Here is a 225,680-nt window from a genome sequence, read left to right on the forward strand (position 1 = left end):
GGCCCGACCCCGGCGGGGAGCCCTTGGGGCACTATGTGCCGCCGGAGCTCCCCGAGGGGGCGACGGACGGGTCCGACGAGGGGTACGGCGCCGGCTACGCGCCGGCCGCGCCGGAGACCTCGGCCAGGTAGGCGTTCGTCTTCTCCGGCTCGTAGAAGAAGTTCTCGAAGTCGGCCGGGTCGTCGAAGCCGTTGGCGAAGCGGTCGGCGACGGGCTGGAGCTGGCCGGCGGCGCCGATCAGGTTGAGGACGTGCTCCGGCGGCGGGGCCAGCATGGCGTTCGTCCACTTGGTGACGTGCTGGGCGGTGTCCCAGTAGCGGTCGAAGGTCTGCCGCATCCAGTCCTCGTCGAACGGCTTGTCGCCGTGCTCGAGGATCGAGGCGAGATAGGCGGCGGCGCACTTGGACGCGGAGTTGGAGCCCTGCCCGGTGATCGGGTCGTTGGCGACGACGACGTCGGCGACGCCCAGCACCAGGCCGCCGGAGGGCAGCCGGCCGATGGGGTTGCGGACGGTCGGGGCGTAGCGGCCGGCCAGGGTGCCGCCGGCGTCGGTCAGTTCGACCTTGGTGGCGCGCGCGTACTCCCAGGGCAGGAACTTCTCCATCAGTTCCAGGGTCAGGGAGAGGTGCTCGGCCGGGTCCTTGACGTCCGCGAACGCGTCGAGCGGGCCGCCGGGGACGCCCTCCCAGAACAGGATGTCGGCGCGGCCCGACGTGGTGTACGTCGGCATGATGAACATCTCGCCGACGCCCGGGACCAGGTTGCAGCGGACCGCCTCGGTGTCCGGGTGCTCCGGGCGCGGGCCGAGACCGTGCACGTAGGCGACGGCGAGGGCGCGCTGCGGGGTGCTGTACGGGGAGCGCTCCGGGTCGCGGGAGAACATCTGCACCAGCTCGCCCTTGCCCGCGGCGATGAGCACCAGGTCGTAGGTGCGGGAGAGGTAGTCGAGGTCGCCGACGGCCGCGCCGTGGATGACGAGCTGTCCGCCGCGCTGCGCGAAGGTCTCCATCCAGCCGGCCATCTTGACCCGCTGGTCCACCGACTGCGCGAACCCGTCGAGGCGGCCCAGCCAGTCGATCGCCCGCTGCGAGGGGCCCGGGTCGAAGGAGCCGGGGGCGGCGACCGAGACGCCGAGGCCCTGGATCTTCGGGGCCTGCGACTCCCAGAAGTTCAGCTGGAGGTCGCGCTCGTGCTGCAGCGCGGTGTGGAACATGCACTGCGTCGACATGACCCGCCCGGTGCGGATCTCGTCCGCGGTCCGGTTGGACATGAGGGTGACCTCGTACCCGTGCGACTGGAGTCCCAGGGCGAGCTGGAGACCGGACTGGCCGGCCCCGACGACGAGTATCTTCCGCATACGGGGGACGCTCCTAAGGGGGCTACTCGGGGGTTTCGTCGAGCGCGTGGCCCACGAGGGACAAGAGGGTCTCGATGACCGAGATCCGGCGGCGCGCATCCATGATCATGACAGGTATGTGCGCGGGGATCGTGAGGGCATCCCGCACGTCGTCCGGTTCGAACCGCTCGGTCCCGTCGAAGTGGTTCACGGCCACGATGTACGGCAGCCCGCAGCTCTCGAAGTAGTCCAGCGCGGGCCAGCAGTCCTTCAGCCTGCGGGTGTCGGCCAGCACCACGGCGCCGATCGCGCCGCGCACCAGGTCGTCCCACATGAACCAGAACCGCTGCTGGCCCGGCGTGCCGAACAGGTACAGCACCAGGTCGTCGTCGAGCGTGAGGCGCCCGAAGTCCATGGCCACGGTGGTGGTCGACTTGCCCGGCGTGGCGGTGAGGTCGTCGGTGCCCTCGCTCGCCTCCGTCATCAGCGCCTCGGTCTGCAGAGGCGTGATCTCGGAGACGGAGCCGACGAGGGTGGTCTTGCCGACGCCGAAGCCGCCGGCCACGACTATCTTCGTGGCGATCGGCGCCCGGGTGGGGTCCGTCTGCCACGGCAGCAGGGGCTCGTCCTCCTCGACGAGCGGGGTGACGCCGGGTGCGGCGTCAGAGACGGCGGAGTCCACTCAGCACCCTTTCCAGCAGCGCGCGGTCCGGGCGGCCCGTGCCGTGGCCGGTGCCCGTCCCGTAGACACGGATCTTTCCCTGGTCCGCGAGGTCGCTCAGCAGGACGCGGACCACGCCGAGCGGCATGTGCAGCAGCGCGGCGATCTCGGCCACCGTCCGCATGCGGCGGCACAGTTCGACGATGGCGCGCACCTCGGGCATGACCCGGGCGAGACCGCCGGAGGTGAGTTCCTTGCGGTCCTCGGCGGCCTCCAGCGCGGCCGTGCCGGCCGTGGCGCCGACGAAAGTCTCGACCAGCAGCACGTGGCCGAAGCGGGTGCGGCCCCCGGTGAGCGAATAGGGGCGCACACGGGCGGGTTTACGGTCCCCGCCGCGGACGGGAAGGTGTTTCTTCGGTGCGCTGGTCATCGAGGGCTCCCGGCGGACTCGTCCTCCGCGCCTTTCACGTCTTCCACGTTCCGGCGGAGCTCGCTGCGGAGTTCGGGGGTCAGGACGTGGCCTGCGCGGCCCACGAACAGGGCCATGTGGTACGCCACGACGCTCATGTCGCAGTCCGCCGAGCCGTGCACGCCGAGCAGCGAGCCGTCGCTGATCGACATCACGAAGAGGCTGCCCTCGTCCATGGCGACCATCGTGTGCTTGACCGGGCCGTAGTCCATCAGTTTCGAGGCGCCGACGGTGAGGCTGCCGATGCCGGACACGACGGTGGCCAGGTCGGCGGAGGAGCCGCGCGGGCCCCGCCCCTGCGAGCCCGGGCCGCTGCGGGCGCGGGCGAGAGCCTCGTCGGAGGAGAGGAGCAGCAGGCCGTCGGAGGAGACCACGGCGACGGACTGGATGCCGGGCACCTCCTCGACGAGGTTCGTCAGCAGCCAGTGCAGGTTGCGGGCCTCACTGCTCAGTCCGAAGGTACTGGGCGCGGTCAACTGCTTGCCTCCTCGACGGTGCCCCCCGTGGCTTCTTCGGTTGTGTCGTCCCCGCGGGTCCGCTCGGCCGCCAGCTCCGCCTCGACGTCCCGCCGCCCGGCGTCCGCGCCCCGGCGGAACCCGCCGAGCCGCCTGCGCAGGGCCTCGGCGTCCACCGAGCCGGACCGCGGCCGCGGGGGAGCCGCCGGCGCGGTGATCTTCGGCGTCCGCTTCGGCAGTCCCTTGGCGGTGACGGGCTCGTCATCGACGGCCCCGTCCCCGGCCCCGTCGGCGACCCGCGCGTGCTCGAACCTGCCGGCGGGGGTGCCGGGGGCGAGCGTGTCGGGGGCGGGGGTTCCGGGTGCCGGTGCGATCGACTCGGGGGCGGAGTCCCCGGGCGCCGGCGCAGCCGACTCTGAGGCCGGTCCCCCAGGCGCCGGTGAAGTCGGCTCGGAGGCTGTGCCCCCGGGCTCCTGTGCGGTTCCGGGCGCGGGTGTGGACGGGGACGCGGGCTCGTGTCCGGTACCCGGGCGTACGCCCTCGTCGGCGGGCGCGGCGGAACCGGCGCCGTACCCTTCGGCGGCCGGGGCGCGGCCATCCGGCTGCGCCGGGATGAACAGCTCCATGGTGGTCTCGGCGGGCCGCTCCACGGGGACATCCGGCTCGCCGGACCGTGCTGGGGGGACGTCGTGCGACCTGGCCTCGTCGACGCCGGCGCCCGCGGGCGCGTCGGCACCGGGCGTCCCGGGAGCAGCGGGGGTGCCCTGATCCGGCCCGGTCCGCGAGGCACCCGCGTCGGGTGTGGCCTCGGTGCCAACGGCCGGGTCGGCTTCGTCCAGGTCGGCCGACGCGTCCGACGGCGCCGGAGCGCCGGCCTGCGGCTGCGACTGCGGCTCCTCCTCAGCGGCAGGGGCGTCCGGCTGGGCGGAGTCCGGAGCTTCCGCGGTGTTCCGCGACTCCGGCGCCGCAGGCGTCTCAGGTGTGGACGCCTCTGCCGCCGCCCGGGCCTCGATGGAACGTTCTGCCAGGTCGACCAGGGGATCGCCCGACGTGCCGCGGCCGCGCAGGACGTTGGAGTTGGCCTCCGCGTCGGCGCCCGGCAGGGACACCGTGTGGGCGGCGCCCGGGACGGACGCGGGGACGGCCGTGGGGGTGGCCGACGTCAGCAGAGGGTCCGGCAGGACGACCACCGCGGCGATCCCGCCCTGCTTCTGCTTGCGCAGCTGCACCCGCACCCCGTGACGGTGGGCGAGCCGGGCGACGACGTACAGGCCGAGGCCGAGACCCTCGTCGGACTCGGCGTCGTAGGCGTCCTCCGGGTCGAACTCGGAGAGCCGCGTGTTGAGCCGCTCCAGCCGGTCCTCGGCCATGCCGATGCCCTCGTCCTGCACGGAGAGCATCACCTCGCCGTTCTCCATCAGCCAGGCGGAGACCTCGACGGGCGTGTCGGGCGGGGAGAACGCGGTGGCGTTCTCCATCAGTTCGGCGAGCAGGTGGGACAGGTCGTCCGCGGCGAACCCGGCGATGTGCGCGTGCGGCGGCAGCGCCGCGATCCGCACCCGCTCGTACCGCTCGATCTCGCTGACCGCGGCCCGGACGACGTCGACCAGCGGGACCGGACCGGCCGTGTGCCGGCCGTGCTCGGTGCCGGCGAGGACCAACAGATTCTCGCTGTGCCGGCGCATGACCGTGGCGAAGTGGTCGAGCTTGAACAGCGTGGCCAGGCGGTCCGGGTCGTCCTCCCGCTCCTCCAGGCCCTCGATGACGCCGAGCTGCCGCTCGACCAGGCCGAGGGTGCGCAGGGCGAGGTTGACGAAGGTGCCGCCGATGCTGTGCCGCATCCGCTCCATGTGGGCGGTGGCCTGGGCGAGTTCCCCGCGCAGCTCCTCGCGGGCGTCGGCCATCTTCTGCCGCTGCCCGACGAGGTGCTTGCGGTCGGCCTCCAGCGTGGCGATCCGCCGGCCGAGCCCGGCGGCGTGCGCGTGCAGGGCGTTGACGGAGCGGACGACCTGCGCGAACTCGTCGTTGCGGCCGGTGAAGGTGATCGGCTCCTCGGCGGCCGGGTCCTCCGCCCCGGCGAGCCGGGCGGAGCCGCGGCGCAGCACCGACAGGGGCCGGGTGAGGGTGCGGGCCATCGCGGTGGCGACGCCGACCGCGAGCAGCAGCAGCGCGCCGAGGACGGCGATACGGATCTCCAGCTCGGTGACGTCCTCGTCGCGGAGCTGGGCGAGATCCTTGGTGCGCTGCTCGAACAGCGAGGCCTCGACACCGCGCATCATGTCGATCCGCGCGGTGAGCGCCGCAGCGAGCTTCTTGGTGCTGGTCTCGATCTCGCCGTCGGAGAGGGTCGGCTTGTCGGTCAGCTTCCCGAGGTACTTGTCGGCGGTGTCGACCTCGGGGCCGGTGACGGTGGAGTCGTAGGAGGCGCGGGCGGCCTTCGGGGCGGCGTCGCGGAAGTCGGCGAGGGCCGCGTCGGAGCGGACGCGGGCCTGGAGCGCGGCGGCGGACAGCGCGTCGCGCCGCTCCTCGTCCGCCTCGGAGGTGCTGGAGGCGGTGACGGGCAGTCCGGTGACCGGGTCGATCACGGTCTCGGTGGAGCTCGGCACGTTCAGCGCGGCGAGCAGCAGTCCGCGGGTGGCGGCGGCCTGCTGGACGGCGGTGTCCAGCTCGGTGAGCGCGTGGGCTCCGGAGCCGGCGCGGGGCGGGGTGGCGTCGGCCAGGCGCGCGGCGAGCCTGTGCAGCTGGGAGATGGCGTCGGAGTACGCCTGGTGGGCCTCCAGCGGGCCGGACTTGCCGGTGAGGGCTGCGCGGCGCACGGCTGCGACGGCGTCGAGCTCGTCGCGCAGGGCCTGCGAGGTGTCCTCGTCGGCGCGGAGTTCCTCGACCTGCCGGTCGACCCGGGCGCTGTGCTCCTCGGAGGGCGCCTTGGACTTGGGGCGCCCCGCCGCGATGTAGGGGACGACCTCGTCACGCTCGTCGGCCAGGGAGTGGGCCAGGGTGAGCGCGTCCTGGGTCCGCTCGGCGAGCGTCACCAGTTCCTGGGAGTCGTGGAGTTGCTGGGACGCCGCGAGCACGGACGGCGCACCGGCCCCGGCGATCGCCGCGGCCACCACGGCGACGGCGACGACGAGACGGTTGCGTACGTGGGTGGGGCGGCCCTTGCCGACGGTGGGCGTCTGCTGCGCGTCCCCCGCCAGGGCCGCCTGCTTGTCCTTGCGACGAGGCCGCGTCTTCTGCACCGGTGCTCGCATTCCTGACTCGTGTACCCGTGGGCCCGGGTGACGCTCCGTCAACGGGCGCGGGCGCTCTTCCCGAGCCGCTGGCCGCGCTCGGACCGTGAGGCGCCCCCAACGCTCCCCGACCCTCCCAGTGCCCGTGGACAGTGGATGCGCATCACCTGACCCGCCACTCGAAGGAGTGAACATCGGAGGCGAGTTGAGGGGCAAGTTCCGTTGCGCCCCGCAGCGGGCGCGCGCGGGACGCCGGTTGGACGTCTGCGGCGGGCGGTGGCAATATTCGCCGCCACGCCTTCCCGGAGCCCTTCATTCCCTCCCAAATCAGGCGCTTGACCTGCGCGCCTGTGGAGAACAGGCGTCAATTGCCCGGCTCCGGCGGTCGTTGTGGGGAGCTCGTGCAGACTGGCCGGATGCGCACGGAGCTTGTTTCGGAACCCGGTGATCCAGGACGTCCCAACGAGGACTTCGCGAGCGTCGCGCTCCCGGCCTCCGGACAGGGTGGGGCGCTCGTGGTTCTGGACGGCGTGACGCCGCCGTCGGACGGGGGCGGGTGTCTGCATTCGGTGCCCTGGTTCACCGCCCGGCTGGGCGGCGCGCTGACCGAACTGACCGTTTCCCTCCCGGATGTGCCGCCGGCCGGGCTGCTGTCCCGGGGGATCGCGCGCACGGCCGAGAGTCATGCTTCGACCTGTGACCTTTCTCACCCCCGGACGCCGCAGGCAACGGTGGTGATGGCGCGCTGGTCACCCGACTCGGTGGACTGTCTGGTGCTGTCGGACTCGGTGCTGCTGGTCGAGTCGCCGGACGGCACGGTCACGGCGGTCCGGGACGACCGGCTGGACCGGTTGCCCCGTTCGGCCCTGTCCAGCCACACGGTCGTGGACACGACGCTGCGGAACAAGGAGGGCGGCTTCTTCACGGCCGCGGCCGATCCGGCGGTGTCGTCACGCGCCGTGACCGTCTCCCTGCCCCGGGACCGGGTGCGTGCCCTGACCGCGCTGACGGACGGTGCGACGCGGTGGGTGGAGCGGTTCGGGGAGGGTGACTGGGCGGACTGCGTCGGCGTGATCCGCGAGGAGGGGGCGCGGGGGCTGGTGCGGAGGGTGCGCGCGCTGGAGCGCGGGCGTCCCCTCGGGGGTAAGACGCATGACGACGCGACGGTCGTCCACGTGGAGCTTCCGGCTGCCTGACGGCGTGGGGGACTTCACCCGCACGGCCGACGGGTGACAGGGGCTCACCTTTGACGCGGTGAGGGCTCGCCACCCGGACGGCGGATCCGTTCCTGGCCGCGGGCCGGTGGTGACTGGCCGCGCAGTTCCCCGCGCCCCTGGGGCCGCTTCCGCCCTGTCACGGGCAGGTCGTGTCGCCGGGAGGTGGCTGCCGCCCTCGCTGCGGGCAGTCGTGCCGCTGGGGCGGCACGGGTGGGCGCAGCGGCACCCCTGCAACGCCGGGCGCGGGACGTCCGTGGCCGAGCACGCACTCCCCCGCGCCCCATAGCGCGCCCGACCAGGGCCCCTACTTCTCCGTCCCCCTGTTCAGCCGACGCAGCAGGCGGGCCAGTTCGTCGACCTCCGCCGGGTTCCAGTCGGCGAGGCGGCCGGCGTAGCGGGCGCGGCGGGCCTCGCGGACGCGGCTGACGCGGTGACGGCCCTCCTCCGTGAGGGTGACGAGCCAGGCGCGCCCGTCGGCGGGGTCGGGCTCGCGGCCGACGAGCCCGAGCTCCTCCAGGGCGCGCAGCTGGCGCGACATGGTCGCCTTGCCCACGCCGATGTAGGAGGCGAGCTCGGTGGCCCGCTGCCGCCCGCCCTCCTCCAGACGGACCAGCAGCCCGTACGCGGAAGGCTCGAGGTCCGGGTGGACCTCGCGCGCCATCTCCCCCTGGCTGGCCCGTGCGCGCCGCAGCAGGACCGTCAACTCGCGTTCCAGCGCCAGGAACGCGGGCTGTTCGACGCCGGACGCGGGTTCCGGCGAGTCGGCGTGCTTCCCGCCGCCGTTTCCGTCTTCGTGCACGTTGGCCCCTGCCTCGGTTTCCCGTTCTGAAAGTTCTGGCCGAGTGGCGGCGTCGCCCCAGCTCCATAAGTATTTCGCAGGCGTAGACCAACGGCAGTGCGCGGCGACCCCGCCCGCCGCCTCGGTCGGCGCCCGCAGTTTCTCTACCAGGCCATTACGTGGCATGCCCACTACATGCGATGTGGGTCACATTCCGGGTTCGCCCCATGACCGTTCGGAGATGCGTCATGCCTGTGCACAGATCCCGACTCGTCCGCATACGCGCGCTCGGCACCGCCGGCGCAGTCCTGCTCGCGCTGCTCGCCCTCCCGCAGACCTCCGCCGTCGCCGACGGCGCCTCCCCCTCCGTCCCGCCGCGCGGCTCCGCCCACATGGGCATGGGCGTCCTCGCCCACGACGGCCAGGCCGGCCTGCCCACCTCCCGCTCCACCCAGACGGAGGGCGTGGACGTCTCCAGCCACCAGGGCAACGTCGCCTGGACCACCCTGTGGAACAGCGGGGTGCGCTGGGCCTACGCCAAGGCGACGGAGGGCACGTACTACACCAACCCGTACCACGCGCAGCAGTACAACGGCTCCTACGACGTCGGCATGGTCCGCGGCGCCTACCACTTCGCCACTCCCGACACCACGAGCGGCGCCGCCCAGGCGGACTACTTCGTGGACCGCGGCGGCGCCTGGTCCGCCGACGGCCGCACGCTGCCGGGCGTCCTGGACATCGAGTGGAACCCGTACGGCGACGACTGCTACGGCAAGTCGGCGAGCTCGATGGTGAGCTGGATCCGCGACTTCCTCGACCGCTACCGCGCCCGCACCGGCCGTGACGCCGTCATCTACACCGCGACCAGCTGGTGGAAGCAGTGCACCGGCAACTACGCCGGATTCGCCTCCACCACCCCGCTGTGGATCGCCAGGTACGCCTCCACCGTCGGCGAACTGCCGGCCGGCTGGGACACGTACACGATGTGGCAGTACACCTCGACGGGTCCGACGGTCGGCGACCACGACCGCTTCAACGGCACCCTCGACGGGGTGCGGATCTTCGCCGCCGGCAGCTGACCCGGGCGGCGGTACGGGAAAGGCCCGGGCCTCCCTCACGGAGCCCGGGCCTCCCCTCATCCGGCGGCCCCCGTCACGCGGCCACCGGAACCTCCGGCGCCGCCCCGTTCGTCGCCGGGGACAGCGCCAGCTCCAGGACCTGGCGGACGTCGGTGACGGCGTGCACGTCGAGCTTCTCCAGCACCTCCGCCGGGACGTCGTCCAGGTCGGGCTCGTTGCGCTTGGGGATGATCACGGTGGTGACGCCAGCCCGGTGCGCGGCGAGCAGCTTCTGCTTCACGCCGCCGATCGGCAGCACCCGTCCGGTCAGCGACACCTCGCCGGTCATCGCCACGTCCGTGCGGACCAGGCGTCCGGAGAGCAGCGAGGCCAGGGCCGTGGTCATCGTGATGCCCGCGCTCGGGCCGTCCTTGGGGACGGCGCCCGCCGGGAAGTGGATGTGCACGCCCCGGTCCTTCAGGTCGCCGACCGGGAGCTCCAGCTCGGCTCCGCGGCTGCGCAGGAAGCTCAGCGCGATCTGCGCCGACTCCTTCATCACGTCGCCCAGCTGCCCGGTCAGGGTCAGCCCCGCCGCGCCCGTCTCCGGGTCGGCCAGGGACGCCTCGACGTAGAGGACGTCACCGCCGGCGCCGGTCACGGCGAGCCCGGTGGCGACGCCGGGCACCGCGGTGCGCCGCTCGGCGGGCTCCTGGGCGGACTCCGGCACGTGGTGCGGCCGCCCGATCAGGCCCCGCAGGTCGTCCGCGGTCACGGTGAACGGCAGCTCCCGCTCCCCCAGTTCGTGCTGGGCCGCGACCTTGCGCAGCAGCCGTGCGACCGACCGTTCCAGGTTGCGCACGCCCGCCTCGCGCGTGTACTCGCCGGCGAGCTTGCGCAGGGCGCCCTCCTCGAGCGTCACCTCGTCCGGCTGGAGCCCGGCCCGCTCCAGCTGGCGCGGGAGCAGGTGGTCGCGGGCGATGACGATCTTCTCGTCCTCGGTGTAGCCGTCGAGGCGGACCAGCTCCATGCGGTCGAGCAGGGCCTCCGGGATGGCCTCCAGGACGTTGGCGGTGGCGAGGAACACCACGTCGGACAGGTCGAGCTCGACCTCCAGGTAGTGGTCCCGGAAGGTGTGGTTCTGCGCCGGGTCGAGGACCTCCAGCAGGGCCGCGGCCGGGTCGCCGCGGAAGTCGGAGCCGACCTTGTCGATCTCGTCGAGCAGGACGACCGGGTTCATCGAACCGGCCTCCTTGATCGCCCGGACGATCCGGCCGGGCAGCGCGCCGACGTAGGTGCGGCGGTGGCCGCGGACCTCCGCCTCGTCGCGGACGCCGCCGAGGGCGACGCGGACGAACTTGCGGCCCATGGCGTGGGCGACGGACTCGCCGAGCGAGGTCTTGCCGACGCCGGGCGGACCCACCAGTGCCAGCACGGCACCGCCGCGCCGGCCGCCGACGACGCCGAGACCCCGGTCGCTCCGGCGCTTCCGCACAGCCAGGTACTCGGTGATGCGCTCCTTCACGTCCTGCAGACCCGCGTGCTCGGCGTCCAGGACGGCCTGGGCGCCCTGGATGTCGTAGGAGTCCTCGGTGCGCTCGTTCCACGGCATCTCCAGGACCGTGTCGAGCCAGGTGCGGATCCAGGAGCCCTCGGGCGACTGGTCGGAGGAGCGCTCCAGCTTGTCGACCTCCTTGAGCGCGGCCTCGCGGACCTTCTCGGGGAGATCGGCGGCCTCGACGCGGGCCCGGTAGTCGTCGGACTCGTCGCCGTCCTGCTCGCCGTTCAGCTCGCGCAGCTCCTTGCGGACAGCCTCCAGCTGGCGGCGGAGCAGGAACTCCCGCTGCTGCTTGTCGACGCCCTCCTGGACGTCCTTGGCGATGGTCTCGGCGACGTCCTGCTCGGCGAGGTGGTCGCGCAGCTGCTGGGTGGCGAGCTTCAGCCGGGCCACCGGGTCGGTGGTCTCCAGCAGGGCGACCTTCTGCTCGGTGGTGAGGAACGGCGAGTAGCCGGAGTTGTCGGCGAGCGCGGAGACGTCGTCGATGGCCTGGACGCGGTCCACGACCTGCCAGGCGCCGCGCTTGCGGAGCCAGGCGGTGGCGAGCGCCTTGTACTCCTTGACCAGTTCGGTCACGTTCCCCGGCAGCGGCTCGGACACGCTCTCGTCGATGCGGGTGCCCTCCACCCACAGCGCCGCGCCCGGCCCGGTGGTGCCGGCGCCGATGCGCACCCGCCCCCGGCCGCGGATCAGGGCGCCGGGGTCGCCGTCGGCCAGCCGGCCGACCTGCTCGACGGTGCCCAGTACGCCGATCCCGGCGTAGGTGCCGTCGACGCGCGGCACGAGCAGCACCTTCGGCTTGCCCGGCTCGTCGCGGGCGGCGGCCTGGGCGGCCTCCACCGCCGCGCGCACCTCGGAATCGCTCAGGTCCAGCGGAACCACCATCCCCGGCAGCACGACCTCGTCGTCGAGCGGCAGCACGGGCAGGGCGAGCGGTGTGGACTCAGCAGCCATGATCTCCCCTTCGGCAGTCAAGTTGAGCTACGTCGACTCAATGCAGGGGAGCGGCCGAATGTTCCCGGGGTGGCGTTCGCTCTGAGCGATCACCGGGCCGGACTCCGAGGGGCCGGGCCCCCGCACCGCGGGGCCTGCCAGGATGAACGCATGTCCACCCCCTACGGCATTCCCGAAGCTCCTGAAGTCCTGGACCGTCGCGAGGGCCCGTACGGCGAGGTCGTGCTGCGCAGACACGGCGGTCTGCTGCAGATCATCGCCAACGGCTGCTTCCTGATGGACACCTCCGACGGGCGTTCCGAGCGGCTGCTCGTGGACGCGGCCCTGGCGGCCCTGGACCCGCGGGCCGAGGACCCCTCGGTGCTGATCGGCGGGCTGGGCGCCGGCTTCTCCCTGACGCACGCGGCCGGCCAGGAGCGCTGGGGCCGGATCGCCGTCGTGGAGCGGGAGCCCGCGATCATCGGGTGGCACCGCTCGGGCCCGCTGGCCGACCTCTCCGGAGCGGCGCTCGCCGATCCGCGGACGGAGATCGTCGAGCAGGACTTGATCGCTTACGTCAATGAGACGTCCGACACGTTCGACGCGCTGTGCCTCGACATCGACAACGGGCCCGACTGGACCGTCGACGAGGGCAACGAGGGCCTTTATTCGCCGGACGGACTCGCGGCATGTGCAAGGGTGTTGAAGCCGCGCGGGGTCCTCGCGGTATGGTCCGCGAAGCCTTCACCGGAATTCGAGGGAACCTTGCGGAATGCCGGATTCCGGCAGGTCCGTACCGAAGAGATCCCCGTTGCCCGGGGCGTTCCGGACGTCGTGCACATCGGCGTCCGCCCTGGATAGCAAACCCGTGGTGAATCCCCGTACGCTGCTGCCCTGACGCGGATCATTCAAGCGTCAATCGCAGTGATGCGCAGACGACGGATCACCCCACGGATTCCGGAAAAAGCACACCTCAGGGGCGGGCGATGGAGCAGACACACACCTCCCACAACGGCACGGCGACGACCACCCCCGGCGCGCAGCGCAGGGTCCTGGTGGTCGAGGACGACGCGACGATCGTGGACGCCATCGCGACCCGCCTGCGTGCCGAGGGATTCCTGGTGCAAACGGCGGGCGACGGCCCGTCCGCGGTGGACACGGCGGAGGCCTGGCAGCCCGACCTGCTGATCCTCGACATCATGCTGCCGGGCTTCGACGGCCTGGAGGTCTGCCGGCGCGTGCAGGCCCAGCGGCCCGTGCCGGTGATGATGCTCACCGCGCGCGACGACGAGACCGACATGCTGGTGGGCCTCGGCGTCGGCGCCGACGACTACATGACCAAGCCGTTCTCCATGCGCGAGCTGGCGGCGCGGGTGCACGTGCTGCTGCGCCGCATGGAGCGCGCGGCCCTCGCGGCCACCACCCCGCGCAGCGGCATCCTGCGCCTGGGCGAGCTGGAGATCGACCACGCGCAGCGCCGGGTGCGCGTGCGCAGCGAGGACGTCCACCTGACGCCCACCGAGTTCGACCTCCTGGTGTGCCTGGCCAACACCCCGCGCGCGGTGCTCTCCCGTGAGCAGCTGCTGGCCGAGGTCTGGGACTGGGCGGACGCCTCCGGCACCCGGACCGTGGACAGCCACATCAAGGCGCTGCGCCGGAAGATCGGCGCGGAGCGCATCCGCACGGTGCACGGCGTGGGCTACGCCCTGGAGACGCCGACGCCATGAGCGGGGGTCCGGCGGGACGCGGACAGCGGAAGAAGCAGCCCTGGGGCAATGTGCGGCCGTTCTCGATCAAGACCAAACTGGGCGCGCTGGTCGTCGTCTCGGTCCTGATCACCACCGGACTCTCGGTGATCGCGGTGCACACCAAGACGGAGCTGCGCTTCATCACGGTCTTCTCGATGATCGCCACGCTGCTGATCACCCAGTTCGTGGCGCACTCCCTCACCGCCCCGCTGGACGACATGAACGCCGTCGCGCGGTCCATCTCGCACGGCGACTACACCCGCCGGGTGCGCGAGAGCCGCCGCGACGAGCTGGGCGACCTGGCCCAGACGATCAACGTCATGGCCGACGAGCTGGAGGAGCAGGACAGCCAGCGCAAGGAACTGGTCGCCAACGTCTCGCACGAGCTGCGCACCCCCATCGCGGGACTGCGCGCGGTGCTGGAGAACATCGTCGACGGGGTCACCCGGGCCGACCCCGAGACGATGCGCACGGCCCTGAAGCAGACCGAGCGGCTCGGCCGGCTGGTGGAGACGCTGCTGGACCTCTCGCGCCTGGACAACGGCGTGGTCCCGCTGCGGAAACGCCGCTTCGAGGTGTGGCCGTACCTGTCGGGCGTGCTGAAGGAGGCCAACATGGTGGCCTCCGCCCGCGCGAGCATGGCCTCCGGCTCCGGCAGCCACACCCGTACGGACGTGCATCTGCACCTGGACGTCTCGCCGCCCGAGCTGGTGGCGCACGCCGACCCCGAGCGGATCCACCAGGTCGTCGCCAACCTGATCGACAACGCGGTCAAGCACAGCCCGCCGCACGGCCGGGTGACCGTGCGGGCCCGGCAGGGTTCCGCGCCGGAGTCGCTCGAGCTGGAGGTGCTGGACGAGGGGCCGGGCATCCCGCGGACGGAGTGGCACCGGGTCTTCGAGCGGTTCAACCGCGGCAGCGTCAACCGGCCGCACGGCCCCGGCAGCGACGGCGGCACCGGCCTCGGCCTCGCGATCGCCCGCTGGGCCGTGGATCTTCACGGCGGCCGGATCGGGGTGGCGGAATCCGAGCGTGGTTGCCGGATTCTGATCACTCTTCCGGGGCCCTCTTCTGTGCCAAGTTGACGTAAAGTTCGAACCGGAGCCTCAAGATCCATCTGCGTTCGCCCTGGCGGACACGTGTGATCAGGCACAGGCCCGCGCGCGGGGCGCGCAGGGCCCTGGTCGAGCGATGCCTGATACCGTCCGAAGAAGCGGAACCTCGCTTGTTTCCCGCCATTTCCAGAGCCGAAACACCCGCTGAGATGTGATGTGCACGACGTTGCACGGGCCCGGCCTGACCTTCTCGCGCGGGGAGGCGTAGCCTTTATTTCCGCTGTCCATCATCTTGCGAAGCGGAAGAGGGCGGTTGACGCCGTGTCGCCACAGTCCCCCAGTAACTCGAGCATCTCGACCGACACCGACCAAGCGGGAAAGAACCCCGCTGCGGCCTTCGGTGCCAACGAATGGCTCGTCGACGAGATCTACCAGCAGTACCTCCAGGACCCGAACTCGGTGGACCGAGCCTGGTGGGACTTCTTCGCCGACTACAAGCCGGGCGCTCCCGCGTCCTCGGCTCCGGCGGGTGACGCGGCCGCGGGGGCCGCGGTGACCCCCACCGCTCCGTCCCAGCCGGCCCCGCCCGCGCCCGCGAAGGCCCAGGCGCCCGCGCAGCCCGCCGCGCCCGCCCCGGCGGCCAAGGCCCCGGCGCAGGCGCAGGCCCCCGCGCAGGCGAAGGCCCCGGCCCAGCCGGCGAAGCAGGCCGCTCCCGCCGCCAAGCCGGCGCCGGCCAGGAAGGCCGAGCCCGCGGGCGAGGCGAAGAGCGGTCCCGAGCAGGTCACCCTGCGCGGCCCGTCCGCCGCGGTGGCCAAGAACATGGACGCCTCGCTGGAGCTGCCCACGGCCACGTCCGTGCGCGCGGTCCCGGTGAAGCTGCTGTTCGACAACCGCATCGTCATCAACAACCACCTGAAGCGCGCGCGGGGCGGGAAGATCTCCTTCACGCACCTCATCGGCTACGCCATGGTCCAGGCCATCAAGGCCATGCCGTCGATGAACCACTCGTACGCCAAGGTGGACGGCAAGCCGACCCTGGTGAAGCCGGAGCACATCAACCTCGGTCTCGCCATCGACCTGGTCAAGCCCAACGGCGACCGCCAGCTCGTCGTCGCGGCGATCAAGAAGGCCGAGACGCTGAACTTCTTCGAGTTCTGGCAGGCCTACGAGGACATCGTCCGTCGCGCCCGCGACAACAAGCTGACGATGGACGACTTCACCGGTGTCACGGTCTCCCTGACCAACCCCGGAGGCCTCGGCACCGTCCACTCCGTGCCGCGCCTGATGCCCGGCCAGTCCGTGATCATGGGCGTCGGCTCCATGGACTACCCGGCGGAGTTCCAGGGCACCTCCCAGGACACCCTGAACAAGCTCGGTATCTCGAAGGTCATGACGCTCACGTCGACCTACGACCACCGGGTGATCCAGGGCGCCGCCTCCGGCGAGTTCCTGCGCCAGGTCGCGAACCTCCTCCTCGGCGAGAACAACTTCTACGACGAGATCTTCGAGGCCCTGCGCATCCCCTACGAGCCGGTCCGCTGGCTCAAGGACATCGACGCCAGCCACGACGACGACGTCACCAAGGCCGCCCGGGTCTTCGACCTGATCCACTCCTACCGGGTCCGCGGCCACGTCATGGCCGACACCGACCCGCTCGAGTACAAGGTCCGCAAGCACCCCGACCTGGACATCGTCGAGCACGGCCTCACCCTGTGGGACCTGGAGCGCGAGTTCGCCGTCGGCGGTTTCGCCGGCAAGTCGATGATGAAGCTGCGCGACATCCTCGGTGTGCTCCGCGACTCGTACTGCCGCACCACCGGCATCGAGTTCATGCACATCCAGGACCCCAAGCAGCGCAAGTGGATCCAGGACCGCGTGGAGCGCGGCCACACCAAGCCGGAGCGCGAGGAGCAGCTGCGCATCCTGCGCCGGCTGAACGCGGCGGAGGCCTTCGAGACCTTCCTGCAGACCAAGTACGTCGGCCAGAAGCGCTTCTCGCTGGAGGGCGGCGAGTCCGTCATCCCGCTGCTCGACGCGGTGCTGGACTCGGCCGCCGAGTCCCGCCTGGACGAGGTCGTCATCGGCATGGCCCACCGCGGCCGCCTGAACGTCCTCGCCAACATCGTCGGCAAGTCGTACGCGCAGATCTTCCGCGAGTTCGAGGGCAACCTCGACCCGAAGTCGATGCACGGCTCCGGCGACGTGAAGTACCACCTGGGCGCCGAGGGCACCTTCACCGGCCTGGACGGCGAGCAGATCAAGGTCTCCCTGGTCGCCAACCCCTCGCACCTGGAGGCGGTCGACCCGGTCCTGGAGGGCGTCTCCCGCGCCAAGCAGGACATCATCAACAAGGGCGGCACGGACTTCACCGTCCTGCCGGTGGCGATCCACGGCGACGCGGCCTTCGCGGGCCAGGGCGTCGTGGCCGAGACCCTGAACATGTCGCAGCTGCGCGGCTACCGCACCGGCGGCACCGTGCACGTCGTCATCAACAACCAGGTCGGCTTCACCGCGGCCCCCGAGTCGTCGCGCTCCTCCATGTACGCGACGGACGTGGCCCGCATGATCGAGGCCCCGATCTTCCACGTGAACGGCGACGACCCGGAGGCGGTCGTGCGCGTCGCGCGCCTGGCCTTCGAGTTCCGCCAGGCGTTCAACAAGGACGTGGTGATCGACCTCCTCTGCTACCGCCGCCGCGGTCACAACGAGTCGGACAACCCGGCCTTCACCCAGCCTCTGATGTACGACCTGATCGACAAGAAGCGCTCGGTGCGCAAGCTCTACACCGAGTCCCTCATCGGTCGCGGCGACATCACTTTGGAAGAGGCCGAGCAGGCGCTGCAGGACTACCAGGGCCAGCTGGAGAAGGTCTTCACCGAGGTCCGCGAGGCCACCTCGCAGCCGGCCACGGCCGCCCCGTCCGACCCGCAGGCCGAGTTCCCGGTCGCCGTGAACACCGCGGTGAGCACGGAGGTCGTGAAGCGGATCGCCGAGTCGCAGGTGAACATCCCCGACCACATCACCGTCCACCCGCGTCTGCTGCCGCAGCTGCAGCGCCGGGCGTCGATGGTCGAGGACGGCACCATCGACTGGGGCATGGGCGAGACCCTCGCCTTCGGCTCGCTGCTCCTCGAGGGCGTCCCGGTCCGGCTCGCCGGCCAGGACTCGCAGCGCGGCACCTTCGGCCAGCGTCACGCGGTCATCATCGACCGCGAGACGGGCGAGGAGTACACGCCGCTGCAGTACCTCTCCGAGGACCAGGCGCGGCTGAACGTCTACAACTCCCTGCTGTCCGAGTACGCGGCCATGGGCTTCGAGTACGGCTACTCGCTGGCCCGCCCGGACGCGCTCGTGCTCTGGGAGGCGCAGTTCGGCGACTTCGTCAACGGCGCGCAGACGGTCGTGGACGAGTTCATCTCGTCGGCCGAGCAGAAGTGGGCCCAGACCTCCGGTGTGGTCCTGCTCCTCCCCCACGGCTACGAGGGCCAGGGCCCGGACCACTCCTCGGCCCGCCCGGAGCGCTTCCTGCAGCTCTGCGCCCAGAACAACATGACGGTCGCCATGCCGACCTCGCCGTCGAACTACTTCCACCTCCTGCGGTGGCAGGTGCACAACCCGCACCACAAGCCGCTGGTCGTCTTCACCCCGAAGTCGATGCTGCGCCTGAAGGCCGCCGCGTCGAAGGCGGAGGAGTTCACCACGGGCCAGTTCCGCCCGGTCATCGGCGACGACACGGTCGACCCGGCCGCCGTGAAGAAGGTCGTCTTCTGCGCCGGCAAGGTCTACTACGACCTGGCCGCCGAGAAGAAGAAGCGCGGCGCGGACGACACGGCGATCATCCGCATCGAGCGCCTGTACCCGCTGCCGGGTGCCGAGCTCCAGGCGGAGATCAAGAAGTACCCGAACGCCGAGAAGTACCTGTGGGCGCAGGAGGAGCCGGCGAACCAGGGTGCCTGGCCGTTCATCGCGCTCAACCTGATCGACCACCTGGACCTGGCGGTCGGCGCCGACCTGCCGCACGACGAGCGTCTGCGCCGCATCTCGCGGCCGCACGGCTCGTCGCCCGCGGTGGGCTCCGCCAAGCGCCACCAGGCCGAGCAGGAGCAGCTGGTGCGCGAGGTCTTCGAGGCCTGACCCGCACCGGTACGCGGTACGTGAGCGGGCCGCACCCCCTCCCCCGGGGGTGCGGCCCGCCCCGTTTCCCGGCACATATCCTTGACCTCATGTACTTCACGGACCGTGGCATCGAGGAACTGGAGAAGCGGCGCGGCGAGGAGGAGGTCACCTTCGAGTGGCTCGCGGAGCAGCTCCGCACCTTCGTCGACCTCAACCCCGACTTCGAGGTCCCGGTGGAACGCCTGGCCACATGGCTGGCCCGCCTGGACGACGAGGACGACGAGTAGTCCCGTCCCGGTCCACGCGGGCAGTCGCACCTCCCCCAGTGCCTCAAGGGCCTGGGAGGTGCCCCCAGGGCGATGGGGGTACCTCCCAGCTAGAGCGAAGCCGAGAGTGGGGGAGGGTGAGCGCGGACGGCAGCACCCCGCGAACGCCGGGCTGCGAGAACACACCCCGCCCGGCCCTCACACACCTCCCCATACAAGAAACCCAAGGCACCGTTCACCCGAACGCGTGCCTTGACTTCTGCCTGCCGCGATATATCGTGAATCGAGTAAGACGCGATATGACGCAACGCCGCCGTGCCCACGCCGGGGCATCCCGCGATCAGGAGGCCGTCCATGCCCGAGTGGTCCGTCCAGGACACAACGAACCTCACCTTCGACGCCCCCCTGAGCCGCCTCAACGTCCGCATCGTCAACGGCACGGTGAACGTGGTGGGCACGGACGACCCGGAGGCCCACCTCCAGGTCTCCGACGTGGACGGCCCGCCCCTCGTCGTGACCCACGAGGACGGCGTCCTGACCGTCGCCTACGACGACCTCCCCTGGAAGGGCTTCCTCAAGTGGCTCGACCGCAAGGGCTGGCGCCGCAGCGCGGTGGTCTCCCTCGCGGTCCCCGCCCAGACCCGCGTGGAGGTCGGGGTCGTCGGCGCCGGCGCCGTCGTCTCCGGCATCCGGGGCCCCGCCGCGGTGAAGGGCGTCGCGGGCGACACCACCCTCGTCGCCTTGTCCGGCCCCGTCCGCGCGGACACCGTGTCCGGCAGCGTGGAGGCCCAGTCGGTGACCGGCGACCTCCACTTCGCCTCGGTCTCCGGCGACCTCACGGTCGTCGAGGGTTCCGGCCCCTCCGTCCGGGCGGACACGGTCAGCGGATCGATGATCGTGGACCTCGACCCCGAGGGCCCCACCGACGTCCGGCTGACCAGCGTCTCGGGCGAGATCGCCGTCCGGCTGCCCGACCCGGCGGACGCCGAGGTGGAGGCCAACACGGCGAGCGGCGCCATCTCCAACGCCTTCGACACCCTGCGGGTGCAGGGGATGTGGGGCGCCCACAAGCTCACCGGCCGCCTCGGCGCGGGCAGCGGCAAACTGCGGGCCACCACCGTCTCCGGCTCCATCGCCCTGCTGCGCCGCCCGCCCCGCGAGGACGAGCCCGACCTGCGGGGCGGCCCGGGAGACAATGCCGGTACGACCGACAAGAAGGTGCTGTGACATGCCCCCCGTCTTCGCCCACGGACGCCTCCGCCTCTACCTGCTGAAGCTGCTCGACGAGGCCCCCCGGCACGGCTACGAGGTGATCCGCCTCCTCGAGGAGCGCTTCCAGGGGCTGTACGCGCCGTCCGCGGGCACGGTCTACCCCCGGCTGGCGAAGCTCGAGGCGGAAGGGCTCGTCACCCACACCACCGAAGGCGGACGCAAGGTCTACTCGATCACCGACGCCGGCCGTGCCGAACTGGCCGACCGCAGCGGCGAGCTGGCCGACCTGGAGCTGGAGATCCGCGAGTCCGTCGCCGAGCTGGCCGCCGAGATCCGGGCCGACGTCAGCGGCGCGGCGGGCGACCTGCGCCGTGAGATGCGCGCCGAGGCCGGGCGGGCCCGCCAGGCGCGCGGCGGCTCCGCACCCGGTGGCAAGGACGCCCCCTTCGGCGACTTCGACCTCGGCGACTTCTCGATGTTCGGCGACAAGGACGCGTGGCGGGCCGCCAAGGAGGAGATGCGCCGCGCCAAACAGGAGTGGAAGGAGCAGGCCCGGCGCGCCAAGGACGAGAGCCGGCGCTCCCGCGAGGAGGCCCAGCGCGCCCGCCGCCAGGCCAAGGAGGCACAGGACCGGGCGCAGGAGCAGGTGCAGCGCATCGCCCGGCAGGTACAGGAGCAGATGCAGGGGCACTTCGCCCGCGGCGACTGGCCGTCCGGGCTGCGCGAGGGCCTGGGTGAACTGGTCAAGGAGATGGGCGAGTTCGGGAAGGACTTCGGCTTCGGCCGTACGGGCGCCGCGGAGGGGCCGGAGTCCCGTCCGTCGTACTCGACGACCCCTCAGGACTTCCCGGCCGACTACGCGCCCTCCTGGGGCCACGCGAGCGCCGCGGAGTCCACGGGCGACCCGGCGCGTGACCTGGAGCGGCTGCTGGACCGCTTCCGGGACGACGTCCGGGACGCCGCGCGGGACCACGGAGTCACCGAGGAGCAGCTGCGCGACGCCCGGCGGCACCTGTCGGAGGCCGCCGCCCGCATAGGGGCGCTGCTGCGGTCGCCGAAGCCCTGACCCGGAGCCCGGACGCCGGAGCCCAGACGCCGGAGCCCGGACGCCGGATCCCTGAGGAGCCGTCAGCCCGCCTTGGTCTCGCCGTCTCCGTAGAGCACGCGGGTGACCGAGGCGTGGGTGACGCCGTGGTCGGCGAGGACCTCGGCGGGCAGGCCGGGGCGGGCGGTGAGGGCGAGCAGCAGATGCTCGTCACCGATGTGGCGGTGGCCGCGGGCGGTGGCGGTGCGCAGGGCGCCGGCCAGGACGTCCTTGGCCTCCCGGTCGAAGGGGCGGTGCCCCCGCCACCGGGTGCGGGCCGGCTCCGCGGAGAGGGCGCCGGGGCCGTGCGTGTCCTCGACCCGGGCGACGATCTCCGGGACGTCGATGCCCAGTCCGGCGAGGGCGTCGGTCTCGGCCTGGGTGAGGCCTCCCCGCCGCCGCGCCCGCTCCAGCGCCTCCCGCACGGGCTCGCGGCGATCGTCGAGCCCCAGGGCGGTCAGGGCGAAGGAGGCGCGGCTGCCCTCCCGGTCGAGCAGGGCGAGCAGCAGGTGCTCCGCGCCGACGCGGGCCGCTCCCGTCCGTTCGGTGTGGGCGACGGCCTCCTTGACCACGTCCCGGGCGTCCTTGGTGAACCGTTCGAACATCAATGCCTCCCATGCTTCTTGTGCACGGCCTGCCTGCTGATTCCGAGTTCGGTGGCGATCTCCTGCCACGACCAGCCGTGATTGCGCGCGTTGCGCACTTGTACGGCCTCCAGCTGTTCGAGCAGCTTGCGCAGCGCGGCGACGGCGCGCAGGCCGACCCGCGGATCGTGGTCGCCCGCCCGTTCGGCGAGATCCGTTGCCTCAGTCATGCTGTCAACTTACGTTGACACGCTCGGGCTGTCAACCGCAGTTGACGTGACTGCGGCCGGCCCGGAACACCGGACCGGCCGCGGAAACGGGGAGACACACGTCAGGGGTTGGTGAGCACGATCTTCCCGAACAGCTCGCCGGACGCCATCCGCTCGAAGCCCTCGCGGGCCCGGTCCAGGGGCAGAACCTCGTCGACGACGGGGCGCACCCCGGTCGCGGCGCAGAAGGACAGCAGGTCCTCCAGCTCGTCCTTGGTACCCATGGTGGAGCCGACGACCTTCAGTTCCAGGAAGAAGATGCGGGTCAGCTCGGCGTGCGACGGCCGGTCGCCGCTGGTGGCACCGGAGATCACCAGCGTGCCGCCGGGGCGCAGCGACTTCACCGAGTGGGACCAGGTGGCCGCGCCCACGGTCTCGATCACCGCGTCGACCCGCTGCGACAGCCGCGCGCCGGGCTCGACGGCCTCCACGGCGCCCAGCTCCAGCGCCCGCTTGCGCTTGGCCTCGTCCCGGCTGGTGGCGAAGACCCGCAGCCCCGCCGCCTTGCCGAGGACGATCGCGGCGGTCGCGACCCCGCCGCCGGCGCCCTGCACCAGCACGGAGTCACCGGGGCGCACGCCCGCGTTGGTGAACAGCATCCGGTACGCGGTCAGCCAGGCCGTGGGCAGACAGGCCGCCTCCTCGAAGGACAGCTCCTTCGGCTTGGGCAGGATGTTCCAGGTGGGCACGGATACCTGCTCGGCGAAGGTGCCCTGGTAGCGCTCGGTCAGGATGGAGCGGGGCTCCCGGGGCCCCACGCCGTGACCGGTCTGGCCGATCACCGAGTGGAGGACGACCTCGTTGCCGTCCTCGTCGATCCCCGCTGCGTCGCAGCCGAGGATCATCGGCAGCTTGTCCTCCGCGAGGCCGACGCCCCGCAGGGACCAGAGGTCGTGGTGGTTGAGGGAGGCGGCCTTGACCGTGACGGTGCTCCAGCCCGGCCGGGACTCGGGAGCGGGTCGCTCTCCCGACTCCAGTCCCGTGAGCGGCTGGTCGCGGTCGATTCGGGCGGCGTAGACAGCGAACATGACCTTGACGATAGGTTCCGCGCCCCGCCGAAGGAACCGTGCCCGCCTGTGACACACGCCCCCTTGCGCCGGACCGGGCCCTCACGGAAGAACCCCGGACGTGCGTGAGCCCCGTCCACGCGGCGCGGACGGGGCCCTCACAGCTGTGCGCTCAGCTCCGGGCGACGCCCTCCGCCCGGGCGGCGGCGGCCACGGCGGCCGTCACCGCGGGGGCGACCCGCTCGTCGAACGGGGACGGGATGACGTAGTCGGCGGCGAGGTCGTCACCGACGACGGAGGCCAGCGCCTCGGCCGCGGCGAGCTTCATGCCCTCGGTGATCCGGGAGGCCCGGACCTGGAGCGCGCCGGCGAAGATGCCGGGGAACGCCAGGACGTTGTTGATCTGGTTGGGGAAGTCCGACCGGCCGGTAGCCACGACGGCCGCGTACTTGTGCGCGACCTCCGGGTGCACCTCCGGGTTCGGGTTGGCCATGGCGAAGACGAACGCGCCCTCCGCCATCGACGCCACCGCGGGCTCGGAGACCGTGCCGCCGGAGACGCCGATGAAGACGTCGGCGCCCGCGAGCGCGGACTCCAGCGTGCCGGAGATCCCGGCCTTGTTGGTGAACGACGCCAGCTCCGCCTTGATCGGAGTGAGGTCCTCGCGGTCCCGCGAGACCACACCCTTGCGGTCGGCCACCGCGACGTCCCCGATACCGGCCTCGACCAGCATCCTGGCGATGGCGACACCCGCCGCGCCCGCACCGGAGATCACCGCCCGCAGCTCGCCGAGCGGACGCCCGCTGAGCCGCGCCGCGTTCCGCAGCGCCGCCAGCGTCACGACGGCCGTGCCGTGCTGGTCGTCGTGGAAGACCGGGATGTCCAGGCGCTCCTGGAGCCGCCGTTCGATCTCGAAGCACCGCGGCGCCGAGATGTCCTCCAGGTTCACCCCGCCGAAGGACGGGGCGAGCCGGACCACGGTCTCGATGATCTCGTCGACGTCGGTGCAGTCCAGCGCGATGGGGACCGCGTCCACGCCGCCGAACTGCTTGAAGAGGATGGCCTTGCCCTCCATCACGGGGAGGGAGGCTTCGGGGCCGATGTCGCCGAGCCCCAGCACGGCCGTGCCGTCGGTCACGACGGCGACGACCGAGGACTTCCACGTGTAGTCGTGGACCAGCTCCGGCTGCTCGGCGATCGCGCTGCACACCTTCGCGACGCCGGGCGTGTACGCCAGGGACAGGTCGTCCTTGTCGCGGACCGGCACGGTGGCCTGCACGGCCATCTTGCCGCCGCGGTGCAGCGCGAACGCCGGGTCGAAGGACTCCAGGGGCTCTGCCCCGCCGTCCCGCTCGGAAGCGTCCCGGTTCTCGCTGTCGCTGCGAGGATTGACAATCTCCGCTGCCACTTGGTTTTACCCCTTAAGTGTTCATTGTTTGAGGGTTGCCACTCCTGGTGAGGGGTGGGCGGGACCGCGCCAGGCCCGGAGGGGTTACTGCGTACGGGCCGAACACGACGGGCGCGCCGCACACGCGCCCTGAGCCCCGGATGAGGGGTGTAAAGAACCTTCTTACCGGACGGACGCGGTCGGCGACGAGTCCATAACGCGAAGGTCACATGCCGACGCCATGAAGCATCGTCCGATATCAGGACAAGACCTGGACGAAGTCCCAGCAAGCCCGCAAGTACCCCTCCGACTCGGCGGGTCGCCCGCGCAACAGGCGTATCGGCGAAGATCTTGCGGCCGGAATGACGGATTCCCGAAGAGTCTGCGGTCGCGTTGTACCCAAGTGGCCGGGTTCGAGGACGCGCCGTTATCCGATTTTGACATCGGAAGCCCCCTGAACGGTCCAATCCGAATGGCAAGATGCGGTAATCACACGAGGTCGCGGCACTCGAAGGTGTGTGCCCCCGTCGACCTTGCGGCGATGCCGACAGGCAGTCGCCGGCCCCATCGGCACTCCACCCATCCGCCGGAGGAACCCACCATGACCGCAAGCACCACCCGTCGTACCACCGCCGCGCGCTCACGGATTGCAGCGGTCGGCGCGATCGCGGTCGCAGGCGCGCTGCTTCTCACCGGCTGCGGTGACCAGACCGAAGGCAGCGGAGGCTCGGACACCAAGGAGTCGGGCAAGACCAACTCCGCCCCGCTGTTCGACAAGCTGCCCAAGGACATCCAGAACGCCGGCGTCCTGAAGGCGGGAACCAACGCCGAGTACGCCCCGATGGAGTTCCAGGAGGGCGGCAAGATCGTCGGCGTCGACCCCGACATCGCCGCCGCGCTGGGCGAGAAGCTGGGTGTCAAGGTCGAGTTCACCTCCGGCAACTTCGACGGTCTGATCACCGCGCTGAACTCGGGCCGCTACGACATCGCGATGTCGTCCATCACGGACAACAAGCAGCGCCAGGAGGGCCTGGACGACAAGGGCAAGAAGCTCGGTCCGGGCGTCGACTTCGTCGACTACTTCGTGGCCGGCACCGCCGTGTACGTCCAGAAGGGCAACCCGAAGGGGATCAACTCCATCGAGGACCTCTGCGGGCAGCCGGCCGCCGTGCAGCGCGGCACCACGTACGAGAAGGCGCTGCAGGACCAGTCCAAGAAGTGCACGGACGCCGGCAAGAAGGCGATCAAGATCCAGTCGTTCGAGAACGACACCGAGGCGCAGACCCGTGTGAAGTCCGGCGGCGCGGTGGCCGGTGTGAACGACTACCCGGTCGCGGTCGACCTGGCCCGCAAGGCCGACAACGGCAACGCCTTCGAGATCGTCGGCGAGCAGGTGGACGCCGGTCCGTTCGGCATCGCGGTCAACAAGGACAACAAGCAGCTCACGGAGGCCCTGGAGGCCGCCGTCAACGCCATCATCGAGGACGGCACGTACAAGAAGATCCTCGCGAAGTGGGGCGCCGAGACCGGCGCCATCGACAAGGCCGTGGTCAACGGCGGCAAGTGACGGTCCCGGGCACGTACTGAAGGGCAGTCACAGTGACCGACAAATTCGACAAGGAGACGGCAGGCGCCCGACCGGCTGCCGCCGTCTCCAAGGAGGACGGGCCCGCCCCCGTCCCGCCCGCGGTGATCAAGGCCATCCCGGTCCGTCACTACGGCCGCTGGGTCAGCGCCGTCGTCGTGCTGGGCCTGGTGGGCCTGCTGATCAACGCCTTCGCCACCGCTGAGAAGATCCAGTGGCAGGCCGTCGGCGACTACGTCTTCGACAGCACCGTGCTGGCCGGCGCCGGCCGCACCCTGCTGATCAGCGTCCTGGCCATGGTCATGGGCGTGGTCCTCGGCGTGATCCTCGCCGTGATGCGGCTGTCGAAGAACCCGGTGACCAGCTGGGTGGCGTGGGTCTACATCTGGTTCTTCCGCGGCACGCCGGTGTACGTGCAGCTCCTGCTGTGGTTCAACCTGGCGCTGATCTTCCCGGTGCTCAACCTCGGCCCGTTCTACAAGGACGAGATGGTCGACGTCATGACGCCGTTCATGGCGGCCCTGCTGGGCCTCGGCCTGAACGAGGCGGCGTACATGGCGGAGATCTGCCGGGCCGGCCTGCAGTCCGTCGACGACGGCCAGACCGAGGCGGCGCACGCGCTCGGCATGAGCCACGGCAAGACGCTGCGGCGCATCGTGATCCCGCAGGCGATGCGGGTGATCGTGCCGCCGACCGGCAACGAGTTCCTCAACATGCTGAAAACCTCGTCACTGGTGTACGCGGTGACGTACAACGAACTGCTGCGCGCCACCTCGACGATCGGCTCCACGTCGTACGCCGTGATGGAGATGCTGTTCGTGGCGTGCATCTGGTACCTGGTCATCACCAGCGTGTTCAGCGTCGGCCAGTACTACCTGGAGCGCCGTTTCGCGCGCGGCTCGTCCCGCAACCTGCCCGCGACTCCGTGGCAGAAGATCAAGGTCAACATGATGGCCTTCAGCCGCGAGAGGAGCAGCACGGTATGACGGCCATGGTGAAGTCCGAGGGCGTCCACAAGTCCTTCGGCGGTGTGCAGGTCCTCAAGGGCATCGACCTGGAGGTCAAGCAGGGCGAGGTGTTCTGCCTCATCGGCCCCTCCGGCTCGGGCAAGTCGACCTTCCTGCGGTGCATCAACCACCTGGAGAAGATCAACGCCGGCCGGCTGTACGTGGACGGCGAGCTGGTGGGTTACCGCCAGAAGGGCGACAAGCTCTACGAGTTGAAGGACAGCGAGGTCGCCCAGCAGCGCCGGGACATCGGCATGGTCTTCCAGCGCTTCAACCTGTTCCCGCACATGACGGCCGTCGAGAACGTCATGGAGGCGCCGGTCCAGGTCAAGGGCCTCAACCGGTCCGCGGCCCGGCTGCGGGCGCTGGAGCTGCTGGACCGGGTGGGTCTGGCCGACAAGGCCGGCAACTACCCCGCCCAGCTCTCCGGCGGCCAGCAGCAGCGGGTGGCGATCGCCCGGGCGCTCGCCATGGACCCGAAGCTGATGCTGTTCGACGAGCCGACCTCGGCGCTCGACCCGGAGCTGGTCGGTGACGTCCTCGACGTCATGCGCGACCTGGCCGAGTCGGGCATGACGATGATCGTCGTCACCCACGAGATGGGCTTCGCCCGCGAGGTGGGCGACAGCCTGGTGTTCATGGACGGCGGTGTGGTGGTCGAGTCCGGCCACCCGCGGGACGTGCTGACCGACCCGCAGCACGAGCGCACCAAGTCGTTCCTGTCCAAGGTCCTCTGACCTCGGCGCCGCACGGCGAAGGGGCGGCACGGAGTTCTCCGTACCGCCCCTTCCGTGTGCTGCGGGCCCGCTACTTCAGCGCCAGCAGCAGGGTGTCCGACGGTGAGCACCACACCGGGCGGGCCTCCGCGAAGCCCGCCTCGCGCAGTACGCGCGCGTGCCACGCGGGGCCCGGCATGTCGCCGTCGGCGTGTTCCCCGTAGATCTCGAAGCGGCGGGCGGTGGGGCCGGCGAGGACCGGGTCCCCGGCGGCGAGCTTCCACCACTCCGACCAGTCGAGGGCGCCCCGCTCCCTCGCCCGGTCCATGCGGGCGTGGCGCTGGGCGCGCTCGGCCGCGTTGATCCGGGGCGTGGTCTCGTCGATCATGTGGTCGGCGTTCATGAAGACGCCGCCGTCGCGGACCAGGCCCGCGAGGTGTCCGTAGAGGTCCGCGAGGGGTTCCCGGTGCAGCCAGTGCAGGGCCGTCGCGGTGAGCACGGCGTCGTAGGAGTCGTGCGGGAGCCGCGTGGCCCAGCCGGGGTCCTTGAGGTCGGCGGTGACGAAGGTGACCCGCTCGTCGCCCTCGAAGGTGCCCTCGGCGATGGCGAGCAGCGCCGGGTCGAGGTCGACGCCGGTGCTGGTGGCGTCGGGGAAGCGGTCGAGCAGCCGGGCGGTGATGCTGCCGGTGCCGCAGGCCAGGTCGAGGACGCGCGGGGCGGTGCCGACGAGGGCTTCCACCATGTCGAGCATGACCCGGAAGCGTTCCTCCCGGTCGGGCATGTACCACTCCTGCTGCCGGTCCCAGCTCTCCTGCCAGGCCTGCCAGTCCGTGCCGGCCGTGGTGGTCTGCGAGTCCGTCATGGCCCCTCCCTCGCGATGCACTCCGTAATACCCTGGACGCACGATCGTCTGTTACCCGACCGCACGCACGACCATAGAGCCCCTGCGTAAGGACTACAAGTGGAACTGGCCTATTACTCGGACTACGCCGTACGTCTCGTGAACACCGAGGAGCCGGTCCGGGGCACGGACGTGCTCACCTCGGTCGAGGCCGTGCGCGACCTGTTCGGCGGCAACCGGTCGGCCGCCCGCCGGGCCACCGAGGCGGACGTGACGCGGTTCCGCTCGGTCCGGGCAAGGCTCCGCTCGGTCTTCGAGGCGGCGAACGACGGCGACGAGACCCTCGCCGTCGACCTGCTGAACTCCCTGCTGCTGGAGTTCCCGGTGAGCCCGCAGATCTCGGGCCACGACTTCCGTGACGACGACGGCCGCCCGCTGTGGCACATGCACCTGGCCGACCACCCGTCCAACGCGACCGCCGGGTACGCCGCGATCGCCGCGATGGGCCTGGCCTTCCACCTCACCGAGTACGGCGTCGACCGCCTCGGCCTGTGCGAGGCGGCGCCCTGCCGCAACGCCTACCTGGACACCTCGACCAACCGCTCCCGGCGTTACTGCTCGGACCGCTGCGCCACCCGTGCGAACGTGGCCGCCTACCGGGCCCGCAAGCGCCTGGAGGCCGAACGGTCGGAGAGCACGGGACGGGCCGAGGTCAGCAGCCAGGCCAGCAGCGCCAGCGGCGACCGCCGGGCCGTGGAGCGCGGCCGGTAGCGGAAGCGGACCCGGCCCAGCACCAGCTCGTCGGGGACGACGCCGTAGTCGGTGCTGTCGCCGCCCGCGTAGGCGTTGTCCCCGAGCACCCACCAGCCGCCGTCGCGCCGCTCGGCCGCCCGCTTGACGACCAGCAGGTCCTGCTGGAACGGATGGCGCAGCACGATCACGTCGCCCCGTTTCACCCGCGCCCCGTAATGGACCAGGAGCCGGTCCCCGTGGCGCAGCGTGGGCACCATCGACGGCCCGGTCACCTCGGCCACCCCGAAGGGCAGGGGCGCCCTCACCCGCTCGGCGTCCTGCGACAGCTCCGGCATCTCCCGGCACCTCCCCGGTTCTTCCTCCACCAGTCTCAGTCTGACCCCGGACTTTTGTCCTAAGCCCACGGGGGCACTCGCGAAAACCCGTCCGTCACGGAGTAATGTCCCCTGTGAGAAGACGATCACGAGGAAGGAAACGCTTCATGCTTTCCCGCCTGTTTGCCCCCACGGTCAAGGTCAGCGCGCACTGCGACCTGCCCTGCGGTGTGTACGACCCGGCCCAGGCCCGCATCGAGGCGGAGTCGGTCAAGGCTGTCCAGGAGAAGATGGCCGGCAACGACGACCCGCACTTCCAGGCCCGCGCCACGGTCATCAAGGAGCAGCGCGCCGAGCTGGCGAAGCACCACGTCTCCGTGCTGTGGAGCGACTACTTCAAGCCGCCGCACTTCGAGAAGTACCCGGAGCTGCACCAGCTGGTCAACGACACCCTGAAGGCCCTCTCGGCCGCCAAGTCGTCGACCGACCCGGCCACCGGCCAGAAGGCGCTGGACTACATCTCCCAGATCGACAAGATCTTCTGGGAGACCAAGAAGGCCTGACCCGGCCTCGCCGCTCCCGGCGGCCGGCGATCGGTGCACCATCGCAGGTCCTGGGGCTTTTTCCGAAGGGGGCCCGTCGCTTCACGCGGCGGGTCCCCTTCGGTGTTTCCCGGCGCCGTCCACGGGGCCCGTGGGATGCTGGGCGCATGGAGCTGGAGGATCTGGTCCGGCTGCGGCGGGCCAGGGACCGGATGGACCGGGAGTACGCCGAGCCGCTCGACGTCGCGGAGCTGGCGCGGACGGCGCTGATGTCGCCGGGCCACTTCCAGCGCAGCTTCCGGGCCGCGTACGGGCAGACGCCGTACGCGTACCTGATGACGCGGCGCATCGAGCGCGCCAAGGCGCTGCTGCGCAAGGGCGACCTCTCGGTGACCGAGGTGTGCCTGGCGGTCGGCTGCACCTCGCTCGGCTCGTTCAGCTCGCGCTTCACCGAGCTGGTCGGGGAGACGCCGAGTGCCTATCGCGCCCGCTCGCACGAGGAGAGCGCGGTCATCCCGCCGTGCGTCGTGCGGACGTACACCCGGCCGGTCCGGGTCCGGCGGCGGGTCGACCCGAGCGGGAACTTCTAGAGGAAACGGGATGCGTATGGACAGGGCGACGGACGTACGGATCGCCCAGTGCTTCGTCGCGGTCGACGACCACGACAAGGCGCTGGCCTTCTACTGCGACGTGCTGGGCTTCGAGGTGCGCAACGACGTGGGGTACGAGGGGATGCGCTGGGTGACCGTCGCCTCCCCCGAGCAGGACGTGGAGATCGTCCTGGAGCCGCCCGCCGCGAGCCCCGACATCTCCCCCGCCGACAAGCAGGCGATGGCCGAGCTGCTCGCCAAGGGCGTACTGCGCGGGGTCAACTTCACCACCACCGACTGCGACGCCCTCTTCGAGCGGGTGCGGGCCGCGGGCGTCGACGTGATCCAGGAACCGGTGGACCAGCCGTACGGGATGCGGGACTGCGCGTTCCGCGACCCGGCGGGGAACATGGTGCGCTTCCTGGAGCGCCCCGCGGACTGAACGTCCTCAACGGGCCGGGGCCACGCTCACGGCCGGGATCAGAAGCGCCGCCGTCACCGCGACCGGGAGGGCGACGGCCACGGCGGCGACCGCGCCGCGCCGACAGGTGCCCGGCGGCCATGAGTCTCTCGTCCCCGCGGTCGGTCCCGGTTCCATGAGCGCCCCGCTCCGCTCGTCCTCCGTCCGGGGCCGGTGAGGCCGGGCGCGCGGGGGCGCGGCGCAGGGCCGGACGTCCCTACGGGGAGGGGTCATCCCGCGGGCCGGGGCGGTGGCAGTGCCCGCGAGCTCCAGCTCCGCCGGACCGGTCACCCCGCGGGACGAGGGGCTGCGGGTCAGCCCTGCGCACCCACCACGCGGGGTTCGCGCCACATCGGGTACATGAGCGGGCCGTCGGGCAGGCGCAGGGGCTCGCCGGTGACCTCGAAGCCGAGGCGGCGGTACAGCCGGACGCTGCGCTCGCTGCTCGCCTCCAGGTACGCGGACCGGCCCTCGCGGTCGCAGCGGTCGAGGACGGAGCCGATCAGCGCGGTGCCGAGCCCTTCACCCTGCCGGCCCGGGGCCACGCCGATCATCCACAGGTACTCGTGGGCGCGGCCCTGGGGGTGGATGCCCGCGGTGAGCCGGCCGATCATCTCCACCCGCTCGTTGTCGGGGTCGACGGCTCGGCGCAGTTCGGCGAACTCGTCCTCGCCCCCGTCCGCCTCGCCGTGCCCGGGGGCCTCCGCCGGGACGGACATCCACAGGGCGCACGCCGAGCCGTCCTCGACGAGGTCGACGCGGCCGTCGGCGAGGGTGGCGTCGGTGAAGGCGGCCATGAGCCGGTGGTGCGTCGCACGCCGGTACTCCGCGCCGGGGAACACCCAGCTGCTGACCGGATCGTCCTGGAACGCCTCGTCCAGCAGCCGGACCACCAGCTCCCGGTCGTCCCCGCCGGCCGTCCGGATCGCCACGCCCATGTGCACCCCTTCGCCTCAACCGTCGTTGTGCGTACGGGGGTTGAGACTAGCCGGACCGGGCGGGGCAGCAGGGGGCGGGCCCCGCACACCGTGGGGAAGTGCGGGACCCGCCGGTCCGGGCCACGGAAGCCGTACGGGTCAGGGTCCGCACGGCGGCACGTGGTCCCGGGGGCCGAGAGGACGGCTCGCGCCGTCCCGTCAGGTGGTGCGCCGGGTGACGAACTCGGCGAGGGCCAGCAGCCCTCCCGCCGCCTCCGGGTCCGGCACCGCGCGGGCCACCTCCTGCATGGCGCGGGCCATCCGGTCCGCCGCCTGGGTCTGCGCCCAGTCACGGCCACCGGCCCGCTCCACGAGCCGGGTGAGCTCCTCGGCCTCCTCCTTCCGGTGCGGGGCGGCGTACGCGGCGGCCAGCTCCGCGGCCTCCGGGGTGCCGGAGGTGAGCGCGGCGACGACCGGCAGCGACTTCTTGCGGGCGGCGAGATCCGCACCGGCCGGCTTGCCGGTACGGCGCGGGTCGCCCCAGGTGCCGATCACGTCGTCGATCAGCTGGAACGCCAGCCCGGCCTCCCGGCCGAAGGCGTCCATCGCCGCCACCTCCGCGTCCCCCGCCCCCGCGTACAGCGCACCGAGGGCGCAGGCACAGCCGAGCAGGGCCCCGGTCTTCGCCTCCGCCATGGCGAGGGTCTCCTCCAGGGTCACCTCGTCGGGTGCGCGGCGCTCCATGGCGGTGTCCGCGTGCTGCCCGGCGCACAGCTCGACCACGCACTGCGTGAGCCGGGCGGCCGCGGCCGGGGCAGCCGGGTGGGGGTCCTCGGCGAGCAGCCGCAGGGCGAGCGCCTGGAGGGCGTCCCCCACGAGGATCGCGTCGGCGTCCCCGAACACCGTCCACACCGTGGGCCGGTGGCGGCGGGTGGTGTCACGGTCCATCACGTCGTCGTGGACGAGCGTGAAGTTGTGGACCAGTTCGACGGCGGCCGCCGCCCGCACAGCTGCCGTGCCCGCGGCGGAACCGCCGAGGGCCGAGGCCGCCGCGAACACCAGGGCCGGCCGGAGCGCCTTCCCCGAGCCTCCGGCGGCCGGGGTGCCGTCCGCGTTCTGCCAGCCGAAGTGGTACAGCGCGAGACGGCGCATCGACGCCGGCAAGGACCCGAGGGCCGTGCGCAGCACCGGGTCGACGGCGGCCCGGGTCCGCTCCAGCAGGGCGGCCGCCTCGTGCCCGTCCCCGGTGTGCGCCTCCGGCCCCGGCCTGCTGTCGGGCGCGGTGAGTGCCGTGCGCTGCTCCGGGCGGCCCGTGGTCGGCCGGGCCATGGACTCCGTCATCGACTTCCCCCTGGGACCGACTCGGTGAGGGCATGGAGGGACGGCGCTACCGCACCCGTCGAGCACGTTCCCCCCAGATGTACCCGCCCTGACGGGCGGGGACACGGCGCGCGCCGCGCAAGCCGGCGGACGGTCACCGCCACCGGCCGATCTCGACGTTCTCCAGGACGCCCAGCGCGTCCGGGACCAGCACCGCCGCCGAGTAGTAGGCCGTGACCAGGTACTTGATGATGGCCTGTTCGTTGATGCCCATGAAGCGCACCGACAGGCTGGGCTCGATCTCGTCGGGGATGCCGGCCGCGCGGAGGCCGATGACGCCCTGGTCCTCCTCGCCGGTGCGGAGCGCGATGATGGAGGTGGTGCGGGCCTCGGTCACCGGGATCTTGTTGCACGGGTAGATGGGCACGCCCCGCCAGGTGGGGATGCGGTTGCCGCCGACGTCGACCGTCTCCGGGACGAGTCCCCGCTTGTTGAGCTCGCGGCCGAACGCGGCGATGGCGCGCGGGTGGGCGAGCAGCAGCCGGGTGCCGCGACGCCTGCTGAGCAGTTCGTCCATGTCGTCGGGACTGGGCACCCCGTCGTGGGGCTGGATCCGCTGGTCGTACTCGCAGTTGTGGAGCAGGCCGAAGTCACGGTTGTTGATCAGCTCGTGCTCCTGGCGCTCCTTCAGCGCCTCGACGGTCAGCCGGATCTGCTGCTCCGTCTGGTTCATCGGCTGGTTGTACAGGTCGGCCACGCGGGTGTGGATGCGCAGCACGGTCTGGGCGACGCTGAGTTCGTACTCGCGGGGCCGGGCCTCGTAGTCGACGAACGTGTGCGGGATGTCCGGCTCGCCGCTGTGGCCGGCCGCGAGGTCGATCTCCTTCTCGCCGTACCTGTTGGTGGGCTGCTGCGGGATGTCGACCCGGCGGCGCAGGTGCTCGCGCAGCGTCTCGGACCGCTCGGCGACCTGGTCGACCGCGTCGCGGGGCAGCACCAGGACCGTGCACGCGGTGAGGGTGCGGGCCGTGTACTCCCAGATGGCGTCGTCGTCCTGGAGGGCCTGCTCGCCGAAATATGCCCCGTCGGCGAGCACACCGAGGGACTCGTCCTCCCCGTAGGGGCCGGTGCCGACGCGCTCCACCCGGCCGTGCGCCAGCAGGTACACCTCGTCGGCGGGGCTGCCGAACGAGGCGATGACCTGGCCCGCCTCGATCTCCCGCTGGCGGCAGCGGGAGGCCAGTTCCGTGAGCACCTCCTCGTCCTCGTAGTCACGCAGCACGGGCAGTTCGCCCAGTTCGGCGGGGATGATCTCCACCCGGTCGCCCGTCTTCACGAAGGTCAGGCGGCCGTCGCCCACGGCGTAGGTCAGCCGCCGGTTGACCCGGTACGTGCCGCCCTGCACGTCGACCCAGGGCAGCATCCGCAGCAGCCAGCGCGAGCTGATCTCCTGCATCTGCGGCACGGACTTGGTCGTGGTGGCCAGGTTCCGCGCCGCCGCCGTACCGAGGCTCTGCTGCTGCCCGGTCTGCTCCGTGCGGACCTCTTCGCCTACCGACATAGAGAAATGCCCTCCCCAATAGATCCACGCCCGGCCGTGCCGGGCGTCGTGGTGCGTGATCAAGCGTTCCTCACGCACCGTGCCCGCGCCATTACCCGATCGAGCGGGGTTGGATCTTCACAGGGCTGGGCAGACTGAGCGGCCTGCCGACGGCGGCAACGACGGCAGGGCGGAAGGAACTTGTCCGGATCGGCTCGCACAGCAGCCGAACGAGTACTTGAAAGGCCGACTTCCGGCTATAGGCCCTGTACCAGACGGCCGCACCCGGCGGCCGTCGATCGGTACGAAGGAGGGCGGCATGGCCCCACCCATGTCCGCGAGCGCGTTCCTGCGCGCGCTCAAGGCGGAGGGTCTCACGGTCGTCGAGGTCGGCGACTGGCGTGACCACAACCGCAACCACAAGGGCCCCTGGGGGCCGGTGCACGGGGTGATGATCCATCACACCGTGACCAAGGGCAGCAAGGCGACCGTCGACATCTGCCGCAAGGGCTACTCGGGGCTGCCGGGGCCGCTCTGCCACGGCGTGATCACCAAGGACGGCCGGGTGCACCTCGTCGGGTACGGCCGGGCCAACCACGCGGGGCTCGGCGACGACGACGTGCTGCGGGCGGTGATCGCCGAGAAGAAGACGTTCCCGACAGACAACGAGGCCAACACCGACGGCAACCGGCACTTCTACGGCTTCGAGTGCGAGAACCTCGGCGACGGGAAGGACCCGTGGCCGGCGGCGCAGCTGGAGGCCATCGAGAAGGCCGCGGCGGCGGTCTGCCGCTACCACGGCTGGAACGAGCAGTCGGTGATCGGCCACCTGGAGTGGCAGCCGGGCAAGGTGGACCCGCGCGGGTTCACCATGGCGTCGATGCGCAAGCGGATCCGTGACCGTCTGAAGTGACCGGACCGTGTCACCGTCCGACGTGACCGGCGCCGCGGCGCTCGTCGCCGGTGTTCCGCCCTCGTGACACCCCCCACGCGGAACACCGGCGCCCGCCTCGGGCGACAATGGCCCGCATGACCAGCTCGGACGCGCTCACCGGCCTGCGCCCGCGGCTTCCCTCGCCGCTGGAGGAGACCGTCGACGCGCGGTTCGAGCGGCACGGGGTGCGGCTGCTGCTGAAGCGGGACGACCTCGTCCACCCGGAGCTGGTGGGCAACAAGTGGCGCAAGCTCGCCCCGAACCTGGCGGCGGCCGGCGGGCGGACGGTGCTCACCTTCGGCGGGGCGTACTCCAACCATCTGCGGGCCACGGCCGCCGCCGGCCGGCTGCTCGGGCTGCGCACGGTGGGCGTGGTGCGCGGCGAGGAGCTGGCGGACCGGCCGCTCAACCCGTCTCTGGCGCGCTGCGCGGCCGACGGCATGCGGCTGCGCTTCGTGGCGCGCTCGGTGTACCGCCGCAAGACCGATCCGGACACGCTCGCGGCCCTGCTGCGCGCGGCGGACGCGGAGGACGCCTACGTCGTGCCCGAGGGCGGCAGCAACGCCGCCGCGGTGCGCGGGTGCGTGAAGCTCGGCCGGGAACTGGCGGGCGCGGCGGACGTGGCCGCGGTGGCGTGCGGCACGGGCGGCACGCTCGCGGGGCTGGCCGCCGGGCTCCCCGGGAGCGCGCGGACGCTCGGCATACCGGTGCTCAAGGGCGGCTTCCTCACCGCGGAGACACGGGCCCTGCAGACGGAGGCCTTCGGCGGGCCGCGCGGGGCGTGGAGCCTGGACGACCGGTTCCACCACGGCGGCTACGCGCGCGTGCCGGCGGACCTGGAGGCGTTCGCCGCGGACTTCGAACAGCGTCACGGCGTCCCCGTGGAACGTATCTATGTCGCCAAGTTGCTTCATGCACTTGTCACCCTGGCCGGGGAGGGCGCCTTTCCGCGCGGGAGCACGGTCGCCGCGGTGATCACCGGGCGGCCGTTCCCCTGAACCGCACGCGCTCCGGGAAGGCCTACTCCGCCTCCCGGTAGGCCGCGGCCTCCTCCAGGTCCAGCCGGCGCAGCAGTGTCCGCAGCATCTCGTCGTCGATGTAGCGCCCGTCGCGCAGCTTCACGAACATCTCGCGCTCGGCGCCGATCATCTCCCGGGACAGCCGCCGGTAGGTGTCGTCCACCGACTCCCCGGTGACCGGGTTGACCTGCCCGAGCCGCTCCCAGACGGCGTTGCGGCGACGCTCCAGGACGCTGCGCAGCCGCTCGGCCAGCGGCGCGGGCAGGGCGTTGCGCTCGTCGGCGAGCAGTTCGTCGAGGCGCTCCTCGGCGACCCGGGACGCCTGCGCCTGCGCGTTGGCCTCGGCCAGGGTCTCGGCCTGCGGGTCGCGCCCGGGCAGCCGCAGCAGCCGGATCAGCGGGGGCAGGGTGAGGCCCTGCACGACGAGGGTGCCGATGACGGTGGTGAAGGTCAGGAAGAGCAGCAGGTACCGGTGCGGGAAGTCGTCGCCCTCCGCGGTGACCGGGATCGAGAAGGCGATGGCGAGCGACACCACCCCGCGCATCCCCGCCCAGGAGATCACGAACGGCCCCTTCCAGCCGGGTCTCCGCTCGCGCCCCCTGATCCGCGCGGAGACGAGCCACGGCAGCCAGATCGCCGGGTAGACCCAGAGGAACCGCACTGCGACGACCACCGCGAAGACGGCCACGGCGTACCAGACGGAGGCGATGCCCTCGTGCTCGCCGAGCCCGCGCATGACGACGGGCAGCTGGAGCCCGATGAGGGCGAACACCGCCGACTCCAGGACGAACGCGACCATGCCCCACACCGCGCTCTCCTGGAGCCGGGTGGCGAAATCGACCTCCCATGCGCGGTGCCCGAGGTACAGCGCGACCACCACGACGGCGATCACCCCGGAGGCGTGCACCTGCTCGGCCACGGCGTACGCGACGAACGGGATGAGCAGCGACAGCGTGTTCTGCAGCAGCGTCTCGCGCAGGTGGGTGCGCAGCCAGTGCATCGGCGCCATCAGCACCAGGCCGACGACCACGCCGCCGACGGCCGCCAGCAGGAACTCCCCCACTCCCCCGGCCCAGCTCACGCCCTCGCCGACGGACGCGGCCACGGCGACCCGGAACGCGGTGATCGCGGTGGCGTCGTTGAACAGCGACTCGCCCTGGAGGATGGTCGTGATCCGCGAGGGCAGGCCGACCCTGCGGGCCACCGCCGTCGCCGCGACGGCGTCCGGGGGCGCCACCACCGCGCCGAACACCAGCGCCGCGGTGAGCGGCAGATTCGGCACCAGCAGGTACAGCACCCAGCCCACGGCGAGCGTCGCGAACAGCACGTACCCGACGGAGAGCAGGGCCACCGGCCGCAGCTGCGCCCGGAGGTCCAGGTAGGAGCTGTCCACGGCCGCGGTGTAGAGGAGGGGCGGGAGGATCAGCGGCAGCACGATGTGCGGGTCGAGCGCGTAGTCGGGCACGCCCGGGACGTAGCTGACCACCAGGCCCACCGCGACCAGCACCAGCGGCGGCGGCACCGGAGTCCGCCGGGCGGCGGCGGCCACCGCGGCGCTGCCCGCGACCAGGATCAGCAGAGGCATCACGTCCATGTCGGGCCCACCCTCGTTTTTCCGCGCGGCCGTCCGCACGACCGTCGTAATCTGGCAATCATGAAACAGTGCACGCACGCCGAGGCGTTGCCGCACCCGGAACCGCCCGCACTCGACGAGACGTGTCCGGAGTGTCTGCGGGAGGGCACGGACCCGGTGCAGCTTCGCCTCTGCCTCACCTGCGGTCACGTCGGCTGCTGCGACTCCTCACCGAACCGGCACGCGACGCGGCACCACAGGGAAACCGGCCATCCCGTGATGCGGACCTTCGAGCCCGGTGAGGACTGGCGCTGGTGCTTCGTCGACCACGTACTGGTGTGACGTGGCGGGACCACGGTGCCGGACGGTTCGGCGGTCCGGCGCCTGGGTACGTCAATGCGGCGCGCGCTCTTCCCATTTGGCCGTCGCAGACCCCTAGCCACGGAGCGTGTTCGCAGTTTTACTATGAGTGACGGCAACGGGTCGGGGTCCCGGCGACAGGACCGCCGGGAGCGCGATAGCGTCACCGCTGAACCACGTAGCGCGTTGCCCGGGGGCGAACACAGGCCCTGAAACGCTTGTACCACCTTGGAGGTGAGGGTGTCCCAGATCGCTGGCGAGCCCGCGACCCAGGACTTCGTGGAAGTCCGGCTGCCGGCCGCGGGGGCCTACCTGTCGGTGCTGCGTACGGCCACGGCCGGCCTCGCGGCCCGTTTGGACTTCACCCTCGACGAGATCGAGGACCTGCGCATCGCGGTCGACGAGGCCTGCGCGATCCTGCTCCAGCAGGCCGTGCCGGGATCGGTGCTCAGTTGCGTCTTCCGGCTCGTCGACGACTCGCTCGAGGTCACCGTCTCGGCGCCCACCACGGACGGCCACGCCCCGTCGCGGGACACCTTCGCCTGGACCGTGCTGTCCGCGCTCGCGGGCAAGGTCTCGTCCGCCGTCGACGAGGACAGAACCGTGTCGATCAGCCTCTACAAACAGCGCGGCGCGGGACCCGGGCCGGCGTGAGGAGCGAGGACGGGCCGGTGCGGGACGAAGAACGCGGCACACGGGAGCTGCCGGCCGAGCGCGTGCCGGACGGTATCGACGGCATCCCCGAGCAGGCCCGGCCGCATCCGGAGGACGACTCCGCGAGGGGCGTCGGACCGGGCGGCGGGCAGGCCGGCGGTGCCGCGCGGGACACGTCCGCGGCCGGGCCGGCCGCTCCCGGCGGGGAGGCACCCGCCCTGGCCGAGCCGGAGGCGGGGGACGAGGCGAGCGCTCGGGGAAGGGCGACGGGCGGGACGATGAGCGAGCACGAGCGAGAGGCCGAGGAGCAGGCGGCGCCTGCCCCCGGCGCACGGAGCACACGGGGTGTGCCGGGCACGCACGCGCACCACGACCCGCAGGACCGCAGCGGGGCGCGCGCCCTCTTCCTCGAACTGCGCACGCTGGAGGACGGCAGCCCCGAGTACGCGGAGCTGCGCAACCGGCTGGTGCGGATGCACCTGCCGCTCGTCGAGCACCTGGCGCGCCGCTTCCGCAACCGCGGCGAGCCGCTGGACGACCTCACGCAGGTCGCCACCATCGGACTGATCAAGTCCGTCGACCGCTTCGACCCGGACCGGGGCGTGGAGTTCTCCACGTACGCCACACCGACGGTCGTCGGCGAGATCAAGCGGCACTTCCGCGACAAGGGCTGGGCCGTGCGGGTGCCGCGGCGGCTCCAGGAGCTGCGGCTGTCGCTCACCACGGCCACGGCGGAGCTGTCCCAGTTGCACGGCCGCTCCCCCACGGTGCACGAGCTCGCCGAGAAGCTGGCGATCTCGGAGGAGGAGGTCCTGGAGGGCCTGGAGTCGGCGAACGCCTACTCCACGCTGTCCCTGGACGTGCCCGACACCGACGACGAGTCCCCGGCGGTCGCCGACACCCTCGGCGCGGAGGACGAGGCGCTGGAGGGCGTGGAGTACCGGGAGTCGCTGAAGCCGCTGCTGGAGGACCTCCCGCCGCGCGAGAAGCGGATCCTGCTGCTGCGCTTCTTCGGCAACATGACCCAGTCGCAGATCGCGCAGGAGGTCGGCATCTCTCAGATGCACGTCTCCCGGCTGCTGGCCCGCACCCTGGCCCAGCTGCGGGAGAAGCTTCTCGTCGAGGAGTAGGCGCCGGCGCGGTGCGTCACTTCGCGGGGTCGCCCGCGTTCCCGGGTCCGCGGATGCCGAGGGCCCGGGTGGTCTCCGCGTTGATCAGCAGCACCAGCGCGGTCACGGCGACGACTGCGAGCCCGATCCCGGCGGGGATGGCCACGCCGTCCGACGTCAGCATGTTGTAGGCCACGGGCAGCGCCATGATCTGCGTGATGACGGCAGGCCCGCGGCTCCAGCTCCGCCGGGCGAACAGGCCGCGCGCGGCCAGCAGCGGCAGCAGCGCCAGCACGATCAGTGTGACCCCGCCGGTGACGGACTGCTGCCGGTCGTCCGGCTCGCCCGCGAGGCCGAGCACCAGCAGCCAGACGCCGCCGACGACCAGCGCGAGCCCCTCCAGCGCGGCGAGAACCGCGGCGTACGTCAGACGGCGCGGACGGACGCCGGTGTCGTCGGGGCCGGTGACGGGGGTCTGCTCGCTGCTCACCCCTGCAGGGTAGCCGCCGAAGGGGAGCCGTCCCGTGGCGAGGTTCACGCCCGGGCCGTCCACAGGGCGGCACCTCGGTCTGGGCCGGGTACCGCTCAGTAGGTACCCTGCACGTCATGCGTGCACTTCTCGTGGTCAACCCGGCGGCAACCACCACCAGTGCGCGCACGCGCGACGTGCTGATCCACGCGCTCGCCAGTGAGATGAAACTCGACGCGGTGACCACGGAGTACCGGGGTCACGCCCGGGACCTGGGCCGGCAGGCGGCGGAGAGCGGCGAGGTCGACCTGGTGGTCGCCCTGGGCGGCGACGGCACGGTGAACGAGGTGGTCAACGGCCTGCTGCACGCGGGACCCGATCCGGAGCACCTGCCCGGTCTCGCCGTGGTTCCCGGCGGCTCCACCAACGTCTTCGCCCGCGCCCTCGGTCTGCCCAACCAGCCCGTGGAGGCGACCGGTGCGCTGCTGGACGCGCTGCGCGAGGGCCGGGAGCGGACGGTGGGCCTGGGGCTGACCTCGGGCACGCCGGGCACCGAGGACGAGGCGGTGCCCGCCCGCTGGTTCACCTTCAACGCGGGGCTGGGCTTCGACGCCGGCGTGGTCGGCCGGGTGGAGCAGCAGCGGGAGCGCGGCCGGCGGTCGACGCACGCGCTGTACATGCGCCAGGTGGTGCGTCAGCTGCTGGGCGACCCGCACCGCCGCAACGGCGTGATCACGCTGGACCTCGAGGGCGAGGAGCCGGTCGAGGACCTGGTGCTGTCCATAGTCTCGAACACTTCGCCGTGGACGTTCCTCGGCAACCGTCCGATCTACGCCTCGCCCCAGGCGTCGTTCGACACCGGACTCGATCTCTTCGGTCTCACCCGGATGTCGACCCCCGCGGTTGCCCGGTATGGCACGCAGTTGCTCACTTCGTCCCCGGAGCGCGGCCCCCACGGCAAGCACGCCGTGACGCGACACGATCTGACACGCTTCACCTTGCATTCGAAGGTGCCGCTGCCCCTTCAGATGGATGGTGACCACCTGGGGCTGCGTACCAGCGTGACGTTCACAGGCGTTCGCCGTGCACTGCGTGTGATTGTGTGAGCAGAAAGGGCCAAAGTCCTTTCAGTCGAACGTTTAGGCCAGGGTCCACCCCATGGAAGTACGGCTGTGACCTAGTCGACACCGAAGAATCAAAAAAAACTTTCCGGAAGGGGTTGTATCCGCCGCCGAGGTTTGCGAGTCTCTTCTTGGCGATCGGGACGGCCCGCAACACCGGCCTCCACAGATCACCGGAACCCCTCTTCAAACCCAAGGACCACGCCAGGCACCCTGGCGGTCGGCCCTTCACTTGTTGGGGGATTCGTGAAAGCGTTCACATTCACAAGCACCTGCAGTAATACCAAGGAGAGGTAGCAGCCATGGACTGGCGTCACAACGCCGTTTGCCGCGAGGAAGACCCCGAGCTCTTCTTCCCCATCGGCAACACCGGTCCCGCGCTGCTGCAGATCGAGGAAGCCAAGGCCGTCTGCCGCCGCTGCCCGGTGATCGAGCAGTGCCTGCAGTGGGCGCTCGAGTCCGGTCAGGACTCCGGCGTCTGGGGTGGTCTCAGCGAGGACGAGCGTCGCGCGATGAAGCGCCGCGCTGCCCGCAACCGGGCGCGTCAGGCCTCCGCCTGACGACCCCGCCCCAGCAAACAGCCTGAGCTTGGCGGCGCGTGTGTGCCCGTCCGGATGACTCCGTGGACGGCGCACACGCATCTCCCGCCCCGAGCCGCAGCGCGAAGTTCCCCCGACGCCCGTCCCGATCGGGCAGGGGAAGCGAGGAACGAGCATCAGCCCCGGACCGTGGTCCGGGGTCTTTTGCTGTTCCGGGGCCCGTCACCGTCCTGAGAGGGCCCGGGCGCGCCGGGCCCCGGCGGTCAGGAGTCCGCCTGCACCGGGATGTCGAGAATCACGCGGGTCCCACGCTCCGGCGCCGGGACCATGTCGAAGGTGCCACCCAACTCCCCCTCCACCAGCGTCCGTACGATCTGCAGGCCCAGGTTGCCCGCGGTGTGCGGGTCGAAGCCCTCGGGCAGGCCCACACCGTCGTCCTGCACGGTGACCAGCAGGCGCGCCTCCCGTGAGGTGCCGCCGCGCACCGCGGACACCTCGACGGTGCCGGTCTCGCCCTCGCGGAAGCCGTGCTCCAGCGCGTTCTGCAGCACTTCGGTCAGCACCATCGACAGGGGCGTGGCCACCTCGGCGTCGAGTATCCCGAAGCGGCCCGAGCGCCGGCCGGTGACCTTGCCCGGGGAGATTTCGGCGACCATGGCGAGCACCCGGTCGGCGATCTCGTCGAACTCCACGCGCTCGTCCAGGTTCTGGGACAGCGTCTCGTGGACGATGGCGATGGAGCCGACCCGCCGCACCGCCTCCTCCAGCGCCGCCCGTCCGCGCTCCGACCCGATCCGGCGGGCCTGCAGTCGCAACAGGGCGGCCACGGTCTGGAGGTTGTTCTTCACCCGGTGGTGGATCTCCCGGATGGTGGCGTCCTTGGTAATCAACTCGCGTTCCCGGCGGCGCAGTTCGGTCACGTCCCGGAGCAGCACCAGGGAGCCGATGCGGGTGCCCTTCGGCTTCAGCGGGATGGCGCGGAACTGGATGACGCCGTCGTCGGACTCGATCTCGAACTCGCGGGGCGCCCAGCCGCTCGCGACCTTCGCCAGCGCCTCGTCCACCGGCCCGCGCGAGGGGGCCAGTTCGGCGGTGGTTTGTCCGAGGTGATGGCCCACCAGGTCCGCGGCCAGGCCGAGGCGGTGGTAGGCGGACAGGGCGTTGGGCGAGGCGTACTGGACGACCCCGTCGGCGTCGACCCGGATCAGACCGTCGCCGACGCGCGGCGAGGCGTCCATCTCCAACTGCTGGTTGGCGAACGGGAAGGCGCCGGCCGCGATCATCTGGGCCAGGTCCGAGGCGCTCTGCAGATACGTGAGCTCCAGCCGGCTCGGGGTGCGCACGGTGAGCAGGTTGGTGTTGCGCGCGATGACGCCGAGGACCCGTCCCTCACGCCGTACGGGAATGGACTCGACGCGGACCGGGACCTCCTCGCGCCACTCCGGGTCGCCCTCGCGCACGATGCGGCCCTCGTCCAGGGCCACGTCCAGCATGGGCCGGCGGCCGCGCGGGACCAGATGGCCGACCATGTCGTCCTGGTAGGAGGTCGGGCCGGTGTTGGGCCGCATCTGCGCGACGGAGACGTAGCGCGTGCCGTCGCGGGTGGGGACCCACAGGACCAGGTCGGCGAAGGAGAGGTCGGAGAGCAGCTGCCACTCCGAGACCAGCAGGTGGAGCCACTCGAGGTCGGTGTCGTCGAGGGCGGTGTGCTGGCGTACGAGTTCGTTCATGGAGGGCACGTCAGCGAGCGTACCTGTGGGTTCGTGACCTCTGGAAACACCCGCGGGCCGCGGCGCCTGGGAGGGACCCTCAACCCTCCCGGCACCGCAGCCCGGAGCAATATCGGCCGGTGGGGTGTGCGGTCCCGGTCGGCCGAAGGATGAGGAGCCGGGGCAGTCAGGGCAGAGAGCCTCGGATCCTCGGTCCGCCTTCCTGTGCGGGGAAGGCAGGTCTGTGTGTCCTGCTACGCATTGTGGACTAGACCACTGCGCCTGTAAATGCGTCGTACGGCGTTCTTCGACGGTCGCCCCGCGCCCTGGCGGACGCAGACGGGTCCACCACGCAGCCTAACCCGACGGGAGTCCGTGCGGGGCCGGTCGGACGCCACGATTTCGGGGCACCCGGGCGCGGGGGGCGGTTCGGGCCCGGGTACCGGTTTCGCCTCGGCGGACGGACGGCCCTCTGCTAGATTGAGATTGGTCTAAACCACATGGCCCCGGCGTCCCGGGGCCCGTCCCAGTCGAGTCCACCGGAAGATCGGCAGGCCCAAGTGGAAGTAGTCATCGTTGCGGACGCCAAGGCGGGTGGCGAGCTCGTCGCCGAGGCCATGGCACAGCTGCTGCGGCGCAAGCCCGACGCCCTCCTCGGCGTGGCGACCGGTTCCACGCCGCTGCCCGTCTACGAGGCGCTGGCCGCGAGGGTCCGCTCCGGTGCCGTGGACACCTCCAGGGCGCGGGTGGCCCAGCTCGACGAGTACGTGGGGCTGCCCGCCGACCACCCGGAGTCCTACCGCTCCGTGGTGAAGCGCGAGGTCCTCGAACAGCTGGGCATTCCCATGGACGCCTTCCTCGGCCCCGACGGCACCGCCGAGGACGTGCAGGCCGCGTGCGAGCGCTACGACCGTGAGCTGGCCGAGGCCGGCGGCGTGGACCTCCAGCTGCTCGGCATCGGCACCGACGGGCACATCGGCTTCAACGAGCCGTGCTCGTCACTCGCCTCGCGCACCCGGATCAAGACGCTGACCGAGCAGACCCGGGTGGACAACGCCCGCTTCTTCGACGGCGACATCGGCCAGGTGCCGCACCACGTCATCACCCAGGGCATCGGCACCATCCTGGAGGCCCGGCACCTGGTGCTGCTGGCCACCGGCGAGGGCAAGGCGGACGCGGTCGCCGCCACCGTCGAGGGTCCGGTCGCCGCGGTGTGCCCGGCGTCCGCGCTCCAGCTGCACCCGCACGCCACCGTGGTGATCGACGAGGCCGCCGCCTCAAAGCTGAAGCTCGCCGACTACTTCCGCCACACCTACGCCAACAAGCCGGACTGGCAGGGCCTCTGACCACTGCCCGTGGTCTGGACCATCACTGGTCACAGGGGTATACAAAAGGGATCACGGAGCGCGCGAGGGGCCCGCCCCCGCCCGGAGCCGTGCCACGATGTCAGCCGCGGCCGACGGTCTGTCGGCCGCTTCGGCAGCCGGAGCCGGGAAGGCAGAGCATGAGCACCGACGTCAGCAGTGCGGAGAACGAGGGTGGGACCGCGGTCCGTACGGCGCGCGTGCCCAAGTACTACCGGCTGAAGAAGCACCTGCTCGACATGACCGAGACCGCGCCCCCCGGCACGCCGGTCCCGCCCGAGCGCACGCTGGCGGCCGAGTTCGACACCTCCCGCACCACCGTGCGCCAGGCCCTCCAGGAACTGGTGGTCGAGGGCCGTCTGGAGCGCATCCAGGGCAAGGGGACCTTCGTCGCCAAGCCCAAGGTGTCCCAGGCGCTCCAGCTCACCTCGTACACCGAGGACATGCGCGCGCAGGGTCTGGAGCCGACCTCGCAGCTCCTCGACCTCGGGTACATCACGGCCGACGACCGGCTGGCCGGCCTGCTCGACATCACCGCCGGCGGCCGCGTGCTGCGCATCGAGCGGCTGCGCATGGCCAACGGGGAGCCCATGGCCATCGAGACCACCCACCTAAGCGCCAAGCGCTTCCCGGCTCTGCGCCGCAGCCTGACCAAGTACACCTCCCTCTACACGGCCCTCGCCGAGGTGTACGACGTCCATCTCGCGGAGGCCGAGGAGACCATCGAGACGTCCCTGGCCACGCCGCGCGAGGCGGGCCTGCTCGGCACCGACGTGGGCCTGCCGATGCTGATGCTGTCCCGGCACTCGCTGGACCGGGACGGGCAGCCCGTGGAGTGGGTGCGGTCGGTGTACCGGGGCGACCGGTACAAGTTCGTCGCGCGCCTCAAGCGCCCCCAGGACTGAGCCCGGCGCGCCCTCAGGACTGAGCCCGGCAGGCCCCGGAACTGAGCCCGGCAGGCCGCAGCACGGCCCGCTGTGCGACCGCATATCCCGACAGACCGGGTGGTTGACAGGATTTTCGTTGCTGTTGCCTTGCGGTTGCGCTGCTGCTGCATACCGCCCCTCTTACGGGGGGTTACGACCGCCCCGCGCCCTCACCTACATTGCCGCGAGCCAACGTCGGCGATCAGTGAGGGGACGGGAGCCGTCTGATGTCGCAAACCCCGCGAACAACACCAGGGCCGGTGGTGACGCCCATGCGCGTCGTCATCGGCGTCTGTCTGCTCGCACCATTCGTCGCCATGCTGTGGGTCGGGTCCTACGCCAAGACCGACCCGGTGTTCATCGGCATCCCGTTCTTCTACTGGTACCAGATGCTGTGGGTGCTGATCTCGACCGCGCTGACGATGATCGCGTACAAGCTCTGGCAGCGTGACCAGCGCGCCCGCTCGGCCGCGAAGGGCGGTGCGGAGCAGTGAACGACGGCGTGAACGGCGTGGCACTCGCCGTCTTCATCTTCTTCTTCGTGCTCGTCACCGTGATGGGCTTCCTGGCCGCGCGCTGGCGCAAGGCGGCGAACGAGCACACCCTCGACGAATGGGGCCTGGGCGGGCGGTCGTTCGGCACCTGGGTCACCTGGTTCCTGCTCGGCGGCGACCTGTACACCGCGTACACCTTCGTGGCCGTCCCGGCGGCGATCTACGCGGCCGGCGCGGCCGGCTTCTTCGCGGTGCCGTACACGATCCTCGTGTACCCGCTGATCTTCACGTTCCTGCCCCGGCTGTGGTCGGTGTCGCACAAGCACGGCTATGTGACGACCTCGGACTTCGTGCGCGGCCGGTTCGGCTCGAAGGGGCTGTCGCTGGCCGTCGCGGTCACCGGCATCCTGGCGACGATGCCGTACATCGCGCTGCAACTGGTGGGCATCCAGGCCGTGCTGGACGTGATGGGCGTCGGCGGCGGAGAGAACACCAACTGGTTCATCAAGGACCTGCCGCTGCTCCTCGCCTTCGGTGTGCTGGCCGCGTACACCTACTCGTCGGGGCTGCGGGCGCCCGCGCTGATCGCGTTCGTCAAGGACACGCTGATCTACATCGTGATCGCGGTGGCGATCATCTACATCCCGATCAAGCTGGGCGGGTTCGACGAGATCTTCGCGTCCGCGCAGGAGGCGTACAGCGAGACCAACCCGGCCACGGGTGCCCCGCGCGGCGCCCTGGTGCCGGGCGAGGCGGGCCAGTGGACGTACGCCACGCTGGCGCTGGGCTCGGCGCTCGCGCTGTTCATGTACCCGCACTCGATCACCGCGACGCTGTCCTCGCGCAGCCGTGAGGTGATCCGCCGCAACACCACGATCCTGCCGCTGTACTCGCTGATGCTGGGCCTGCTGGCGCTGCTCGGATTCATGGCGATCGCGGCCGGGGTGAAGGTGCAGAACGGCCAGCTGGCCATCCCGCAGCTGTTCGAGAACATGTTCCCGGACTGGTTCGCCGGTGTGGCCTTCGCGGCGATCGGCATCGGCGCGCTGGTGCCGGCGGCGATCATGTCGATCGCGGCGGCGAACCTGTTCACCCGCAACATCTACAAGGACTTCATCAAGCCCGACGCGACGCCCAAGCAGGAGACCGCCGTCTCCAAGGCCGTGTCGCTGCTGGTGAAGGTGGGCGCGCTGGCCTTCGTGCTGACCATGGACAAGACGGTCGCCATCAACTTCCAGCTGCTCGGCGGCATCTGGATCCTGCAGACCTTCCCGGCGCTGGTGGGCGGCCTGTTCACCCGCTGGTTCCACCGCTGGGCGCTGATCGGCGGCTGGGCGGTCGGCATGATCTACGGCACGGTAGCCGCGTACGGGGTGGCGTCGCCGACGCAGAAGCACTTCGGCGGCTCCGCCAAGGAGATCCCGGGCATCGGGGAGATCGGCTACATCGGCCTCACCGCCTTCGTGATCAACGTGCTGGTCACGGTCGTCCTGACCTTCGTCATGCGGGCGGTCAAGGCGCCGGAGGGCGTCGACGAGACCGAGCCGCGGGACTACACGGCGGACGCCGGCGACCCGGGCGTGCAGGTGGAGCTTCCGCCGGCCACGGCGGACAGCAAGCACTGACGACGTTCACGCACAGGACAGCGGGCCGCCGGTGGAAAACCGGCGGCCCGCTGTCGTCCCCGTGCGGCAGACTCCCCCGCATGGACATCGTCATCCGGCCGGCGGCGCCCGGCGAGCACGCGGAGCTCGGTGAGATCACCGCGCAGGCCTATCTCGGCGACGGGCTGCTGGACTTCGGGGAGTCCGACGCCTACCTGGGCGAGCTGCGGGACGTGGGCAGACGGGCGGCGGCCGCCGAGGTCCTGGTCGCCGTGGCGGACGGCACGCTGCTGGGCGGGGTGACGTTCGTGCCGGGCCCCGGGCCCATGGCCGACATCGCGGAGCCCGGCGAGGCGGAGATACGGATGCTGGCCGTCTCCCCCGCCCACCGCGGCCGGGGCGCCGGCGAGGCGCTGGTGCGCGCCTGCGCCGACCGGGCGCGGGCGCTCGGCCGCACGCGGATGGTGCTGTCCACGCAGCGCACGATGCACTCCGCGCACCGGGTGTACGAGCGGCTGGGCTTCACGCGAGCCCCCGGGCGGGACTGGAACCCGCTGCCGGAGCTGGACGACATCATGCTGCTCGTCTACGAACTGACGCTCTGACGGCTGGGCACAGCCCTTCCGTCCGGCCCCACCATAACTCCAACGCGACACAACATATGGGTCCGTCGGCGACACCCGGCACAAGATGTATGCTCATGCTCGCTGTCGTCGCAGGGGAATCCGGTGCGAATCCGGAACTGTCCCGCAACGGTGTACCCATGCCTGCCCACGGGCGCGCACGGGAGTCAGTCCGAGGACCTGCCGACAGTGCGCCCGGCCCTTCCGGTCCGGGTGCCCTGACGTCCGGGCCTCGCGGAATGGGCCGGTGGACGCGACGCCGCGTGCGTTCGTGTGCTGCCCCCTGCGCTCCTCGAGGCCCCTGTGCCGAGCGAGGGAGAGCCACACGTGACCATCGCGCCAGCCGATCCGGCTTCAGCGACCCGCGTGACCGAGGAGAGCGACGGCCCCGGGGCCGCGCTGCTGCGGACCCTGACCCAGCTGACCGCCGACCTGCCCGACGCCGACGCCGGCCGGGTTGCCGCCGCCGCGCTGCGCGGCCGGTCAGCCGCCGCCGACGAGGCGGAGCTGCGGGACCTGGCCACCGAGGCGGCGGCCGGACTGATCTCCGAGGACCCCGCGTACTCCCGGCTCGCCGCCCGGCTGCTCACCCTCGGCATCCGCGCCGAGGCCGCCTCGCAGGGTGTCACCTCGTTCACCGGCTCGGTGGCCGCCGGTCACCGGGAAGGCCTGATCGGCGACCGCACGGCCGCGTTCATCCGGCTCCACGCGGCCCGTCTGGACGCGCTGGTCGACACGGACGCCGACGACCGGTTCGGCTACTTCGGCCTGCGCACCCTGCACAGCCGCTACCTGCTGCGCCACCCGGTCACCCGCAAGGTCGTCGAGACGCCCCAGCACTTCCTGCTGCGGGTCGCCTGCGGGCTCGCCGAGGACGAGAGCGGGCGGGCGCTGGAGGACGTCGCCGCACTGTACGGGCTGATGAGCCGGCTGGACTACCTGCCCTCCTCCCCCACGCTGTTCAACTCCGGCACCCGCCACCCGCAGATGTCGTCCTGCTACCTCCTGGACTCCCCCAAGGACGAGCTGGACTCCCTCTACGAGCGCTACCACCAGGTCGCACGCCTGTCGAAGCACGCCGGCGGCATCGGCCTGTCCTTCTCCCGGGTCCGCGCCCGGGGTTCGCTGATCCGCGGCACCAACGGGCACTCCAACGGCATCGTCCCGTTCCTGAAGACGCTGGACGCCTCGGTCGCCGCCGTGAACCAGGGCGGCCGGCGCAAGGGCGCCGCCGCGGTCTACCTGGAGACCTGGCACGCGGACATCGAGGAGTTCCTCGAGCTGCGCGACAACACCGGTGAGGACGCCCGCCGTACGCACAACCTGAACCTGGCGCACTGGGTGCCGGACGAGTTCATGCGCCGGGTCGCCGACGACGCGCAGTGGTCGCTGTTCTCCCCGGTGGACGTGCCCGAGCTGGTCGACCTGTGGGGCGAGGAGTTCGACGCGGCCTACCGGGCCGCCGAGGCGAAGGGCCTGGCCCGCAGGACGCTTCCGGCACGCGAGCTGTACGGCCGGATGATGCGCGCCCTCGCGCAGACCGGCAACGGCTGGATGACGTTCAAGGACACCGCCAACCGCACCGCCAACCAGACCGCCGAGCCGGGCCACGTCGTCCACTCCTCCAACCTGTGCACGGAGATCCTGGAGGTCACCGACGACGGGGAGACGGCGGTCTGCAACCTCGGCTCGGTCAACCTCGCGGCATTCGCAGGCCCGGACGGCATGGACTGGGAGCGCCTGGACGCGGCGGTCCGCACCGCCGTGACGTTCCTGGACCGGGTGGTCGACATCAACTTCTACCCGACCGAGGAGGCATCCCGCTCCAACAGCCCCTGGCGCCCGGTGGGCTTGGGCGTGATGGGGCTGCAGGACGTGTTCTTCCGGCTGCGGATGCCGTTCGACTCCCCCGGGGCGAAGGCGCTCTCCACCCGGATCGCCGAGCGCATCATGCTCGCCGCGTACGAGACGTCCGCCGGTCTGGCCGAGCGGCACGGCCCGCTGCCCGCCTGGGAGAAGACCCGCACCGCGCGGGGCGTGCTGCACCCCGACCACTACGGCGTCGAGCTCGCCTGGCCGGAGCGCTGGGAGGCGCTGCGGACCCGGATCGCCGCGACGGGCCTGCGCAACGCGCTGCTGCTGGCGATCGCGCCCACCGCGACCATCGCGTCGATCGCGGGCGTGTACGAGTGCATCGAGCCGCAGGTGTCCAACCTGTTCAAACGCGAGACGCTGTCCGGGGAGTTCCTCCAGGTCAACTCGTACCTGGTGGAGGACCTCAAGCGGCTCGGCGTGTGGGACGCGCGCACCCGTGAGGCGCTGCGCGAGGCGAACGGCTCGGTGCAGGACTTCGCCTGGATCCCCGAGGACGTACGGCGGCTGTACCGCACGGCGTGGGAGATCCCGCAGCGCGGCCTGATCGACATGGCCGCCGCCCGGACCCCGTTCCTGGACCAGGCGCAGTCGCTCAACCTGTTCCTGGAGACGCCGACCATCGGGAAGCTCTCCTCGATGTACGCCTACGCCTGGAAGCAAGGGCTGAAGACCACCTACTACCTGCGCTCCCGCCCGGCGACCCGGATCGCCCGCGCGGCCCGCGCCGCCGTCCCCGTCCAGCAGCCGGCCGACCCCGAGGCCGTCGCCTGCTCCCTCGAGAACCCCGAATCCTGCGAGGCCTGCCAGTGACCACCAGCACGACCAAGAACCTGCTCGACCCCGGCTTCGAGCTGACCCTGCGCCCCATGCGCTACCCGGACTTCTACGAGCGCTACCGGGACGCGATCAAGAACACGTGGCACGTCGAGGAGGTGGACCTGCACTCGGACGTCGCCGATCTGGCGAGGCTGACGCCCGAGGAGCAGCATCTGATCGGCCGGCTCGTGGCGTTCTTCGCCACCGGCGACTCGATCGTGGCGAACAACCTGGTGCTGACGCTGTACAAGCACATCAACTCGCCGGAGGCGCGGCTGTACCTGTCGCGGCAGCTGTTCGAGGAGGCCGTGCACGTCCAGTTCTACCTGACGCTGCTGGACACCTACCTGCCCGATCCGGACGACCGGGCGGCGGCCTTCGCGGCCGTGGAGAACATCCCGTCCATCCGGGAGAAGGCCGAGTTCTGCTTCCGGTGGATGGACTCGGTGGAGCAGATCGACCGGCTGGAGTCGCGGGCCGACCGGCGCCGCTTCCTGCTGAACCTGATCTGCTTCGCGGCCTGCATCGAAGGGCTGTTCTTCTACGGCGCGTTCGCCTACGTCTACTGGTTCCGCAGCCGGGGTCTGCTGCACGGGCTGGCGACCGGCACCAACTGGGTGTTCCGCGACGAGACGATGCACATGAGCTTCGCCTTCGACGTGGTGGACACCGTGCGCAAGGAGGAGCCGGAGCTGTTCGACGAGGAGCTGGGGCAGCAGGTCACCGACATGCTGCGCGAGGCCGTGGAGGCGGAGCTGCAGTTCGCCCGTGACCTGTGCGGGGAGGGGCTGCCCGGCATGAACACCGCGTCGATGCGGGAGTACCTGGAGTGTGTCGCCGACCAGCGTCTGGTGCGGCTGGGCTTCGCGCCGGTGTACGGCTCGGAGAACCCGTTCTCCTTCATGGAGCTGCAGGGCGTGCAGGAACTGACCAACTTCTTCGAGCGCCGTCCGTCCGCGTACCAGGTCGCCGTGGAGGGCACGGTCGACCTGGACGAGGACTTCTAGGGCCCGGGCCGGGGCCGTCTCACGCCGCCCGTGCGCGGCTGCGTGAGGCGGCCCGGTGCTCCGGGCGGGACGCGACCCGCGTGTCGGGCGGTTCGGTGACGGGCACCGCCTCCGCCCGCCGGATCTGCCGGTCGATGCGGCGGTCGCGCAGGATGCCGATCACGGCGGGCGCGACCATGAGGACGAACAGGCCGAGAACGGCCACCATCGCGATCAGTGCTTCTGTCTGCGTCGTGTTCATGGACACCACTGTGGCGCCGGACACTCCTGACCGGGAGCGGCAGGACTGCCGTACACCCTCGATTTACTGCCAACGACGAGGCACACTGGGTTCATGCTCCGGAATGTGGCGGCCGTCCTGCTCGACGGCGTGAATCCGTTCGAACTCGGCGTGGTCTGCGAGGTCTTCGGCATCGATCGCAGCGACGACGGGCTGCCGGTGTACGACTTCGCCGTCGCCTCGGCGGAGGGGGCCTCGGTCCGCACCAGCACCGGTTTCACGCTCCAGACCGAGCACAGCCCCGAGCGGCTGGAGACGGCCGACCTGATCACCGTGCCCGCCGGCGCCTCCTACGCCTCCCGGGAGTTCCCGCCCGAGATGCTGGACGCGCTGCGCCGGGCGGTGGACCGGGGCGCGCGGGTGCTGAGCGTGTGCTCCGGGGTGTTCGTGCTGGCCGCCGCCGGGCTGCTGGAGGGGCGGCGGGCGGCTGTGCACTGGAAGCACGCGGAGGAGCTGAGCCGCCGCTATCCGCATCTGACGGTCGAGCCCGACGTGCTCTACGTCGACGAGGACCCGGTGATCACCTCCGCGGGCACCGCCGCGGGCATCGACGCCTGTCTGCACCTGGTGCGCAAGGAGCAGGGCCCGGAGGTGGCCAACCGGATCGCCCGCCGGATGGTCGTGCCCCCGCACCGCGACGGCGGGCAGGCCCAGTACATCGAGCGTCCGCTGCCGGAGCCCGGGGGAGACTCGGTCGCCGGGGTGCTGGTTTGGATGGAGCAGCACCTCGACGAGGAGGTCACCGTCGAGCAGCTCGCCGCCCGCGCCCTCATGTCGCCGCGCACCTTCGCCCGCCGCTTCCAGCAGGAGACCGGCACCACTCCCTACCGCTGGCTCCTGCGTCAGCGGGTGCTGCTGGCCCAGCATCTGCTGGAGCGGACGGACGAGACGGTGGACGCGATCGCGGGCCGCACCGGCTTCGGCAACGCGGCCGCGCTGCGCCACCACTTCGTGCGCGCGGTGGGGACCACCCCGCAGTCCTACCGGCGCGCGTTCAGGGGCCCGGAGGCCGCCTGACCGCGCGCCGCACGGCGGGACGTCAGCGGGGCCGCGCCCGCAGCATCAGCCGGCGGGGCCGCAGCGTGATGCCGATGCGGGGCCGGGGGTCGGAGTCCGACGCGTGCTCGAAGCGGTACGCGTGGGCGACCACGGCGGTGATGAGCGTGAGCTCCGCCATGGAGAAGTGGTCGCTGGGGCACTTGCGGTTGCCCACGCTGAACGGGCTCATCGCGTACTTGGGCACGTCCTTGGACCGCTCCGGGAGCCAGCGGTCCGGGTCGAAGTCCTCGTGCCGCTCGTACGACCGCCGGTCGCGCTGGATCGCGAACGGGCTGTAGATGAGGTCCGCGCCCTTCGGAATGCGGTAACCGCCGAGTTCCGTGTCGGCGACCGCGCGGCGGGTCAATATCCATACGGCCGGATACAGCCGCAGGGTCTCCGTGACGACATTCGCGGTGTACGTCAGCTTCCGCACGTCGTCGAATGCGACACGGCGGTCGCCGACCACGGATTCCACCTCGTCGCGGATCTTGTCGCCGAGTTCCGGGTGTTCGGTGAGAACCAGGAGGAGCGACATGACCGTGGATCCGACGGTTTCCGCGCCGGGGGTCAGGATGGCGATGACCTGATCATGGATCTCCTGTTCCCCGATGGGGTCGCCATTGTCGTCCTTCGCCTCCAGCAAAGCCGTCAGCAAATCGTCCGGTTTTTGACCGCTCGCCCGCCGGTCGGCGACGATCTCGTCGACCAGGACATGCAAATCGGCCAGGGCCCGGTTGAATTCCCGATTGGCCGGAAGCGGAACCTTGTAGAGCGGCCCGAGCGGCACCACCATGCGCTGGTACATCCCCGCGAACAGGGTGGTGAGGTCGGCGCATATGCGATCGGCGCGGGCGTCCATGTAGCTGCCGCGCATCAGACAGCGGGCGGCCACCCGCACGGCCACGCGGAACGACTCGTACGTGATGTCCAGCACCCCGTCCGCGTCCCGCCAGCGCTCCACGAGCGCGTAGGACTCCTCCGCCATGATCGGGCCGTAGGCGGGGATCGCGTCGAGGCGGAACGCCGGCTGGATGGTGCGCCGCTGGCGGCGGTGCAGCGTGCCGTTGGCGGTGGCCACGCCCTCCTTGCCGAGCAGGCTCTCCAGCGACTCCCACAGGGGGCCGGCGATGATGTAGTCCGGGCTGAGCGCCACCGCCCCGGTGAGGGCGGGGGTGGTGACGGCGTAGACGGTCTTGGGACCCAGTTTCAGGCGCACCACGTCGCCGTGGTCGCGCAGCTGGGACAGGAAGGCCAGCGGGTCGCGCACCAGGCGCCAGCCGTGGCCGAGGAGCGGGACGGCGCCGCCCGCCACGGGCGGCTCGGCCGTCGCGGTGGCGTCCTCCGGGCGTACGGACTCGACGGTCATTTCTCACCTTCCGCTGCGTTGTCGACGTACGGGGGCGTGGACCGGTCGTCCCAGCTGTCGACCCGGTACCGGCCGGACTCGTGGTGGAACCAGTAGACGGAACTGAACCAGTTCCGCATGTTGCCGACGCAGGCGCGCACGGCGGCGCTCGTCTCCTTTCCTCCCACCGTCCCGTCGTCGAGCCGGTCGGCGAACCGTAATGCCTCCTGTTCCGCGTCCAGGAATTCGCTGATGCATTCCTCGACACGGCGCCGCACGTCGGCGATCGCCTCTTCGAGGGTCATTCCCTCGTGGGTGACGAGACTGATCCCGAGATTGTGCACCTCGTTTCCGGCGATTTCCTTGGGAAGCGAGCAGAGGTCGTTGTACCAGGCGGCGAATTCCTGACTGAGCAGCGCCGGTTTCCGATAGGCCGGGTTCTTCCGCACCGCGTCCGGGAGTTCGCACCCCGCGCTCGGTTCCAGAAGGTCCGTCCAGATCCAGTGCGCGAACGTGAGCCGGCGCAGCTCGAGGTATTCCTCGACGGTCGGGACGATGCCCTCGGTGCGGTTGTGGAACTCCCGGTCGTACGCCTCGATCACGGCGTGGAAGTGGCGGGCGAACCGCGCGTTCCAGGTGTCCGGAAGGAACGCGTGGAGCCGCCGCACGCTGTCGGCGAGGCCCGCGACCACGGGGTCCTGGTGACCCAGGTGGTCACCGGGGCGGTCGAGGGCGTTGTGCAGCAGGTCCTTCAGCCGCCGCCAGGCGTCGGGCCGGCCGTGCACGATGTCGCGATCGTGACGGTCGTCCCAGACGAAGAACCAGGCGCTGTAGTCCGCTATGGCCTGGAGGACCTCGTCGGGCGCGCCGATGTAGTAGCCCGCCATGAGGTCCGTGTAGCACAGGCCGTCGGCATATTCCTCCACCTTGTCCGGCGTCATGAGCCGCTTTTCGAGCAGCCATGCCCGGGTCTCCCTCTGGAGCTTCGGCCAATACGGGTGGAGTTGCCGGGGAAACGCCGCCTCGATCACCGGAAGAGACAGCGCCGGTGGAACTGCGATGGTGGTCGGTGTCGATGTGGAGCCGTGTGACAAAGCATGCACGAACATTCCCCTCTCAGCCGCCAGTTGAGCGCCCGCCCCCCGAGCCGGGCGTACGCCGTGCGTATCCCCGTACCTCCATTCAGCACCACAACTGACCGTTCTGGGAACGGATTTGCTTCTTTCACTACCTTTGGATGCGCACAGACGAACGGCGCCCGTCCGGGATGTGCCGGATCGGGCGCCGTGCGCGTGATGTGAAGGGAACCGTGCAGGCGGTCAGTCGTTGGCGACCACGGGGTAGCGCGGCTCGTTCTCGGCCATCTGCTTCAGCGCGGCCTTGCGCTCGCGCTTCGACAGACGGTCGATGTACAGGTAGCCGTACAGGTGGTCCGTCTCGTGCTGGAGGCAGCGCGCGAAGTACCCCGTGCCGCGTACCCGGACCGGGTTGCCCTTCTCGTCCTGACCGGTCACCTCGGCGTAGTCGGGCCGGGCCAGCGGCGCGTACGCGGTGGGCACCGACAGGCAGCCCTCGCTGCTGTCGTCCAGCCGGCGCCGCTCGGCGGGCAGTTCGACCAGCTTGGGGTTGCAGATGACGCCGACGTGGCGCACGCCCTCGTCGTCGGGGCAGTCGTAGACGAAGACCTTCAGGTCGACACCGATCTGGTTGGCGGCCAGACCCACGCCCTCGGCGGTGCGCTGGCTGGCGAACATGTCGGCGACGAGCTGCTGGAACTCCTCGCCGAAGTCCGTGACGTCCTTGCACTCCTTGTGCAGCACCGGGTTGCCGACCACGGTGATCGGGCGCGAGGTGCCGCGCTCCCGCCACTCCGCCTCGCGCTTCTCGCAGTCCTCCGTGTCGATGACGTAGCCCTCGTCGTCGACGGGGAGCACGCCCGCGTGCTGCTGATCGGTGTCCTGCTGAGCCATGACCGACGTGTGCCTTCCTGAGATGACCGAGAGTGCTGTGACAAGGGTAAGTGCAGCGCCCCCGTCAGGGGCGCGGGACAGTATCGATATGCGGCTCCGCCGCGTGGGCGCGACCAGCCACAGCCGGCCCGCACCCGACGACGGTGGCTAACAGACCTCTTCGAGATCCCGCCAGTCCCGGGAGTCCGGACTGTCGGCAACCCACCCGTCCAGCAGCCCCCGGACCAAAGACGCGGGCGCGGCGATCCCGCACTCCCTCTCCGGCACCCACAGCTGCCCGTCCGTCCGGTGCCCCAGGGGCCCGGGATGCCCCGGCTCGCTGTGATCGTGAGGGTCGAGATGCTCACCGTCACCCTCGTCCGACGGCATCCGCGACTCCGAGCACATCCGGCACAGCAGCCGCACCGACGACGACCAGTCCTCGGCCGCGAACCCGGCGTCGGAGGCGAGCTGTTCCATCGCGTCCCGGTCGGCCTCGGACGCGGCCTCCAGCAGCACCACCCAGGTGGGCACCGGCGAGGGCGCCCACAACTCGATCTCGTCGAACACCGGGTAGGTGTGCCCGGCGGCGGTGCTCCGCTCACCGTGCGGCACCCCGTCGTGCAGGACGACCTCGCCCCAGCGGCGCCCGGAGGACGGCAGGGGGATGGACAGCACCTCGATGCGGGCGGGATCGAGCCGCCGCCCCCAGACCACTTCGGCCTCCCCCTCCGGGGACAGCCGTACGGCCGCGCTGCCCAGGTCCATGCCGAGGGGCTCGCCCGAGTCGGTCGCGGGTCCCGGCACCTTGAGCCCGTACGCCTGCCAGGCGCGGCGGGCCAGCGGCCAGTCCTGGAGGGCGGTGGCGGAGATGCCCACGTTCCACCAGTCCGGCGCCCCGGTGTCGCGGTCGAGCAGGGCGACGGCGCGCAGTCCGGCCGCACGCGCCTGCTCCCAGTCGTGGCGGAACTTGTGCAGCAGCGCGAGGTTGAACCAGGACTCCGACAGCCAGGGCTCCAGATCGGCGGCCCGGGTCAGCAGCGCGCCCGCGTCCTCGTACCGGCCGTCGCCGATGAGCGTGAACGCGCGGTCGGTGGCCTGCCGCCAGGAGGCGGAGGGCCGGTGACGTCCCTTGCCGAAGATCCTCACGATTCCCGCCTGCCAGTTCCGTTCGGTGGGCCGGCCGCAGCGATCGGCACCCCCGGACACCCTCTCCTTCGCATCCAACCACGTACGGCCGCGAGGGCGCTCATTACCCATGGGTTACCCAGCTCGGCCGGGAACCAGACCGCCCTGTCCGCCCTCTCACCACGACCGGTCCACCTGCTCACGCGTCCCCTCCGTGTCCCGGGACAGAACCCTGGCCAGGGCATCGACGACCTCCGGCGCGTACTCCCCGGCGGCCTTGAGCCGCAGTTCCTCCAGCGCGGTCAGCGGCCCTCCGGGCCCTCCTTCCCTGCACTTCTCGTCGTACGCGTTCACCACCCGGACGATACGGGCGGCGAGCGGCTGCTCGGCGTGCGGGTCGGCCTGGCGTTCGACGATCCCGGCGACCCGGGGGTCCACCCCGGTCTGCCGCACCACCGCGCCGCCCAGGAGGGCGATCCGGCGCTGCTCGGCGGGCGGCAGTCCGGCGGTGGCGCCCTCGGGCACCGGGTCGACGAGGCTGAGCTGCCCGATGTCGTGCATCAGCGCCGCGTATTCCAGCACGGTCAGCTCCGGCTCCGTCAGCCCGAGGTCCCGGCCCACCGCCTGGCTGAGCGCGGCGACCCGGCGCGAGTGCCCGTGCGGGGTACAGCCGGCGATCTCGGTGGCGCGCGCCAGGGACGCGATGGTCTGCCGGTAGGTGGCGCGCACCGCCGTGTACCTCCGGTGGGACAGCTGCGCGAGCAGCAGCGGCACGGAGAACACGGGCAGCGCCCACAGCCCCACGACCGCCGCGCCCAGTGCCATCACCGCGCCGGTGGCGACGACGGCGGCGCCGATGCCGGGTACGGCCCGCAGTTCGTCGCGCAGCAGCGGCGGGAAGGGCCAGCCGGTGCGGGAGTGGGCCAGCGCGGCGGCGAGCACCGCGTCGCACAGCGCGGTCAGGGTCAGCAGGACGAGCAGCAGCAGCGCGTGTCCCGGCCCGCTGAAGTCGTCGAACGCGCCCCGGGCGTGCAGCGGGTGGAAGCACACGGCGACGAAGCCGACGGTCAGCACCCTGCGGGTCACCGGGTCCAGGGCGGGCCCGTCACCACGTCCGACGTGCGGGACGCTGCCGAGCAGCGACGCGGCGAGCACCACGGTGACGACCTGGGCGGCGCCGTGCCCGGCGGGCCGCCCCCCGACCTCGCCGAGCAGCGCGTACGCCAGCGCGCCGGCCGCGGCCACCGGCGCGGGCTCGCGGATGCCCCGGCCGCCCCGCCGGGTGAGCTCGCCGACCGCGACGAGCGTGCCGAAGACGAGGGCGGTTGAGCGGTCGTCGACGCCGTGGTACAGCGTCGTGCCCAGCGACCCGACCGCGAGGACGGCGGCGCACAGATGCACGACGGTGTGCAGCGGGACGGTGCGCGAGCGGGGCCTCACCGGCGCGCCCCGGGACGGCCGGTGACGTGTCCGGCAGGACCGGGCACGGCCGTCCGCCGCGGCTCGTCGGCGGTCACCGCGGGGTGCCAGCCGGTGCGGCCGATCGCGGTGACGAGCGCCTTCACCATCCGCGGGTCGAAGTGCGTGCCCGCGCACCGCTCGAGCTCCTCCAGCGCCACGGGCACCGGGCGCGCCCTGCTGTAGCTGCGGGTGGAGGTCATCGCGTCGAAGGCGTCGGCGACCGCGACCACCCGCGCGGACTCCGGGATCTGACCACCCGCCAGCCCGTAGGGGTAGCCGGTGCCGTCGAGGCGCTCGTGGTGGTGCAGCACGGCGGCGCGGGCCTCGCCGAGGAAGGAGATGCCGCGCACCATCTCGTGTCCGTACTCGGGGTGCAGTTCGATGACCCGCCGCTCCTCGGGGGTGAGCGGGCCGTTCTTGGTGAGCAGCCGGGTGGGCACGCCGAGCTTGCCGACGTCGTGCAGGATGCCCGCGAACCGCAGCGTCTCGACCCGCTCGTCGTCCATGCCGAGTTCGCGCGCGATCAGCATGGAGGCTCGGCCGACGCGTTCGCTGTGGCCGCGCGTGTAGCCGTCCTTGATGTCGACGGCCTGCACCAGCGCGCGGATCGTGGCCTGGTGGGCGGCGCGCTCCCGGTGGTACTGGGCGAACGCCCACCACGAGACGCCCATCGGCAGCAGCACCAGCAGCGCCGCGACCGGCCCGTAGGGGCTGCGCCACAGCAGGGCCATCATCAGTCCGGCCAGGCCGTGCACGGTGAGCGGCGCCAGGGAGCCGAGGAACAGCCGCCACCAGGCGGCCACGGGACGGCTGCGCGGAAGACCGCCGGGGGCCGGCACCAGGACGCCGCCGTCCAGCAGGGTGAGGACGAGGCAGAACGCGAGCACCGCGGCGCCCGCCGTGGTGAGGGCGCCCGGCATGTCGCAGTGCGCCACGGCGTCCCGGCCACCGGTCTTGAGGTGGACCAGGCTGGCGGCCCACACGGCGAGGAGGAGCCGGCCCGTGCGCCACAGCCGGCGTGCGAGACGCGGGCCGTGCTCGACGGGGAGAAGCAGCGCCCCGGGCAGCGCGACGAGGGCGGCGGCGGTGGGCGGCAGCAGGAAGGCCCCGGCGAGCAGCACGGGGTGGAAGGTGCCGCCGGGGTGCGGTCCCGCGACGAGGCGCGACCGGGCGAGGCGCTCGCAGCCCGCGTACAGGGCGGCGAGCAGGACGACCGGCATCCAGGGGACGCGCGGGTCGGGCAGGGACGACAGCACCCCCGGCCGGGGAACGCCCGGCAGGGGGAGCAGACAGCACAGTCCCAGCAGGGTGACGCCGACGAGATACACCCGGGCCCGCGCCGGTAACGCCTCCATGAGCCCCTCCCCCGACCGTGCCGCGCGCCTTCCGTCGCCCGTCGGCATCTGGAGCCTAGGGCGGGCGAGGGCGCCACCGCGGGCGGACCGCCCGCGGATTAGCACAATCGGGTGACGCGGCCCCGGGGGTGGGGAGGTGTCAGGACTCCTGCGGAGCGGCCGTGACGTCCCGCTCGGGCACGTCCTGGCCGGAACGGATCAGCTCGATCCGGCCCATGACCTTCGAGCGCAGGTCGCCCGGCACGTCGTCCTGCCCGCAGCACCGCTTCACGAGCTTCTTGACCGCCTGCTCCAGCCCGTACTTCTCCAGGCAGGGCGAGCACTCCTCGAAGTGGTGCTCGAACTTCTGGCAGTCGGCATCCGGCATCTCACGGTCGAGGAACTCGTAGAGATGATCGAGGATTTCGCTGCAATCCGTCTCGTGCGGCTCTCCGCAGCTCATGACCCCGAGCCTTTCGCTTCGTTCGACTCTCCGGCACCGGCCGGGACCAGTCCGCGCTCGCGCGCGTAGTCCTCGAGCATGCCGCGCAGCTGGCGACGTCCCCGGTGAAGGCGGGACATCACCGTTCCGATGGGTGTCCCCATGATGTCGGCGATCTCCTTGTAGGCAAAGCCCTCGACATCGGCGAGATAGACCGCGATGCGGAACTCCTCCGGGATCGCCTGCAGGGCTTCCTTCACGTCCGAGTCCGGCAGGTGGTCCAGCGCCTGCGACTCGGCGGAGCGCAGACCCGTGGACATGTGCGACTCGGCGCGCGCGAGCTGCCAGTCCTCGATCTCCTCGGCCGCGGAGCGCTGGGGTTCGCGCTGCTTCTTGCGGTACGAGTTGATGAAGGTGTTGGTGAGGATCCGGTACAGCCACGCCTTGAGGTTGGTGCCCTCACGGAACTGGTGGAAGGACCCGTACGCCTTGGCGTAGGTCTCCTGCACCAGGTCCTCGGCGTCGGCCGGGTTGCGCGTCATGCGCAGCGCGGCCGAGTACATCTGGTCGAGGAACTCGAGCGCGTCCCGTTCGAAGCGCGCGCTGCGCTGCGCGGTCGACTCCGCGCGCGTGTCGCCCTGGCCCTCGGGCTGCTCCGCCTGGCCGTGTTCGGTCCCTGCGTCGGTACCGGGAACCGGACCCACCTCCTCAAGTGTCGTCGTGAGACCGAGACCGGCCTCACCCGAATCGGAGGATAGACGACGATCCGGTCCGCCCGCCGCCCGAATCGGGGCGGTCTTGGCCGCGTGCAGCACCGTCCAGTCGAGGTCGGCGCGGGCACTGCGGCTCGGGCAGAACGTGGAACCCATGCGGTGGACTTCCTCTCCTACGGCGGCGGTGCCGATACGACCGGCACGTACGCACCCCACAACAGCGGAGACGGTCCACGCATTCCCGGCGCCCGTCAGGCGAGGCCCGCCGTCCACCGCACGACCGCGTCCGTGATCACCCGGAGCGCCTCCTCCTGTGTGAGGTCCGCCCGCCTGGACACGGCGAAGCCGTGGTCGGCCCCCGCCACCTCCACCAGCTCGTGGTCTCCTTCGGGGAGCTCGGCGGGTTTCCCGAAGGGGTCGTTGCCGCCCTGGACGACGAGGGTGGGGACGCCCGCGCCGAGCAACTCCCCGGCGCGCGACTTCTCCGGCTTGCCCGGCGGGTGCAGCGGAAAGCTCAGCGCGAGCACGGCGTGCGCGCCCAGTTCGGCGGCGGTGCGGCAGGCGACGCGGGCGCCGGCGCTGCGCCCGCCGGAGATCACCGGCAGTCCTGGCCTCGTCAGCGCGGGCCAGACGCCGCGCCAGCCGGTGTCCAGGGTCTTCGGCGCCGGGGCGACCTTCTTGCCGGCCACCCGCCACGGCTGCTCGACGAGGGCGACGGTCACGCCGTGCGCAGGGAGGACGGCGGCGAGCGCGGCGAGGTCGCGGGCCTCGATGCCGCCGCCCGCGCCGTGGCTGGCGGCGAGGACGAGGCGCGGCCGCACGGCGTGGTGCCAGGTGATGCGGGCGTCGCCGGCGTCCGTGGTGATCGTTTCGGTGGTCATGTCGGACTCGGGGGTCGCTCCGGACTCGGGGGTCACGTCAGAAGAGTGTGCCCTCTTCCGGGGCGGCCAGCTCTGTCAGCAGCTCCGGACCGTTGTTGCGGACGTTGCTGACGGCGGTGGTGACCGGGTAGGCGCGCATCAGGCCGGGTTCCGGCGGGGCGAGCAGCCCGCGCAGGTCCTCGGGGTCGGTGCGGGAGGGGTCGAGCCAGGCGTCCCAGCGGTCCGGGGTGAGCATCAGCGGCATCCGCGGGTGGATCTCGGCCAGGGTGTGCGGTCCCTCCGCCGGGGCCACGGCCAGCGGGCTCGTCTCCGCCTCGGTGGTGATCACCGAGCAGGTCACCCACCAGGCCCGCGGGTGGTCGTCGGGCAGGGTGCGGTCGCGCCAGAACTCGTACAGCCCGGCCATCGCGAAGACCGAGCCGTCGGCCGGGGTGACGAAGTAGGGCTGCTTGCGGGGCCGCTTCTTCTTGCCCTCGACCTCCAGGTCGCGCTCCTGCTTGCCGGTGACCCACTCGTAGTAGCCGTCGGCGGGGAGGATGCAGCGGCGGGAGGTGAAGGCACGGCGGTACGACGGCTTCTCGTGGACGGTCTCCGCGCGCGCGTTGATCATCCGTGCGCCGCCCTCGGGGGTCTTGGACCAGGAGGGCACCAGTCCCCACTTCAGCGTGCGCAGCTGCCGAACCGGGCGGGGGTCGTCCGCGTCCTTCAGAGCACGGTCGAGGACGGCGTAGACCTCCTTGGTCGGCGCCACGTTGTAGTCGGGCTCCAGGCTCTCCTGCGGCTCCCACTTCTCGATCTCGAAGATCCCGGCGAGGTCCTCGGGCCTGCGACTCGCTGCATACCGTCCGCACATACGTGCAACACTGCCAGACTCCGCACGCGCACAGGGAGCGATCCGAAACACATGACGAGCATGGTCAGCACCGCTTCCGCGTCCCTCGCCTCCCTCTGGGACGAGGTCGCGGGCACCCAGCCCGACCCCGACCTGTGGGTGGTCGTCGCGACCCTGGTGGCGGCCCTCGCCGTGGTGGTGCCGCAGGCGCCCTGGCGGGTCGCGCGAAACGCGATCACCATCGCGCACGAGGGCGGGCACGGCCTGGTGGCGCTGCTCACCGGCCGCACCCTGACGGGTATACGCCTGCACTCCGACACCAGCGGCCTGACCGTCAGCCGCGGGAAGCCGACCGGCATCGGCATGATCCTCACGGCCGCCGCCGGCTACACCGCTCCCCCGCTGCTGGGCCTGGGCGGGGCCGCGCTGCTCGGCGCCGGGCGCATAACCCTGCTGCTGTGGCTGGCCACCGCGCTGCTGCTGGCGGTGCTGGTGATGATCCGCAACGTCTACGGTGCGGTGTCGGTGCTGGTCACGGGGGGCACGTTCGTGCTGGTGTCGTGGCTCGCGGGGCCGCAGGTGCAGGCGGCGTTCGCGTACGCAGTGGTGTGGTTCCTGCTGCTGGGCGGGGTGCGCCCGGCGTTCGAGCTCCAGGCCAAGCGGCGGCACGGGGGCGCCGGGGAATCGGACGCCGACCAGCTGTCCCGGCTGACGCACGTGCCGGCGGGCCTGTGGCTGTTCCTCTTCCACGCCGTGTCGGTGTGCTCGCTGCTGGGCGGAGGGCGCTGGCTGCTGGGTCTGTGACCGGGCCGGCCGGCGGGCGACCGTGCCGTGTTCCGCCGGGCGGGCACGGAACGGCCGGGCTCCTCACCTCCTTATAAAGTGGCCCCATGGCCCCGAATCCCACGCACACCGCCCTCTGGCCCGCCCCGCACGCGAGCGGAGCCGTCGACGCGACGGTCCACGTGCCCGGGTCCAAGTCGGTCACCAACCGCGCTCTCGTCCTCGCCGCCCTCGCCTCCGAGCCGGGCTGGCTGCGCCGCCCCCTGCGCTCGCGCGACACGCTGCTGATGGCGGGCGGGCTGCGCGCGATGGGCGTGGAGATCGAGGAGGGCGTCGGTCCCGACGGTACGGGCGAGGCCTGGCGCGTGGTGCCGGCCGGTCTGCGCGGTCCGGCCGCCGTGGACGTGGGCAACGCCGGCACGGTGATGCGCTTCCTGCCCCCGGTGGCGACCCTGGCGGACGGCCCGGTGCGCTTCGACGGCGACCCGCGGTCCTACGAGCGTCCCCTGAACGGCGTCATCGACGCGCTGCGCCGGCTGGGCGCCCGGATCGACGACGACGAGCGGGGCGCGCTGCCGATGACGGTGCACGGCGGGGGCGCGCTGGACGGCGGCACGGTCGAGGTGGACGCGTCCTCGTCGTCGCAGTTCGTCAGTGCCCTGCTGCTGTCGGCGCCGCGCTTCAACCAGGGTGTGGAGGTGCGGCACACCGGCGCGACGCTGCCGTCGATGCCGCACATCCGGATGACGGTCGACATGCTCCGCGCGGTCGGCGCCCAGGTCGACACCCCCGAGTCGGGCGGCGAGCCGAACGTCTGGCGGGTCACCCCGGGCGCCCTGCTCGGCCGGGACCTGACGATCGAGCCGGACCTGTCCAACGCGCAGCCGTTCCTCGCGGCCGCGCTGATCACCGGCGGCAAGGTGGTGATCCCCGACTGGCCCGCGCGCACCACCCAGCCCGGCGACCGGCTGCGGGAGATCTTCACCGAGATGGGCGGCTCCTGCGAGCTGACCGAGTACGGGCTGGTCCTCACCGGCTCCGGCGCGGTGCACGGCATCGACGTGGACCTCGGCGAGGTGGGCGAGCTGACGCCCGGAATCGCGGCGGTCGCGGCCCTCGCGGACTCCCCGTCCACCCTGCGGGGCGTGGCCCACCTGCGGCTGCACGAGACGGACCGGCTGGCCGCGCTCACCAAGGAGATCAACGAGCTGGGCGGCGACGTCACCGAGACGGCCGACGGCCTGCACATCCGCCCGCGCCGGCTGCACGGCGGGGTCTTCCACACCTACGAGGACCACCGCATGGCCACCGCCGGTGCGATCATCGGCCTGGCGGTCGAGGGTGTGCAGATCGAGAACGTGGCGACCACGGCCAAGACCCTGCCGGACTTCCCCGAGCTGTGGACCGGGATGCTCGGGGCGTAGGGGTTCACGATGCGCCGCTACGGCAAGCACACCGACGAGGACGACATCCGCTCCCGCCCCAACCGCAAGGGCAACCGGCCGCGGACCCACATCAGGCCCAAGCACGAGGACGCCGCCGAGGGCCTGGTGCTCACGGTCGACCGGGGCCGGCTGACCTGCCTCGTCGAGGACCGGGTCATCACCGCGATGAAGGCCCGTGAACTCGGCCGGAAGGCAGCGGTGGTGGGCGACCGGGTCGCCATCGTGGGCGACCTGTCCGGCAAGAAGGACACCCTCGCCAGGATCGTGCGGATCGAGGAGCGCTCGTCGGTGCTGCGCCGTACCGCCGACGACGACGATCCCTACGAGCGGGTGGTCGTCGCCAACGCCGACCAGCTCGCCGTGGTCACCGCCCTCGCCGACCCGGAGCCCCGGCCGCGTCTGATCGACCGCTGTCTGGTCGCCGCCTACGACGGCGGCCTGGAGCCGCTGCTCGTGCTGACCAAGTCCGACCTGGCCCCGCCCGACAAGCTGCTGGAGCTGTACGGCGACCTGGACATCCCGTACGTCGTCACCAGCCGCGCGGAGCTGGGGAGCGGCGAGGCCGTGGAGCGGGTGCGGGAGCAGCTCGACGGCCGGATCACCGCCTTCGTGGGCCACTCCGGCGTCGGCAAGACGACCCTCGTCAACGCGCTGGTGCCGGAGGAGCGGCGGCGCACCACCGGTCACGTCAACGCGGTCACCGGGCGCGGCCGGCACACCACGACGTCCGCGCTGGCACTGCCGCTCGCGGGCGCCGACGGCTGGGTGATCGACACACCGGGCGTGCGGTCGTTCGGGCTGGCGCACGTCGACCCGTCGCGGGTCATCCTCGCCTTCCCCGACCTGGAGCCGGGCACGGAGGGCTGTCCGCGCGCGTGCAGTCACGACGAGCCGGACTGCGCCCTGGACGACTGGGTGGCGGAGGGCCACGCGGACCCGGCGCGGCTGTACTCGCTGCGGCGGCTGCTCGCTGCGCGGGAGCGCACCGACGGAGACTGAGGCGCGTCGTGTTTGCCCCGCGGTGTCGCCGGTAAGTGCATAATCGCACCGAGCCGGACACGAACCAGACGAAGCGGTCACTGTACGCGGGGATAGCGGGAGGACACACATGGCGTGGCTGCTGGTCATCGTCGCCGGGCTGCTCGAGACCGGTTTCGCCGTGTGCCTGAAGCTGTCGCACGGGTTCACCCGGCTGTGGCCGACCGTCGCCTTCTGCGCGTTCGCCCTGGGCAGCTTCGGACTGCTCACCATGGCGCTGAAGAAGCTGGACGTGGGACCGGCGTACGCGGTGTGGACGGGCATCGGGGCGGCGGGTACGGCCATCTACGGGATGGTGTTCCTCGGGGACCTGGTGTCCACCCTGAAGATCATCTCGATCACCTTCGTGATCGTCGGGGTGATCGGGCTCCAGCTCTCGGGCTCGGCGCACTGAGCGGTTCCCCTGTGCAGTGGACCCGATGAACCCGATGAACCCGTCCCTCGCTACGGCACCGGCTGACGGTGCAGCGCGCCCCGGACCAGCTCGGCCACGCCGTCGTCGGACGGGGGTGCGACGACGCAGGACACGGCGAGTCTGATCACCAGCTCGCAGGACCGGGCGAGGTCGGCGGTGTCGACGCGCGCGTGCCCCGGGCCGGCGAGCACGGCGACGGCCCGGTCCCTGACCAGGTGCACGAGGTCGGACGGCGAGGGCAGCGGCCCGTCGGCGCGGCGCTGCGCGGGCACCGGTGATCCGGACGTCACGGCCGTGAGGCCGGGCGCGGGCAGGCGCTCGCTCCAGCAGCCGGTCAGCATGGCCCGTACCAGGGCGTTCTCGCGGGCGCTCAGCGTGGTCCACTCCGCGGTCGCGGTGAGGCGGTCCCGGGGGTCGGCGTGCGCGGTCAGGGCCCGGTCGACGCCGGCCAGGTAGCCGTCGGCCTCCCGGCGGACCAGGGCTCGCGCGAGACCGTCCTTGCTGCCGAACTCGTTGTAGAGGGTCTGGCGGGAGACCCCCGCCGCAGCGGCGACGTCAACCATCCGCACGCCGGACCACGGACTGCGGGCCAGAGCGGTGTACGCGGCGTCCAGGAGTGATTCCCGCGCTGCAGGCATCATCGCCTCCCTCGGGGCGAGCGGCCGAGACCCTGCGGTTCAGATTTGACGGGGTGTCGAGGGCTGTCAAGGGGGCGCGGAACCGGCCCCCGGTGGCCCCGGACCGATCTCGGCCGATACCGTTCGTTGCATGCCCGACTACCTCGACGACCTGCGTCTCGCCCATGTCCTCGCGGACGCCGCCGACGCCGCGACCATGGACCGGTTCAAGGCTCTCGACCTCAAGGTGGAGACCAAACCCGACATGACGCCGGTGAGCGAGGCGGACAAGGGCGCCGAGGAGCTGATCCGCGGTCACCTCCAGCGCGCCCGCCCGCGCGACGCCGTGCTGGGCGAGGAGTACGGCGTGGAGGGCACCGGCCCGCGCCGTTGGGTGATCGACCCGATCGACGGAACCAAGAACTACGTGCGCGGCGTGCCCGTGTGGGCCACGCTGATCGCGCTGATGGAAGCCGGCGAGGGCGGCTTCCAGCCGGTCGTCGGCGTGGTGTCCGCGCCCGCGCTCGGCCGCCGTTGGTGGGCGGCGAAGGGCCACGGCGCCTACGCAGGGCGCAGCCTCTCCTCGGCCACCCGGCTCCAGGTCTCCCGCGTCTCGCGGATCTCCGACGCCTCCTTCGCCTACTCCTCGCTCACCGGCTGGGAGGAGCAGGGGCGGCTGGACGGCTTCCTGGACCTCACCCGCGAGGTGTGGCGCACGCGCGCGTACGGCGACTTCTGGCCGTACATGATGGTCGCCGAGGGCTCGGTGGACATCTGCGCGGAGCCGGAGCTGTCGCTGTGGGACATGGCGGCCACGGCGATCGTGGTGACGGAGGCCGGCGGCACCTTCACCGGCCTCGACGGCCGCCCGGGCCCGCACAGCGGCAACGCCGCCGCGTCGAACGGCCTGCTGCACGACGAGTTGCTGGGGTATCTCAACCAGCGGTACTGAACCGGCCGAGGTCGCGTCGCGCGCCCCCGGGCGGCCGCGTGCGCCCTCTTGTTGACCCCCGCTTTGCCTGCCACTCTGGGAGTCCCCCCACTTGTGAACTTGTGAAAGCGCGAACGAGCGGGCGTCCAAGCCCGTGACCTCGCGTTTTCCGGTAGGAGGTGGCTCCATCCAATGCTCGTCCGTGACGCAATGAGCACCGTGGTCCTCACCATCGGCCCCGCCCACACGCTCCGCCAGGCCGCCGCCCTGATGTCCGCGCGCCGGGTGGGCGCGGCCGTGGTCCTCGACCCCGACGGCACCGGGATCGGCATCCTCACCGAACGGGACGTCCTCAACTCCGTGGGGCTGGGGCAGGATCCGGACGCGGAGCGCGCCCACGCCCACACCACCACCGACGTCGTCTTCGCCACCCCCTCCTGGACCGTCGAGGAGGCGGCGGCCGCCATGGCCCACGGGGGCTTCCGGCATCTGATCGTGCTCGACCGGGACGAGCCCGCGGGCATCGTGTCGGTCCGCGACATCATCCGCCTCTGGGCGCCCTCACGGGTGCCTGCCCCGCAGGTGCCCGCCTGACGGACACGAGGACGGGCCGGACCCCCGTGAGGGGATCCGGCCCGTCGACCGGCAAACGGTCCAGCGCTGGGATCAGCCGCGCAGGGCCTGCACCGCGGCCTCCAGCCGCTTGCCGAAGTCCTCGTCGGCCTGGCGGAAGTTGTTGATCGCGCGCTCGGCGATGTCGTCGCGCGTCACGCCCGAGATGGCGTTCGCCAGGTTCTTCACCAGGCGCTCCTTCTCGTCCTCCGTCATCAGCCGGTAGAGGTTGCCCGCCTGGACGAAGTCGTTGTCCTCGGCGTGGACGGGCGTGACCGACTCGCCGGTGACCCCGGTGACCGGGACGCCCTGCCACAGCGGGCGGTCCGTCTGGAAGGGGCCGCCGAAGCTGTTCGGCTCGTAGTTCTTCGCACCCTTGTGGCGGCCGTCGTACAGGTAGCCGTCACGGGAGTGGGTCCGCGCCTCGGTGGCGTGCGGGCGGTTCACCGGCAGGTGGTCGGCGTTGATGCCGACGCGGTAGCGGTGGGCGTCGCCGTACGCGAAGAGACGGCCCTGGAGCATCTTGTCCGGGGAGGGACCGATGCCCGGCACGAAGTGGGCGGGGCTGAAGATCGACTGCTCGACCTCGGCGAAGATGTTCTCCGGGTTGCGGTTGAGCTCCAGCTTGCCGAACTCGATCAGCGGGTAGTCCGCGTGCGGCCAGACCTTGGTCAGGTCGAACGGGTTGAAGCGGTAGGTGGCCGCCTCGGCCGCCGGCATGACCTGGACGTAGACGGTCCAGGACGGGTACTCACCGCGCTCGATGGCCTCGCGCAGGTCACGCTGGTGCGAGTCGGGGTCCTTGCCCGCGAGGACCTCGGCCTCCTCGGCGGTCAGGTTCTTGATGCCCTGGTCCGTCTTGAAGTGGTACTTGACCCAGAAGACCTCGCCGGCCTCGTTGGTCCACTGGTAGGTGTGGGAGCCGAAGCCGTCCATGTGGCGGTAGGACGCCGGGATGCCGCGGTCGCCGAACAGCCAGGTCACCTGGTGGGTCGACTCGGGCGACAGACCCCAGAAGTCGAAGACGTTGTCCGCCTCCTGCGAGCCCGTGTACGGGTCGCGCTTCTGGGTGTGGATGAAGTCGGGGAACTTGATGGCGTCCCGGATGAAGAACACCGGGGTGTTGTTGCCGACGAGGTCGTAGTTGCCCTCCTCGGTGTAGAACTTCAGCGCGAAACCGCGCGGGTCGCGCACCGCGTCGGCAGCGCCCAGGTTGCCCGCGACGGTGGAGAAGCGCAGGAAGACCTCGGTCTCCTTGCCGATCTCGGACAGGAACTTCGCCCGGGTGTACTTCGTGACGTCGGCGGTCACCTTGAAGGTGCCGTACGCGCCGGCGCCGCGGGCGTGGACCACGCGCTCCGGGATGCGCTCACGGTTGAAGTGCGCCAGCTTCTCGAGCAGGAGCTGGTCCTGGACGAGGACCGGGCCGCCGACGCCCGCGGTCTCGCTGTTCTGGTTGTCGGCGACCGGGGCTCCGGCCTCCGTCGTAAGCGGTCCCTGCGTCACGTGCGCCTCCTGCGTCATCACTGCAACTTGTGCCTTGGCTAAAGCCGAGCTCGATCCTACAATGGACATTGTCTAAGTCAAGTAAAGCTCCAAAGTCACACCCGTTCGGGATCCGACTCCCCCCTGCTGTTAGGCTGGTTCCTATGAGTGACCTTCTGGAACGACTTCGCGGACGCGGCTGGCGGATGACCGCGCAGCGCCGTGTGGTGGCCGAGGTCCTCGACGGCGAACACGTCCACCTGACGGCCGACGAGGTGCACGCCAGAGCTGTCGCCAAGCTGCCCGAGATCTCCCGGGCGACCGTCTACAACACCCTGGGCGAGCTGGTCTCGCTCGGCGAGGTGCTGGAGGTCGCGACGGACAAGCGGGCCAAGCGCTACGACCCGAACGCGCACCGTCCGCACCACCACCTGGTGTGCGCACAGTGCGGGGCGATCCGCGACGTCCACCCGACCGGCAACCCGCTGGCCGACCTGCCCGACACGGAGCGGTTCGGTTTCACGGTGTCCGACGTCGAGGTGACGTACCGCGGCGTGTGCCCCAACTGCGCGTCGGCCTGACCGGCACCCAGGGCTCGTACGAAGCCCCGGCCACTTCCGAGTGTCCGGGGCTCTTCGTCATGCCCGGACGCGGAACGCGCCTTCCACAGCAACGGCCGAGGGCCGGAACCCTTTCGGATTCCGGCCCTCGGCCATCAGTAGCGGGGACAGGATTTGAACCTGCGACCTCTGGGTTATGAGCCCAGCGAGCTACCGAGCTGCTCCACCCCGCGGCGATGTCTTAAAGCTACGTCAAGGTGCCCGACAGAAGCAAATCCATTACCTGGCGGCGGTACCCACATGGCCGCGGGGCCTGGGGCCAAGGGGTCTCGGGAGCCGAGCCCCACAGGGGCGCGGAGAACTGCGCGAAGGGGGCCCGTCGGCGAGGCCCTCGAATGCGCCCACGTCACCCACGTCAGGCGGACAGCTCCTCCCGAAGCGCGTCCCGCAACCGCGCCGCCCTCTCGGTGACCGCCGGAGGCCCCAGCTCGGCCGCCCGGCCCGCCCACCGCTGCCCTTCCGCGAGCTCGCCCCGCCGGGCGTACACCAGAGCCAGTCGCAGCGCCGCACGCCCGTGCCCCGCATCCGCCGCCCGCGTCCACCACACCGCCGCTTCCGGCTCGCTCCCCTCCCGCGCCAGCAGCAGCCCCAGGTTGAACGCCCCGTTGCGCGACCCGGCCTCCGCGGCCTCCCGGTACCACCGGGCCGCCTCGACGACGTCACCGCGGGCCGCGGCCAGCATGCCGACCCGCACCTGGGCCCGCCGGTGTCCCTGGGACGCCGCCCGCTCGTACCACTCCTCGCACTCGCTGCGCCGGTGCACCGGCTCCCCCAGCTCGTGCGCGGGCTCCGGCGGCCGACGGGCGTCCAGCACCGTCGCCAGCCGGTACGCGGCCTCCGCGCTGCCGCCGCCCGCCGCGCACCGCAGGAACCGCTCGGCCTCGCCCTCCTCGCCGTCCCGCAGCCGCGCCATGCCGACCTGGAGCGCCGCCTCGGTGTGCCCGGCGGCCGCGGCCCGCTCGTACCAGCGCAGCGCGGCAAGGTCCTCGCCCCGGCCGGCGTGCAGGATGCCGAGGTTGAACGCGGCGTCGACGCTGCCGGCCTCCGCGGCCTTGGAGAACCACGGCTCCGCGCCGGTCTCGTCGCCCGCCCGCAGCAGCAGGATCGCCAGCGCGTTCGCCGCCTCGCGGTGCCCGGCGTAGGCGGCGCGGCGGTACCACTGCTCGGCCTGGGTGGTGCGCCCCTGGTCGGCGCAGAGCAGACCGAGGTTGTACGCGCCGTTGATGTCGCCGGCGTCCATCGCGGCCCGGTACCACCGCTCGGCGGTCTGCGTCTCGCCCCGCTCGGCGTGCAGGGCGCCCAGCGCGTTGGCGGCGTTGCCGTCGCCGTCCTGGGCGGCGCGCAGCCACCACACGGCGGCGTTCTCGGTGTCCCCGGCGTCGCGCAGCAGGAAGCCCAGCGCGCACGCGGCGCGCGGCTCCCCGTCCTTGGCGGAGGTCAGGTACCAGCGCCCGGCCTCCTTCAGCTCCCCGCGCTTCTCCAGGATCGCGCCGAGGTGCAGGGCGGCCCGGCGGTGTCCGCGCGCGGCGGCCTGCCGGTACCACTGCTCGGCCTCCTCGACCAGCGCGGTGCCGTCGTCGCCGGACGCCGCGGCCTTGCGGTCCAGGGCGCGGGCGAGCCGGTAGGCGCCCTCGCGGTGGCCGCGCTCGGCGGCGGCACGCATCCAGCGCTCGCTGCCCTCCGCGTCCCCCCGGTGCTCCAGGAGGTCGGCGAGGGCGTACGCGCCGAGGGTGTGGCCCTGTTCGGCGGACTGGCGCAGCCAGTACTCGGCGGCGGGTTCGTCGCCGCGCTCGCGGTGGTGCCGGCCGAGCGCGTGGGCCGCGGCCGTGGAACCGGCGACGGCGGCGATCCGCCACCATCCCGCGGCCTCGTCGGGGTAGCCCCGCTGGTGCAGCAGGACGCCCAGGTTGTTGGCGGCGGCGCGGTCGCCCGCGGCGGTGGCGGCACGCAGATGGGGTTCGGCACCGTCGAGGTCACCGCGGCGCAGCAGCATGGCGCCGAGGACGCTCATCGCCTCGACGTCGCCGGACTCGGCGGCGAGCCGCCGACGCAGCTCCTCCGCCGCTTCGTCGGCCGCCTCCCCAGCGTCGTGGGGTTGCTCCTCCCGGCGGGAGGACTGCACAAAACGCCCTGACTCGAACAGAGTTGCCTTGTCCCCCATAACATCCATCGTCGCACCACCTGCAACCTGGGTACACCTGGTATACCGCAGTCAGTGAGGTCACTACAGCGTTTTGTCGACATGCCCACAGAGAGACAAGTCAAACACAGAACGCCCAACTCCCGTCGGCGGCAGGGCCGTCGAGAAGCGGGGCACATGCGTTCGCCCACCACAAAGGCCCGGATTCCCTTGGGAATCCGGGCCTTCGGTGTCGCTGTCGCGACGTCAGTAGCGGGGACAGGATTTGAACCTGCGACCTCTGGGTTATGAGCCCAGCGAGCTACCGAGCTGCTCCACCCCGCGCCGTTGTGTTGCAACCGTAGCACGGCGCGGGGTGGGCCTGTGACCAGGCCTCCTGGTCAGCTGTTCGCCTGTGGACTCGAACTCGGGTCCGCACTCGGGCTGCTCCGGGCGCCGCCGGCTCCGCCGGGCTGCGCCTCCTCGGCCCTGCGCAGTGCGTCCTCGAGGTCCTTCTGCGCCCGGCCGTAGGCTTCCCAGTCGTTGTTCTTCAGGGCTTCCTGGCCGGCCTCGAAGGCCTTCTGCGCGTCGTTCAGGGCCTCCTGGACGGTCGAGGGCTGCTCGGTGCTCGGCGGCGGGGGCGTGGTGCCCTCGTCCGTGCCTTCGTCCTCGCCCTCGTCGGCCGGCGGCTCGACGGGTGTGCCCTCGCCGCCGAAGACCTTGTCGAGCGCCTGCTCCAACGTGTCCTCGAACGCCGTCTGGCCGCCGTAGGTCACCAGCACCTTGCGGAGCAGCGGGTACTTCAGTCCACCACCGCGTACGTAGACCGGCTCCACGTACAGCAGTCCGCCGTCCAGTGGCACGGTCAGCAGGTTGCCGTACTCGACCTCGGAGTCACCGCCTCGCAGCAGCCTGATCGTCTCGGCGATGTCCTGCTGGGAGTTGAACTGGCTCTGCACCTGCTTGGGTCCGGAGACGGTGGTGCTGGTCGGCAGTTTCAGGATTCTGATCTTGCCGTAGTCCTCGGTGCCCGGATCGGCGTTGACCGCCATGAACGCGCTCAGGTTGTCACGGCCGTTCGGCGTGAACGTCGTGGTGAGCGAGAACACCTGCTCGTTCTGGTCCGGCATCTTCATGCTCAGGTAGTACGGCGGAACCGTCTCGCCCGTCTTGTTCGTCGGGTCGTCCGGCACCTGCCAGACCTCGCTGCCGGAGAGGAACGTGTTGGCGTCCTTCACGTGGTAGCGGGTGAGCAGCTCACGCTGGACCTTGAACAGGTCCTGCGGGTACCGCAGGTGGGCCATCAGTTCCTGGGAGATCTCGCCCCGCGGCTCCACGGTGTCCGGGAACGCCTTCATCCACGTCTTCAGGACGGGGTCCTGGGTGTCCCACTGGTAGAGCTTGACCTCGCCGCTGTACGCGTCGACGGTCGCCTTCACCGAGTTGCGGATGTAGTTGACCTGGTTCTGCTGGGCCACCACCGCGCGCTGGTCGTTGGTGGCGGTCAGCGAGTCGGCCGTGGTGTCGCCGAGCGTCGTGCGGGACGCGTACGGGTAGCCGTTGGTGGTCGTGTAGGCGTCGACGATCCACTGGATCCGGCCCTCGACGACCGCCGGGTAGGCGTCGCCGTCGATGGTCAGCCAGGGCGCGATCGCCTCGACGCGCTCCTTGGGCGTGCGGTTGTACAGGACCCGCGAACCCTCGCCGATGGCGCCGGAGTAGAGGATCTGCGGCTCGCCGAACGCGACCGCGTAGGCGGCCCGGTTCACCGGGTTGTCGAGGTTGACGCCGCTGTCGCCCTTGTAGCTGTACGTCTTCTCGCCGCTGTCGTCGGAGTAGTCGATCTCCTTCTGGGGACCGCCGACGATCGAGTAGGTGGTCGTCCGCTCGCCGTAGTAGACGCGCTGCTCGTACGTGCCGAGGTCGCCCTTGGACGGCAGGTCGGACTCGGTGAACGCCGGGCGTCCGCCGGAGTCGGCGCTGGTGCCCTCGGCTGCGACGACGCCGTAGCCGTGGGTGTAGCGGAAGTGGTCGTTGATCCAGTTCCGCTTCGGGATGCCCGCGTAGTTCAGCTCGCGCAGGCCGATGACGGTGTCCTGCTCCTTGCCGTCCTTGGCGTACCGGTCGACGTCCAGGTTGGTCGGGAACGCGTAGTAGTTCCTGATCTGCTGGAGCTGCTGGAACGTCGGCGAGACGATGTTCGGGTCCATGATGCGGATGCTGGCCGCGTTCGCGACGTCGTCCCGCAGCTTGGCCTGGTCCTTGGTCTCGGCGATGCCCGGGTAATCGGTGACCTGGGAGTCGTCGATGCCGTAGGCCTCACGCGTGGCCGCGAGGTTCTTCTCGACGTACGGCGCTTCCTTGGCCTGCTCGTTGGGCTGGACCTGGAACTTCTGCACGATCGCCGGGTACAGGCCGCCGATGAGGATCGCCGACAGCACCATCAGGCCGAAGCCGATGACCGGCAGCTGCCAGGTACGCCGCCACAGGGTGGCGAAGAACAGCAGCGCGCAGATCACGGCGATGCAGAACAGGATGGTCTTCGCGGGCAGGTAGGCGTTCGCGTCGACGTAGCGCAGACCCGTCCAGCTGTCGGTGGCCTTGAAGTCGCTGGACTTCACGGCCAGTCCGTACCGGTCGAGCCAGTAAGCGACCGCCTTCAGCGTCACGAAGATGCCGAGCAGCACCGACAGGTGACCGGTGGCGGCGGCCGTGGCGCGCGCGCCCGGGCTGGTGATGCGCAGTCCGCCGTAGAGGTAGTGCGTGAGCGCGGCGGCGATCAGCCCCAGGATGGCGGCGGCGAAGCCGAAGCCCAGCAGGAACCGGTACCAGGGAAGGTCGAAGGCGTAGAAGGAGACGTCCAGGTTGAACTGCGGGTCCTTCTGCCCGAAGGACACGCCGTTGACCCACATCAGCCACGTGCGCCACTGGCTGGAGGCCGAGGCGCCCGCGATCAGGCCGACCAGCGCGGTGATGCCGAGCAGCAGCCACTTCTTGTAGGGCGCGATCCCCATCCGGTACCGGTCGAGGTTCTGCTGCTCCATCGACATGGCGCTCAGCGGGGGCCGCAGGCGGTGCGCCAGCCAGATGTTGAAGCCGACCGAGACGGCCATGAGCAGACCGAAGACGAAGAACAGCCCGATCTTGGTCGACAGGGTCGTCGTGAAGACCGACGAGTAGTCGACCGATCGGTACCACAGCCAGTCGGTCCAGAACCCCGCGAACATGGTGAACACCATGCCGAGGACGGCAAGGACGCCCAGTGTCATGAGCAGGGTCCGGACCCGTCGGGACGGCCGGCCCACTCTGATCCGTGGCCCCGTCGGGCCTCCGCCGCGGTCCGGCATCTGGAAAGCCAAGGTAGGCACCTCGAAGTTCGCTGTTGATTCGTCGAGCCCGCGTCTTCACGGACCGTCGTGGGCCCCCGTGATCGCGGGCCCACACCCTATGCAACTTACTCACCCTTTACTCGGTTCCCGATTCCGGCCAGGAACGAGAGAGGATTGTGACCATGTCCAACACACCCATGGCCGCGAACCCCCTCACCCGGGCCGTGCTCGAGATCGACGAGTACGTGTCCGGACTGGGCTGGGACCAGCCCGCCCGACTGTTCGCCCTCGTAGACACTGCCCGGCTTCGGGCGGAACAGCCCTCCCTCGCGGACCGCCTCGGCCTCGGCGGCGGGGAGGAGGCCGCCGCCCTCACCCCGATCGAGCAGGAGGAGATTCCCGCCGGCAAACCGCTCGACGAGTTCCTCGGCACCATCGCCTGGCCCGACGCGGTCACCGGCTGCGCGCTCACCGTGGAGCGGCTGATGCTGCCGCCGTCCGCGGAGGCGCAGGTGCCGAAGGACCTCGACGAGGCCGCCCTCACGAAGTGGGTGGCGGAGCACCCGGAGCGTCAGGAGGTCCGGATGACGGTCGCGGTGCTGCGCGACGGCTCCCGTGAGTCGGCGCTCCGGCTTCGGGAGAAGGACTCCCCGACCGAGGTGCTCACAGGCTCGGACCTGGTGCCGGGTCTGGCCCAGGCGCTGACGGCGACCTTCGAGGACTAGTTCTCCGGATCAGGACGCGGTGCACGTCGGCAGGTCGGCGGTGTCGCCCGCGCGGATGTCCTTCATGGCGTCCAGGGCGTCGTCGATCGTGCCGACCTTCACCAGGGTGAGGCCGTCGGGGGTGTCCTTGGCGGCGGCGGCGCAGTTGTCGGCGGGTGTGAGGAAGTACTCGGCGCCCTTGTCACGCGCGCCGACCGTCTTCATCTCGATGCCGCCGATCGGCCCGACCTTGCCCTCGTCGTCGATGGTGCCGGTGCCCGCGACGAACGAGCCGCCGGTGAGGCTGCCCGGGGTGAGCTTGTCGTAGATGCCGAGCGCGAACATCAGTCCGGCGCTCGGGCCGCCGACGTCGGCGAGCTTGATGTCGACGGTGAACGGGAAGGTGTGGTCGGTCCCGGCCGAGATGCCGACGACGGCGCGCTTCTCGCCGGCGTCGTCGGAGGCCCGGGTGGTGATGGTGACCTTCTGCGTCTTCGCCGCCGTCCGCCTCTCCTTCTCGGCGGCGGCCTGCTCCTTGGCGGGCACGATGGTGAAGACGACGTCCTCGCCCGGCCGGTGCTCGGTCACCAGGTCGGCGACGTCGGAAGGTTCCTTGACCGGCTTGCCGTCGACGGCCTTGATCACGTCGCCCGCGTGCAGCTTGCCCTCGGCGGGCGCGTCCTTGACGACCGTGGAGACGATCACCCAGGACTTCACCGGGATGTCCAGCTCCTTCAGGGCCGCCACCTTGGCGCTCTCCTGGGACTGGCTGAACTCCTCGGCGTTCTCCTGGGTCGACTCCTCCTCCGTCTTGCCGTCCGGGTAGAGGGTGTCGTGCGGGACGACCTTGGTGTCGTGCGCGAGCCAGCCGTACACGGCCTCGACCAGGTTCATCCGGTAGTCGGCGCTGGTGACCCGCACGGTGGTCATGTTGAGGTGACCGTCCGTCGGGTAGGTTTTGTGCCCGGCGATCTGGAGCACCGGCTCGCCGTCGTGCTCGCCCAGTGTGTTCACCGTCGGCCCCGGCGACATCTCCGCGTAGGGCACGGGGATGAAGACTCCCGCGCACAGGAGCGCGATCAGCATCAGGGTGGAGGCGAGCATCGTCGCCGTACGGCGTGGCATGCCTCGACAGTACGGGACGGACCTGTCAGCGCACCGTCAGGGCCGCCCGGTCGGGCGGCCCTGCCGGTGCGGCTGTCCGTCCTGGCCCGCGGTGTGCGGGCTCAGCCGCCCGTCCGCTCCCGCTCCATCGCCTCACGGAAACGGGCGTAACCGATGAGTTCGGGACCGTCGCCGCGCACCTTGCGGGTCCGGTTGGCCCAACTGCCCCACAGCCCCGCTCCGATCGCGGCCACCAGCGGAATCAGCAACCAGGCAAGCGCCGCCATGCCGACCTCCCAACCCCATGAGCGTCCGCAACACTGACTGATCAGCAGATTAACCATCCGCAGTGACAACGCTCACCTCAGGGGTGCGGTTACGCAACCGCACGGGAAAGGCGTGCTGCAAGGGCGAGAAGGGCGTGCTAGGCGCCGACCCATTCCTCCGTGCCGTCGGAGAAGCGCTGGTGCTTCCAGATGGGCACCCCGTGCTTGATGTCGTCGACGAGCCGGCGGCAGGCCTCGAACGCCTCGCCCCGGTGCGCGCACGACACGGCGGCGACCACGGCGAGGTCCCCCACCCTCAGGTCGCCCACCCGGTGGGCCGCGGCCAGGGCCCGCACGGGGAAGTCCGCGGCGACCTTCTCCGCGATGCGCCGCATCTCGTCCTCCGCGCTCGGGTGGCAGGAGTAACCCAGCTCGTCCACGTCGGCGCCGCCGTCGTGGTTGCGCACGGTGCCCACGAAGAGCGCCGTGCCGCCGGCCGCGTCGTCGCCGACCGCGCGCAGGATCTCGTCCACCGACAGCGCGGTGTCGCGGATCGCGATCAGCTTGATCGGGTCCTGCGCGGGCTGCTCACCGGGGTGGTCCGTCACGGGTGCCATGCCCCCATCGTGCCCCACCCCGCCGACGGTGCGGAACAGCCGGATCACCCATGACGCGCGCGTGGTGCATCGGAGGGTTCTCCAAGGAGACGCCTCCGCACGGACCGGTCCGGGTCAGATCCGGCGGCGCGCCTTCCGCGCCCGGCGCACCACCGCCGCCGCGCCGAGCAGCGCGACCGTCGCGCCCGCCGCGCCCGCGGCCGTCGCGTCCTTGCGGCCCAGCCGTCGGCCCGCGACCGTGTGCCGTCCGGACACCTCGTCGAGCAGCTGCGCGAGCACCTCCTCGTTGGTGTACGCCGGACGCCACCCGGCGTCGTGCAGCCTGCTGCCGCTGACCACCCAGGGGTACATCGTGTACGCCAGGTCCCCGGCCGGGGAGGGGGTGAGCCCGATGCGGTGCAGCCTGGCCGCCGCGCCGAGCGCCACCGCCGACGGCAGCTCCATCCGCCGGATGCCGCTGAGCTCCTCGACCTCCTCCTGTTCCAGCCAGCCGTCACAGCCCACGGCCAGCTCGCCGTCGACCTTCTCCAGCACGGCGTACTCCAGGGCGCTGCACAGGTCGTCGATGTGGCAGAACTGCCAGGCCGGTCGGGAACCGGCCACCACCAGCAGCCGCGGCGACTCGAAGTACCTGGTCAGCGCGGTGTCGGTGCCGCCGACCAGCACGGCGGGGCGCACCACGGTGACGTTCAGCCCGGGGTGCGCGCGAGGCGCCCGGCGGGCCAGCCGCTCGATCTCCAGGAGGTCGCCGACGCCCGTGGCCTCGGCGGTGGCGCGCAGCTCCGCGTCCTCGGACAGCGGCAGCTCGTTGTCGGGCAGCGCCCCGTAGACCATGGTCGAGGTGCACAGCACGACCCGGTGCACTCCGGCGGCGGCGGCCGCGGTGAGCACGGTCTGCGTGCCGCGCACGTTGTAGGCCGTACGGGCGGCCGCGTCGGTCTCCAGGTCCAGGTCGAGGGCCAGGTGGACGACCACGTCGGCCCCGCGCAGCCGGTCCGCGATCGCGGGGTCGCGGACGTCCAGGATGTGCCACTCGGCCTCGGCGCACTCGCCGCGCCGCTCGTCGATGGCGACGACCTGCTTGACCTCCTCGGACGCGGCGAGCCGCTCGGTGAGCAGTGCCCCGACGCCGGAGGCGGCACCGGTGACCGCCACGACGGGCCCGCGGGGCGGAGGACTGGTTGACTTGTTTCGCGCTGCGCGAACCTGCGGATCTGGGGAACTCACCGGGCGTCTCCAGCGGTTGTCTTCAGTACGAGCGCAAGCGACGCGTACGTACCAGGTGGCATCCATCCTGCCGCAGGCCTCCTGTCGGCGAAGCACCGAGGCCCGAACCGTCTCAGGTGTCTACGCTGGGTGGTGTTGTCGGGCAGCCGTGCCGCCGGAAAGAACCGGTGGCCCTACAAGCCGAGGAAACCCGTGAGTGACACCCCATTCGGATTCGGCCTTCCGCCGGAGGAGCCGGACGACGGCGACGAAGGCAAGAAGAAGGACCCGCAGGGCGGCGGTGGTCAGGGCCCGGCCAACCCGTTCGGCTTCGGCACGCCCGGGGCGGGCGGCTTTGGCGGCCCCGGCGCGGACAATCCGTTCGCCGCGATGTTCGGGTCGATGAACCCGGGCGATCTGGGCGCCGCGTTCCAGCAGCTCGGCCAGATGCTCTCCTACGAGGGCGGGCCGGTGAACTGGGACATGGCCAAGCAGATCGCCCGCCAGACGGTCGCCCAGGGCACCGCGCAGGGCTCCAAGGACGCCAGCGTCGGCCCCGCCGAGCGCAGGGCCGTCGAGGACGCCGTCCGGCTGGCCGACCTGTGGCTGGACGACGCCACCTCCCTGCCGTCCGGTGCGAACTCGGCCCTGGCCTGGAGCCGCGCCGAGTGGGTCGAGGCGACCCTGCCCGCGTGGCGGGAGCTGGTCGACCCGGTCGCCGAGCGCGTCGGGAACGCCATGGGCGACGTCCTGCCGGAGGAGATGCAGGCCATGGCCGGCCCGCTGATCGGCATGATGCGCTCCATGGGCGGCGCCATGTTCGGCACGCAGATCGGCCAGGCCGTCGGTGTGCTCGCCGGTGAGGTCGTCGGCTCGTCCGACATCGGCCTGCCGCTGGGCCCGGCCGGCAAGGCCGCGCTGCTGCCGCTGAACATCGAGACCTTCGGCAAGGACCTGGGCGTCCCGCAGGAGGAGGTGCGGCTGTACCTGGCCCTGCGCGAGGCCGCCCACCAGCGCCTCTTCGCGCACGTCCCGTGGCTGCGGTCGCACCTGTTCGGCGCCGTCGACGGCTACGCCCGCGGCATCAAGGTCGACACCGGCAAGCTCGAGGACGTGGTCGGCCAGTTCGACCCGCAGAACCCGGAGCAGCTGCAGGAGGCGCTCCAGCAGGGCATGTTCCAGCCGGAGGACACGCCCGAGCAGAAGGCCGCCCTGGCCCGTCTGGAGACGGCGCTGGCGCTCGTCGAGGGCTGGGTGGACGCGGTCGTGCACGCTGCGGCCAAGCCGCGGCTGTCGTCGGCGGACGCCCTGCGGGAGACGCTGCGCCGCCGCCGCGCCTCGGGCGGCCCTGCCGAGCAGACGTTCGCCACGCTGATCGGTCTGGAGCTGCGTCCGCGCCGGCTGCGCGACGCCTCGCGCCTGTGGGCCTCGCTCACCGACGCGCGCGGGGTGGACGGCCGGGACGGGCTGTGGGCGCACCCGGACATGCTGCCGACGGCGACCGACCTGGACGACCCGGACGGCTTCGTGCACCGGGAGCAGATCGACTTCTCCGAGCTGGACAAGATGCTCGGCGAGGCCGCCGACAAGCCCGACCTGCGCAAGAAGGACGCCGGGGAGGACAAGGACGCGGACGCCGCGGACGAGGACCGCAAGGGCGACGAGGACAAGGGCGACGGCACCGAGTGAGCCTCCACGACGACGCGGTGCTGGTCCTCAAGGCGTACGAGGACCAGACCGATCTGAGGGACGCGTACCTGGACCATCTGGCCGCGCATCCGGACGGCCTGTGGAAGGCGTGCGGGGCCGGGCATCTCACGGCGAGCGCGCTGGTGGTCGACCCCGAGCGCGGCCGGGTGCTGCTGACCCTGCACCGGAAGCTGCGGATGTGGCTCCAGATGGGCGGCCACTGCGAGCCCGGCGACGCCACCCTCGCGGCGGCGGCCCTCCGGGAGGCGACCGAGGAGTCCGGCGTCACGGGTCTGACGCTGCTCCCGGGCGGCCCTGTGCGGCTGGACCGGCATCCCATCCCGCCGCCCTGCCACTGCCACTTCGACGTGCAGTACGCGGCCCTGGCCACGCCGGACGCCGTGCACGCGGTCAGCGACGAGTCCCTGGACGTCCGCTGGTTCCCGTACGACGAGGTGCCGGAGGTGGCGGACGACTCGGTCGTACGGCTGCTCGACGCCACGCGCGCGAGGCTCGACGCCTGACGCGCGAAGAAGGGCCGCGCCATAGGGAAGGCGCGGCCCCTTTTCGGCTGTCCGGGGCGTCAGCTCCAGACGTTGCCCTGGTTGTGCCCGCGGGCTCCCTGCTGGCCCATGCCGTACTGCGCGGCGAGGCCGCCGCCGATCTGGGCGTTCTGCGGAGGCAGCAGTTCACTCGGCTGGACCAACGCGAACCCGTTGCCCATGAAACTGAGCTCCCAGCCCTCCCCGGTGTTGCCGCGGCGCCGCCACACGCCGGAGGAGTGCGTCTGTGCCTGCATCTGCACCCGCAGTGACGTGGACCAGGCGACGATGGCGTCGGCGTCGCAGTTGACGTACTTGTCCGGCGTCACCTGGAGCAGCAGCGGCATGCCCGAGGTCATCAGCGCGACCTTGCCCCGGCCGGTGATGTTGAGCTGGTACTTCCCCGAGCCGGAGATGCCGTAGAGGCTGTCCACGGCGACGACCTCGTGGTGCAGCGAGGAGTCCATCGCCAGGACGTAGCTGCTGTCGACCGTCAGGCCGTCCTGGTCGACGTCCATGATGTGGATGCGCTGGGCGAGGTTGGCGAGGTAGACGGTGCCCTGCCCGTGGCAGCGCATCAGGTCCAGGCCCTCGCCGGTGTGCGCCCGTGCGCGGGACTGCTGGTTGCTCTGGTACTCGGCGTCGAACTCGACGAGACCCTGGTAGGCGACCATGGCGCCCTTGCGGGCGAGGATGTCGTCGGTCCCCTCGAGGGCGACCCGGAGCATCTGCCCGTTCTGCAGGCTCCAGCGGTCCTGGGTCTGCTGCTCGTTGTGCGCGAAAAGCGGACTCTGCATGGTGTGCTGTTCCCCCTCAGCCCCGGACCCGGAGGCGGTCGGTGCTGTCCTCACTGGGCTGGACGACGACGATGCCCTGACCGGAGAAGGCCATCTGGTAGGCCTCGCCGCTGCCGCGGCCGATCAGCGACTGGGCGCGGAAGCTGCGCTTGCCCTTCACCTTGAGGTTCGGGGACCAGGCGACCAGCGCGTCAGGGTCGACGTACGTCTCCTCCTCGCCGCCTCCGCAGTCGACGACGATGGGCTTGCCGCGCGAGGTCAGCGCGACCCAGCCCTGGCCGGAGATCTTGGTGTTCCACAGGCCCTGTCCGGCGAACTTCGCCAGGCCCTTTACCCGCTCCACGCCCCAGGTGAGGTGCGCGTCGAAGGCGAGCAGGTTGGTGGCGTTGACGGAGATGCCCTCGCCGTTGAGGTTGATCACGACGACGTCGGCGCCGTAGTCGGCCAGGTAGAGCAGGCCGTCGCCGGTGCACTTCATGAGGGGCGCGCCCTCACCCGTGGCCCAGTCCCGGGCGATCTGGCGGACGGCGGACGGGCTGGGCTCGTACTGGATGAACCCCTCGTAGGCGACCATCGAGCCGACGCGCGCGAAGAGGTCCTGCCCAGTCTGCATGGCGACCTTCAGCATGTGGTTGCCGTGGTTCTCCATGCGGGCGGTGACGGGTGCGGGGGCGTAGCCCGCGAGTGGCTGGTTCATGACGGGCTCCCTCAGATCTCGTACGGCTGGACGACGATGAAGTTGCCGGGCGCTCCCCGGAACTGCAGGTTCACGCTCTCGCCCGTGGCGCCCGGGTAGGAGTTGCGGCGCATCCGCACCTGGCTGGAGACGACCACCTGGGCGGCGGCCGACCAGGCCACGACGGCGTTGGCGTCGGCGAACGTGGTGGGCGTGACCGGCAGCACCACGGGGATGCCGTGGGTCTTCACGACGATCGTGCCGGTGCCCTGGAACTGCATCGTGAACAGCGCGCCGCCGGGGATGCCGTGCCCCTCGATGCGGCGGACCTCGTACTGGAGGCCCTCGTCGAAGGCGAGGACGTTCTCCGCGGAGACGCACACGGCGTCGCCCTGGAGCTCGATCGGGTGCAGCATCGTGGAGTTCTCGGCGAAGAACACCTGCCCCTGGCCGGTGCAGCGCATCAGCTGCATCTCCTGGCCGGTGGCGTTGCCTACTATGCGGCCGGTGAAGCCGGCGCCCTTGTAGCTGAAGTCGACCTTGCCCTGGTAGAGCACCATGCTGCCCTGGCGGGCCAGGACGGGCGTGCCGCCGATGCTCAGGTCGGCGCGGACCAGCTTCTTGTTCTGCTGGGTCCAGCGCTGTCCGGTGGGCGTCTCCTTGAACTGCTGGAGCGCGCCGAGGACGCCGGGCGCCTGCGGTGCACCCTGCGGCATGCCCTGGGGTGCACCTTGAGGCATGCTCTGAGGCATCCCCTGGGGTGCACCGTAGGGGGCCTGCTGGTGGGGCATCTGCCCCGGCGGCATCTGTCCGGGCGGGGGCTGCTGTCCGTAGCCGGGCGGCGGGGCGGGCGCCTGCGGGGCGGCGGGCGGCATGCCGTAACCGGGCGGAGGCGCGGGGGCCTGCGGCGCGGCCGGGGGCTGGCCGTAACCCGGCGGCGGGGCGGGGGCCTGCGGCGGGGCCGGCGGCTGTCCGTAGCCCGGGGGCGGCGGGGGAGTCTGGCCGCCGTAGGGGGCGGGCGCAGGGGCCGGGGGCGGCGCCGGCGAGCCGCCGGGCGGCGTCTGCATGGGCGCCACGATGGTCGGCGCGGAGTGCACCGGCGGCGTGGCGGGGGCGGGGGCCGGCGGGGGCGTGAACCCCTGGGCGGGCTGCGGCGCAGGAGCCGGACCGGGCGCGGGGGCGGGGGCGGGGGCCGGGGCCGGCGCGCCGCCTCCGGGGGCGCCGAACGCGGGCGGGGCGAAACCGGGCGCGGCCTGCGGGGCCTGGGGGGCCTGCTGCGGCTCGGGCGCCGCGGGCTCGTCCTCGGCCACCTCGCCGCCGAAGTTCCGCAGCAGCGCGTCGAGGCCGCCGTCGAAGCCCTGCCCGACGGCGGCGAACCGCCACACGTCCTTGAAGTAGAAGTCGCCGAGCATCACGGCCCGCTCGGTGGTGAATTCCGAGCCGTTGAACGGGTACCGCGCCACTTCCTCGCCGCCGGCGACGATACGGATGTACCCGGGACCGACCTGCGACATCTGTCCGGCGCCGTCGATGGTCGCCGTGAAGGAGAGCTTCTTGATCTGCTGCGGGATCCGGTCCAGCGTCACGCGGAAGGATTCCGTGTCGCCCGCCTGGGCGCCCAGCAGCTGGATGGACTCCTCGGGGGACTTCGGCTGGTTGTAGAAGATGAAGTACCGGTCGTCGGAGAGCCGTTCGTCGGCGTCGAGTCCGAAGCAGCTGATGTCGAAGCTGAGCCCCGGGCCGGCGATCTGTACCCCGACGTACAGGTCCGTGCCCGCGGTGAGGTCACTGATCCTGGCCTTGTGGCCGCGTTGGAATTCCCTGGCCATACGTACGACCGTCCCCCATCCCGTATGTGAGTGCGTCGCGCCAGGCTAACGGCAATCCCCGACAGCGGAAGAAGTCGGTACAGACCCGGTACACAACGCGCAGGAGCCCTCGCTGCGCGTCCACAGCGGGAGGCGTACGGGGGCGCCGGGGACGTGCGGTGTCACTCGTCCCGGGCGCCGGGGACGTGCGGGAGGCGCTCGGCCGCGACCACGCCCTCGAGGTAGCCGCGGGCCCGTTCGGTCCGCGGGTACGCCTCGAGGAGCCGCCAGAACCGGGGTCCGTGCCCGGGCACCAGAAGGTGCGCCAGCTCGTGGCAGAGCACGTAGTCGACGACGTACTCCGGCATGCCCTGGAGCCGGTGGGACAGGCGGATGCTCCCGTCGGACGGGGTGCAGGAACCCCAGCGCGTGTTCTGGTTGGTCACCCAGCGCACCGAGCGGGGGCGGGCCCGTCCGTCGAAGTACTGCTCCGACAGGCGCCGCGCGCGCTCGGCCAGCTCGGCGTCCCCGAGAGTCCGTCTGCTCTCCTGGGCGGCGAGCTTGTCGAGCATGACGCGCACCCAGCGCTGCTCCTCCGCCTCGGACATCCGGGCGGGGATGAGCACGACGGTGCGATCGCCCTCGCGGTACGCGGAGACCGTCCGGCGTCGGCGGGCACTCCTGCGGACCTCGATCGCGCTCGCCCGTGAGCCGTCCTTCGGCTGGCTCTTCGCGCTGCGCTGAGACGTTCCGGCGCGGTGCAGTGGATCGGCGGGCACGTCCCGACCGTACCCGCTGGACCGGGGGAAGTCCCGGCTCCGGGACGCTTCTCCGGCGATCCGGCCACCGAGCGCCGGATTTGTACGACGAATTCGGGCACCTGTGGACAACTCTCGGCGGCCCCTCGACGGGTCCGGGCATGCTGGCATCGCAGGCCGGGACCCACGACCGGGCCGGGGCTGCCGGTGAGAGGTGTCACACCTGGTCGCCGATAAACCATGCACGTATCAGGACAGACGGGGGTCAGTCATGCATCCGATGCTCAAGCCCGCCCTCAGGCGCGGCTGGCGCGACCGCAACACCGTGCAGTTCGGGATGACGCCGGCGCAGGCGCTGACCCTGGGCCCGGTGGACACGGCCACGGGCAGCCTGCTGGAACTGCTCGACGGCACGCGAGGACTGGAACTGCTGCGCGAGGAGGCCCGGCGCATGGAGCTGCCCGACGGCCATGTCGACCGGCTGGTGCGGCGGCTGTCACGCGCGGGGCTGCTGGACGACTCCCGGGGCGGCGGACCTGCCGCCGACGCCCTGCGCGGGAGACCCGAGGTGCTGAACCGGCTCCGTCCTGACTGGGCATCGCTCGGCCTGACGACCGCCGGACCGGGCGACCCGCTGTGCGTGCTGGCGGCGCGGCGGAGCATGCGGGTGCAGGTCAGAGGCGTGGGCCGGGTGGGCGCGGCAGTGGCGGCGCTGCTGTCGGGAGCGGGCGTCGGCGAGGTCGAGGTGCGGGACGTCGGCCGGGTGGAGCCGTGGGACGTGGCTCCGGGCGGGCTCCCGGCCGAGGCGGTCGGTGAGCGCAGGGAGGAGTCGGCCCGCCGGCTCGTACGCCGGTGCGCGCCGGACCGTCCTCCGCGCGGGACGGCCCGCTCGCCCCTGGCCGAGGAGGTCACCGGGCACTCCCTGGTGGTGCTCGCCCCGCGGGACGACGTCGCCGTGCACGCGCCGGATCCGGTGTCCGCCGAACCTCTTCTGGCGTCGGGCACTCCGCATCTCCACACCGGGGTGGTGGAGGGCACCGGTGTGGTGGGGCCGCTCGTCCTGCCCGGCGAGACGGCGTGCGCGGGCTGTCTCCAGGAGGACCGGATCGACCGGGACCCGGCGTGGCCGCGGCTGGCGGCCCAGTGGCGCTCGGGCCGGCAGCGCAGGGTGGGCGCCTGTGATCTGGCGCTGGCCGCCACGGTCGCGGGACTGGCCGCCGCGCACGCGCTGGCCTTCCTCGACGGGCGGGTCCCGTCCAGCGCAGGCGCTCGCTGGGAGGTGTCCCTGTCTCAGCTGCACTGGCAGCCCCGGCCGGTCGTGCCGCACCGCCGCTGCCCCTGCGGAGCCGCGGGCGCCGGCCCGGACAGGGGTGACGGCGGCCCGCAGAAAGGTAAGGGAGAACACACCTCCGCCGACGGGGGGTGGCACGAGACAATGGCCGGGCACGGGCCGTCGAAGGAGTCGCGCCGTCAGGCGGACGCGGAGCGGCCGGCAGGGACCTGGAGGGCGCATGTCTGATCTTCCCCGCAAGGCGGTCACCCGCACCGCCAAGCTGGCCGCGCTCCCGCTCGGCTTCGCCGGGCGGGCCACCTGGGGACTCGGCAAGCGGATCGTGGGCGAGTCCGCGGAGCTGGTCGGCCGGGAGCTCCAGCAGCGAACCGCCGATCAGCTGTTCAAGGTGCTGGGCGAGCTCAAGGGCGGCGCCATGAAGTTCGGCCAGGCCCTCTCCGTCTTCGAGTCCGCACTGCCCGAGGAGGTCGCAGGGCCCTACCGCGCCGCGCTGACCAAGCTTCAGGAGGCCGCCCCTCCGATGCCGGCCCGCACGGTCCACGGGGTGCTGGCGGAGCGGCTGGGCGAGGACTGGCAGGAGCTGTTCCGGACGTTCGACGACAAGCCGGCCGCGGCCGCCTCCATCGGCCAGGTGCACCGGGCGGTGTGGCACGACGGCCGTGAGGTCGCGGTCAAGGTGCAGTATCCGGGCGCCGGTGAGGCGCTGCTGTCCGACCTCAACCAGCTGAGCCGCTTCGCACGGCTGCTGGGGCCGCTGGTCCCCGGCATGGACGTCAAGCCGCTCATCACGGAGCTGAAGGACCGCGTCTCCGAAGAACTGGACTACGGCCTGGAGGCGCAGGCGCAGCGGGCGCACGCGGACGAGTTCGCCGGCGACCCAGACGTGGTCGTGCCGGACGTGGTGCACCAGTGCGACCAGGTGCTGGTCACCGAGTGGATCGACGGCACCCCGCTGTCGGAGGTCATCGCCGGCGGCACCGATGAGCAGCGCGACCGTGCCGGACAGCTCCTGGCCCGATTCCTGTTCTCCGGGCCCGCGCGCACGGGCCTGCTGCACGCCGACCCGCACCCGGGCAACTTCCGTCTGCTGCCCGGAGGTCCCGGCGGCGAGGACGACTGGCGTCTGGGCGTCCTGGACTTCGGCACGGTCGACCGGCTGCCGGGCGGGCTGCCCGCCCCCATCGGCGGGGCGCTGCGCATGACGCTGGACGGCGAGGCGGAGGCCGTCTACGAGATGCTCTGCGCGGAGGGCTTCGTCAAGGAGTCCGTCGAACTGGACCCGGACGCGGTCCTCGACTACCTGGAACCGATCATCGAGCCGGCCCGGGCCGAGGCGTTCACCTTCACCCGTGGCTGGATGCGCAGTCAGGCGGCCCGGATAGCGGACGTCCGCTCCCCCGCCCACCAGCTGGCCAAGCAGCTCAACCTGCCGCCGTCCTATCTGCTGATCCACCGGGTCACGCTGAGCACCATCGGTGTGCTGTGCCAGCTCGGGGCGACGGTGCGGCTGCGGGACGAACTGGAGGACTGGCTGCCGGAGTTCGTCCCCGGGGAGCCGGGCGGGGAAGGGGAAGCGGCGCAGGCCTGACCGCACCAGGGCCGGGTGCGCCGGAGTACCCGCGGGGCCGGGGCGTTCACCACCACTGCGAGTCGAGGCGCCCCTCGATCGCACGCAGGTTCTCCCGGGAGCAGCGCTCGCAGTAGTGCAGACGGACGCCGTTCTCCACGGAGAGGGTCCAGGTCGGCGGCGGGCCGTCGGCGCGGACGCCGCAGCGGGCACAGGCAAGCATCCGGGGTTCCGAGGCGGAGCCCTCGTCGTCACCTTCGTGAGGACTGGTCACGCGGCGACGATAACCCCGCGCCGAGCGCCTCGCTCCCTCAACGCACCGCGGGGGCCGGTCCGTTCACACGGACCGGCCCCCGCGGGGAAGATCGGGGCCTCCCTCTGGGGAGGCCGTCGCTCCAGGCGGCATGCCCTACTGCATGCCCTACTGCATGACCGCCATGGCGAGCGCCCGGCGGGCGCGCCTCGAGGCGCGCTCGGCCCGGCGCTGCATCCGGCGCGCGGTCAGCAGGCCGCTGGCCTGCCTCTCCCGCTGCGCCTCCTGCAGCCGGTCGTGCATATGCGCACGAGCCAGGGCTTCTGGGATGAGTTGCATCTCTCGGGTCCTGTTCTGGCGCGAGTCGTTCGCACCGCTGGTGGTGAAGTCTTCGGTCGCGGAGCCTGCGGGCTCGTGGGTGGACGGCGTCATCGGGGCCTGCTTCTGGGGGTCGTGCGTGAGGGGGCGGTCGATCGTTCCGGGGGTGTTCATGCCGAGACCGGGTTCTTGCGCGGGCGGCCACGCGGCCGCTTCCGGGCGACGACGACACCCTGGACGAACAGCTCGCCGCCCCAGACGCCCCAGGGCTCACGCCGCTCCTTGGCGCCGGCGAGGCAGGCCTCGACCAGCGGGCAGGTACGGCAGAGGGACTTGGCGTACTCGACGTCCGCGGGCGACTCGGCGAAGAAGACCTCCGGGTCGTAGGAGCGGCACGGGACGGGTACGCCGAGGTTCTCGATGGCGTCGTCGAGCGCGGTGAGCGCGGTGAGCGCGGTGAGCGGAGTCAAGGTCGGGTCCTCCGTGGAGCCGGGCTTGGGGATCGTGTCGGAAGGCGGTACGGACGGGGCGTGCGCTTCGAGTTGCACGGCTGGTCTTCCTCGTCTGGTCGTTTCCGGCCGGTCGGCCGGATGTGCGGTGGTACCGGGTTCTTTTCTTGTCCCGAGGCGCCTTGTCCTGTCTTCCCGTTCAGGGCAAACAGAAGGGCCGCGGATCCCGGATGGGGTTCCGCGGCCCTGAAGGCGCCGGCCTGATCAATCAGGCTGGATCACTCCAGGGTTCTGGCCCACGGAAGGCCCACATCAGGTGGTGCTGCGTCGTCTGCTTCCGGAATCCGGCACCGGCCGCCGCAAAGGCATAGGCCTGCGCCTGTGCCACTACTGCTGCTTCCAGTGCCTTGGTCGGTCGCTCATCGCGCTCACGGACGACAAGGCCCGCGGGAGCGAGGGAGGACGCCGGACGGACGGCACGAATGCCGGACAGACCGGTGCCCTGGTTCGAGGCGCCGAGGATGCACAGGGAGACGGCCGAGCGATCGGTCAGTTTGACGCTGGTGCTGGTGTTGATGCTGATCACAGGACTCGCCTCCTCTCGGCGTCTCAGGGGACCGGGCGAACCGGTCCGCGGATATGCAAGTACAACACGGAATCACGGCCTCCGAGAAGGCCGCTGTCCCCGTGGCTTAGAACCTATGGGGATTCCCGGGGCATGCGCAAACTATTTTTCCGACGAGTTCGTATCAGTCCTGATCTTGTCCCTCGGCGGGGTCCCGGCCCGCGCAGAGAGCCAGCACGTCGGCGCCGTAACGGCGCAGCTTGCGCATGCCCACCCCGGGAATGCGGGCCAGATCGTGCTCCTCGTCGGGGACAGCCTCGGCGATGGCGATCAGCGTCTTGTCGGTGAAGACGCAGAAGGCCGGCTGGCCGCTGCGCCGCGCCTGCTCGCCGCGCCACTCGCGCAGCCGCTCGTACAGACCCTCGTCCATGTCGGAGGGGCAGTCCTCGCAGCGCATCAGCTTCATCTCGCCGCCGTCGGTCAGCGTGCGGCCGCAGACGCGGCAGCGGGCGGGGGTGCGCTGCCTGCGGCGCGGCGCCTGCTCGGTGACCGCGGTGGCCGGCGCCGTCCAGGAGCCGCGCTCCACTCCGCCGGTTCCTGCCGCGCCCGCGCGGCCGGCGACGGCCTGCGAGCCGGGGCGCAGTCCGGTGAGGAAGCGGCTGGGGCGACGGTTCGCCCGGCCGCCCGGGGAGCGGGCGAGCGCCCAGGAGAGGTTGAGGTGTTCCCGGGCGCGGGTGACGCCGACATAGAGGAGACGGCGCTCCTCCTCGATCTGTTCGTCCGTCTTGGCGTAGGTGATCGGCATCATCCCTTCGGCGACGCCGACCAGGAAGACGACGTCCCACTCCAGGCCCTTGGCCGCGTGCAGCGAGGCGAGTGTGACGCCCTGGACCGTGGGGGCGTGCTGGGCGCCGGCCCGCTCGTCCAGTTCGACGACGAGGTCGGCGAGCGTGGCGTCGGCCTTGGCGGTGGCGAAGTCCTGGGCGAGGTGCACCAGGGCGGCGAGGGACTCCCAGCTCTCCCGCACCGCGCCCGACCCGGCGGGCGGCTGGGGTGTCCAGCCCTTGCCGGAGAGCACTGCCCGCACCTGGGAGGGAAGGTCGGGGGCGTCGTCGAGGAGCGCGTCGTTGCCGCCGAAGCGGGCGGCGGCGCGCAGGGCGGTGATGGCGTTGCGCACCTCGGGACGGTCGAAGAACCGCTCGGCCCCGCGCAGCTGGTAGGGCACGCCGGCGTCGGCGAGGGCCTGCTCGTAGGTCTCGGACTGGGAGTTGGTGCGGAACAGGACGGCGATCTCGCTCGCCGGGACGCCGGAGTCGATCAGCTCGCGGATGCGGCGGGCGGCGCCCTCGGCCTCGGCGGGCTCGTCCGTGTACTCGGTGAAGACCGGCTCGGGTCCCGCGGGGCGCTGGGAGACCAGCTCGAGCCGGTGGTCGGCGGCGCGGCCCTTCGCCTGGGCGAGCAGGCCGTTGGCCAGGCGGACCACCTGAGGGGTCGAACGGTAGTCGCGGACGAGCTTGACGACGGTGGCGCCCGGGTGGCGGACGCGGAAGTCGAGCAGATGGTCCGGGGTCGCGCCGGTGAAGGAGTAGATGGTCTGGCTGGCGTCGCCGACCACGCACAGGTTCTCCCGGTCGCCGAGCCACAGCTCCAGGAGGCGCTGCTGGAGGGGGCTGACGTCCTGGTACTCGTCGACGACGAAGTGCTGGTACTGCGCCCTCACCTGCTCGGCGATGTCGGGCCGGTCCTGGAGGACGGCGACGGTGAGCAGCAGGACGTCCTCGAAGTCGATGACGGAGCGCTCTCGCTTGAGCTCCTCGTAGGCGGCGTAGAGCTGGGCGATCTCAGCGGGGTCTCGGGGCGTCTCCCGGTCGGTCTTGGCGGCCGCCGCCGCGTAGTCGGCGGGAACGGTCTGGGTGACCTTGGACCACTCGATCTCGGCGGTGACATCCCGCAGCTCGCCCCGGTCGAGGCGGATCCGGCAGGCGGCGGCCGCGTCGGCGACCAGCTGGATCTTGCGGTCGACGATCCGGGGCAGGGATCCGCCTACCGCCTTGGGCCAGAAGTACTGGAGCTGGCGCAGGGCCGCGGAGTGGAACGTCCGCGCCTGGACGCCCACGGCCCCGAGCTGGCGCAGCCGGCCGCGCATCTCCCCCGCCGCGCGGTTGGTGAACGTGACGGCGAGGACGCTGGAGGGCTGGAGGATTCCGGCCCGCACCCCGTAGGCGATGCGGTGGGTGATCGCCCTGGTCTTGCCGGTGCCGGCGCCCGCCAGCACGCACACCGGTCCGTGCAGCGCGGTGGCGACGGCGCGCTGCTCGGGGTCGAGACCTTCGAGCACCGCGTCGGCCGAGTCCGGGACCCGCGGGAAGAGGGTGGAGTGCGTTGCTGCTGTCACACCGCCATGCTGCCAGGTCGCCCGGGACAGGTGAGCCGGTTGTCCACAGGGAAGGGCTCGCAGTCGTACCAATGCGACAAGCGTCACGTCACCGGCTTCCGGAGCCGTGTGCCGGTGGGAATGCCTTCGCTTTCAAGTACGTTCCCCCGACAGACCGAGGACTTCCCCGAGCCGCCGAAGGAGCGCGAGAGGCATGCAGGGCACTGTGACGATGTACAGCACCACGTGGTGCGGCTACTGCCGTCGGCTGAAGAGCCAGATGGACCGTGAGGGCATCGCGTACACCGAGATCAACATCGAGCAGGACCCCGAGTCGGCGGCCTTCGTCGAGAAGGCGAACGGCGGCAACCAGACGGTGCCCACCGTGCTGTTCCCCGACGGTTCGACGCTCACCAACCCGTCGCTCGCGCAGGTCAAGCAGAAGATCGGCGTCTGAGCTTCCCCGCGGACGCATCAAGCTGACCGGCGTCTGAGCTTCCCGCACACGACGAAGCGGGCGGCCGTCCCTCACGGGACCGGCCGCCCGCTTCGTCGTGTGCGGGTCGCCGGGCTCAGAAGGTGCTGCGGGTGGGCAGTTCCTCGCCGTACCAGTGCTCGATCAGGCGGGCCGCGATGGAGATGCCGTAGGGCGGGAGCACCTCGCCGGACTCGAAGGCGGCGCGCAGTTCGTCGCGGGAGAACCAGCGGGCCTCGTGGATCTCGTCGCCGTCCACGTTGATCTCGGAGGAGGTGGCGTGGGCGACGAAGCCGAGCATCAGGCTGGAGGGGAACGGCCAGGGCTGGCTGGCGACGTACTCGACCTCGCCGACGGCGATGCCGACCTCCTCGTGCACCTCGCGGCGCACCGACTGCTCGATGGCCTCGCCCGGCTCGACGAACCCGGCGAGCGTGGAGAAACGGCCCTCGGGCCAGTGGACCTGGCGGCCGAGCAGGATGCGGTCCTTGTCGTCGATCACCGACATGATCACTGCGGGGTCGGTGCGCGGGTAGTGCTCGGCGCCGCAGGCGGGGCAGCGGCGGATGTGGCCGGCGGCGGCGATGACGGTGCGCTCGCCGCAGCGCGAGCAGAAGCGGTGCAGCCGCTGCCAGTTCTCCAGCGCCACGGCGTGCACCATCAGGCCCGCCTCGCGCGGGGACAGCAGCAGCCCGGCCTCGCGCAGGCCCGCCGGGCGGGCGGAGTCGTCCATCCGGCCGGGCAGGGAGTCCTTCTGCAGGGCGAAGTAGCTGACGCCGTCCTCGTCGATGCCGAGGAAGTAGCGGTGGGCCTCGGTGAGCGGGGCCTCGAAGGACGGGGTCATGAGGAGTTCGGTGCGCCCGTCCGGAGCCTCGTCGATGAGGACCTGGCCGCCGGAGACCACGAAGCAACGGGTCGAGGGGTGGCTCCACGCCGCCGCGAGCCATGCCTCGTCGAGCCGGTGGTGCGCTGCGCGGTCGATGCCGCTCGGGGCGGTGAGCGAGATGGGTCGGTCGGCGGTGTGGTCGGTCCTGGTGGTCACGGGTGCTTCCAACTCCCCCGGGGAACGGATCGGGTCGCGGGCGGTCTGGCGGACGAGGGCGGGAGGGACCGGGTCCTGCGGGCGGGGCGGTGGCGCGGCTCTTCCAGTGTGCCGCGCGCGGGCGCCCGCTTCGGACGGCGCGTGTGTCAGGGGGCGTGCCGCCAGTGCTCGGCGAGGTCGCCCCAGAGGTGGGCACTGGTCTCGGCGCCCTTGAGCAGCAGGTCCAGCTCGACCTTCTCGTCGGGGGCGTGCCAGCCGTCGGACGGGACGGAGATGCCGAGGAAGAGCACTGGTGCGCCGAGGACGTCCTGGAGGTCGGCGGCCGGTCCGGAACCGCCCTCGCGGGTGAACAGCACGGGTGTGCCGAAGGCGCGGCCCATCGCGCGGACGATCGACTGGAGGGCGGGGTGGTCGAGCGGGGTGAGGCAGGGGCGGGTGGCGGGGCTGAAGCTGATCTCGTGCCGGACGCCTTCGGGCAGCCGGCCGGGCACCCAGGCGGCGACAGCCTCACGGATGTGCGCGGGGTCCTGGCCCGCGACCAGCCGGAAGGACAGCTTCACCATCGCGGAGGACGGGATGATCGTCTTGCTGCCGGGGCCCTGGTAGCCGCCGCCGATGCCGTTGACCTCGGCGGTGGGGCGCGCCCAGATGCGCTCCAGGGTGCTGTAGCCGGCCTCGCCGCCGGTGCCGTGCGACTTGGCGGTGTGCAGCCACCGCTCCTCGTCGAAGGGAAGCCGGGCGAAGAGCTCCCGCTCCTCGTCGGTGAGCTCGACGACGCCGTCGTAGAAGCCGGGGATCGCCACCCGTCCCTGTTCGTCGTGGAAGGCGGCCACCAGCCGGGCGGCCGCGGTGGCCGGGTTGGGGACCGCGCCGCCGAAGGAGCCGGAGTGGATGTCCTGGTCGGGGCCGTACAGACGGATCTCGCACTCGGCGAGGCCGCGCATGCCGGTGCACACGGTCGGGGTGTCCTCGGCCCACATGCCGGTGTCGGAGACGATCACGGCGTCGGCGGCGAGCCGCTCCGCGTACCGCTCGACGAGCTCCCGGAAGTGCGGGGAGCCGGACTCCTCCTCGCCCTCGATCAGCAGCTTGAGGTGGACGGCGGGACTGGTGCGGCCGGTGGCTGCGAGGTGGGCGCGCACGCCCAGGGTGTGGAAGAAGACCTGGCCCTTGTCGTCGGCGGCGCCGCGCGCGTAGAGGCGGTTGCCGCGGACGACGGGCTCGAAGGGGTCACTGCTCCAGCCGTCCTCGCGGGCGGCCGGCTGCACGTCGTGGTGGCCGTACACCAGGACGGTCGGCGCCTCGGGGTCGTCGCTGGGCCACTCGGCGTAGACGGCCGGGGCGCCCGGGGTGTCCCAGACCTCGGCGGCCGGGAATCCGGTGTCCTTCAGGGCGGCGGCCAGCCAGTCGGCGCTGCGGCGCACGTCGGGGGCGTGATCGGGCCGGGCCGAGACGGACGGGATGCGGAGCCACGCGGAGAGGTCGTCGAGGAACGCCGTGCGGTGGTCTGCGATGTACGTACGGACGGCGTCGACGGCATTGTCAACGTGCTGGCTCATGTCTACGAGCCTATCGGCACACAGGGGTGTCCTCGGAGTGCGGAATCTCACCGTGCGACGTGCGGGGTCTCACCGCCCGTGGTCCGGTATCTCACCGCCCGGGGTGCGGTGTCTCACCGCCCGGGGTGCCGTATCTCTTCGCCCGGTTCGTCGAGCAGCAGGCGCCCCAGCTCGGCACGGCCGGGAAGCCGCTCCGGGCGGACCACCTCACCGGTGCGGACGTACAGGAACACGGCGGTGACCGACTCCAGGGGTACGCCCTGCTGCTCGGCCCAGGCGAGCCGGTAGACCGCCAGCTGCAGCGGGTCGGCGGTGCGGACCCGGCCGGTCTTCCAGTCGACGATCTCGTACGTCACCGCGTCGCCGTCCTCGGGATTCTCGTGCCGGTACACGGCGTCGATGCGGCCCCGGACGACCCGCCCGGCGATCGACAGCTGGAACGGCGCCTCCACGCGGTACGGAGTGCGGTGGGCGTACTCGGTGCGCTCGAAGGCCTCCTTGAGCTCCTCCAGGTCGCGCTCGTCGGCGATCTCCGCGTCGGCGCCGGGCAGCTCGTCCGGGTCGAGCATGGGCAGGGTCAGCTCCTCGAAGCGCGCCTCGACCCACGCGTGGAAGCGGGTACCCCGGCGCGCGGCGGGCTGCGGCGGGCGCGGCATGGGGCGGGCCAGCTCCCGGGCGAAGCCGTCGGGGTCGTCGGCGAGCCGCAGCAGCTGGGACGCGGTGAGGGAGGCGGGCAGCCGCACCTCGGTGACGGTGTCGCGGGCGCGCAGCAGCTCCCCGGTGAGGGCGTCCAGGTCACGGTCCCAGGAGGCGACGGCGCGGGCCTCCTCGGGGGTGAGGCGCGCCTCGGCGGGCGCGGGGAGGTCCGGCCGGGACGGTGCGGCGGACTCGTCCGGGGCGGTCGCCTGGTGGGGGACGACGGGGCGCTCGGTGGGCAGGGAGTCCCAGTCGGCGGCGTCCACCGCGCCGGGCTCCTCCGGGTACGGATCGTCGGCGTAGTCCTCCGGGTACGGCTCCTCGTCGTCCGGCGGGGGCGGCCAGTCCGGGTCGTCGTGGCCGCCCGGGTCGTGGACGGCCGGAGCGGCGTCCGGGTCGGCGGCGAGACGGTCGAGGTGGGCGAGGACGGTCTCGGCGGCGGCCCGGCGCCGGGCCAGGGCCGCGTCGTCCAGAGGCAGCGGCCACGCCTGGACGTCGCCGGCCTGCCGCAGCGCCGGGTTCTCCTCGTCCTCCGCGGGTTCCTCCGCCCACTCCTCGATCTCGCCGTACCCGGCGGCGCAGTGGTCGTGGAGGGCGAGCAGGAACTCGGAGGGGCCACGCGGCTTCTTCTGGCTGGGGCCCCACCAGTGGCCGGAGCCGAGCAGCAGGGAACGGGGGCGCGTGAAGGTGACGTAGCCGAGGCGCAGCTCCTCGGTGTGCTGGTGTTCCTTCATCGCCTCGTGGAAGGCCTTCAGGCCCCGCGAGTCCCAGGACGGCACGTCGGGGAGGGTGTCGGCGTCACCGCGCAGCGTGTGCGGCAGCACCTTGCCCTGCGCCGTCCACTTCTCGCGGCCCCGGTCGCTGGGGAAGGCGCCGGTGACCAGGCCCGGGACGGCGACGACGTCCCACTCCAGGCCCTTGGACTTGTGGGCGGTGAGCACCTTGACGGTGTTCTCGCCACCCGGCAGCGCGTTGTCCAGGCCCTTCTCGTACTGGGCGGCGGTGCGCAGGAAGCCGAGGAAGGCGAGCAGGGTGGCCTCGTTGTCGCCGGAGGCGAAGGACGCGGCGACGTCGAGGAAGTTGGACAGCGTCTCCCGGCGGCGGGCGGCCAGCGCGTGCGGGGACGCGGACAGCTCGACCTCGAGTCCGGTGACGGCGAGCACCCGGTGCAGTACGTCCATCAGCGGGTCGGCGAGGGAGCGGCGCAGGTCGCGCAGCTCGGCGGCGAGGCGGGCGAAGCGGACGCGCGCGTCGGGCGAGAAGGGCAGCCCGTCGTCGTCCCCACCGCCCTCCATCGGGGTCTCCAGGAAGGTGTCGAGGGCGTCGGCGAGCGCGATCACCTCGGCGGGGTCGACGCCCTCGACGGCCTCGGCGAGCCGCCGGTCGGGGTCGTCGCCGTCCACGCGCGCGTGGAACACCAGCCGGCGCGCGCGGCGGCCGAGCAGGGCGAGGTCGCGGGGGCCGATCCGCCAGCGCGGTCCGGTCAGCAGCCGGACGAGGGAGGCGTTGGCGCCGGGATCCTGGAGGACCTCGCAGACGGCGACCAGGTCGGCGATCTCCGGCAGGTGCAGCAGCCCGGACAGGCCGACGACCTCGACGGGCACGTCCCTGGCGACCAGCGCGGCCTGGATCTCGCCGAAGTCGGTCGCCGTCCGGCACAGGACGGCGATCTCGCCGGGTGCCTTGCCGGTGTTCACCAGGTGGGCGATCGAGTCGGCGAGCCAGTCGATCTCCTCTGCGTGGGTGCGCAGCAGGGCACAGCGGACGATGCCGTCGCGCTCGGCGCCGGGCGCCGGGCGGAGGGCCTCCACGCCCGCGTGCATGGCGCGCAGCGGCTCGGCGAGGCCGTTGGCGAGGTCGAGCAGACGGCCGCCGCTGCGGCGGTTCTCGCTGAGCGACTGGCGGGTGGCGGGGCGGCCGTCGGCGTGCGGGAAGTGCTCGGGGAAGTCGTCGAGGTTGGCGACGGAGGCGCCCCGCCAGCCGTAGATGGCCTGGCAGGGGTCGCCCACGGCGGTCACCGGGTGGCCGGTGCCGCCGCCGAAGAGGCCCGCGAGGAGGACCCGCTGGGCGACCGACGTGTCCTGGTACTCGTCGAGGAGGACCACCCGGAACTCGTCACGCAGCACGCGGCCCACCTCGGGCAGGCCGGCCAGGCGCGCGGACAGGGCGATCTGGTCGCCGAAGTCGAGCAGATCGCGTTCACGTTTGGCGGTCCGGTAGCGCTGCACCAGCTCGGCGAGTTCACGGCGGGCGGCGGCGGCCTCGGGGACCTTGCGCAGGTCGGCGTTGGTGAGCTTGGCGTTCTCCAGGGCGCGCAGCAGCTCGGCGTCGTGGGCGCGCACGTCCTCCGGGCGCACCAGGTGCTCGGACAGCTCCGAGTCGAGGGTGAGGAGATCGCCCACCAGGTCGGGGAAGGAGCGTGTGAGGGCCGGGTAGAGGCCGGGCGCCTCGCGCAGCACGCGCGCGGCGAGCTGGTAGCGGGTGGCGTCGGCGAGCAGCCGGGACGTCGGTTCGAGGCCGATGCGCAGCCCGTGGTCGGTGAGCAGCCGACCGGCGAAGGCGTGGTACGTGGAGATCACCGGCTCGCCCGGGGGGTTGTCCGGGTCGATGGCGTCGGGGTCGGTGACGCCGGCCTTGACCAGGGCCGCGCGGACGCGTTCGGCGAGTTCACCGGCGGCCTTGTTGGTGAAGGTGAGGCCGAGGACCTGCTCGGGGGCGACCTGGCCGGTGCCGACCAGCCAGACCACGCGGGCCGCCATCACCGTCGTCTTGCCGGAACCCGCTCCGGCCACGATCACCTGCGGGGCGGGCGGCGCGATGATGCAGGCCGTCTGCTCCGGGGTGAACGGGATCCCGAGCAGCTCCTTGAGCTCGTCGGGACGGGTGATACGGGCGGGCACACCGAGAATCTAACGGCGGCCACCGACAGCGCGGGCCCACCGGGCCTGCCGTGATGGAAGAAGCGCAGGTCGGAGAGGGTGGTGCGATACGTCACGCGCGCCTGTGGAGCACTTCCCCCGACGCGTCACTCGACGACGTGGCGGCCCTCGGGGCGGGCGCTGCACGACGCCCGGAACGCGCAGTGCGCGCAGTGCTGGCCCGCGGTCGGGGTGAAGCGTTCGTCCAGGACCTTGCCGGCGGCGGTGGCCAGCAGGTCGCCGACCCACTCCCCCTCCGGCGTCTCCTGCGCCTGCACCTTGGGGAGGGTCTCGCCGCCGTCCCGCTTGGCGGCGCCCTGCCGCAGCTGGACGAGTTCGGCGCCGCCCGGCTCGGGGCGCGTCCCGTCGAAGACGTCGTCGACGGCGCCCTCGCGGACGGCGAGCTGGTAAACGGCGAGCTGGGGGTGGCGCTCCACCTCCTTGGAACTGGGCGCCTGCTTGCCGGTCTTGAAGTCGACGACGTAGGCGCGGCCCTCGCCGTCGGCCTCGACGCGGTCCATCTGGCCCCGGATGCGGACCTGGTAGTCACCGGACTCCAGGGTGACGTCGAAGTCGTGCTCGCTGGCCACCGGGGTGCGGCCGGTGCGGTCCATGACGTGCCACTTCAGGAAGCGTTCGAGCGCCACGCGCGCGTTCTCCTTCTCCTGCGCCGACTTCCAGGGCGCGTCGAAGGCGAGGGCGTTCCACACGGAGTCGAGGCGTTCCATGAGGACGTCGAGATCGGCGGGGGTGTGCCCGGAGGCGACCTCGTCGGCGAGGACGTGGACGACGTTGCCGAAGCCCTGGGCTGCGGTGGCGGGCGCGTCGGCCTTCACCTCGCGGCCCAGGAACCACTGGAGGGCGCAGGTGTTGGCCAGTTGGTCGAGGGCGCTGCCGGAGAGCACCACGGGCTGGTCGCGGTCGCGCAGCGGCACCTTGCTGTGCGTGGGTTCGTACATGCCCCACCAGCGGTAGGGGTGCGCGGACGGCACCAGCGGGCGGCCGTCCTCGTCGGCGAGCGCGGCGAGCCGGGCCAGCCGGCGGGCGGCGGCCTCGCGCAGGGCGTCGGAGACACGGGGGTCGACCGTGGTGGCGCGCAGTTCGGCGACGAGCGCGGCGACGGACAGCGGGCGGCGCGGGCGTCCGGTGACGTCCCGGGGCTCGACGCCGAGCTCGGTGAGGAAGCGGGAGGGCTGGTCGCCGTCGTCGGACGGCGCCTTCACGGCCGTCACCACGAGGCGGTCACGCGCGCGCGTGGCGGCGACGTAGAACAGGCGGCGCTCCTCGGCGAGCAGCGCGCCGGGGGTGAGCGGCTCGGCGAGCCCGTCGCGGCCGATGCGGTCGGCCTCCAGCAGGGAGCCGCGGCGGCGCAGGTCCGGCCACAGGCCCTCCTGGACGCCGGCCACGACGACCAGGCCCCACTCCAGGCCCTTGGAGCGGTGCGCGGTCATCAGGCGTACGGCGTCGGGGCGGACGGCACGGCGGGTGAGGGTGTCGGCGGCGATGTCCTCGGCCTCGATCTCCTCGAGGAAGTTGAGGGCGCCACGCCCGCCCGTGCGCTCCTCCGCGCGCGCGGCGGTGGCGAACAGCGCGCACACGGCGTCGAGATCGCGGTCGGCGTTGCGCCCTGCCGCGCCGCCGCGGCGGGCCGCGCGTTCCAGGCGCTGCGGCCAGGGGGTGCCGTCCCACAGTTCCCAGAGGGCCTCCTCGGCCGTGCCGCCGCCGGCCAGGCACTCGCGGGCCCGGCGCAGCAGGGCGCCGAGCCGTTGCGCCCCGCGCGCGTAGACGGGATCGTGCACGGCGAGCCGCTCCGGCTCGGCCAGCGCGCGGGCGAGCAACTCGTCCGAGGGGGCCGGCAGGGGGTTCCCGGCCGCCCGCTCCTCCTCACGCAGCGCGCGTCCGAGCCGCCGCAGGTCGGCGGCGTCCATGCCGGCGAGGGGAGAGGTGAGGAGGGTGAGAGCGGTCTCGGTGTCGAGCCAGCAGGGTTCGTTTCCGGTGTCCGCCTCCTCGGCGCCGCCATCCGTATCGCCCGACCCCGCGCCCGCCGTGTCCTCCGCGCCCGGCCGTCGTTCCTCCTCCGCCCTCGCCACCGCGCGCAGGGCGGTCAGCAGCGGGGCGACGGCCGGCTCGTGCCGCAGGGGCAGGTCGTCGCCGTCGACGTCGACGGGGACGCCCGCGGACGTGAGGGCGCGGCGGACCACCGGCAGGGTGCGGGCGCCCGCGCGGACCAGGACCGCCATGTCGTTCCAGGGGACACCGTCCTCCAGATGGGCCCGGCGCAGGATGTCGGCGATGTTGTCCAGCTCGGTGCCGGTCGTCGGGTAGGTGAACACCTCGACCCGGCCGCCCTCGCGCACGGGCGCCGGCTCGCGGTGCAGGCGGACCTTCTCGGCGGGCAGCCGGGGCAGCGGCATGCGACGGGTGATCCGCCGGGTGGCTTCGAGGAGCGCGGCGCCGGAGCGCCGGGAGGTGCGCAGCACCTGGACGGGCGCGGGGCGGCCGTCCGCGCGCGGGAAGGCGTGCGGGAACTCCAGGATGCCGCCGACGTCGGCGCCACGGAACGCGTAGATCGACTGGTCGGGGTCGCCGAAGGCGACGAGGGTGCGGCCGCCGGACGCCAGGGCGTGCAGCAGCCGTACCTGGGCGGGGTCGGTGTCCTGGTACTCGTCGACGTAGACGGCGTCGTAGCGGTCGGCGAGCCGCCCGGCGGTCTCGGGCCGCCGGGCGAGGAGCACCGCACGGTGGACGAGCTCGGCGTAGTCGATGACGCCCTGGAGGTCGAGGACGTCGAGGTACTCGGCGAGGAAGGCGGACGCGGCGCGCCAGTCGGGGCGGCCGATGCGGCGGGCGAAGGCGTCCAGGGCGCCGGGGTCGAGCCCGAGCTCGCGGCTGCGGGCGAGCACGGCGCGGACCTCGTCGGCGAAGCCGCGCGTGGTCAGGCAGGCGCGCAGGTCGTCCGGCCAGCGCACGTGGGACAGCCCGAGCCGTTCCAGGTCCACCTGGCCGGCGAGCAGCTCGCGCACGGTGACGTCCTGCTCGGGTCCGGAGAGCAGCCGCAGCGGCTCCACGAACAGGTCGCTGTCCTGGTGGGCGCGGACCAGGGCGTAGCAGAAGCTGTGGAAGGTGGTCGCCTGCGGGGCGCGGGCGGCGCCCATGCGCAGCGCCATACGGTCGCGCAGCTCGACGGCGGCCTTGCGGCTGAAGGTGAGGACCAGGATGCGCTCGGGGTCGCCGCCGCGCGCGACGCGAGCGGCCACGGACTCGACGAGTGTGGTGGTCTTGCCGGTGCCGGGACCGGCGAGGACGAGCAGCGGCCCGGAGCCGTGCTCAACCACGGAACGCTGGGCGGCGTCCAGTGGAGGGGGATCCACACGGGCCGGCGGGGTACGCACCAGTCGATAGGCGCCACGGCTCCCCCGCCGCACCGGGGGGTGCGACAGGCCGCTGGTGGAGGAAGAGGAGCTCACGTGGTTCGCCGGTCCTGGTGGGTGTGCTGTGGGGCGCTGCGCCGCGTGTGCGGGGCGGTGGTCGGGGGGTGAGGGAGCCACGCGCAGCCGACGCTACGCCGGGGAACGGAGCGGAAGCAGCGTTTCCGCTTCTTCCCTCCCGTCACTCCTGGCACCCACGCCCCTCGACCCACGAACGTACGTCATGCCGCGGATGTGCCTCATGTCCCCCTGAAGGATCACACGTCACACGACGACGGCGGGGATGGCGGAACCTGTCAGGTGTGACCCCCGGTGTCCGCGCCGCCGTCCCACCGCGCGCGTCTCATGTCGAGGCGTGGCACATGGCCCTCCGCCGCCCGGCCCGCCTCTCGCAGAGGTGTGCCCTCCGCGCGGTAGTGGCCGAGGGCCCGCAACTCGTGGCCGGGCAGCAGCAGGCCGTCCGCGCGGACCACGCGCCACCAGGGGACGGCGCCGCCGTAGAGCGCCATCACACGCCCCACCTGCCGGGGCCCGCCCTCCCCCAGCCACTCGGCCACGTCCCCGTACGTCATGACGCGGCCCGGCGGGATCAGCTCGGCGACCTCCAGGACCCGCTCGGCGTACGCCGGCAGGGCGTCCGGGTGCTCCGGACCCCCGTCGGACGGAAGACTCTCCTGGCTCATCCGGACCATCCTGCCCCACCCCACCGACAACGCGGCGCGTCCGCGGACACGGGCGGGCGACTCGCCCCGGAGCACCGCTTCGGGCAGACTGTGCCGCCCCGCTTGTGGACCCTGATGCCCCCTTGTGGCGGTACGGCATGCCACCATCGTGCGGGCGGTGACCGGTGATACGAGATCGAGAAGAGACGATGAAGCAGCAGGGTGCGCACCCCGAGGACACGGAGGGCACCCCTGACGCCTCGTCGCGCCCGGACACCACGAAGAAGCCCGGCGGCGCGCACCGGGACGTCGCGCACATCGACGAGGTGGAGGGCGACGAACCGCTGCTCCCCGCGCGCGTGCACCGCCCGTCCGACCTCATGCGGCTGGTGGGCGGCGTACTCGCGGTCGTGGTGCTCCTGGCGATCGCCGCGTTCGCCCACGGGACCACCTCGGGTCTCGAACAGGACATCAACAAGGGCACAGGACAGGCGCCCGACCTGCTCATCAAGATCGCGGGCCTGGCCTCCAGCATCGCGATCCTGCTGGTCCCGGTCGCCTTCGCGATCGAACGTCTGATCAAACGGGACGGGCTGCGGATCGCCGACGGCGTGCTCGCCGCCGTGCTGGCGCACGGGGTGACGCTCGCCACCGACCTGTGGGTCGCGCGGGCCGCCCCCGACTCGATCCAGGACGCGCTCACCCAGCCGTCCCCCGGTGACATCCACGCCCTCACCGACCCGGTTCACGGCTACCTCGCGCCCGTCATCGCGTACATGACCGCAGTCGGCATGTCCCGCAGACCACGGTGGCGCGCGGTCCTGTGGGTGGTGCTGCTGCTCGACGCCTTCTCGATGCTGGTCACCGGGTACACCACGCCGTTCTCGATCATCCTCACGGTGCTGATCGGCTGGACCGTCGCCTACGGCACGCTCTACGCGGTCGGCTCGCCCAACGTCCGGCCCACCGGCCGCACCCTGATGGCGGGGCTCCGCACGGTCGGCTTCCGACCCGTGACCGCGTCCCGCGAGGAGGCGGCCGACGCGGCCGAGGGCGGCGACCGCGGGCGGCGCTACTTCGTCACCCTGGAGGACGGCCCGCCCCTCGACGTCACCGTCGTCGACCGCGAGCAGCAGGCGCAGGGCTTCTTCTACCGCGCGTGGCGCAACCTGGCGCTGCGCGGCTTCGCCACCCGCCGGAGCCTCCAGTCGCTGCGCCAGGCGCTGGAGCAGGAGGCCCTGCTGGCCTACGCGGCCATCGCGGCCGGGGCCAACGCGCCGAAGCTGATCGCCACGTCGGAGCTGGGCCCCGACGCGGTGATGCTGGTCTACGAGCACACCGGCGGACGCACGCTGGACTCGCTGGAGGACGAGGAGATCACCGACGAACTGCTGCGCGACACCTGGCACCAGGTGAAGGCGCTGCAGTCGCGCCGGATCGCGCACCGCAGGCTGGTGGGCGACGCCATCCTGGTGGATCGTTCCGGCACGGTGATCCTCACCGACCTGCGCGGCGGGGAGATCGCGGCCGGCGACCTGCTGCTGCGGATGGACGTCTCGCAGCTGCTGGTGACGCTGGGGCTGCGGGTGGGCGCCGAACGCGCGGTGGCCTCCGCACTGAGCGTCCTCGGCCCCGACGCCGTGGCGGACTGTCTGCCGATGCTCCAGCCGATCGCGCTGAGCCGCTCCACGCGCGCGACGCTGCGCCGGCTCGCCCGGGAGCGCGCGGAGCGGGAACGCGAGGCGGTCCTGGAGGCATCCCGCCACTCCCGCCCGGCCCGCGCGCACGAGGAGGACGACGCCGGCCCCGTCGTGCTCGACAAGGCCGACAAGAAGGCCGTACGCGCGGAGCAGCGGGCCGAGAAGCGGGCCATCGACGAGGCGCGCGAGGAGGATCTGCTCAGCCAGATCCGGCAGGAGGTGCTGCGGATCAGGCCGCAGGCCCCGGTCGAGCCGGCCCGGTTGGAGCGGGTGCGTCCCCGCACACTGATCAGCGTCATCGCGGGCGCGATCGGCGCGTACTTCCTGCTGACGCAGCTCACCCACATCGAGTTCGGCCCGCTGATCTCCAACGCGGAGTGGGGCTGGGTGGCCGCGGCGGTCCTGTTCTCGGCGCTGAGCTACGTGGCGGCCGCGATGGCGCTCCTCGGGTTCGTGCCGGAACGGGTTCCGTTCCCGCGCACCGTGGCGGCGCAGGTCGCCGGCTCCTTCGTGAAGATCGTCGCCCCGGCCGCGGTCGGCGGCGTCGCGCTGAACACCCGCTTCCTCCAGCGGGCGGGGGTGCGTCCGGGGCTCGCGGTGGCGAGCGTCGGCGCGTCGCAGCTGTTCGGGCTCGGCTGTCACATCCTGATGCTGCTGGCGTTCGGCTATCTGACCGGTACCGAGAAGACGCCCTCGCTGTCGCCGTCCCGCACGGTCATCGGCGGTCTGCTGACGGTCGCGGTGCTGGTGCTCGTGGTGACCTCGGTGCCGTTCCTGCGGAAGTTCGTCGTCACGCGCGTGCGGTCGCTGTTCGCGGGCGTCGTGCCGCGCATGCTCGACGTGCTGCAGCGGCCGCAGAAGCTGGTCACCGGCATCGGCGGCATGCTGCTGCTGACCGCCTGCTTCGTGATGTGCCTGGACGCCTCGATCCGGGCGTTCGGCGACGAGTCGACCTCCGTGAGCATCGCCAGCGTCGCCGTCGTCTTCCTCGCGGGCAACGCCCTCGGTTCCGCCGCGCCGACGCCGGGCGGTGTGGGCGCCGTGGAGGCCACCCTCACCGTCGGTCTGATCGCGGTCGGCCTGCCCAAGGAGGTCGCCGCGCCCGCCGTGCTGCTCTTCCGGCTGCTGACCCTGTGGCTGCCCGTGCTGCCGGGCTGGCTCGCCTTCAACCACCTCACGCGCAAAGCGGCCTTGTGACCGGCTGAGACGCCGGCCGGACGCGAGCCTCCCTCGGACGGCCCGTGTCCCGCGCGCCGCGACGCGGGCGACCGCAGGATGGGGACATGTCCCGCCCCTTCCTGCTCCGTGCCGCAGCCCTGTCCGCCTGTGCCCTCCTGCTGCCCGCGCTGCTGGCGGGCTGTGCCGAGGGGGACGGCCCGGCCCAGGACCTGACGCGGCAGAAGCTGGACTGGAAGGCCTGCCCCACCCCCGACGAGGCGCAGGGCGGGGGCGCGTCGCCGTCGCCGCTGCCGGGCGCCCGGGGCCAGTGGGAGTGTGCGACGCTCAAGGCGCCCCTGGACTGGGACGACCCGGACGGCGACACCATCGGCCTGGCGCTCATCCGCGTCCGGTCGAGCGGCCCCGACAGCGAGCGGATCGGCTCGCTGATCTTCAACTTCGGCGGCCCCGGCGGTTCCGGCGTGACCACGCTTCCCGCGTTCGGCAGTGACTACGCCACCCTGCGCACCCAGTACGACCTGGTGAGTTTCGACCCACGCGGGGTGGGCCGCAGCGCGCCCGTCACCTGTGAGGACGACCAGGAGCTCGACGAGCACTTCCAGCAGGACGGCACCCCCGACGACAGCGCCGAGCGCACGGAACTGCTGGACAGCACCAAGGAGTTCAACGCGGCCTGCGAGAACAACTCCGGGCGCGTCCTGCCGCACGTGCGCACCACCGACGCGGCCCGGGACCTCGACCTGATGCGCCAGGTCCTCGGCGACGACAAGCTCTACTATTTCGGCATCTCCTACGGCACCGAACTCGGCGGCGTCTACGCCCACCTCTTCCCCGAGAAGGTGGGCCGCGCGGTGTTCGACGCGGTCGTCGACCCGGCGCTGGACTACGAGCAAGCCTCGCTCGGACAGGCCCGTGGCTTCCAGCGCGCCCTCGACAACTACGCCGAGGACTGCGTCTCCCAGGTCGAGGAGTGCCCCGTCGGCGACAGCGCCGAGGACGTGAAGAACCGCATTGCCAAGCTGCTGCGGGACCTGGACCGCCGGCCCGTCCCCGGGGTCTTCCCGCGCCAGCTCACCGAGACGATGGCGACGAGCGGCATCGCGCAGGCCCTGTACTCGAAGGACTTCTGGCCCTTCCTCACCGACGGTCTGGAGCAGGCGTACGACGGGGACGGCACGATCCTGATGGTGCTGGCCGACTCGATGAACGGACGCAGCGAGAGCGGCGAGTACAGCAACCTGGTGCCTGCCAACGTCGCCATCAACTGCGCCGACGCCAAACCCCGTTACACCCCGGCGGACGTGGAGCGGCTGCTGCCCGAGTTCCGCGAGGCGTCCCCGCTCTTCGGTGACTTCATGGCCTGGGGAATGATCACCTGCACCGACTGGGCCGTGCCGGGCGCAGCCGACCATCCGGACGTCAGCGCTCCGGGCGCGGACCCGATCCTGGTGATCGGCAACACCGGCGACCCGGCCACCCCGTACGAGGGCGCACGCAGCATGGCGAGGGCGCTCGGTGAGGGGGTCGGCGTGGAACTGACGTACAACGGGCAGGGGCACGGCGCCTACAACAGCGAGGACCGCTGCGTGCGGGACGCGGTCCACGGCTATCTGCTCGACGGCAAGGTGCCGGAGGCCGGAGCCGTCTGCCCCTGACCCGCCCGGCCGTGAGACGGCCGGGCGTGAGACGGCCGGGCGTGAGACGGCCGGGCGTGAGACGGCCGGGCGGGTGGGTGGACCGTCAACGAAAGCCCAGCTCAGAGGGTTTTCCACAGGCCTCCCCGGCCGACGCCGGACCTGCCTACGATGTCGGAACAGCCGTTCGCCGCACGACGCGGACGGCCCACGAGGGGGGATGTGCCAGATGACCCGGTTCACACGGTGGGCGGCCCTGACCGCCGCCGCCGCACTGCTGACGGCCGGTTGCAGCGGGGGCGGACCGTCGAAGGACGACTCCGGCAAGGACGACAAGGCGAGCGGCGACAGCGCGCTCGACTGGAAGCGCTGCGAGGCGACGGAGGACGGTCCGGCGCCCGGCGACGAATGGCGGTGCGCCACGCTCGAGGTGCCGCTGGACTGGTCGAAGCCGGACGGCGGGACGATCGACCTCGCCCTCATCCGCGCCGAGGCGACGGGCAACGACCGCATCGGCTCCCTCCTGTTCAACTTCGGCGGACCGGGTGGCTCGGGCGTCTCCACCCTCCCTGCCTACGCCGACATGGCCGCCGACCTGCGCGAGCGCTACGACCTGGTGAGCTGGGACCCGCGCGGGACGGGCGCGAGCAGCGGTGTCCGCTGCCGCGACGACAAGGCCATCGAGGCCGCCGAATCCGCCGTGGACTGGACGCCGGACACCCCGGCGGAGGAGCGCGTCTTCCTCGAGGACGCGGCCGACTTCGGCGAGGGCTGCCAGAAGGCCGCCGGGAAGCTGATGGCACACGTCTCGACCACCGACACCGCCCGTGACATGGACCGCATCCGGCAGGCCCTCGGCGACGACCGGATGCACTACTTCGGCATCTCCTACGGCACCGAGCTCGGCGGGGTCTACGCCCACCTCTTCCCCGACAAGGTCGGCCGGATGACGCTGGACGCGGTGGTCGACCCGACGGCCGACACGATCGGCCACGCCAAGAACCAGACCCGCGGCTTCCAGACCGCCCTCGACAACTACCTGCGGTCCACCGGACGCGACCCGGGGGAAGGCTCGCGGGAGATCGCGGACCTGCTGGACCGGATCGACGCCGAACCGCTGCCGACCTCCTCCTCCGGCCGCGAGCTGACGCAGTCGCTGGCGATCATCGGCATCGTGCTTCCCCTCTACAGCGAGGCCAGCTGGCCGGCGCTGACCAGCGCGCTGGACGCGGCCGAGGACGGGGACGGGACGGAGCTGCTGGCCCTCGCGGACGGGTACAACGAGCGGGACGCCTCCGGCAGCTACGGCACCACGACCCACGCCCAGCGGGTCATATCGTGCCTGGACGACAAGCAGCGGCCGACGGTCGAGGAGACCAGGAAGCTGCTGCCCGAGTTCGAGAAGCTCTCCCCCGTCTTCGGTCCGTTCCTGGGCTGGGACACGGCGGGCTGGTGCCACGACTGGCCGGTGCCGGGCCAGTTCGAGACACCGGAGGTGAGCGCGCCGGGCGCGGAACCGATCCTGGTCGTGGGCAACACGGGCGACCCTGCCACCCCCTACGAGGGCGCGCGGCGGATGGCGGACGAGCTGGGCGAGGGCGTCGGGGTGGTGCTCACCTGGAAGGGCGAGGGCCACGGCGCCTACGGCAGCGGCAGCGACTGCGTCGACTCGACGGTGAACGCCTACCTGCTCGACGGCACGGTGCCGCAGGACGGCAATGTCTGCTCGTAACGGCGCCGCCCGTAACGTCGTCGGGGGCTGCGGGCACACCCCGAGGTGGTGCCCGCAGCCCCCGACGAGGACCCGGTGACGGCCGGCGCGGTCGCGTGGACCTCTCCGGCCGGTACGGCCTAGTAGACCGGCTTCTCCGGCTCGATCTGGTTGACCCAGCCGATGACGCCGCCGCCGACGTGGACGGCGTCGGAGAAGCCCGCGGACTTCAGGACCGCGAGGACTTCCGCACTGCGGACACCCGTCTTGCAGTTCAAGACGATCTTCTTGTCCTGCGGCAGGCTCTCCAGGGCGTTGCCCATGAGGAACTCGTTCTTCGGGATCAGCCGGGCGCCCGGGATGGAGACGATCTCGAACTCGTTCGGCTCGCGGACGTCGATGAGTTCGATGTTCTCGCCGTCGTCGATCCACTCCTTGAGCTGCTTGGGAGTGATCGTGGAGTCGGCGGCCGCCGCCTGGGCCTCCTCGGACACGACGCCGCAGAAGGCCTCGTAGTCGATGAGCTCGGTGACGGTCGGGTTCTCGCCGCAGATCGCGCAGTCGGGGTCCTTGCGGACCTTGACCTGGCGGTACTGCATCTCCAGGGCGTCGTAGATCATGAGGCGGCCGACGAGGGGCTCGCCGATGCCGGCCAGCAGCTTGATGGCCTCGTTGGCCTGGATGGAGCCGATGGACGCGCAGAGCACGCCCAGGACGCCGCCCTCGGCGCAGGAGGGGACCATGCCGGGGGGCGGGGGCTCCGGGTAGAGGCAGCGGTAGCAGGGACCGTGCTCGGACCAGAAGACGGAGGCCTGGCCGTCGAAGCGGTAGATGGAGCCCCAGACGTAGGGCTTGTTCAGCAGGACGCAGGCGTCGTTGACCAGGTAGCGGGTCGCGAAGTTGTCCGTGCCGTCGACGATCAGGTCGTACTGGCTGAACAGGTCCATCACGTTGTCGGCCTCGAGCCGCTCCTCGTGGAGGACCACGTTCACGTAGGGGTTGATGCCCTTGATCGTGTCACGTGCGGACTCCGCCTTGGGGCGGCCGATGTCGGACTGGCTGTGGATGATCTGGCGCTGCAGGTTCGACTCGTCGACCTCGTCGAACTCCACGATGCCGAGCGTGCCCACGCCCGCCGCGGCCATGTACATCAGACCCGGCGAGCCCAGGCCGCCGGCGCCCACAAAGAGCACCTTGGCGTTCTTCAGCCGCTTCTGCCCGTCCATGCCCACGTCGGGGATGATCAGGTGGCGGGAGTACCTGCGGACCTCGTCTACGGTGAGCTCGGGGGCCGGCTCGACCAGGGGTGGCAGCGACACGGGGACTCCGTTGGTCGGTCAATCACTACGGTTGTTCTCCGCCTAACACTGCCATGCCCTTTTTCATTCCGAGACACCCGTTCCGACACGCGAGACGATGTCGTCCCAGTAGCCGGGCAGCGCCCCCCAGGGATCCGTCGGTGCCGCGCGGCCGGAGAGCCGGTCCGAGTGGTCGGTGAAGTAGACGGTGCCGGCGCCCTGCCAGCGGGCGATGCGCAGCGCCTCGTCCAGGTGCGGCCGGGGCACACCGTGCACGAAGTGGCAGAACCGCTCCGGCGGATGGTCGGCGGTCCACTCGGCCACCTGGGACCAGCGGTAGTCGCTCCACGGCCCCGAGAAGGTGACCAGCTGGTCGGCGTGCTCGGCGTAGCCGGGGTGCGGATGGGTGCCGTGCCCGAGGACGACGTGGGCGTCCTCATTAACCACCCGGAGGGTGGTGACGGTGCGCCGCACCTCGGGCAGATCCTCGCGGCCGGCGGGGCAGCGGTCCAGGAGGAAGCCGTCCACCCGGTACCAGTCGTGGAAGCGGTGGGCGTCGGAGATGATCTCGCCGAAGCCGCGCAGCCCGTAGGCGGTGTCGATGTGCCCGAGGACGCGGACGCCCGCGTTGCGCAGCCGGCCCGCCGCCTCCAGGCAGTGCGGGTCGGGCTGGACGCCGGGACCGTCGGCGACGTTGAGCACCACCCAGTGCAGGGGTGTGCCGGGGCGGCCCAGCCGGTTCCACTCGTCGAGGGCGAGCAGCGGATGGGCGACGCCCGGGACGCCGAGACCGGTGCCGAGCCCCGTGGCGGTGGGGCCCTGTCTGGTCCGGGTCAGATACGGCATGCCGCCTCCATCCAGATGTCCGCCAGCGACTCCTCGAGGTTGATGCGGGGACGCCAGCCCAGGCGGTCGCGGGCGGTGCGTACGTCGGCCTGCTGCCAGGCCCCGCACCCGTCGGGGTACGGGAACGCGGCGGGTGAGGCGGCGATGGGGTGGTGGTCCGCCTCGGCGCGCGGGTGTCCGATGGTCGCCCGCAGGTGGGTCGCGTGGGCGGTGTGGGTGGCGTGGACGGGCCCGGGGTGGGGGAGGCCGTCGAGCTCGTTGAGGGCGCCGCCGTAGCCGGCCACCCGGGCGAGGATCCCGGCGGCGTCCCGCAGGCGGACGGCGCGGCCGGAGCCGATGTTGATGACGCCCTGCGCGGCGGAGAGCGAGGCGGCGTGCACGGCGCGGGCCACGTCGCGGACGTCGACGAAGTCGCGCTGGGCGCCGAGGCCGCCGAGCTTCAGTTCGCCGTCGCCGGACTGCATGGCGCGGCGCATCGCCTCGGCCAGCCGGCCGAGCGGGGAGCCGGCCGGGGTGCCGGGGCCGACGGGCGAGAAGACCCGCAGGACCACGGCGTCCAGGCCGGAGCCGAGGACCAGTTCGGTGGCGGCGAGCTTGCTGACGCCGTACGGGCCGCCGGGGCGGGGGACGGCGTCCTCGGCGGTGGAGGAGCCCGGCTGGCTGGGGCCGTATTCCGAGCCGCAGCCGATCTGGACGAGCCGTGCCCCGCAGCCGCTGCGGCGCAGCGCCTCGCAGATGGTGGCGACGGCGACCGTGTTGTGCCGGGTGAGTTCGCGGGCGCCGCCCCGGGTCGCGCCCGCGCAGTTGATGACGACGCCGGGGTGGACGGCGTCGAGGAAGCGGGTGAGGGCGCCCGGGCTGCCGGTGGCGAGGTCGAAGCGGACGTCGGCGTCGTCACCCCGGCCGAGGGCGGTGAGCTGGACGGCGGGGTCGGCGAGCAGGCGGTCGGCGACGAAGCGGCCGAGGTAGCCGTTGGCTCCGATCAGCAGGACCCTCATCGGTCGGCTCCTTCGCGGCGGTCGGTGACGGGACGGCAGGTCATGCGAGGTTCTCCTTCGGGACGGGTCGAGGGCTCCGGAGCCGCGGTCGTCCGGGCCGCGCGGTGGTCGCGGCCGGTCACCGCGCCTGCTCCGGCCGCAGGTGCGCCGAGGCGCGGGCGAGGGTGCGGGAGGCATGCACGAGCAAGGTCAGGGCCCCCGCGCCGCAGGTCAGGACGGGTACTGCGGTGGGGCCCCAGGCGGCGGTGAGGATTTCCACCGGTGCGCCCAGTGCGGCGCAGCCGGGCAGCCGGCCCGCGAAGACGGTGGCGGGCGCGAGCACCTGGGCGAGGGCGGTGAGCATGAGGATCACGCGCGGGGCGTGGGTGAAGCCGTGCACGGTGAGCAGCCGGGCGACGAAGAGGAGGGCGCCCAGGGCGAGGACCGCCGGGGAGACGGGCCCCGCGTCCAGGAGCGGCGCGCACAGGGCGACGAGCGCGGCCAGCGCCCCCAGGAACAGGGCGACGGCGCCGAGCAGCACGGGCCGCACGGAGGCGGCGAAGTCCTCCAGGCCGCGGCTGGCGGCGAGCTTGCGGCGCGCGTGGGTGAGGAAGAGACCGGCAGTCCAGGTCGCGGGCGCGACGGCGAGGGTGAGGGCGAGGAGGGGCGCGGGGGCCAGGGGCCAGTCGCCGCCCGTGGTGCCGTCGGGCAGTCCGTCGGGGCCGCCGGACACGGCGGTGCGCAGCAGACCGTCGCCCAGCACGGCGTAGGCGAGGAGCAGGCAGGTCCAGAAGCCGGTCGCCGACCGGGAGGCGAGGGCGTCGGTGAGGGCCAGCGGTCCGCGGCGCAGCGTGGCGCGCAGGGCGAGGGCGACGGCGACCACGCCGGCGGCGGCCGTGTACAGGCGGGTCTGGCCGTGGGTGCGGGCCAGCGCGATCAGCGCGGCGGCGCACAGCGTGCCGGGCAGCAACGGGAGCAGAAGCACGGCGACGGACCGGCGGCGGTCTCCCCGGCGGGCCTGGGCGTCCGGCACGGCGGGTGCGTCGGCCGCGGTGTCGGCGTCCCGCGGGACGCGTGCGTAGAGCTCCTCCGCGAGGGAGAAGACGTCGCGGTGGCGGAAACGGGCGGCGGTCCGGTCGGTGATGCCGTGGACCTCCAGGCCCGCCGCGATCTCCAACGGGTCCACGGCGCGTTCGCACAGCTCGCGGTGGCGGTGCAGCAGCACCTTCACGGGGTCGGCCGCGCCGGGGGCGGCGCCGCGGTCGAGTTCGCTGAGGTCGGTCATCGGACGGTCTCCGTGACGGGCTCCGGCGTCTCCACGGCCCAGGTGGGGACGGCTCGGGGGGTGGGTTCGGTCCAGTGGCCGGGGACGTGGGCCTCGGCGGGCGCGGCGAAGGGCTGCGGATCTCCCGCGCCGCCGAGGACGGGCCGGCGTGCCGGGGTGCGGGCGACGGTCTCGAGGTAGAGGCCGCGGAACGCCGCGACGTTCTGCTCGATGCTGAACAGCTCCAGCGCCCTGGCGCGCGCGGCCGCTCCGAGGCGCGCACGACGCTCGGGGTCGCGCAGCAGCGAGACGCACGCCTCGGCGAGCGCCCGCGGATTGCGCGGCGGTACGACGAGACCGGTGCCGCCGATCACCTCGACGACGGCGCCGACGTCCGTGGAGACCGTCGCGCGTCCGCAGAACATCGCCTCGATCAGCCCTGCCGGGAACCCCTCGACGACGCTGGACAGCACGGTGACGGTCCCGCCTGCGTGGACGTCGGCGGTGGTCTCGGCGCCGGGGCCACCGGGTTCCTCGAAGGACACCGGGTTGCGCCCGACGGCGTGCGGGCCGTCGGCCTCGTCCGGGAAGAGCTGGGCGGCCAGGGCCCGGCAGTGGCCGAGGTAGGCCTCACCCTCGGGTCCTGAGGGGCGGCCGACGATGCGCAGCCGGGTGCCGGGCTCGGCCGCGCGGACCTCCGCGAAGGCGTGCAGCAGCGAGACGAGATCCTTGGCGGGCTCCACCCGGCCGAGCCAGACGAGGGTGTGCGGCTCGGCGCGCTCCCTCCTCTCCCGCCTCTCCAGGTCCGCCCGCTCCCCCCGCTTCTCGCCCTTCTCCCGCTCCTCCGACCGGCGGTCCTCGCCGACTCGCGCGAAGGGCGTGGCGTCCAGGCCGGGGTGAATGGTGCGCAGCTTGGCCCGGTCGGCGCCGCAGCGCTCCTGCCATCGGCGGGCGTGGGCGTTGCCGGGGACGAGGTAGGAGGCGGCGCGGTAGGTCTCGGCGGTCAGCAGGCCGTGGAAGGCGGCGAGCAGGGACCGCACGGCGGGTGAGGCCGCGGGGCGCGTGAGGTAGTGGGTGCGCAGACGCACGCCGTACTCGGTGACCACGAGCGGGACGCCGAAGAAGTGGCGGGCGAGCAGACCGGGGAGCGCGGCGATGCCGCCGGACGCGGCGTGGCAGAGATCGACGGCACCGAGGCCGTCCTCCTCGTACCAGTCGAGCGAGAGGGGGCGCAGGGCGCGCTCCAGGTGGCCGGCGACGGTCAGCAGATCCGGGACGCGGGCCTCGCGCGCGGCGCGGCGGGCTCCGGGCGCACGACAGGCGCGTTCCAGGGCGCGCACGGCCTGCTCGGAGTGCAGCGCGGCGACCAGTCCGCCCTCGTCGCGGGCGAGCTCGGCGAGCCCGTGGAGAGCATTGGCGAAACGGTCCGCCTCAGCGGTGCCGGGCTTGCCAGCGGCGCCGGGCTTCCCAGCGGTGCCGGGCCTCTCGGCGGTACCTGCTTCCGCGGCGGTGCAGAGGGCGGCGGCCAGTTCGCCGTAGTGCTCGGTGAAGCGTCGGCGGGCGCGGCGGCCGTGGACCACCCCGTCCTCCTCCGCGGCCCACAGCGGCGCCGTGCGCACGCGCCGGACCTGGGGCGGCAGCTCGACCCAGCCCGCGTCCTCCTGGGCCTGGCCGGTGCTGAACGCGTAGACGTCGAACTCGTGTCGGTCGAGCCCGCGCACCAGGCGGTCGCACCACACCCCGCCCTCACCGCCCACATACGGATAGCCACCCTCCGTAAGCAGTCCGATGCGCACGTGTGCACCCCCGTTCTCCCGTAGGGAGCCGCCGTTGGCCCGGCGGCTCGCAGCGGGACGAACGTATGCGGACAGGACGGTGGCGTGATGGACGGTTGTCCATCACGCCACCAGAAGGGGTGAACGGGCGTAACTTTCCCGCGCGGATCGCGTTCGCCGTGCTGGGACCGGCGCACGACGGGCGCGCGCCGGTCCGGGACCCCTACTCGCGCGCGCCCCGCCGTGGAGGGCCGGTCCGGTCTGCCGGGCGGGCTAACCCTTGGGATAGGGCCAGGCGTTGGGCCGGCAGCTGATCCCGTCGTACTCGAGGAACTTGGTCTGCTGCTGCATCACCGGGGCCAGGTCGCCGTCCTTGTCGCAGGTGACGTGGTTGTGGCCGAGGCGGTGGCCGATCTCGTGGTTGATCAGCATCTGGCGGTACGCGAACATCTTGTCGCCGTACGTCTCGGCGCCCTGCGCCCAGCGGTAGGCGTTGATCATCACCCGCTCGGTGGCCGCGGAGTCGCAGGAGACGTTGTCCTCGGTGGTGTCCAGGCCCGACTTGGCGCACCAGTCGGCGGTCGTATCGGGACTGGCCAGGGTGATCACGAACTCGGCGTCGCCGGTCTCGATCCGCTCGAAGGCCAGGTTGTCGTGCGCCCAGCTGCGTCTGTCGTTGAGCGTCCGGTGCACTGCCTCGGCGAACAGCGCGCCGTCCAGGTCGAGCCCTCGCTCCACGTCCACGCGGTAGGTGACCTTCCGTCCCTTGCCGGGTGCCTTGTCGATCCCCTTGACGGCATAGAACTTGCCCGTGCCCTCCCGGGCGGCGGCCAACGGGAACTTGCGGTCCATCTGCTGCTCGTACGTGAGCGGCTCAGCCGTGGGCACGCCGGGCGTCACCCGTTCGTCGCCGCGCGAGGCGGGTTCGCGCGCGTCGCGCGCCTGCTCGCCGGCGGACTGCGACTGGACGCCCGGGCTGTCGTGCTCGTCGGCGACCTGCCCGGCGACGACGACGGCCAGCACGGTGGTGACGGCGGCCGCCGCTATGCCGGTGAACGCGCGTCCCTTGCCACCCCTGGTCTGCGCGGGGGCGCCCGTCGGCGGCTCGTCGTCGCTGCTGTCGGTGCCGGTGTCCGAGGGGACGCCGGTGTCCGGCGCGCCCTCCCGGTCGGTGACGGCGGCGTAGGGGTCCGCGGGGCTGCGGGTCACGGGCTTGCGCGGAGTGAAGAGGTCGCCGCTCCCGTCGAACGCCTCCACGTAGTCGCGGCGCGGTCCCTCCACGGGCGCCTGGCGCTGCCTCGGCAGGGGTACGCCCTGCCCGGCGGCCGGTGAGCCGTACCCGGCGCCGGCGGCGGTGCGCCCGTGCAGGTTCCCCCGGCCGCCCGCGCTCTCCTGCTGCTCGGGGTGCCCGCCGCGGACCCGGGGGGTGCCGTGCGCGGGGGTGCCGTCCGCATGGCGCGGGACACCGTGCGGAGGGGTGCCCTCCCCGTACCTGGGGACACCGTGCGGAGGGGTGCCCTCCCCGTACCTGGGAACACCGTGCGGCGGGGTTCCGTCCGCATGGCGCGGGACACCGTGCGGGGGAGTTCCGTCCCCGTACCTGGGGACACCCCGCGCGGGGGTGCTGTCGTCGCGGCGCGGTCCGCCCTGCGGAGGGGGTCCACTCCCGGGGCGGGGCGGGCCCTGCGCGGCCGCGTTCCCGGGGCGCGGGAAGCCGTGGGCGGGAGTCTCCTCGCCGTACCGCGGAACACCGCGCGGCGGGGTGCCGTCGCCGTATCCAGGCGCACCCTGGGCCTGACCGCCGTACCGGGGCGCGCCCTGCGGCTGACCGTCGTACCGGGGGACGCCGCGCGCGGGAGTGCCGCCCTGCTGCCATCCGTCCGGAACCGGGGGTACGCCCGGGGCGGGCCTGCCACGCCCGGGCGCCCCGTACCCGTGGACCGGGGTGCCGTGCGGTGGCGTGCCGTACGGCGGAGTGCCCTGCGCCTGCTGCCGCGGCAGCGCCGCGCCCTGGCCGGTGTCCCGCCGGTCGTCGTACCGCGCCTCGGACGCGTCACGTACGCGGCGTGCGGCGGCCGCGGTGGCGTCCGCGGTGTCGCCCTTGGGGGCGGGCCCGCGCCGGCTGTGGCGTCCCACTTCGCGCCTCAGCCCCTTGTCGTCTCGGTCGTGGCGGTCGGGCCACCGATGTCGGCGGACGGACCCGGATCGCCCTCTGCGTCCGGCTGCACAGTATCGCCCTCGCCCGCGGGATCGGTCGCGTCCCTCAGGAGTTCACGGAACGCCGACGCCACGGTCTCGGGATACTCCATCATCGCCACGTGTCCCGCGTCCGGGAGTGTCACGAGCCGGGAACCCCGGAAGCGGCGGGCGGCGCGCTGCGCCATGCGGAAGCCGACGAGCTGGTCGCGCCCGCCGTAGACGAGCAGGGTGGGCGCGAGCACCCGCTCGGCCTGACGCCACAGTCCTTGCTGGCCACCGAGCATGTACGAGCTGACGAGGCCCCGTGCGGAGCGTGCCATCGCGTCCCAGAAGTACGGCAGCCGCTGGCGCCGCTCCATCTCCTGCACGGCGTGCCGGACGCCCTCCGGCGTCACTCGTGACGGGTCGCCGTAACAGAGGTTCAGGACGCCCCGGACGCGCTGCTCGGCAGTCCACTCACGGGTGAGCCGGGTGAACAGGGGTGCGACGCCGGGCACGGCCAGCAGTCCCGTGGGGACGGCGGAGCGCTGCACGCGCAGCTCCGGCAGGGCCGGGGAGACGAGCGTGAGGGTGCGGACCAGGTCGGGACGCACGGCGGCGACCCGGGTGGCGACCGCGCCGCCGAGGGAGTTTCCGAAGAGGTGCACCGGTCCGCGGTCGGACGCCTCCAGACAGCGGATCACCGCGCGTGCGTGCGCGGTGATCGAGTAGTCGCCGTCGTCCGGCGGCGGGGAGTCGCCGAACCCGGGGAGGTCCACGGCCTCGCTGTCGACGGCGTCGTCCAGGAGGGCCATCAGGGGCGACCAGTTGAGCGACGAGCCGCCGAGTCCGTGGACGTAGAAGGCGGGCGGGAGTCCTTCGCGGGCCGGCGGCCGGGATCTGACCGTGAGCGTGGCGCCGGGCACCCGCACCGACCTCAGCCGCTCGCCCTCGGCCACCCGGACCGCCGCCGGCTCGGGGAGCACGCTGGTCGGCGGCACGGACGGCAGCTCGGTCGAAGACATGCGGCAATGTTACGAGATGATCACGCCGTGGTTCATGTGTTCGGCGTCACAGGATGGCATGGCGTCCGATTCGGGTGTCTCCTAGGCTCGTACCGAGGGCACCCGTACGTGGCCCCTGTCTGCCTCAGGGGCGTGACCAGGAAGGGAGCCCGGTGATGGCCGTGGATCCGACCGACCCCGAGACGTTCGAGGAGGACGAGGACGTGCAGGAGGGTGTGGAGTACGACGTCGAGGCGCCGGAGGTCGACGCGGCCGAGCAGCAGACGGAGGTACGGCCGGAGGACGACGACCCGCTGGAGGATGTCGACCCCGACCGCGCGAACGAGGCGGATCTGGTGGAACAGGCGCGCGTCGTCCAGCTCGACGAGGACGACTACCGGTGACAGGTGCGCCGGCGGGGGCGACAGCCGTCCGAAATGGGACGCGTTTTGCCCGCTCTGACAGCTTCTGAAACCGTCCGTGCCGCTTCTCCCGCTGTCCGGTCCGTGAAATTCTGCACGTGCACCGCGCACATCAGGATTACCGAAAAGTACGATGGCGACGCGGCTGATCCCGCATGTGGACGACTATGGGAGGCGGCGTGACAGCCATCGAGCAGACGGACGCGGTACGCCCGAGGGGTACACGCCTTCCGCGCCGTGCCCGGCGGAACCAGTTGCTGGGCGCCGCCCAGGAGGTCTTCGTCGCGCAGGGCTACCACGCGGCGGCGATGGACGACATCGCCGAGCGCGCGGGTGTCAGCAAGCCGGTGCTGTACCAGCACTTCCCCGGCAAGCTCGACCTGTACCTGGCGCTGCTGGACCAGCACTGCGAGGCGCTGATCCAGTCGGTGCGGCACGCGCTGGCGTCGACGTCGGACAACAAGCAGCGCGTGCGGGCGACCATGGACGCCTACTTCGCGTACGTCGAGGACGACGGCGGCGCGTTCCGCCTGGTCTTCGAGTCGGACCTGACGAACGAGCCCGCCGTGCGCGAGCGGGTCGACAAGGTCACCAACGACTGCGCGGAGGCCATCTGCGACGTCATCGCCGAGGACACCGGACTCTCGCGGGCGGAATCGATGCTGCTGGCGTCGGGGCTCGGCGGGCTGGCCCAGGTGGTGGCGCGGTCGTGGCTGCACAGCGACCGCAGCGTGCCTCGCGACCAGGCGGTGCAGTTGCTGACCTCGCTGGCCTGGCGGGGCATCGCCGGGTTCCCGCTGCACGGCAGCGACCAGCAGCACTGACCGCGCGGCCGGCGGTCGTTTGTTCCCGTCGGCTGTTCGCTGTTGGCGTTGCCGGGCGAAGCGTGCGGGTACCCTCACCGGGCTAATGTGTGCAGGTACGGCGCGGAAGGTCGCGCACTTCACTGACCGTCGGAGGGACATAGCCGTGGAGGTCAAGATCGGCGTGCAGCACGCGCCCCGCGAGATCGTTCTGGAGAGCGGTCAGAGCGCCGAGGAGGTCGAGCGCGTGGTGGGCGAGGCGCTGGCCGGGAAGTCGCAGCTGCTGAGCCTCGTGGACGAGCACGGCCGCAAGATCCTGGTCCCGGCCGACCGTCTCGCCTACGTCGAGATCGGCGAGCCGGCCCCGCGCAAGGTGGGCTTCGGCGCGCTGTAGGGCTGTATGCGTGGCAGAAGGGCCCGGCGGTTGTCACCGCCGGGCCCTTCTGCGTGCCTTCTGCGCTGCGTGCCTTCTGCGCTGCGTGCCTTCTGCGTTCATGAGGGCGCGTGCCCTTGAAACCCCCGGACGGCCTACAGGCGCGGCCGTGTGGAGAGGATTGGATTCCGCAGGTCAGGGGTAAACCGGGACAGGACCAAGACAGGGACGAGCAGGCCGGCCGTGTGGGAGGGACCCCGACATGCTTCTGGAAGCGCTCAGCTCCGCGATTCTCGGCCTGGCCCTGGCCTGGGGGGCGTACCACCGCCTGTCCCACCGTCTCCCCCGGCGCGCCCTCGTGCTGGCGACCGGTGTGGCCGGGGCGCTGTTCGGCGCCTTCGTCATGAACACCGCGCTGGACGCGGGGAATCTGCTGACGATGCTGGTGGGCGCGACGATCGTCTCGACCGCCTCCCTGTCCCTGCTGCTGCGCCCGGCGGGCAGGCTCCACCACTCGGCCACGGCCTGACCGTCTACGGGCGGCCGCCCACCCTCTGCGGCAGTGCGTGGACTCTCTACGACCGCCTTATCCGCCCCCGTGGGCCACGCAGCCCGGCAGCCCTGGCCGCCGTCGACCGGCCGCCGGCCCGGCAGCCGGTCGTACCGAGCCAGAGCTGACACCCGGCACTGCGACCGGCGACACCACCGCCGTCCGGCCTCCGGGCATCAGCCCTCACAACCGGCCGGCCGACCACCCCGCCGAACCGGCCACCAGGTCGCACAGTCCGCGCCGTCTCAGCGCCGTCGGCCGCCACCGGTCCGGCAAGCGGTCATGCTCCTCCGGCCGGGCGCAACGACCCGTGGCCTTCAGCCCGGCCGTCGTCCGGCACGGTCATGCAGTCGCCGGCCAACGGGCGGTCGCCGGGCGCTTCGCATCGGGCCGGCCGCCCTGCCGAGCAGTCACCGTGATCTTCCGGTCGCCGCGCCCGGGCTCCGTGCGCCCGTCGGGCGAACTATGACGTCGCGGCTGTCACGAGGTCCGCCACCGTCAAGCGCCGGCCACCCCGGCCGCCCCTCCGGCGGGGCCGTACAGCGGGCTGCCGTCAGGCGGCCAGCCCCAGTGCCGCCATCCGCTTCGTGTGCGCCTCCGTGATGCGGGAGAACATGCGGCCCACCTCGGCCAGGTCGAAGCCGTCCGCCACGCCGCCCACGAGCATCGTCGAGAGGGCGTCGCGGTCGGCGACCACGCGCTGGGACTGGGACAGGGCCTCGCCCATCAGGCGGCGCGCCCACAGGGCGAGCCGGCCGCCGACGCGTGGGTCGGCCTCGATGGCCGCGCGCACCTTCTCCACGGCGAAACCGCCGTGCCCCGTGTCGTCCAGGACGGCCAGGACCAGCGCGCGGCTGTCGGAGTCGAGGCGCGCCGCGACCTCACGGTAGAAGTCGCTGGCGATGGAGTCGCCCACGTACGCCTTGACCAGGCCCTCCAGCCAGTCCGACGGCGCCGTCTGCTTGTGGAAGCCGTCGTAGGCGGCCACGAACGGCTCCATGGCCTGCGTCGGCTCCTCGCCGATCTCGGCGAGCCGGTCCCGCAACCGCTCGAAGTGGTGGAACTCGGCCGAGGCCATCTTCGCCAGCTCCGCCTTGTCGCCCATCGTGGGCGCCAGCTTGGCGTCCTCCGCGAGCCGCTCGAACGCCGCCAGCTCCCCGTACGCGAGCGCGCCGAGCAGATCCACGACAGCGGCACGGTACTGGGGGTCGGCGGAGGCGGCCGCCCAGTCCATGGCGGCGACGCCGGTCCGTGCGGCAGGGGTCTCGGGAGTTTCCGCGGCGTTGTCAGGGCTGTCAGAGCTCGTCATGGAGCGCACAATAGCCCGCTCGGCCTGCCCCGGAAGGTCCTGGTCGATCAGTGTGACGACGACTACGTGACCAAATCGGCCATGGCGTGTGCGCGAATCCGGGGTATGGTGGTAATGCGCCTGCTGAACACTCTGACGTTTTCGGATGTGTTCGACGGGCCGCAGCATGTATGAGGATGCCCGGTCGGTGGCCCGATCGGCTCCGACCCGACAGCCCTCTGTTCGTACGGCACATCGCGTACGGGATGCGGAGGGACACCTCAGCGGTACGAGCGCTCGAGCGTCGGCAGTGGTCCCGTGTCCTACGGCCTCGACCGTATGGCAGCCGTCGTCCCCGGCACGGTCCCTACACGACCCCCGCGCTCGCCTCGCACCGCGCACACAGAAGAGGCAGCACCCTGACTACCACGTTCCGAGAGCTCGGGATCCTTCCCGAGACAGCCGAAGCCCTTGAAGCCGTCGGCATCACCACCCCCTTCCCCATCCAGGAGATGACGCTCCCCGTGGCCCTCACGGGCACGGACGTCATCGGCCAGGCCAAGACCGGCACCGGCAAGACACTGGGCTTCGGTCTTCCGCTCCTCGAGCGGGTCACCGTCCCCGCCGACGTGGAGGCGGGCCGCGCGAAGCCCGAGGACCTCACCGACACGCCGCAGGCGCTGGTCGTCGTCCCCACCCGCGAGCTGTGCACGCAGGTCACCAACGACCTGCTGACCGCCGGCAAGGTGCGCAACGTGCGCGTCACCGCGATCTACGGCGGCCGGGCCTACGAGCCCCAGGTCGAGGCGCTGAAGAAGGGCGTCGACGTGATCGTCGGCACCCCGGGCCGCCTGCTCGACCTCGCCGGGCAGAAGAAGCTCAACCTGTCGCACGTCAGGGCGCTCGTCCTGGACGAGGCCGACGAGATGCTCGACCTGGGCTTCCTGCCCGACGTCGAGAAGATCATCAACCTGCTTCCGGTGAAGCGGCAGACCATGCTGTTCTCGGCCACCATGCCGGGCGCGGTCATCGGTCTGGCCCGCCGCTACATGTCGCAGCCCACGCACATCCGCGCCACCGCGCCGGACGACGAGGGCGCCACGGTCGCGAACACCAAGCAGTTCGTCTACCGCGCGCACAACATGGACAAGCCCGAGATGGTCTCGCGGATACTGCAGGCCGACGGCCGTGGCCTGGTCATGATCTTCTGCCGCACCAAGCGCACCGCCGCCGACCTGGCCGACCAGCTCAAGCAGCGTGGCTTCGCCTCCGGCGCGGTCCACGGCGACCTCGGCCAGGGCGCCCGCGAGCAGGCGCTGCGCGCCTTCCGCAACGGCAAGGTGGACGTGCTCGTCTGCACCGACGTCGCCGCGCGCGGCATCGACGTCGAGGGCGTCACGCACGTCGTCAACTACCAGACGCCCGAGGACGAGAAGACGTACCTGCACCGCATCGGCCGCACCGGCCGCGCGGGTGCGAAGGGTACGGCGATCACTCTGGTCGACTGGGACGACATCCCGCGCTGGCAGCTGATCAACAAGGCGCTGGACCTGGGTCTGGGCGACCCGGCCGAGACGTACTCCACCTCCCCGCACCTGTACACGGACCTGGGCATTCCCGAGGGCACCAAGGGCACCCTGCCCCGCTCCGAGCGCACCCGGGCGGGTCTGGACGCGGAGGAGATCGAGGACCTGGGCGAGGTCGGCGGACGCGGGCCGCGCGGACGCGGCGGCCGGGACGGCCGTGACGGACGCCGCGGTGGCCGTCCCGACCGGTCCGAGCGTTCCGAGGAGCGCGAGGAGTCGACGCGCACGCCGCGCCGCCGTCGCCGTACCCGCGGCGGTACGCCGCTCGACGCGGCCGAACAGCAGCCCGCCGCGCCGACCGCCACGCCGGTCGCCGGGGAGGCCGCCGGGGAGGCCGAAGCCGGCGAGGCCACGCGCACCCCGCGCCGTCGACGCCGCACCCGTGGCGGGGTCACCGCCGCCGTGGGCACGGTGGAGCAGGGGGCCGCGGAGGCCGCCGTCGACACGGCCGAGGGCCCGTCGGTGGAGACCGCCGAGGCCGCCGAGACGGTCGAGAAGCCGCGCCGTCGCCGCACGCGCCGGTCGGCCGAGCAGGTTCCGGCCGTGACGGAGCAGCCGTCGGTTCCGGCGCCCGCCGCCGAGCCCGTCGTGACGGAGTCCGCCCCCGTGGAGGAGGCCGCGCCGCGCCGTCGCCGTACCCGCAAGGCGGCCGAGGCCGCCGACACGGCGATCGAGACCGCCGAGGGCACGACGGAGACGGCCGAGGCCGCCCCGAAGCGCACGCGGAAGACCGCCGCCAAGAAGGCGGAGGCCGCCGTCGACACCGCCGAAGGCACCGTCGAGGCGCCCGCCGAGGCCAAGCCGCGCCGCACCCGCAAGAAGGCGGTGGCGGCCGAGGCCGACGTCGCGACCGAGGCCCCTGTGGCCGAGGAGAAGCCGAAGCGCACGCGGAAGACCGCCGCCGCCAAGAAGGCGGAGGCCGCCGTCGACACGGCCGAAGGCGCCGAGGCCACGCCGCGCCGCCGGACCCGCAAGGCCGCCGAGGCGGAGGCCGTGGAGATCCCGGCGCAGGCCGCGTCGGAGGCCGAGGAGAAGCCGAAGCGCACGCGGAAGACCGCCGCCGCCAAGAAGGCGGACGCCGCCGTCGAAACCGACGAAAGCACCGTCGAGGCCAAACCGCGTCGCACCCGCAAGACGGTGCCCGCGCAGACCGCTCCGGAAGGGGAGGTCGCCGAGGCCGCCGCGCCGCGCCGCCGGACCCGCAAGGCCGCCGCGTCCGCGCCGGAGGCCACGGAGGCGGCGGAGCCCAAGGCGCGCCGCACCCGTAAGGCCGCGGCGCCCGCGGACTCCGCGGAGAGCTGACACGCCACCGACGGCCCGGTCCCCGCTCGTGGGGGGCCGGGCCGTCGGCGTGTGCGCACCCGCTACCCTCACCCGGGTGATCACCGCCCTCTCCCCCGCTCACCTCTCCGAGCTCAGCCCTCGCCGGCTCCTCACCGAGCGGGGCGAGTTCGCCGTCCTGGACGTGCCGCCGCCAGCCGGGGCCAGGGTGCGGGGAACGGTGCTGCTGCTGCCCGGCTACACCGGCAGCAAGGAGGACTTCACCCTGGTCCTCGAACCGCTCGCCGCGCGCGGCTACCGTGCCGTCGCCGTGGACGGACGCGGCCAGCACGGCTCGGACGGCCCCGCCGACGACGAATCCGCCTACGCGCAGGACGAGTTGGCGAAGGACGTGCTGGCACAGGCGCGTGCCGTCGACGCCCCCGTGCATCTCGTGGGTCACTCGATGGGCGGTCAGATCGCCCGCGCGGCCGTGCTTCTGGACCACACGCCGTTCCGTTCACTGACGCTCGTCTCCTCGGGCGCCGCGCGCATCTCCGCCTCGCAGGAGCAGCGGGTGACGCTGCTGCGGGACGCCCTCGCGGTGATGTCGATGGAGGAGTGCTGGGAGGCGATCCTGGCGATGGGCTCGCCGGAGGAAGTGGGCGGACCCGCACGGGGCATCGGCGGCCCGGAGCAGCTCCGGAAGCGCTGGCTGTCCACCAAACCCGCCCAACTGCTGGCCGTCGGACGTCAGTTGTGCACGGAGCCGGACCGGGTCGCGGAACTGGGCGCCGTCCCGCTGCCGTTCCACGTGGTCTCCGGCTCGCACGACGACACCTGGCCGGTCCCCGGCCTGGACGCCATGGCCCGCCGCCTGGAGGCCCGTCGCACAGTGGTCGACGGCGCGGGCCACACCCCCATGGTCGACCGACCCACCCCGACGGCGCAGTCCCTCGCCGACTTCTTCGACACCTTGGCGACCCGATGAACCACGCCCGCAGTGCGGCCGTACTTCTTCTGCTCACGGCGGTCGTCGGCTGCACGCCGGAGGCGGCAACCCCCGAGCCTCCGGCCACCTCGCCTCCGGCCACCTCGCCTCCGGCCTCCTCGCCCGCAGCCACCACCGGCATCAGCCCTGACCCACTGCCGAGCGACACCGTGGCGCCTCCGCAGGTCGACAGCCGGGCCGGCACGTACGGTCCGGCCCACGGCAGCGCGGTCTTCAGCTACGACGCGGCCGGCGCCCGGGAGGTCTCCCTGCGCTTTTCCTTCCAGTGCCAGGGCACCGGGACCCTCAAAGTGCGGGTTCCCGTGCTCCACGCGAACTTCCCGATCCAGTGCGACAGAGGACAGCTCCCCGAGAGAGGCGTCGACTTCGTCGTCCCGGCCGCCCGTCTGGCCGGAACCGTGCACGTGACCGCGCCGCCCGGCGTGACCTGGGCGGGCTCCGTCGGCCGGGGAGAAGCCGAGGAGGAGGACCCCTCCATCTGGCAGCGGGGGCCCGGCGAGGGTCCTAGTACTGCGCCTGCAGGTGGTCCCAGAAGCCGTCGCGGAGGGCGCGGCGCAGGTCGGCCTGGCCGCGCAGGGAGTACTGGAGAAGTCCCTCGGCCTCGACCAGCAGGTCCTGGTCGACGGAGCCGGGCAGGTAGGGGTGGCCGGGGAGCAGCTCCATCATGGTTTCGCGTCCGCGCGAGACCAGCCACTTCGCGGCGATCTGCGCGCCGACGAAACGCACGTCCTCGCGGGTGGGCCGGCCACCCGCCGGTTCGTACGCGGACGCCGTGCGGCGGGAGACGTACGGCTTGAAGAAGTCGAGGTCGAGGGTGCGCTGGCTGTCGACCTCCCAGAGCAGCGGCTCGGCCTGGTTGCGGCCCTCCGGGGCCTCGATGCCCCACAGGTGGACGCGGGCGCCGTAGCCCTGGGCGGCCTCGACGGCGGAGACCAGGTCCTCGTCGCCGCCGAGCAGGGCCGCGTCGCTGATGGCGCGGTGCCGGGCCAGTGACTCCAGGTCGGAGCGGATCAGGGAGTCGACGCCCTTCTGCTGGTTGTTGGCGTTGAGGTTGCCGAGGCGGACCTTGACGTCGGGCAGCTCGGCGATGGACTGCTGCTCGGCGGTGTGGATGCGGCGCCGGGCGCCGTCGTACCAGTAGACGCGCAGCAGCCTGCTGTCGGCGAAGACGGTGCGGGCGCGGTCGATGAGCGCGTCGATGAGTCCCTCGGCGTCCAGGTCGAACGCGCGGCGGTCCTCCGTCCCCGCGACGAGCCGCCCCGCGGCCGCGTAGAGGTAGCCGGCGTCCACGAAGATCGCGTGCGTCGAGGGCGTCTTGGCCACCTCGGCGAGCATGCGCTGGAGCAGCTCGTTCGTGCGGTCGATACGGGCGTGCAGGGTCACGAGGTCATCGTTCATCGCCTCTCATTGTTCCGCCGGTCACTCTGCGAACACAACCGGTCCCGGTCGGTCCCGTTGGAAAACCTTACTCGTCAGTATTTAGCTGCTCGAAAGTTTTCCTTAGCGTAGGGAATGTTTGCACCACGCAGCCCGTTGGACCAGGTGCGGCACACGGGCCCGTCCGGTCCGTGGGCCTTCACCCAGTAGTTCTCCTTCAGGAGGATGACCAGACGAAGGGAGAAGCCCTTGCGCTTCGAAATCATGCGACTCGACGACGTCGACGGCACGACCGTGGACTCGACCGTTGTGGACGCCGCCTCCGTCAACCGCATCGTTCAGCAGGCTGCCGCCATCGGGCAGCGCCTGTGGATCCGCCCGGCCGACACACCGGCCTCGTAATCTGTGCGCTTGCTCGAGGAGCCCCCGTACCACTCGGGTACGGGGGCTCCGCCGTGCGCGCGGCCGGACGTCACGCGCCCTGGATCACCTGCGTGACGCCGTTGATGATCTGCTGCACGGCGATCGCGGACAGCATCATGCCCGCGAGCCGCGTCACCAGGACCACGCCGCCGTCCTTGATGACCCGGATGATCAGCAGCGAGTAGCGCATCACCAGCCACAGGACGACGTGGATGGCGAGGATCGCCGACCACACGGAGACCTGCCCCGCCACGTCGTCGGCCTTCTCCACGGCGAGGATGACCGACACGATCGCGCCGGGACCGGCCAGCAGCGGCATGCCCAGCGGGACCAGCGCGACGTTGACGTCCTTGGTCTGCTGGGGCTCGTCGGTCTTGCCGGTGAGCAGGTCCAGCGCGATCAGCAGGAGCAGCAGTCCGCCGGCGATCATCAGCGCCGGAATGGAGACGTGCAGGTAGTCCAGGATCTGGTGGCCGAGCAGACCGAAGACGACGATCACGCCGCCCGCCACGCACACCGCCTGGAAGGCCATGTGCCGCTGCACCCTGGCCGGACGGCCCGCGGTCAGCGCGAGGAAGATCGGAGTGATCCCAGGGGGGTCCATGATGACGAAGAGGGTCAGGAAGAGAGAGCCGAAGACGGCGACGTCGAACATGACTGCCTAGCGCGAGAACGAAAGTGAGAGAGGAAAAGGGCGTGGGAGCGGGACGCCTCACCCGGCGGTCACCGCAGGTGTCAGACCGCTCCGCCGGTCCCCGGCACCGGGAACGCCCCGGTCGCGCGCCGCGTGATCTCGCCGTAGACCTCGGGGTCGGTGGAGAACTCACCGAGGACGCAGGTCTTCCGGCTGCCGTGGTAGTCGCTCGACCCGGTGACCAGCAGCCCCAGCTCGCCCGCCAGGCCGCGCAGCCGCGTCCGGGTGCCGGGGTCGTGGTCCATGTGGTCGACCTCGATGCCGTCGAGACCGGCCCGGGCCAGCTCCGCGATCGCGGAGTCCGGCACGGTCCTGCCCCGCTTCACCGCGGCGGGGTGCGCGAAGACGGCGACGCCGCCCGCGTTCTTCACCAGCCGGACCGCCTCGAAGGGGTCGGTCTCGTGCTTGGGCACGTACGCCCGGCCGCCGTCGGCGAGCCACTCGGGCGTGAAGGCGTCGCTCACGCTGTCCACCACGCCGAGCTCGACCAGCGCGCTGGCCACGTGCGGGCGGCCCACCGAGCCGTTCCCGGCGATCCGGGCGACCCGTTCCCAGGTGACGGGCACGCCCAGCTCGTTCAGCTTGGCGATCATGCCCTTGGCGCGCGGCACCCGGTCGTCCCTGACCAGCTCGCGCTCGGCGAGCAGGGCGGGCTCCTCGGGGTCGAAGAGGTAGGCCAGCAGATGCATGCTGACGCCGTCGAGACGGCAGGAGAGCTCGGCGCCGGTGACCAGGGTGAGGCCCCGGGGCAGCGCCGCGAGCGCCTCGGCGTGGCCGCGTGTGGTGTCGTGGTCGGTGAGGGCCACGACGTCGAGTCCGGCCGCGGCGGCCTTGCGGACCAGCTCGGCCGGGGTGTCCGTACCGTCGGACGCGGTGGAGTGGGTGTGCAGGTCGATGCGCACGACGCGGTACTCCAAGCGGGTCGGACGGACGGGGACGCTCCAGGATAACCGGATTTTCGGCCACCTCTGTCACACCCGAAACCGGCGGGCGCCCCCTACATTACCGACGGAGCCCCACTACTTCTCCAGCAGACGCGGGGACAGCGCCCCACAGGGCACCAGCTCGACCTCGGCTCCGGCGTCCCGCAGGTCGGCGAGCACCAGCTCGTCGTACATCAGCAGGCCCGACTGCTCGGGCCACACCACCGCCCACAGCCACAGGCCGAGGGCCTCACCGGCGAACACGGCACGGTCGTCGGGCGTGCGGGCGACGTGCCAGAGCGGGGTGGGGCGGCCGGCGGCCAGCACCTTGGCCTGGGGCGGCTTCTCGACGTCCATGTAGGGCCCGGGGTCCGGACCGTCGATGCCCGCGTACCGCGCGCCGAGTCCTACGCCGAGCTCCTCGGCGACCAGGATGAGCTCGCCCATCCCGCCGAGCGGCCCGGGCCCGGTGCACGCCACGGCCGTCGCCCGGCCTCCGCCGCGGTCGTCCCCCGCGGACGCGACACCGGTGAAGAGCCAGCCCACCGGCAGCGGCCACGGCATCCACACCGGCACCTTGGTGCGGTGCACGACGACTTCGAGGGCCTCGACGCTCGGCGGTATCACGGGCTGCAGCGGGTGCACGGTGCCGTGCACGTCGCACCGCCAGGCATCCGAGAAGAGGCCGGGAGCCCTGACCCGGCCACCGCACTTCGGGCAACTGGGTTCGCCCCTCATAGAGCCCCACGGTCCTAGCTCTGCAGCGCCACGTCAAGGACGATCACCCGACCGGGCGGAACGGCCACCCTCGACCGAGATAGATGTAGATTGCATTAATTAGGTTGGCTAACCTACTGTGTGCATATCCCAGTCATTCCGCGCGGCCGTCCGGCGCCTTCCTTCCGGCGGCCGTTTCCCCCCACGTCCCGGGATTGGAGCACCCATGGACCCCATCGACACGGGATCGGGCAGCATCCTCAGGCAGCCGAAAGCCGTGTGGGCGACCGCCGGAGCCTCCGTCGTCGCCTTCATGGGCATCGGCCTCGTCGACCCGATCCTGCCGTCCATCGCCGAGGGCCTCGACGCGACAGCGGGACAGGTCTCACTGCTCTTCACCTCGTACTTCCTGATCACCGCGCTGGCGATGCTGGTGACCGGCTTCGTCTCCAGCCGCATCGGCGGGCGCAGGACGCTGCTGCTGGGCCTGGCGCTGGTCGTGGTGTTCGCGGGGCTCTCCGGCACCTCGGGGTCGGTCGGCGAACTGGTCGGCTTCCGGGCCGGCTGGGGACTGGGCAACGCCCTGTTCGTCTCCACCGCCCTCGCCGTCATCGTCGGAGCCGCGGCCGGCGGCAGCGCGGCCGCCATCCTGCTGTACGAGTCCGCCCTGGGCCTGGGCATGGCCTGCGGCCCGCTGGTGGGCGCGCTGCTCGGCGACGCGAGCTGGCGCTACCCCTTCTTCGGCACGGCCGCCCTGATGGCCGTCGGCTTCGTGTGCATCACCGCGTTCCTGACGGAGCAGCCCCGGCCGGCCCGCAAGACCTCCCTGCTGGACCCGGTGAAGGCGCTCGGGCACGGCGGACTGGCCTCCACGGCCGTCTCGGCGTTCTTCTACAACTACACGTTCTTCACCGTGCTGGCCTTCACGCCGTTCGTGCTGAACATGTCGCCCTACCGGTCCGGCGCGGTGTTCTTCGCCTGGGGCGTGCTGCTCGCCGTGTTCTCGGTGATCGTGGCCCCCCGGCTGCAGAAGCGGTTCGGCTCGCTGAAGGTGCTGGGCGGCTCGCTGGTGCTGCTCGCGGTGGACGTGCTGGTGCTCGGCTACGGCGGCCACACCGCGGCCGTCGTGTGCACCGTGCTGTCCGGCGCGCTGATCGGCGTGAACAACACGGTGTACACGGAGCTGGCGCTCGGGGTGTCCGACGCGCCGCGTCCGGTGGCGAGTGCCGGGTACAACTTCGTGCGCTGGTTCGCGGCCGCCGCGGCGCCGTTCTTCGCGCCGAAGATCGAGGAGTGGAGCGACGTCCACATGCCGTTCACGGTCGCCGCGGTGACGGCGGTGCTGGGCGCGCTGGTGGTGCTGGTGCGGCGCCGGGCGCTCACCGCCGGGGCCGAGGAGCTCCAGCCTGTGCACGCCGCCGAGGACGGCGTGGGCGCCTTCGCCAACTGACCGGTCAGGGAATGGCGTTGGTGAGCTTCCTCACTCCGGCCGCCTAGTCCAGCGGCACGGACCTACGGGACGGGTCCCTGAGGTCCGTACCGTGGTTCAGCCACCGCTCCTGGAGCGCCTGGGCGCCGTGCACACGCTTCCAGGCGGCCTCGTTCGGCGTCATCGGCAGCAGCGGCAGGAAGCGGACGGGCTCCAGGGGCGCGTCGAGTTCCAGGTCCTCCACCAGGCCGCCCGGCTCGGCGACCAGCACCGAGGTGAACGGGGCGCCCGGCCACAGCGGCTCTCCCACGTCCAACGAGGCGCCGGGCGCCACGACGAGCCCCTCGACCTGCGGGGACGCGGCGAGCACGGCGAGCGGGCGGAGCACCTTGTCGGTGTCGGCGACACCGCCGCGTACGGACAGCACCAGCTCGGCGCGGGGCCCGGAGACCGGGTCCGCGATCACGGACGTGGGGTCCGTCATGGGTTGCGCGGACATGCCGAGCGACGCGTAGCGCACGATGTCCCCCTCGTGGAAGCGCAGCACTTCGATGCGGTCCGTGCCCAGAAAGGTGACCGCGGCGCGCGCGTCCGGTTCGCCCAGCGCGCTGCGCAGCCGGGCCTCGACCAGGGGAAGAACATCAGCCATGCGGCGAGCATAGAACTCGTCGGTACCGGGCAAAGCAGAGCCTTGACACAGCAGTCGGCTGATACGCTTGGCCGGTGGTTCGGGCAGCACGCGTCAAGCGTTCCGACACTGCCTGAACGCCTGTGTGACACTCCCCGCTCATAGGGGGAATCCCCCAGGGGATCGTGATCGTCCCTCACGAGGGACCGGCCGGAGGAGGTGGGGCTGGCATGGACCGAAGTCGACCGTGCAGTATCACCCGCTCTTCCGCCCGCTGAGGTAGCTGTTCTCCTTTCGGCTCCCGCCTTTCGCTTCGCGCGTCTTCATCGGAAGAGCACTCGTTTCGTTCTGACTGATCTGCCCCAGTAGCTGTATCAGCGACGAAGCTCGCCACCGCGACGGTGCGGTGCTCCCCGCTTTGTGGACGTGCCAAACATGCGCAGTCCAGGACGTCCTCATTCCGGGTTGTTCCACCCGTCGCCCCGGCGCCTTTCGTTGCCCGTTCGCGAAGGAGCCCGCCATGTCGATGATCCGCGACCTGCGCGCCGTGGTCCGTCCCGCCTCCCGCATCTCGCTCCGCAAGGAGAGCGGCCCGTACGAGACCTCGCGGGAGCGCGCGGCGGCCACCGCCGTCGTCGACTGCGCCGTCTACCGGGACGGCCGTCGTCTGGAGAGCGAGGGCGGACCGCTCGGCCCTCAGGAGGCGATGCGCCGGGTGCGCCGTGACGGGGGCTTCGTCTGGATCGGCCTGCACGAGCCCACGGAGGACGAATTTGCGGGAATCGCCGCCGAGTTCGGGCTGCACCCGCTGGCCGTGGAGGACGCCGTCCAGGCCCACCAGCGGCCCAAGCTGGAGCGCTACGACGATTCCCTGTTCACGGTCTTCAAGACCGTCCACTACCTCGACCACGACCGTGTCTCCTCCGGCAGCGAGATCGTGGAGACCGGCGAGGTCATGTGCTTCACCGGACGGGACTTCCTCATCACCGTCCGGCACGGCGGCCAGGGCTCCCTGCGCGCCCTGCGCCACCGCCTCCAGGACGACCCCGAGCTGCTGGCCAAGGGCCCCTCGGCGGTGCTGCACGCCATCGCCGACCACGTGGTGGACGGCTACATCGCGGTCGCCGACTCCCTGCAGGACGACATCGACGAGGTCGAGACCAAGGTCTTCTCCCCCGGCCGCAAGGGCACCCCGCGCGGTACCGACGCCGGTGAGATCTACCAGCTCAAGCGCGAGGTGCTGGAGTTCAAGCGGGCCGTGGCGCCGCTGCTGCGGCCGATGCAGCTGCTCAGCGAGCGGCCGATGCGGCTGATCGACCCGGAGATCCAGAAGTACTTCCGGGACGTCGCCGACCACGTGGCCCGGGTGCAGGAGCAGGTCGTCGGATTCGACGAGCTGCTGAACTCCATCCTCCAGGCCAACCTCGCGCAGGCGTCCGTCGCGCAGAACGAGGACATGCGCAAGATCACCTCGTGGGCCGCGATCATCGCCGTCCCGACGATGGTCTGCGGGGTGTACGGCATGAACTTCGACTACATGCCGGAGACCCACTGGAAGTACGGCTACCCGGTGGTCCTCGGCGTCACGGTCGCCATCTGCCTCGGCATCCACCGCACACTGAAGCGCAACGGCTGGCTCTGAGACAGCCGGCCCCGCCTGGATAGGCTGGGCGCATGACTGGCGAGCTGCTCGACCGGGCCCTCATCGAGGAGGCCTCGAAGAAGTCCGGCCTGATCTGGGTCGAAGGTCCCGGCGGCCCGGCCCGGCCGCTGTGGCACGTGTGGCACGAGGGCGCCGTCTGCGTGGTCGGCGACGGCCCCGGCGAACAGCCCCTGACAGGACTCACCGACGGCGCGCGGGCCGAGGTGACGGTGCGCAGCAAGGACAAGGGCGGCCGGCTGGTCACGTGGACCGCGACGGTCCGCGAGCCGGCCTCCGGCTCCGAGGAGTGGAAGGCGGCCGTCGACGCCCTCAAGGGCAAGCGGCTCAACGCCCCCGACGGCGAGGCCATGCCGGAACGCTGGGCCCGCGAGTGCCGGGTCCTGCGTCTGGAGCCGACCGGCGCCACGGGCGCGCTGCCCGACGGGGACCTCTCCGCGGCCCCGCCGCCCACCCCGGCGACGACCCGGACGCCGATGCCGGCCGGGCTGCCGCGCCTGCTGACGAAGCGCAGGCGGCGCGGCTGACGCACCTTCACACAGCTAGGACGTGGGGAGCTGCTTGCCGTAGTCGAGGGTGTCGCCCTTGGCGGGCTTCTCCAGCGCGAAGTCGGCGCCCCACGAGGAGAAGGTGAGCGTGCCCGCCTCCCCGGCGCGCACCAGCCGCAGCGGGTACGGCTTGCCCTCGAGGGAGACGTCCAGGGTGCCGCCGGCGCCGTCGTCGCCGGCGACCCGGACCGTGCGGATCCCGTCCTGCTCGTGATGACCGTCCGTGCTGAGCGTCCCGTGCAGCGTCAGCAACCCGCTGAGCAGCACGTTCTTGTCGGTGAAGCCGATGAACTTGGTGTACGAGGGGTCGCCCTTGGGCACCTTGACGTACTTCGAGGCGAGCTTGTCCGCCGCCTTGGAGTCGCCGTCCCCGTCGCCGCCCTTGCCCCAGAAGGCGGCGTCGGCCTTCAGATAGAGCTCCTGGCCGACCCGCAGCAGCCGGAAGGTCTCCCCCTCGGTGCTGACCGAGCCGATGCCGCCCTGCGGCTTCAGCCGCATGTCGAGGGTGTAGGTGCGGCCACTCGTCTGCACCGAGCCGTGCAGCCGCACGGTGCCCACGGAGGCGGCGGCCTTCTGCGCCTTGGTCTGGATCTGGTCGGCGGGGAGCCTGCCGACGCCGTTCGTTCCCTCGTTCGGATCCTCGGAGCATCCCGTGAGCGCCGTCCCCGCCACGAGCAGCGCGCACACGGCGCCGGCCAGCGTGGCCCTGCGGGAACGGCCCGGGGAGATCGGAATCACAGGTGGGCTGCCTCTCTGACGGGGGACCTGAACGGCGTACCGCAGAGTACCGGGGCCGGTGGGGCCGGACGGAGTCAGTCCGTCCGGACCGGCCACCAGCGCGGCACCGATCGGGACGGGCTAGCCTGAAGCCCGTCCGAGCGGGCAATCCGGAAAACAGACGCACCAGGCAGTACACGGCAAGAAAGACCTCCGCACGCACGCAAAGGAGCCGCCGGAATGGCATCGGGCGCACCCCGGTTCTTCGTCTCCCACATCTCCGGCGTCGCCGTCTTCGACCCGGCGGGCGACCAGGTGGGGCGTGTGCGCGATCTCGTCGTCATCCTGCGTCCCGGCCGCCGTCCGCCCCGGCTGCTCGGCCTGGTGGTCGAACTCTCCACCCGGCGCCGCATCTTCCTTCCGATGACCCGCGTGACCTCCGTGCAGGCCGGTCAGGTCATCACCACCGGGGTGCTCAACGTCCGCCGCTTCGAGCAGCGGCCCACCGAGCGGCTGGTGTTCGGCGAGCTGCTCGACCGGCGCGTCACCCTCGTGGAGACCCGCGAGGAGGTGACCGTCCTGGACCTGTCGGTGCATCAACTGCAGGCGCGGCGCGAGTGGGAGATCGACCGGGTCTTCGTGCGCAAGGGGAAGAAGGGCGGCGCGTTCCGGCGTGGCAAGGGCGAGACGCTGACCGTGGAGTGGTCCGCGGTCACGGGCTTCTCACTGGAGGAGGACGGGCAGGGTGCGGAGAACCTGCTCGCCACCTTCGAGCAGCTGCGCCCCGCCGACCTAGCCAACGTGCTGCACCACCTCTCCCCCAAGCGGCGCGCGGAGGTGGCCGCGGCCCTGGACGACGAACGGCTCGCGGACGTCCTGGAGGAGCTGCCCGAGGACGACCAGATCGAGGTCCTGGGCGTGCTGGCGGAGGAGCGGGCCGCGGACGTCCTGGAGGCGATGGACCCCGACGACGCGGCCGACCTGCTGGGCGAGCTGCCGGAGGCGGACAAGGAGCGGCTGCTGAGCCTGATGCGGCCCTCGGACGCGGCCGACATGCGGCGCCTGATGTCGTACGAGGAGCACACGGCGGGCGGGCTGATGACCACCGAGCCGATCATCCTGCGGCCGGACGCGACCGTCGCGGACGCCCTCGCCCGGATCCGCGAGCCCGACCTGTCGCCCGCGCACGCGGCCCAGGTGTACGTGTGCCGGCCGCCGGAGGAGACCCCGACCGGCAAGTACCTGGGCACCGTGCACTTCCAGCGGCTGCTGCGCGATCCCCCCTACACACTGGTCGGCTCGATGCTGGACGACGACCTGCGGCCGCTGGACCCGGAGGCGACGCTGCCCGTGGTCGCCGGGTTCTTCGCCACGTACGACATGGTGGCGGCGCCGGTCGTCGACGAGGCCGGGTCGCTGCTGGGCGCGGTGACCGTGGACGACGTGCTGGACCACATGCTGCCGGGCGACTGGCGGGAGACCGAGTTCCACCTGGAGGAGGGGGAGGTGCCCGATGGCGGGTGAACGCGACGCCGTGCGGGAGCGGACCCTGGCCGGGGCCACGGCGGCGGGACGGCCGCGCGCGCCGCGGCTGGACCAGCCGCGTCCTCCCCGGCGGCGGATCCTGCCCGAGTGGGACCCGGACGCCTTCGGCCGGCTCTCGGAGCGCATCGCGCGTTTCCTGGGCACGGGACGGTTCATCGTCTGGATGACGGTCGTCATCATCCTGTGGGTGCTGTGGAACGTGTCCGCGCCGAAGGAGCTGCGGTTCGACGAGTACCCGTTCATCTTCCTGACGCTGGCGCTGTCCCTCCAGGCCTCCTACGCGGCCCCGCTGATCCTGCTCGCGCAGAACCGGCAGGACGACCGCGACCGGGTCAACCTGGAGCAGGACCGCAAGCAGAACGAGCGGTCGATCGCCGACACCGAGTATCTGACCCGTGAGGTCGCCGCGCTGCGGATCGGGCTCGGCGAGGTGGCCACCCGGGACTGGATCCGCTCGGAGCTGGAGGACCTGGTCAAGGAGCTGGAGATCCGGCAGAACGGCCACAAGGAACACCACGGTACGCATCCGGCGATGCGGGCGGAACACCCGCCGGGACGTGACGCAGACGACCGCTGACGTCCTTACCGGCCGGTGTACCCGGAGCCGTACCATCGTCCTTATGGCTACGGAAGACGCGGTGCGCGAAGCACTGGCGACGGTGAACGACCCCGAGATCAACCGGCCCATCACCGAGCTCGGGATGGTCAAATCGGTGGAGATCGGTGCGGACGGTGCGGTCGCGGTCACCGTGTACCTGACGGTTTCCGGCTGCCCCATGCGGGACACCATCACGCAGCGCGTGACGGACGCGGTCTCCCGCGTCGAGGGCGTGACCAGGGTCGACGTGACGCTGGACGTGATGAGCGACGAGCAGCGCAAGGAGCTGGCGACCGCCCTGCGCGGCGGCCAGACCGAGCGCGAGGTGCCCTTCGCCAAGCCGGGCAGCCTCACCCGGGTGTACGCGGTGGCGTCCGGCAAGGGCGGCGTCGGCAAGTCCTCGGTGACGGTGAACCTGGCGGCGGCGATGGCGGCCGACGGACTGAAGGTCGGTGTCGTGGACGCCGACATCTACGGCCACTCGGTGCCGCGCATGCTGGGCGCCGACGGGCGTCCCACCCAGGTCGAGAACATGATCATGCCGCCGTCGGCGCACGGCGTGAAGGTGATCTCCATCGGCATGTTCACCCCGGGCAACGCGCCCGTGGTGTGGCGCGGCCCGATGCTGCACCGCGCGCTGCAGCAGTTCCTGGCGGACGTGTACTGGGGCGACCTGGACGTGCTGCTGCTCGACCTGCCGCCCGGCACCGGCGACATCGCGATCTCGGTCGCGCAGCTCGTGCCGAACGCGGAGATCCTGGTCGTCACGACCCCGCAGCAGGCCGCGGCCGAGGTGGCCGAGCGCGCCGGCTCCATCGCCGTGCAGACGCACCAGAAGATCGTCGGCGTGGTCGAGAACATGTCGGGGCTGCCCTGCCCGCACTGCGGCGAGATGGTCGACGTGTTCGGCACCGGCGGCGGCCAGACCGTCGCCGAGGGCCTGACCCGCACCACCGGCGCCAACGTGCCGGTGCTGGGCGCCATCCCGATCGACGTGCGGCTGCGCGAGGGCGGCGACGAGGGCAAGCCCGTGGTGCTGTCCGACCCGGACTCCCCCGCGGGTTCGGCGCTGCGCTCCATCGCGGGCAAGCTGGGCGGCCGTCAGCGCGGTCTGTCGGGCATGTCACTGGGGATCACCCCGCGCAACAAGTTCTGACACCCGTGCACACGCCGGAGGGCGCCGTCCGCTGCGGACGGCGCCCTCCGGCGTGTGCAGACGGTGCGCTCAGCCCTGGTAGGCGGTGATGTCCTTCACCACGGCGAAGCCCAGCCCGTACGCGCTCATCCCCCGGCCGTACGCGCCGACGTGGACGCCGGCCTGGGTGGAACCGGCGAGCACCCAGCCGTACTCGGACTCCCGGTAGTGGAACGGCGTGGGCACGCCGTCCACGGGGAGGGAGAGCGTCGACCAGTCCTCGCCCTCCAGGTCGTCCGCCAGCACCCAGGCGGTCTCCGTCTGCTGCTCCAGCCAGTCGTCGCGCAGGGAGTGGTCCATCTGTCCCGGCCAGGTGAAGGACAGCAGCCCCACCCCGGCGAGCCAGGCGGCGGAGGACACCGAGGTGGCCTCCAGCAGCCCCGTGCCGTCGGCGCTGCGGCGGACCGGGTTGGCCGCGACGGTCACCACGACCGCGAACTTCTCCTTGGCGTCCTGGTCGCCCCCGGCCGCGAACTCGCTGCGGACCGTCGGCTCGTCGCCGTGTCCGAGCGATCCGTGCTCCACGACCCCGTCGGCCGAGAGGCCGACCTTCATCAGCCAGCGCGGCCCCGTGAAGGCCTCGTCGAGGCCGTACCAGGGGAAGGGCGCACGCAGGTAGCCGTCGACCGTACGCCGGGCGGAGGGGACTGGTTGTCCGTCCTCCGCAGCCGGCGCCTGCGCGACTGCCGAACTCGTCGTCTCCATGTGCCCGGACGCCTCCTCGCTCTCGTCGGACCGGGCGGCCCGCCCCCCTTTCGGGCGTACTCGTCCGTTCCGCACAACAACTCGGCAGCATAACCACCCTGCCGCCGCAGGCAGGGAAACCGCCCGGCGCGTAGGGCGTTCGGACGCCCGGATCAGGCCGTCCGCAGCTCGGGTGGAGTATGAAACGCGTCACGTACGCGCCGGCGCACGCCCCGGGGACCGGTCAGGTGGCGTCCATGTCGAAGGGCGGACGGTCGTCGACGGCCGGCGTCTCGGGCTTCTTCGTCATGTCCACCCGGCCGCCGGGGGCGGCGGGCGAGGGCGACGGATCGGTGTCGCGCCCGTGGACGGCGTCCGTGACCTCGGCCATCTCCTTCTTCAGGTCGAAGCCGTTGCGGATCTCCTTCAGCCCCAGGTCGTCGTTGTCCATCTGCTTGCGGATGAACGTCTTGGGGTTGAGGTCCTCGAACTCGAAGTCCTTGAACTCCGGGCCCAGTTCCTGCCGGATGTCCTGCTTGGCGCTCTCCGAGAAGTCCCTGATCTTCCGGATCGTGCGGGTCACGTCCTGGATGACCTTGGGGAGCTTCTCCGGACCGAAGATGAGCACGGCGAGGACGATGAGCGTCACCAGCTCGAGCGGTCCTATGTCATTGAACACCTGAAGCTCCTCGCGATGCCTTCGGTCCTCGGCCCTCGGTGCCGGTCGTTCGCCCTCCGCGGTCCGGGCCGGGTCCACGGTACCCGGACCTCCCGCACCACCGGTACCGTCCCGGCGTCCCGGCGGCGTCGGACGGGCGGTGCGTCAGTCGCCGTCGGAGGATCCGAGCACCAGCGACACCGTGCGTTCCTCGCCGTTCCGCTTCAGGGTCAGCTCCAGCCGGTCCCCGGGGCGGTGGGCGCGGGTCTTCACGATCAGTTCCTCGCCGGAGTGGACGGGGCGGCCGTCGACCTTGGTGATGACGTCGCCGGGGCGGATGCCGGCCTTGGCTCCGGGGCCGCCGGTGCTGACCGGTGGCCCGCCGTCGCCGCCCTCGGCCGCCACGCGGGCGCCGTCGCCGCTGTACGCCATGTCGAGGGTGATGCCGATCACCGGGTGCGAGGCCTTGCCGTGCTCGATCAGCTCCTCGGCGACCCGCTTGCCCTGGTTGATCGGGATGGCGAAGCCGAGCCCTATGGAGCCGGACTGGCCGCCCTCGGGGTCCAGGCCGCCGTCGGCCGAGCGGATGGCCGAGTTGATGCCGACCACCCGGCCCTTGCCGTCGAGCAGCGGCCCGCCGGAGTTGCCGGGGTTGATGGGCGCGTCGGTCTGCAGGGCGTCGACGTACGAGACGTCGCTGCCGTCGCCGTTCTCGCCGCCGGCGGTGATGGGCCGCTCGCGGGCGCTGATGATGCCGGAGGTGACGGTGCCGGCCAGGTCGAAGGGGGCGCCGATGGCGACGACGGGGTCGCCGACCTGCACGTTGTCCGAGTTGCCGAGTGGCAGGGGGGTGAGCCCTCGGACGCCCTTGACCCGTACGACGGCGAGGTCGTAGCCGCTGTCCCGGCCGACGACGGTCGCCTCGGCGGTGTCGCCGCTGTGGAAGGTGACGGTGATGTCGCCGTTCTTCCCGGCGGGCTGGATGACGTGGTCGTTGGTGAGGATGTGGCCCCGGTCGTCCAGCACGAAGCCGGTGCCCGTGCCGGCCTTGCCTCCGCCGCTGACGTGCAGGGTGACGACGCTGGGCAGCGCCTGCGCGGCGATCCCGGCGACACTGTCGGGGTCCCTGTCGGGCGCCTCCACACCGGCCTGCGGCAGCTCCACGGCGCCGACGCCGCCGTTCCGTTCAAGCTGCACGCCGACGACACCGCCGACGACGCCGGACACAAGGGCGATCACCAGGGCGCCGCCGACCAGCGCGCGCCTGCGGCGACCGCGCCGCCGCCTCACGTCCTCCTCGACGGGGTCCGCCTGCTGCAACGGGGCGACGGCCGCAGGAGCGGCCCAGGGGTCGTAGCGCGCCCAGGGACCGGCCGCGGGGGCGTCCTGAGCCGCGGGGGCGGGCTCCGGCGCCGCAGCGGGAGCGCCCGGCCCGGCAGGGGCCTGCGGGGCTGGATGAGGCGCGCCCGGCCCGGGAGCGGCCTGCGGGGCCGCGGGAGGCGTGCCCATGGGCACGCCGTGCGCGGGGGTGGCCACCGGATGCTGCACAGGCGGCGCGGGCGCCCAGGGCCCGGGCTCCCCGTAGGGCGGGGTGCTGTAGGGGTCGGGGTCGTGCAGGGGCTTGGGCTGCTCGACAGCGGGCGGCGTGGTGCCGTGGCCGGCGCCGACGGGGGCATCCGCACCCGGCGCAGACACGGGGGCGGCAGGAGCGGCGCCGGTCACGCCGGAAGCGGGAGCGTCAGCGGCCGGAGCGGGCACGGTTCCGGACGCGCCGGGCGCGGGGGCCTCAGCGGCCGGAGCGGGCAGGGTGGGGGCCGCACTCGGAGTGGACACGGTGCCGGCGGGGACAGCACCGGGCGCACCGGGCGCGGGGGCCTCAGCGGCCGGGGCGGGCACGGTGCCGTCGGGGGCGGTGCGCTGCCCGGGGGCTGTGGCGTCCCCGACGGAAGCCGGCGCCTCGGGCGGGCCCGTACGAGGAACGGGCTCCGGGTCCGAGGTCGGGTCCCAGGCGGGGGAGTCGGTGGTCGCGCCGCCGTCAGGGGTCCCGTCCGTCCGGACGGGGACCCCGCTCAGGGGACGGCTCAGTTCGTAGTCGTCGTCAGGCCCCGTGCGGGGGGACCGCATGCCGTTCGGGCGGGCGAGTTCGAAGTCGCCGTCGGGTCCTTCGGACGCCCCAGGCGTGCCCGGCTTCCCCTCGTTCATGCTCTCCCCACGGCTGGACCGGCACGGATCGTCGGCACCGTGCTCCGGTCCGCCCGTGCGGAGGAGCTCGGCTCGGCGCCCGGCCGTAGTGGGCCCGGGCGCGCCACCCGGAATCTAATCAGGTTCGCGCGCCCCCGCGCAGGGGCCCGGTCAGCGGGCGGTCCGCGCGCTGTGCGTGGGCGCGGGCGCCGGTGACGGCGCGGCCGTGGCCAGGCCGGGGCTCTTCAGCCCGGCCGCCGACGCCCATGCGCCCAGTCCGAGCGGCGGGGCCGAGTTCAGCGGGCGTATGTGCGGGGACACCGCCGGGGCGCCGCCCTGCAAAGGCGACGGGATGCCGGGCAGCAGCGGGGCCGCGACGCCGGTGGGGACGACGGGACCCGAGCCGAGCGCGCTCTGACCGCCGGCGACGTGTCCGAGGAGCGGACCGACGCCCCGGCGCCGGGAGTCCGGCGTGGTGGCCGCGCCCGCGCCCTGCGTGCGTGCCGGGGTCACGTTGCTCCCCTTGCCCTGGCCGCGCGTCTCCGCGTCGACCGGGGTGATCGTGGCGACGCCGCCGAGGGCGATCGCGGCCAGCGACACCGCGCCCGCGGCGACGAACGCGAGCCGCAGCCCGCGCGAGGACGGCCGGGCGGCGGCGAGGCCTGCGGCGGCGGCCGCGGGCTGGTGGCGCCGCACGGGCGCGTAGGCGAACTCGAAGCGCTCGCCGCGCCGCGCCCCGAAGACTCCCGGGGTGGCGCCGCCCGGCAGCGCGGAGCCGCCCAGCGGTGAGCCGCCGTCGCCGAATCCGCCTCCGGCGGGCAGCCCTTGCAGGCGCGCCAGGAAACTCTCGGAGGGCGGCGGCGGTGCGGCGGCCGCGAACACGTTCTTCAGGCGGCGCTGCTCGTCCACCTCCGCCTTGCACTTGGCGCAGGTGGCGACATGCGCCAGCACGCGCTCACGCGCGTCATGACCCAGCTCCCCGTCCACGAGGGCGGCGAGCCGGTCTCCCAGGTGATGCTCCGCGAGGTGCCCCTCGGGGGACTTCGGCAGTGAACTGCTCACGCGCTCGCGCCCCCTCCTCCCAGTGCGGGGACACGCGGCACGAAGGAGGGGCGGTCCGCGCGCGCCTTGGGCGAACGGTGCGCGAGGGCCTTGCGCAGCTGGGAACGGCCGCGGTGGATACGGGACCGGACGGTGCCGAGCTTCACGCCCAGGGTGGCCGCGATCTCCTCGTAGGAGAGTCCTTCGATGTCGCACAGGACGACGGCGGCCCGGAACTCCGGGGCGAGCGTGTCGAGGGCCTGCTGGACGTCGGCGTCGAAGTGCGCGTCGTTGAAGACCTGCTGCGGCGAGGGCTCCTTGCTGGCGAGCCGCTCGGCCGCGTCCTCGCCGAGCGCGTCGAAGCGGATGCGCTGCTTGCGGCGGACCATGTCCAGGAAGAGATTGGTGGTGATGCGGTGCAGCCAGCCCTCGAAGGTGCCCGGCGTGTACGTCGACAGGGAGCGGAAGACACGGACGAAGACCTCCTGCGTGAGGTCCTCGGCGTCGTGCTGGTTGCCCGTGAGGCGGTAGGCGAGCCGGTAGACCCGGCCGCTGTGCATGCTGACGATCTCCTCCCACGTGGGCGGAGTCCACGCCTGCCCGTCCGCGTCGCTGGAGAAGGTCGCGGTCTGGGCCGGGTCGCCGGCGCGGTCATGGTCAGCAGCGGTGTTGTTCACGGATTTCGGCCTGCCCGCCGATCCGAGGAAGCGCCGCAGCACTCCTGCACGATCCACGGGCGCAGCCGCACCTCCCCTGTCGGCTCTGGTGGTGTCCAGTGGAGCCCCTACCATAGCCACCTCGCCCGTTAGCTCCGGATAAGCGGTTTTACGAGAATTTGATTCGGGCTGCCACGGCTCGTACGACTGCGCCCGCACTTGCTCGGCGTCCGCGTCCACTCCCCGCCCCCCTTCCGGGCACACGCCTTTCTCTTGTCCCTTTGAACGACTGGTCCCATCTGCGGGTTCCCGACGCCAACGGATACAGTCACGCCCAGGCAACCACGGGGACAGGAGAGGGTCATTACCGCCAACCGGCAGACGAGCTGGGCGTTCGCCGACGCCTATGTCGCCGAGGACGAGGCGCTGCACTGGGCCCGCGACCGGGCCCGTGAGGCCGGCCTGCGCTCGGTGTCGCCCGGCACGGGCGCGGCCCTGCGGTTGCTCGCGGCCAGCGTGGACGCCAAGGCGGTCGCGGAGATCGGCACGGGCTGCGGCGTGTCGGGGATCCATCTGCTGCACGGCATGCGCCCGGACGGGGTACTGACGACGGTCGACCAGGAGCCGGAGCACCAGCAGTCGGCCCGGCAGGCCTTCCGTGAGGCCGGTTTCGCCGGCAACCGGGCCCGCTTCATCCCCGGCCCCGCGCTGGACGTGCTGCCGCGTCTCGCGGACTCGGGTTACGACCTGGTGTTCTGCGACGGCGACCGGCAGGAGTACCAGGACTATCTCGGCGAATCGTTGCGTCTTCTGCGCCCTGGAGGCCTGGTCGCCTTCGAAGGCGTCTTCGCGAACGGGCGCACCATGGACTCGGGCCCCCAGCCGACGGAGGTGCTGCGGCTGCGGGAGCTGGTGCGGACCGTTCGCGAGAGCCAGGAGCTGGTGTCGTCGCTCCTGCCCGTGGGGGACGGGCTGCTGTGCGCCGTGAAGCGGTGACCTGGCGTGTCACGGCATTCCTCTGCCTCGATTCCCCCGGACGTGTGCGCAAACAGCAGCCCCGGCACCGCGTGCGGCACCGGGGCGACTGAAAGGGTATGGTCGCTTGCGCGTCAGCCGACGACCTTCTTGAGGGCGTCGCCGAGCGCGTCGGCCTCGTCCGGGGTCAGCTCGACGACGAGCCGACCGCCGCCTTCGAGCGGAACGCGCATGACGATGCCCCGCCCCTCCTTGGTCACCTCGAGCGGGCCATCACCCGTCCGCGGCTTCATGGCCGCCATGCTCGTTCCCCTTCCTGAAACCCAGCTAAACCGTCTGAGCCGACGGCCCACTGAAGGGCACCTGCGGTCCCTGAAGCAGGACACACGCCACCGGCATCGAACACATTGCTTCCAGGCCATTATCCCGCATGGCGGGACCCGATGACCAACATCAGTTGGCATCGCTTGGGCAACGCACGCGAGCAAAACCACTCAATTCGGCGATGTGGCTGCCATACTGCGCCCTCGCATGGACATTCGGGCGCCGGAATCCCGACACGAATGTTTGACGCAGGTCACACCCGGGCCGTCCGCCGGGACCCCTGAACTGGGTCATGCTGTCCTCCGGAAGAGGACGTACTCAGCAGTACGTCCCGAGCCGCACACGGAGGGATACGACCATGGCCGACACCGTGCTCTACGAGGTGAGCGACGGACTCGCGACGATCACGCTGAACCGCCCCGAGGCGATGAACGCGCTGAACGTCGCGGCGAAGGTCGCCCTCCGGGACGCGGTCAAGGGCGCCGCGGACGACGACGCCGTACGGGCCGTGCTGCTGACCGCGGCCGGGGAGCGGGCGTTCTGCGTCGGGCAGGACCTCAAGGAGCACATCGGGCTGCTGGCCGCCGACCGGGAGAACGGGTCGGGGCAGACCATGTCCACGGTGCGCGAGCACTACAACCCGATCGTGCGGGCGATCGCGGGTGCCCCGAAGCCGGTGGTGGCCGCCGTGAACGGCGTGGCGGCGGGGGCCGGGTTCGGGTTCGCGCTGGCCGCGGACTACCGGATCGTCGCGGAGACGGCGAAGTTCAACACGTCGTTCGCGGGGGTCGCGCTGACCGCGGACTCGGGTATCTCCTGGACGCTGCCGCGGGTGATCGGGCCCAGCCGGGCGACGGATCTGCTGCTGTTCCCGCGGAACATCTCCGCGCAGGAGGCGTACGAGCTGGGGATCGCGAACCGGGTGGTGCCGGCGGACGAGCTGCGGGCGGAGGCGGAGAAGGTGGCGCGAGGGCTGGCCCAGGGGCCGACGGTCGCCTATGCGGCGCTGAAGGAGTCCGTGGCTTACGGGATGAGCCACTCTCTGGAGGAGACGCTGGAGAAGGAGGACGAGCTGCAGAGTCGGGCCGGGTCGTCCGAGGATCACGGGATCGCGGTTCGGGCGTTCGTGAACAAGGAGAAGCCGCAGTATTCGGGGCGGTGAGGGGTCGCTGCGGCGGGGGCGCGGAGGTGCGGCTCCGTCGTGGCCGGTCGCGCAGTTCCCCGCGCCCCAGGGGCGAGGGGGCTGCCCGCAGGTCCGCGTGACGGTTCGTCGTGGCTCGGCGCGCAGTTCCCCGAGCCCTTCAGGGCATTTTTCTTGCCGCGCAGGTCCTCAGGTGGTCGTTGACCAGGCCGCAGGCCTGCATCAGGGCGTAGGCCGTCGTGGGGCCGACGAAGCGGAGGCCCTGCTTCTTGAGGGTCTTGGCCAGGGCCGTGGACTCCTGCGTGACCGCGGGGACGTCCGCGAGGGTGCGGGGGGCCGGGCCCGGCTTCTCGGGGGCGTGGGACCAGATCAGGGTGTCCAGCTCGCCGGGCCTCCACTCGGCCAGCACGCGGGCGTTGGCCAGCGTGGCGTCGATCTTCGCGCGGTTGCGGATGATGCCCGTGTCGGCCAGCAGGCGTTCGCGGTCGGCGTCGGTGAATGCGGCGACGTCGGCGATGCGGAAGCCGGAGAAGGCGGCGCGGAAGCCGGGGCGGCGGCGCAGGATCGTGATCCACGACAGCCCGGACTGGAACGCCTCCAGGCTGAGGCGCTCGAAGAGGGCGTCGTCGCCGTGCACCGGGCGGCCCCACTCCTCGTCGTGGTAGGCGAGGTAGTCCGGGGCGGACAGCGCCCAGGGGCAGCGCGGCAGGCCGTCCGGGCCGAGGAGCTTCTCGCCGGCGGGGTCGCTCACCGCTGATCGTCCTCCGGGTGCGCGGCGGGCTTGTCCATGGACAAGTGCGCCGCGGCGGCGCGGGCGCCGGCCAGCGCGGACTCCAGGTCGGCGATCCGGGCGTCCCGCTCGGCGAGTTCGGCGGCGAGGCGGCCGAGGGCGTCGTCCACGTCCGTCATGCGGTAGCCGCGGGCGGCGAGCGGGAAGCGCAGTCGGTCGACGTCCGCGCGGCCGACCGGGCGGTCGGGAGGCAGGGAGTCCTGGAGTCGCTCCGGCGCCGCCTCGGGCAGCGGGGCGTTGTCGCCGCCGCCCACCACGGCGAGGGTCACCGCGCCCACCACGACGGCCAGCGCGACGACCAGGAACAGGAACATAACCATCGCCGGGGCCCCCACGGTCGGATGAGTCGGAGTCGGATGTGTGGCTCCGATCGTGCCATGCGAGTCTGACAGTCGGGACCGCCGGGCGGACGGAGGCGGCCCGGACGGCCGGACGAGGAGAGGTTCCAGGGGATGCTCAGGCTGGGCAGGCGGGAATTCGCACCGCACGAGCGGGTGATCATGGCGATCGTGAACCGGACCCCGGACTCCTTCTACGACCAGGGCGCCACCTTCCGCGACGAGCCGGCGCTCGCGCGCGTGGAGCAGGCGGTGGCCGAGGGCGCCGCGATCATCGACATCGGCGGGGTGAAGGCGGGGCCCGGCGAGGAGGTGTCGGCCGAGGAGGAGGTGCGGCGGACGGTCGGTTTCGTCGCCGAGGTGCGCCGTCGCTTCCCGGACGTGGTGATCAGCGTGGACACCTGGCGGCACGAGGTCGGCGAGGCTGTGTGCGAGGCGGGCGCGGACGTGCTGAACGACGCGTGGGGCGGGGTGGACCCGCGTCTGGCGGAGGTGGCCGCGCGGTACGGCGCGGGGCTGGTGTGCACGCACGCGGGCGGGGCCGAGCCGCGGACCCGGCCGCACCGGGCGACGTACGACGACGTCATGGCGGACATCCTCGCCGTGACCCTGGGGCTGGCCGAGCGGGCGGTGGAGCTGGGGGTGCCGCGGGAGTCGGTGATGATCGACCCGGGGCACGACTTCGGGAAGAACACCCGGCACAGCCTGGAGGCGACCCGGCGGCTCGGCGAGATGGTGGCCACCGGCTGGCCCGTGCTGGTGTCGCTGTCCAACAAGGACTTCGTCGGCGAGACGCTGGACCGCCCGGTGAAGGAGCGGGTGGTGGGGACGCTCGCGACGACGGCGGTGTCGGCGTGGCTGGGCGCCCGGGTGTACCGGGTGCACGAGGTCGCCGAGACGCGTCAGGTGCTGGACATGGTGTCGTCGATCGCCGGGGACCGGGAGCCGGCGGTGGCGCGGCGCGGGCTTGCGTGACGGAAGCCGGGGCGGCGGGGTCGTCGACCCGGCCGCCCCCGCGGGCGTCTAGCGGCCCGCTTCCTTGGAGACCAGGGCCACGGCCTCGTCCACGTCGTCCGTGACGTGGAACAGCAGCAGGTCCTTCTCGGCCGCCTTGCCCTGGCCGATCACCGTGGAGCGCAGCCATTCGACGAGGCCGCCCCAGTACTCGGTGCCGAACAGCACGATGGGGAACTGGGTGACCTTCTGGGTCTGGACCAGGGTGAGGGCCTCGAAGAGCTCGTCGAGCGTGCCGAGGCCGCCGGGCAGGACGACGAAGCCCTGCGCGTACTTGACGAACATCATCTTCCGGACGAAGAAGTACCGGAAGTTCAGCCCGATGTCGACGTACCGGTTCAGGCCCTGCTCGAAGGGCAGCTCGATGCCGAGGCCGACCGACACGCCGTCGGCCTCCAGGGCGCCCTTGTTGGCCGCCTCCATGGCGCCCGGGCCGCCGCCGGTGATGACGGCGAAGCCCGCCTCGACCAGACCGCGGCCGAGCCTCACCCCGGCGTCGTACTCGGGCGAGTCCGCGGGGGTGCGGGCGGAGCCGAAGACGCTGATCGCGGGCGGAAGTTCCGCCAGGGTGCCGAAGCCCTCGATGAACTCCGACTGGATGCGCAGCACCCGCCAGGGGTCGGTGTGCACCCAGTCGCTCGGCGCGCGCTCGTCCAGCAGTCGCTGGTCGGTGGTGCTGGAGTCCACCTGACCGCGCCGGCGGAGGACCGGCCCCAGGCGCTTCTCCTCCGGCGGCTGCCGCTTCCCCTCAGGGTTGCCCGTAGCCATGTGCGCTCCCTCCGTTTGCCAGGTCGTACCGCCTCAGCGTAGATCTACGCGGGTTACGTGCGGGGGACGTCAGCATGTCCACGGGAGAGCGTTCCAAACGCTCACCCGTCCGTCCGGGTGTCAGGCGGTCAGCCAGGACCGCAGCCGTTCCTCCCCCGCGAGGATCTTGGCGGTGTCGACGCGCTCGTCCCGCCTGTGGGCCAGGTGGGGGTTGCCGGGGCCGTAGTTCACGGCGGGGACGCCCAGCGCGGAGAAGCGGGAGACGTCGGTCCAGCCGTACTTGGGCTGCGGGGTGCCGCCGACCGCCTCGATGAAGGCGGCCGCGGCCGGGTGGGACAGGCCGGGCAGGGCCGCGCCGCTGTGGTCGTCCACCACGAACTCGGTCACGCCGCAGTCCGCGAAGACCTCCCTGACGTGTGCCAGGGCCTCCTCCTCGGTGCGGTCGGGGGCGTAGCGGAAGTTCACCGTGACGATGCACTCGTCGGGGATGACGTTGCCGGCGACGCCTCCGGAGATGCCGACCGCGTTGAGGCCCTCGCGGTACTCCAGGCCGTCGATGACCGGCCACCGGGGCTCGTAGGAGGCGAGGCGCTGCAGGATCGGGGCGGCGGCGTGGACGGCGTTGGAGCCCATCCAGCCGCGCGCGGAGTGGGCGCGCTCGCCGGAGGTCTTCAGCAGCACGCGCAGGGTGCCCTGGCAGCCGCCCTCGACCTGCCCGTCGGAGGGCTCCAGGAGGACCGCGAAGTCGCCTTCCAGCCACTCGGGGTGCGCCTCGGCGACGTGCCCCAGGCCGTTGAGGTCGGCGGCGACCTCCTCGTTGTCGTAGAACACGAAGGTCAGGTCGCGGTTGGGCTCGGGGACGGTCGCCGCGATGCGCAGCTGGACGGCGACGCCCGCCTTCATGTCGCAGGTGCCGCAACCCCACAGGACGCCGTCCTCGTCGAGGCGCGAGGGCACGTTGCCGGCGATCGGCACCGTGTCGATGTGGCCGGCGAGGATCACCCGCTCCGGGCGGCCGAGGCCGGTGCGGGCCACGACGTTGTTGCCGTGCCGGTCGACCGTCAGGTGCGGCAGCGCGCGCAGCGCCGTCTCGATCGCGTCCGCCAGCGGCTTCTCGGTGCCGCTCTCGGAGGGGAAGTCGACGAGCTGCGCGGTGAGGCGCGCGGCGTCCAGCGTGAGGTCAAGCGGGGTGTCGGCCATGCCGTCGACCCTAGCGCGGGCGGCTCACGGGCCACTGTCCACACCCGGCTCACACAAGAACGTACTCTCCAGTACCTTGTACGCGTGCCAGAGCCGTCCCCCACTCCCCAGCGCAAGCGCCGTGGCCGTCTGCTCCGCTGCGGCGCGGCCTTCGCGGTGCTGTCAGCGGTCGCCGGTTACCTCGTGGTGCAGTACGTCACCGGAGGGACGGGCGGCCCCGGCTGCAAGGTCGTGTCCGGCAAGGGCGACGGGGCGACCTACGAGTTCACCCCCGAGCAGGCGGTGAACGCGGCGACGATCACCGCCGTGGGCACCGCGCGCGACCTGCCCGAGCGGGCCGTGACGATCGCGCTGGCGACGGCTCTCCAGGAGTCGGCGCTGCGCAACATCGACTACGGCGACCGTGACTCGGTCGGCCTGTTCCAGCAGCGCCCCTCGCAGGGCTGGGGCACGCCGCAGCAGATCATGGACCCCACGTACGCGTCGGAGAAGTTCTACGAGCACCTGGAGAAGGTGCCGGGCTACACGCGGCTGCCGCTCACCGTCGCCGCGCAGAAGGTGCAGCGCAGCGGTTTCCCGCAGGCGTACGCCAAGCACGAGCCGGACGCCACGCTGCTCGCCGCCGCCCTCACCGGGCGCTCGGGCGCGACGCTGACGTGCGACGGCCGTCCGGCGGCGACCCGGGCGAAGGGCGCGGACGCGGTACGGGCCGCGCTGGCCCGGGATTTCGGGCGGGACGTGCTGGAGCCGGCGGGCGCCGAGGTGGACGACGGCAAGGGGCGGGCCTCCTCCCCGGAGCCGTCCGACACGGAAGCGGAATCCGGCGACGGCATCGTGACACTGCCGGTCACCACCGTGGCCGGTGACCGGCGGGACGCCGGGGCGCGCGGCTGGCAGCTGGCCCACTGGGCCGTGGCCAACGCCTCCCAGCTGCACATACGGAGTGTTTCCTACGCCGGCCGCGAGTGGCTTGCCGGGCACACCGACAGTCGGTGGCGGCCGCTGGACGGCAAGGGGTCGGCGGGCTCGGACGGGGAAGCGGACGCGGTCCGGATCACCACCGGGCAGTAGCGAGCAGCGTTGCCGAGCAGGCGTGCGGGTGATCACCCGGAGGCGTTGCGCGGGTCCGACATTGCGCCGCATTGCCGACTCTTTGCCGGACACGCGCGCAACCTTCTTGGCGGTCGGGCGGTAATCAGTGCGTCCGGCCGGCCGGTCCTGACCGTCCGACCGGGCACCACCGTTGTCTGCCGTCGAAGGAGCACCATGTCCCTCCCCCTGACCCGTCGGATCGCCCGTGCCGCGCTGCTCGTCGCTGCGGGAGCGGCCGCCGGGGTCGGTGCGGCCGGTTCCGCGAGCGCGGCGCCGGCGCTGCCGTCCGCCCCGAACCTCGGGCTGAGCGCCCTGGACGGTGCTCCCGGCAAGACCGTGGACAACGTGACGCGGGGCGTCGGCAAGACCACCCCGGACGCGACCGAGGTGGCCCCGGCCGCGGGCAAGACCGTGAAGAAGGCCGTGCCGGTGGTGAAGGAGCTGCCGACCGACTCCCTCGGCAAGGGCGGCCCGACGAAGAACCTGCCGGTCAAGGGCCTGCCCCTCGGCTGACCCCTCCGCCGAAGGCGACCCCCGGCGAAGCCGAAGGGGCCCGGGATCTCTCCCCCCGGGCCCCTTCGGTGTGCCTGGAGCGGTTTCGGGTGCGGTCAGGCGGTGAGGCGTGCGACCGCCGCCCGGACCCGTTCGTCCGTCGCGGTCAGTGCCACGCGGACGAAGCGGTCGCCGGCGGGACCGTAGAAGTCGCCGGGGGCGACCAGGATGCCGCGGTCGGCGAGGTGGGCGACGGTGTCCCAGCAGGACTCGTCACGCGTGGCCCACAGGTAGAGGCTGGCCTCGCTGTGCTCGATGCGGAAGCCGTGGGCGAGCAGCGCGTCGCGCAGGGCGGTGCGGCGGGCCGCGTACCGCTCGCGCTGGACGCGGACGTGCTCGTCGTCGCCGAGGGCCGCCACCACGGCCGCCTGGGTGGGCGCCGGGGTCATCATGCCGCCGTGCTTGCGGATCTCGAGCAGCGGTCCGAGCACGGCCGGGTCGCCGGCCAGGAACGCGGCGCGGTAGCCGGCCAGGTTGGACCGCTTGGACAGGGAGTGGACGGCGACGATGCCGTCGTAGGAGCCGCCGTTGACGTCCGGGTGGAGCACCGAGACGGGGTCGGCCTCCCAGCCGAGTTCGATGTAGCACTCGTCGGAGAGGACGAGGACGCCGTGCTCGCGGGCCCAGGCGACGATCCGGGTCAGCTCCTCCTTGGACAGCACCCGGCCCGTCGGGTTGGACGGCGAGTTCAGCCACAGCAGCTTCAGCCGCGCGGGGTCCAGCTCGGTGGGGTCGTCGTACGCCACGTGCTCGGCGCGCGCCAGGCGGGCGCCGACCTCGTACGTCGGGTAGGCCAGGCGCGGGAAGGCGACCTGGTCGCCGGGGCCGAGGCCGAGCTGGGTGGGGAGCCAGGCGACGAGTTCCTTGGAGCCGACGACCGGCAGGACGTGCCGGTGGGTCACCTCGCGGGCGCCGAGCCGGTGTTCCGCCCAGCGGGTGAGCGCGTCCCGCAGTTCCGGGGTGCCCCACACCGTGGGGTAGCCCGGCGAGTCCGCCGCCGCGATCAGCGCCTTCTGGATGTGCTCGGGCACCGGGTCGACGGGGGTGCCCACCGAGAGGTCGACGATGCCGTCGGGGTGCGCGGCGGCCGTCTTCTTGTACGGCTCCAGCTTGTCCCAGGGGAAGGCGGGCAGCCGGTCGGAGACTGCGGACACGGGCGGGGGCTCACTTTCTGGTTCGGCGAACGCCTCGGTCCCGTACGGCGGGCGGGCCGTACGGGACCGAGGGCGGCGCGTCGGTGCGGGACCGCTGCGGGACGATCAGGCCTGCGGCGGCAGCGCGGCGATGAACGGGTGGTCCCGCTCGATCAGACCGAGCTTGCTGGCGCCGCCCGGGGAGCCGAGCTCGTCGAAGAACTCGACGTTCGCCTTGTAGTAGTCCTTCCACTCCTCCGGGGTGTCGTCCTCGTAGAAGATGGCCTCGACCGGGCAGACCGGTTCACAGGCGCCGCAGTCGACGCATTCGTCCGGGTGGATGTACAAGGACCGCTGGCCCTCGTAGATGCAGTCGACCGGGCACTCCTCGATGCACGCCTTGTCCTTGACGTCGACACAAGGCTGCGCGATGACGTAGGTCACGCTGTCGTTCCTCCTCGATAGGGCGCTGGCGGGCCTCCTCAGGCTCCGCCGCCTGGCGCGCGGGAGCGCGGCGTCGTCGATGCCCGCCCCTAGTATCTCCGTTCCGGAGCATGATCCGAACAGGAGGGGTGAACTGACCTGTGGAAATCTCAGCCGCCGGGCGCCTCGAGGTCCGCATCACCGCTGCTGACGTGGGAAAACGGGTCTCCGTTAGGAGCTTGATCGAACATGGTCCCTCGGGTGAGAAGTTCAGCGACACGGTCGGGGTTCTCACATCATGGGACAACGGTGTGTTGCGGATCACAAGGAAGGGCGGTGAAAGTGTCCGCGTCGCCGAGTCGGCGCTGGTCGCGGGCAAGGTCGTGCCGGCCGCCCCGGCGCGTCGGCGGGGCCCCGCCGCGTCCTACGGAGAACTGGCGCGGGTGGCCGCGCGCGGCTGGAGGCCGGTGGAGAGCGAGCTGCTCGGCGAGTGGGAGCTGAGGGCGGCCGCGGGTTTCACGCGGCGGGCCAACTCGGTGCTGCCGCTGGGCGACCCGGGCCTGCCGCTCGACGACGCGCTGACGGCCGTACGCCGCTGGTACGCGGCCCGGGGGCTGCCGGCGTACGTGCAGACCGCGACCGGCGCGGAGGGCACGCAGGAGCTGCTGTGCGCGGAGCTGGAGCGGCGCGGATGGGTCCGCGAGGTGACCGCCGAGCTGTGGACGGGCGGGCTCGCCCCGGTCGCCGACCTGGGTGACGACACGTCCGAGGTGCTGCTGTCCCGGGACGCGGACGAGGCGTGGCTGACGCGGTACCAGCGCAAGGGGGTGAGCGAGGTGGCCCTGCGGGTGCTGGGCGGAGGCCCTTCGGGCGGCCTGGGCCCGGGTGAGCCGTCGGTGTGGTTCGCGACCGTGCCGGGAGAGCCGGGCGCCGAGGCGCCGGCCGCGATCGGGCGGTGTGTCGTGGACGGCCGGTGGGCGGGGTTCGCGGCGGTCGAGGTGGATCCGGCGCGGCGGCGTGAGGGTCTGGCCACGGCCGTGATGGCGGCGCTGGCCGTGCGTGCGCTGGAGGAGGGCGCCTCGGCGGCCTGGCTGCAGGTCGAGACGGACAACGAGGGCGGGCGTGCGCTGTACGACCGTCTGGGCTTCGCCCCGCACCACGCGTACCACCACTACCGCGCACCGGGGGAACCCGCATCGGAAGGATCTGCTCCGGATTCGTCGGCCCCGGTGGGTGACGGGGCGTCGTGAGCGGGCACGAACCGGGTATGCCTTCCCCCTGTCCCCCGCCGCCGGAGCGCTCCGCCGAACTGCGCGAGCGCTTCGCCGAGGAGGCCCGCTGCGAGCGTCCGGGCCTGTCCGCGCTGTGCCTGCTGGTGGCCGCGGAGGGCGACGGCACGCTGGACGAGGACGGCATGGACGCGGTGGAGATCGAGCTGGACCGGCTGGCGGGCGAGCTGCCGCACCGGCCGGGCTCGCCGCACGCGTGGGCGGTGGCGCTGCGGGACCTGCTGGGCGAGCGGTACGGCTTCCACGGTCTGCCGGACGACTACCGGCGGCTGGAGTCCTCGCTGCTGCACGAGGTGCTGCGGCGCCGGCGCGGGCTGCCGATCCTGCTGTCGGTGGTGTGGATCGAGGTGGCCCGGCGCGCGGGCGCGCCGGTGTACGGCGTCGCGCTGCCCGGGCACTTCGTCGTGGGCTTCGGCGCCTCGGAGGGGCCGGGCGCCGGGCAGGTGCTGGCCGACCCGTTCGACGGCGGGCGGGTGCTGACGGGACCGGACGCGGAGCTGCTGGTAGCCGGGGCCACCGGAGGCCCGCTGGAGCCGTCCATGCTGGCCCCGGCGGGGACGCTGGAGGTGGTCGCGCGCATCCTGAACAACGTCCGGGCCTGGGCGGCGACCCGCCCCGAGCGCACCGACGTCGGCCTCTGGGCCCTGGACCTCGCCCTGCTTCTCCCCTCCCGCCCGGCCCGCCTGCGCTACGAACGCGCCCAGCTCCTCGTCCAGCGCGGCGAGTTCACGACGGGCGCGGCAGAACTGGAGACGTACGCGGAGGTCGTCGCGGCGGTGGACCCGGCGGCCGCGGACCGCATCCGGGGGGAGGCCCTGGCCGCGCGGGCCCTGCTCAACTGAACCCGTGACCGCCGCCGGCCGATCGGTCCGTCCGCAGCCGGCCCTCGTCCCGGGCGATGCGCACCGCCTCTGCCCCGTTGCGGGCAGCATCGTCCACGGCCGCCCGCACCTCGCCGTCTTCGCCGGTCACCGGGTCCAACGCGACCGTGCGCGTCGCCGTGATGCGCCCGCCGTGGCGTCCCGGGCCGGGCGTCCGGCAGTGTCGGTGGTCGTGAGCCCGGGATGACGGATGTCGTGTCCGGCAGTCGCCGCGCACCGTGTCGCGCGAACGGAAAAGCGGCGCCGCACTGTCCCGTGCGGCGCCGCTTCCGTCGTACGTCAGCTCGCGTTCGTCTCGATGACGGCCGTACGGTCACCCTTGCTGACCAGCGCCTGACGCAGGGCGCCGTAGACGTCCTGCGGGGTGACGGCGGTCTTCTCGCCGTTGCCGCGGGTGATGAGCACGCCGTCGAAGGCCTGGCCGTACAGGTTCTCCAGGGCCTTCAGGTCGGGCTTCTCGACGAGCTTGCCGTTGACCGCCTCGACGCGCAGGAACTTCCACAGCGACTTCTCGGGGCTCATCGGCACCGAGTGCGCCGGGTCGGTCTGCACGGTGACCCGGTCGGACATCGCGGGCTCGGCGAACTCCTTCATCATCCGGTCGACCTCGGCCTTGGTGACCTTCGGCTGCTGGGTCGTCGTCGGCACGTTCACCGCGGCGGCGGTGCCGGTCTCCACCTGCGTGCGGTACGCGGCGGCGACCACGTCGGCCGCCTTGGCGACGTCGACGCCCTTGCCCGCCTGCGGGTAGACCGGGACGGCCTTGCCGGACTCGAACTTGATCGAGCCCTCCTTGACCGTGCCGGCGCCTCCCGCGGCGCTCTCCAGGGCTGCCTGGAGCTTCTCGTGGTCGACCGGGATCTCCGGCTCGACGACGCGCGACTGGCCGAACAGCGAGCCGATCACGTTGACCGGGTTGTAGTCGCTGGTGGCGGCCTTGCCGACGGTGGCGTCGACGTCGACCTGGAGACCCGCGTTGTCCGGCTGGAGTTCGAAGGTCTTGCCGTCGACGGACAGCTTGAGCGGCTTGTTCAGCCGCCCGTCGAGCGCGCCGTCGAGCTTCTTCACGGCTTCGTCGCGGGTGCCGCCGCCGATCTCGATGCCGAGCACCGTGGTGCCCTTGGGCACGTCGGAACGGTTCATCAGCAGGCCCGCGCCGTAGGCGACGCCGGCGACGAGGACGACGCCGGTGGCGAGGAGCACCAGCTTGTTGCGGCCCTTCTTCTTCGGCGCCTTGGCGGAGCCCGAAGGGGGCGGGCTGACCGGCTCGGGCAGCTTGGGCGGGGTGTGCGGTCCCGGGGCGTTGGGGCCCGTGCCGGGGGCGTCGAAGGAGGCGCTCGGCGGGATCACCGGGATGCCGCTGGTCACGGTCTGCCCGGAGACGTTGTCGTGGCGCGGGTAGCCGCGGTCGCCGGAGCCGGCGGGCTTCTGCGGGGTGAGGATGGCGGTGTCGTCGCTCAGGCCGCCGCCGGGCATCGCGTGCGAGCCGGTGCGCTCCTCGGTGAAGGGCGCGCCACCGCCAGGCGGGGTCATCGGGCCGTCCCCGGTGACCGGGCCGCCGGTGGGCCCGGCGGGGGCCTGCGGGCCGCCGGGACGCCCGGGTCCGGGCGCGCCGGCGCCCGGGCGTGCGCCGGGGCCGCGCTGGGGGCCGCCCTTGGCGTCGTCGGCGAAGTACGGCAGGTCGTCGCGGCGGGATTCGCCGGCGCGGTTGCCGCCGGGAGCGCCGGCGAGCGCCTCGGTCACGTCGAAGGAGCCGGTGCCGCCGCCGTGCCCGGGAGCCACGGGTCCGCCGGTCGCACCGGCCGCGCCGGTGGGTCCGGGCGCCTTCGGGCCGCCGGGGCGGGGTCCGCCGGGCGCGCCCATGGAGCCGACCACGCCGCCGGGGCGTCCGGCGCCGGAACCGTTCTGGGCGGAAGGGCCGCCCGGGGCCTTGGGAGCGGTGCCAGGGGCCTTGGGACCGGCGCCCGACGGCGCGCCGGAGGGCGCCCCGGGAGCGGTGCCGGAGGGCGCGCCGGAAGTGCCGGGCGCGGACGCCGCGTTGGCCGCGCCGCCGGCCTGACCGGGCTTGCCGGCCGGGGACTTGCGTGGCGCGAACCAGTCGCTCGCGGGCTTCTGGTCGGCTGCGGGCCTGTCGGCCGTCTCGGGCCGCGCGGGCGGCTCGACGGGGTCGGCGGCGGGTGCGGCGGGAGGGGGCCCGGCGGCTGCCTCGGTGTCGGCGTCCGCCTTCTTGCCGTCCGCGTCCGTGACGGGCTTGCGCACGACGACCGGCGGAATCGGGCGCGACCCGGGGATGTTGATCCGGATTCGGGTCGTCAGCGTGGTCTCGGTCTTGCGTTCCTCCGGCCGCGCGGCCGGACGGCCCGCGTCCGTGCCCTCGTCCGGAATCGCCGGGATCCCGTAGGGCGGGGTGCCCGACGGGTAGGCGGCTCCGCCGCGCCCGTTGGGCCCGGAGGACGGAGTGTCAGTTTCACGACTCAAGGCAGGTTCTCCCGGTTGGCTCCGCCGCCCGTCACGACCTCACGGTGGGGGTCCTCCCAGCTCGGGCGAGGCCGAGGGGTCGAGGGAGGCTCGGCGGCGCGCACCACCTTACTGGCCATATCCGGCCCGTATCCCAGTACCGCCGGGGAAACCCACACCGGACCATCACGCCCCTGGCAAGGCGAAGTGGTACGTCACTTGCGAAGTCGGGCGGAGTCCCCGTCCGGTTGCCTCCCGGGCCCGAAGGTGGCACAGATCACAGCCACGGCGATGCCGCCGAGGAGGAAGAGGTAGGAGCCGCTGCCCGCGGCGAACAGGAAGTCGCCTTCCGGACGGCTGACCGTGAGCAGGACGACGGTGATCATCCAGCCGGCGGCGACGGCGATCCCGCCGGACCGGCTCCGCATCAGCCGCGCCGCCCCGAGCACCGCCCCCGCCTCGCCGGCCAGGGCGAGCAGCAGCCCGCCGGGGAACCACGCGGGCTGGACGAGCGCCCCGGCGACGCCGACCAGGGCGCCGAGCACCAGCAGTCCGAGCAGGGCGGCGGCGCGCCCCGCGGACGGGGGGCGCAGGGGCTGCGCCATCAGGGGCGCGCGGTCGCCGCTCACGACGTCTCTCCGGTGGCGACGCCGGCGAAGAGGTCGTCCTCACGGCCCGCCGGGCGCTCGCCGCGCACCAGCTCGTAGTACTCGGTGGTGAACAGCGGCTGCGCAAGCTCGTTCGACAGCACGAAGTACGGCTGGTCGGCGACGGTGATCTGGGTGGCGTGGGCGCGCATGGCGGCGGCTTTCGCCCCGGCGTACGCGGTGCCGTCGACGGCGGTGGTGATCCGCTCGTCGTCGACCACGCCGGGGACGTCCCCGACCGAGGCCGACTTGTCGAAGGGGAGGCCGGGCAGGTCGCGCTCCAGCCGGGCGAAGGCCTCGTCGGCCACGGAGCGCGGCACGCGGTTCCAGTAGACCTTGGGCACGTCCCAGCCGCGGGCGGCGGCCAGTTCGACGGCGCGCATGGCTACGCGGTGGGCCTGGATGTGGTCGGGGTGGCCGTAGCCGCCGTTGTCGTCGTAGGTGACCAGGACCTGCGGGCGCACCTCGAGGATCACCTCGGCGAGCAGCCCGGCGGCCTGGTCGACGTCGGCCTGCCAGAAGCAGCCGGGGTCGTCGTTGTCGGGCAGCCCCATCATCCCGGAGTCGCTGTACCGCCCGGCCCCGCCGAGCAGCCGGAAGTCCGTGACGCCGAGCGCGGCCATGGCCTCGCGCAGTTCGCCCAGCCGGTGTCCGCCGAGGGCGGCGCCGCTCAGGTGCCGCAGCTCGGGCGGGATGACCTCGCCGCGCTCACCGAGGGTGCAGGTGACCAGCGTCACATGGTCGCCCTCGGCCGCGTGACGCGCCATGGTCGCACCGTTGTTGATCGACTCGTCGTCCGGGTGCGCGTGCACCAGCATCAGACGCCGCTCGGGCAGTTCCGTCATGGGCTCCAGCCTATGTGGCGCGGAGCGCTTCCCGCGGACCCGTCCGGCCGCGCGGGGTGCGGGCCCCGGGGGTGTCGACGCCGGCGGGTCAACCGCGCGTCGCCGAGGTGTGGCCGCTCCCATCGTCGGGGTAGCGCGGCAGGCCGTCCGTGGGGATGGTCCATTCGCCGATGGTGACGTCCTCGCCGTAGAGGAAGTCCTTGCGGGTGGCGTAGCGGGGACCGTCCGGGGTCGGGTGGATGTCCGTGAAGACTGCGCCGGTGCCGGTGCGGGGGTCGAAGACCGCGTAGACGGGGACGCCGAGCAGGGGATAGTCACGCGTCTTGCCGACCCAGTCGTTGTCGGGGTTGGACCGGGAGACGATCTCAACCGCGGCCACCAGGGTGCGGGGATCGAAGGTGCCGTCCCCTTCCATGTCCTCCTCGGCGATCACCATGACGTCGGGGCGGCGCATGATCCCCTCGGGCTCGCCCTCCACATCGGGTTCGCCCGTGTGCGCGACGATCTCCTCCGGCATGACCTTCTCCAGCCGCTTCCGGAGACGCAGCACGGTCAACTCGTGCTGCTTCACGGGCGCCAACATGTCGTGGACGATCCCTTCCTTGGTGACCTCGAACTTCCCGGGCAGCGTGTCGTCCATCGACTGCACGAAGTCGCGCATGGCCCGGTACAGGTGGGAGGCGTTCTGCCGAGCGTCGTCGGGTGCGACGGTCATGGCGCTCGCTCCTCGTGGTCTGTGCCCAGGGGCAAGGATCGTCACGTTCATGCTAGGCGGCCTCCTGGAGGTCGGTTCGGCAGTCACGGCAGTGGGTGGTGGGGGCGGGGGCGCGGAAGGCGCGGTCGCAGCCGTCGCAGGTGCGGAGCGGGTGGCGGACCGACGGTGGGGCGGCTTGCGTCCGGAACGGGGCGGGCGGCGGGAGCTGGGAGGCGAGGCGGTGGGCCAGCAGGGCCGCCGGACGTCGTAGGCCCTCGGGCGGGAGGTCGGCCGTCAGGGCACGGCGGACGGCCGCGGGGGTCACCTCGCGTTCGAGCCACGCCGCGACGCCGGGAGCCAGGTGGGCGGTGTCGTCGGCCGAGAGGAGCAGGCGGGAGTCGTGGCGGCGCAGGTCGGCCAGGAGGTCGGTGGCGGCCTGGAGGAGCCCGGGTCCGGAGTACGCGGGACGCGGCACGGCGGGGAGCGCCTTGCGTACGCGCTTCTCTCGCGGTGCGGGTGGCGCCGGCGGCGTGCTCTCCCGGCACGGCTGCTCCGCCCGCTGCCGGACGGCGGCCGGCTGGTTGCGGGAGATCGTGCGGGTGACGATGCGGCCGGAGGGCGTGCGGACGCGTTCCCGCCGCAGATAGCCGTGGGACTCCAGCTCCCGCAGGGCGGCGGCGATACGGGTGGCCCCCTCGGGAAAGCGGGCCGCGAGGGTCTTGATGTCGGCCGGGGCGCCCTTCGGCAAGGACTGGAGGTGCGTACCGAGGCCGATCGCGAGGAGCGAGAGCTCCGGGTGCTGGGCCAGGTGGTTGCCGATCACCACGAAGCGGGTGGTGTGCCGGGCGTTGTCGTGCTCGAGCCCGCCGGTGCGGGGGGCCCGGTTCGGGTGCTTGTTGCCCGTAACGCGGGCGTGGGCGCGCGGGGGCGCGCTAGGGTTTTGTGTATCCATCAGGAAGGTCCAGCTTCCTCGGTGGTCAGGCCCTCGCACTGGGATTGCAGTCCCGGCGGGGGCCGCCTCATGTCTACGGTTGTGGTGGGGCGTTGTGCGTTGCCCTGCGCTGAGCGTGGGGCCTGGACGGCGAGGAAATCCAGCCGGTTCGACACGGTTCACCCGCCCGAGTGAGCAGGATCGCGGGCGGGAGGGGTGGGGCTTGGCGGGGTGCTTTCTCCCCGAGTTCTTGCTGGTCTTCAGTCGCCGACGTCACCGAAGCGCGAGGTTCCGCGTTCCGGTGCCGGTGCGAGGCTGATCTCCGCCCAGACCGTCTTGCGGGGGTGGCGCCCCTCGGCGACTCCCCAACGGTCGGCGAGCGCGTCCACCAGGAACAGCCCGCGGCCCGACTCCTCGACACCGTCCGGCTCGCGCAGCACCGGCCGGCGGTCACCACGCGTGTCCGTGACCTCGATACGGAGCGTGGCGCCGACCACGTAGACCGTCAGGCGGAAGCTGCGGCCGGGCACGCGGCCGTGGGTGGCGGCGTTGGCGGCCAGTTCGGCGACGACCTGGCCGGCCGTCTCGTACGGGACCTCCCAGCTCCGCAGCGCGTCCACGGCGAGCAGCCGCGCGAGACGTGCACCCCGAGCGGTCGACGACAACAGCAGGCTGATGTGCCGCACTTGGCCATCGGGACGCATGGTCCCCGTGAGGGCGATTTTCTGGTTCACGTGACTCAGCGTGGCCGAACGGCCGTACCGTGATGAGTGATCGAAGCGCTGCGTAGAGTGACCGTCCACTGCTTGTCCGGGGGTGTCCGGGCTGTCGGCCGGACCCGGCACGCGTGGCCCGCGGTCACGGAACGGCACCACGGAGGGGCACGCACATGTCGGTGAACGGTGAGGCGGTACGGGTCGGACCCGGTACGGGCCGGGCGGACGAGCCGGGCTGGGAGGTCGACCCGGACGACGACTGGGCGCTGGCCGTGGTGGCCACCGTGGGGCGTCAGCTGAAGCTCCGGCGGGAGTCCGTGGGCATGCGCGTGCCCGAGTTCGCGGTGGCGGTCGGGTACGGCGAGGACCTCGTCTACAAGATCGAGAGCGGCAGGCGGATCCCCCGCCCCGAGTATCTGGACACGGCGGACGAGATCCTGAGGGCGGGCGGCCTCGTCGCGGCGATGAAGGAGGACGTGAGGAAGGTCCGGTACCCGAAGAAGGTGCGGGATCTCGCGCAGATGGAAGCGCGGGCGGTGGAGGTCCAGCTCTACGACCCACTCCACATCCACGGCCTGTTGCAGACGCCTGAGTACGCACGCGCCCTGCTGTCGATGCGCCGTCCGGCCTACTCGGCCGAGGAGGTGGAGCGGTTCGCCTCGGCGCGCGTGGCCCGCCGTGCGATCTTCGACCGCGATCCCGCGCCGGAACTCGGCTTCATCCTGGAGGAGTGGACGCTCCGCCGCCCCCTGGGCGGCCGGGAGGTGCTGCGCACGCAGCTGGAACACCTGCTGACCGTCGCGGCTTTGCCCACCGTCGAGCTTCAGGTGATGCCGACGGATCGGCAGGAGCACGCCGGAGTGGACGGCGGCATCGAGTTACTGAAGTTCACGGACGGTACGGCGGTCGGACGCTCACCGGCCGTTGCCGGCGGCCGACCGGTGTCGGACCTACGCCAACTCCGTATTCTGGAGCTGCGTTACGGCATCATCCGCGCTCAGGCACTGACACCGCGCGAGTCCATCGCCTTCGTCGAAGATCTGCTGGGGGAGACATGATCCGAAGCACTGACTCGGACCTCGTGTGGTTCAAGAGCAGCTACAGCAGCGGCAGCGAGGGCGACTCCTGCGTCGAGATCGCGACGGACCCCACCACCGTCCACATCCGCGACTCCAAGAACACCGACGGCCCCCGCCTCACCTTCGCCACGGCCGCCTGGGCCGGCTTTCTCACTTCCGTGGGCCACGACGGTCCGGCGTGAAGTCGCTGCGGCGCTTGAGCGGGGACGCGGCCGGGCTTCTGTTCGTGTTCGGGTTCGCGGTCCTGCGGCCCTCCCGTCTCTGGCCGCCGAAGTGGATGCTGAGGTGGATCGCCGCCTCCGCAGAGGTGCGGGCCGAGCGGAAGGCCGCCGAGGAGAAACTGCTCACCCGCGTGCGGGAGATCGAAGCGGGTGTGCCGTGGCTGCGGGCGCTCGACGTCGTCATCCGTGACGAGTGTGTCGACGTCCGCGGACATCACATCAGGCTCTTCGAAGCGAACCCTTCGACGCGAGAGTCGATGAGATGCCGGATGTCCGCGTTCATCGTCTTCTCCCCGGACCGGGATCCCGAGGACGCCGTGGCGGAGATCCGCCGCTCGTTCCCGCCTCCCGACGGACTCTCCGCCGACGGGATCAGCGAGTCGCTGCACTGGGACACGGACGAGCGGAAGGTCGCTCCCAACGCCTCTTCCAAGGCCGTTCGGACTCGCGTCACCCGGCGACACGGCGAGAAGTCCCTCGGACAACTCCGCGGGGAGCACGGCGTCCTCTGCATGTGGGCCCTGTACGGGCAGACCTACTTCACTGTCGTCTGAGGCGAACACGGACAGACCCCCAGGTCCGGCCATAATGCGCGGGTGTCCAGACAACCTGTGCCGTTGCCGGCCGAGCACATACCGCCCGGGACGCCCGCGTGGCGGACCGCCGACGTCCTCCGCTGGCTCGACGCCGTACCCGCGCGTTGGGCGCATCCGCTGTTCGCCTTCCTCGCGTTGGCCGTCTCCGTCGCGTGGGAGGTGACGGCCGCTCCCGTGCCCGCCTGTACGTCGGCCGAGCCGTGCGGGAGCGACTGGGCGGGGCTCGCAGTGGCCGTCGTTCTCGTACTGTCCCTGTACTGGGTGTGGCGGCAGCCGCGGCTCGCCATCGGCGGGCTGGCGGTCACCGTGGTGGCGCTCGCCGTCGAGGAGGGCGTCACCGTGTTCGCCCGGCCGTCCGCGCTGGCGTATCTGACCGCGGCCGGGTTCGCCGTGGCCGGGCTCGTGCACCGACTGGCCGCCGCCGGGCGGCAGCGGGTGCTGGCGTTGGAGGCGGCCGGGGCCGCTGCGCAGCCGTTGCCCCATGCCGCGCGGACGTTCCGCCGGGGCCGGATGTCCTTCGTGATGGCCGCCGTCTTCCTGGTCGTCGCCGGGTTCGGTGTCCACCAGGCACTCGGGGTTGCCGACGGGTACGAGAGGCGTGCCGCCTCCGCCTCCCACCTCGCCGGTGAGGTCACCGCCGTTGACGAGGACGACGGCATCCTCACCGTCACGGCCGAGGGGCGTACCTACCGCATCGAGACGGCCTTCCCCGAGGACTTCCCCGTCGACACCCGCGTCGATCTCGTCGTGGACGGCGACCAGGCCGTGCTGGTCGCCGAGCCGTACGACGCCTTCGGGTGGGAAATCCTGGTGCTGGCCGGCTCCGTGACCGGGCTGGCGTTCCTCGTGAACGGCGTCGCCGGGCGGCTCGGCGCGCGGCGGCTGCGGCGCGGGCCCCTGCCGGTGCTGCACGTGCTGGTGCGCGAGGGCGAGGAGGACGGCCGTACCTGGGTGTTCGCGGCCGACGACACCCAGGGCCGCCGGCCCGTGCTGTGGTTCCACTCGCTGTACGCGGACGACGAGGGCTGCGAGGAGGACGAGGACGACCTCGAAACGGCGGACGACGACGTCGACTTCGGCCTGGACAAGATCGCTCAGGTGCTGCGCGCCGACGCGCCCGCCCCGACACTGCGGGAGGCCGTCCTGTACGGCGCCCCCTACACCGGCGCGGAGGTCGCCTTCGTGGCGCGGGACGACGAGGACGACCCGGAGGTCGCGGTCGAGTGCAGCGTCACCTCGGTGAGGCCGGCCGTCCCCCTGTGGAACACGGGCGGTCGGCCGGGGCGCGTGCGGAAGCACCCCCGACGGCCGCTCGAGGAGGTCGCCGCCGGTCTGGCGCCCTCGGCGGAACCGCGGGTGTGGCGGGCGCACGGCTTCTCGCGGGCGGTCGGCCTGGGGCTGCTGGTGGTGCAGGGCGGGGGTGTGTGGGCCGCGCTGGAGGACGGGCCGTCGTGGCACTGGCTGCTGCTCGCCGTGGCGCTGCCGTGGCTGGTGACGTCCGTGGCGACGGCGACCACCTGGCGGATCACCGCCGACCGGGACGGGCTGTGGGTGATGACGGCCTGGCGGGTGCGGCGGGTTCCGTGGGACGTGATGCTGTCCGTGACGCACCGGGACGACGGCATCGCCATCGGCCGCGCCGAGGACGACGCCGTACGCGTGTCCCCCACCGGCTGGGCGTGGCTGGAGCGCCGCCTGGGCCGCGAGCCGGGCGCGGCACGCGTCGCCGACGAGCTCCGCGCCCTCCTCCTGCGCCCGGACCTCCGCCCGGCGGGTGAGGCCGCGTCCGACCGCCAGGGCATGCCCGTGGGGCCGCCGCTGGTCGCCCTGACGGTGCTCTGGGGCGCGGCGGTCCTGCTCCTGCTGTGACCAAGAGGTCAGGCGTCCTTGATGCTCGGGAACGCCCGGTCCGCCTCCAGCTCGAACGCAAGCTCCAGCAGCGTGCGTTCGGCGCCGGGGCGGCCGGAGAACATCACGCCGACCGGCAGGCCGTCCGGCGTGGTGGAGGCGGCCGGGAGGGAGATCGACGGGGTGCCGACGACGTTGTTGACCGGGGTGAACGCCACGTACGCCAGGATGCGTTCGATCAGCGTGGCGTACGGGACGGACGGGCTGAGGTGGCCCAGCGGCGGGGTGGTGTGGGCCAGCACCGGGGACAGGATGACGTCCTGGCCCCGGAACGCCGCCGCGTACGCCTCCCGGGTCCGCCTCAGCCGCCGCACCACCCCGGGCGTACGCCGCCAGTTGGCGACGTAGGTGGCGCGCAGGCCGCGGCTCAGACCGTCCATACGGTGGCGGTCGAACTCCGAGCCCATGGTGCGTCCCGTGGCGCCGATGAGGAACGACAGCATGCCCCAGTAGGTGAGGAAGTCCTCGGTGAAGCGCGGGTCGACGGCCAGCTCGACCGGGGTCACCGTGTGGCCCAGCGCTTCGAGCCGCCGGGCGGTGTCGGTGACGGCCGCGCGGGTGGCGTCGTCGGTACGGGCTCCGTTCGGGGAGTCGACGAGGAGCCCGATCCGCAGCCGGCGGTCCGCGGGGCCCTCGACCAGCCCGAGGGAGGGCAGCTTCGGGTTGCGGTGGTGCAGCTCCGCCGCCGCGAGGAACGCCGCGCTGTCGCGCACCGTGCGGCTCACGACGCCGTCGACCACGATGTCGATGGGCAGTTGGCGGCCCTGCGCGTTCGGCACGGTCCGGCCGCGGGTCGGCTTGAGGCCGACGAGACCGCAGGCGGCGGCCGGGATGCGGATGGAGCCGCCGCCGTCGTTGGCGTGCGCGACCGGCACGGCGCCCGCGGCGACCAGGGCCGCGCTGCCGCCGGACGAACCGCCCGCCGAATGGGCGGTGTTCCACGGGTTGCGGACCGGCGGGCCCTCCTCGAACTCCGTGGAGGGGCTGAAGCCGAACTCGGGCAGCCGCGTCTTGCCGAGCACCGTGACGCCCGTGCTCAGCAGCTGGCGGGTGAACGCGGCGTGCCGCCGGGCCGGGCGCGGCACGAACGCGGCGCTTCCGTGGCCCGTGGGCAGCCCCGCGAAGTCGGTGTTGTCCTTCACGAAGGTCGGCACCCCGGCGAACGCGCCGCCGTCCGAGGTACGACGGGCCGGGACGTCGAGGTGCACCTGCACGGCGTCCAGCCGGGCGTCGGCGTCCCGGACCCGGGCCGCCGCGTCCCGTGCGACCTCGGCGGCGCTCACCTCGCCCCGGCGGATCGCCGCGGCGAGGCCCACCGCGTCCAGGTCGCCCAGGGCGTCGTCACGGAAGACGTGGACCGTGGCCCGCGCCTGCTCGCGTCCCTGGCTCTGTTCCTCGGATGTCGTCACCGTCGGCTCCGCCCTGCGCGCGTGGATGCTGGTCCGCCCATCATTGCTTACCGACGGGTAACACGCGAGAGGCCGGCGACGGCCGCGCTCAGAAGTTGAGGCTGCCGATCATCCCCGCGATGTTGGAGGTGACTTCGTTGATCGTGGGCGCGATCGTCGACGAGGCCAGGTAGAAGCCGAGCAGCATGCACACGATCGCGTGCCCTGCCTTCAGTCCCGACTTCTTGATCAGCAGGAAGACGATGATCGCCAGCAGCACCACCGCCGAAATCGAGAGTGCCACGGCGGCTCACCTCCAAGGATCCCAGGGCGCGGGGGGTCAGGAATATGGGGGCAGTACGTCCACACAGCAGGCAGCAGGTTCATACCCACTATGCGCTAACGATCATAACTATCCGTACGTGCGCATCGATCGGCGCACGGCCGCACAAGGGGGCGCATGGCCAATATGGTCAGGGCATGACGACCGAGACGGACTCCTTCCCCCGGCGGCACGCCCGCACCCTCCGCTTCACACTCGGCGCGCCGCGTTCCTTCAGCGTGGCGCCCGACGGCTCACGTGTCGTGTTCCTCCGCTCAGGTTCCGGCACGGACCGGGCCAACGCCCTCTGGGTGCTCGACACGGACGAGGGCGGGGAGCGCGTGGCCGCCGACCCGCGCGCCCTCCTGGGCGGCGCCTCCGAGCAGTTGTCCGCCGAGGAGCGCGCGCGGCGCGAACGCAGCCGTGAGGGAGGCGCCGGCATCGTCGGCTACGCCACCGACGCGGCGGTGGAGTTGGCGGCTTTCGCCTTGTCAGGGCGGCTTTACACGGCCGAACTGCGGGCCGGAACGGCACGTGAACTGCCCACGCCGGGACCGGTGATCGACCCCCGCCCGTCGCCCGACGGACGCCATGTCGCGTACGTCGCGCGGGGCGCCCTGCGGGTCGTCTCGGCGGAGGGGGCGGACGACCGCGCGCTCACCACCCCCGAGGCGGAGGACGTGACCTACGGTCTGGCCGAGTTCGTCGCGGCCGAGGAGATGAGCCGTTCGCGGGGCTTCTGGTGGTCCCCGGAGTCGGACCGGCTGCTGGTGGCACGGGTGGACGACACGCCCGTGCGGCAGTGGTGGATCTCCGACCCGGCCCACCCGGACCGCGAACCGCACCGCGTCCGCTACCCGGCGGCCGGCACCCCGAACGCGGACGTACGGCTGTTCGTTGTGGACCTGGAGGGGACGCGCACGGAGGTGTCCTGGGACCGGGCACGCTACCCGTATCTGGCGCGAGTGCACTGGTCAGGGGCGGGTGCACCGCTGCTGCTCGTACAGGCGCGCGATCAGCGGGCGCAGCTGATCCTGGCCGTCGACCCGGACACCGGGGCGACCCGGATGGTGCACGCCGACGAAGATCCGGAATGGCTGGAACTTTTCCCCGGTGTGCCCTGCTGGAGCCCCTCGGGACAGCTGGTCCGGATCGCCGACGAGGGGGGCGCCCGGCGCCTCGCCGTGGGTGAACGACCGCTCACCGGACCGCAGTTGCACATCCGTGCGGTGCTCGACGTCTCGGACGACGACGTGCTGGTCTCGGCGTCGGCGGGCGCGGAGGCGGCCACTCCGGAAATTGGCGAGGTCCATGTCTACCGGGTGAACGAACTGGGCGTGGAGCGGGTCTCGGAGGAGCCCGGCGTGCACACCGCGGTGCGCTCGGGCGGGGTCACGGTGCTCGTCTCGGCGACCCTGGATCGGCCAGGTTCCCGGGTGCGAGTGCTCCGTGACGGGAAACAGACGGCGACTGTCCCCAATTACGCCGAAGACCCCGGCTTGTCCCCTCGCGTCACCCTGACGCAGGGGGGCGCACGCCGCATCCCGTGCGCCGTGCTTATGCCTCGGGACTACGCCGGTGACACCCTTCTCCCGGTGCTCATGGACCCCTACGGCGGTCCGCACGGCCAGCGGGTCGCGGCCGCCCACAACCCGCTCCTGACCTCCCAGTGGTTCGCCGACCAGGGGTTCGCGGTGGTCGTCGCCGACGGGCGCGGCACCCCTGGACACTCCCCCGCCTGGGAGAAGTCCGTCAAGGACGACATCGCGGCCGTCGCCCTCCAGGACCAGGTCGACGCGCTCCGGGCGCTCGCCGGGGATTTCCCCCTGGACCTGGACCGGGTCGCGATCCGCGGCTGGTCCTTCGGCGGCTACCTGGCCGCCCTCGCCGTCCTGCGCCGCCCCGACGTGTTCCACGCGGCCGTGGTCGGTGCCCCGGTCACCGACCTGCGCCTGTACGACACGCACTACCAGGAGCGCTACCTCGGGCACCCGGACGAGCAGCCGGAGGTCTACCGCCGCAACTCGCTGATCGACGACGCCGGTCTGGTGGACGCGGCCGACCAGCACCGGCCGATGATGATCATCCACGGCCTCGCGGACGACAACGTGGTGGTCGCCCACTCGCTGCGGCTGTCCTCCGCCCTGCTCGCGGCCGGCCGCCCGCACGAGGTGCTGCCGCTGTCCGGCGTCACGCACATGACCCCGCAGGAAGAGGTCGCGGAGAACCTGCTCCGCCTCCAGCTCGGCTTCCTCGGCCGGGCCCTGTCCCTCCCGGACACGTCCGCCACGCGTTAACACCGGGGCAACTCGACGGAAGCGGTACCGATATACGGACAGGGAAGGCTGGTCAACGTACGGCCGTGCGGGTGCCGTGAGCGGGCCGGGGTGCGCCATGTCACCCCGGCCCGTTACCCGTTCCGAGGCCGAGGCGCCCTCACTCCGGCCCCTCCTCCGCCGGCACCACGTGCTTCTCCTCCGCGAAGTGGCACGCCGAGTCGTGCGCCGCGGGTCCCCCCTCCAGCCACTCCGGCACCGCGAGCAGCGGCACCTCCTGGGCGCACCGCTCCCGCGCCTTCCAGCAGCGGGTGCGGAAGCGGCAGCCGGAGGGGATGTTCGTCGGCGAGGGCACGTCGCCGGTCAGCACGATCCGCTCCCGGTGCTCCCGGGCCCGCGGGTCGGGGACCGGCACCGCGGAGAGCAGCGCCTGCGTGTAGGGGTGCGTGGGGTGGTCGTAGATCTCGGTGTCCGTGCCGGTCTCCACGATCCGGCCGAGGTACATCACCCCGACCCGGTCGGAGATGTGCCGGACGATCGACAGGTCGTGCGCGATGAAGACGTAGGAGAGGTCGAACTCGTTCTGCAGCCGGTCCATCAGGTTGATGACCTGCGCCTGCACCGACACGTCCAGGGCGGATACCGGCTCGTCGGCGACGATCACCTCGGGGCGCAGCGCGAGGCCCCGCGCGATGCCGATGCGCTGCCGCTGGCCGCCGGAGAACTGGTGCGGATAGCGGTTGATGTACTCCGGGTTCAGGCCCACCACGTCCAGCAGCTCCTGCACCCGGCGCCGCCGGTCCCCCTTCGGCGCCACCTCGGGGTGGATGTCGTACGGTTCCCCGATGATGTCGCCGACCGTCATCCGCGGGTTGAGCGAGGTGTACGGGTCCTGGAACACCATCTGGATGTTGCGGCGCACCGCCTTGAGCGCCTTGCCCGACAGCCGGGTGATGTCCTCGCCCTTGTAGCGGATCGAACCGGCCGTCGGCCGCTCCAGGTTGACCAGCATCTTCGCGACCGTGGACTTGCCGCAGCCGGACTCCCCCACGATGCCGAGCGTCTCGCCCGCGTCCAGGCGGAAGTCCACGCCGTCGACCGCCTTCACGGCCCCGACGTGCTTGCGGAAGACGATGCCCCGGGTCAGCGGGTAGTGCTTGACCAGGCCGCTGACCTCCAGGATCGGCTCAGCCATCCAGGCACTCCCTCCAGAAGTGGCAGGCGCTCCCGCGCGTGCCGGAGACCTCGTACAGCGGCGGGTCGTCGGTCGTGCACACGTCCCGGGCCAGCGGGCAGCGCGGGTGGAACGGGCAGCCCGGCGGGATGCGGGTGAGATTGGGCGGCAGGCCCTTGATGGCGTAGAGCTCCCGGCCCTTGTGGTCCAGGCGCGGGATGGAGTCCAGCAGGCCCCGGGTGTACGGGTGCGCGGGGGCCTTGTAGATGTCGTGCACCGGCGCCGACTCCACGATCCGGCCCGCGTACATCACCGCGATGCGGTCGGCGACGTCGGCGACCACACCCAGGTCGTGGGTGATGAGGATGAGCCCCATCCGGTACTCCCGCTGGAGCTCCGCGAGCAGCTCCATGACCTGTGCCTGGACGGTGACGTCGAGGGCGGTGGTCGGCTCGTCGGCGATGATCAGGGCAGGCTCCAGGGCGATCGCCATCGCGATCATGATGCGCTGGCGCATGCCGCCGGAGAACTGGTGCGGGTACTGCCGGACCCGCTCCCGGGCTCCGGGGATGCGCACCCGGTCCATCAGCTCGATCGCCTTCGCCCGCGCGTCCTTGCGGGACATGCCCCGGTGCACGGTGAACATCTCGCCCAGCTGGTCGCCGACGGTGAGCACGGGGTTCAGGGAGGACAGCGCGTCCTGGAAGATCATCGCCATCTCGGCGCCCCGGATCCGCCGGCGCTCCTCCTCCTTGAGCCTCAGCAGGTCCCGGCCCTGGAAGACGACCTCGCCGCCGGTGATCCGGCCGGGCGGGGTGTCGAGGATGCCCATGATCGCCTGTGCGGTCACCGACTTGCCGGAGCCGGACTCGCCCAGCACGGCCAGGGTCTCCCCCTCGTCCACGCCGTAACTGACCCCGTTGACGGCCTTCGCCACACCGTCCCGGGTGCGGAACTCCACGTGCAGGTCGCGCACTTCGAGCAGCACCGCGGCTCACCTCAGCTTCGGGTCGAGGGCGTCGCGCACCGCGTCGCCGAGCATGATGAACGCCAGGACCGTGATCGCCAGCGCTCCGGAGGGCCACAGCAGCGCGTGCGGGGCGTTGCGGATGTAGGGCGAGGCGGAGGAGATGTCGATGCCCCAGGAGACGCTGGGCGGCTTCAGCCCGACCCCGAGGTACGACAGGGTCGCCTCCAGGGCGATGTACGTGCCCAGCGCGATGGTCGCGACGACGATGACCGGGGCGACCGCGTTGGGCGCGATGTGCCGCAGCAGCAGCCGGGAGTTGGAGGCGCCGAGCGCCCGCGCGGCCTGCACGTAGTCGTTCTGTTTGGCGGTGATCACGGCGCCGCGGGCGATGCGGGAGATCTGCGGCCAGCCGAGCAGCACGATGAATCCGATGACGGGCCAGACGGTGTTGCTGGTGATGACGGAGAGCAGCACCAGACCGCCGAGGACGACCGGGATGGCGAAGAAGACGTCGGTGATCCGGGACAGGACCGAGTCGGAGAGCCCGCCGAAGAACCCGGCGAGCGCACCCAGCACGCTGCCGAGGACGGCGACCCCGAGGGTGGCGAGCACGCCGACCGCGACGGAGGTGCGGGCCCCGTACACGGTGCGGGTGTAGACGTCGCAGCCCTGCCCGTCGAAGCCGAAGGGGTGGCCGGGCTGGGAGCCCTCCTGCGCCTTGGACAGGTCGCACTTGAGGGGGCTTCCGGAGGTGATGGCCGACGGCCACAGGGAGATGAAGACCAGGAAGAGGATGACCAGCGCGGAGACGATGAAGACCGGATTGCGGCGCAGGTCGCGCCAGGCGTCGGACCACAGGGAGCGGGGGCGGTCCTCCGGTCCGGCGCCGTCCGGACCGGGCCGGTTCTCCAGGGTCTCGGCCTCGTCGACGCCCAGGTCCATGGCGCCGCCCATGCCGGTGCCCGCGATGGCCGGGTCGCGTTCGTCGTGACGGTCAGACATAACGGATCCTCGGGTCGAGTACGGCGTACAGGAGGTCGACGACGAGGTTGGCGACGAGGAAGACCAGCACCAGCACGGTGACGAAGCCGACCACCGTCTGCGTGTTCTGCCGCAGGATGCCCTGGTAGAGCTGGTAGCCGACGCCGTGGATGTTGAAGATCCGCTCGGTGACGATCGCGCCGCCCATCAGGAAGCCGATGTCGGCCCCGATGAAGGTGACCACGGGGATCAGGGAGTTGCGCAGCAGGTGCCGGACGACCACCCGTCGGCGGGGCAGACCCTTGGCGATCGCGGTGCGGACGTAGTCGGAGCGGCGGTTCTCCGCGATGGAGGTGCGGGTCAGCCGGGTGACGTAGGCGAGGGACACCGACGCCAGCACCAGGCCGGGCAGGATCAGCTCGTCGAAGGGCGCCTCGGAGGAAACCGAGGGCCGGATCCAGCCCCACTTCACCCCGAGCAGCAGCTGGAGCAGCAGACCGGTGACGAAGGTGGGCACGGAGATCACCACGAGGGTCAGCAGCAGCACCCCGGTGTCGACCGGCCGGCCCCGGCGCAGCCCGGTGACCACGCCGAGGGTGACGCCGATGACGATCTCGAAGAGGATCGCGATCAGGGTGAGCCGGATGGTGACGGGGAACGCCGTCGCCATCAGCTCGGTGACCTTCTGGCCGTTGAAGGCCGTGCCGAAGTCACCGGTGAAGACGTTCCCCATGTACGTCAGGTATTGCTGCCAGACCGGCTTGTCGAGGCCGAACTCCTGCTCCAGACGGGCGGCCGTCGCCGGGTCGCACTGCCGCTCCCCGCACAGCCCCGCGATGGGGTCGCCCATCACATTGACCATGAGGAAGATCAGCAGCGTGGCCCCGATGAAGACCGGGATCATCTGGAGCAGCCGCCGGACGACGTAGCGCCCCATGGCGGATCAGCTGACCTTGATCTCGTTGTAGACGGGGACGCTGAACGGATTGAGCTTGACGTTGGACAGCCGGTCCGACCAGCCGGCGCTGCCGTTCTGGTACCAGAGCGGGATCGCGGCCATGTTGTCGCGGACCACTTCCTCCGCCTGCTGGAACAGGCCGACGGCCTTGGCGGTGTCGGTCTCCTGGTTGGCCTGGTTCACCAGGTCGTCGAACTCCTTGTTCGACCACTTGCCGTCGTTGGAGGAGGCGTTGGTGTAGTACAGCGGCTGGAGGAAGTTCTGGATGAGCGGGTAGTCCATCTGCCAGCCGGCGCGGAACGGTCCCGTCATCTTGCGGTCGGTGATCTCGTTGCGGAAGTCCGCGAAGGTGCCGACCGGGTTGGCGGTGCAGGCGCGCTCGTTGTCGAGGGCGTTGTTGATGGAGTTGCAGACGGCGTTGACCCATTCCCGGTGGGAGCCGGTGTCGGCGTTGAAGGTGATGGTCACCCTGCCGCCGGGCAGTCCGCCGGCCTCGTCGATCAGCTTCTTCGCCTCGTCCGGCTTGAACTCGCAGAACTCGCCGCACAGTCCGTCCTGGAATCCGCCGTCCTCGCCGAGCACCGGGGAGGTCCAGTCGGTGGCGGGGGTGCGGGTCTTCTGGAAGATCGTGTCGGTGATCTGCTTGCGGTCGATGGCCATGGACAGGCCCTGCCGGACCTTCTTGGCGTCCTCGGTGTTCCACGCCGGGTCGTAGAAGGGGAAGGCGAGGGTCTGGATGATGCCGGCGGGGGTGTTGAGGTAGCGGTCGCCCAGGTCGTTCTTCACGTTCTTCAGCTGTGCGGCGGGCACGTCGTCGACGAGGTCGAGGTTGCCGGCCAGCAGGTCGGTGTAGGCGGTGTTGTTGTCGGTGTAGACCTTCAGGTCCACGCCGCCGTTCTCCGCCTTGTCGTCGCCGGGGTAGTCGTCCCACTTGCGCAGGGACATCTGCGAGCCGCGGTTGTACGACTCCACCATGTAGGGGCCGTTGCCGACGGGCTTCTTCACCCAGGCGTCGTGGTCGTCGAAGAACGCCCGGGGCAGCGGGGCGAAGGCGTTGTAACCGAGGGTGTCGGGGAACGTCGAGAACTTCTGGGTGAGCTTGACGGTGAAGGTCCGGTCGCCGGTGACCTTCAGGCCGGACATGGTGTCCGCGGTCTGCTCACCCTCCTCCGGGTGCACCTGGTCGTAGCCCTCGATGTAGCCGAAGAAGTACGAGTTGCGCTGGTTGTTGCGCAGGCTCGCGCCGTAGTTCCAGGCGTCCACGAAGGACTGGGCGGTGACCTTCTCGCCGTTGCTGAACGTCCAGCCGTCCTTGACGGTGATGGTGAAGTTCTGCGAGTCCTCGGTCTCGATGCTCTCGGCGAGCATGTCCTGCGCCTCGCCGGTCTCCGGGTCGTACCGCTTCAGCCCCCGGAAGATCATGTCGAGGACCTTGCCGCCCTGCACCTCGTTGGTGTTCGACGGCTCCAGCGGGTTCTGCGGGTCGCCCCAGGAGGCGCTCAGCACGGCCCCGGAGTCGCCGCTGCCGCCCCCGCCGCCGCACCCCGCCGTGGCGAGGGCGAGCGCCATGGCGCAGACGGCCCATCTGGCGTGCGTGGTGGTGCGCATGGGGTGCCTCCTCGTACCCGGGTCCCTTACCGGGTCAGCCTGGAAGCGGGGTCCGGGGCCCGCACGTCCGCCGGGGCCGTACGGGTCGCAGGATCCACCGGACGGGCGCACGGCGGCGGCACACGGGTGCAGGCCGCGGGCGGGCACGGACAAGGGCCGGGGGCGGGAGGTGTCCTCCCGCCCCCGGCCCTCGGGGTCGCGCGTTCTCCGGGGAAGGGGTTCAGCTCTTGGAGACGTCCCCGTCGTTCTCCAGCGCCTTCAGGGCCGGGTCCATCACGACGTCCTCGGAGCGCGCCTCGGTGGTGGGGTCCTCCGGGAAGTGGCACGCCGTCAGGTGGCCCGCGGTGTTGCCCCCGATCTGCACCAGCGGCGGCTCCTCCGTGGCGCACTTGTCCTGCGCCTTCCAGCACCGGGTGCGGAACCGGCAGCCGGACGGCGGCGAGATCGGCGAGGGGACGTCACCGGCGAGGCGGATGCGCTCGCGGCTCTCCTCCTCGTCGTTCATCGCCACCTCGGGCACGGCCGAGAGCAGGGCGTGGGTGTAGGGGTGCCGCGGGCGGTTGTAGATGGAGTCGCGGTCGCCGACCTCGACCACCTTGCCCAGGTACATGACGGCCACACGCTGCGAGAAGTGCCGCACGACGGCGAGGTCGTGGGCGATGAAGAGGAAGGCGATGCCCATCTCTTCCTGGACCTTCTGCAGCAGGTTGACGACCTGCGCCTGGATCGACACGTCGAGCGCGGAGACCGGCTCGTCCGCCACGATCAGCTTCGGGTTGAGCGCGAGCGCACGGGCGACGCCGATGCGCTGGCGCTGACCGCCGGAGAACTCGTGCGGGAAGCGGTTGTAGTGCTCCGGGTTCAGGCCGACGAGCTCCAGCAGCTCGCGGACCCGCTTCTCCCGGCCGCCCGCGGGGTCGATCCCGTTGACCTCCATCGGCGACTTGATGATCGTGCCGACGGTCTGGCGCGGGTTCAGCGAGGAGTACGGGTCCTGGAAGATCATCTGGATCTCGGACCGGACCGGCGCCAGCTGCTTGCGCTTGGCGTGCGTGATGTCCTGGCCCGCGTACTCGATCTTCCCGCCGGTGGGCTCCAGGAGCCGGGTGATGAGCCGGCCCGTGGTGGACTTGCCGCAGCCCGACTCACCCACCAGGCCGACGCTCTCGCCGACGCCGACGGTCAGGTCGACGTTGTCGACGGCCTGCACGGCACCGACCTTCCGCTTGATCGGGAAGCCGCCGTAGATCGGGAAGTGCTTGGTCAGGCCCTCGACCTTCAGCAGCGCCTCGGTCGACGCGCCGGTGGAGCCCTGCTGTGCGGGGAGGGTGAGGTTGTCGCTCATGTCTCGGATCTCCCTAGCGCAGCCGGGGCTGGATCTTGTCGATGAAGATGGTCTGCTTCTGCTCTGCCGTCAGGTGGCAGGCAGCGGCGCGTCCCTCGCCCAGAGGGGGCCGCTCGGTGCTGCAGCGGTCGCCCTGCACCTGGTCCTTGAACGTGCAGCGCGGGTGGAACGGACAGCCGGACGGCGGGTTGAGCAGGCTGGGCGGCGAGCCGGGGATCGGCATCAAGGGCTGCGAGGTGGCCCCGCCGAGGCGCGGCATCGAGCTGAGCAGGCCCCAGGTGTAGGGGTGGCGCGGCTCGCGCAGCACCTCGCGGACTGCGCCGCGCTCCACGGCCCGGCCGGAGTACATCACCAGCAGGTCGTCGGCCATGTCGGATATGACGCCGAGGTCGTGGGTGATGAAGATGATCGCCGACCCGAACTCCTGCTGGAGGTCCTTGAGCAGGTCGAGGATCTGGGCCTGGACGGTCACGTCGAGGGCGGTGGTCGGCTCGTCCGCGATCAGCAGGTCCGGGTCGCAGACCAGGGCCATGGCGATCATGGCGCGCTGGCGCATACCGCCGGAGAACTGGTGCGGGTAGTCGTCCACGCGGGTCTTGGGCTGCGGGATGCCGACCTTGGTGAGCATCTCGATGGCCCGCTCCCGGGCCTCCTTCTTGGAGGCGCCGGTGTGCTTCATGTACGGCTCGGCGATCTGGCGGCCCACCGTGTAGTACGGCGAGAGCGCCGTCAGCGGGTCCTGGAAGATCATCGCGACCTTGTTGCCGCGGAGCTTCTCCATCTCCTTCTCAGGAGTGGTCACCAGATCCCGGCCCTCGAGCAGGATCTCGCCCTCGACCGTGGTGGTCTTGGGGTTGTGCAGTCCGAGGACGGTCAGGTTGGTCACCGACTTGCCGGAACCCGACTCGCCCACGATGCCCAGAGTCTTGCCGCGTTCGACGTCGAAGGACAGCCCGTCGACCGCCTTGACGATGCCGTCCTCGGTGGAGAACCGCACCCGCAGGTCGCGGACCGAGAGGAAGGAGTCGGGCCCGGTCGGGGCCTTCTCGCCTTCGGTCTTGGTCAGTGTGGTCACGGTGTTTCTCCTAGCTGAGCCGTACGCGCGGGTCGATGTACGCGTAGGCGAGGTCGACGAGGATGTTCAGGAGCAGGATGAAGAAGGCTCCGAACAGCATGACACCCATGGTCACCGGCAGGTCCTTCGTCAGCGACGAGTCCACCGCGAGACGGCCGATGCCGGCCAGGTCGAAGGTGAACTCGGTGACCACCGCGCCGGACAGCAGGGCGCTGAGGTCCATGCCGAGGATGGTGACGATGGGGATCAGTGAGCCGCGCCAGGCGTAGCGGAAGAACACGTAGCTCTGGCGCATGCCCTTGGCACGCGCGGTGCGGACGTGCTCCTCCTGGAGCTGCTCGATCATCGTCGAGCGCGACATACGGGTGTACTGCGCGGTGAAGATGGTGGCCATGACCACCCAGGGGATGAGCAGCCCCAGGAACCAGGCCCCGGGCTCCTCGGTGAAGCTGTGTTCCTTCGGGAACTCCATGATGCCCGTGCTGTAGACCAGCAGGCCGAGGACGATCGGGCCGAGCAGGTAGATCTGGAAGGAGCTGAGCACGATCGAGGTGCCGCTGACGATCTTGTCGACGACGGTGCCGCGCTTCCAGGCGGCCAGCAGACCCGAGCCGAGGCCCAGGATCAGGAAGATCACGAGTCCGCCGAGGGTCAGCGACAGCGTCAGCGGGAAGCGGTCGATGATGGAGTCCCAGACGAACTGGCCGCTTTCGAAGGAGACACCCAGGCACGGCGCGGAGCAGTGCCCCTGCGGGAAGTCGCGGCCGGCCACGATGCCCGACATGAACTCCCAGAACTGGGTGGGGAGCGGCTTGTCCAGGCCCAGGTTCTCGCGGATCACCGCGAGGTTCTCGGGCGAGCAGTTCTTGCCGCAGGACAGCGCAGCGAAGTCCTGAGGAACTGTGTAGAACAGGAAGAACGTGAAGGCGCCGATCAAAAACATGATGACGACGGCGCCGGTCAGCCTGCGGATGAGGAACTGAAGCATGGCGGGTGGATGCTCTCTTCGAAACGCGGCGGCAGGTGAGGGGTACCGTCCGCGGGGGTGTGCTCCGCCTGGCGCACACCCCCGCGGTCAGCCGAACTGAGGGCTTACGGCTGCTTCAGGTACAGGTCGGTGATGTTGATGTAGCTCGACTCGGTGCTGTACCTGGCGCCACCGATGTTCGATCCGTAGAGCTGGATCTGCTTCGAGTAGTAGACCGGGGCGGCCGGGTTGATCTCCTCGACGATGCGGTGGTGCGCCTGCTCCCAGGTCTTGGCCGCCTCCTCGGGCTCCTGCTTCAGGGCCTTCTGGATGAGCTCGTTGACCTGCTTGTCGTTGATGTGCGAGTAGTTCGACGCACCGTCGGCGACCAGCTCACCGTCGTAGACCGGGGTGATGACCGTGGACGGGGACGGCCAGTCCTGGCCCCAGCCGGTCATGTAGATGTCGTACGGGTTGTTGAGCTTGCCGACCTGCTCGTAGAAGCTGGCGCGGTCGATCTCCTTCGACTGGACGTCGAAGCCGAGCTTCTCCAGGGCGTCCTTCAGGATGACCTGCTGGGCCTGGCCGCGCGGCGTGTTGGAGTAGGCGTAGGTGAGCTTCGTGCCCTCCTTGACACCCGCCTCCTTCAGCAGCTCCTTGGCCTTCTCGAGGTCGCCGTTGGGCTTCTTGAGCTTGCCGAACGGGTCGTACGAGGCGTCGAAGCCCGGCAGGGTCGGGGCGAGCAGACCGCCGGCGACCTCGCCGCCGTAGCGGCCGCCGTCCGCCTGGACCATGGACTGGTTCGGGATCGCGTAGGTGATCGCGTCGCGGACCTTCTTGTCCTTGATGCGGTCCAGGTTGAAGGTGAGCTGCCACACGTAGGGCTGGTAGCCCTGGATGGTGCGCTTCTTGGTCTCCGGGTTGGTGACCACGTCGGCCATCTGCGCCGGGTCCACCGAGTCGGTGAACTGGATGGCGTTCTTGGCCTCGCCCTGGTCCGAGATCAGACGCTTGGTCTGGCTGGGCTGGGAGACCGTGCTGCTGAAGTTCCAGCCGTCCACGTACTGGTGGCGCACGGCGTCGGTCTTCGGGTCCCACTGGTCGTTCTTGACCAGCTTCATGGACTTGCCCGGCTTGTACTCGGCGATCTTGTACGGGCCGAGGGCCGCGGGGGCCTTGTCGTACTTCGCCTTCGTGTCCGCCTTGGCGGGCACGATGGAGTAGCCGGCCATGGCCAGGGCCTGCGGCAGGTCCGGACGCGGCTGGCTGAACTTGAAGACGACGGTCTTGTCGTCCGGCGTCTCGAGGACGGTGTCCGGCAGGTGCTTGCCCTTGTACGGGCCGTCGGGCAGCGCCTTGCGGTAGTCGTTGCCGGAGAGCCAGGACTGGACGAACGTCGGGCCGTCGAAGATGACCTTCGAGTACAGGCGCTCGATGGTGTGGCGGACGTCGGCCGAGGTGATCGGGTTCCCGTTCTCGTCCTTGATGCCGTCCTTGAGCTTGTACGTCCAGACCTTGCCGCCCTCGGAGGACTGGCCGGCGTCGGTGGCGACGTCACCGACGACGGTGAGGTTGCCGTCCGCGTCCTCCTGGTAGTTCGTCAGGCCTCGGTGGATGAGGTTCGAGAACTGGCCGGCGTCGCTGACGTAGATCTGACCCGGGTCCATGTGGGTCAGGTCCGACTGCATGTAGACGTTGATGAAGCCGCCGGGCTTGGCGCCCGCAACGTCCTTCGCCGGGCCGGTCGACGCGGCCGCGTCACCGTAGACGACAGGGTCCTGCTGCTCGGCGGCGTCCTTCTGGGACTTCGCGTCGCTCTTGCTGTCCTTGCCGCCGCCGTCGTTGCCGGAGCAAGCGGTCAGGGTCAGGGACCCCGCCACGATGGCCACGGCGATGGCGCGCGCGGTACGCGTTCTGATGGGCTTCATGATGCCGATGCACCTACCTGTCGAGATAGTTGTCCACGAGTTGCTGCCTGACAGTCCGGTAGCCCGGCCGGGGGCGGCAGCTCCCCCACCCACCAATGGACGTTCAGCGTCCGGTCTTGGGGTCGAATGCGTCCCGGACGGAGTCTCCGAGAAGGTTGAAGGCGAGAACGAAGATCACCAGTGCCGCTCCGGGGAAGAGCAGGAACATCGGGTCCTGCTCGTACACCTCGGTGCCGACCTTGAACATGCGGCCCCAGTCGGGGGTCGGCTCGACGAAGCCCACACCGATGAAGGAGAGGAAGGCGATGGTGAGGATCGTGCTCGGCAGGATGTACGTCGCCTGCACCAGGATCGGGGTGACGATGTTCGGCAGGATCTCCTTGCGCACGATGCGACCGGGAGGGGCGCCGGACACCTTGGCAGCCTCGACGAACTCGCGGTCCCTCAGCGACAGCACGGAGCTGCGCACCAGACGGGACAGGCCCATCCAGCCGAGGAACCACATCACCATGATGATCGCCACGGCCCGCAGGTAGGTGGGGGTCTCGTCCTGCGGGTCGACGAACATCGCGGTGACGACGGGCATGAAGGCGATGAAGAACAGCTGCTGGGGGAAGCCCAGGAAGAAGTCCGTCACCCGGCCGAGCCAGTAGTCGACGCGACCGCCGAAGTAGCCGCCGATCAGGCCGATGATCACGCCCGTGATCACGCTGAGCAGCGTGACGAGCACGGCCATGTACAGCGACGTCCGCATGCCGTACAGCAGCATGGTGAACACGTCGCGGCCCAGCTTGGGCTCCACGCCGAACCAGAAGTCGCCGGACATGCCGCCGAAGTCACCGCTCGGCATGGCGAAGTCGTCGAGCAGGAACGGGTATTCGGGCTCCTGGGCGTACAGCGTGTAGGGGTCCTTCCCGTACAGCTTCGCGATGAGCGGGGCGCACGCGGAGACGACGAAGAAGAAAATGACCACACACGCGGAGACGACTCCGGTACGGTCGCGCTTGAAGCGCTGCCACATCAACTGGCCGGGGGAACGGCCCTCGGGCTGCTTCTCGCCCTTGGCAACATCGGTGGTCGCCGTGAGCTCAGGGTCCAAGACAGCCGCGGACCCGGAGTCCTCAGCCTTAGTTGGACTGGTCATCGTGTTCGTCCCCCGGGGGGTTGGAGAGTTGAGCGCAGCGCAGATACCGGCAGGTTCTGCGGTTTGGGGGAACTTTCGCCAAGAGACTCAACGCGCGTCAAGGGCGTACGACATAGGGATCTCCCTACCGTCGTTTTTTTGAGGAAATATTGCAGAGATCGACACCTGCGCGCGCTTGACACCTCTGAACCGAATTCGACAATCCGGACATTAGGTGCGCATTTTCGGTTTACATGTCCGAAACCCGCACGCGGGATCACCGATATGCGAACGAGATGTTGCGTTTGCCGGAAGCACGTGCGACCGCCCGGAGACGTCCCCGTCCGCGGGACGCCGGCCGCCCGGACCCCGGCCCCCCGGCACGCGCGGGCACACGTGGTGGCGGCCCCGTACCATGGAGGCAGGCCGAGGCGTGTCCAGCCCGGCAGGGCCCTCGCACCACAGACGTCTGCGGCGGGCAACCTTCACCACCTCCGGGAGTACGCCTTTCATGGCACCGTCTGTAACGCGTCACGACATCCGCAACGTCGCCATCGTCGCCCACGTCGACCACGGCAAGACCACCATCGTCGACGGCATGCTCAAGCAGGCCGGCGCCTTCGCCGCCCACCAGCTCGACCAGGTCGACGACCGCATGATGGATTCGAACGACCTGGAGCGTGAGAAGGGCATCACGATCCTCGCCAAGAACACGGCGGTGAAGTACCACCCCAAGGACGGCGGGGAGCCCATCACGATCAACATCATCGACACCCCCGGCCACGCCGACTTCGGCGGTGAGGTCGAGCGCGGTCTGTCGATGGTCGACGGCGTCGTGCTGCTGGTGGACGCCTCCGAGGGCCCGCTGCCGCAGACCCGCTTCGTGCTGCGCAAGGCCCTGCAGCAGCGGCTGCCGATCATCCTGTGCATCAACAAGACGGACCGTCCCGACGCCCGGATCGACGAGGTCGTCAACGAGACCTACGACCTCTTCCTCGACCTGGACGCGGACGAGGAGCAGATCGAGTTCCCGATCGTCTACGCCTGCGGCCGTGACGGCATCGCCTCGCTGACCAAGCCCGACGACGGCACGGTCCCCGGCGACTCCGACTCCCTCGAGCCGTTCTTCTCGACGATCCTCGAGCACATCCCCGCCCCCACCTACGAGGAGGGCGCCCCGCTCCAGGCCCACGTCACCAACCTGGACGCCGACAACTTCCTCGGCCGCATCGCGCTGCTGCGCGTGCACCAGGGCGAGCTGAAAAAGGGGCAGACCGTCGCCTGGATGAAGCGCGACGGCTCCGTCGCCAACGTCCGCATCTCCGAGCTGATGATGACCGAGGCGCTCACCCGCAAGCCCGCCGAGAAGGCCGGCCCGGGTGACATCTGCGCGGTCGCGGGCATCCCGGACATCATGATCGGCGAGACCCTCGCCGACCAGGAGAACCCGGTAGCGCTGCCGCTGATCACGGTGGACGAGCCGGCGATCTCCATGACCATCGGCACCAACACCTCCCCGCTGGTCGGCCGCGGCGGCAGCGGCAAGGGCGCCGACAACAAGGCGGCCGTCAAGGACCGCAAGGTCACCGCCCGCCAGGTCAAGGACCGCCTGGACCGTGAGCTGATCGGCAACGTCTCGCTCCGCGTCCTGGAGACCGAGCGCCCCGACGCCTGGGAGGTGCAGGGCCGCGGCGAGCTGGCGCTGGCCATCCTGGTCGAGCAGATGCGCCGCGAGGGCTACGAGCTCACCGTGGGCAAGCCCCAGGTGGTCACCAAGGAGGTCGACGGCAAGGTCTACGAGCCCGTCGAGCGCATGACCATCGACGTGCCCGAGGAGCACATGGGCGCGGTCACGCAGCTCATGGGCGTCCGCAAGGGCCGGATGGACAACATGTCGAACCACGGCTCCGGCTGGGTGCGCATGGAGTTCGTGGTGCCCTCCCGCGGTCTGATCGGATTCCGGACGGAGTTCCTCACCCAGACCCGCGGCACCGGCATCGCCCACTCCATCCACGAGGGCCACGAGCCCTGGTTCGGCACGCTGACCACCCGCAACAACGGCTCGCTGGTCGCCGACCGCGCCGGTGCGGTCACCGCCTTCGCGATGACCAACCTCCAGGAGCGCGGCGTGCTCTTCACGGAGCCCGGCACCGAGGTGTACGAGGGCATGATCGTCGGTGAGAACTCCCGCTCCGACGACATGGACGTCAACATCACCAAGGAGAAGAAGCTCACCAACATGCGGTCGTCCACGGCCGACGTGACCGAGTCGATCGTCCCGCCGCGCAAGCTGTCGCTGGAGCAGTCCCTGGAGTTCTGCCGCGACGACGAGTGCGTCGAGGTCACCCCGGAGGCCGTCCGCATCCGCAAGGTGAACCTGGACGCCCGCGAGCGCGCCCGCGCCGCGAGCCGCGCCAAGCACGGCTGATCACCGCACCACGCACGCGACGTGGCCCGGCGCCCCCACCAGGGGCGCCGGGCCACGTCGCGTTTCCGGCGGGTCCGGTCAGCTCCCGGACCCGCTGTTCCTCGGCCCCGGCGAGCCCTCCGGCCCCTGCGCCGACTTCTTCAGGAAGCCCATGTCCTCGTAGACCGGAGTGGCGAAGCCGAAGGCGCCGGCGTTGGCGAGGTTCTTGCGGGCCGCGACCAGCTGCGGGCGCTGGTAGAGGGGGATGGAGCCGGCCGCCGCCCAGATCCGGGAGTCGGCCTTGCGGATCAGGTCGCGGCGCTCGGAGTCGTCGAGGGTGGCGATGGCCTGGTCGAAGAGCTGGTCGACCTGGTCGGTGCCGACCCGCGTCCAGTTCTGCTCCACGTTCAGCGAGCCGTCGGCGGCCGGGACCGGCTTGGAGTAGACCGGGCGGGCGTCGGTGGCGGGGAAGGCCGTCGCGGGCCAGGAGTAGAGGGCCAGGTCGAAGTCGCCGGACGCGATGTGGTCCTTGAAATAGCTGTCGTTGTCGACCTTGGAGATGTCGGTGCGGATGCCGATCTTCTCCAGCATCGTCGCGATCCGGCCGGCCACCGTCTCCAGCGTCTTCGAGCCCGGCCCCGACGGCAGCACGAACCGCAGCACCAGCGCCTTGCCGTCCTTGGCGACCGGGGCGGTGTCGGCGCGGGCCGGGACCGCGGTGCCCTTGGGGGCGTAGGCGCCGGCGGGGGCGCCGCCCTGCTTGAGCTGACCGGTGCCGGTGCCGGAGTCGTGCGGGGCCTTGCCGTCGCCCGTCCCGTGGTTCTCGCCGTCGTCCTCGCCGACGATGTACGTGCCGTCGTCGCCGTCGCCGGAGTCCTCCGAGCCGCCCGCGCCCTTCGTGTCTCCCTCGTCCGCCTCGGAGCCGGCCGCCTCCTCGCCCTCGTCCTTCTTGGTGTCCTTCTTCTTCTCCTCCTTCACCGGGCCGCCCGGCACCCACCCGGCGTCCGAGAGGAGCGCCCGGGCCTCCTTGGCGTCCGGCTTGCCGAGGGCGCCGCTGCTGTCGGCGTAGGCGGCCTGGCCGGACAGCGCGAGGTGGCTGCCGACGGGCTCGGCGGGCAGGCCGAGCGGCTTGAGCACGGCCCCGGCGATGTCCTTGCGGTCCAGGGCGCGGGCCACGGCGCGGCGGACCCGCTCGTCGGACAGGGGACCCTCGGCGCCGTTCAGGGCGAGCTGGGTGTAGGCGGGCTCCAGGGACCTGCGCACCTCGAAGCCGCCGAGCGCCTTCTGCTGCCGTGCGTACTTCTCCGCCTTCTTGCGCAGCTTCTTGCGGGCCGACAGCTCCTCGTCGGCGGCGTCCTCGTCGGAGCCGTTGGCGACCGCCCAGGAGCGCAGCGCGTCCGCGGCGGAGCGGTCGGCCTCGGGGCCCATCAGGGGCGTGTTCGCCTCCTGCGGGAGGGCGGCGACCGTGATGCGCCGGGCGGCCTCGGGGTCGATCTCGGCCAGGTCGAGGGTGCCGTCGCTGAGGGCGGAGACGCGCTTGTCGTGCGGCACGGCGCGCAGCACGATCTTCTGCAGCTTGGCGGTCCTGCCCCACCAGCGCGGATTGCGGGCGAGGACGACCTCGTCCTCCTTGGTGTCCACCTTGTCCACCGTGAACGGCCCGGCGGTGACCTTCAGCTTCTTGCGCGCCCCGTCGTTGAAGGAGTCCGGGGTGCCCATGACCTCCTTGGGGTAGAGCGGGCTGAACAGCGACTTCCAGTCGGCGTAGGGGCGGCTGAAGGTGACCTTGACCTCGAGGTCGTTCTTGCCCCGCTCGACCTTCTCGATGCGGTCGTAGCCGGCGTTGCGGGCGGTCCAGTAGGCGGTGTCCTTGCCCGACAGGGCGCGCCACTGGGCGGCGAAGTCGGCGGCGCCGATCTCCCGGCCGTCGCTCCAGACGGCCTGCTGGGCCAGCCGGTAGACGACGACCTGCTTGGGCTCGGTGCCGACGACCTCGGCGGAGGCCAGGTAGTCGGCGTTGCGCACGGCCCGGCCCTTGCCGTCGGAGCGGTACATCGACGGCAGGACGGCCTCGGCGATGCGGGCGGTGGTGGTGTCGGCGTCCGCCTGGAAAGTGTTCAGGCTGTCCGGGACGGTGTCCACGGCCCAGCGCAGGGTCCCGCCGTCGGCGATGTCGGACCGGTCCGCGCCCCCGACGTCCGCGCCCGCGAGGGGCTCGCCCGCGGGGTCCTCGGAGCCGCATCCGGCCAGGGCGGGCACCGTGAGCATGCCGGCGGTGAGGAAGGCGACCGAGCGCAGCACAGCGCGCGGGCCGATGCCGTCGTGGGACATCTCTGGATACCTCCGGAAAGCCGCGGGCATGGTGATCACACTTGGTATTGGGCGTTCATCCGATGTATGCGGCCCACTGAAGAGGAAAGGGTTCTGCATTACCGGGCGACACGGCGGCCACGGACGCCAAGCCCACCCGTGCGGCGCAACGCACCCGGCGCCACGCGGCTTCGCACCGGACGATGCACCCATGCGCCTCGGCCAATCGATGCACATCCCTTCACAGCGCAAGGTGTGACGCGCAACACTCGCAGGCGCATGACCGTTGCACCGCCTTGGGCCTGAAAGACCCGTGGAAGTGAGGTCACGTCATGTCCGTGCACGATGAACTGGCGACCGTCCAGCGCTGTCTCGACGACCTGATGAGGTCGGTGGGGCGCCTGGAGAAACAGCTGGGCAGCGGCAGTCTGGAACTGCGCCGCGTCCGCTCCGACACCAACCACCTGCGCGAGAGCCTCGCGCTGCTCCGGGAGACAGCCGTCACCTCGGCGGGCCCGGCCAAGCGGCCCGATCTCGTGACGATCTCCGACACCCCCTACGACGTGTCGCTGTGGGTGGACACCGACGACGAGGGCCTCGGCGCCCGCGACCGCCGCGCCCCCTGACCCCCGCCCGACCGCCGCCCCGCCGACCTGGCGCCCCCGACCCCTACCGGAGTGGACGACGTGGCCACTGGTACGGAACCCCCTGCGACCGAACCCGAGCACCGCGGCGGCGTGAGATCCGGCACGCGCGCCGCGATCTCCGCCCCGCACCTGCGGACCGACCGCTGGTGGCTGGCCCCGGCCGCCACCGCGGCCGGGCTGCTCGCCTTCGTCGTCTACTCGACCTGGCGGGCGCTCGCCAACGCCGACTACTACGCGGCGCCGTACGTGTCGCCGTTCTACTCGCCGTGCCTGGCGGAGAACTGCGAGCCGATGCGCGGCGGCCCGAACTGGGAGCTGTTCGGCGGCTGGTGGGGCATCTCGCCGGCGGTCATCATCCTGATCTTCCCGCTCGGCTTCCGGCTGACCTGCTACTACTACCGCAAGGCCTACTACCGCAGCTTCTGGGCGTCGCCGCCGGCCTGCGCGGTCGCCGAGCCGCACAGGAAGTACAGCGGCGAGACCCGCTTCCCGCTGATCCTGCAGAACATCCACCGGTACTTCTTCTACGCGGCGCTGCTCGTCGCCTGCGTGCTGAGCTGGGACACCGTGCTCGCCTTCCGCGACGAGGACTACGCGTGGGGACACATGGGGCTCGGCACCCTGGTGTTCCTGGTGAACATCGTCCTGATCTGGGCGTACACCCTGTCCTGCCACTCCTGCCGGCACATCGTCGGCGGGAAGCTCAAGCACTTCTCGAAGCATCCGGTGCGCTACCGGATGTGGCAGTGGGTGGGCCGGCTGAACGCACGGCACATGCAGCTCGCCTGGGCGTCGCTGGTCAGCGTGGCGGTCGCCGACCTCTACGTCTATCTCGTCGCGTCCGGGGTCTTCGACGACCCGCGCTTCTTCTAGCTGGGGGCCTTCATCCATGTCCGTGGTCGACCGACAGGAGTGGGACGTCGTCGTGGTCGGGGCCGGCGGCGCCGGCCTGCGCGCCGCGATCGAGGCGCGCGAACGGGGCGCCCGCACGGCCGTGATCTGCAAGTCGCTGTTCGGCAAGGCGCACACCGTGATGGCGGAAGGCGGCATCGCGGCGGCGATGGGCAACGTCAACTCCGGCGACGACTGGCAGGTGCACTTCCGCGACACCATGCGCGGCGGGAAGTTCCTCAACCAGTGGCGGATGGCCGAGCTGCACGCCCAGGAGGCGCCCGCCCGGGTGTGGGAGCTGGAGACCTGGGGCGCGCTCTTCGACCGGACCGAGGACGGCCGGATCTCCCAGCGCAACTTCGGCGGCCACGAGTACCCGCGGCTGGCGCACGTCGGCGACCGCACCGGCCTGGAGCTGATCCGCACCCTGCAGCAGAAGATCGTCGCGCTGCAACAGGACGACTTCGCGGAGACCGGTGACTACGAGTCCCGGCTGAAGGTCTTCCAGGAGTGCACGGTCACCCGGGTGCTGAAGGACGGCGACCGGGTCGGCGGCGTCTTCGGTTACGAGCGGGAGTCCGGCCGCTTCTTCGTCCTGGAGGCCCCGGCCGTGGTGATCGCCACCGGCGGCATCGGGAAGTCCTTCAAGGTCACGTCGAACTCGTGGGAGTACACGGGCGACGGGCACGCGCTGGCGCTGCTCGCGGGGGCGCCGCTGCTGAACATGGAGTTCGTGCAGTTCCACCCCACCGGGATGGTCTGGCCGCCGTCGGTGAAGGGCATCCTCGTCACCGAGTCGGTGCGCGGCGACGGCGGGGTGCTGCGCAACTCCGAGGGCAAGCGGTTCATGTTCGACTACGTCCCGGACGTCTTCAAGGAGAAGTACGCGCAGTCCGAGGAGGAGGCGGACCGCTGGTACGACGACCCCGACCACAACCGCCGCCCGCCCGAGCTGCTCCCCCGCGACGAGGTCGCCCGCGCCATCAACGCCGAGGTCAAGGCGGGCCGCGGCTCCCCGCACGGCGGGGTGTTCCTGGACGTGTCCACGCGGATGCCGGCGGAGGTGATCAAGCGCCGGCTGCCGTCGATGTACCACCAGTTCAAGGAGCTGGCGGACGTCGACATCACGGCCGAGCCGATGGAGGTCGGCCCGACCTGCCACTACGTGATGGGCGGCATCGCCGTCGACTCCGACTCGGCGGCGGCGCGCGGGGTGCCGGGGCTGTTCGCGGCCGGTGAGGTCGCGGGCGGCATGCACGGCTCCAACCGGCTGGGCGGCAACTCGCTGTCCGACCTGCTGGTGTTCGGGCGCCGGGCGGGCCTGCACGCGGCGGACCACGCGCGCGCCCAGGCCGGGACGCGGCCCCGCGCGGACGAGGCCCAGGTGGACGCGGCGGCGGCGGAGGCGCTGCGCCCGTTCTCCGCCGAGGGCGACGAGCCCGCCGACGGCCCGCCGGAGAACCCGTACACGCTGCACCAGGAGCTCCAGCAGACGATGAACGACCTGGTCGGCATCATCCGCCGGGAGCACGAGATGCGGCAGGCCCTGGAGAAGCTCGCCGAGCTGCGGGGGCGGGCCCGGCGTGCGGGCGTCGAGGGCCACCGGCAGTTCAACCCGGGCTGGCACCTCGCGCTCGACCTGCGGAACATGCTGCTGGTCAGCGAGTGCGTGGCCCGGGCGGCGCTGGAGCGCACCGAGTCGCGCGGCGGCCACACCCGCGAGGACCACGCCGTAATGGACCGCGCCTGGCGCAACGTCAACCTGCTGTGCACGCTGACCGACCCCACGGGCGGTCTCGCCGCCACCGACGCGGTGCGCGGCCAGATCACCCTGACCCGCGAGACCACCGAACCAGTCCGCCCCGACCTGCTCGCCCTCTTCGAGAAGGACGAGCTGGTCAAGTACCTGGCCGAAGAGGAGCTCTACGAGTGAGCAGCTACGAGGCCCGCTTCGAGGTGTGGCGGGGGGACGTCGACGGAGGCGGCCTGGAGGACTTCCGCGTCGAGGTGAACGACGGCGAGGTGGTCCTCGACATCATCCACCGGCTCCAGGCCACCCAGGCTCCCGACCTGGCCGTGCGCTGGAACTGCAAGGCCGGCAAGTGCGGTTCCTGCTCGGCGGAGATCAACGGCCGCCCGCGGCTGCTGTGCATGACCCGCATGTCGGTGTTCGACCGCGAGGAGACGATCACCGTGACGCCGCTGCGGGCGTTCCCGGTGATCCGGGACCTGGTGACGGACGTCGGCTTCAACTACAGCAAGGCGCGGCAGGTCCCGGCGTTCGTGCCGCCGGCCGGGGTGGGTCCGGGCGAGTACCGGATGATGCAGGAGGACGTGGACCGCTCGCAGGAGTTCCGCAAGTGCATCGAGTGCTTCCTGTGCCAGGACACCTGCCACGTCGTCCGTGACCACGAGGAGAACAAGCCGGCGTTCGCCGGACCACGGTTCCTGATGCGGGTCGCCGAGCTGGACATGCATCCGCTGGACGCGGCCGAGGAGTCCGGCCTGGACCGCAAGCGCACGGCCCAGGACGAACACGGCCTCGGCTACTGCAACATCACCAAGTGCTGCACGGAGGTCTGCCCCGAGGGCATCAAGATCACGGACAACGCGCTGATCCCGCTGAAGGAGCGTGCGGTGGACCGCAAGTACGACCCGCTGGTCTGGCTGGGGAACAAGATCCGCCGCCGCTCGTGACCGGTCAGCGGACCCAGCCCTCCTCGAACTCCCTCCAGTTGGTCTCCGACGCCGCGAAGTCGATGTAGGGCGCCAGGCCGAAGAGCTCCCGGTCGGGGTCGGTGCGGGACAGACCGAGGCGGGCGCCCCGGACGGCGGCGGCGACGGTCTCGGCGTGACCCCAGTGGCTGGGGTTGCTCTCGTAGTAGAAGGGCAGCCCCATCAGCAGGTGCGTGGTGGGCGGGGTGACCTCCAGGGCGAGCGAGGTCTGCTGGGCCACGTATCCGCCGTAGGTGCTCTCGAAGAGGCGCGCGGTGTCGTACGACATCACGGCGATCTGGTCGACGCGCCGCGCCACCTGGCCGAAGAATTCCTGCGACCACCACTTGGGGTGGTCGGCGACGAGTCCCGCGACCGAGTGGAGGTGCGGCAGCGGGTCGATCTGGTGGGCGGCCACGGACAGCTGCGCGGCCCGGCCCTTGGTGAGTGTCCGCAGGTCGTCGAGCAGGTCGAGGTAGTGCTCGTCGCCGGAGTGCAGCGGCTCCAGGTCCATGTGGACGCCCTCGTAACCGGTGTCGAGGACCTGGCCGGCGCTGCGCACGACCTCGTCGCGGGTGGCGGCGTCGGCCAGCTCCAGCCCTTCGGGGCCGCCGTTGGCGAGGACGTCCCCGAGGAACGCCTGGACCCGGACGCCGGGCAGCTCACGGTGCACCGCGTCGATGAACCAGCGGGCGCGCGGATACACCGACCTGGGCAGGGTGCCGTCGTGCTCCAGCGGGCCGGTGTGGACGTACAGGTCCCGGACGCCGGTGTCCTCGAGACGGCCGGCGAGGGCGGTGACGTCGGCGTCCTTCTTGCGCCCGTCGACCCAGGCGTGGCCGAGCCACATGGCGTCCCGGTTGCGGGTGTAGGTGCCGTCGGCCGGGTCGCCCGTGTAGTTGACCCGCAGCGCCGTCTCGACGGCGACGAGCGGCACGATCAGCACCAGCGCGAGCACGAGGGCGGTGCGTCTGAGGCGGCGCACCCAGGGTCTGCGGCGCTTCCTGCCCGACTCGGGCTCGGAGTTGGGCTCGGGGTTGGGCGCGGGCTCGGGCTCGGGGTCAGGCGGGGACGCGGGCTCAGGCTCGGGCCGGGACGCGGGCTCGGGCGGGGACGCCGGGTCGGGCGTCGCCCGCGTGTCGTCCGTCGGCTCGTCCGTACCGTCCGTGCCGTCCCGCGTCTCCGTGTGGTCCATGCCGCCGTTCCCCTCGTCGTCGGATGTTGGGGGTGAGGACGAGGGGAAGGGGTGGTGCGGTTGCGTCCACGGCTTCATGATCACGAAGGGTCACGGCCGGGTCGACGGGGCGTCAGAACAGGCTGAGCAGCGCCTCCGCCGGGTCGGTGAGGCCGGTGTCGGCGCCCGGCAGCGGCAGTTCGAACCACACCGTCTTGCCCCGGGGCGTACGGCGTGAGCCCCAGGCGGCGCTCAGCAACCCGACGAGCTGGAGGCCGCGGCCGCCCTCGTCGGTGTCGCGGGCGCGCCGCCGGCGGGGCTGGACCAGCCCCGAGTCCCAGACCTCGCAGACCAGGGTGCGGTCCAGCAGCAGCCGGAGTCTGATCTCCCCCTCGCCGTACCGCAGGGCGTTGGTGACGAGCTCGCTGACCAGCAGCTCGGTCGTGTCGACCAGCGGCTCCATGTCCCAGGCGAGGAGCTGGGCGCGGGCGTACTCGCGGGCCCGGCCCACGCTGCGCGGCTCGCGCGGCAGGGTCCAGTCGCCCACGGAGTCCGCGGGCAGGCCCTGTACACGTGCCATCAGCAGCGCGATGTCGTCCTCGCCGTGATGGGTGTCGAGCGTGTTGAGGACGTGGTCGCAGACGTCCTCCAGCGGCGCGGAAGGGTCGGTGAGCGCGCCCACGAACGCCTGGAGGCCCTCGTCGAGGGGGTGGTCGCGGCTCTCGACCAGGCCGTCCGTGTAGAGCGCCAGCAGGGCGCCCTCGGGCAGTTCGACCTCCACCTCCTCGAAGGGCTCCCCGCCGACGCCGAGCGGCATGCCGGGCGGCACGTCGAGCATCAGCGCGTTCTCCCCCGGCTCGACCAGGACGGGCGGCAGGTGGCCCGCGTTGGCGAACGTGCAGCGGCGGGTGACGGAGTCGTAGACGGCGTAGACGCAGGTGGCCAGGTACACCTCGGAGAGGTCCGCCTCGCGGGGGCGGCGGGCGGCGCGGGTGGCCTGCTGAACGCCTCCGGTGAACGCCTGGGAGGGCCCGCCGGGAGCGCCCAGACCGCGGGCGATCTCGTCCAGCTGGCTGAGCACCTCCGCCGGTTCGAGGTCGAGCTGCGCCAGGGTCCGTACGGCGGTGCGCAGTTCGCCCATGGCGACGGCGGCGCGCAGACCGCGGCCCATGACGTCGCCGACGACAAGCGCCGTGCGATGGCCGGGCAGTTCGATGACGTCGAACCAGTCGCCGCCGACCTCGCCGGTACGGCCGCTCGCCGCGTTGCCGGGCAGGTAGCGACAGGCGATGTCGAGACCGGACGCCTCGGGGTCGCCGGGCGGGAGCAGGGAGCGTTGCAGTATCAGCGCGCGTTCGTGCTCGCGGCGGTAGAGGCGGGCGTTGTCGATGCAGACGGCGGCCCGGGCGGCCAGTTCCACGGCGAGGTCGCGGTCGCGGTCGCCGAACGGCTCGCTGCCCTTGGTGCGGGCGAACTGGGCAAGGCCCACCACGGTGTCGTGGGCGACCATCGGCACGGCGAGCGTGGACTGCACCAGGCCGCCGTCCTCGCCGGGCACGGACTGCGGGCGGGCGGTGCGCAGGGCGTCCGCGCAGGCCGAGTTGAACGGGTAGTGGTGGACGGCGCCCAGCTTCACCGCTTCTCCGGTGCCGCCGATGGGCCCGTCGGACACGGCGCTGGCGAAGGCGACGCGACGCACCTCGGCGCTGCCGTCGGCGAGGCCGGGCGGGGTCTCGTCGCCGGCCAGCAGCCCCTGGTAGAGGTCGACGGTGGCCAGGTCGCAGAAGCCGGGCACGACCACGTCGAGCAGTTCGCGCGCGGTGGTCTCCAGGTCGAGGGAGTTGCCGATGCGCGCACCGGCCTCGTTCAGCAGGGCGAGATTGCGCCGTGCGGCGGCGGCTTCACGGGCGGCGGCGCGGCGGGCGGTGATGTCGATGCCGAGCCAGGCGATGCCGATGGGGCGGCCGCTGCCGCTGTGCACGCGGTAGAGGTTGACGGACCAGTGGCGGCGCTCGTCGGAGCCGGGGACGAACCCGGTGACGTGCATGTCCGTGATGGAGTCGCCGGTCTCCAGCACCCTGCGCAGGGTCGCCGCGACCCGCTCGGCCTCACCGCGGGGCAGGTAGTCGTGGACGCCCTTGCCGCGGTGGTCGTCGGGCGTGCCGCCGAAGAGGGACGCGAACCGCTCGTTGGCGCGGCGGACCCGCAGGTCACGGTCGATCAGCACGAAGCCGAAGGGAGATTGGCCGAATATGGCCTGCGAGGCGGCCAGATCCGTCTCGATGCGGCGCAGGGTGCGGACGTCGACGACGATGCAGACGGCGGCCTTCTCGCCCGCCTCGGTCCGCGTCGGCATGACGTATACCTCGGCGATGCCCTCCCGGTCGCGGTCGTCGTCCGCCATGTGGGCGGGCAGCCGGAACGGCACCACGCCGGTCCACTCGCGGCCGTCGAGGATCTCGGCCATCTTGCGCTGGCCGCGCTCCCTGCGGACGGGTTCGAGGAACGCCTCGATGGGGTCGGCGCCGACGGCGTGCTCCGCGGGGATGCCGAAGATCTGCTCGGCGCGCAGACTCCACTGGTCGACCAGCCCGTCGGGGCCGATCGAGAAGGACGCGACCTTGATGTAGTCGTACATGGAGCCGGGCGGGGCGGTCTGCCACATGGCGTCACCGGACGGAGCATCGCCGGATAGGAGGCCGTCGGCGGCCTCGTCCCTCGGGCCGCCCGACGAGTCCTCGGACTCCGTGGCCTTCGCTGGTATCTCGCTCACGCGAACCGTCCCCTCCAGCTCACCGCGTCCGGCACCGGTCACCGGGGGCGGCTGCCCGCAGTATCCAGCACTACGGCGCCGCACAACACGGTGTTCACGATCACAGCACGGTCCCGATGCTTTTCGGTCCACGCCGTGAGAACACTTCCAGTCTTCTAACCAGCGGACACGCCGTCGAACCCCCCGGTTCGACAACCGTCATGGACGGTTACCGGTCACAGGGCGCGGCACGAGCCCGCGCACACCTGCGAACGGCCGTGCGGGACCTCACCGGGGGACCATGAGTTCACACCACACCGTCTTCCCGTGCGGCCCGGTCCTGTGCCCCCAGCGGCGGGAGGAGAAGGCCAGGAGCTGGAGTCCGCGCCCGCCCTCGTCGTCGGGCCGGGCGACGCGTTCGTGGGGCGGTTCGGGGACGGGGTCGGACACCTCGACGAGCAGCACCCCGGGCCGTCCGGCGGGCCGGGCCAGGCACACGCCGACCGGTCCGGTGGCGTGCCGCAGGGCGTTGGTGACGAGTTCACTGACCAGCAGTTCCGCGAGATCGGCGACGCCGTCCAGCTCCCACCGGCGGAGCTGTTCGCGCACGGCCCAGCGGGCTGCCCGCACCGCGTTCGGGTCCGCGGCGAAGGTCCACGTGGCCCGGTCGCCGTCGGTGTCGGTCACGCGGATCACCTCCCCCGCCAAGCGAGTCAGGCAGTCCGACCGTGTCCGGTTTCATGTGGTCAATAGCCACATACCCGATATCCCGGACGGAGTACCGCGCACAACGGCGCGAGGCGCGCACCGTGCGCGCGGGCGCCTGCCGACAGCGCGCTCACGGGTCGTCATCTCACGGCGGTGCGCCGTGAACGCGTCACACGCCGTCGTGTGCTGCGAGGTGGGTGAGGGTGTCCCGCACAGCGGGCACGTCGTGCTCGATCCAGTCGACGTCCCAGACACGGTCGGGCGTGAGCCATCGCAGCTCGTCGTGGTCCTGAAGGGGGCGCGGGGCGGGGGATCCCGCTCGCAGGCGGGCGGTCCACACCTGCATGACGTACGGCGTCCGCAGGGGCCACTGGCCCGGGACGCGCTCACCGGCGTCGGCGTCGACGCCGAGTTCCTCGCGCAGCTCGCGCACGACAGCGGCGTCCGGGGCCTCGCCCGGTTCGACCTTGCCGCCGGGGAGCTCCCAGAGCCCGGCCAGCTCGGCGGGCGCGCTCCTGCGGGCGGCGAGCAGCCGCCCCTCGTGCCACAGGGCGGCACCGACCACCACGATCCGCTCGCTCATACGGCGGAGCCTACGGGAGGCGGGCCGGCGCTCCGGGGCGGTTCAGGTGGTGGGCCGGCCGACGGTGGAGCCGTTCTGGCCGATGCGTTCGACCCAGTAGAGCTGCTTGTGGCCTCGGCCGTCGAGGCTGTCCGCGATCTTCTCCGCCTCGGCGCGTGTCGCGTAACGGCCCACCCGGTAGCGGTTGCCGTTGTCGTCCTGACGCACGACGAGCCAGGGAAGAGTCACCGTGCCGTCGCTCATCGCTCCCCTCCACTTGCCTTCCGCGGCCTGTGCCGCGCCCCGCCCGGTAAGGAAACCGCAGTCCGCATATGCCCGAGCCTACGCCTTACCTTCACTGAGCGAATACGCCTTTTCACAAACAGGCACGCAACCGGCCAGCACGGAGGGGGCGCACGGTGGCGGATGCGCCGCGCACCGGAGGCGACATGTCCGGTCAGCGCCGTATGACCCGCCTCGCCCGGCCCCTGGGCCGACCTGCCAGAACGGCCAAATCCCTTCGCCCGCCGCCCCGGCGCGGGCCGAGCCCACGCCGGGGCGCAGTCAGGACGCGGGGCGCGAAGGGGAGCGCGAGGGGGTCATGGGGCGGTTGAGGAAGTGCGGCGCCCACGGCGGGCGGCGCGCGGGCAGGCGAGGACACGGGCGGACGAGCAGCAAGGCAGGGAGTGAGGACGTGAGGGAGTACGTCCGGGAGGCTTCCTACTTCACCGGCAGGTGATACGCCGCCCGGTAGCGGTCCGCCGGGATCACCACGTCCGCCGTCTCGACCGGGCGGCCGGACGCGAAGTACGTGCGCTGGATGACCAGGACGACGTGGCCCGGGACGCCGCCCAGCAGCACCAGCTCCTCCGCGAGGCCGGGGCGGGCCCCGACCTCCTCCGTCACGTTGTCCACGACGACGTCGATCGCGCGCATGCGCTCGACCACGCCCATGCCGCCCAGCGGGCCCTCCTCGGGCAGCATCACCGGCGTGCGCCCCGTGAGGGAGAGGGGCTCCCACGACGTGGAGAGCATCATCGGCTCGCCGGCCTCCCGGAACAGGTACTTCGTGCGCATCACGCGGTCCCCCGTGTCGACGCCCAGCCGCTGGGCGATCGACGCGCTCGCGTCCGTCTGCTCGCTGCTGGACTCCCAGGTGCCGCGCACGCCGATGTCGGCCTGTTCCTGCCGGAACGGCGTCGCCCCCCGCTCCGGGCGGAACCCGGACCGGGCGACCCGCCGCGGCACGGGCCGCTCCCGCACGTACGTCCCCGACCCCGAGCGGCCCTCGACCAGCCCTTCGGCCATCAGCACCTTGCGCGCTTCGAGCGCGACCGTGTCCGAGACGCCGTACTCCTCGCGGATGCGGGCCTGCGAGGGGAGCCGGGTGTGGGGCGGCAGCTGACCGTCGACGATCTTCTTGCGGAGATCACCCGCGACGCGCAGGTACGCCGGCTGCTCACCGAATGTCACTGGCCGCTCCCATCAGGTTGTACAGACAGCAACAGAGTGGCAACCCTGGGTTGTCCGAAGCAAGCAAAGGCCAGAGAATCACTCGATGTGATGACCTTTGCCGCGGGAGGGCTTTACGCAGGCACTTTCTCCCCACTATGGAGGCGCTCACACCTCCATCTCACCGGCTTCCGGCTCCCGCTCCGCCTCCTCGTCGTAAGCGGGCGGTGAAGTAGCCAACCCCAGAACTTGGCGCACGGTGATCGACAGGGAGGGGTCGGTGGCCTCCCAGGCCTCCTCCTCACGGATCCAGTACGCGTCCGGGTCGGCCGTGCCCGCCGCGCGTCCCCAGGCGACCCGCGCCTCGACCAGGTCGGCGACCAGCTCGTCCACCGGCTTCCGCGCCTGCGCCGGCCATGTGTGCGCGCGCAGCAGCCGCACCTGCTCGGTGACCGCCTCCTCGACCTGTCCGGCCCACTCCCGGTCGTCGCTGACGTCGTCGTCGAAGTAGCCGGACGCGGGCACCTCGTCCAGCGCGACGTTGAGCACCTCGGCCGCCTCCAGGTAGGCCAGCTGATGGGCGTCGAGGGTGCTCGCGTCGCTGCGCAGCGACCCGCTGAAGCGGGTGCCGTCCTCGCGGCCGAGCACGCAGGCGACGGAGCGGTCGCCGAAACGCCAGCTCTGCTCGGACGGGGCGAAGTAGTACACGCCGATCTCCTCCGGCAGTGACCAGCCGTCCATGACGTAGGCGCTTCGCCGCTCGTAGCAGCGGTCCTCGCTCAGCTCGACGAGGCTGTCGTCGCCGGGGAAGTCGGTCCCGGGGACGGCGACGAGGGCGAAGACCTCGCCGTCGTGCTCGTCGGCGCAGGGCACCTTGAGGGCCTTGACGGTCCAGCCCTCCAGTCCGCCGGGCGAGGTGAAGCAGTCACCCTTGCGCAGGGACAGGACGCTGTCCGAGCGCGCGCCCTCCCGGAAGCCTTCCCAGAACGCCGCCGCGCCGCCGGTGACGAGCGCAGCCGTCCACAGCGCCAGCCCGAGCGAGGACAGCGTGACGCCGGCGACCGCCATGCCCTTCCCGCGCTCGCCCCGCCGTTTGATCTGGAGCAGCGCGATCACCCCGAGCACCAGCCCGACGCCGGGCAGGAAGCACAGCACTCCGAAGACCAGGGCGGCGATGGCGACACCGTTGACGGCGGCGGGCGGCCGGGGCCCGTACGGGTCGTGGGGGAAGTACGGCCCGGGACCGGGCGGGCCCTGGTGGGGGAAGTACGGCGGCTGGGCGCCGCCTTCGAACTGCGGCCCGGCGGGCGGAGGTATCGACACGACGCGCATCGTAAGCGGACGGTGACGGGCCCCGCCCCCGGGGATGCCTCCCGGGGGCGGGGCGCCGGTCCGCCGGACCGGCCGGAGCCGGCACCGCGGCGGACGTGCTCAGCCCACGTACAGCAGGCGGTTCGGCGAACCGCTGCCCGGGCTGGTGACCACGCCGGTGGTGGCGGACGAGGTCAGCGCGGACGAGACCTGCGCCGGGGAGGCCGACGGGTTGCCGGCCAGGTACAGCGCGGCGGCGCCTGCCACGTGCGGGCTGGCCATCGAGGTGCCGGAGATGGTGTTGGTGGCCGAGTCGCTCGTGCGCCAGGTGGAGGTGATGGAGGAACCGGGCGCGAACAGGTCCACCACCGAGCCGTAGTTGGAGTAGCTGGCACGGGCGTCCGAGGACGTGGTCGCGCCGACCGTGATCGCCTCGCTCACCCGGGCCGGGGACTTGGTCGAGGCGTTGGTCGACTCGTTGCCCGCCGCGACGACGAAGGTGACGCCGGCGGCGATGGCGTTGCGGACGGCTGCGTCGAGCGTGCTGTCCGCACCGCCGCCGAGCGACATGTTGGCGACGGCCGGCTTGACCGCGTTGCGCGCCACCCAGTCGATGCCGGCGACGACCTGCGCGGTGGTGCCGGAGCCGGAGTTGTTCAGGACGCGGACGCCGACGATCCTCGCCTTCTTGGCGACGCCGTACGCGCTGCCCGCGACGGTGCCGGCGACGTGGGTGCCGTGGCCGTTGCCGTCCTGGGCGACGTTGTCGCGGTCGACGGCGTCGTAGCCGTTGGAGGCCCGGCCGCCGAAGTCGTTGTGGCTGATACGGACGCCCGTGTCGATGATGTACGCCGTCACGCCCTGCCCGGCCGAGTCCGGGTAGGTGTAGGCGCGGTTGACGGGGCGGTTGCGCTGGTCGATGCGGTCCAGGCCCCAGGAGGGCGGGTTGGACTGGGTCGCGGAGATGGTGAAGGTGCGGTTCTGCACCACCGAGGCGACGGCCGGGTCGGCGGCGAGGCGCTTGGCCTCGGCCTCGGAGGCCTCGATCTCGTAGCCGTTGAGCGCCTTGGAGTAGGTGCGCTCGACGGCGGCGCCGTACTTCTCGGCCAGGGCACGGCCCTTGGCGGTGGTCGAGCGGGCGGCGTCGGCCTTCAGGGTGACGATGTAGCTGTCGGCGACGGCGTTCGCGGCGCCCGCGTACTGGATGCGGCCTTCGGGTGCGGCCGGGGCGGCCCCCGCGGGGAGTGCGGAGACCAGGCCCGCGACGAGCGCCGCGGAGGCCGCGGCGCCGAGGACGGCCAGTCTTCGCCGGGGGTGACGCATCACTGCCATGGAGGGTTCCTCCTCAATCGGTGGTGCGCGTTCGTGTGGGGGGTGGTGCGGTGACGCACGGACGCACGGCCTCCAATGTCGGGAGCATGACAAGGGCGGCCGCCACGTCCGGGTGCGTCAGCCGAAAGGTTGAGGGTTCCACAGGAATTCCACAAGAGTGCCTCGGCGGCCTACGGACCTCGCCGTTCCGATTCGGACACCGGCGCCGCGCCCCCACCGCGCACCGACGTCCGGCACGGAGACGGCACGGCCGGCCCATGGACTCCCCCTCCACCCCCGTTAACATGTTCGAACTCACGACGGATGTCCTCATTCACCGGCTGTCCACCGGAAGACCCTGCCCTCCCGCGCGATGCGCCACTTGCCCGCAAAGCCACCTGCCCGCAACCGAATCACCAGGCGAACCAGTTGATAACCGAACCCACTCGAATACCGCCGCGGGACGACCGCGGGACACAGCCCGCCCCGTGGCGCCGGCCACGCGTGGTCCTGTGGACCGCGGCGGGCGTGGTGACCCTGGGCTTCCTCGTCGCGCTGGAGATCGTCGCGCGCGGCTACGGCTTCTCAGGGCCGATCACCGAGCAGTCACGGGAAGTGATCTTCGCGCCCGAGTCGGGCCCGCTGCTCTACGGCGGCCTCGCACTGACGATGGTGGTCCTCACCTGGCGGCAGCGGCTGATCGCACTGGGGATCGCGGCGGGCGTGGACGTCGTGTTCTTCCTGGTGCGGTGGGCGCTCGGCGCCGACATGAACTTCGGCAACGGCGCGCTGTGGGTGGTGCTGGGCGTCGCGGTCCTCGGCGTCACGCGCCGTACCGGGCAGGAGCGGCTGCTGCTGCTCAAGGGCACCGGTCTCGGCCTGCTGCTGGTGGCCGGCCACAAGACCGGCGACACCTGGCTGCTCATCACCTCGAAGACCCGCGCGACCGTCCTCGACGCGTACGTGGCCGCCGCCGACCACGCACTCGCCGACCCGTCGTGGCTCGTGGGCCGCTTCCTGAACGCGACCGCGCCGGTCAGCACGGGCATCCTGCACGTGGTCTACGGCCAGCTCCCGCTCGCCGCCGCCCTCGTCGGCCTCTACCAGCTGCGCCGGGTGGCGGTGGAGCGCCGCTTCCCGGCCCATCACCTGGTGCGCACCTTCCTGGTGATCGGCCTGTTCGGCCCCGCGATCTACATGATCTTCCCGGTCGTCGGCCCGATCTTCGCGTACGGCGCGGACGGCGGCGCCTGGGCGACGGCGAACATCTGGCCGGACATCCTGCCGCCGGTCACCGACCCGCAGCCGATCCCGTTCGACGGCATCACCCCGCGCAACTGCATGCCCAGCCTGCACACCGCGTGGGCGGTCACCCTCTTCATCCACTCCCGCGACGGCTCCCGGGCGATGCGCTGGGCGGGCACCTTCTGGCTGGTCGGCACCCTCACGGCGACCCTGGGCTTCGGCTACCACTACGGCGCCGACCTGCTCGCCGGCGTGGTCTTCGCCCTGACCATCGAGACGGCGATGCGCTGCTCCGCCCACGGCTGGGACCGCGCGGGCGTCCGCCTGGTCGCCCTCGGCACGGCGGTCTTCGCCGCCCAGCTGGCCTCGTACCGCTGGCTCCCCACGGAGATGGCCGCCCGTCCCTGGCTCTACGGCCCGCTCCTGCTGCTGGTGACGGGCGCGGTGATCTACGCGTACGTGCGGACGGCGCGGGCGGCACGGACGGCGCGCGACCGCGACCGCGAGCCGAAGGCGGACGTGCCGGGGCAGCGGCCGGCGATGGAGGAGCCGGCGGAAGCGGCGGAAGCGGCGGAAGCGATCAGGGTCACTGGAGCCGCGCCCACCGGGACCGACGACTCCCAGGACCCCGGCGCGACGGACGCCAAGCCCGAGCTGGTCTGAGCGGGTGGGAGCCGGTCCGGGCCGGCCGGAGCCGGCCGGAGCCGGCCGGAGCCGGTCGGAGCCGGGCCGAGCCGGGCCGGTCGGAGCCGGTGAGCCGGGCCGGTCGGAGCCGGTGAGCCGGGCCGGTCCGAGCCGGGCTGGGCCGGTCGGGCGACGGCGTGTCAGGTCCGGGGGCGCGCCAGCGCCTTCGCGCGCCGGCGTGAGCGGTGGTCGCGCCACTTGGTGACCAGCCAGAGGACGTTGACCCCGCCCAGGGTGACCAGCACGGCCGCCGAGTCCGCGTACCCCGTGGGCGTGTTGCCGGGCGCCAGCCCTCGTACGGCGCGTGTCAGCAGGGCGATGTCGAGGGGCAGGGTCACGGCGGCCATGAACGCGAGGCACACGGCCGTGCCCACGACGAGGACGACGCTGTACACGCGGACCGCCCGGCGCTCGTGCCGGGGCAGCCGGGCGCTCGGGTCGTCCTCCCCCGCCGCCGCGCGGGCGCCGGGACGGAGCGCCCGCAGCAGCCGCCGGTACCGGTACCGGGCGTAGGCGAGCCCGTCGCCGTACAGGTCCCGGCAGCCGGTGAGGTCCTGCAGCACGAAGTACACGTCCGTCCGCGTGAACACCATCAGCTGGAACGGCAGCGGCATCAGCGCGAGCAGCAGGGCGGCCGCCGACAGCCGGTGGGCGGCCGACGCGGGGTCGGTCACCGCGAGGACCGGGACGAGCGCGGAGGCGACGGACAGATTGAGCGCGATGCCGGACAGGTAGGCCGTCAGGCGGTGGCGGCGGGGCGCGAGTTCGATGCCGCTGATGTCGGTCTGCATGACGAGGAACTGCAGCCGTGTGCCGAGCCTCATCCGGCCCGGCACCCCGGCGGCGCGGGCGGTGACCAGATGGGCCAGCTCGTGGGCGAGCAGCAGCGTCCATCCCGCCGTCGCCCCGCTCAGCAGCACCACACTGCCGTGCGGGCTCCAGAGAAGGTCGCGGTATCCCGGCAGCAGGCCGGGGCGGAGCAGCAGGGTGACGAGGGCGACCGCCATCAGGACGGCGACGGCGACGGGGAACACCGGGTGCAGGGCGAACCGCACGTGCTGAGGTCGCAGCCACGGCAGGGAGGCGCGCGGCGGCTCCGGGTCGGGCAGGGGGCGGCCGTCGATCCGCGCGACGAACCCGAGTGCGGTCAGGTCCGCGACGAAGTCCGCGATGTCGAACTCCTCGCCCGTGTCCGCGCGCAGCCGCTCCCGCGTGCGCGCCACACTCAGTCCTTCGTCCAGCAGGCGCACGGCCAGCGCCCCGGCGGGCGGCAGGGCGACGAAGGTGCGCGTCGCCATGCGTCCGACGATCCACTCGTCGCGGTCGCGCCGCATCGACAGCTCGTGCAGGGCGACGCGGGAAGCCGGCCCGACGCGGGGCGCCGCCTCGGCGGCGGTGTCCGTCACCGGGCCTCCCCGTCCGGCGCGGTCACCACCGGCCGCGTGCCGCAGGCGGGGCAGTCGTCGCGCCGTTCGGAGCGTTGCAGGACCGGGTCGCCCGGCACCATGAGGTTGAGGCCGAAACGGCAGCCTGGTTCCACGGGCGGTATGCCGCACAGCAGGATGAGGGCGGCGTGCGCGAGCAGGCTGCCGGACAGGCCCGCGGTCACGGCGTTGACCGGGTTCCACGGCATGCGCGGCGACGCCACGTCCTCGTCCTGGCCGGGCGCGAGGCGCAGGTCGCGTCGTTCCACCTCGGTGTCGCGCAGGCACTGCCAGCAGGGGCCGCGGCCGGGGGCGAACAGGCCCACGCTGACCAGCGGCCCGCGGTACCCGGCCTCCGCCCACGGGGTGCCGGTGGCGAGGCAGGCCCGGTTCGCCCACCGGCGGATCTCCGGGGGCCGGTCGGCGGCGAGGAGGACCAGGTCGTACGGGCGGTGAGGGTCTCCCGCGGTGTCGGGCGCCCGCGTGAGCAGGTCCTCCAGGTCGTCCGGGCCCCGCACCTCGCGGCGCTCACCGGTGAGCGTGGTGTCCGCGTTCAGGGCGCGCAGCGCGGCCAGTGCCGCGTCGAGCTTGGGCCGGCCCAGGTCGGCCTCGCCGAAGAGGGTCTGCCGGTTGAGGTTGGACAGTTCGACGACGTCGGGTTCGACGCAGTGCAGGTGGCCCACGCCGGACGCGACGAGGTCGAGGGCGGCCGCCCCGCCGGTGCCGCCGACGCCGACGAGCAGCACGCGGGCGCGGCGCAGCAGCATCTGCGGCTCCCAGGATCCGGTGCGGGGCCGCAGGTCCATCCAGCGCATCAGGGTCATCCCCCGCCCGTACCGCTCGCGTTCACGCGCGGTCAGTCCGTCGGGAGGCGGGCCGCCGGCGTCCTCCACGTACCCGGCCTGAACCAGGTCGTCCATCGCGCCGGTGACGTCCTCGGCGGCCAGGCCGATCCGGGGGTGGCGCCGGGTGACCTCGGCGACGACGTCGTCGGGGCCGCGGGTGCCGTCCATGGCCCCGACCAGGGTCCACACCCAGCCGTCGGGGTCGAGGACCCCGGCGCCGATGCCGTGGACGACGCTGCCGATCCGCACGTTGCCGTCGACCGTCCGGTAGGCCCGGTGCTCGGGCTTGATCCGGGGCCGCCGCATCGTCCGGGCCGTGACCGCCCTGTCCTCGGCAGCCCGGCCCGTGGTCCGCACCGTCATCTTCGCGCCAATCTCGTCGGTCCCAACTACCGCTCCTTCAACGCACATTGACAACGATTGCCCGGTCGGCGAACGCTGGCAAGCGCACATCTGGCCCTTCGTACTCGACGACAACGGGAGGAACGGCATGGCGAACAAGATCGAGATCCGTCCGCTGGACAAGAAGGAGACCACCGGCGACAGCGGTGGCAACGGCGGCAGCTGACGGACCGACAGGATGGACCGCTACCTCACGGTCGCTGAGGTCTCGGCAGCGGCGCGGCGGCTGGTCACCCGGTACCCGGGGGCCGGCTGTCTGCGCCGTGTCGGCACGTCCCGCGCGGGGCGTCCGCTGGAGATGCTGTCCGTCGGGCACGGCCCCGCGCACGTCCTGGTGGTCGCCCGTCCGCATCCCGACGAACCGGTCGGCGCCGTCACCGCGCTCGCCCTGGCCGAACGGGTGGCACGCGGCGACGGGCGCACCCCGGCGACCGATCCGGCGCGCGTCACCTGGGACGTCGTACTGTGCCTCGACCCGGACGGGGCGGCGCTGAGCGACGGCATCGAGAAGGCCACGGCCGGTCCCGCGCCCGCCCCGGAGCGCTACTTCCGCACCGCGTTCCGCCCGGTCGCGGCGGAGCAGCCCGAGTGGGCGCCGATCGAGTCGGCCCGGCTCCCGGAGAGCCGGGCGCTGTTCGACCTGATCGACGAGCGGCGGCCGGTCCTCCAGTGCTCCCTGCACGGCATCGAGGCGGGCGGCGCCTTCGTCCAGCTGACGGACGGCCTGCCAGGGTTCGCCGAGGGCTTCCACACGGCGGCCGCCGGGCTCTCCGTCCCGGTGCAGCACGGCACCTTCGACGCCCTGTACTGGGAGAACCCCGCCCCCGGCGTCCACGTCCTGCCCCCGCCGGAGAGCACGGGGCGGCTCGCGGCCGGTTCCGAGAACATCGGCCGGTCCACATGGTGCGCGCCCGGGCGGTACGGCGGTGTCACCGCGATCGTCGAAGTGCCGATGTGGGCGAGCGCCCTGGCCGACGATCCCTCCCCGTACCCCGACGCCGCAGGCGCCCTGCGCGGGCTGTCCCGGCTGGTGCGGGACGGGGGCGAGCAGGTGACGGCGCTCCTGGACAAGGCGCGCGGACTCCTGCCGCCGCCCGAGGAGAGCGCGCCCCGGCGCGTGCTGGAGTGGATGGCGGACGGTCTGTACGACCTGGTGGCCGACTCCTGGCAGCCGCTGGCCCGGCAGGCGGCCGAGGACGGGAAGCACCTCACCACGGCGCAGGTCTGCGCCCTGGACGTGGTGGCCCGCCGCCAGCCGCTCCGCGCGGCCGGCCTGCTCCTACGCCTGCTGTCGGCCTCGGACGACTCCGCGGCGCCCGCGCTCCACGACGAACTGCACGCCCTGTTCACGGCCTGGTCCGAGGACTTCACCCGCGCCCTGGGCCTGCGCTGGGTCCCGGTGCCCGACCAGACGGACCTCCAGGCGCGCACGGTCCTGGCGGCGGCGGAGTGCGCGGTGCGCGCGGCGCTTCGCTGACCTCTCACGGGTGGAGGTTGGTCGCTGAGTGGGCCACTGCTCACGGGGTGGCCCACCGGTGGCACCCCACGACAGACCCGTCGGTCCCCCTCACATCACCGGACGGTTGGCGGACGTGTACTCCTCGGCGATGTCGAAGACGCTGGCGCGGCGGGGGCATTCTGCGTGCCCGAAGAGGTGGGCGATGCCGTCGGCGAGGGGGCCCTGGCCGTCGCGGACGGCCAGCGTGCATCCGCCGCCCGACGCTGGAGAGGGCCGCAGGGTCCGCGGGCCTCAGGTCGCGCCGGTCCACGTCCCCGAGGTTCCAGTCCCGGATCGCTGAGTAGCGCCCGTATGCGCCGATGGCGATCGTCACGTCGACGACGCAGTGCGGGCAGGCGACCTCGTAGAAGTCGTCCGAGAAGTTTCCGAGGACGGCGCTCCAGTGGTACTGCTCCTCGGTCGCCAGCAGAAAGCGGAAGCTCGCCAGGTAGTCGTCCGGTCGCGACCGCAGGTGCCGGTCGAGGATCGCGCGGAACGTCCTGATCGCGTCGCCGCAGCCCGGCAGCAGGTCGTCACGGCCATGATTGGACGGGACACACATCACGATCAGCCCGGAGAGCTCGCGCGCCCGCCCACTGTGCGACGAGAGAGGCAGCAGGCGGGGCAGTGCGGCGAAGCCCGCGGGGAAGACCGTCGTGCATTCGAGCCGCAGCCGGAGCCGCAGCCGGTGCCCCCCAGCTCGTTCCACGCCTCGCCGTCATCCCCCCGCTCGACCCGCCCCAGCAACTCGCGAACGCGATCGACATCCCCGGAACAGTCGTACGTAACCGCCCGATTCACGGACCGAGTGTGAGCTGGGGCAACCGGCCACATCTCCGCACCGCAAGACGATGTCTGCATTGCACTGGTCGGCATGTCCCACCCGGCGCCGGTCCCTGCGGAAGGCCCTGTCCGACCCGTGTCCGTGTCACTGCACGAGGGCGCCATCGCCGCCCTGAACCAGCGCACCAGGCGGCGTGGGATGCGAACATGGTCCGGTCGATCAACAGGCGATCGACACCAAGCGGACGGTATAGCGCGGTACGCGACGAGCGCTACGGACGCCGCGTGAGCGGCACCCTCGTCCTGGGGTGCAAGAGCCTGTCCAAGCTCGCACGGTGAGACCCGGAACTGACCGAATGGCCGGCACAGTACGACAGCCGTATCCCGCGTCAACGTCGTCCCGCCCGACGAGGCGGCCTCCCGGCAGGCGAGTAAGCGGCTCGCCATCGCCGGCCTGCACGGTCACAAGCACGCCCTGGACGCGATTGTCGCAGCAACGGGCCAGCAGACTTCGGTGGTGCGGCCGAAGTCGTCACTACTCGTCGAGTGGTGGAGGCGAGAGGAGAATGGCCGACTTCGGCCGTTCGTCGAATGTCCTGAGTGACAGGCCTCAAGGAGGCCCCTACAGTTACCCCTTCAATCTTGTCACGCCATTTCGTAGCGTTCCGATGCTCGTTAAGCATGGGTGCAGCAGAAGGTGATCAGCAGCCTGGGGGAGCGATGATCATCACAGAACAGTCGCGCATCGCGTCGGTGGATGCCGCGCAGGGCGATCCCGCTTTCCTCACTCAGGAGGACAACAGGTCGCGTTCCGACAGTGATCCTCACACCGAGCGCCACACGACGGTTCTGTCGGCCGAAGCCAAGGAAGCGGCCGCCCGGTTATCGCCTCGCCCTGGCCTGGACAACCTCCCCGCCCTCTCCCAGACGCCTTTCGTCGGCCGCGCCGAAGACCTTGCCAGACTGGCAGCCTCGTTGACGGAGGGCGGCGGGGTGATCACCCAGCCGGCCGCCACGACAGTGAGCGGACTTGGGGGTATCGGGAAAACGACTCTGGCCCTGCATTACGCACATCACCACCGGGAGCAATACACCCTCGTCTGGTGGATCACCGCCGAGAGCGAGGAACAGATCTCTTCGGGCCTGGCTGAACTGACACTTACCCTGTTCCCCGACTGGGCCACCCGCTCAACCCCCAAGGAGCGCACCGAGTGGGCCCTTACCTGGCTGGAGGCTCACCCGGGATGGCTCCTCGTGTACGACAATGTCGAACGACCCGAGCATCTCACTCCTTTCCTCGGCCGCCTACTGGCGCGCGGCCATCAGGTGGTGACGAGCAGATGCCGTACCGGATGGCCCGAAGACACAAAGCTGATCAGTCTCGACCTGCTCAACCATGAGGCCGCGGTGGACCTGCTCTGTGCCCCCGGCACGGAGCGAGACGGTAGGGCCCCCGAAGAAGACGCACCGGGTGACCGCTCACAAGCCGAGTTGCTTGCTGAGGAACTCGGACATCTTCCACTGGCGTTGGCGCAGGCCCGCGCCTACTTACGCCAGACGCAAACGGGATTCGCGGCGTATCGGGCGCAATTGGTGAACGCGGCAGCAGAGGCCGCCGGTGCGGGAGACAGTGCGGCCTCTCGGGCGATCGCCCGGATCTGCCGCACCAGCCTGCAGGCCATCCGCGCCCGGCATCCACTGGCTGTATCGATGTTGCACACGCTTGCCTGGTACGCCCCCGAAGCCCTGCCTTCCGTGGTCCTGAAGCACTTAGGCAGCTCCGCCGAAGAGATCGAGTCAGCATTACAGGCGCTGGTCAGCTATCACCTGGTGTCCCTCGGACCGGATGGGATCGCTCTGCATCGGCTCCTGCAGCGAACCTTGCGTGAGCAGGCACCGGAGCACGCCCCGGACGCGCGTGGCCAAGCCGAGCGGGCGCTTGCCGCAACGGTCGCCGCAGCGCCTGACAGCGTGGCACCGTTCCTGATCCACATTCAGGCCCTGGCGGCGACCGGATCGGCGCAGGACGCCGATGCGGACTCGAACCTGGCCGCCATGTACCGGCGCGGTGCGAACGAACTCGTCGCTCGCGAGCAGCATGTCTTGGCCATACCTCTGATGCAGCGGGTCGTGGACTGCGCCACCCGACTGTGGGGAATCGACCACGGAACGACTCTCAGTGACAGGGATCGCCTGGCGGAACTGCATGCAAAGGCCGGCGACCCCATGAGAGCCGTGGCCCTCTGCAAGGATCTCTTTCTCGACCGCGCCGCTGTGTCCGGCGCCGATGCACTGGAGACACTCTCCAGCCGGGAACGATTGGCCTACGCCTACCGCAAGGCCGGCGAAGTGGTACGAGCTGTCGAAGAGTTACAGGCGGTCGTCGGCATCCGCCGACGTATTCAGACGTTCGACCACGAGGACACCCTGCGAAGCCGGAACGACCTTGCTTATGCGCTGCAGACGGCCGGGCGTCACGTGGAGGCCATCCAGGAGTTCGAGACGGTCGTGGCCGACCGCGAACGTACCCTCACGGCCCGGCACAAGGACACCCTCAACAGCCGGACCAATCTGGCCTACGCCTACCTCTCGGCCGGTGACCACGACACCGCTCTGGAACTGTACGCACAGGCGATCCGAGATCGGACCTCCGTACACGGTCCGGATCACCCCGAAACGCTCACCAGTCAGGGCTGGCTCGCATCGGCGTACATGACTGCGGGGCACCCGAAGACCGCAGTCGAGATCTACACACGGGTGGTGAGCGATCGGATCCGCGTCCAAGGGACAGATCACCCGGACACGCTGCGCAGCAGGCAAGCTCTCGCATATGCCGTCATCGACGCGGACGGTCCGGAAGCCGCCCTACCCCTCTTCGAGTCCCTGGCCAAGGACAGCGCGCGTGTGCAGGGGCCGGACCATCCGGCAACGCTCAACTACCGCGACGACATTGCCGAGGTCCACGGAATCCGGGGGGATCACGCCCAGTCGGCCACATGCCACGAACAAGTGATCGCGGACTATGAGCGAGTCCGCGGCGCGTCGCATCCGGACACCTTGCGCGCCCGTGGGGCACTTGCCGGGGCCCTGCAGATGGCCGGTGATCTCCGGCGCGCTCTCAACGAGCGAAAGCGCCTGGTGGCCGATTGGAAGAGAGCACAGGGCGAAGAGCACCCAGCGACGCTCACCGCCCGTGCGGGCCTGGGTCACACCCTACGCGCGGCGTCCGACTTCAAGGAGGCCATCGAGGTCTACTCGGCAGTTCGGGACGACCGGATCAAGTTGCTGGGCCCGGAGCACCCGCACGTCCTGGACATCCGGGAACGGCTCGCGTTCGCTTACCAGGACGACGGTCGGCATGAGGTGGCGGTCGAGGAGCTGCGCACGCTTCTCGCCGATCTCGTGGACGTCCTCGGCGCCCAGCACCCGCGGACCCTGTCCGTTCGCCACTCCATGGCGATGCTGTTCGTTGCGAACAACCGCCACGCGGACGCCATCAGCGCCTACGAGAGTCTGGTCGAGGACTACAGACAGGTACACGGCTCGGACCACCCCCGTACTCTGCGCATCCAGGAGAAACTCGGCCTGGCGCACAGGACGGCCTCCGCGTTCGGCCAGTCGCTTGCCGTCATGAAGCAAGTCATCGCCGACAGGACGCGCGTGATGGGCGCGGAGCACCCGGACACGCTCAGGTGCCGAGCGATTCGCGCCCGTGTGCTGAGATCAGCAGGCCACTACGACCAGGCGATCTCGGAGTATCAGCGGCTGATCGCCGACCGGACGCGCCTGCTCGGCCCGGAGGCGCCCGGAACACTGGACGCCCGTAACGGCCTCGCACTGACCTATCTCCAAGCCGACGACCACCAGAGAGCCGTCGCCGAATTATCGCAACTCCTCGAAACGCGTCGCCGGCTGCTGGGAGACGATTCCCCGGCCGCGATACTGGCGACCGAATACCTGGCCGATGCCTATTCCGCCGCCCAGAATCATCAATGGGCCATCGCCCTCTACCAGGAGGCGGTCACGGCCTGGGAGGGGCTCTGGGGCCCTCTACACCGGCGTTGTCTGCTTGCTCGACGCGACCTGGCCCTTGTTCAACGTGCCGCCGGCCAGCACGAGGCATCGCTGAAAACGTTGATGGACGTGCTGGAGAAGCGAGCGGAGCGCGACGGGGACGACCATCCCGGCGTACTCAGTGTCCGGCTCGACGTCGTCGCAGGGCACATCGCCGCAGGGAATCACTTCCTTGCCGAGGAGCTTGCCGGGCCACTGGTCAACGACTACGCACGGGTGTTGGGCCAGGATCATTCGGACACCTTGAACTCACGCTCGTGGCTGCTGTTCGCTTGGATGCGTTCCGGCCGGCTCCGACGCGCCATCGAAGGCCAGCAGTCCTTGCTGGCCGACCGGTTGAGGCTGCAGGGAGACACACACGTCGCGGTGCTGGACGCCCGGTCCATGCTCACCTATGCGTTCGAGGACGCGGACGACTACCGGCAGGCCATAGCGTCGGCCGAGAGCCTGGTGACGGATCGCACCGCCGTACAGGGCGCCTCCCACAGCAGCACTCTGTCGGCCCGTGCCGTTCTGGCTAGGCTGCGCGAACTGGCCGACGACCGGGCCGGCGCGCTGCGCGACCTGAACCGGCTCCTCAGGGATGTGGAAGAGCTTCTCGGAGCCGATCACAGCGACACTCTGGAGGTACGTGACGACATCGTCTGGGTCCTCCTGGGCGGGTCGACGGCCCGCACGGCCCTCAGTGCCGCCGAAGAACTGGTAACCGACTGCACCCGGGTCCTTGGGGCGGATCACCCCCGCACGTTGAGGGCCCGCGGCAGGCTCGCCGCGGCCTGCACGAGCGCCGGTGACATCGAGCGCGGGCTGCGGCTCCACGATGAACTCGTCAGTGACCACTGCAGAGTGCTGGGAGCCGAGCACAGTTCGGCACTGGACGCACGGAGGGCGTGGTGCCGCTCCCTGCGCCTGGCCGGCGAGTTGCAGTCGGCCGTGAAGCACCTCACGGAACTGGTGCTGGACAGCGACCGGACCCGGGGCGCCGACCACATTGCCACAATAGCCTGCAGAGTCGGCCTGGCCTTCGCCGCTTGGGAGGCGGGGGATCTGCCCTGGGCCACGTCCCTTTTCGAGGGATTGCTCAAGCAGTGCGAAGAACTGCTGCCCGAGGAACACTGGTGGACTTCGGCCATACGTGGCGACCTCGCATGGCTCCTTGCCGATTCCGGCCTCACTGAACGCGCTGTCGATCTGGCGCAGCTGACCGTGAACGAAGCCGTTCGCCTGTTCGGGGAAGGGCATCGACGCGTCTGGCAACCATCAGCGGTTCTCGGCCACGCCTTGCTGCAGGCGGGCGAACCGGATCGGGCCAGGCGGGTCCTGGAGGAGCTGATCCGCTCTGTCGGTCGGCTACAGGATGACCCGCTTTGGCCAACCGACGTCGACCATCTGATCCGCGTCCACAGACAGGCAGCGAACAGTGCGGAGACCGTGGGGACGGACGGTGGTACCGGAACGTCGACCGGGCCAGAGGACGGCATCCGACTGGGTCTGGTGGTGGAGTTCTTCGCGGACCGTTTGGGCACCCAGTTGCCGAGCCTGCCCATCGAGCTTGCCCGGGCACTGTGTGACGCCGACCGGAGCGACGAGGCAGTGACCTTGCTCCAGGCAGTGCACACCGGCCGGGCGTGCGTGCTCGGCCCTGATCACCCCGACACCCTGGAGAGCCACGCGGAGCTGGTTCTGGTTCGCCTGGAGACCGACGGGCCAGCAACGCCTGGCTGGCAGAGCGACCTGATGCGTCGCTGGGAAAGCGTCTTCGGAGCGGATCATCCCCGGACAGAGGAGCTGCGTTGGCGCCTCCGCACAACGAGACCCGCCTGGAAGCCACGGGTGACTCTCGTCAACGAGCCGCGCATGGGGACGGGGTCTTCCGTCGAGGTGTCCTTGGAACGCGAGGAAGGCGTGCCTGCCCCCGATCTCGCCCCGGTGGAGGTTGTGGCGGACTGCCGCACCGACGCGGTCGTCCTTCCGGCGGTCACCGGCTACGTCCCGGGAGGCAGCCCGGCTGTCTTTTCCTTCACGCCCAGGGCACCCGGACAGCACAAGCTCCGTTTCACCTTGTACGACCACGCCTCCGGAGTAGCGCTCCAAGACCTGGAAACCGTGGTGCATGTACCCGGGATCGGTGACTTCGACGAAGCGCGGGAGCAGGGGAGTGACCGACCCGTATGACCCAGGAACTCACCGTCGAGATCGTCCGTAACCCGTCATCGGGGTACACGCTTCCTCCACCGAGAACCGAGCGGACGCCGGGCAGCGACATGGAGCGCGATGTCCGGATCATCCTGCGCCATTCGGACCGCGACACCTTGACCTTGACCGTCTATGTCTCCTGGCTGCCGTCGCCCGAGCAATGGCTCAATGCCCGCTTGGACACGACGCCACAAACACTTCTCGAGAAGGCCGGCACACTACGTGCTGAATGGAAGCGTCTGATCGTCGATCACACCGCTGACAACCCGGCTCCTGGCACAAAGGTGGGAGGGCGGCCACTGTCGGAACAGGTGGATCTGACTCCGCACTCGGCCGTCGTCAAGGGCCTCGTAAGGAGCCTGGCCGAGGACGGTTACGACGTCCTGGACGTCATGCTCGACGGAGAAGGTTCCAGCCTCCTGCGGCTGCGCCAGTTCCTCCTGGAAACACTGGCGGAGAAGTCCGACCTGCGGGTCAGCTTTGATTCCGACCTGCCTTTGCCGTGGCCCATGCTCGCCGTCGACCCGTCTTCACACGAGGACCCATGGGACGCTTTCCTCGGCCACCGGCATCAGGTCGAGCATACGAGCCCTGGCTACGAGTACGTGCAGCAGATGCAGCTGGAGCCTCGCCTGAAAGCGATCACCAGCCTGAACACGGACACCACTCTCGGGAGAGTTGGCCGGGCAGAGGACGTGCACGGTCTTCTAGCGAGCCGTTCCCGTCTCACCGTGCGTACCCAGGGCAAGGATCTCCTGACAGCCCTCGGCACGGCGGTGCTGCCCGAGGACCTGATGTACTTCTGGTGTCACGGGCATCTGATGGACGAGGGAACCGCCAACCGCCGTCTGGTCATCAAGCTGTCTGACGCCGACTTGATCGACGGTGCCAAATTCATGCGGAGGCGCCGCCCGCTGCGCCGACTGCCTCAGCGCTTCAAGCCGTTCGTGCTGCTCAACGCCTGTCACACAGGCCAGGCGGCTGCCGAACCTCACGTCGGTCATCTCGGCACTGCTTTGATCAACCTGGGCGCCCACGGCGTCCTTGGCCCTCAGATCGAGATACCTCAGGTCTTCGCGTCGGAGTACGCCTACTCCTTCCTCGACATGTATCTGGAAGGACGCCGCACGGCCGGGGAGATAAGCCGTGAGCTGGTGAGGACTTTTGCCGAGAAGTACCACAATCCGCTGGCGCTCACATACTCGCTGCACTGCGGACTTCACAGCCGTTTGGATCTGGCCTCATGAGGCCTAGGTCAGTACAGAGCACACTCCCGGACCCCGAAGTGGTCGACCTGAACGAAAGGGGGCAACTGCTGACCCCCGAGGGCGTACTGGTTCCGGTCAACGGCGTCGCGGAGCATCTCGCGCGGCGGCTTCGCATCCCCGAGTGGGCGACCGACATCCACGTCTATGTGCACGGTTGGCGGACGCCTCGTTCAGCCGCCGTGCGCAGTGCCAGCCGCCTTCTCGGCAAGGCCGTCGAACTGCGGACCGAGCGTCCCGACGAGTATCCTGCGCTGGCTGACGGGTACCGGCCGTGGAGCGTGATAGTACGCTGGCCCTCCTCCAGTCGTCCCACTCTCGGGGGTTACCGACTGATCCGGGACAGGGCGCACGCGATGAGTGCGGACGGAGCGGGCCACGCACCGTATGTCATCGGGCACCTGCTCGGCTACTTGGACACCGGACGCACTGATCCGCACGCACCGAAAGTATTGGCCAACAACAACGGACAATACTTGCATCTCATCGGGCACTCGTTCGGCGGCCGCTTTCTGTGCGAGGCGATGCAACGTGCTGCCGAACCCCCGCCCGTACTCTCTTGGAGTACTCCTTACGACTCCCGACGGCCTTTCACCATCGACAGCACTCTCATCTTCCAAATGGCCGCGCCACGTGACGTGTTCCTGCGGCACTTCAAGACATTGTTCCCCTCCGACGGGAATCTTGGGGCGCCATTGCGGGGCCCCCTCGTCCTGACCCACTCCCGCTGGGACAGAGCAACCGGTTTCTGGCATTTGAGGGCCGAGGGAGCACCCGGCATCGGGCATTCGGGGACCGGACCTGCGCCCGTTCCTCAGTTCTCCACACGACTGCTCCCCATCGGCACACCGTACCCGCAGCAGGTCCTGGATCACCGTGTGGTCAATGTCAACGCGGACTGGTTGTACCGGGGTGGTCGTCGTACTCGGCTCTCACCTTCCGGTGCTCATTCGGATTTCATCAAGGCCGAATCCGCGCATCTCATCCTCACACTCGCCGAGCGCTCCCGATGAATCCAGTTCTGCCTTGCCCTGATCCGGTGGCGGATCTGGACGGGGCAGGACGCCGACGGGGCCGGCCCTAGACCGGACCGACCCCGCTATCACGCACGTTTGCCTGCTCGACCGAGGCCGAGCTACGGCGACCGCTAAACGTTGAACCTGAACTCCACCACGTCCCCGTCCTGCATGACGTAGTCCTTGCCCTCCATGCGGGCCTTGCCCTTCGCGCGGGCCTCGGCGACCGAGCCGGACTCGACCAGGTCCTCGAAGGAGATGACCTCCGCCTTGATGAAGCCCTTCTGGAAGTCGGTGTGGATGACACCGGCGGCCTCGGGGGCGGTGGCGCCCTTCTTGATGGTCCAGGCGCGGGACTCCTTGGGGCCGGCCGTCAGGTAGGTCTGGAGGCCGAGCGTGCGGAAGCCGACGTGCGCGAGGGTGGCGAGGCCGGGCTCCTCCTGGCCGACGGACTGGAGCAGCTCCAGCGCCTCGTCCTCGTCCAGCTCGGCGAGGTCCGCCTCGAGCTTGGCGTTGAGGAAGATCGCCTCGGCGGGGGCGACCAGCTCGCGCTGCTCGTTCTTGAAGTCCTCGTCGGTCAGCTCGTCCTCGTCGACGTTGAAGACGTAGAGGAAGGGCTTGGTGGTGAGCAGGTGCAGGTCGTGGAGGAGCTCCGCCCGCTCCGTGCCCTGGACGATGCCCTGCGAGAACAGCGTGTCGCCCTTCTCCAGGATCTCCTTGGCCTCCTCGACCGCCTTCACCTTGGGCGCGACGTCCTTCTTGATCCGCGACTCCTTCTGGAGGCGGGGCAGGACCTTCTCGATGGTCTGGAGGTCGGCGAGGATCAGCTCGGTGTTGATCGTCTCGATGTCGTCCTTCGGCGAGACCTTGCCGTCGACGTGTACGACGTTCTCGTCCTTGAAGGCGCGGATGACCTGGCAGATCGCGTCGGACTCGCGGATGTTGGCGAGGAACTTGTTGCCCAGGCCCTCGCCCTCGGACGCGCCGCGCACGATGCCGGCGATGTCGACGAAGTCGACCGTGGCCGGGAGGACCCGCTGCGAGCCGAAGATCTCCGCCAGCTTGGTCAGCCGGGGGTCGGGGACGCCGACGACGCCCACGTTCGGCTCGATCGTGGCGAACGGGTAGTTGGCCGCCAGCACGTCGTTCTTGGTCAGGGCGTTGAACAGGGTCGACTTGCCGACATTCGGCAGACCGACGATTCCGATCGTGAGCGACACGTTGCGACTTCCCGTACGTGAGGAGGGGGGCGAGGGCCGGCCGAGGCGCCGGCGTGGACCGATCCACCAGTCTACGGCGTGCCCGCGGGCGGCCGGGCGCTGTGTCGAACGCCCGGTCGACGACCGGATTCCGGCGTGTCTGACCAGCCACCGGACACATAAAACGACCTAAGTTGGTCCAGTGGAGCAACACAGGACGCGACCCGCCCAGCACGGACCGCGACGCGAGCCGGCGCCGGCCCCGTCGGCGAGCCCTCGGACGTCACGGCCGCCCGGGCCGCCGCTGCCCCCGCAGGCGGGACGGGCGGCGGGCGGCGGGGTCGCCCGGTCCCCGCGCGCCCCGCGGCCCCAGCGGTCCCCGCGGCCGGCCGGACGCCGGCCCGCTCCCCCGCCGCCCGCGCGGCGCGTGCCCGGGCCCCGGCTCACCGGGCTGGGCGGCGGACTGTTCTGCGGAGCGGTGATGCTGGCGCTCGGGCTGCTCACCGAGGTGTTGTTCGGCGCCTCCCTGACCGTCTACGGGGTGCTGTTCCTGCCGGTGTGCGTGCTGACCGCGCTCTGGGTGCGCGAGGGGGACCTGCTCATCGCGCCCGTCGTGGTGCCGATCGCCTTCGCGGTGGGTCTGGTGCCGGTCGCCGACGAGGGCGGCGGGAGCGTGCCGGACCGGCTGATGGGCATGGTGACCGGCCTCGCCACCCAAGCGGGCTGGCTCTACGGCGGGACGCTGCTGGCGGGCGCGCTGGTGCTCGTCCGCCGCGTGCGGCGGGTACGGCGGGCCAGGACCGCCAACCGCCGCCCCGCCCCGAACCGGACCGGCAAGGCGCCGGCCCGAGGGGCGGGCAAGGCACCCGCCTGAGCTTCCCTACACCCCCGTGGCGGCCCGCATCGCCGCGCCCACGATGCCCGCGTTGTTCTGCAGGTGGGCCGGCACGATCTCCGCCTTGATGCCCTCGAGCTTCGGCAGGAACTTGTGCGCCTTGCGGCTGACGCCGCCGCCGATCACGAACAGCTCGGGCGAGAACAGCATCTCGACATGGGCGAGGTACTTCCGCACCCGGCGCGCCCACTCGTCCCACGACAGGTCGTGGTCCTCCTTGGCCTTGGTGGCGGCCCGCTTCTCCGCGTCGTGGCCCTTCAGCTCCAGGTGGCCCAGCTCGGTGTTGGGGACGAGGACGCCGTCCACGAAAAGGGCGCTGCCGATGCCGGTGCCGAAGGTCAGCACGATCACCGTGCCCTTGCGGTGGCGTCCGGCGCCGAAGTGCATCTCGGCGACGCCGGCCGCGTCCGCGTCGTTGACGACCGTCACGGGCAGACCGCCCAGGCGGTCGCCGAGCAGGACGCGCGCGTCGGTGTCGATCCAGCTCTTGTCGACGTTGGCCGCGCTGCGGATCGTGGCGCCGTCGGTGACGACTCCGGGGAAGGTGACGCCGACCGGGCCGGTCCAGCCGAAGTGGTCGACGACCTGCTTCACCCCGTCGGCCACCGCGTCCGGCGTGGCCGGGTGCGGGGTGAGGACCTTGCAGCGCTCCTGCGCCAGGTCCCCCTTGTCGAGGTCGACCGGGGCGCCCTTGATCCCGGATCCGCCGATGTCCACGCCGAAGATCTCCATGGCACCACGTTACGACGACCGGGGGAAGCCCACCGGTCGTCGTGGAAGCGGCTGCCGTGAGGGCACTTCGAGTGGCTAGGACCCGCTGCCCGCGCCGCCCCGCTCGGCCGTCAGCGCGGCGGCCTCCTCGCGCAGGTCGCGGCGGAGCTCCTTCGGCAGGGAGAAGGTGATGGACTCCTCGGCCGCCTTGACGATCTCCACGTCCTCGAAGCCGCGCTGCGACAGCCACTCCAGGACCTGCTCGACCAGCACCTCCGGCACCGAGGCGCCCGAGGTCACGCCGACCGTGGTGACGCCTTCCAGCCAGGACTCGTCGATCTCGTCGGCGAAGTCCACCAGGTACGCCTCACGGGCGCCGGCCAGCTTGGCGACCTCGACGAGCCGCTTGGAGTTGGAGGAGTTGCGGGAGCCGACGACGATCACCAGGTCGGCCTCGGCGCCCATCTGCTTGACCGCGAGCTGGCGGTTCTGCGTGGCGTAGCAGATGTCGTCGCTGGGCGGCGAGATCAGCTGGGGGAACTTCTCCTTGAGGGCGTCGACCGTCTCCATGGTCTCGTCGACGCTGAGGGTGGTCTGGGAGAGCCAGACGACCTTGGACGGGTCGCGGACCTCGACCTTCTCCACGTCGCCGGGGCCGTCGACCAGCTGGATGTGGTCGGGGGCCTCGCCGGAGGTGCCGATGACCTCCTCGTGACCCTCGTGCCCGATCAGGAGGATGTCGTAGTCCTCGTTGGCGAACCGGACCGCCTCCTTGTGGACCTTGGTGACGAGCGGGCAGGTGGCGTCGATGGTGGCGAGGCGGCCGCGCTCGGCCTCCTCGTGGACGACGGGGGCCACGCCGTGCGCGGAGAACATCACGATGTTGCCCGGGGGCACCTCCTCCGTCCGCTCGACGAAGATCGCGCCCTTCTTCTCCAGGGTCTGCACGACGTACTTGTTGTGCACGATCTCGTGCCGCACGTAGACGGGAGCCCCGTACTGCTCGAGGGCCTTCTCGACGGCGATCACGGCGCGGTCCACCCCCGCGCAGTAGCCCCGGGGGGCGGCGAGCAGGACACGGCGGCCAGTCGAAGCGGTCATGCGTCCCATCGTACGGGCCGTGTCCGCGGGGTCCGGGCACGGTGCCGCCGTCGGTGGCGGCGCACCGGTGTCGGCGGGGCGCACTACGCTCGCGGACATGGCTGTGAACACGTCCGCGGAAGCCCCCCTGCCGGTGGGAGAGGTGTCGCGGCTCATCGGCGGGTGGATCGACCGGCTCGGCGCGGTGTGGGTGGAGGGGCAGATCACCCAGCTGTCGCGGCGTCCCGGCGCGGGCGTGGTGTTCCTGACGCTGCGCGACCCGTCGCACGACATCTCGGTGGGGGTGACCTGCTACCGGCAGGTGTTCGACGCCGTCGCGGACGTCGTGAGCGAGGGGGCGCGGGTGGTCGTGCACTGCAAGCCGGAGTGGTACGCGCCCCGGGGCCAGCTGTCGCTGCGGGCCGCGGAGATCCGTCCGGTGGGGGTCGGGGAGCTGCTGGCGCGGCTGGAGCAGCTGAAGAGGTCGCTGACGCGGGAGGGGCTGTTCGCGCCGGAGCGGAAGAAGCCGCTGCCGTTCCTGCCGCAGTTGATCGGGCTGGTGTGCGGGCGCGCGTCGGCGGCCGAGCGGGACGTGCTGGAGAACGCGCGGCACCGTTGGCCGGCGGTCCGTTTCGAGGTGCGGAACGTGGCGGTGCAGGGGGTGCACGCGGTGCCGCAGGTGGTCCAGGCCGTGAAGGAGCTGGACGCGCTCGAGGACGTGGACGTGATCGTCGTCGCGCGGGGCGGGGGCAGCGTGGAGGACCTGCTGCCGTTCTCCGACGAGCAGCTGGTGCGGGCGGTGGCGGCCTGCCGCACACCGGTCGTGTCGGCGATCGGGCACGAGCCGGACAGCCCGCTGCTGGACCTGGTCGCGGATCTGCGCGCCTCCACTCCGACCGACGCCGCCAAGAAGGTGGTGCCGGACGTGGGCGAGGAGTACGAGCGGGTGCGGATGCTGCGGGACCGCGCGCGCCGCTGTGTGGGCGCCCTGCTGGAGCGGGAGGAGCGGGGGCTGGCGCACGCGCTGGCCCGGCCGTCGGTACAGGACCCGCACCGGATGATCGACGCGCGCGGTGAGGAGGTGTCGATGCTGCTGGACCGGGGGCGGCGGGCGCTGCGCCATCAGCTGGACCGGGCGGACTCCGAGCTGACGCACACGCACGCGCGCGTGGTGGCCCTCTCCCCCGCCGCCACGCTGAAGCGGGGGTACGCCGTGCTGCAGCGGGAGGACGGGCACGCGGTGCGCGCTCCCGGTGAGGTGGAGGCGGGCGAGGCGCTCCGGGCGCGGGTGTCCGCGGGCGAGTTCACGGTACGAGTCGATGCATAGGGTGGACGGAATGACCGGAATGACCGGAAAGATGGAGCAGACGGCGGTGGCCGAGGCGCTCGGCTACGAGCAGGCGCGGGACGAGCTGATCGAGGTCGTGCGCCGCCTGGAGGCGGGCGGTACGTCGCTGGAGGAGTCGCTCGCGCTGTGGGAGCGGGGCGAGGAGCTGGCGAAGGTGTGCCGGCGCTGGCTCGACGGGGCCCGTGCCCGGCTGGACGCGGCGCTCGCGGAGGAGGAAGAGGCCGAGGCCGCCGAGGAGAACCGACCTTCGGTTGAGCGTTAAACCTCTTCGGTTGAACATTGAACTTCACAGGGGTACTCTCGTCGCGTAAACCGGACCGCGGTCCGCTAATCCCGCTCGGGCCGCCGCACCCCCAAGAGGTTCCCCATGTCTCTCGTTCTCGACTCCGCCGCTCAGGACCTGCTGTTCCGCGAGGCTCGCACCGCCAACACGTTCACCGACGAGCCGGTCACCGACGAGCAGATGCAGGCGGTCTACGACCTGATCAAGTACGGCCCCACGTCCATGAACCAGTCGCCGCTGCGCATCACGCTGGTCCGCTCCCCCGAGGCGCGCGAGCGCCTGGTGCGGCACATGGCCGAGGGCAACCGGACCAAGACGGCCGCCGCCCCGCTGGTCGCGATCCTTTCCGCGGACAACGAGTTCCACGAGGAGCTGCCGCACCTCTTCCCGCACTTCCCCCAGGCCAGGGACGCCGTCTTCGGCGAGCGCCCGGTCCGTGAGAGCTCCGCCGCGCTGAACGCCGCCCTCCAGGCCGCGTACTTCATCATCGGCGTCCGCGCCGCCGGTCTGGCCGCCGGCCCGATGACCGGCTGCGACATGGAGGGGCTCCGCAAGGAGTTCCTGGACGACGACCACACCCCGCTGATGGTCGTGAACATCGGCCGCCCCGGCCCCGACGCCTGGTTCCCTCGCAGCCCGCGCCTGGAGTACGAGCAGGTCGTCACCACCGTCTGAGCCGCGCCCGGCGGCGGACAGGGGCGGGGCCCCGGATCGGTGATCCGGGGCCCCGCCCCTGCTGTGCGTGTGCGACGGTCACTCCGTGCGCAGCGCCTCCGCCAGCTTCGCCATCTCCCCGAAGGACGCCGTGCCGGTCACCACGGTCGTCGAGCCCGACGTGTCCTCCAGGACCAGGGCGTCGTAGTGCTCGCCCTCGTAGCGCGTCCAGGTCTTTCCGTCGATCCGCTCGGCGTCCCCGGTCGTCTCCGCGCGCTGCGTCTTCTTCTCGATGAACGCCTTGCGCTTGCCGGAGGACTGCTCGACCGCCGCGTACTCGCCGTCGGGGGTGCGGAAGCCCAGGTGCCAGGATTCGTCCTCGGCGGCGCGGTAGCGCACGGAGGTGGGCTTCCACTCCTCGGGCAGCCCTTCGGGGGCGGCCACCGGGTAGGAGGCGGCCCGGCGGGCGGTCAGCAGGTCGACGCGGTAGTCGACGCGCTTGACTTCGGGCTCACCGTCCGTGTGCGGGAGGAACAGCCACACCACTCCCGCCGCGAGCACGATGAGCGCCAGGGACAGAACCATGTCCCTGGCCGACTTCTGCATGCTGTTCGTTCCTGCCACGCCCCCTATCGTCGCAGGTGCCCGGAGCGCTCATCCGTGGGGTCCCCTGCTCATTTTGTCTGCCTGGCGATAGAGTCATGGCCATACCCTCATCCGGCCGTCGTCGTACAGAAAGGTGCGCTCCGATGACCGAACACCACCACCTGCCGTCCGAGCTCGATGTCCCCTCCGAGGCCCCCGACCGCAACCTCGCCCTGGAGCTCGTACGGGTCACCGAGGCGGCCGCGATGGCAGCGGGCCGCTGGGTAGGGCGCGGCGACAAGAACGGCGCAGACGGTGCCGCGGTGCGCGCCATGCGCACCCTGGTCTCCACCGTCTCGATGAACGGCGTCGTCGTCATCGGCGAGGGCGAGAAGGACGAGGCCCCGATGCTCTTCAACGGGGAGCGCGTCGGCGACGGCACGGGCCCCGAGTGCGACATCGCGGTCGACCCGATCGACGGCACCACGCTCACCGCCAAGGGCATGACCAACGCCATCGCGGTGCTGGCGGCGGCCGAGCGCGGCTCGATGTTCGACCCGTCGGCCGTGTTCTACATGGACAAGCTGGTCACGGGTCCGGAGGCGGCGGACTTCGTCGACATCAACGCCCCGGTGAGCGTCAACATCCGCCGGGTCGCGAAGGCGAAGCGGGTCACCCCCGAGGACGTCACCGTGGTGATCCTGGACCGGCCGCGGCACGAGGGCATCATCAAGGAGATCCGGGAGACCGGGGCGCGCATCAAGCTGATCTCCGACGGCGACGTGGCCGGCTCGATCCTGGCACTGCGCGAGGGCACCGGCATCG

At 71.8% G+C, this 225,680-nt stretch carries 199 protein-coding genes, 2 tRNA genes, 2 pseudogenes and 1 riboswitch (2 of these 204 only partly in view); of the genes and pseudogenes, 90 read left to right on the forward strand and 113 right to left on the reverse strand.

Features of this window, described 5'->3' with window-relative positions; translation table 11 throughout:
• Positions 1-131 carry the end of an NlpC/P60 family protein gene (locus ACF1AG_RS09270; RefSeq protein ID WP_391809564.1) on the forward strand. Its footprint begins 1,039 nt before the window's first position, so the window shows 131 of its 1,170 coding nt (coding positions 1,040-1,170); the start codon falls outside the window, past its left edge; its stop codon occupies positions 129-131.
• On the opposite strand, the gene ACF1AG_RS09275 is transcribed toward ACF1AG_RS09270, so the two are convergent.
• From ACF1AG_RS09275 to ACF1AG_RS09295, 5 genes are read right to left on the reverse strand one after another with little or no spacing between them, the layout of a single operon-like run.
• Entirely contained in the window at positions 95-1,357 is a 1,263-nt protein-coding gene (locus tag ACF1AG_RS09275; protein ID WP_359599047.1) for a styrene monooxygenase/indole monooxygenase family protein, read from the reverse strand. The two genes, ACF1AG_RS09270 and ACF1AG_RS09275, sit on opposite strands and share 37 nt — an antisense overlap.
• 22 nt (positions 1,358-1,379) lie before the next feature.
• Complete coding sequence (locus tag ACF1AG_RS09280) at positions 1,380-2,018, reverse strand: ATP/GTP-binding protein (RefSeq protein ID WP_359599045.1); 639 nt, start codon at positions 2,016-2,018, stop codon at positions 1,380-1,382.
• On the reverse strand, positions 1,999-2,427 hold the full coding sequence (locus ACF1AG_RS09285; protein WP_359599044.1) for a DUF742 domain-containing protein: 429 nt from the start codon (positions 2,425-2,427) through the stop codon (positions 1,999-2,001). The genes ACF1AG_RS09280 and ACF1AG_RS09285 overlap by 20 nt, the downstream gene beginning before the upstream one ends.
• The gene (locus ACF1AG_RS09290; RefSeq protein WP_359599043.1) at positions 2,424-2,942 is read right to left on the reverse strand and encodes a roadblock/LC7 domain-containing protein; all 519 of its coding nucleotides are present in this window, start codon (positions 2,940-2,942) and stop codon (positions 2,424-2,426) included. Before ACF1AG_RS09290 ends, ACF1AG_RS09285 begins: the two co-directional genes overlap by 4 nt.
• Positions 2,939-6,172: a nitrate- and nitrite sensing domain-containing protein gene (locus ACF1AG_RS09295; RefSeq protein WP_391809565.1), complete on the reverse strand. Its 3,234-nt coding sequence runs from the start codon at positions 6,170-6,172 to the stop codon at positions 2,939-2,941. Before ACF1AG_RS09295 ends, ACF1AG_RS09290 begins: the two co-directional genes overlap by 4 nt.
• A 395-nt stretch (positions 6,173-6,567) precedes the next feature.
• Here ACF1AG_RS09295 and ACF1AG_RS09300 point away from each other — a divergent pair, with 395 nt between their 5' ends.
• Positions 6,568-7,347 (forward strand): hypothetical protein, encoded by a 780-nt coding sequence (locus ACF1AG_RS09300; RefSeq protein ID WP_359599039.1) that lies wholly within the window; start codon positions 6,568-6,570, stop codon positions 7,345-7,347.
• Positions 7,348-7,672: 325 nt separating this feature from the next.
• Here the strand turns inward: ACF1AG_RS09300 and ACF1AG_RS09305 are convergent, their stop codons facing one another.
• Positions 7,673-8,167, reverse strand: a complete 495-nt coding sequence (locus ACF1AG_RS09305; RefSeq protein ID WP_359600069.1) for a MarR family transcriptional regulator — start codon at positions 8,165-8,167, stop codon at positions 7,673-7,675.
• A gap of 227 nt (positions 8,168-8,394) precedes the next feature.
• On the opposite strand from ACF1AG_RS09305, the gene ACF1AG_RS09310 reads away from it, so the two are divergent.
• Positions 8,395-9,225: a lysozyme gene (locus tag ACF1AG_RS09310; RefSeq protein ID WP_359600068.1), complete on the forward strand. Its 831-nt coding sequence runs from the start codon at positions 8,395-8,397 to the stop codon at positions 9,223-9,225.
• 73 nt (positions 9,226-9,298) lie between these two features.
• On the opposite strand, the gene lon is transcribed toward ACF1AG_RS09310, so the two are convergent.
• Positions 9,299-11,713, reverse strand: coding sequence for an endopeptidase La (gene lon, locus ACF1AG_RS09315; RefSeq protein ID WP_391809566.1), 2,415 nt, complete (start codon positions 11,711-11,713; stop codon positions 9,299-9,301).
• A 150-nt stretch (positions 11,714-11,863) separates the two neighbouring features.
• Here lon and ACF1AG_RS09320 point away from each other — a divergent pair, with 150 nt between their 5' ends.
• The 7 genes from ACF1AG_RS09320 (at position 11,864) to ACF1AG_RS09350 (ending at position 21,155) form a co-directional block, all read left to right on the forward strand.
• Positions 11,864-12,553: a spermidine synthase gene (locus ACF1AG_RS09320; RefSeq protein ID WP_391809567.1), complete on the forward strand. Its 690-nt coding sequence runs from the start codon at positions 11,864-11,866 to the stop codon at positions 12,551-12,553.
• 125 nt (positions 12,554-12,678) lie between these two features.
• Entirely contained in the window at positions 12,679-13,419 is a 741-nt protein-coding gene (locus ACF1AG_RS09325) for a response regulator transcription factor (RefSeq protein WP_030223674.1), read from the forward strand.
• On the forward strand, positions 13,416-14,525 hold the full coding sequence (locus ACF1AG_RS09330; protein WP_359600064.1) for a HAMP domain-containing sensor histidine kinase: 1,110 nt from the start codon (positions 13,416-13,418) through the stop codon (positions 14,523-14,525). The genes ACF1AG_RS09325 and ACF1AG_RS09330 overlap by 4 nt, the downstream gene beginning before the upstream one ends.
• 291 nt (positions 14,526-14,816) lie before the next feature.
• Positions 14,817-18,629, forward strand: coding sequence for a multifunctional oxoglutarate decarboxylase/oxoglutarate dehydrogenase thiamine pyrophosphate-binding subunit/dihydrolipoyllysine-residue succinyltransferase subunit (locus ACF1AG_RS09335; protein WP_391809568.1), 3,813 nt, complete (start codon positions 14,817-14,819; stop codon positions 18,627-18,629).
• A gap of 89 nt (positions 18,630-18,718) precedes the next feature.
• On the forward strand, positions 18,719-18,898 hold the full coding sequence (locus tag ACF1AG_RS09340; RefSeq protein WP_003992906.1) for a DUF6104 family protein: 180 nt from the start codon (positions 18,719-18,721) through the stop codon (positions 18,896-18,898).
• 333 nt (positions 18,899-19,231) lie between these two features.
• Positions 19,232-20,104 carry a DUF4097 family beta strand repeat-containing protein gene (locus tag ACF1AG_RS09345; RefSeq protein ID WP_359600061.1) on the forward strand — a complete coding sequence of 291 codons (873 nt, stop codon included), beginning with the start codon at positions 19,232-19,234 and terminating at the stop codon, positions 20,102-20,104.
• 1 nt (position 20,105) lies between these two features.
• Entirely contained in the window at positions 20,106-21,155 is a 1,050-nt protein-coding gene (locus tag ACF1AG_RS09350) for a helix-turn-helix transcriptional regulator (protein WP_359600060.1), read from the forward strand.
• A 62-nt stretch (positions 21,156-21,217) separates the two neighbouring features.
• Here ACF1AG_RS09350 and ACF1AG_RS09355 read toward each other — a convergent pair whose 3' ends face one another.
• From ACF1AG_RS09355 to ACF1AG_RS09370, 4 genes are all read right to left on the reverse strand, one after another.
• On the reverse strand, positions 21,218-21,778 hold the full coding sequence (locus ACF1AG_RS09355) for a Clp protease N-terminal domain-containing protein (protein ID WP_359600058.1): 561 nt from the start codon (positions 21,776-21,778) through the stop codon (positions 21,218-21,220).
• Positions 21,778-21,987, reverse strand: coding sequence for a helix-turn-helix domain-containing protein (locus tag ACF1AG_RS09360; protein WP_359600056.1), 210 nt, complete (start codon positions 21,985-21,987; stop codon positions 21,778-21,780). The genes ACF1AG_RS09355 and ACF1AG_RS09360 overlap by 1 nt, the downstream gene beginning before the upstream one ends.
• Before the next feature lie 101 nt (positions 21,988-22,088).
• On the reverse strand, positions 22,089-23,054 hold the full coding sequence (locus tag ACF1AG_RS09365; RefSeq protein ID WP_359600054.1) for a zinc-binding dehydrogenase: 966 nt from the start codon (positions 23,052-23,054) through the stop codon (positions 22,089-22,091).
• 151 nt (positions 23,055-23,205) lie between these two features.
• The gene (locus ACF1AG_RS09370) at positions 23,206-24,441 is read right to left on the reverse strand and encodes an NADP-dependent malic enzyme (protein ID WP_391809569.1); all 1,236 of its coding nucleotides are present in this window, start codon (positions 24,439-24,441) and stop codon (positions 23,206-23,208) included.
• Between the two features lie 580 nt (positions 24,442-25,021).
• On the opposite strand from ACF1AG_RS09370, the gene ACF1AG_RS09375 reads away from it, so the two are divergent.
• From ACF1AG_RS09375 to ACF1AG_RS09385, 3 genes are read left to right on the forward strand one after another with little or no spacing between them, the layout of a single operon-like run.
• A complete protein-coding gene (locus ACF1AG_RS09375) occupies positions 25,022-25,987 on the forward strand; it encodes an ABC transporter substrate-binding protein (RefSeq protein WP_359600051.1) in 966 nt (321 codons plus the stop codon).
• A gap of 32 nt (positions 25,988-26,019) precedes the next feature.
• Positions 26,020-26,991, forward strand: a complete 972-nt coding sequence (locus ACF1AG_RS09380) for an amino acid ABC transporter permease (protein ID WP_359749284.1) — start codon at positions 26,020-26,022, stop codon at positions 26,989-26,991.
• Positions 26,988-27,749: an amino acid ABC transporter ATP-binding protein gene (locus tag ACF1AG_RS09385; protein ID WP_359600048.1), complete on the forward strand. Its 762-nt coding sequence runs from the start codon at positions 26,988-26,990 to the stop codon at positions 27,747-27,749. The genes ACF1AG_RS09380 and ACF1AG_RS09385 overlap by 4 nt, the downstream gene beginning before the upstream one ends.
• A gap of 70 nt (positions 27,750-27,819) precedes the next feature.
• Here ACF1AG_RS09385 and ACF1AG_RS09390 read toward each other — a convergent pair whose 3' ends face one another.
• Positions 27,820-28,590 (reverse strand): class I SAM-dependent methyltransferase, encoded by a 771-nt coding sequence (locus ACF1AG_RS09390; RefSeq protein WP_359600047.1) that lies wholly within the window; start codon positions 28,588-28,590, stop codon positions 27,820-27,822.
• A gap of 99 nt (positions 28,591-28,689) precedes the next feature.
• On the opposite strand from ACF1AG_RS09390, the gene ACF1AG_RS09395 reads away from it, so the two are divergent.
• Positions 28,690-29,340 (forward strand): CGNR zinc finger domain-containing protein, encoded by a 651-nt coding sequence (locus tag ACF1AG_RS09395; protein WP_359749288.1) that lies wholly within the window; start codon positions 28,690-28,692, stop codon positions 29,338-29,340.
• On the opposite strand, the gene sodX is transcribed toward ACF1AG_RS09395, so the two are convergent.
• Entirely contained in the window at positions 29,223-29,657 is a 435-nt protein-coding gene (sodX, locus tag ACF1AG_RS09400; protein ID WP_359600044.1) for a nickel-type superoxide dismutase maturation protease, read from the reverse strand. The two genes, ACF1AG_RS09395 and sodX, sit on opposite strands and share 118 nt — an antisense overlap.
• 146 nt (positions 29,658-29,803) lie before the next feature.
• On the opposite strand from sodX, the gene sodN reads away from it, so the two are divergent.
• The 3 genes from sodN (at position 29,804) to ACF1AG_RS09415 (ending at position 31,210) form a co-directional block, all read left to right on the forward strand.
• Positions 29,804-30,199, forward strand: coding sequence for a superoxide dismutase, Ni (gene sodN / locus ACF1AG_RS09405; RefSeq protein WP_391809570.1), 396 nt, complete (start codon positions 29,804-29,806; stop codon positions 30,197-30,199).
• 146 nt (positions 30,200-30,345) lie between these two features.
• On the forward strand, positions 30,346-30,768 hold the full coding sequence (locus ACF1AG_RS09410; RefSeq protein ID WP_033272030.1) for a helix-turn-helix domain-containing protein: 423 nt from the start codon (positions 30,346-30,348) through the stop codon (positions 30,766-30,768).
• 16 nt (positions 30,769-30,784) lie between these two features.
• Positions 30,785-31,210 (forward strand): VOC family protein, encoded by a 426-nt coding sequence (locus tag ACF1AG_RS09415; RefSeq protein ID WP_359600042.1) that lies wholly within the window; start codon positions 30,785-30,787, stop codon positions 31,208-31,210.
• A 332-nt stretch (positions 31,211-31,542) separates the two neighbouring features.
• Here the strand turns inward: ACF1AG_RS09415 and ACF1AG_RS09420 are convergent, their stop codons facing one another.
• From ACF1AG_RS09420 to ACF1AG_RS09430, 3 genes are all read right to left on the reverse strand, one after another.
• Positions 31,543-32,166, reverse strand: coding sequence for a GNAT family N-acetyltransferase (locus ACF1AG_RS09420; protein ID WP_359600040.1), 624 nt, complete (start codon positions 32,164-32,166; stop codon positions 31,543-31,545).
• A gap of 198 nt (positions 32,167-32,364) precedes the next feature.
• Positions 32,365-33,486, reverse strand: coding sequence for a family 2 encapsulin nanocompartment cargo protein polyprenyl transferase (locus tag ACF1AG_RS09425; protein ID WP_359600038.1), 1,122 nt, complete (start codon positions 33,484-33,486; stop codon positions 32,365-32,367).
• 133 nt (positions 33,487-33,619) lie between these two features.
• Positions 33,620-35,026, reverse strand: a complete 1,407-nt coding sequence (locus tag ACF1AG_RS09430) for a family 2B encapsulin nanocompartment shell protein (RefSeq protein ID WP_387794882.1) — start codon at positions 35,024-35,026, stop codon at positions 33,620-33,622.
• Between the two features lie 310 nt (positions 35,027-35,336).
• On the opposite strand from ACF1AG_RS09430, the gene ACF1AG_RS09435 reads away from it, so the two are divergent.
• On the forward strand, positions 35,337-35,918 hold the full coding sequence (locus tag ACF1AG_RS09435; protein WP_359600081.1) for an N-acetylmuramoyl-L-alanine amidase: 582 nt from the start codon (positions 35,337-35,339) through the stop codon (positions 35,916-35,918).
• A 116-nt stretch (positions 35,919-36,034) separates the two neighbouring features.
• A complete protein-coding gene (locus tag ACF1AG_RS09440; RefSeq protein WP_359600034.1) occupies positions 36,035-36,937 on the forward strand; it encodes a pyridoxal-phosphate dependent enzyme in 903 nt (300 codons plus the stop codon).
• Between the two features lie 22 nt (positions 36,938-36,959).
• Here the strand turns inward: ACF1AG_RS09440 and ACF1AG_RS09445 are convergent, their stop codons facing one another.
• Positions 36,960-38,552, reverse strand: coding sequence for a Na+/H+ antiporter (locus ACF1AG_RS09445; protein ID WP_359600032.1), 1,593 nt, complete (start codon positions 38,550-38,552; stop codon positions 36,960-36,962).
• Between the two features lie 60 nt (positions 38,553-38,612).
• Between ACF1AG_RS09445 and ACF1AG_RS09450 the strand changes: the two genes are divergently transcribed.
• From ACF1AG_RS09450 to ACF1AG_RS09460, 3 genes are all read left to right on the forward strand, one after another.
• Positions 38,613-38,873 carry a UBP-type zinc finger domain-containing protein gene (locus ACF1AG_RS09450; RefSeq protein ID WP_359600030.1) on the forward strand — a complete coding sequence of 87 codons (261 nt, stop codon included), beginning with the start codon at positions 38,613-38,615 and terminating at the stop codon, positions 38,871-38,873.
• A gap of 258 nt (positions 38,874-39,131) precedes the next feature.
• Positions 39,132-39,545: an anti-sigma factor gene (locus tag ACF1AG_RS09455; RefSeq protein ID WP_006136266.1), complete on the forward strand. Its 414-nt coding sequence runs from the start codon at positions 39,132-39,134 to the stop codon at positions 39,543-39,545.
• Positions 39,546-39,562: 17 nt separating this feature from the next.
• Positions 39,563-40,675, forward strand: coding sequence for an RNA polymerase sigma factor SigF (locus ACF1AG_RS09460; RefSeq protein ID WP_359600028.1), 1,113 nt, complete (start codon positions 39,563-39,565; stop codon positions 40,673-40,675).
• A gap of 16 nt (positions 40,676-40,691) precedes the next feature.
• Here ACF1AG_RS09460 and ACF1AG_RS09465 read toward each other — a convergent pair whose 3' ends face one another.
• Positions 40,692-41,144, reverse strand: coding sequence for a hypothetical protein (locus ACF1AG_RS09465; RefSeq protein WP_359600026.1), 453 nt, complete (start codon positions 41,142-41,144; stop codon positions 40,692-40,694).
• A gap of 116 nt (positions 41,145-41,260) precedes the next feature.
• On the opposite strand from ACF1AG_RS09465, the gene ACF1AG_RS09470 reads away from it, so the two are divergent.
• Positions 41,261-42,229: a diacylglycerol kinase family protein gene (locus ACF1AG_RS09470; RefSeq protein ID WP_359600025.1), complete on the forward strand. Its 969-nt coding sequence runs from the start codon at positions 41,261-41,263 to the stop codon at positions 42,227-42,229.
• Positions 42,230-42,546: 317 nt separating this feature from the next.
• Positions 42,547-42,804: a WhiB family transcriptional regulator gene (locus ACF1AG_RS09475; RefSeq protein WP_003992873.1), complete on the forward strand. Its 258-nt coding sequence runs from the start codon at positions 42,547-42,549 to the stop codon at positions 42,802-42,804.
• A gap of 242 nt (positions 42,805-43,046) precedes the next feature.
• Here ACF1AG_RS09475 and ACF1AG_RS09480 read toward each other — a convergent pair whose 3' ends face one another.
• A complete protein-coding gene (locus ACF1AG_RS09480; RefSeq protein ID WP_391809679.1) occupies positions 43,047-44,513 on the reverse strand; it encodes a sensor histidine kinase in 1,467 nt (488 codons plus the stop codon).
• A 539-nt stretch (positions 44,514-45,052) separates the two neighbouring features.
• On the opposite strand from ACF1AG_RS09480, the gene nagB reads away from it, so the two are divergent.
• The 7 genes from nagB to ACF1AG_RS09515 all read left to right on the forward strand — a co-directional run bounded on the left by nagB (position 45,053) and on the right by ACF1AG_RS09515 (position 53,201).
• Positions 45,053-45,838: a glucosamine-6-phosphate deaminase gene (gene nagB, locus ACF1AG_RS09485; protein WP_387794883.1), complete on the forward strand. Its 786-nt coding sequence runs from the start codon at positions 45,053-45,055 to the stop codon at positions 45,836-45,838.
• 158 nt (positions 45,839-45,996) lie between these two features.
• Positions 45,997-46,761, forward strand: coding sequence for a GntR family transcriptional regulator (locus ACF1AG_RS09490; RefSeq protein WP_086701685.1), 765 nt, complete (start codon positions 45,997-45,999; stop codon positions 46,759-46,761).
• 293 nt (positions 46,762-47,054) lie between these two features.
• Positions 47,055-47,276 carry a DUF3311 domain-containing protein gene (locus tag ACF1AG_RS09495; RefSeq protein WP_359600021.1) on the forward strand — a complete coding sequence of 74 codons (222 nt, stop codon included), beginning with the start codon at positions 47,055-47,057 and terminating at the stop codon, positions 47,274-47,276.
• The gene (gene mctP / locus ACF1AG_RS09500; protein WP_359600019.1) at positions 47,273-48,901 is read left to right on the forward strand and encodes a monocarboxylate uptake permease MctP; all 1,629 of its coding nucleotides are present in this window, start codon (positions 47,273-47,275) and stop codon (positions 48,899-48,901) included. The genes ACF1AG_RS09495 and mctP overlap by 4 nt, the downstream gene beginning before the upstream one ends.
• A gap of 80 nt (positions 48,902-48,981) precedes the next feature.
• A complete protein-coding gene (locus ACF1AG_RS09505; RefSeq protein ID WP_359600017.1) occupies positions 48,982-49,485 on the forward strand; it encodes a GNAT family N-acetyltransferase in 504 nt (167 codons plus the stop codon).
• A gap of 49 nt (positions 49,486-49,534) precedes the next feature.
• Positions 49,535-49,706, forward strand: a riboswitch (cobalamin riboswitch).
• A 124-nt stretch (positions 49,707-49,830) separates the two neighbouring features.
• Positions 49,831-52,188, forward strand: a complete 2,358-nt coding sequence (locus tag ACF1AG_RS09510; RefSeq protein ID WP_391809571.1) for a ribonucleoside-diphosphate reductase subunit alpha — start codon at positions 49,831-49,833, stop codon at positions 52,186-52,188.
• 56 nt (positions 52,189-52,244) lie between these two features.
• A complete protein-coding gene (locus tag ACF1AG_RS09515) occupies positions 52,245-53,201 on the forward strand; it encodes a ribonucleotide-diphosphate reductase subunit beta (RefSeq protein ID WP_387795065.1) in 957 nt (318 codons plus the stop codon).
• 19 nt (positions 53,202-53,220) lie between these two features.
• Here the strand turns inward: ACF1AG_RS09515 and ACF1AG_RS09520 are convergent, their stop codons facing one another.
• On the reverse strand, positions 53,221-53,442 hold the full coding sequence (locus ACF1AG_RS09520; RefSeq protein WP_359600014.1) for a hypothetical protein: 222 nt from the start codon (positions 53,440-53,442) through the stop codon (positions 53,221-53,223).
• Between the two features lie 93 nt (positions 53,443-53,535).
• Between ACF1AG_RS09520 and ACF1AG_RS09525 the strand changes: the two genes are divergently transcribed.
• Entirely contained in the window at positions 53,536-54,498 is a 963-nt protein-coding gene (locus ACF1AG_RS09525) for a helix-turn-helix domain-containing protein (RefSeq protein ID WP_359600012.1), read from the forward strand.
• Positions 54,499-54,520: 22 nt separating this feature from the next.
• Here ACF1AG_RS09525 and ACF1AG_RS09530 read toward each other — a convergent pair whose 3' ends face one another.
• From ACF1AG_RS09530 to ACF1AG_RS09575, 10 genes are all read right to left on the reverse strand, one after another.
• Positions 54,521-55,888 carry a cytochrome P450 gene (locus tag ACF1AG_RS09530; protein ID WP_359600010.1) on the reverse strand — a complete coding sequence of 456 codons (1,368 nt, stop codon included), beginning with the start codon at positions 55,886-55,888 and terminating at the stop codon, positions 54,521-54,523.
• Entirely contained in the window at positions 55,885-56,970 is a 1,086-nt protein-coding gene (gene cyc1 / locus ACF1AG_RS09535) for an epi-isozizaene synthase (protein WP_387794885.1), read from the reverse strand. Before cyc1 ends, ACF1AG_RS09530 begins: the two co-directional genes overlap by 4 nt.
• Positions 56,971-57,186: 216 nt before the next feature.
• On the reverse strand, positions 57,187-57,837 hold the full coding sequence (gene def, locus ACF1AG_RS09540; protein WP_359600008.1) for a peptide deformylase: 651 nt from the start codon (positions 57,835-57,837) through the stop codon (positions 57,187-57,189).
• Between the two features lie 147 nt (positions 57,838-57,984).
• Positions 57,985-58,965 (reverse strand): hypothetical protein, encoded by a 981-nt coding sequence (locus tag ACF1AG_RS09545; protein WP_359600006.1) that lies wholly within the window; start codon positions 58,963-58,965, stop codon positions 57,985-57,987.
• A 156-nt stretch (positions 58,966-59,121) separates the two neighbouring features.
• Positions 59,122-60,384: an HD domain-containing protein gene (locus tag ACF1AG_RS09550; RefSeq protein WP_359600005.1), complete on the reverse strand. Its 1,263-nt coding sequence runs from the start codon at positions 60,382-60,384 to the stop codon at positions 59,122-59,124.
• Entirely contained in the window at positions 60,381-61,760 is a 1,380-nt protein-coding gene (locus ACF1AG_RS09555) for an HD domain-containing phosphohydrolase (RefSeq protein WP_359600003.1), read from the reverse strand. Before ACF1AG_RS09555 ends, ACF1AG_RS09550 begins: the two co-directional genes overlap by 4 nt.
• Positions 61,761-61,899: 139 nt before the next feature.
• On the reverse strand, positions 61,900-62,202 hold the full coding sequence (gene rsrA / locus ACF1AG_RS09560) for a mycothiol system anti-sigma-R factor (protein WP_359600001.1): 303 nt from the start codon (positions 62,200-62,202) through the stop codon (positions 61,900-61,902).
• Positions 62,199-62,885: an RNA polymerase sigma factor SigR gene (gene sigR, locus ACF1AG_RS09565; protein WP_359600075.1), complete on the reverse strand. Its 687-nt coding sequence runs from the start codon at positions 62,883-62,885 to the stop codon at positions 62,199-62,201. The genes rsrA and sigR overlap by 4 nt, the downstream gene beginning before the upstream one ends.
• Positions 62,886-63,145: 260 nt before the next feature.
• A complete protein-coding gene (locus tag ACF1AG_RS09570) occupies positions 63,146-63,775 on the reverse strand; it encodes an alpha/beta family hydrolase (RefSeq protein ID WP_359600073.1) in 630 nt (209 codons plus the stop codon).
• Between the two features lie 37 nt (positions 63,776-63,812).
• Entirely contained in the window at positions 63,813-64,628 is an 816-nt protein-coding gene (locus ACF1AG_RS09575; protein WP_359599999.1) for an SOS response-associated peptidase, read from the reverse strand.
• 60 nt (positions 64,629-64,688) lie between these two features.
• Between ACF1AG_RS09575 and ACF1AG_RS09580 the strand changes: the two genes are divergently transcribed.
• The 4 genes from ACF1AG_RS09580 to ACF1AG_RS09595 all read left to right on the forward strand — a co-directional run bounded on the left by ACF1AG_RS09580 (position 64,689) and on the right by ACF1AG_RS09595 (position 68,267).
• Positions 64,689-65,411 (forward strand): M50 family metallopeptidase, encoded by a 723-nt coding sequence (locus ACF1AG_RS09580; RefSeq protein WP_391809680.1) that lies wholly within the window; start codon positions 64,689-64,691, stop codon positions 65,409-65,411.
• An 86-nt stretch (positions 65,412-65,497) separates the two neighbouring features.
• Positions 65,498-66,814 (forward strand): 3-phosphoshikimate 1-carboxyvinyltransferase, encoded by a 1,317-nt coding sequence (gene aroA, locus ACF1AG_RS09585; protein ID WP_359749318.1) that lies wholly within the window; start codon positions 65,498-65,500, stop codon positions 66,812-66,814.
• A gap of 9 nt (positions 66,815-66,823) precedes the next feature.
• Positions 66,824-67,834 (forward strand): ribosome small subunit-dependent GTPase A, encoded by a 1,011-nt coding sequence (rsgA, locus tag ACF1AG_RS09590; RefSeq protein WP_359599996.1) that lies wholly within the window; start codon positions 66,824-66,826, stop codon positions 67,832-67,834.
• A 109-nt stretch (positions 67,835-67,943) separates the two neighbouring features.
• Positions 67,944-68,267: a multidrug efflux SMR transporter gene (locus ACF1AG_RS09595; RefSeq protein ID WP_359599995.1), complete on the forward strand. Its 324-nt coding sequence runs from the start codon at positions 67,944-67,946 to the stop codon at positions 68,265-68,267.
• Between the two features lie 50 nt (positions 68,268-68,317).
• On the opposite strand, the gene ACF1AG_RS09600 is transcribed toward ACF1AG_RS09595, so the two are convergent.
• Positions 68,318-68,929: a TetR/AcrR family transcriptional regulator gene (locus tag ACF1AG_RS09600; protein WP_359599994.1), complete on the reverse strand. Its 612-nt coding sequence runs from the start codon at positions 68,927-68,929 to the stop codon at positions 68,318-68,320.
• Between the two features lie 127 nt (positions 68,930-69,056).
• Between ACF1AG_RS09600 and hisN the strand changes: the two genes are divergently transcribed.
• Together hisN and ACF1AG_RS09610 are read left to right on the forward strand one after the other, a co-directional pair.
• A complete protein-coding gene (hisN, locus tag ACF1AG_RS09605) occupies positions 69,057-69,857 on the forward strand; it encodes a histidinol-phosphatase (RefSeq protein ID WP_102637337.1) in 801 nt (266 codons plus the stop codon).
• Between the two features lie 171 nt (positions 69,858-70,028).
• Positions 70,029-70,430, forward strand: coding sequence for a CBS domain-containing protein (locus tag ACF1AG_RS09610; RefSeq protein ID WP_359599992.1), 402 nt, complete (start codon positions 70,029-70,031; stop codon positions 70,428-70,430).
• A gap of 72 nt (positions 70,431-70,502) precedes the next feature.
• Here ACF1AG_RS09610 and ACF1AG_RS09615 read toward each other — a convergent pair whose 3' ends face one another.
• Positions 70,503-71,954: a catalase gene (locus ACF1AG_RS09615; protein ID WP_359599990.1), complete on the reverse strand. Its 1,452-nt coding sequence runs from the start codon at positions 71,952-71,954 to the stop codon at positions 70,503-70,505.
• Positions 71,955-72,097: 143 nt separating this feature from the next.
• On the opposite strand from ACF1AG_RS09615, the gene ACF1AG_RS09620 reads away from it, so the two are divergent.
• The gene (locus tag ACF1AG_RS09620) at positions 72,098-72,514 is read left to right on the forward strand and encodes a Fur family transcriptional regulator (RefSeq protein WP_359599988.1); all 417 of its coding nucleotides are present in this window, start codon (positions 72,098-72,100) and stop codon (positions 72,512-72,514) included.
• Between the two features lie 138 nt (positions 72,515-72,652).
• Here ACF1AG_RS09620 and ACF1AG_RS09625 read toward each other — a convergent pair.
• The 4 genes from ACF1AG_RS09625 to ACF1AG_RS09640 all read right to left on the reverse strand — a co-directional run bounded on the left by ACF1AG_RS09625 (position 72,653) and on the right by ACF1AG_RS09640 (position 78,019).
• Positions 72,653-72,726: transfer RNA gene (locus ACF1AG_RS09625), tRNA-Met, on the reverse strand.
• A gap of 182 nt (positions 72,727-72,908) precedes the next feature.
• Positions 72,909-74,723, reverse strand: a complete 1,815-nt coding sequence (locus ACF1AG_RS09630) for a tetratricopeptide repeat protein (RefSeq protein WP_359608135.1) — start codon at positions 74,721-74,723, stop codon at positions 72,909-72,911.
• 220 nt (positions 74,724-74,943) lie between these two features.
• Positions 74,944-75,017 (reverse strand) — tRNA-Met (locus tag ACF1AG_RS09635).
• A 56-nt stretch (positions 75,018-75,073) separates the two neighbouring features.
• Positions 75,074-78,019 (reverse strand): UPF0182 family protein, encoded by a 2,946-nt coding sequence (locus tag ACF1AG_RS09640; RefSeq protein WP_391809681.1) that lies wholly within the window; start codon positions 78,017-78,019, stop codon positions 75,074-75,076.
• A gap of 164 nt (positions 78,020-78,183) precedes the next feature.
• On the opposite strand from ACF1AG_RS09640, the gene ACF1AG_RS09645 reads away from it, so the two are divergent.
• Complete coding sequence (locus ACF1AG_RS09645; RefSeq protein WP_359607861.1) at positions 78,184-78,726, forward strand: PPA1309 family protein; 543 nt, start codon at positions 78,184-78,186, stop codon at positions 78,724-78,726.
• A 9-nt stretch (positions 78,727-78,735) separates the two neighbouring features.
• Here the strand turns inward: ACF1AG_RS09645 and ACF1AG_RS09650 are convergent, their stop codons facing one another.
• The 4 genes from ACF1AG_RS09650 to ACF1AG_RS09665 all read right to left on the reverse strand — a co-directional run bounded on the left by ACF1AG_RS09650 (position 78,736) and on the right by ACF1AG_RS09665 (position 81,919).
• Positions 78,736-79,830, reverse strand: a complete 1,095-nt coding sequence (locus ACF1AG_RS09650) for a PDZ domain-containing protein (protein WP_391809572.1) — start codon at positions 79,828-79,830, stop codon at positions 78,736-78,738.
• A 101-nt stretch (positions 79,831-79,931) separates the two neighbouring features.
• On the reverse strand, positions 79,932-80,096 hold the full coding sequence (locus ACF1AG_RS09655) for a hypothetical protein (protein WP_359606938.1): 165 nt from the start codon (positions 80,094-80,096) through the stop codon (positions 79,932-79,934).
• A gap of 137 nt (positions 80,097-80,233) precedes the next feature.
• Positions 80,234-80,692, reverse strand: coding sequence for a molybdenum cofactor biosynthesis protein MoaE (locus ACF1AG_RS09660; protein WP_359606936.1), 459 nt, complete (start codon positions 80,690-80,692; stop codon positions 80,234-80,236).
• A 114-nt stretch (positions 80,693-80,806) separates the two neighbouring features.
• Positions 80,807-81,919, reverse strand: coding sequence for an SDR family oxidoreductase (locus ACF1AG_RS09665; protein ID WP_359606934.1), 1,113 nt, complete (start codon positions 81,917-81,919; stop codon positions 80,807-80,809).
• A gap of 192 nt (positions 81,920-82,111) precedes the next feature.
• Between ACF1AG_RS09665 and ACF1AG_RS09670 the strand changes: the two genes are divergently transcribed.
• Together ACF1AG_RS09670 and ACF1AG_RS09675 are read left to right on the forward strand one after the other, a co-directional pair.
• The gene (locus ACF1AG_RS09670; RefSeq protein ID WP_359606932.1) at positions 82,112-83,587 is read left to right on the forward strand and encodes a zinc-dependent metalloprotease; all 1,476 of its coding nucleotides are present in this window, start codon (positions 82,112-82,114) and stop codon (positions 83,585-83,587) included.
• Complete coding sequence (locus ACF1AG_RS09675; RefSeq protein ID WP_359606930.1) at positions 83,584-84,111, forward strand: NUDIX hydrolase; 528 nt, start codon at positions 83,584-83,586, stop codon at positions 84,109-84,111. Before ACF1AG_RS09670 ends, ACF1AG_RS09675 begins: the two co-directional genes overlap by 4 nt.
• A 59-nt stretch (positions 84,112-84,170) precedes the next feature.
• Here the strand turns inward: ACF1AG_RS09675 and ACF1AG_RS09680 are convergent, their stop codons facing one another.
• The 4 genes from ACF1AG_RS09680 to ACF1AG_RS09695 form a co-directional block, all read right to left on the reverse strand.
• Positions 84,171-84,926 (reverse strand): AIM24 family protein, encoded by a 756-nt coding sequence (locus ACF1AG_RS09680; RefSeq protein WP_391809573.1) that lies wholly within the window; start codon positions 84,924-84,926, stop codon positions 84,171-84,173.
• A gap of 16 nt (positions 84,927-84,942) precedes the next feature.
• Entirely contained in the window at positions 84,943-85,623 is a 681-nt protein-coding gene (locus tag ACF1AG_RS09685) for an AIM24 family protein (protein WP_391809574.1), read from the reverse strand.
• Between the two features lie 11 nt (positions 85,624-85,634).
• A complete protein-coding gene (locus tag ACF1AG_RS09690; protein WP_391809575.1) occupies positions 85,635-87,431 on the reverse strand; it encodes a TerD family protein in 1,797 nt (598 codons plus the stop codon).
• Positions 87,432-87,592: 161 nt separating this feature from the next.
• Entirely contained in the window at positions 87,593-88,189 is a 597-nt protein-coding gene (locus ACF1AG_RS09695; protein WP_359606923.1) for a M48 family metallopeptidase, read from the reverse strand.
• A gap of 250 nt (positions 88,190-88,439) precedes the next feature.
• Here ACF1AG_RS09695 and ACF1AG_RS09700 point away from each other — a divergent pair, with 250 nt between their 5' ends.
• Positions 88,440-89,687, forward strand: a complete 1,248-nt coding sequence (locus tag ACF1AG_RS09700; protein WP_391809576.1) for a TOMM precursor leader peptide-binding protein — start codon at positions 88,440-88,442, stop codon at positions 89,685-89,687.
• The gene (locus tag ACF1AG_RS09705) at positions 89,680-91,047 is read left to right on the forward strand and encodes an AarF/ABC1/UbiB kinase family protein (RefSeq protein WP_359606919.1); all 1,368 of its coding nucleotides are present in this window, start codon (positions 89,680-89,682) and stop codon (positions 91,045-91,047) included. The genes ACF1AG_RS09700 and ACF1AG_RS09705 overlap by 8 nt, the downstream gene beginning before the upstream one ends.
• 46 nt (positions 91,048-91,093) lie before the next feature.
• Here the strand turns inward: ACF1AG_RS09705 and ACF1AG_RS09710 are convergent, their stop codons facing one another.
• The 5 genes from ACF1AG_RS09710 to ACF1AG_RS09730 form a co-directional block, all read right to left on the reverse strand.
• A complete protein-coding gene (locus ACF1AG_RS09710) occupies positions 91,094-91,300 on the reverse strand; it encodes a hypothetical protein (RefSeq protein WP_359606917.1) in 207 nt (68 codons plus the stop codon).
• A gap of 147 nt (positions 91,301-91,447) precedes the next feature.
• Entirely contained in the window at positions 91,448-91,771 is a 324-nt protein-coding gene (locus ACF1AG_RS09715) for a hypothetical protein (RefSeq protein WP_019522857.1), read from the reverse strand.
• Positions 91,768-92,145 (reverse strand): WhiB family transcriptional regulator, encoded by a 378-nt coding sequence (locus tag ACF1AG_RS09720; RefSeq protein WP_086699453.1) that lies wholly within the window; start codon positions 92,143-92,145, stop codon positions 91,768-91,770. The genes ACF1AG_RS09715 and ACF1AG_RS09720 overlap by 4 nt, the downstream gene beginning before the upstream one ends.
• A 169-nt stretch (positions 92,146-92,314) precedes the next feature.
• A complete protein-coding gene (locus tag ACF1AG_RS09725) occupies positions 92,315-92,632 on the reverse strand; it encodes a hypothetical protein (RefSeq protein ID WP_078493004.1) in 318 nt (105 codons plus the stop codon).
• 163 nt (positions 92,633-92,795) lie between these two features.
• Entirely contained in the window at positions 92,796-95,093 is a 2,298-nt protein-coding gene (locus tag ACF1AG_RS09730) for an ATP-dependent DNA helicase UvrD2 (RefSeq protein WP_387794890.1), read from the reverse strand.
• Between the two features lie 106 nt (positions 95,094-95,199).
• Between ACF1AG_RS09730 and ACF1AG_RS09735 the strand changes: the two genes are divergently transcribed.
• The gene (locus ACF1AG_RS09735; RefSeq protein ID WP_033272097.1) at positions 95,200-95,442 is read left to right on the forward strand and encodes a mycoredoxin; all 243 of its coding nucleotides are present in this window, start codon (positions 95,200-95,202) and stop codon (positions 95,440-95,442) included.
• A gap of 115 nt (positions 95,443-95,557) precedes the next feature.
• On the opposite strand, the gene nudC is transcribed toward ACF1AG_RS09735, so the two are convergent.
• The 5 genes from nudC to ACF1AG_RS09760 all read right to left on the reverse strand — a co-directional run bounded on the left by nudC (position 95,558) and on the right by ACF1AG_RS09760 (position 105,786).
• Positions 95,558-96,502 (reverse strand): NAD(+) diphosphatase, encoded by a 945-nt coding sequence (gene nudC, locus ACF1AG_RS09740; RefSeq protein WP_359604718.1) that lies wholly within the window; start codon positions 96,500-96,502, stop codon positions 95,558-95,560.
• 146 nt (positions 96,503-96,648) lie between these two features.
• Positions 96,649-98,061 (reverse strand): dipeptidase, encoded by a 1,413-nt coding sequence (locus ACF1AG_RS09745; protein WP_359604716.1) that lies wholly within the window; start codon positions 98,059-98,061, stop codon positions 96,649-96,651.
• 113 nt (positions 98,062-98,174) lie between these two features.
• Complete coding sequence (locus ACF1AG_RS09750) at positions 98,175-101,657, reverse strand: ATP-dependent DNA helicase (RefSeq protein WP_359604714.1); 3,483 nt, start codon at positions 101,655-101,657, stop codon at positions 98,175-98,177.
• Positions 101,658-101,782: 125 nt separating this feature from the next.
• Positions 101,783-105,142 (reverse strand): ATP-dependent DNA helicase, encoded by a 3,360-nt coding sequence (locus tag ACF1AG_RS09755; protein WP_359604712.1) that lies wholly within the window; start codon positions 105,140-105,142, stop codon positions 101,783-101,785.
• Positions 105,143-105,399: 257 nt separating this feature from the next.
• Positions 105,400-105,786: an MGMT family protein gene (locus tag ACF1AG_RS09760; protein WP_359604710.1), complete on the reverse strand. Its 387-nt coding sequence runs from the start codon at positions 105,784-105,786 to the stop codon at positions 105,400-105,402.
• Positions 105,787-105,974: 188 nt separating this feature from the next.
• On the opposite strand from ACF1AG_RS09760, the gene ACF1AG_RS09765 reads away from it, so the two are divergent.
• From ACF1AG_RS09765 to ACF1AG_RS09775, 3 genes are all read left to right on the forward strand, one after another.
• Positions 105,975-108,662 (forward strand): lysylphosphatidylglycerol synthase transmembrane domain-containing protein, encoded by a 2,688-nt coding sequence (locus ACF1AG_RS09765; RefSeq protein WP_359604708.1) that lies wholly within the window; start codon positions 105,975-105,977, stop codon positions 108,660-108,662.
• Positions 108,663-108,748: 86 nt separating this feature from the next.
• The gene (locus tag ACF1AG_RS09770; RefSeq protein WP_359604707.1) at positions 108,749-110,299 is read left to right on the forward strand and encodes an alpha/beta hydrolase; all 1,551 of its coding nucleotides are present in this window, start codon (positions 108,749-108,751) and stop codon (positions 110,297-110,299) included.
• Positions 110,300-110,507: 208 nt separating this feature from the next.
• Positions 110,508-112,010: an alpha/beta hydrolase gene (locus tag ACF1AG_RS09775; protein WP_391809577.1), complete on the forward strand. Its 1,503-nt coding sequence runs from the start codon at positions 110,508-110,510 to the stop codon at positions 112,008-112,010.
• Positions 112,011-112,129: 119 nt separating this feature from the next.
• On the opposite strand, the gene moeZ is transcribed toward ACF1AG_RS09775, so the two are convergent.
• The 7 genes from moeZ to ACF1AG_RS09810 all read right to left on the reverse strand — a co-directional run bounded on the left by moeZ (position 112,130) and on the right by ACF1AG_RS09810 (position 121,352).
• Entirely contained in the window at positions 112,130-113,308 is a 1,179-nt protein-coding gene (gene moeZ / locus ACF1AG_RS09780) for an adenylyltransferase/sulfurtransferase MoeZ (RefSeq protein ID WP_093766931.1), read from the reverse strand.
• Positions 113,309-113,371: 63 nt separating this feature from the next.
• Positions 113,372-114,133, reverse strand: a complete 762-nt coding sequence (locus ACF1AG_RS09785; RefSeq protein ID WP_359604705.1) for a spherulation-specific family 4 protein — start codon at positions 114,131-114,133, stop codon at positions 113,372-113,374.
• Entirely contained in the window at positions 114,121-115,131 is a 1,011-nt protein-coding gene (locus tag ACF1AG_RS09790) for an NAD-dependent epimerase/dehydratase (protein ID WP_359604704.1), read from the reverse strand. The genes ACF1AG_RS09785 and ACF1AG_RS09790 overlap by 13 nt, the downstream gene beginning before the upstream one ends.
• 118 nt (positions 115,132-115,249) lie before the next feature.
• A complete protein-coding gene (locus ACF1AG_RS09795) occupies positions 115,250-116,395 on the reverse strand; it encodes a hypothetical protein (RefSeq protein WP_359604703.1) in 1,146 nt (381 codons plus the stop codon).
• A complete protein-coding gene (locus tag ACF1AG_RS09800) occupies positions 116,392-118,170 on the reverse strand; it encodes a DUF3492 domain-containing protein (protein ID WP_387794897.1) in 1,779 nt (592 codons plus the stop codon). The genes ACF1AG_RS09795 and ACF1AG_RS09800 overlap by 4 nt, the downstream gene beginning before the upstream one ends.
• Positions 118,171-118,422: 252 nt before the next feature.
• Positions 118,423-120,285: a DUF3152 domain-containing protein gene (locus ACF1AG_RS09805; RefSeq protein WP_391809578.1), complete on the reverse strand. Its 1,863-nt coding sequence runs from the start codon at positions 120,283-120,285 to the stop codon at positions 118,423-118,425.
• An 8-nt stretch (positions 120,286-120,293) separates the two neighbouring features.
• The gene (locus ACF1AG_RS09810; protein ID WP_391809579.1) at positions 120,294-121,352 is read right to left on the reverse strand and encodes an alpha/beta fold hydrolase; all 1,059 of its coding nucleotides are present in this window, start codon (positions 121,350-121,352) and stop codon (positions 120,294-120,296) included.
• 155 nt (positions 121,353-121,507) lie between these two features.
• Here ACF1AG_RS09810 and ACF1AG_RS09815 point away from each other — a divergent pair, with 155 nt between their 5' ends.
• From ACF1AG_RS09815 to ACF1AG_RS09830, 4 genes are all read left to right on the forward strand, one after another.
• Complete coding sequence (locus ACF1AG_RS09815; RefSeq protein WP_359604724.1) at positions 121,508-121,735, forward strand: hypothetical protein; 228 nt, start codon at positions 121,508-121,510, stop codon at positions 121,733-121,735.
• A gap of 197 nt (positions 121,736-121,932) precedes the next feature.
• Positions 121,933-122,577, forward strand: coding sequence for a TetR/AcrR family transcriptional regulator (locus tag ACF1AG_RS09820; protein WP_102640503.1), 645 nt, complete (start codon positions 121,933-121,935; stop codon positions 122,575-122,577).
• 145 nt (positions 122,578-122,722) lie between these two features.
• Positions 122,723-122,950 carry a DUF3107 domain-containing protein gene (locus ACF1AG_RS09825; protein WP_048455740.1) on the forward strand — a complete coding sequence of 76 codons (228 nt, stop codon included), beginning with the start codon at positions 122,723-122,725 and terminating at the stop codon, positions 122,948-122,950.
• A 241-nt stretch (positions 122,951-123,191) separates the two neighbouring features.
• The gene (locus tag ACF1AG_RS09830) at positions 123,192-123,458 is read left to right on the forward strand and encodes a hypothetical protein (RefSeq protein ID WP_387794899.1); all 267 of its coding nucleotides are present in this window, start codon (positions 123,192-123,194) and stop codon (positions 123,456-123,458) included.
• Between the two features lie 574 nt (positions 123,459-124,032).
• Here the strand turns inward: ACF1AG_RS09830 and ACF1AG_RS09835 are convergent.
• The gene (locus tag ACF1AG_RS09835; RefSeq protein ID WP_359604728.1) at positions 124,033-124,788 is read right to left on the reverse strand and encodes a ferritin-like fold-containing protein; all 756 of its coding nucleotides are present in this window, start codon (positions 124,786-124,788) and stop codon (positions 124,033-124,035) included.
• A gap of 491 nt (positions 124,789-125,279) precedes the next feature.
• Between ACF1AG_RS09835 and ACF1AG_RS09840 the strand changes: the two genes are divergently transcribed.
• Positions 125,280-127,655, forward strand: a complete 2,376-nt coding sequence (locus tag ACF1AG_RS09840; protein WP_387794900.1) for a DEAD/DEAH box helicase — start codon at positions 125,280-125,282, stop codon at positions 127,653-127,655.
• Positions 127,656-127,731: 76 nt separating this feature from the next.
• Entirely contained in the window at positions 127,732-128,604 is an 873-nt protein-coding gene (locus ACF1AG_RS09845) for an alpha/beta hydrolase (RefSeq protein WP_359604732.1), read from the forward strand.
• A gap of 525 nt (positions 128,605-129,129) precedes the next feature.
• Here ACF1AG_RS09845 and ACF1AG_RS09850 read toward each other — a convergent pair.
• A complete protein-coding gene (locus ACF1AG_RS09850) occupies positions 129,130-130,023 on the reverse strand; it encodes an NYN domain-containing protein (protein ID WP_359604734.1) in 894 nt (297 codons plus the stop codon).
• Between the two features lie 228 nt (positions 130,024-130,251).
• Between ACF1AG_RS09850 and ACF1AG_RS09855 the strand changes: the two genes are divergently transcribed.
• A complete protein-coding gene (locus ACF1AG_RS09855) occupies positions 130,252-130,404 on the forward strand; it encodes a hypothetical protein (protein WP_019522250.1) in 153 nt (50 codons plus the stop codon).
• Between the two features lie 70 nt (positions 130,405-130,474).
• Here ACF1AG_RS09855 and ACF1AG_RS09860 read toward each other — a convergent pair whose 3' ends face one another.
• The 3 genes from ACF1AG_RS09860 to ACF1AG_RS09870 all read right to left on the reverse strand — a co-directional run bounded on the left by ACF1AG_RS09860 (position 130,475) and on the right by ACF1AG_RS09870 (position 132,780).
• The gene (locus tag ACF1AG_RS09860) at positions 130,475-131,080 is read right to left on the reverse strand and encodes a MarC family protein (protein ID WP_359604735.1); all 606 of its coding nucleotides are present in this window, start codon (positions 131,078-131,080) and stop codon (positions 130,475-130,477) included.
• 80 nt (positions 131,081-131,160) lie between these two features.
• A complete protein-coding gene (locus tag ACF1AG_RS09865; RefSeq protein WP_359604737.1) occupies positions 131,161-132,021 on the reverse strand; it encodes a PHP domain-containing protein in 861 nt (286 codons plus the stop codon).
• 117 nt (positions 132,022-132,138) lie between these two features.
• The gene (locus ACF1AG_RS09870; protein ID WP_359604739.1) at positions 132,139-132,780 is read right to left on the reverse strand and encodes a DUF6758 family protein; all 642 of its coding nucleotides are present in this window, start codon (positions 132,778-132,780) and stop codon (positions 132,139-132,141) included.
• 205 nt (positions 132,781-132,985) lie between these two features.
• Between ACF1AG_RS09870 and ACF1AG_RS09875 the strand changes: the two genes are divergently transcribed.
• On the forward strand, positions 132,986-134,209 hold the full coding sequence (locus tag ACF1AG_RS09875; RefSeq protein ID WP_359604741.1) for an MFS transporter: 1,224 nt from the start codon (positions 132,986-132,988) through the stop codon (positions 134,207-134,209).
• A gap of 43 nt (positions 134,210-134,252) precedes the next feature.
• Here ACF1AG_RS09875 and ACF1AG_RS09880 read toward each other — a convergent pair whose 3' ends face one another.
• Complete coding sequence (locus ACF1AG_RS09880; RefSeq protein ID WP_359604742.1) at positions 134,253-134,837, reverse strand: suppressor of fused domain protein; 585 nt, start codon at positions 134,835-134,837, stop codon at positions 134,253-134,255.
• A gap of 499 nt (positions 134,838-135,336) precedes the next feature.
• Here ACF1AG_RS09880 and ACF1AG_RS09885 point away from each other — a divergent pair, with 499 nt between their 5' ends.
• Positions 135,337-136,458, forward strand: coding sequence for a magnesium and cobalt transport protein CorA (locus ACF1AG_RS09885; protein WP_359604744.1), 1,122 nt, complete (start codon positions 135,337-135,339; stop codon positions 136,456-136,458).
• A gap of 32 nt (positions 136,459-136,490) precedes the next feature.
• The gene (locus ACF1AG_RS09890) at positions 136,491-137,003 is read left to right on the forward strand and encodes a hypothetical protein (RefSeq protein ID WP_359604746.1); all 513 of its coding nucleotides are present in this window, start codon (positions 136,491-136,493) and stop codon (positions 137,001-137,003) included.
• Positions 137,004-137,018: 15 nt separating this feature from the next.
• Here ACF1AG_RS09890 and ACF1AG_RS09895 read toward each other — a convergent pair whose 3' ends face one another.
• Positions 137,019-137,762 (reverse strand): hypothetical protein, encoded by a 744-nt coding sequence (locus ACF1AG_RS09895; RefSeq protein ID WP_359604748.1) that lies wholly within the window; start codon positions 137,760-137,762, stop codon positions 137,019-137,021.
• Between the two features lie 219 nt (positions 137,763-137,981).
• On the opposite strand from ACF1AG_RS09895, the gene ACF1AG_RS09900 reads away from it, so the two are divergent.
• From ACF1AG_RS09900 to ACF1AG_RS09910, 3 genes are read left to right on the forward strand one after another with little or no spacing between them, the layout of a single operon-like run.
• Positions 137,982-139,265, forward strand: a complete 1,284-nt coding sequence (locus tag ACF1AG_RS09900; RefSeq protein ID WP_191880573.1) for a magnesium transporter MgtE N-terminal domain-containing protein — start codon at positions 137,982-137,984, stop codon at positions 139,263-139,265.
• Positions 139,255-139,863 carry a DUF1003 domain-containing protein gene (locus ACF1AG_RS09905; protein ID WP_033272126.1) on the forward strand — a complete coding sequence of 203 codons (609 nt, stop codon included), beginning with the start codon at positions 139,255-139,257 and terminating at the stop codon, positions 139,861-139,863. The genes ACF1AG_RS09900 and ACF1AG_RS09905 overlap by 11 nt, the downstream gene beginning before the upstream one ends.
• Before the next feature lie 43 nt (positions 139,864-139,906).
• Positions 139,907-141,040, forward strand: a complete 1,134-nt coding sequence (locus ACF1AG_RS09910; protein WP_359604750.1) for an Mrp/NBP35 family ATP-binding protein — start codon at positions 139,907-139,909, stop codon at positions 141,038-141,040.
• Between the two features lie 69 nt (positions 141,041-141,109).
• Here the strand turns inward: ACF1AG_RS09910 and ACF1AG_RS09915 are convergent, their stop codons facing one another.
• From ACF1AG_RS09915 to sigE, 5 genes are all read right to left on the reverse strand, one after another.
• Positions 141,110-141,784 carry a hypothetical protein gene (locus tag ACF1AG_RS09915; RefSeq protein ID WP_387794904.1) on the reverse strand — a complete coding sequence of 225 codons (675 nt, stop codon included), beginning with the start codon at positions 141,782-141,784 and terminating at the stop codon, positions 141,110-141,112.
• Between the two features lie 223 nt (positions 141,785-142,007).
• Entirely contained in the window at positions 142,008-142,442 is a 435-nt protein-coding gene (locus ACF1AG_RS09920) for a sec-independent translocase (protein WP_387794905.1), read from the reverse strand.
• A 144-nt stretch (positions 142,443-142,586) separates the two neighbouring features.
• Complete coding sequence (locus ACF1AG_RS09925; protein WP_391809580.1) at positions 142,587-144,623, reverse strand: S1C family serine protease; 2,037 nt, start codon at positions 144,621-144,623, stop codon at positions 142,587-142,589.
• A 150-nt stretch (positions 144,624-144,773) separates the two neighbouring features.
• Positions 144,774-145,664, reverse strand: a complete 891-nt coding sequence (locus ACF1AG_RS09930; RefSeq protein WP_387794907.1) for an anti-sigma factor family protein — start codon at positions 145,662-145,664, stop codon at positions 144,774-144,776.
• Positions 145,661-146,320 (reverse strand): RNA polymerase sigma factor SigE, encoded by a 660-nt coding sequence (gene sigE / locus ACF1AG_RS09935; protein ID WP_033272132.1) that lies wholly within the window; start codon positions 146,318-146,320, stop codon positions 145,661-145,663. The genes ACF1AG_RS09930 and sigE overlap by 4 nt, the downstream gene beginning before the upstream one ends.
• 276 nt (positions 146,321-146,596) lie before the next feature.
• On the opposite strand from sigE, the gene ACF1AG_RS09940 reads away from it, so the two are divergent.
• Positions 146,597-147,295, forward strand: coding sequence for an O-methyltransferase (locus ACF1AG_RS09940; RefSeq protein ID WP_359606226.1), 699 nt, complete (start codon positions 146,597-146,599; stop codon positions 147,293-147,295).
• Between the two features lie 113 nt (positions 147,296-147,408).
• Here ACF1AG_RS09940 and ACF1AG_RS09945 read toward each other — a convergent pair whose 3' ends face one another.
• Positions 147,409-147,576, reverse strand: a complete 168-nt coding sequence (locus ACF1AG_RS09945) for a DUF3117 domain-containing protein (protein WP_003966491.1) — start codon at positions 147,574-147,576, stop codon at positions 147,409-147,411.
• A 380-nt stretch (positions 147,577-147,956) separates the two neighbouring features.
• Between ACF1AG_RS09945 and ACF1AG_RS09950 the strand changes: the two genes are divergently transcribed.
• Positions 147,957-148,760: an enoyl-CoA hydratase/isomerase family protein gene (locus ACF1AG_RS09950; RefSeq protein ID WP_387794908.1), complete on the forward strand. Its 804-nt coding sequence runs from the start codon at positions 147,957-147,959 to the stop codon at positions 148,758-148,760.
• Between the two features lie 139 nt (positions 148,761-148,899).
• On the opposite strand, the gene ACF1AG_RS09955 is transcribed toward ACF1AG_RS09950, so the two are convergent.
• A complete protein-coding gene (locus ACF1AG_RS09955) occupies positions 148,900-149,490 on the reverse strand; it encodes a DNA-3-methyladenine glycosylase I (RefSeq protein ID WP_391809581.1) in 591 nt (196 codons plus the stop codon).
• Positions 149,487-149,849: a DivIVA domain-containing protein gene (locus tag ACF1AG_RS09960; RefSeq protein ID WP_359606218.1), complete on the reverse strand. Its 363-nt coding sequence runs from the start codon at positions 149,847-149,849 to the stop codon at positions 149,487-149,489. Before ACF1AG_RS09960 ends, ACF1AG_RS09955 begins: the two co-directional genes overlap by 4 nt.
• Positions 149,850-149,981: 132 nt before the next feature.
• On the opposite strand from ACF1AG_RS09960, the gene folP reads away from it, so the two are divergent.
• Complete coding sequence (gene folP / locus ACF1AG_RS09965; RefSeq protein ID WP_359606216.1) at positions 149,982-150,842, forward strand: dihydropteroate synthase; 861 nt, start codon at positions 149,982-149,984, stop codon at positions 150,840-150,842.
• A gap of 48 nt (positions 150,843-150,890) precedes the next feature.
• Here the strand turns inward: folP and ACF1AG_RS09970 are convergent, their stop codons facing one another.
• Together ACF1AG_RS09970 and dapE are read right to left on the reverse strand one after the other, a co-directional pair.
• Positions 150,891-151,649 carry a TIGR00730 family Rossman fold protein gene (locus ACF1AG_RS09970; RefSeq protein ID WP_359606215.1) on the reverse strand — a complete coding sequence of 253 codons (759 nt, stop codon included), beginning with the start codon at positions 151,647-151,649 and terminating at the stop codon, positions 150,891-150,893.
• Between the two features lie 120 nt (positions 151,650-151,769).
• Positions 151,770-152,849: a succinyl-diaminopimelate desuccinylase gene (gene dapE / locus ACF1AG_RS09975; RefSeq protein WP_359606213.1), complete on the reverse strand. Its 1,080-nt coding sequence runs from the start codon at positions 152,847-152,849 to the stop codon at positions 151,770-151,772.
• 84 nt (positions 152,850-152,933) lie between these two features.
• On the opposite strand from dapE, the gene ACF1AG_RS09980 reads away from it, so the two are divergent.
• Complete coding sequence (locus ACF1AG_RS09980; protein WP_387794910.1) at positions 152,934-153,920, forward strand: heavy metal transporter; 987 nt, start codon at positions 152,934-152,936, stop codon at positions 153,918-153,920.
• 195 nt (positions 153,921-154,115) lie between these two features.
• Positions 154,116-154,454: a hypothetical protein gene (locus ACF1AG_RS09985; RefSeq protein WP_033272139.1), complete on the forward strand. Its 339-nt coding sequence runs from the start codon at positions 154,116-154,118 to the stop codon at positions 154,452-154,454.
• Positions 154,455-154,549: 95 nt separating this feature from the next.
• On the opposite strand, the gene ACF1AG_RS09990 is transcribed toward ACF1AG_RS09985, so the two are convergent.
• Together ACF1AG_RS09990 and fdxA are read right to left on the reverse strand one after the other, a co-directional pair.
• Entirely contained in the window at positions 154,550-155,647 is a 1,098-nt protein-coding gene (locus tag ACF1AG_RS09990) for a bifunctional succinyldiaminopimelate transaminase/glutamate-prephenate aminotransferase (RefSeq protein WP_359606209.1), read from the reverse strand.
• A gap of 105 nt (positions 155,648-155,752) precedes the next feature.
• Positions 155,753-156,070, reverse strand: coding sequence for a ferredoxin (fdxA, locus tag ACF1AG_RS09995; protein WP_004926152.1), 318 nt, complete (start codon positions 156,068-156,070; stop codon positions 155,753-155,755).
• A 140-nt stretch (positions 156,071-156,210) separates the two neighbouring features.
• Between fdxA and ACF1AG_RS10000 the strand changes: the two genes are divergently transcribed.
• Both ACF1AG_RS10000 and ACF1AG_RS10005 read left to right on the forward strand, forming a co-directional pair.
• Positions 156,211-157,299 carry a GNAT family N-acetyltransferase gene (locus ACF1AG_RS10000; RefSeq protein ID WP_359606207.1) on the forward strand — a complete coding sequence of 363 codons (1,089 nt, stop codon included), beginning with the start codon at positions 156,211-156,213 and terminating at the stop codon, positions 157,297-157,299.
• 17 nt (positions 157,300-157,316) lie between these two features.
• Entirely contained in the window at positions 157,317-158,180 is an 864-nt protein-coding gene (locus tag ACF1AG_RS10005) for a transglutaminase-like domain-containing protein (protein WP_359748319.1), read from the forward strand.
• Between the two features lie 318 nt (positions 158,181-158,498).
• On the opposite strand, the gene ACF1AG_RS10010 is transcribed toward ACF1AG_RS10005, so the two are convergent.
• From ACF1AG_RS10010 to ACF1AG_RS10035, 6 genes are all read right to left on the reverse strand, one after another.
• The gene (locus tag ACF1AG_RS10010) at positions 158,499-160,697 is read right to left on the reverse strand and encodes a hypothetical protein (protein ID WP_387794911.1); all 2,199 of its coding nucleotides are present in this window, start codon (positions 160,695-160,697) and stop codon (positions 158,499-158,501) included.
• A gap of 194 nt (positions 160,698-160,891) precedes the next feature.
• Entirely contained in the window at positions 160,892-161,281 is a 390-nt protein-coding gene (locus tag ACF1AG_RS10015; RefSeq protein ID WP_359605499.1) for a DUF6113 family protein, read from the reverse strand.
• A gap of 20 nt (positions 161,282-161,301) precedes the next feature.
• Complete coding sequence (gene mshB, locus ACF1AG_RS10020; protein WP_359605495.1) at positions 161,302-162,168, reverse strand: N-acetyl-1-D-myo-inositol-2-amino-2-deoxy-alpha-D-glucopyranoside deacetylase; 867 nt, start codon at positions 162,166-162,168, stop codon at positions 161,302-161,304.
• An 88-nt stretch (positions 162,169-162,256) separates the two neighbouring features.
• Positions 162,257-162,883, reverse strand: a complete 627-nt coding sequence (locus ACF1AG_RS10025) for a Uma2 family endonuclease (RefSeq protein ID WP_391809582.1) — start codon at positions 162,881-162,883, stop codon at positions 162,257-162,259.
• 52 nt (positions 162,884-162,935) lie between these two features.
• The gene (locus ACF1AG_RS10030; RefSeq protein WP_391809583.1) at positions 162,936-163,814 is read right to left on the reverse strand and encodes a helix-turn-helix domain-containing protein; all 879 of its coding nucleotides are present in this window, start codon (positions 163,812-163,814) and stop codon (positions 162,936-162,938) included.
• 239 nt (positions 163,815-164,053) lie between these two features.
• Positions 164,054-164,497 carry an ATP-binding protein gene (locus ACF1AG_RS10035; protein WP_359605497.1) on the reverse strand — a complete coding sequence of 148 codons (444 nt, stop codon included), beginning with the start codon at positions 164,495-164,497 and terminating at the stop codon, positions 164,054-164,056.
• Between the two features lie 185 nt (positions 164,498-164,682).
• Here ACF1AG_RS10035 and ACF1AG_RS10040 point away from each other — a divergent pair, with 185 nt between their 5' ends.
• Genes ACF1AG_RS10040 through ACF1AG_RS10055 form a run of 4 tightly spaced genes read left to right on the forward strand, consistent with a single transcriptional unit; the run spans position 164,683 to position 168,274 of the window.
• A complete protein-coding gene (locus ACF1AG_RS10040; RefSeq protein WP_359605489.1) occupies positions 164,683-165,567 on the forward strand; it encodes a helix-turn-helix transcriptional regulator in 885 nt (294 codons plus the stop codon).
• Positions 165,564-165,770, forward strand: coding sequence for a DUF397 domain-containing protein (locus tag ACF1AG_RS10045; protein ID WP_359605487.1), 207 nt, complete (start codon positions 165,564-165,566; stop codon positions 165,768-165,770). Before ACF1AG_RS10040 ends, ACF1AG_RS10045 begins: the two co-directional genes overlap by 4 nt.
• Before the next feature lie 14 nt (positions 165,771-165,784).
• On the forward strand, positions 165,785-166,363 hold the full coding sequence (locus ACF1AG_RS10050; protein ID WP_391809584.1) for a hypothetical protein: 579 nt from the start codon (positions 165,785-165,787) through the stop codon (positions 166,361-166,363).
• Positions 166,364-166,405: 42 nt separating this feature from the next.
• On the forward strand, positions 166,406-168,274 hold the full coding sequence (locus ACF1AG_RS10055; protein ID WP_391809585.1) for a hypothetical protein: 1,869 nt from the start codon (positions 166,406-166,408) through the stop codon (positions 168,272-168,274).
• An 8-nt stretch (positions 168,275-168,282) separates the two neighbouring features.
• Here ACF1AG_RS10055 and ACF1AG_RS10060 read toward each other — a convergent pair whose 3' ends face one another.
• Entirely contained in the window at positions 168,283-169,722 is a 1,440-nt protein-coding gene (locus tag ACF1AG_RS10060) for an amidase (RefSeq protein WP_359605481.1), read from the reverse strand.
• A gap of 88 nt (positions 169,723-169,810) precedes the next feature.
• Positions 169,811-170,005: a hypothetical protein gene (locus ACF1AG_RS10065; protein ID WP_006132006.1), complete on the reverse strand. Its 195-nt coding sequence runs from the start codon at positions 170,003-170,005 to the stop codon at positions 169,811-169,813.
• A gap of 176 nt (positions 170,006-170,181) precedes the next feature.
• Between ACF1AG_RS10065 and ACF1AG_RS10070 the strand changes: the two genes are divergently transcribed.
• Positions 170,182-172,320 (forward strand): prolyl oligopeptidase family serine peptidase, encoded by a 2,139-nt coding sequence (locus tag ACF1AG_RS10070; RefSeq protein WP_391809586.1) that lies wholly within the window; start codon positions 170,182-170,184, stop codon positions 172,318-172,320.
• Positions 172,321-172,459: 139 nt separating this feature from the next.
• On the opposite strand, the gene ACF1AG_RS10075 is transcribed toward ACF1AG_RS10070, so the two are convergent.
• From ACF1AG_RS10075 to ACF1AG_RS10120, 10 genes are all read right to left on the reverse strand, one after another.
• Positions 172,460-173,494: a dipeptide ABC transporter ATP-binding protein gene (locus tag ACF1AG_RS10075; protein ID WP_359605477.1), complete on the reverse strand. Its 1,035-nt coding sequence runs from the start codon at positions 173,492-173,494 to the stop codon at positions 172,460-172,462.
• Complete coding sequence (locus ACF1AG_RS10080) at positions 173,487-174,461, reverse strand: ABC transporter ATP-binding protein (protein WP_359605475.1); 975 nt, start codon at positions 174,459-174,461, stop codon at positions 173,487-173,489. The genes ACF1AG_RS10075 and ACF1AG_RS10080 overlap by 8 nt, the downstream gene beginning before the upstream one ends.
• A gap of 6 nt (positions 174,462-174,467) precedes the next feature.
• Complete coding sequence (locus tag ACF1AG_RS10085; RefSeq protein WP_359605473.1) at positions 174,468-175,445, reverse strand: ABC transporter permease; 978 nt, start codon at positions 175,443-175,445, stop codon at positions 174,468-174,470.
• Positions 175,438-176,361 carry an ABC transporter permease gene (locus ACF1AG_RS10090; protein WP_359605471.1) on the reverse strand — a complete coding sequence of 308 codons (924 nt, stop codon included), beginning with the start codon at positions 176,359-176,361 and terminating at the stop codon, positions 175,438-175,440. The genes ACF1AG_RS10085 and ACF1AG_RS10090 overlap by 8 nt, the downstream gene beginning before the upstream one ends.
• Before the next feature lie 6 nt (positions 176,362-176,367).
• Entirely contained in the window at positions 176,368-177,990 is a 1,623-nt protein-coding gene (locus ACF1AG_RS10095) for an ABC transporter substrate-binding protein (protein ID WP_387794918.1), read from the reverse strand.
• Positions 177,991-178,210: 220 nt separating this feature from the next.
• Positions 178,211-179,335, reverse strand: a complete 1,125-nt coding sequence (locus ACF1AG_RS10100; protein WP_359604568.1) for a dipeptide ABC transporter ATP-binding protein — start codon at positions 179,333-179,335, stop codon at positions 178,211-178,213.
• Positions 179,336-179,348: 13 nt separating this feature from the next.
• On the reverse strand, positions 179,349-180,410 hold the full coding sequence (locus tag ACF1AG_RS10105; protein WP_359604570.1) for an ABC transporter ATP-binding protein: 1,062 nt from the start codon (positions 180,408-180,410) through the stop codon (positions 179,349-179,351).
• Between the two features lie 10 nt (positions 180,411-180,420).
• Entirely contained in the window at positions 180,421-181,398 is a 978-nt protein-coding gene (locus ACF1AG_RS10110) for an ABC transporter permease (protein WP_359604572.1), read from the reverse strand.
• A gap of 104 nt (positions 181,399-181,502) precedes the next feature.
• A complete protein-coding gene (locus ACF1AG_RS10115; RefSeq protein ID WP_359604574.1) occupies positions 181,503-183,305 on the reverse strand; it encodes an ABC transporter substrate-binding protein in 1,803 nt (600 codons plus the stop codon).
• Positions 183,306-183,408: 103 nt separating this feature from the next.
• On the reverse strand, positions 183,409-184,449 hold the full coding sequence (locus ACF1AG_RS10120; protein ID WP_359604576.1) for an ABC transporter permease: 1,041 nt from the start codon (positions 184,447-184,449) through the stop codon (positions 183,409-183,411).
• A gap of 490 nt (positions 184,450-184,939) precedes the next feature.
• Between ACF1AG_RS10120 and typA the strand changes: the two genes are divergently transcribed.
• Complete coding sequence (typA, locus tag ACF1AG_RS10125; RefSeq protein ID WP_359604578.1) at positions 184,940-186,856, forward strand: translational GTPase TypA; 1,917 nt, start codon at positions 184,940-184,942, stop codon at positions 186,854-186,856.
• Between the two features lie 78 nt (positions 186,857-186,934).
• On the opposite strand, the gene ACF1AG_RS10130 is transcribed toward typA, so the two are convergent.
• The gene (locus tag ACF1AG_RS10130; protein ID WP_391809587.1) at positions 186,935-189,166 is read right to left on the reverse strand and encodes an ABC transporter family substrate-binding protein; all 2,232 of its coding nucleotides are present in this window, start codon (positions 189,164-189,166) and stop codon (positions 186,935-186,937) included.
• Between the two features lie 311 nt (positions 189,167-189,477).
• Between ACF1AG_RS10130 and ACF1AG_RS10135 the strand changes: the two genes are divergently transcribed.
• Genes ACF1AG_RS10135 through ACF1AG_RS10150 form a run of 4 tightly spaced genes read left to right on the forward strand, consistent with a single transcriptional unit; the run spans position 189,478 to position 193,380 of the window.
• Positions 189,478-189,771 carry a hypothetical protein gene (locus ACF1AG_RS10135; protein WP_048455819.1) on the forward strand — a complete coding sequence of 98 codons (294 nt, stop codon included), beginning with the start codon at positions 189,478-189,480 and terminating at the stop codon, positions 189,769-189,771.
• 60 nt (positions 189,772-189,831) lie between these two features.
• Positions 189,832-190,665 (forward strand): hypothetical protein, encoded by an 834-nt coding sequence (locus ACF1AG_RS10140; RefSeq protein ID WP_391809588.1) that lies wholly within the window; start codon positions 189,832-189,834, stop codon positions 190,663-190,665.
• 16 nt (positions 190,666-190,681) lie between these two features.
• Complete coding sequence (locus ACF1AG_RS10145; protein ID WP_387794919.1) at positions 190,682-192,616, forward strand: fumarate reductase/succinate dehydrogenase flavoprotein subunit; 1,935 nt, start codon at positions 190,682-190,684, stop codon at positions 192,614-192,616.
• The gene (locus tag ACF1AG_RS10150; protein ID WP_359604585.1) at positions 192,613-193,380 is read left to right on the forward strand and encodes a succinate dehydrogenase/fumarate reductase iron-sulfur subunit; all 768 of its coding nucleotides are present in this window, start codon (positions 192,613-192,615) and stop codon (positions 193,378-193,380) included. Before ACF1AG_RS10145 ends, ACF1AG_RS10150 begins: the two co-directional genes overlap by 4 nt.
• Positions 193,381-193,384: 4 nt before the next feature.
• On the opposite strand, the gene ACF1AG_RS10155 is transcribed toward ACF1AG_RS10150, so the two are convergent.
• From ACF1AG_RS10155 to ACF1AG_RS10190, 8 genes and pseudogenes are all read right to left on the reverse strand, one after another.
• The gene (locus ACF1AG_RS10155; protein ID WP_391809589.1) at positions 193,385-194,593 is read right to left on the reverse strand and encodes a hypothetical protein; all 1,209 of its coding nucleotides are present in this window, start codon (positions 194,591-194,593) and stop codon (positions 193,385-193,387) included.
• A 112-nt stretch (positions 194,594-194,705) separates the two neighbouring features.
• Positions 194,706-197,345 (reverse strand): SpoIIE family protein phosphatase, encoded by a 2,640-nt coding sequence (locus tag ACF1AG_RS10160; RefSeq protein ID WP_359604589.1) that lies wholly within the window; start codon positions 197,343-197,345, stop codon positions 194,706-194,708.
• Positions 197,346-197,612: 267 nt separating this feature from the next.
• Positions 197,613-198,041, reverse strand: a complete 429-nt coding sequence (locus ACF1AG_RS10165) for an ATP-binding protein (protein WP_391809682.1) — start codon at positions 198,039-198,041, stop codon at positions 197,613-197,615.
• Between the two features lie 160 nt (positions 198,042-198,201).
• Positions 198,202-198,615, reverse strand: a complete 414-nt coding sequence (locus ACF1AG_RS10170) for a (deoxy)nucleoside triphosphate pyrophosphohydrolase (protein WP_391809590.1) — start codon at positions 198,613-198,615, stop codon at positions 198,202-198,204.
• A gap of 42 nt (positions 198,616-198,657) precedes the next feature.
• Entirely contained in the window at positions 198,658-198,858 is a 201-nt protein-coding gene (locus tag ACF1AG_RS10175; protein ID WP_359604593.1) for an SPOR domain-containing protein, read from the reverse strand.
• Positions 198,859-199,314: 456 nt separating this feature from the next.
• On the reverse strand, positions 199,315-200,067 hold the full coding sequence (locus tag ACF1AG_RS10180) for a GntR family transcriptional regulator (RefSeq protein ID WP_359604595.1): 753 nt from the start codon (positions 200,065-200,067) through the stop codon (positions 199,315-199,317).
• Between the two features lie 147 nt (positions 200,068-200,214).
• Complete coding sequence (locus ACF1AG_RS10185; RefSeq protein WP_359604597.1) at positions 200,215-201,378, reverse strand: DUF4190 domain-containing protein; 1,164 nt, start codon at positions 201,376-201,378, stop codon at positions 200,215-200,217.
• Between the two features lie 102 nt (positions 201,379-201,480).
• Positions 201,481-202,689 (reverse strand): annotated as a pseudogene (locus tag ACF1AG_RS10190) (S8 family peptidase); the annotation flags it as partial.
• A 483-nt stretch (positions 202,690-203,172) separates the two neighbouring features.
• On the opposite strand from ACF1AG_RS10190, the gene ACF1AG_RS10195 reads away from it, so the two are divergent.
• Entirely contained in the window at positions 203,173-204,576 is a 1,404-nt protein-coding gene (locus ACF1AG_RS10195; protein WP_359604677.1) for a phosphatase PAP2 family protein, read from the forward strand.
• Between the two features lie 161 nt (positions 204,577-204,737).
• On the opposite strand, the gene ACF1AG_RS10200 is transcribed toward ACF1AG_RS10195, so the two are convergent.
• Complete coding sequence (locus ACF1AG_RS10200) at positions 204,738-206,003, reverse strand: hypothetical protein (protein WP_359604679.1); 1,266 nt, start codon at positions 206,001-206,003, stop codon at positions 204,738-204,740.
• A complete protein-coding gene (locus tag ACF1AG_RS10205; RefSeq protein ID WP_391809591.1) occupies positions 206,000-207,172 on the reverse strand; it encodes a ThiF family adenylyltransferase in 1,173 nt (390 codons plus the stop codon). The genes ACF1AG_RS10200 and ACF1AG_RS10205 overlap by 4 nt, the downstream gene beginning before the upstream one ends.
• A 10-nt stretch (positions 207,173-207,182) precedes the next feature.
• Here ACF1AG_RS10205 and ACF1AG_RS10210 point away from each other — a divergent pair, with 10 nt between their 5' ends.
• The 6 genes and pseudogenes from ACF1AG_RS10210 to ACF1AG_RS10235 all read left to right on the forward strand — a co-directional run bounded on the left by ACF1AG_RS10210 (position 207,183) and on the right by ACF1AG_RS10235 (position 218,097).
• Positions 207,183-207,434 (forward strand): hypothetical protein, encoded by a 252-nt coding sequence (locus tag ACF1AG_RS10210; protein ID WP_359604683.1) that lies wholly within the window; start codon positions 207,183-207,185, stop codon positions 207,432-207,434.
• A gap of 12 nt (positions 207,435-207,446) precedes the next feature.
• A complete protein-coding gene (locus tag ACF1AG_RS10215) occupies positions 207,447-208,745 on the forward strand; it encodes a M14 family zinc carboxypeptidase (protein WP_359604685.1) in 1,299 nt (432 codons plus the stop codon).
• 1,089 nt (positions 208,746-209,834) lie between these two features.
• Positions 209,835-210,048, forward strand: a pseudogene (locus tag ACF1AG_RS10220) (DNA-binding protein); the annotation flags it as partial.
• Positions 210,049-210,269: 221 nt separating this feature from the next.
• Positions 210,270-215,798, forward strand: a complete 5,529-nt coding sequence (fxsT, locus tag ACF1AG_RS10225) for an FxSxx-COOH system tetratricopeptide repeat protein (RefSeq protein WP_391809592.1) — start codon at positions 210,270-210,272, stop codon at positions 215,796-215,798.
• On the forward strand, positions 215,795-217,066 hold the full coding sequence (locus tag ACF1AG_RS10230) for a hypothetical protein (protein ID WP_359604689.1): 1,272 nt from the start codon (positions 215,795-215,797) through the stop codon (positions 217,064-217,066). Before fxsT ends, ACF1AG_RS10230 begins: the two co-directional genes overlap by 4 nt.
• A gap of 38 nt (positions 217,067-217,104) precedes the next feature.
• Entirely contained in the window at positions 217,105-218,097 is a 993-nt protein-coding gene (locus tag ACF1AG_RS10235; protein WP_359604691.1) for a hypothetical protein, read from the forward strand.
• A gap of 134 nt (positions 218,098-218,231) precedes the next feature.
• Here ACF1AG_RS10235 and ychF read toward each other — a convergent pair whose 3' ends face one another.
• Positions 218,232-219,320, reverse strand: coding sequence for a redox-regulated ATPase YchF (gene ychF / locus ACF1AG_RS10240; RefSeq protein ID WP_163087423.1), 1,089 nt, complete (start codon positions 219,318-219,320; stop codon positions 218,232-218,234).
• A 181-nt stretch (positions 219,321-219,501) separates the two neighbouring features.
• Between ychF and ACF1AG_RS10245 the strand changes: the two genes are divergently transcribed.
• Entirely contained in the window at positions 219,502-220,173 is a 672-nt protein-coding gene (locus tag ACF1AG_RS10245) for a DUF6542 domain-containing protein (protein ID WP_391809593.1), read from the forward strand.
• Positions 220,174-220,179: 6 nt separating this feature from the next.
• On the opposite strand, the gene ppgK is transcribed toward ACF1AG_RS10245, so the two are convergent.
• Together ppgK and ACF1AG_RS10255 are read right to left on the reverse strand one after the other, a co-directional pair.
• Positions 220,180-220,926, reverse strand: coding sequence for a polyphosphate--glucose phosphotransferase (ppgK, locus tag ACF1AG_RS10250; RefSeq protein WP_359604695.1), 747 nt, complete (start codon positions 220,924-220,926; stop codon positions 220,180-220,182).
• Between the two features lie 75 nt (positions 220,927-221,001).
• Positions 221,002-222,015, reverse strand: coding sequence for a 4-hydroxy-3-methylbut-2-enyl diphosphate reductase (locus ACF1AG_RS10255; RefSeq protein WP_359604697.1), 1,014 nt, complete (start codon positions 222,013-222,015; stop codon positions 221,002-221,004).
• 88 nt (positions 222,016-222,103) lie between these two features.
• Between ACF1AG_RS10255 and xseA the strand changes: the two genes are divergently transcribed.
• From xseA to ACF1AG_RS10270, 3 genes are all read left to right on the forward strand, one after another.
• Complete coding sequence (gene xseA, locus ACF1AG_RS10260; RefSeq protein ID WP_359604699.1) at positions 222,104-223,312, forward strand: exodeoxyribonuclease VII large subunit; 1,209 nt, start codon at positions 222,104-222,106, stop codon at positions 223,310-223,312.
• A gap of 19 nt (positions 223,313-223,331) precedes the next feature.
• Positions 223,332-223,595, forward strand: a complete 264-nt coding sequence (locus ACF1AG_RS10265; protein WP_359604701.1) for an exodeoxyribonuclease VII small subunit — start codon at positions 223,332-223,334, stop codon at positions 223,593-223,595.
• A gap of 105 nt (positions 223,596-223,700) precedes the next feature.
• Positions 223,701-224,291: a malonic semialdehyde reductase gene (locus tag ACF1AG_RS10270; RefSeq protein ID WP_359604700.1), complete on the forward strand. Its 591-nt coding sequence runs from the start codon at positions 223,701-223,703 to the stop codon at positions 224,289-224,291.
• 78 nt (positions 224,292-224,369) lie between these two features.
• Here ACF1AG_RS10270 and ACF1AG_RS10275 read toward each other — a convergent pair whose 3' ends face one another.
• Positions 224,370-224,876, reverse strand: a complete 507-nt coding sequence (locus ACF1AG_RS10275) for a DUF4245 domain-containing protein (protein WP_359606877.1) — start codon at positions 224,874-224,876, stop codon at positions 224,370-224,372.
• A gap of 143 nt (positions 224,877-225,019) precedes the next feature.
• On the opposite strand from ACF1AG_RS10275, the gene glpX reads away from it, so the two are divergent.
• On the forward strand, positions 225,020-225,680 hold the 5' portion of the coding sequence (gene glpX, locus ACF1AG_RS10280; protein WP_191881033.1) for a class II fructose-bisphosphatase. Its footprint extends 374 nt past the window's final position; 661 of the gene's 1,035 nt are visible here — the first part of the coding sequence; the start codon lies at positions 225,020-225,022; its stop codon lies off the right edge, out of view.

The organism is Streptomyces sp. NPDC014764 (assembly GCF_043082785.1).
GTDB classification, from domain to species: Bacteria; Actinomycetota; Actinomycetes; order Streptomycetales; family Streptomycetaceae; genus Streptomyces; species Streptomyces althioticus.

Excerpts from the sequence above, each read along its gene's own strand:
- ACF1AG_RS09275 (WP_359599047.1), bottom strand. The coding sequence starts at position 1,357 with ATGCGGAAGATACTCGTCGTCGGGGCCGGCCAGTCCGGTCTCCAGCTC.
- ACF1AG_RS09285 (WP_359599044.1), bottom strand. The coding sequence starts at position 2,427 with ATGACCAGCGCACCGAAGAAACACCTTCCCGTCCGCGGCGGGGACCGT.
- ACF1AG_RS09295 (WP_391809565.1), bottom strand. The coding sequence starts at position 6,172 with ATGCGAGCACCGGTGCAGAAGACGCGGCCTCGTCGCAAGGACAAGCAG.
- ACF1AG_RS09300 (WP_359599039.1), top strand. The coding sequence starts at position 6,568 with ATGCGCACGGAGCTTGTTTCGGAACCCGGTGATCCAGGACGTCCCAAC.
- ACF1AG_RS09310 (WP_359600068.1), top strand. The coding sequence starts at position 8,395 with ATGCCTGTGCACAGATCCCGACTCGTCCGCATACGCGCGCTCGGCACC.
- lon (WP_391809566.1), bottom strand. The coding sequence starts at position 11,713 with ATGGCTGCTGAGTCCACACCGCTCGCCCTGCCCGTGCTGCCGCTCGAC.
- ACF1AG_RS09320 (WP_391809567.1), top strand. The coding sequence starts at position 11,864 with ATGTCCACCCCCTACGGCATTCCCGAAGCTCCTGAAGTCCTGGACCGT.
- ACF1AG_RS09325 (WP_030223674.1), top strand. The coding sequence starts at position 12,679 with ATGGAGCAGACACACACCTCCCACAACGGCACGGCGACGACCACCCCC.
- ACF1AG_RS09330 (WP_359600064.1), top strand. The coding sequence starts at position 13,416 with ATGAGCGGGGGTCCGGCGGGACGCGGACAGCGGAAGAAGCAGCCCTGG.
- ACF1AG_RS09340 (WP_003992906.1), top strand. The coding sequence starts at position 18,719 with ATGTACTTCACGGACCGTGGCATCGAGGAACTGGAGAAGCGGCGCGGC.
- ACF1AG_RS09345 (WP_359600061.1), top strand. The coding sequence starts at position 19,232 with ATGCCCGAGTGGTCCGTCCAGGACACAACGAACCTCACCTTCGACGCC.
- ACF1AG_RS09350 (WP_359600060.1), top strand. The coding sequence starts at position 20,106 with ATGCCCCCCGTCTTCGCCCACGGACGCCTCCGCCTCTACCTGCTGAAG.
- ACF1AG_RS09355 (WP_359600058.1), bottom strand. The coding sequence starts at position 21,778 with ATGTTCGAACGGTTCACCAAGGACGCCCGGGACGTGGTCAAGGAGGCC.
- ACF1AG_RS09360 (WP_359600056.1), bottom strand. The coding sequence starts at position 21,987 with ATGACTGAGGCAACGGATCTCGCCGAACGGGCGGGCGACCACGATCCG.
- ACF1AG_RS09365 (WP_359600054.1), bottom strand. The coding sequence starts at position 23,054 with ATGTTCGCTGTCTACGCCGCCCGAATCGACCGCGACCAGCCGCTCACG.
- ACF1AG_RS09375 (WP_359600051.1), top strand. The coding sequence starts at position 25,022 with ATGACCGCAAGCACCACCCGTCGTACCACCGCCGCGCGCTCACGGATT.
- ACF1AG_RS09385 (WP_359600048.1), top strand. The coding sequence starts at position 26,988 with ATGACGGCCATGGTGAAGTCCGAGGGCGTCCACAAGTCCTTCGGCGGT.
- ACF1AG_RS09390 (WP_359600047.1), bottom strand. The coding sequence starts at position 28,590 with ATGACGGACTCGCAGACCACCACGGCCGGCACGGACTGGCAGGCCTGG.
- sodX (WP_359600044.1), bottom strand. The coding sequence starts at position 29,657 with ATGCCGGAGCTGTCGCAGGACGCCGAGCGGGTGAGGGCGCCCCTGCCC.
- sodN (WP_391809570.1), top strand. The coding sequence starts at position 29,804 with ATGCTTTCCCGCCTGTTTGCCCCCACGGTCAAGGTCAGCGCGCACTGC.
- ACF1AG_RS09410 (WP_033272030.1), top strand. The coding sequence starts at position 30,346 with ATGGAGCTGGAGGATCTGGTCCGGCTGCGGCGGGCCAGGGACCGGATG.
- ACF1AG_RS09415 (WP_359600042.1), top strand. The coding sequence starts at position 30,785 with ATGGACAGGGCGACGGACGTACGGATCGCCCAGTGCTTCGTCGCGGTC.
- ACF1AG_RS09420 (WP_359600040.1), bottom strand. The coding sequence starts at position 32,166 with ATGGGCGTGGCGATCCGGACGGCCGGCGGGGACGACCGGGAGCTGGTG.
- ACF1AG_RS09425 (WP_359600038.1), bottom strand. The coding sequence starts at position 33,486 with ATGACGGAGTCCATGGCCCGGCCGACCACGGGCCGCCCGGAGCAGCGC.
- ACF1AG_RS09430 (WP_387794882.1), bottom strand. The coding sequence starts at position 35,026 with ATGTCGGTAGGCGAAGAGGTCCGCACGGAGCAGACCGGGCAGCAGCAG.
- ACF1AG_RS09435 (WP_359600081.1), top strand. The coding sequence starts at position 35,337 with ATGTCCGCGAGCGCGTTCCTGCGCGCGCTCAAGGCGGAGGGTCTCACG.
- ACF1AG_RS09440 (WP_359600034.1), top strand. The coding sequence starts at position 36,035 with ATGACCAGCTCGGACGCGCTCACCGGCCTGCGCCCGCGGCTTCCCTCG.
- ACF1AG_RS09445 (WP_359600032.1), bottom strand. The coding sequence starts at position 38,552 with ATGGACGTGATGCCTCTGCTGATCCTGGTCGCGGGCAGCGCCGCGGTG.
- ACF1AG_RS09450 (WP_359600030.1), top strand. The coding sequence starts at position 38,613 with ATGAAACAGTGCACGCACGCCGAGGCGTTGCCGCACCCGGAACCGCCC.
- ACF1AG_RS09470 (WP_359600025.1), top strand. The coding sequence starts at position 41,261 with ATGCGTGCACTTCTCGTGGTCAACCCGGCGGCAACCACCACCAGTGCG.
- ACF1AG_RS09475 (WP_003992873.1), top strand. The coding sequence starts at position 42,547 with ATGGACTGGCGTCACAACGCCGTTTGCCGCGAGGAAGACCCCGAGCTC.
- ACF1AG_RS09480 (WP_391809679.1), bottom strand. The coding sequence starts at position 44,513 with ATGAACGAACTCGTACGCCAGCACACCGCCCTCGACGACACCGACCTC.
- ACF1AG_RS09490 (WP_086701685.1), top strand. The coding sequence starts at position 45,997 with ATGAGCACCGACGTCAGCAGTGCGGAGAACGAGGGTGGGACCGCGGTC.
- ACF1AG_RS09495 (WP_359600021.1), top strand. The coding sequence starts at position 47,055 with ATGCGCGTCGTCATCGGCGTCTGTCTGCTCGCACCATTCGTCGCCATG.
- ACF1AG_RS09505 (WP_359600017.1), top strand. The coding sequence starts at position 48,982 with ATGGACATCGTCATCCGGCCGGCGGCGCCCGGCGAGCACGCGGAGCTC.
- ACF1AG_RS09515 (WP_387795065.1), top strand. The coding sequence starts at position 52,245 with ATGCGCTACCCGGACTTCTACGAGCGCTACCGGGACGCGATCAAGAAC.
- ACF1AG_RS09520 (WP_359600014.1), bottom strand. The coding sequence starts at position 53,442 with ATGAACACGACGCAGACAGAAGCACTGATCGCGATGGTGGCCGTTCTC.
- ACF1AG_RS09525 (WP_359600012.1), top strand. The coding sequence starts at position 53,536 with ATGCTCCGGAATGTGGCGGCCGTCCTGCTCGACGGCGTGAATCCGTTC.
- ACF1AG_RS09530 (WP_359600010.1), bottom strand. The coding sequence starts at position 55,888 with ATGACCGTCGAGTCCGTACGCCCGGAGGACGCCACCGCGACGGCCGAG.
- def (WP_359600008.1), bottom strand. The coding sequence starts at position 57,837 with ATGGCTCAGCAGGACACCGATCAGCAGCACGCGGGCGTGCTCCCCGTC.
- ACF1AG_RS09555 (WP_359600003.1), bottom strand. The coding sequence starts at position 61,760 with ATGGAGGCGTTACCGGCGCGGGCCCGGGTGTATCTCGTCGGCGTCACC.
- rsrA (WP_359600001.1), bottom strand. The coding sequence starts at position 62,202 with ATGAGCTGCGGAGAGCCGCACGAGACGGATTGCAGCGAAATCCTCGAT.
- ACF1AG_RS09570 (WP_359600073.1), bottom strand. The coding sequence starts at position 63,775 with ATGACCACCGAAACGATCACCACGGACGCCGGCGACGCCCGCATCACC.
- ACF1AG_RS09575 (WP_359599999.1), bottom strand. The coding sequence starts at position 64,628 with ATGTGCGGACGGTATGCAGCGAGTCGCAGGCCCGAGGACCTCGCCGGG.
- ACF1AG_RS09580 (WP_391809680.1), top strand. The coding sequence starts at position 64,689 with ATGGTCAGCACCGCTTCCGCGTCCCTCGCCTCCCTCTGGGACGAGGTC.
- aroA (WP_359749318.1), top strand. The coding sequence starts at position 65,498 with ATGGCCCCGAATCCCACGCACACCGCCCTCTGGCCCGCCCCGCACGCG.
- rsgA (WP_359599996.1), top strand. The coding sequence starts at position 66,824 with ATGCGCCGCTACGGCAAGCACACCGACGAGGACGACATCCGCTCCCGC.
- ACF1AG_RS09595 (WP_359599995.1), top strand. The coding sequence starts at position 67,944 with ATGGCGTGGCTGCTGGTCATCGTCGCCGGGCTGCTCGAGACCGGTTTC.
- ACF1AG_RS09600 (WP_359599994.1), bottom strand. The coding sequence starts at position 68,929 with ATGATGCCTGCAGCGCGGGAATCACTCCTGGACGCCGCGTACACCGCT.
- hisN (WP_102637337.1), top strand. The coding sequence starts at position 69,057 with ATGCCCGACTACCTCGACGACCTGCGTCTCGCCCATGTCCTCGCGGAC.
- ACF1AG_RS09610 (WP_359599992.1), top strand. The coding sequence starts at position 70,029 with ATGCTCGTCCGTGACGCAATGAGCACCGTGGTCCTCACCATCGGCCCC.
- ACF1AG_RS09620 (WP_359599988.1), top strand. The coding sequence starts at position 72,098 with ATGAGTGACCTTCTGGAACGACTTCGCGGACGCGGCTGGCGGATGACC.
- ACF1AG_RS09630 (WP_359608135.1), bottom strand. The coding sequence starts at position 74,723 with ATGGATGTTATGGGGGACAAGGCAACTCTGTTCGAGTCAGGGCGTTTT.
- ACF1AG_RS09640 (WP_391809681.1), bottom strand. The coding sequence starts at position 78,019 with ATGCCGGACCGCGGCGGAGGCCCGACGGGGCCACGGATCAGAGTGGGC.
- ACF1AG_RS09645 (WP_359607861.1), top strand. The coding sequence starts at position 78,184 with ATGTCCAACACACCCATGGCCGCGAACCCCCTCACCCGGGCCGTGCTC.
- ACF1AG_RS09650 (WP_391809572.1), bottom strand. The coding sequence starts at position 79,830 with ATGCCACGCCGTACGGCGACGATGCTCGCCTCCACCCTGATGCTGATC.
- ACF1AG_RS09655 (WP_359606938.1), bottom strand. The coding sequence starts at position 80,096 with ATGGCGGCGCTTGCCTGGTTGCTGATTCCGCTGGTGGCCGCGATCGGA.
- ACF1AG_RS09660 (WP_359606936.1), bottom strand. The coding sequence starts at position 80,692 with ATGGCACCCGTGACGGACCACCCCGGTGAGCAGCCCGCGCAGGACCCG.
- ACF1AG_RS09680 (WP_391809573.1), bottom strand. The coding sequence starts at position 84,926 with ATGCAGAGTCCGCTTTTCGCGCACAACGAGCAGCAGACCCAGGACCGC.
- ACF1AG_RS09685 (WP_391809574.1), bottom strand. The coding sequence starts at position 85,623 with ATGAACCAGCCACTCGCGGGCTACGCCCCCGCACCCGTCACCGCCCGC.
- ACF1AG_RS09690 (WP_391809575.1), bottom strand. The coding sequence starts at position 87,431 with ATGGCCAGGGAATTCCAACGCGGCCACAAGGCCAGGATCAGTGACCTC.
- ACF1AG_RS09700 (WP_391809576.1), top strand. The coding sequence starts at position 88,440 with ATGCATCCGATGCTCAAGCCCGCCCTCAGGCGCGGCTGGCGCGACCGC.
- ACF1AG_RS09705 (WP_359606919.1), top strand. The coding sequence starts at position 89,680 with ATGTCTGATCTTCCCCGCAAGGCGGTCACCCGCACCGCCAAGCTGGCC.
- ACF1AG_RS09715 (WP_019522857.1), bottom strand. The coding sequence starts at position 91,771 with ATGAACACCCCCGGAACGATCGACCGCCCCCTCACGCACGACCCCCAG.
- ACF1AG_RS09735 (WP_033272097.1), top strand. The coding sequence starts at position 95,200 with ATGCAGGGCACTGTGACGATGTACAGCACCACGTGGTGCGGCTACTGC.
- ACF1AG_RS09745 (WP_359604716.1), bottom strand. The coding sequence starts at position 98,061 with ATGAGCCAGCACGTTGACAATGCCGTCGACGCCGTCCGTACGTACATC.
- ACF1AG_RS09760 (WP_359604710.1), bottom strand. The coding sequence starts at position 105,786 with ATGAGCCAGGAGAGTCTTCCGTCCGACGGGGGTCCGGAGCACCCGGAC.
- ACF1AG_RS09765 (WP_359604708.1), top strand. The coding sequence starts at position 105,975 with ATGAAGCAGCAGGGTGCGCACCCCGAGGACACGGAGGGCACCCCTGAC.
- ACF1AG_RS09770 (WP_359604707.1), top strand. The coding sequence starts at position 108,749 with ATGTCCCGCCCCTTCCTGCTCCGTGCCGCAGCCCTGTCCGCCTGTGCC.
- ACF1AG_RS09775 (WP_391809577.1), top strand. The coding sequence starts at position 110,508 with ATGACCCGGTTCACACGGTGGGCGGCCCTGACCGCCGCCGCCGCACTG.
- ACF1AG_RS09785 (WP_359604705.1), bottom strand. The coding sequence starts at position 114,133 with ATGCCGTATCTGACCCGGACCAGACAGGGCCCCACCGCCACGGGGCTC.
- ACF1AG_RS09790 (WP_359604704.1), bottom strand. The coding sequence starts at position 115,131 with ATGAGGGTCCTGCTGATCGGAGCCAACGGCTACCTCGGCCGCTTCGTC.
- ACF1AG_RS09795 (WP_359604703.1), bottom strand. The coding sequence starts at position 116,395 with ATGACCGACCTCAGCGAACTCGACCGCGGCGCCGCCCCCGGCGCGGCC.
- ACF1AG_RS09810 (WP_391809579.1), bottom strand. The coding sequence starts at position 121,352 with ATGTCTTCGACCGAGCTGCCGTCCGTGCCGCCGACCAGCGTGCTCCCC.
- ACF1AG_RS09815 (WP_359604724.1), top strand. The coding sequence starts at position 121,508 with ATGGCCGTGGATCCGACCGACCCCGAGACGTTCGAGGAGGACGAGGAC.
- ACF1AG_RS09830 (WP_387794899.1), top strand. The coding sequence starts at position 123,192 with ATGCTTCTGGAAGCGCTCAGCTCCGCGATTCTCGGCCTGGCCCTGGCC.
- ACF1AG_RS09835 (WP_359604728.1), bottom strand. The coding sequence starts at position 124,788 with ATGACGAGCTCTGACAGCCCTGACAACGCCGCGGAAACTCCCGAGACC.
- ACF1AG_RS09840 (WP_387794900.1), top strand. The coding sequence starts at position 125,280 with ATGACGCTCCCCGTGGCCCTCACGGGCACGGACGTCATCGGCCAGGCC.
- ACF1AG_RS09850 (WP_359604734.1), bottom strand. The coding sequence starts at position 130,023 with ATGAACGATGACCTCGTGACCCTGCACGCCCGTATCGACCGCACGAAC.
- ACF1AG_RS09860 (WP_359604735.1), bottom strand. The coding sequence starts at position 131,080 with ATGTTCGACGTCGCCGTCTTCGGCTCTCTCTTCCTGACCCTCTTCGTC.
- ACF1AG_RS09870 (WP_359604739.1), bottom strand. The coding sequence starts at position 132,780 with ATGAGGGGCGAACCCAGTTGCCCGAAGTGCGGTGGCCGGGTCAGGGCT.
- ACF1AG_RS09875 (WP_359604741.1), top strand. The coding sequence starts at position 132,986 with ATGGACCCCATCGACACGGGATCGGGCAGCATCCTCAGGCAGCCGAAA.
- ACF1AG_RS09880 (WP_359604742.1), bottom strand. The coding sequence starts at position 134,837 with ATGGCTGATGTTCTTCCCCTGGTCGAGGCCCGGCTGCGCAGCGCGCTG.
- ACF1AG_RS09885 (WP_359604744.1), top strand. The coding sequence starts at position 135,337 with ATGTCGATGATCCGCGACCTGCGCGCCGTGGTCCGTCCCGCCTCCCGC.
- ACF1AG_RS09890 (WP_359604746.1), top strand. The coding sequence starts at position 136,491 with ATGACTGGCGAGCTGCTCGACCGGGCCCTCATCGAGGAGGCCTCGAAG.
- ACF1AG_RS09900 (WP_191880573.1), top strand. The coding sequence starts at position 137,982 with ATGGCATCGGGCGCACCCCGGTTCTTCGTCTCCCACATCTCCGGCGTC.
- ACF1AG_RS09905 (WP_033272126.1), top strand. The coding sequence starts at position 139,255 with ATGGCGGGTGAACGCGACGCCGTGCGGGAGCGGACCCTGGCCGGGGCC.
- ACF1AG_RS09910 (WP_359604750.1), top strand. The coding sequence starts at position 139,907 with ATGGCTACGGAAGACGCGGTGCGCGAAGCACTGGCGACGGTGAACGAC.
- ACF1AG_RS09915 (WP_387794904.1), bottom strand. The coding sequence starts at position 141,784 with ATGGAGACGACGAGTTCGGCAGTCGCGCAGGCGCCGGCTGCGGAGGAC.
- ACF1AG_RS09925 (WP_391809580.1), bottom strand. The coding sequence starts at position 144,623 with ATGAACGAGGGGAAGCCGGGCACGCCTGGGGCGTCCGAAGGACCCGAC.
- ACF1AG_RS09945 (WP_003966491.1), bottom strand. The coding sequence starts at position 147,576 with ATGGCGGCCATGAAGCCGCGGACGGGTGATGGCCCGCTCGAGGTGACC.
- ACF1AG_RS09950 (WP_387794908.1), top strand. The coding sequence starts at position 147,957 with ATGGCCGACACCGTGCTCTACGAGGTGAGCGACGGACTCGCGACGATC.
- ACF1AG_RS09960 (WP_359606218.1), bottom strand. The coding sequence starts at position 149,849 with ATGGTTATGTTCCTGTTCCTGGTCGTCGCGCTGGCCGTCGTGGTGGGC.
- folP (WP_359606216.1), top strand. The coding sequence starts at position 149,982 with ATGCTCAGGCTGGGCAGGCGGGAATTCGCACCGCACGAGCGGGTGATC.
- ACF1AG_RS09970 (WP_359606215.1), bottom strand. The coding sequence starts at position 151,649 with ATGGCTACGGGCAACCCTGAGGGGAAGCGGCAGCCGCCGGAGGAGAAG.
- dapE (WP_359606213.1), bottom strand. The coding sequence starts at position 152,849 with ATGGCCGACACCCCGCTTGACCTCACGCTGGACGCCGCGCGCCTCACC.
- ACF1AG_RS09985 (WP_033272139.1), top strand. The coding sequence starts at position 154,116 with ATGTCCCTCCCCCTGACCCGTCGGATCGCCCGTGCCGCGCTGCTCGTC.
- ACF1AG_RS10005 (WP_359748319.1), top strand. The coding sequence starts at position 157,317 with ATGCCTTCCCCCTGTCCCCCGCCGCCGGAGCGCTCCGCCGAACTGCGC.
- ACF1AG_RS10015 (WP_359605499.1), bottom strand. The coding sequence starts at position 161,281 with ATGGCGCAGCCCCTGCGCCCCCCGTCCGCGGGGCGCGCCGCCGCCCTG.
- mshB (WP_359605495.1), bottom strand. The coding sequence starts at position 162,168 with ATGACGGAACTGCCCGAGCGGCGTCTGATGCTGGTGCACGCGCACCCG.
- ACF1AG_RS10025 (WP_391809582.1), bottom strand. The coding sequence starts at position 162,883 with ATGACCGTCGCACCCGACGACGCTCGGCAGAACGCCTCCCACCTGTAC.
- ACF1AG_RS10030 (WP_391809583.1), bottom strand. The coding sequence starts at position 163,814 with ATGGATACACAAAACCCTAGCGCGCCCCCGCGCGCCCACGCCCGCGTT.
- ACF1AG_RS10035 (WP_359605497.1), bottom strand. The coding sequence starts at position 164,497 with ATGCGTCCCGATGGCCAAGTGCGGCACATCAGCCTGCTGTTGTCGTCG.
- ACF1AG_RS10040 (WP_359605489.1), top strand. The coding sequence starts at position 164,683 with ATGTCGGTGAACGGTGAGGCGGTACGGGTCGGACCCGGTACGGGCCGG.
- ACF1AG_RS10045 (WP_359605487.1), top strand. The coding sequence starts at position 165,564 with ATGATCCGAAGCACTGACTCGGACCTCGTGTGGTTCAAGAGCAGCTAC.
- ACF1AG_RS10070 (WP_391809586.1), top strand. The coding sequence starts at position 170,182 with ATGACGACCGAGACGGACTCCTTCCCCCGGCGGCACGCCCGCACCCTC.
- ACF1AG_RS10075 (WP_359605477.1), bottom strand. The coding sequence starts at position 173,494 with ATGGCTGAGCCGATCCTGGAGGTCAGCGGCCTGGTCAAGCACTACCCG.
- ACF1AG_RS10085 (WP_359605473.1), bottom strand. The coding sequence starts at position 175,445 with ATGTCTGACCGTCACGACGAACGCGACCCGGCCATCGCGGGCACCGGC.
- ACF1AG_RS10090 (WP_359605471.1), bottom strand. The coding sequence starts at position 176,361 with ATGGGGCGCTACGTCGTCCGGCGGCTGCTCCAGATGATCCCGGTCTTC.
- ACF1AG_RS10095 (WP_387794918.1), bottom strand. The coding sequence starts at position 177,990 with ATGCGCACCACCACGCACGCCAGATGGGCCGTCTGCGCCATGGCGCTC.
- ACF1AG_RS10100 (WP_359604568.1), bottom strand. The coding sequence starts at position 179,335 with ATGAGCGACAACCTCACCCTCCCCGCACAGCAGGGCTCCACCGGCGCG.
- ACF1AG_RS10110 (WP_359604572.1), bottom strand. The coding sequence starts at position 181,398 with ATGCTTCAGTTCCTCATCCGCAGGCTGACCGGCGCCGTCGTCATCATG.
- ACF1AG_RS10115 (WP_359604574.1), bottom strand. The coding sequence starts at position 183,305 with ATGAAGCCCATCAGAACGCGTACCGCGCGCGCCATCGCCGTGGCCATC.
- ACF1AG_RS10120 (WP_359604576.1), bottom strand. The coding sequence starts at position 184,449 with ATGACCAGTCCAACTAAGGCTGAGGACTCCGGGTCCGCGGCTGTCTTG.
- typA (WP_359604578.1), top strand. The coding sequence starts at position 184,940 with ATGGCACCGTCTGTAACGCGTCACGACATCCGCAACGTCGCCATCGTC.
- ACF1AG_RS10130 (WP_391809587.1), bottom strand. The coding sequence starts at position 189,166 with ATGTCCCACGACGGCATCGGCCCGCGCGCTGTGCTGCGCTCGGTCGCC.
- ACF1AG_RS10135 (WP_048455819.1), top strand. The coding sequence starts at position 189,478 with ATGTCCGTGCACGATGAACTGGCGACCGTCCAGCGCTGTCTCGACGAC.
- ACF1AG_RS10145 (WP_387794919.1), top strand. The coding sequence starts at position 190,682 with ATGTCCGTGGTCGACCGACAGGAGTGGGACGTCGTCGTGGTCGGGGCC.
- ACF1AG_RS10155 (WP_391809589.1), bottom strand. The coding sequence starts at position 194,593 with ATGGACCACACGGAGACGCGGGACGGCACGGACGGTACGGACGAGCCG.
- ACF1AG_RS10170 (WP_391809590.1), bottom strand. The coding sequence starts at position 198,615 with ATGAGCGAGCGGATCGTGGTGGTCGGTGCCGCCCTGTGGCACGAGGGG.
- ACF1AG_RS10175 (WP_359604593.1), bottom strand. The coding sequence starts at position 198,858 with ATGAGCGACGGCACGGTGACTCTTCCCTGGCTCGTCGTGCGTCAGGAC.
- ACF1AG_RS10185 (WP_359604597.1), bottom strand. The coding sequence starts at position 201,378 with ATGCGCGTCGTGTCGATACCTCCGCCCGCCGGGCCGCAGTTCGAAGGC.
- ACF1AG_RS10205 (WP_391809591.1), bottom strand. The coding sequence starts at position 207,172 with ATGCGGCGGCCCCGGATCAAGCCCGAGCACCGGGCCTACCGGACGGTC.
- ACF1AG_RS10215 (WP_359604685.1), top strand. The coding sequence starts at position 207,447 with ATGGACCGCTACCTCACGGTCGCTGAGGTCTCGGCAGCGGCGCGGCGG.
- fxsT (WP_391809592.1), top strand. The coding sequence starts at position 210,270 with ATGATCATCACAGAACAGTCGCGCATCGCGTCGGTGGATGCCGCGCAG.
- ACF1AG_RS10230 (WP_359604689.1), top strand. The coding sequence starts at position 215,795 with ATGACCCAGGAACTCACCGTCGAGATCGTCCGTAACCCGTCATCGGGG.
- ppgK (WP_359604695.1), bottom strand. The coding sequence starts at position 220,926 with ATGGAGATCTTCGGCGTGGACATCGGCGGATCCGGGATCAAGGGCGCC.
- ACF1AG_RS10255 (WP_359604697.1), bottom strand. The coding sequence starts at position 222,015 with ATGGGACGCATGACCGCTTCGACTGGCCGCCGTGTCCTGCTCGCCGCC.
- xseA (WP_359604699.1), top strand. The coding sequence starts at position 222,104 with ATGGCTGTGAACACGTCCGCGGAAGCCCCCCTGCCGGTGGGAGAGGTG.
- ACF1AG_RS10265 (WP_359604701.1), top strand. The coding sequence starts at position 223,332 with ATGACCGGAAAGATGGAGCAGACGGCGGTGGCCGAGGCGCTCGGCTAC.
- ACF1AG_RS10270 (WP_359604700.1), top strand. The coding sequence starts at position 223,701 with ATGTCTCTCGTTCTCGACTCCGCCGCTCAGGACCTGCTGTTCCGCGAG.
- ACF1AG_RS10275 (WP_359606877.1), bottom strand. The coding sequence starts at position 224,876 with ATGCAGAAGTCGGCCAGGGACATGGTTCTGTCCCTGGCGCTCATCGTG.